Source organism: Methylobacterium pseudosasicola, assembly GCF_900114535.1.
Taxonomy (GTDB): Bacteria; Pseudomonadota; Alphaproteobacteria; order Rhizobiales; family Beijerinckiaceae; genus Methylobacterium; species Methylobacterium pseudosasicola.
Window position 1 is genome coordinate 111,113 of record NZ_FOTK01000002.1, and the last position, 224,655, is coordinate 335,767.

General features: G+C 70.1%; 207 protein-coding genes and 4 pseudogenes (2 of these 211 only partly in view). 105 read left to right on the top strand and 106 right to left on the bottom strand.

Annotated features, from left to right (window positions below; genetic code table 11):
• From cysT to BM228_RS02690, 3 genes are all read right to left on the bottom strand, one after another.
• Positions 1-654: the 5' portion of a sulfate ABC transporter permease subunit CysT gene (gene cysT, locus BM228_RS02680; RefSeq protein ID WP_092036953.1), read on the bottom strand. 201 nt of this gene lie to the left of the window's left edge; only the first 654 of its 855 coding nucleotides appear in the window; it begins with the start codon at positions 652-654; its stop codon lies beyond the left edge, outside the window.
• An 11-nt stretch (positions 655-665) separates the two neighbouring features.
• Positions 666-1,694 (bottom strand): sulfate ABC transporter substrate-binding protein, encoded by a 1,029-nt coding sequence (locus BM228_RS02685; RefSeq protein ID WP_092036955.1) that lies wholly within the window; start codon positions 1,692-1,694, stop codon positions 666-668.
• Between the two features lie 334 nt (positions 1,695-2,028).
• Positions 2,029-2,214 carry a hypothetical protein gene (locus BM228_RS02690; protein ID WP_092036957.1) on the bottom strand — a complete coding sequence of 62 codons (186 nt, stop codon included), beginning with the start codon at positions 2,212-2,214 and terminating at the stop codon, positions 2,029-2,031.
• Positions 2,215-2,360: 146 nt separating this feature from the next.
• Here BM228_RS02690 and BM228_RS02695 point away from each other — a divergent pair, with 146 nt between their 5' ends.
• From BM228_RS02695 to fdhE, 5 genes are all read left to right on the top strand, one after another.
• Positions 2,361-2,699, top strand: coding sequence for a hypothetical protein (locus tag BM228_RS02695; RefSeq protein ID WP_092036959.1), 339 nt, complete (start codon positions 2,361-2,363; stop codon positions 2,697-2,699).
• 178 nt (positions 2,700-2,877) lie between these two features.
• Positions 2,878-5,958 (top strand): formate dehydrogenase-N subunit alpha, encoded by a 3,081-nt coding sequence (gene fdnG / locus BM228_RS02705; RefSeq protein WP_139234035.1) that lies wholly within the window; start codon positions 2,878-2,880, stop codon positions 5,956-5,958.
• A 14-nt stretch (positions 5,959-5,972) separates the two neighbouring features.
• Positions 5,973-6,908: a formate dehydrogenase subunit beta gene (fdxH, locus tag BM228_RS02710; RefSeq protein WP_092036965.1), complete on the top strand. Its 936-nt coding sequence runs from the start codon at positions 5,973-5,975 to the stop codon at positions 6,906-6,908.
• A 302-nt stretch (positions 6,909-7,210) separates the two neighbouring features.
• A complete protein-coding gene (locus BM228_RS02715; RefSeq protein ID WP_092036967.1) occupies positions 7,211-7,933 on the top strand; it encodes a formate dehydrogenase subunit gamma in 723 nt (240 codons plus the stop codon).
• A 3-nt stretch (positions 7,934-7,936) separates the two neighbouring features.
• Positions 7,937-8,926 carry a formate dehydrogenase accessory protein FdhE gene (fdhE, locus tag BM228_RS02720; protein WP_092036969.1) on the top strand — a complete coding sequence of 330 codons (990 nt, stop codon included), beginning with the start codon at positions 7,937-7,939 and terminating at the stop codon, positions 8,924-8,926.
• A gap of 59 nt (positions 8,927-8,985) precedes the next feature.
• On the opposite strand, the gene BM228_RS02725 is transcribed toward fdhE, so the two are convergent.
• From BM228_RS02725 to BM228_RS02735, 3 genes are all read right to left on the bottom strand, one after another.
• Positions 8,986-9,330 (bottom strand): hypothetical protein, encoded by a 345-nt coding sequence (locus BM228_RS02725; protein ID WP_092036971.1) that lies wholly within the window; start codon positions 9,328-9,330, stop codon positions 8,986-8,988.
• Between the two features lie 301 nt (positions 9,331-9,631).
• Entirely contained in the window at positions 9,632-10,117 is a 486-nt protein-coding gene (locus BM228_RS02730) for an SRPBCC family protein (RefSeq protein ID WP_092036973.1), read from the bottom strand.
• Between the two features lie 269 nt (positions 10,118-10,386).
• A complete protein-coding gene (locus BM228_RS02735; protein WP_092036975.1) occupies positions 10,387-11,025 on the bottom strand; it encodes a L,D-transpeptidase in 639 nt (212 codons plus the stop codon).
• A gap of 217 nt (positions 11,026-11,242) precedes the next feature.
• On the opposite strand from BM228_RS02735, the gene BM228_RS02740 reads away from it, so the two are divergent.
• On the top strand, positions 11,243-12,532 hold the full coding sequence (locus tag BM228_RS02740) for an ArgE/DapE family deacylase (RefSeq protein WP_092036976.1): 1,290 nt from the start codon (positions 11,243-11,245) through the stop codon (positions 12,530-12,532).
• A gap of 306 nt (positions 12,533-12,838) precedes the next feature.
• Here BM228_RS02740 and BM228_RS02745 read toward each other — a convergent pair whose 3' ends face one another.
• Complete coding sequence (locus tag BM228_RS02745) at positions 12,839-13,900, bottom strand: SDR family oxidoreductase (RefSeq protein WP_092036978.1); 1,062 nt, start codon at positions 13,898-13,900, stop codon at positions 12,839-12,841.
• A gap of 495 nt (positions 13,901-14,395) precedes the next feature.
• Complete coding sequence (gene aptA, locus BM228_RS02750; protein ID WP_092036980.1) at positions 14,396-15,730, bottom strand: omega-aminotransferase AptA; 1,335 nt, start codon at positions 15,728-15,730, stop codon at positions 14,396-14,398.
• Positions 15,731-15,881: 151 nt separating this feature from the next.
• Here aptA and BM228_RS02755 point away from each other — a divergent pair, with 151 nt between their 5' ends.
• The 3 genes from BM228_RS02755 to BM228_RS02765 all read left to right on the top strand — a co-directional run bounded on the left by BM228_RS02755 (position 15,882) and on the right by BM228_RS02765 (position 17,432).
• Positions 15,882-16,442 carry a cupin domain-containing protein gene (locus BM228_RS02755; protein ID WP_092036982.1) on the top strand — a complete coding sequence of 187 codons (561 nt, stop codon included), beginning with the start codon at positions 15,882-15,884 and terminating at the stop codon, positions 16,440-16,442.
• A gap of 7 nt (positions 16,443-16,449) precedes the next feature.
• Positions 16,450-17,091 carry an alpha/beta hydrolase gene (locus tag BM228_RS02760; RefSeq protein ID WP_092036984.1) on the top strand — a complete coding sequence of 214 codons (642 nt, stop codon included), beginning with the start codon at positions 16,450-16,452 and terminating at the stop codon, positions 17,089-17,091.
• A 146-nt stretch (positions 17,092-17,237) separates the two neighbouring features.
• A complete protein-coding gene (locus BM228_RS02765) occupies positions 17,238-17,432 on the top strand; it encodes a hypothetical protein (protein WP_092036986.1) in 195 nt (64 codons plus the stop codon).
• A 6-nt stretch (positions 17,433-17,438) separates the two neighbouring features.
• Here BM228_RS02765 and BM228_RS02770 read toward each other — a convergent pair whose 3' ends face one another.
• The 3 genes from BM228_RS02770 to BM228_RS02780 form a co-directional block, all read right to left on the bottom strand.
• The gene (locus tag BM228_RS02770; protein ID WP_092036988.1) at positions 17,439-18,308 is read right to left on the bottom strand and encodes an amidohydrolase family protein; all 870 of its coding nucleotides are present in this window, start codon (positions 18,306-18,308) and stop codon (positions 17,439-17,441) included.
• A gap of 2 nt (positions 18,309-18,310) precedes the next feature.
• Positions 18,311-19,615 (bottom strand): MFS transporter, encoded by a 1,305-nt coding sequence (locus tag BM228_RS02775; protein WP_092036990.1) that lies wholly within the window; start codon positions 19,613-19,615, stop codon positions 18,311-18,313.
• Between the two features lie 128 nt (positions 19,616-19,743).
• Positions 19,744-20,247 (bottom strand): hypothetical protein, encoded by a 504-nt coding sequence (locus BM228_RS02780; RefSeq protein ID WP_092037343.1) that lies wholly within the window; start codon positions 20,245-20,247, stop codon positions 19,744-19,746.
• Between the two features lie 224 nt (positions 20,248-20,471).
• Here BM228_RS02780 and BM228_RS02785 point away from each other — a divergent pair, with 224 nt between their 5' ends.
• Positions 20,472-21,227: a phosphodiester glycosidase family protein gene (locus BM228_RS02785; RefSeq protein ID WP_092036993.1), complete on the top strand. Its 756-nt coding sequence runs from the start codon at positions 20,472-20,474 to the stop codon at positions 21,225-21,227.
• A gap of 145 nt (positions 21,228-21,372) precedes the next feature.
• Here the strand turns inward: BM228_RS02785 and BM228_RS02790 are convergent, their stop codons facing one another.
• The 3 genes from BM228_RS02790 to BM228_RS02800 form a co-directional block, all read right to left on the bottom strand.
• Positions 21,373-21,651 (bottom strand): virulence factor, encoded by a 279-nt coding sequence (locus tag BM228_RS02790; RefSeq protein ID WP_092036995.1) that lies wholly within the window; start codon positions 21,649-21,651, stop codon positions 21,373-21,375.
• Positions 21,651-21,851, bottom strand: a complete 201-nt coding sequence (locus tag BM228_RS02795; RefSeq protein ID WP_092036996.1) for a DUF5397 domain-containing protein — start codon at positions 21,849-21,851, stop codon at positions 21,651-21,653. Before BM228_RS02795 ends, BM228_RS02790 begins: the two co-directional genes overlap by 1 nt.
• Before the next feature lie 160 nt (positions 21,852-22,011).
• The gene (locus BM228_RS02800; RefSeq protein ID WP_092036998.1) at positions 22,012-23,130 is read right to left on the bottom strand and encodes an NADH:flavin oxidoreductase/NADH oxidase; all 1,119 of its coding nucleotides are present in this window, start codon (positions 23,128-23,130) and stop codon (positions 22,012-22,014) included.
• Positions 23,131-23,317: 187 nt separating this feature from the next.
• Between BM228_RS02800 and BM228_RS02805 the strand changes: the two genes are divergently transcribed.
• Complete coding sequence (locus BM228_RS02805; RefSeq protein WP_092037000.1) at positions 23,318-23,803, top strand: phospholipase A2 family protein; 486 nt, start codon at positions 23,318-23,320, stop codon at positions 23,801-23,803.
• A 527-nt stretch (positions 23,804-24,330) separates the two neighbouring features.
• Here BM228_RS02805 and BM228_RS02815 read toward each other — a convergent pair.
• The 3 genes from BM228_RS02815 to BM228_RS02825 all read right to left on the bottom strand — a co-directional run bounded on the left by BM228_RS02815 (position 24,331) and on the right by BM228_RS02825 (position 28,251).
• Complete coding sequence (locus BM228_RS02815; RefSeq protein ID WP_244536994.1) at positions 24,331-25,638, bottom strand: extracellular catalytic domain type 1 short-chain-length polyhydroxyalkanoate depolymerase; 1,308 nt, start codon at positions 25,636-25,638, stop codon at positions 24,331-24,333.
• A 78-nt stretch (positions 25,639-25,716) separates the two neighbouring features.
• The gene (locus BM228_RS02820) at positions 25,717-26,136 is read right to left on the bottom strand and encodes a CopG family transcriptional regulator (RefSeq protein ID WP_092037003.1); all 420 of its coding nucleotides are present in this window, start codon (positions 26,134-26,136) and stop codon (positions 25,717-25,719) included.
• A 189-nt stretch (positions 26,137-26,325) separates the two neighbouring features.
• Positions 26,326-28,251 carry a propionyl-CoA synthetase gene (locus BM228_RS02825; RefSeq protein WP_092037005.1) on the bottom strand — a complete coding sequence of 642 codons (1,926 nt, stop codon included), beginning with the start codon at positions 28,249-28,251 and terminating at the stop codon, positions 26,326-26,328.
• A 99-nt stretch (positions 28,252-28,350) separates the two neighbouring features.
• Between BM228_RS02825 and pip the strand changes: the two genes are divergently transcribed.
• Complete coding sequence (gene pip, locus BM228_RS02830; protein WP_092037007.1) at positions 28,351-29,313, top strand: prolyl aminopeptidase; 963 nt, start codon at positions 28,351-28,353, stop codon at positions 29,311-29,313.
• Positions 29,314-29,850: 537 nt separating this feature from the next.
• Here pip and BM228_RS02840 read toward each other — a convergent pair.
• Complete coding sequence (locus BM228_RS02840; protein ID WP_007563171.1) at positions 29,851-30,033, bottom strand: YdcH family protein; 183 nt, start codon at positions 30,031-30,033, stop codon at positions 29,851-29,853.
• A 173-nt stretch (positions 30,034-30,206) separates the two neighbouring features.
• Between BM228_RS02840 and BM228_RS02845 the strand changes: the two genes are divergently transcribed.
• The 4 genes from BM228_RS02845 to BM228_RS02860 all read left to right on the top strand — a co-directional run bounded on the left by BM228_RS02845 (position 30,207) and on the right by BM228_RS02860 (position 33,261).
• The gene (locus BM228_RS02845) at positions 30,207-30,425 is read left to right on the top strand and encodes a YdcH family protein (protein ID WP_092037011.1); all 219 of its coding nucleotides are present in this window, start codon (positions 30,207-30,209) and stop codon (positions 30,423-30,425) included.
• A gap of 78 nt (positions 30,426-30,503) precedes the next feature.
• Entirely contained in the window at positions 30,504-31,001 is a 498-nt protein-coding gene (gene purE / locus BM228_RS02850) for a 5-(carboxyamino)imidazole ribonucleotide mutase (protein ID WP_092037013.1), read from the top strand.
• On the top strand, positions 30,998-32,107 hold the full coding sequence (locus BM228_RS02855) for a 5-(carboxyamino)imidazole ribonucleotide synthase (RefSeq protein WP_092037015.1): 1,110 nt from the start codon (positions 30,998-31,000) through the stop codon (positions 32,105-32,107). The genes purE and BM228_RS02855 overlap by 4 nt, the downstream gene beginning before the upstream one ends.
• A 281-nt stretch (positions 32,108-32,388) precedes the next feature.
• On the top strand, positions 32,389-33,261 hold the full coding sequence (locus BM228_RS02860; RefSeq protein WP_092037017.1) for a tetratricopeptide repeat protein: 873 nt from the start codon (positions 32,389-32,391) through the stop codon (positions 33,259-33,261).
• A gap of 185 nt (positions 33,262-33,446) precedes the next feature.
• Here the strand turns inward: BM228_RS02860 and BM228_RS02865 are convergent, their stop codons facing one another.
• From BM228_RS02865 to BM228_RS02880, 4 genes are all read right to left on the bottom strand, one after another.
• Positions 33,447-34,601: an acyl-CoA dehydrogenase family protein gene (locus tag BM228_RS02865; RefSeq protein ID WP_092037019.1), complete on the bottom strand. Its 1,155-nt coding sequence runs from the start codon at positions 34,599-34,601 to the stop codon at positions 33,447-33,449.
• A gap of 291 nt (positions 34,602-34,892) precedes the next feature.
• Complete coding sequence (locus tag BM228_RS02870) at positions 34,893-36,089, bottom strand: acyl-CoA dehydrogenase family protein (RefSeq protein WP_092037021.1); 1,197 nt, start codon at positions 36,087-36,089, stop codon at positions 34,893-34,895.
• Positions 36,090-36,091: 2 nt separating this feature from the next.
• Complete coding sequence (locus BM228_RS02875; protein WP_092037023.1) at positions 36,092-37,276, bottom strand: acetyl-CoA C-acyltransferase; 1,185 nt, start codon at positions 37,274-37,276, stop codon at positions 36,092-36,094.
• A gap of 166 nt (positions 37,277-37,442) precedes the next feature.
• Positions 37,443-39,515 carry a 3-hydroxyacyl-CoA dehydrogenase NAD-binding domain-containing protein gene (locus BM228_RS02880; RefSeq protein WP_092037025.1) on the bottom strand — a complete coding sequence of 691 codons (2,073 nt, stop codon included), beginning with the start codon at positions 39,513-39,515 and terminating at the stop codon, positions 37,443-37,445.
• A 302-nt stretch (positions 39,516-39,817) separates the two neighbouring features.
• Here BM228_RS02880 and BM228_RS02885 point away from each other — a divergent pair, with 302 nt between their 5' ends.
• The 4 genes from BM228_RS02885 to BM228_RS02900 all read left to right on the top strand — a co-directional run bounded on the left by BM228_RS02885 (position 39,818) and on the right by BM228_RS02900 (position 43,924).
• Positions 39,818-40,834 carry an NAD(P)H-dependent flavin oxidoreductase gene (locus tag BM228_RS02885; RefSeq protein WP_092037027.1) on the top strand — a complete coding sequence of 339 codons (1,017 nt, stop codon included), beginning with the start codon at positions 39,818-39,820 and terminating at the stop codon, positions 40,832-40,834.
• Between the two features lie 186 nt (positions 40,835-41,020).
• Positions 41,021-41,776 (top strand): enoyl-CoA hydratase-related protein, encoded by a 756-nt coding sequence (locus tag BM228_RS02890; RefSeq protein ID WP_092037029.1) that lies wholly within the window; start codon positions 41,021-41,023, stop codon positions 41,774-41,776.
• Entirely contained in the window at positions 41,773-42,609 is an 837-nt protein-coding gene (locus BM228_RS02895; RefSeq protein WP_092037030.1) for an IclR family transcriptional regulator, read from the top strand. Before BM228_RS02890 ends, BM228_RS02895 begins: the two co-directional genes overlap by 4 nt.
• A gap of 112 nt (positions 42,610-42,721) precedes the next feature.
• Positions 42,722-43,924 (top strand): CaiB/BaiF CoA transferase family protein, encoded by a 1,203-nt coding sequence (locus tag BM228_RS02900; RefSeq protein WP_092037032.1) that lies wholly within the window; start codon positions 42,722-42,724, stop codon positions 43,922-43,924.
• A 9-nt stretch (positions 43,925-43,933) separates the two neighbouring features.
• Here the strand turns inward: BM228_RS02900 and BM228_RS02905 are convergent, their stop codons facing one another.
• Together BM228_RS02905 and BM228_RS02910 are read right to left on the bottom strand one after the other, a co-directional pair.
• Positions 43,934-44,893, bottom strand: a complete 960-nt coding sequence (locus BM228_RS02905) for an NAD-dependent epimerase/dehydratase family protein (RefSeq protein WP_092037347.1) — start codon at positions 44,891-44,893, stop codon at positions 43,934-43,936.
• Positions 44,894-45,328: 435 nt separating this feature from the next.
• A complete protein-coding gene (locus tag BM228_RS02910) occupies positions 45,329-46,516 on the bottom strand; it encodes a complex I NDUFA9 subunit family protein (protein WP_092037349.1) in 1,188 nt (395 codons plus the stop codon).
• Positions 46,517-46,760: 244 nt separating this feature from the next.
• On the opposite strand from BM228_RS02910, the gene BM228_RS02915 reads away from it, so the two are divergent.
• Positions 46,761-46,955, top strand: a complete 195-nt coding sequence (locus tag BM228_RS02915; RefSeq protein WP_092037033.1) for a hypothetical protein — start codon at positions 46,761-46,763, stop codon at positions 46,953-46,955.
• Positions 46,956-46,964: 9 nt separating this feature from the next.
• Here BM228_RS02915 and BM228_RS02920 read toward each other — a convergent pair whose 3' ends face one another.
• The 3 genes from BM228_RS02920 to BM228_RS02930 all read right to left on the bottom strand — a co-directional run bounded on the left by BM228_RS02920 (position 46,965) and on the right by BM228_RS02930 (position 52,002).
• Positions 46,965-47,906: an MBL fold metallo-hydrolase gene (locus BM228_RS02920; RefSeq protein ID WP_092037351.1), complete on the bottom strand. Its 942-nt coding sequence runs from the start codon at positions 47,904-47,906 to the stop codon at positions 46,965-46,967.
• A 205-nt stretch (positions 47,907-48,111) separates the two neighbouring features.
• The gene (locus tag BM228_RS02925) at positions 48,112-49,311 is read right to left on the bottom strand and encodes a L,D-transpeptidase family protein (protein WP_092037035.1); all 1,200 of its coding nucleotides are present in this window, start codon (positions 49,309-49,311) and stop codon (positions 48,112-48,114) included.
• Between the two features lie 102 nt (positions 49,312-49,413).
• Complete coding sequence (locus tag BM228_RS02930; RefSeq protein WP_092037037.1) at positions 49,414-52,002, bottom strand: ABC transporter ATP-binding protein; 2,589 nt, start codon at positions 52,000-52,002, stop codon at positions 49,414-49,416.
• Between the two features lie 370 nt (positions 52,003-52,372).
• Between BM228_RS02930 and BM228_RS02935 the strand changes: the two genes are divergently transcribed.
• The 14 genes from BM228_RS02935 to BM228_RS03000 all read left to right on the top strand — a co-directional run bounded on the left by BM228_RS02935 (position 52,373) and on the right by BM228_RS03000 (position 66,470).
• Positions 52,373-53,032, top strand: a complete 660-nt coding sequence (locus tag BM228_RS02935) for a cytochrome c3 family protein (RefSeq protein WP_092037039.1) — start codon at positions 52,373-52,375, stop codon at positions 53,030-53,032.
• Entirely contained in the window at positions 53,029-55,995 is a 2,967-nt protein-coding gene (locus tag BM228_RS02940) for a TAT-variant-translocated molybdopterin oxidoreductase (protein ID WP_092037045.1), read from the top strand. The genes BM228_RS02935 and BM228_RS02940 overlap by 4 nt, the downstream gene beginning before the upstream one ends.
• Before the next feature lie 2 nt (positions 55,996-55,997).
• Entirely contained in the window at positions 55,998-58,025 is a 2,028-nt protein-coding gene (locus tag BM228_RS02945) for a quinol:electron acceptor oxidoreductase subunit ActD (RefSeq protein ID WP_092037047.1), read from the top strand.
• Positions 58,022-58,558, top strand: coding sequence for a c-type cytochrome (locus BM228_RS02950; protein WP_092037049.1), 537 nt, complete (start codon positions 58,022-58,024; stop codon positions 58,556-58,558). The genes BM228_RS02945 and BM228_RS02950 overlap by 4 nt, the downstream gene beginning before the upstream one ends.
• Entirely contained in the window at positions 58,555-59,607 is a 1,053-nt protein-coding gene (locus tag BM228_RS02955) for a hypothetical protein (RefSeq protein ID WP_092037050.1), read from the top strand. Before BM228_RS02950 ends, BM228_RS02955 begins: the two co-directional genes overlap by 4 nt.
• Entirely contained in the window at positions 59,604-60,092 is a 489-nt protein-coding gene (locus BM228_RS02960; protein WP_092037051.1) for a hypothetical protein, read from the top strand. Before BM228_RS02955 ends, BM228_RS02960 begins: the two co-directional genes overlap by 4 nt.
• Positions 60,093-60,096: 4 nt before the next feature.
• Positions 60,097-61,071 (top strand): cytochrome c oxidase subunit II, encoded by a 975-nt coding sequence (gene coxB, locus BM228_RS02965; protein WP_092037053.1) that lies wholly within the window; start codon positions 60,097-60,099, stop codon positions 61,069-61,071.
• Between the two features lie 24 nt (positions 61,072-61,095).
• On the top strand, positions 61,096-62,772 hold the full coding sequence (locus BM228_RS02970; RefSeq protein ID WP_092037054.1) for a cytochrome c oxidase subunit I: 1,677 nt from the start codon (positions 61,096-61,098) through the stop codon (positions 62,770-62,772).
• Positions 62,769-63,428: a cytochrome c oxidase subunit 3 gene (locus tag BM228_RS02975; RefSeq protein ID WP_092037056.1), complete on the top strand. Its 660-nt coding sequence runs from the start codon at positions 62,769-62,771 to the stop codon at positions 63,426-63,428. Before BM228_RS02970 ends, BM228_RS02975 begins: the two co-directional genes overlap by 4 nt.
• Before the next feature lies 1 nt (position 63,429).
• Positions 63,430-63,741, top strand: a complete 312-nt coding sequence (locus tag BM228_RS02980; protein WP_092037058.1) for an oxidase — start codon at positions 63,430-63,432, stop codon at positions 63,739-63,741.
• A gap of 79 nt (positions 63,742-63,820) precedes the next feature.
• Complete coding sequence (locus BM228_RS02985; RefSeq protein WP_092037059.1) at positions 63,821-64,606, top strand: class II glutamine amidotransferase; 786 nt, start codon at positions 63,821-63,823, stop codon at positions 64,604-64,606.
• Between the two features lie 161 nt (positions 64,607-64,767).
• Entirely contained in the window at positions 64,768-65,508 is a 741-nt protein-coding gene (locus tag BM228_RS02990) for a NepR family anti-sigma factor (protein ID WP_092037060.1), read from the top strand.
• Positions 65,509-65,642: 134 nt separating this feature from the next.
• Positions 65,643-66,056 carry a DUF1236 domain-containing protein gene (locus BM228_RS02995; protein WP_092037061.1) on the top strand — a complete coding sequence of 138 codons (414 nt, stop codon included), beginning with the start codon at positions 65,643-65,645 and terminating at the stop codon, positions 66,054-66,056.
• Between the two features lie 138 nt (positions 66,057-66,194).
• A complete protein-coding gene (locus BM228_RS03000; protein ID WP_092037353.1) occupies positions 66,195-66,470 on the top strand; it encodes a hypothetical protein in 276 nt (91 codons plus the stop codon).
• A 16-nt stretch (positions 66,471-66,486) separates the two neighbouring features.
• Here the strand turns inward: BM228_RS03000 and mscL are convergent, their stop codons facing one another.
• From mscL to BM228_RS03015, 3 genes are all read right to left on the bottom strand, one after another.
• Positions 66,487-66,915, bottom strand: coding sequence for a large conductance mechanosensitive channel protein MscL (gene mscL / locus BM228_RS03005; protein WP_092037063.1), 429 nt, complete (start codon positions 66,913-66,915; stop codon positions 66,487-66,489).
• 70 nt (positions 66,916-66,985) lie between these two features.
• Positions 66,986-67,822 carry a CDP-alcohol phosphatidyltransferase family protein gene (locus BM228_RS03010; RefSeq protein WP_092037065.1) on the bottom strand — a complete coding sequence of 279 codons (837 nt, stop codon included), beginning with the start codon at positions 67,820-67,822 and terminating at the stop codon, positions 66,986-66,988.
• A gap of 19 nt (positions 67,823-67,841) precedes the next feature.
• Complete coding sequence (locus BM228_RS03015) at positions 67,842-68,552, bottom strand: phosphatidylserine decarboxylase (RefSeq protein ID WP_092037066.1); 711 nt, start codon at positions 68,550-68,552, stop codon at positions 67,842-67,844.
• A 526-nt stretch (positions 68,553-69,078) separates the two neighbouring features.
• Between BM228_RS03015 and BM228_RS03020 the strand changes: the two genes are divergently transcribed.
• Positions 69,079-69,981 carry an NAD(P)-dependent oxidoreductase gene (locus BM228_RS03020; protein ID WP_092037068.1) on the top strand — a complete coding sequence of 301 codons (903 nt, stop codon included), beginning with the start codon at positions 69,079-69,081 and terminating at the stop codon, positions 69,979-69,981.
• 28 nt (positions 69,982-70,009) lie between these two features.
• On the opposite strand, the gene BM228_RS03025 is transcribed toward BM228_RS03020, so the two are convergent.
• From BM228_RS03025 to BM228_RS35765, 5 genes are all read right to left on the bottom strand, one after another.
• Positions 70,010-70,804, bottom strand: a complete 795-nt coding sequence (locus tag BM228_RS03025) for an ABC transporter ATP-binding protein (RefSeq protein ID WP_092037070.1) — start codon at positions 70,802-70,804, stop codon at positions 70,010-70,012.
• A gap of 8 nt (positions 70,805-70,812) precedes the next feature.
• Positions 70,813-71,622, bottom strand: a complete 810-nt coding sequence (locus BM228_RS03030; RefSeq protein WP_092037072.1) for an ABC transporter permease — start codon at positions 71,620-71,622, stop codon at positions 70,813-70,815.
• Positions 71,623-71,626: 4 nt separating this feature from the next.
• Positions 71,627-72,601, bottom strand: a complete 975-nt coding sequence (locus BM228_RS03035) for an ABC transporter substrate-binding protein (protein WP_092037074.1) — start codon at positions 72,599-72,601, stop codon at positions 71,627-71,629.
• A 113-nt stretch (positions 72,602-72,714) separates the two neighbouring features.
• Positions 72,715-74,637: an ABCB family ABC transporter ATP-binding protein/permease gene (locus tag BM228_RS03040; RefSeq protein WP_092037076.1), complete on the bottom strand. Its 1,923-nt coding sequence runs from the start codon at positions 74,635-74,637 to the stop codon at positions 72,715-72,717.
• 86 nt (positions 74,638-74,723) lie between these two features.
• Positions 74,724-74,927, bottom strand: coding sequence for a DUF1127 domain-containing protein (locus BM228_RS35765; RefSeq protein ID WP_092037078.1), 204 nt, complete (start codon positions 74,925-74,927; stop codon positions 74,724-74,726).
• A 102-nt stretch (positions 74,928-75,029) separates the two neighbouring features.
• On the opposite strand from BM228_RS35765, the gene BM228_RS03050 reads away from it, so the two are divergent.
• From BM228_RS03050 to BM228_RS03060, 3 genes and pseudogenes are all read left to right on the top strand, one after another.
• Positions 75,030-76,364 carry an aminotransferase-like domain-containing protein gene (locus BM228_RS03050; protein ID WP_092037355.1) on the top strand — a complete coding sequence of 445 codons (1,335 nt, stop codon included), beginning with the start codon at positions 75,030-75,032 and terminating at the stop codon, positions 76,362-76,364.
• Positions 76,365-76,817: 453 nt separating this feature from the next.
• Positions 76,818-76,949 (top strand): annotated as a pseudogene (locus BM228_RS03055) (recombinase family protein); the annotation flags it as partial.
• Positions 76,946-77,698, top strand: coding sequence for a carbon-nitrogen hydrolase family protein (locus BM228_RS03060; protein WP_092037080.1), 753 nt, complete (start codon positions 76,946-76,948; stop codon positions 77,696-77,698). The pseudogene BM228_RS03055 and the gene BM228_RS03060, both read left to right, overlap by 4 nt.
• A gap of 113 nt (positions 77,699-77,811) precedes the next feature.
• Here BM228_RS03060 and BM228_RS03065 read toward each other — a convergent pair whose 3' ends face one another.
• Positions 77,812-79,215, bottom strand: coding sequence for a LysM peptidoglycan-binding domain-containing protein (locus BM228_RS03065; RefSeq protein ID WP_092037082.1), 1,404 nt, complete (start codon positions 79,213-79,215; stop codon positions 77,812-77,814).
• Positions 79,216-79,442: 227 nt separating this feature from the next.
• Between BM228_RS03065 and BM228_RS03070 the strand changes: the two genes are divergently transcribed.
• On the top strand, positions 79,443-80,039 hold the full coding sequence (locus tag BM228_RS03070) for an LOG family protein (protein WP_092037084.1): 597 nt from the start codon (positions 79,443-79,445) through the stop codon (positions 80,037-80,039).
• Positions 80,040-80,134: 95 nt separating this feature from the next.
• The gene (locus BM228_RS03075; protein ID WP_092037086.1) at positions 80,135-81,901 is read left to right on the top strand and encodes a methanol/ethanol family PQQ-dependent dehydrogenase; all 1,767 of its coding nucleotides are present in this window, start codon (positions 80,135-80,137) and stop codon (positions 81,899-81,901) included.
• Positions 81,902-82,364: 463 nt separating this feature from the next.
• Here BM228_RS03075 and BM228_RS35235 read toward each other — a convergent pair whose 3' ends face one another.
• A complete protein-coding gene (locus BM228_RS35235) occupies positions 82,365-82,592 on the bottom strand; it encodes a hypothetical protein (RefSeq protein ID WP_244536995.1) in 228 nt (75 codons plus the stop codon).
• Positions 82,593-83,034: 442 nt separating this feature from the next.
• On the opposite strand from BM228_RS35235, the pseudogene BM228_RS35240 reads away from it, so the two are divergent.
• A pseudogene (locus BM228_RS35240) lies at positions 83,035-84,441 on the top strand (phosphatase PAP2 family protein); the annotation flags it as partial.
• Between the two features lie 240 nt (positions 84,442-84,681).
• On the opposite strand, the gene BM228_RS03085 reads toward BM228_RS35240, so the two are convergent.
• Together BM228_RS03085 and ispG are read right to left on the bottom strand one after the other, a co-directional pair.
• Entirely contained in the window at positions 84,682-86,700 is a 2,019-nt protein-coding gene (locus BM228_RS03085) for a potassium transporter Kup (RefSeq protein WP_092037088.1), read from the bottom strand.
• 420 nt (positions 86,701-87,120) lie between these two features.
• Entirely contained in the window at positions 87,121-88,455 is a 1,335-nt protein-coding gene (gene ispG / locus BM228_RS03090) for a flavodoxin-dependent (E)-4-hydroxy-3-methylbut-2-enyl-diphosphate synthase (RefSeq protein ID WP_092037089.1), read from the bottom strand.
• Between the two features lie 354 nt (positions 88,456-88,809).
• On the opposite strand from ispG, the gene BM228_RS03095 reads away from it, so the two are divergent.
• The 9 genes from BM228_RS03095 to deoA all read left to right on the top strand — a co-directional run bounded on the left by BM228_RS03095 (position 88,810) and on the right by deoA (position 97,438).
• Entirely contained in the window at positions 88,810-89,937 is a 1,128-nt protein-coding gene (locus BM228_RS03095; protein WP_092037357.1) for a patatin-like phospholipase family protein, read from the top strand.
• Positions 89,938-90,177: 240 nt separating this feature from the next.
• Positions 90,178-91,869 (top strand): methyl-accepting chemotaxis protein, encoded by a 1,692-nt coding sequence (locus BM228_RS03100; RefSeq protein ID WP_092037091.1) that lies wholly within the window; start codon positions 90,178-90,180, stop codon positions 91,867-91,869.
• Between the two features lie 135 nt (positions 91,870-92,004).
• Complete coding sequence (locus BM228_RS03105) at positions 92,005-92,562, top strand: glutathione peroxidase (RefSeq protein WP_092037093.1); 558 nt, start codon at positions 92,005-92,007, stop codon at positions 92,560-92,562.
• A 63-nt stretch (positions 92,563-92,625) separates the two neighbouring features.
• The gene (locus BM228_RS03110; RefSeq protein ID WP_092037095.1) at positions 92,626-93,243 is read left to right on the top strand and encodes a sigma-70 family RNA polymerase sigma factor; all 618 of its coding nucleotides are present in this window, start codon (positions 92,626-92,628) and stop codon (positions 93,241-93,243) included.
• A gap of 107 nt (positions 93,244-93,350) precedes the next feature.
• Positions 93,351-94,115 (top strand): anti-sigma factor family protein, encoded by a 765-nt coding sequence (locus BM228_RS03115; RefSeq protein WP_092037097.1) that lies wholly within the window; start codon positions 93,351-93,353, stop codon positions 94,113-94,115.
• A 52-nt stretch (positions 94,116-94,167) separates the two neighbouring features.
• Complete coding sequence (locus BM228_RS03120; protein ID WP_092037099.1) at positions 94,168-94,596, top strand: cytidine deaminase; 429 nt, start codon at positions 94,168-94,170, stop codon at positions 94,594-94,596.
• Positions 94,589-95,413 (top strand): purine-nucleoside phosphorylase, encoded by an 825-nt coding sequence (locus BM228_RS03125; RefSeq protein ID WP_092037101.1) that lies wholly within the window; start codon positions 94,589-94,591, stop codon positions 95,411-95,413. The genes BM228_RS03120 and BM228_RS03125 overlap by 8 nt, the downstream gene beginning before the upstream one ends.
• Positions 95,406-96,137, top strand: coding sequence for a deoxyribose-phosphate aldolase (deoC, locus tag BM228_RS03130; RefSeq protein ID WP_092037103.1), 732 nt, complete (start codon positions 95,406-95,408; stop codon positions 96,135-96,137). The genes BM228_RS03125 and deoC overlap by 8 nt, the downstream gene beginning before the upstream one ends.
• Positions 96,138-96,139: 2 nt before the next feature.
• Positions 96,140-97,438, top strand: coding sequence for a thymidine phosphorylase (gene deoA, locus BM228_RS03135; RefSeq protein WP_092037105.1), 1,299 nt, complete (start codon positions 96,140-96,142; stop codon positions 97,436-97,438).
• 9 nt (positions 97,439-97,447) lie between these two features.
• Here the strand turns inward: deoA and BM228_RS03140 are convergent, their stop codons facing one another.
• From BM228_RS03140 to dnaK, 5 genes are all read right to left on the bottom strand, one after another.
• The gene (locus tag BM228_RS03140) at positions 97,448-97,783 is read right to left on the bottom strand and encodes a hypothetical protein (RefSeq protein WP_092037107.1); all 336 of its coding nucleotides are present in this window, start codon (positions 97,781-97,783) and stop codon (positions 97,448-97,450) included.
• Positions 97,784-97,994: 211 nt separating this feature from the next.
• Positions 97,995-98,381 carry a RidA family protein gene (locus BM228_RS03145; RefSeq protein ID WP_208611971.1) on the bottom strand — a complete coding sequence of 129 codons (387 nt, stop codon included), beginning with the start codon at positions 98,379-98,381 and terminating at the stop codon, positions 97,995-97,997.
• Between the two features lie 71 nt (positions 98,382-98,452).
• A complete protein-coding gene (locus BM228_RS03150) occupies positions 98,453-99,091 on the bottom strand; it encodes a class I SAM-dependent methyltransferase (protein WP_092037111.1) in 639 nt (212 codons plus the stop codon).
• A gap of 142 nt (positions 99,092-99,233) precedes the next feature.
• A complete protein-coding gene (dnaJ, locus tag BM228_RS03155) occupies positions 99,234-100,376 on the bottom strand; it encodes a molecular chaperone DnaJ (protein WP_092037113.1) in 1,143 nt (380 codons plus the stop codon).
• A gap of 266 nt (positions 100,377-100,642) precedes the next feature.
• Positions 100,643-102,559, bottom strand: a complete 1,917-nt coding sequence (gene dnaK / locus BM228_RS03160) for a molecular chaperone DnaK (RefSeq protein ID WP_092037115.1) — start codon at positions 102,557-102,559, stop codon at positions 100,643-100,645.
• Between the two features lie 390 nt (positions 102,560-102,949).
• Between dnaK and BM228_RS03165 the strand changes: the two genes are divergently transcribed.
• Positions 102,950-103,942 (top strand): hypothetical protein, encoded by a 993-nt coding sequence (locus BM228_RS03165; RefSeq protein ID WP_092037117.1) that lies wholly within the window; start codon positions 102,950-102,952, stop codon positions 103,940-103,942.
• Positions 103,943-103,952: 10 nt separating this feature from the next.
• On the opposite strand, the gene BM228_RS03170 is transcribed toward BM228_RS03165, so the two are convergent.
• A complete protein-coding gene (locus tag BM228_RS03170; RefSeq protein WP_092037119.1) occupies positions 103,953-104,573 on the bottom strand; it encodes a YqgE/AlgH family protein in 621 nt (206 codons plus the stop codon).
• Positions 104,574-104,745: 172 nt separating this feature from the next.
• Here BM228_RS03170 and BM228_RS03175 point away from each other — a divergent pair, with 172 nt between their 5' ends.
• Together BM228_RS03175 and BM228_RS03180 are read left to right on the top strand one after the other, a co-directional pair.
• On the top strand, positions 104,746-104,982 hold the full coding sequence (locus BM228_RS03175) for a hypothetical protein (protein ID WP_092037121.1): 237 nt from the start codon (positions 104,746-104,748) through the stop codon (positions 104,980-104,982).
• A gap of 102 nt (positions 104,983-105,084) precedes the next feature.
• Positions 105,085-105,564, top strand: coding sequence for a peroxiredoxin (locus tag BM228_RS03180; protein ID WP_092037123.1), 480 nt, complete (start codon positions 105,085-105,087; stop codon positions 105,562-105,564).
• A 172-nt stretch (positions 105,565-105,736) separates the two neighbouring features.
• On the opposite strand, the gene BM228_RS03185 is transcribed toward BM228_RS03180, so the two are convergent.
• Both BM228_RS03185 and BM228_RS03190 read right to left on the bottom strand, forming a co-directional pair.
• Positions 105,737-106,495 carry a restriction endonuclease gene (locus tag BM228_RS03185; protein ID WP_092037125.1) on the bottom strand — a complete coding sequence of 253 codons (759 nt, stop codon included), beginning with the start codon at positions 106,493-106,495 and terminating at the stop codon, positions 105,737-105,739.
• A gap of 97 nt (positions 106,496-106,592) precedes the next feature.
• Positions 106,593-107,015 (bottom strand): Ros/MucR family transcriptional regulator, encoded by a 423-nt coding sequence (locus BM228_RS03190; RefSeq protein ID WP_092037127.1) that lies wholly within the window; start codon positions 107,013-107,015, stop codon positions 106,593-106,595.
• A 399-nt stretch (positions 107,016-107,414) separates the two neighbouring features.
• Between BM228_RS03190 and BM228_RS03195 the strand changes: the two genes are divergently transcribed.
• Positions 107,415-110,090, top strand: coding sequence for a bifunctional acetate--CoA ligase family protein/GNAT family N-acetyltransferase (locus BM228_RS03195; RefSeq protein WP_092037129.1), 2,676 nt, complete (start codon positions 107,415-107,417; stop codon positions 110,088-110,090).
• 382 nt (positions 110,091-110,472) lie between these two features.
• Here BM228_RS03195 and BM228_RS03200 read toward each other — a convergent pair whose 3' ends face one another.
• On the bottom strand, positions 110,473-112,092 hold the full coding sequence (locus BM228_RS03200) for a L,D-transpeptidase family protein (RefSeq protein WP_092037132.1): 1,620 nt from the start codon (positions 112,090-112,092) through the stop codon (positions 110,473-110,475).
• Positions 112,093-112,304: 212 nt separating this feature from the next.
• Here BM228_RS03200 and BM228_RS03205 point away from each other — a divergent pair, with 212 nt between their 5' ends.
• Positions 112,305-113,447: an acyltransferase family protein gene (locus BM228_RS03205; RefSeq protein ID WP_208611972.1), complete on the top strand. Its 1,143-nt coding sequence runs from the start codon at positions 112,305-112,307 to the stop codon at positions 113,445-113,447.
• Here BM228_RS03205 and BM228_RS03210 read toward each other — a convergent pair.
• Entirely contained in the window at positions 113,434-114,618 is a 1,185-nt protein-coding gene (locus BM228_RS03210) for an endo-1,4-beta-xylanase (protein WP_092037134.1), read from the bottom strand. The genes BM228_RS03205 and BM228_RS03210 overlap by 14 nt on opposite strands.
• Positions 114,619-115,039: 421 nt before the next feature.
• On the opposite strand from BM228_RS03210, the gene BM228_RS03215 reads away from it, so the two are divergent.
• The 4 genes from BM228_RS03215 (at position 115,040) to BM228_RS03230 (ending at position 118,635) form a co-directional block, all read left to right on the top strand.
• Positions 115,040-115,882 carry an SDR family NAD(P)-dependent oxidoreductase gene (locus tag BM228_RS03215; RefSeq protein ID WP_092037136.1) on the top strand — a complete coding sequence of 281 codons (843 nt, stop codon included), beginning with the start codon at positions 115,040-115,042 and terminating at the stop codon, positions 115,880-115,882.
• A 444-nt stretch (positions 115,883-116,326) separates the two neighbouring features.
• Entirely contained in the window at positions 116,327-116,614 is a 288-nt protein-coding gene (locus BM228_RS03220) for a GIY-YIG nuclease family protein (RefSeq protein WP_092037138.1), read from the top strand.
• A gap of 223 nt (positions 116,615-116,837) precedes the next feature.
• Positions 116,838-118,310 (top strand): glucose-6-phosphate dehydrogenase, encoded by a 1,473-nt coding sequence (gene zwf / locus BM228_RS03225; RefSeq protein ID WP_092037140.1) that lies wholly within the window; start codon positions 116,838-116,840, stop codon positions 118,308-118,310.
• 124 nt (positions 118,311-118,434) lie between these two features.
• Positions 118,435-118,635, top strand: coding sequence for a hypothetical protein (locus tag BM228_RS03230; protein WP_092037361.1), 201 nt, complete (start codon positions 118,435-118,437; stop codon positions 118,633-118,635).
• Between the two features lie 7 nt (positions 118,636-118,642).
• Here the strand turns inward: BM228_RS03230 and BM228_RS03235 are convergent, their stop codons facing one another.
• Positions 118,643-120,139 carry an OpgD/OpgG family glucan biosynthesis protein gene (locus BM228_RS03235; protein ID WP_092037363.1) on the bottom strand — a complete coding sequence of 499 codons (1,497 nt, stop codon included), beginning with the start codon at positions 120,137-120,139 and terminating at the stop codon, positions 118,643-118,645.
• A 310-nt stretch (positions 120,140-120,449) separates the two neighbouring features.
• Here BM228_RS03235 and mdoH point away from each other — a divergent pair, with 310 nt between their 5' ends.
• Both mdoH and BM228_RS03245 read left to right on the top strand, forming a co-directional pair.
• Positions 120,450-122,387 carry a glucans biosynthesis glucosyltransferase MdoH gene (gene mdoH, locus BM228_RS03240; protein WP_092037142.1) on the top strand — a complete coding sequence of 646 codons (1,938 nt, stop codon included), beginning with the start codon at positions 120,450-120,452 and terminating at the stop codon, positions 122,385-122,387.
• A 240-nt stretch (positions 122,388-122,627) separates the two neighbouring features.
• The gene (locus BM228_RS03245) at positions 122,628-123,287 is read left to right on the top strand and encodes a L,D-transpeptidase (protein ID WP_092037144.1); all 660 of its coding nucleotides are present in this window, start codon (positions 122,628-122,630) and stop codon (positions 123,285-123,287) included.
• A 52-nt stretch (positions 123,288-123,339) separates the two neighbouring features.
• On the opposite strand, the gene BM228_RS03250 is transcribed toward BM228_RS03245, so the two are convergent.
• The 4 genes from BM228_RS03250 to BM228_RS03265 all read right to left on the bottom strand — a co-directional run bounded on the left by BM228_RS03250 (position 123,340) and on the right by BM228_RS03265 (position 124,799).
• A complete protein-coding gene (locus BM228_RS03250) occupies positions 123,340-123,666 on the bottom strand; it encodes a cupin domain-containing protein (protein WP_092037146.1) in 327 nt (108 codons plus the stop codon).
• A 114-nt stretch (positions 123,667-123,780) separates the two neighbouring features.
• Positions 123,781-124,074 (bottom strand): type II toxin-antitoxin system RelE/ParE family toxin, encoded by a 294-nt coding sequence (locus tag BM228_RS03255; protein ID WP_092037148.1) that lies wholly within the window; start codon positions 124,072-124,074, stop codon positions 123,781-123,783.
• Complete coding sequence (locus BM228_RS03260; protein ID WP_092037365.1) at positions 124,071-124,298, bottom strand: hypothetical protein; 228 nt, start codon at positions 124,296-124,298, stop codon at positions 124,071-124,073. The genes BM228_RS03255 and BM228_RS03260 overlap by 4 nt, the downstream gene beginning before the upstream one ends.
• A 78-nt stretch (positions 124,299-124,376) precedes the next feature.
• Entirely contained in the window at positions 124,377-124,799 is a 423-nt protein-coding gene (locus BM228_RS03265; RefSeq protein WP_092037150.1) for a gamma-butyrobetaine hydroxylase family protein, read from the bottom strand.
• Positions 124,800-124,916: 117 nt separating this feature from the next.
• Between BM228_RS03265 and moaA the strand changes: the two genes are divergently transcribed.
• Positions 124,917-125,939 (top strand): GTP 3',8-cyclase MoaA, encoded by a 1,023-nt coding sequence (gene moaA / locus BM228_RS03270; protein WP_092037367.1) that lies wholly within the window; start codon positions 124,917-124,919, stop codon positions 125,937-125,939.
• 7 nt (positions 125,940-125,946) lie between these two features.
• On the opposite strand, the gene radA is transcribed toward moaA, so the two are convergent.
• The 5 genes from radA to BM228_RS03295 form a co-directional block, all read right to left on the bottom strand.
• Positions 125,947-127,383 carry a DNA repair protein RadA gene (gene radA, locus BM228_RS03275; RefSeq protein ID WP_091863997.1) on the bottom strand — a complete coding sequence of 479 codons (1,437 nt, stop codon included), beginning with the start codon at positions 127,381-127,383 and terminating at the stop codon, positions 125,947-125,949.
• 45 nt (positions 127,384-127,428) lie between these two features.
• On the bottom strand, positions 127,429-128,511 hold the full coding sequence (alr, locus tag BM228_RS03280; RefSeq protein ID WP_092037151.1) for an alanine racemase: 1,083 nt from the start codon (positions 128,509-128,511) through the stop codon (positions 127,429-127,431).
• Between the two features lie 99 nt (positions 128,512-128,610).
• Positions 128,611-128,970 (bottom strand): type II toxin-antitoxin system PemK/MazF family toxin, encoded by a 360-nt coding sequence (locus tag BM228_RS03285; protein ID WP_092037153.1) that lies wholly within the window; start codon positions 128,968-128,970, stop codon positions 128,611-128,613.
• Positions 128,970-129,299, bottom strand: a complete 330-nt coding sequence (locus tag BM228_RS03290; protein WP_244536996.1) for an AbrB/MazE/SpoVT family DNA-binding domain-containing protein — start codon at positions 129,297-129,299, stop codon at positions 128,970-128,972. Before BM228_RS03290 ends, BM228_RS03285 begins: the two co-directional genes overlap by 1 nt.
• Positions 129,300-129,359: 60 nt before the next feature.
• Positions 129,360-130,049 (bottom strand): queuosine precursor transporter, encoded by a 690-nt coding sequence (locus tag BM228_RS03295; RefSeq protein ID WP_092037155.1) that lies wholly within the window; start codon positions 130,047-130,049, stop codon positions 129,360-129,362.
• Between the two features lie 153 nt (positions 130,050-130,202).
• Between BM228_RS03295 and BM228_RS03300 the strand changes: the two genes are divergently transcribed.
• The 7 genes from BM228_RS03300 (at position 130,203) to BM228_RS03330 (ending at position 136,089) form a co-directional block, all read left to right on the top strand.
• Positions 130,203-130,811, top strand: coding sequence for a CvpA family protein (locus BM228_RS03300; protein WP_092037156.1), 609 nt, complete (start codon positions 130,203-130,205; stop codon positions 130,809-130,811).
• 132 nt (positions 130,812-130,943) lie between these two features.
• On the top strand, positions 130,944-132,413 hold the full coding sequence (gene purF / locus BM228_RS03305) for an amidophosphoribosyltransferase (RefSeq protein ID WP_092037158.1): 1,470 nt from the start codon (positions 130,944-130,946) through the stop codon (positions 132,411-132,413).
• A 153-nt stretch (positions 132,414-132,566) separates the two neighbouring features.
• Complete coding sequence (locus BM228_RS03310; protein ID WP_092037160.1) at positions 132,567-133,316, top strand: SDR family NAD(P)-dependent oxidoreductase; 750 nt, start codon at positions 132,567-132,569, stop codon at positions 133,314-133,316.
• Between the two features lie 63 nt (positions 133,317-133,379).
• Positions 133,380-133,790: a dihydrofolate reductase gene (locus tag BM228_RS03315; protein ID WP_092037162.1), complete on the top strand. Its 411-nt coding sequence runs from the start codon at positions 133,380-133,382 to the stop codon at positions 133,788-133,790.
• A 41-nt stretch (positions 133,791-133,831) separates the two neighbouring features.
• Positions 133,832-134,080 (top strand): type II toxin-antitoxin system Phd/YefM family antitoxin, encoded by a 249-nt coding sequence (locus tag BM228_RS03320; RefSeq protein ID WP_092037164.1) that lies wholly within the window; start codon positions 133,832-133,834, stop codon positions 134,078-134,080.
• Positions 134,081-134,332: 252 nt separating this feature from the next.
• On the top strand, positions 134,333-134,710 hold the full coding sequence (locus BM228_RS03325) for a GNAT family N-acetyltransferase (protein WP_244537001.1): 378 nt from the start codon (positions 134,333-134,335) through the stop codon (positions 134,708-134,710).
• Between the two features lie 260 nt (positions 134,711-134,970).
• The gene (locus tag BM228_RS03330) at positions 134,971-136,089 is read left to right on the top strand and encodes a carboxylate-amine ligase (RefSeq protein ID WP_092037168.1); all 1,119 of its coding nucleotides are present in this window, start codon (positions 134,971-134,973) and stop codon (positions 136,087-136,089) included.
• 139 nt (positions 136,090-136,228) lie between these two features.
• Here BM228_RS03330 and der read toward each other — a convergent pair whose 3' ends face one another.
• The 3 genes from der to BM228_RS03345 form a co-directional block, all read right to left on the bottom strand.
• A complete protein-coding gene (der, locus tag BM228_RS03335; protein WP_092037170.1) occupies positions 136,229-137,581 on the bottom strand; it encodes a ribosome biogenesis GTPase Der in 1,353 nt (450 codons plus the stop codon).
• Between the two features lie 28 nt (positions 137,582-137,609).
• Positions 137,610-138,320 carry a tetratricopeptide repeat protein gene (locus BM228_RS03340; RefSeq protein ID WP_092037371.1) on the bottom strand — a complete coding sequence of 237 codons (711 nt, stop codon included), beginning with the start codon at positions 138,318-138,320 and terminating at the stop codon, positions 137,610-137,612.
• A 106-nt stretch (positions 138,321-138,426) separates the two neighbouring features.
• Complete coding sequence (locus BM228_RS03345; RefSeq protein ID WP_092037172.1) at positions 138,427-139,035, bottom strand: NnrU family protein; 609 nt, start codon at positions 139,033-139,035, stop codon at positions 138,427-138,429.
• Positions 139,036-139,159: 124 nt separating this feature from the next.
• Between BM228_RS03345 and BM228_RS03355 the strand changes: the two genes are divergently transcribed.
• The 4 genes from BM228_RS03355 (at position 139,160) to BM228_RS03370 (ending at position 142,011) form a co-directional block, all read left to right on the top strand.
• Positions 139,160-140,536: a hypothetical protein gene (locus tag BM228_RS03355; RefSeq protein WP_244536997.1), complete on the top strand. Its 1,377-nt coding sequence runs from the start codon at positions 139,160-139,162 to the stop codon at positions 140,534-140,536.
• 102 nt (positions 140,537-140,638) lie between these two features.
• Complete coding sequence (locus BM228_RS03360) at positions 140,639-141,271, top strand: pyridoxamine 5'-phosphate oxidase family protein (RefSeq protein ID WP_092037173.1); 633 nt, start codon at positions 140,639-140,641, stop codon at positions 141,269-141,271.
• A 99-nt stretch (positions 141,272-141,370) separates the two neighbouring features.
• Positions 141,371-141,658 carry a hypothetical protein gene (locus tag BM228_RS03365; RefSeq protein WP_208611973.1) on the top strand — a complete coding sequence of 96 codons (288 nt, stop codon included), beginning with the start codon at positions 141,371-141,373 and terminating at the stop codon, positions 141,656-141,658.
• Between the two features lie 92 nt (positions 141,659-141,750).
• Positions 141,751-142,011 (top strand): hypothetical protein, encoded by a 261-nt coding sequence (locus BM228_RS03370; RefSeq protein ID WP_092037175.1) that lies wholly within the window; start codon positions 141,751-141,753, stop codon positions 142,009-142,011.
• 16 nt (positions 142,012-142,027) lie between these two features.
• On the opposite strand, the gene BM228_RS03375 is transcribed toward BM228_RS03370, so the two are convergent.
• The 4 genes from BM228_RS03375 to BM228_RS03390 form a co-directional block, all read right to left on the bottom strand.
• On the bottom strand, positions 142,028-142,702 hold the full coding sequence (locus BM228_RS03375) for an SOS response-associated peptidase (protein WP_092037176.1): 675 nt from the start codon (positions 142,700-142,702) through the stop codon (positions 142,028-142,030).
• A gap of 86 nt (positions 142,703-142,788) precedes the next feature.
• Positions 142,789-144,267, bottom strand: a complete 1,479-nt coding sequence (locus BM228_RS03380; protein ID WP_092037178.1) for a methyl-accepting chemotaxis protein — start codon at positions 144,265-144,267, stop codon at positions 142,789-142,791.
• A 361-nt stretch (positions 144,268-144,628) separates the two neighbouring features.
• Entirely contained in the window at positions 144,629-145,807 is a 1,179-nt protein-coding gene (locus BM228_RS03385) for an L-dopachrome tautomerase-related protein (RefSeq protein WP_092037180.1), read from the bottom strand.
• A 92-nt stretch (positions 145,808-145,899) separates the two neighbouring features.
• Complete coding sequence (locus BM228_RS03390) at positions 145,900-147,075, bottom strand: zinc-dependent alcohol dehydrogenase (RefSeq protein WP_092037182.1); 1,176 nt, start codon at positions 147,073-147,075, stop codon at positions 145,900-145,902.
• Between the two features lie 355 nt (positions 147,076-147,430).
• Between BM228_RS03390 and BM228_RS03395 the strand changes: the two genes are divergently transcribed.
• Entirely contained in the window at positions 147,431-148,543 is a 1,113-nt protein-coding gene (locus BM228_RS03395; RefSeq protein ID WP_092037183.1) for an alkene reductase, read from the top strand.
• A 206-nt stretch (positions 148,544-148,749) separates the two neighbouring features.
• Here BM228_RS03395 and BM228_RS03400 read toward each other — a convergent pair whose 3' ends face one another.
• Positions 148,750-150,078 (bottom strand): nucleotide disphospho-sugar-binding domain-containing protein, encoded by a 1,329-nt coding sequence (locus tag BM228_RS03400; RefSeq protein ID WP_092037185.1) that lies wholly within the window; start codon positions 150,076-150,078, stop codon positions 148,750-148,752.
• Between the two features lie 433 nt (positions 150,079-150,511).
• Between BM228_RS03400 and BM228_RS03405 the strand changes: the two genes are divergently transcribed.
• From BM228_RS03405 to BM228_RS03415, 3 genes are read left to right on the top strand one after another with little or no spacing between them, the layout of a single operon-like run.
• On the top strand, positions 150,512-151,078 hold the full coding sequence (locus tag BM228_RS03405) for a hypothetical protein (RefSeq protein WP_092037186.1): 567 nt from the start codon (positions 150,512-150,514) through the stop codon (positions 151,076-151,078).
• A gap of 8 nt (positions 151,079-151,086) precedes the next feature.
• Positions 151,087-151,977 (top strand): hypothetical protein, encoded by an 891-nt coding sequence (locus BM228_RS03410; RefSeq protein WP_244536998.1) that lies wholly within the window; start codon positions 151,087-151,089, stop codon positions 151,975-151,977.
• Positions 151,953-152,462 (top strand): hypothetical protein, encoded by a 510-nt coding sequence (locus BM228_RS03415; RefSeq protein ID WP_092037189.1) that lies wholly within the window; start codon positions 151,953-151,955, stop codon positions 152,460-152,462. The genes BM228_RS03410 and BM228_RS03415 overlap by 25 nt, the downstream gene beginning before the upstream one ends.
• A 21-nt stretch (positions 152,463-152,483) precedes the next feature.
• On the opposite strand, the gene BM228_RS03420 is transcribed toward BM228_RS03415, so the two are convergent.
• The 3 genes from BM228_RS03420 to BM228_RS03430 are packed head-to-tail and all read right to left on the bottom strand — an operon-like array spanning position 152,484 to position 154,581.
• Positions 152,484-153,116 (bottom strand): TPM domain-containing protein, encoded by a 633-nt coding sequence (locus tag BM228_RS03420; RefSeq protein WP_092037191.1) that lies wholly within the window; start codon positions 153,114-153,116, stop codon positions 152,484-152,486.
• Entirely contained in the window at positions 153,106-153,915 is an 810-nt protein-coding gene (locus BM228_RS03425) for a TPM domain-containing protein (protein ID WP_092037192.1), read from the bottom strand. Before BM228_RS03425 ends, BM228_RS03420 begins: the two co-directional genes overlap by 11 nt.
• 30 nt (positions 153,916-153,945) lie before the next feature.
• Positions 153,946-154,581, bottom strand: coding sequence for a LemA family protein (locus BM228_RS03430; RefSeq protein ID WP_092037194.1), 636 nt, complete (start codon positions 154,579-154,581; stop codon positions 153,946-153,948).
• Positions 154,582-154,781: 200 nt separating this feature from the next.
• Here BM228_RS03430 and BM228_RS03435 point away from each other — a divergent pair, with 200 nt between their 5' ends.
• From BM228_RS03435 to BM228_RS03455, 5 genes are all read left to right on the top strand, one after another.
• Positions 154,782-155,192: a hypothetical protein gene (locus BM228_RS03435; protein ID WP_092037195.1), complete on the top strand. Its 411-nt coding sequence runs from the start codon at positions 154,782-154,784 to the stop codon at positions 155,190-155,192.
• Positions 155,153-156,115 carry a LysR family transcriptional regulator gene (locus tag BM228_RS03440; protein WP_425284895.1) on the top strand — a complete coding sequence of 321 codons (963 nt, stop codon included), beginning with the start codon at positions 155,153-155,155 and terminating at the stop codon, positions 156,113-156,115. Before BM228_RS03435 ends, BM228_RS03440 begins: the two co-directional genes overlap by 40 nt.
• A 105-nt stretch (positions 156,116-156,220) precedes the next feature.
• Entirely contained in the window at positions 156,221-157,414 is a 1,194-nt protein-coding gene (locus BM228_RS03445; RefSeq protein ID WP_092037197.1) for a CaiB/BaiF CoA transferase family protein, read from the top strand.
• Positions 157,411-158,334 carry a hydroxymethylglutaryl-CoA lyase gene (locus BM228_RS03450; protein ID WP_092037198.1) on the top strand — a complete coding sequence of 308 codons (924 nt, stop codon included), beginning with the start codon at positions 157,411-157,413 and terminating at the stop codon, positions 158,332-158,334. The genes BM228_RS03445 and BM228_RS03450 overlap by 4 nt, the downstream gene beginning before the upstream one ends.
• Positions 158,335-158,611: 277 nt before the next feature.
• Positions 158,612-159,937 (top strand): MFS transporter, encoded by a 1,326-nt coding sequence (locus tag BM228_RS03455; RefSeq protein WP_092037200.1) that lies wholly within the window; start codon positions 158,612-158,614, stop codon positions 159,935-159,937.
• Positions 159,938-159,950: 13 nt separating this feature from the next.
• On the opposite strand, the gene BM228_RS03460 is transcribed toward BM228_RS03455, so the two are convergent.
• From BM228_RS03460 to BM228_RS03475, 4 genes and pseudogenes are all read right to left on the bottom strand, one after another.
• Positions 159,951-160,910, bottom strand: coding sequence for a helix-turn-helix domain-containing protein (locus BM228_RS03460; protein ID WP_092037202.1), 960 nt, complete (start codon positions 160,908-160,910; stop codon positions 159,951-159,953).
• 271 nt (positions 160,911-161,181) lie between these two features.
• A pseudogene (locus BM228_RS03465) lies at positions 161,182-162,141 on the bottom strand (helix-turn-helix domain-containing protein).
• Positions 162,142-162,329: 188 nt separating this feature from the next.
• Positions 162,330-163,289 carry a helix-turn-helix domain-containing protein gene (locus tag BM228_RS03470; protein ID WP_092037204.1) on the bottom strand — a complete coding sequence of 320 codons (960 nt, stop codon included), beginning with the start codon at positions 163,287-163,289 and terminating at the stop codon, positions 162,330-162,332.
• Between the two features lie 27 nt (positions 163,290-163,316).
• Positions 163,317-164,276 (bottom strand): helix-turn-helix domain-containing protein, encoded by a 960-nt coding sequence (locus BM228_RS03475; RefSeq protein WP_092037206.1) that lies wholly within the window; start codon positions 164,274-164,276, stop codon positions 163,317-163,319.
• A 249-nt stretch (positions 164,277-164,525) separates the two neighbouring features.
• On the opposite strand from BM228_RS03475, the gene BM228_RS03480 reads away from it, so the two are divergent.
• Together BM228_RS03480 and BM228_RS03485 are read left to right on the top strand one after the other, a co-directional pair.
• Positions 164,526-164,939 (top strand): Ros/MucR family transcriptional regulator, encoded by a 414-nt coding sequence (locus BM228_RS03480; RefSeq protein ID WP_092037209.1) that lies wholly within the window; start codon positions 164,526-164,528, stop codon positions 164,937-164,939.
• A gap of 3 nt (positions 164,940-164,942) precedes the next feature.
• A complete protein-coding gene (locus tag BM228_RS03485; RefSeq protein WP_092037210.1) occupies positions 164,943-165,194 on the top strand; it encodes a hypothetical protein in 252 nt (83 codons plus the stop codon).
• Between the two features lie 106 nt (positions 165,195-165,300).
• Here the strand turns inward: BM228_RS03485 and BM228_RS03490 are convergent, their stop codons facing one another.
• A complete protein-coding gene (locus BM228_RS03490) occupies positions 165,301-166,929 on the bottom strand; it encodes an inorganic phosphate transporter (protein ID WP_092037211.1) in 1,629 nt (542 codons plus the stop codon).
• 496 nt (positions 166,930-167,425) lie between these two features.
• Here BM228_RS03490 and BM228_RS03495 point away from each other — a divergent pair, with 496 nt between their 5' ends.
• A complete protein-coding gene (locus BM228_RS03495; RefSeq protein WP_092037213.1) occupies positions 167,426-170,611 on the top strand; it encodes an autotransporter family protein in 3,186 nt (1,061 codons plus the stop codon).
• Between the two features lie 44 nt (positions 170,612-170,655).
• Here BM228_RS03495 and BM228_RS03500 read toward each other — a convergent pair whose 3' ends face one another.
• Positions 170,656-171,558 carry a LysR family transcriptional regulator gene (locus BM228_RS03500; protein ID WP_092037215.1) on the bottom strand — a complete coding sequence of 301 codons (903 nt, stop codon included), beginning with the start codon at positions 171,556-171,558 and terminating at the stop codon, positions 170,656-170,658.
• Positions 171,559-171,650: 92 nt separating this feature from the next.
• Here BM228_RS03500 and BM228_RS03505 point away from each other — a divergent pair, with 92 nt between their 5' ends.
• Complete coding sequence (locus BM228_RS03505) at positions 171,651-172,520, top strand: aldo/keto reductase family oxidoreductase (RefSeq protein ID WP_092037217.1); 870 nt, start codon at positions 171,651-171,653, stop codon at positions 172,518-172,520.
• A 4-nt stretch (positions 172,521-172,524) separates the two neighbouring features.
• Here BM228_RS03505 and BM228_RS03510 read toward each other — a convergent pair whose 3' ends face one another.
• The 5 genes from BM228_RS03510 to BM228_RS03530 all read right to left on the bottom strand — a co-directional run bounded on the left by BM228_RS03510 (position 172,525) and on the right by BM228_RS03530 (position 177,707).
• Positions 172,525-173,754, bottom strand: a complete 1,230-nt coding sequence (locus BM228_RS03510) for an ABC transporter substrate-binding protein (RefSeq protein WP_092037219.1) — start codon at positions 173,752-173,754, stop codon at positions 172,525-172,527.
• A 132-nt stretch (positions 173,755-173,886) separates the two neighbouring features.
• Positions 173,887-174,771: a beta-keto acid cleavage family enzyme gene (locus tag BM228_RS03515; RefSeq protein ID WP_092037221.1), complete on the bottom strand. Its 885-nt coding sequence runs from the start codon at positions 174,769-174,771 to the stop codon at positions 173,887-173,889.
• 194 nt (positions 174,772-174,965) lie between these two features.
• Positions 174,966-175,724 carry an SDR family NAD(P)-dependent oxidoreductase gene (locus BM228_RS03520; protein WP_092037223.1) on the bottom strand — a complete coding sequence of 253 codons (759 nt, stop codon included), beginning with the start codon at positions 175,722-175,724 and terminating at the stop codon, positions 174,966-174,968.
• A complete protein-coding gene (locus tag BM228_RS03525; protein WP_092037225.1) occupies positions 175,721-176,671 on the bottom strand; it encodes a 3-hydroxyacyl-CoA dehydrogenase family protein in 951 nt (316 codons plus the stop codon). The genes BM228_RS03520 and BM228_RS03525 overlap by 4 nt, the downstream gene beginning before the upstream one ends.
• Positions 176,672-176,681: 10 nt before the next feature.
• Positions 176,682-177,707, bottom strand: coding sequence for a cyclase family protein (locus BM228_RS03530; RefSeq protein WP_092037227.1), 1,026 nt, complete (start codon positions 177,705-177,707; stop codon positions 176,682-176,684).
• A 312-nt stretch (positions 177,708-178,019) separates the two neighbouring features.
• Here BM228_RS03530 and BM228_RS03535 point away from each other — a divergent pair.
• The 6 genes and pseudogenes from BM228_RS03535 to BM228_RS03560 form a co-directional block, all read left to right on the top strand.
• A pseudogene (locus BM228_RS03535) lies at positions 178,020-178,208 on the top strand (ABC transporter substrate-binding protein); the annotation flags it as partial.
• A gap of 171 nt (positions 178,209-178,379) precedes the next feature.
• Positions 178,380-179,615, top strand: coding sequence for an acyl-CoA dehydrogenase family protein (locus BM228_RS03540; protein WP_092037231.1), 1,236 nt, complete (start codon positions 178,380-178,382; stop codon positions 179,613-179,615).
• On the top strand, positions 179,612-180,670 hold the full coding sequence (locus tag BM228_RS03545; protein ID WP_092037233.1) for a phosphotransferase family protein: 1,059 nt from the start codon (positions 179,612-179,614) through the stop codon (positions 180,668-180,670). The genes BM228_RS03540 and BM228_RS03545 overlap by 4 nt, the downstream gene beginning before the upstream one ends.
• Before the next feature lies 1 nt (position 180,671).
• Positions 180,672-181,454, top strand: coding sequence for an SDR family NAD(P)-dependent oxidoreductase (locus tag BM228_RS03550; protein ID WP_092037235.1), 783 nt, complete (start codon positions 180,672-180,674; stop codon positions 181,452-181,454).
• A 241-nt stretch (positions 181,455-181,695) separates the two neighbouring features.
• Positions 181,696-182,466, top strand: a complete 771-nt coding sequence (locus BM228_RS03555) for an SDR family NAD(P)-dependent oxidoreductase (protein WP_092037237.1) — start codon at positions 181,696-181,698, stop codon at positions 182,464-182,466.
• Positions 182,463-184,235: a class I adenylate-forming enzyme family protein gene (locus BM228_RS03560; protein ID WP_092037239.1), complete on the top strand. Its 1,773-nt coding sequence runs from the start codon at positions 182,463-182,465 to the stop codon at positions 184,233-184,235. The genes BM228_RS03555 and BM228_RS03560 overlap by 4 nt, the downstream gene beginning before the upstream one ends.
• Here the strand turns inward: BM228_RS03560 and BM228_RS03565 are convergent.
• On the bottom strand, positions 184,202-184,762 hold the full coding sequence (locus tag BM228_RS03565; protein ID WP_092037241.1) for a hypothetical protein: 561 nt from the start codon (positions 184,760-184,762) through the stop codon (positions 184,202-184,204). The genes BM228_RS03560 and BM228_RS03565 overlap by 34 nt on opposite strands.
• Positions 184,763-185,047: 285 nt before the next feature.
• On the opposite strand from BM228_RS03565, the gene BM228_RS03570 reads away from it, so the two are divergent.
• From BM228_RS03570 to BM228_RS03580, 3 genes are read left to right on the top strand one after another with little or no spacing between them, the layout of a single operon-like run.
• The gene (locus tag BM228_RS03570; RefSeq protein ID WP_092037243.1) at positions 185,048-185,293 is read left to right on the top strand and encodes a ferredoxin; all 246 of its coding nucleotides are present in this window, start codon (positions 185,048-185,050) and stop codon (positions 185,291-185,293) included.
• A gap of 1 nt (position 185,294) precedes the next feature.
• Positions 185,295-186,569: an NAD(P)/FAD-dependent oxidoreductase gene (locus BM228_RS03575; RefSeq protein WP_092037244.1), complete on the top strand. Its 1,275-nt coding sequence runs from the start codon at positions 185,295-185,297 to the stop codon at positions 186,567-186,569.
• A gap of 9 nt (positions 186,570-186,578) precedes the next feature.
• A complete protein-coding gene (locus BM228_RS03580; protein ID WP_092037246.1) occupies positions 186,579-187,832 on the top strand; it encodes a cytochrome P450 in 1,254 nt (417 codons plus the stop codon).
• A 336-nt stretch (positions 187,833-188,168) separates the two neighbouring features.
• On the opposite strand, the gene BM228_RS03590 is transcribed toward BM228_RS03580, so the two are convergent.
• The 5 genes from BM228_RS03590 to bchO form a co-directional block, all read right to left on the bottom strand.
• A complete protein-coding gene (locus BM228_RS03590; RefSeq protein ID WP_092037379.1) occupies positions 188,169-189,908 on the bottom strand; it encodes a methyl-accepting chemotaxis protein in 1,740 nt (579 codons plus the stop codon).
• A 303-nt stretch (positions 189,909-190,211) separates the two neighbouring features.
• Positions 190,212-190,808: a DUF1989 domain-containing protein gene (locus tag BM228_RS03595; protein ID WP_092037247.1), complete on the bottom strand. Its 597-nt coding sequence runs from the start codon at positions 190,806-190,808 to the stop codon at positions 190,212-190,214.
• Positions 190,809-190,874: 66 nt separating this feature from the next.
• Entirely contained in the window at positions 190,875-191,633 is a 759-nt protein-coding gene (gene gntA, locus BM228_RS03600; protein WP_092037249.1) for a guanitoxin biosynthesis heme-dependent pre-guanitoxin N-hydroxylase GntA, read from the bottom strand.
• Positions 191,634-191,926: 293 nt separating this feature from the next.
• Positions 191,927-192,709 (bottom strand): gamma-glutamyl-gamma-aminobutyrate hydrolase family protein, encoded by a 783-nt coding sequence (locus BM228_RS03605; RefSeq protein WP_092037251.1) that lies wholly within the window; start codon positions 192,707-192,709, stop codon positions 191,927-191,929.
• Between the two features lie 103 nt (positions 192,710-192,812).
• Complete coding sequence (bchO, locus tag BM228_RS03610; protein WP_092037252.1) at positions 192,813-193,718, bottom strand: alpha/beta fold hydrolase BchO; 906 nt, start codon at positions 193,716-193,718, stop codon at positions 192,813-192,815.
• Between the two features lie 207 nt (positions 193,719-193,925).
• Between bchO and BM228_RS34470 the strand changes: the two genes are divergently transcribed.
• Entirely contained in the window at positions 193,926-194,072 is a 147-nt protein-coding gene (locus tag BM228_RS34470; RefSeq protein ID WP_167367640.1) for a hypothetical protein, read from the top strand.
• Between the two features lie 34 nt (positions 194,073-194,106).
• Here the strand turns inward: BM228_RS34470 and BM228_RS03615 are convergent, their stop codons facing one another.
• The 16 genes from BM228_RS03615 to bchF form a co-directional block, all read right to left on the bottom strand.
• Complete coding sequence (locus BM228_RS03615) at positions 194,107-195,819, bottom strand: magnesium chelatase subunit D (protein ID WP_425284898.1); 1,713 nt, start codon at positions 195,817-195,819, stop codon at positions 194,107-194,109.
• Between the two features lie 140 nt (positions 195,820-195,959).
• Entirely contained in the window at positions 195,960-196,976 is a 1,017-nt protein-coding gene (gene bchI, locus BM228_RS03620) for a magnesium chelatase ATPase subunit I (protein ID WP_092037254.1), read from the bottom strand.
• Positions 196,977-197,113: 137 nt separating this feature from the next.
• Positions 197,114-198,331: a 5-aminolevulinate synthase gene (gene hemA, locus BM228_RS03625; RefSeq protein ID WP_092037256.1), complete on the bottom strand. Its 1,218-nt coding sequence runs from the start codon at positions 198,329-198,331 to the stop codon at positions 197,114-197,116.
• A gap of 111 nt (positions 198,332-198,442) precedes the next feature.
• On the bottom strand, positions 198,443-199,237 hold the full coding sequence (gene puhE / locus BM228_RS03630; protein WP_092037258.1) for a putative photosynthetic complex assembly protein PuhE: 795 nt from the start codon (positions 199,235-199,237) through the stop codon (positions 198,443-198,445).
• A 1-nt stretch (position 199,238) separates the two neighbouring features.
• Complete coding sequence (acsF, locus tag BM228_RS03635) at positions 199,239-200,327, bottom strand: magnesium-protoporphyrin IX monomethyl ester (oxidative) cyclase (RefSeq protein WP_092037260.1); 1,089 nt, start codon at positions 200,325-200,327, stop codon at positions 199,239-199,241.
• Complete coding sequence (locus tag BM228_RS03640; RefSeq protein ID WP_092037262.1) at positions 200,324-200,620, bottom strand: hypothetical protein; 297 nt, start codon at positions 200,618-200,620, stop codon at positions 200,324-200,326. Before BM228_RS03640 ends, acsF begins: the two co-directional genes overlap by 4 nt.
• Positions 200,620-201,096, bottom strand: coding sequence for a photosynthetic complex assembly protein PuhC (gene puhC, locus BM228_RS03645; protein WP_092037264.1), 477 nt, complete (start codon positions 201,094-201,096; stop codon positions 200,620-200,622). Before puhC ends, BM228_RS03640 begins: the two co-directional genes overlap by 1 nt.
• A gap of 11 nt (positions 201,097-201,107) precedes the next feature.
• Positions 201,108-201,764 carry a photosynthetic complex putative assembly protein PuhB gene (gene puhB, locus BM228_RS03650; RefSeq protein WP_092037266.1) on the bottom strand — a complete coding sequence of 219 codons (657 nt, stop codon included), beginning with the start codon at positions 201,762-201,764 and terminating at the stop codon, positions 201,108-201,110.
• Entirely contained in the window at positions 201,761-202,540 is a 780-nt protein-coding gene (puhA, locus tag BM228_RS03655) for a photosynthetic reaction center subunit H (protein WP_092037268.1), read from the bottom strand. Before puhA ends, puhB begins: the two co-directional genes overlap by 4 nt.
• Positions 202,541-202,558: 18 nt before the next feature.
• Positions 202,559-203,986, bottom strand: coding sequence for a BCD family MFS transporter (locus BM228_RS03660; RefSeq protein ID WP_092037270.1), 1,428 nt, complete (start codon positions 203,984-203,986; stop codon positions 202,559-202,561).
• Positions 203,983-204,846 (bottom strand): magnesium protoporphyrin IX methyltransferase, encoded by an 864-nt coding sequence (bchM, locus tag BM228_RS03665; RefSeq protein ID WP_092037272.1) that lies wholly within the window; start codon positions 204,844-204,846, stop codon positions 203,983-203,985. Before bchM ends, BM228_RS03660 begins: the two co-directional genes overlap by 4 nt.
• Positions 204,846-205,739, bottom strand: coding sequence for a ferredoxin:protochlorophyllide reductase (ATP-dependent) iron-sulfur ATP-binding protein (gene bchL / locus BM228_RS03670; RefSeq protein WP_092037274.1), 894 nt, complete (start codon positions 205,737-205,739; stop codon positions 204,846-204,848). The genes bchM and bchL overlap by 1 nt, the downstream gene beginning before the upstream one ends.
• Positions 205,736-209,464 (bottom strand): magnesium chelatase subunit H, encoded by a 3,729-nt coding sequence (locus tag BM228_RS03675; protein WP_092037276.1) that lies wholly within the window; start codon positions 209,462-209,464, stop codon positions 205,736-205,738. The genes bchL and BM228_RS03675 overlap by 4 nt, the downstream gene beginning before the upstream one ends.
• Positions 209,454-211,028 carry a ferredoxin:protochlorophyllide reductase (ATP-dependent) subunit B gene (gene bchB / locus BM228_RS03680; protein ID WP_092037278.1) on the bottom strand — a complete coding sequence of 525 codons (1,575 nt, stop codon included), beginning with the start codon at positions 211,026-211,028 and terminating at the stop codon, positions 209,454-209,456. The genes BM228_RS03675 and bchB overlap by 11 nt, the downstream gene beginning before the upstream one ends.
• 4 nt (positions 211,029-211,032) lie before the next feature.
• Positions 211,033-212,307 (bottom strand): ferredoxin:protochlorophyllide reductase (ATP-dependent) subunit N, encoded by a 1,275-nt coding sequence (locus BM228_RS03685; protein WP_092037280.1) that lies wholly within the window; start codon positions 212,305-212,307, stop codon positions 211,033-211,035.
• Positions 212,304-212,810 (bottom strand): 2-vinyl bacteriochlorophyllide hydratase, encoded by a 507-nt coding sequence (gene bchF, locus BM228_RS03690; protein WP_092037282.1) that lies wholly within the window; start codon positions 212,808-212,810, stop codon positions 212,304-212,306. Before bchF ends, BM228_RS03685 begins: the two co-directional genes overlap by 4 nt.
• Before the next feature lie 326 nt (positions 212,811-213,136).
• Here bchF and BM228_RS03695 point away from each other — a divergent pair, with 326 nt between their 5' ends.
• The 8 genes from BM228_RS03695 to BM228_RS03735 all read left to right on the top strand — a co-directional run bounded on the left by BM228_RS03695 (position 213,137) and on the right by BM228_RS03735 (position 223,355).
• A complete protein-coding gene (locus BM228_RS03695) occupies positions 213,137-214,045 on the top strand; it encodes a cobalamin B12-binding domain-containing protein (RefSeq protein ID WP_092037284.1) in 909 nt (302 codons plus the stop codon).
• A gap of 30 nt (positions 214,046-214,075) precedes the next feature.
• Positions 214,076-215,521 (top strand): transcriptional regulator PpsR, encoded by a 1,446-nt coding sequence (ppsR, locus tag BM228_RS03700; RefSeq protein WP_092037286.1) that lies wholly within the window; start codon positions 214,076-214,078, stop codon positions 215,519-215,521.
• Positions 215,522-217,038: 1,517 nt separating this feature from the next.
• On the top strand, positions 217,039-217,923 hold the full coding sequence (gene chlG, locus BM228_RS03705) for a chlorophyll synthase ChlG (protein ID WP_092037288.1): 885 nt from the start codon (positions 217,039-217,041) through the stop codon (positions 217,921-217,923).
• 467 nt (positions 217,924-218,390) lie between these two features.
• Positions 218,391-219,623, top strand: coding sequence for a BCD family MFS transporter (locus BM228_RS03715; RefSeq protein WP_244537002.1), 1,233 nt, complete (start codon positions 218,391-218,393; stop codon positions 219,621-219,623).
• A 4-nt stretch (positions 219,624-219,627) separates the two neighbouring features.
• Positions 219,628-220,842 carry a geranylgeranyl diphosphate reductase gene (locus BM228_RS03720; protein WP_092037290.1) on the top strand — a complete coding sequence of 405 codons (1,215 nt, stop codon included), beginning with the start codon at positions 219,628-219,630 and terminating at the stop codon, positions 220,840-220,842.
• The gene (locus BM228_RS03725; RefSeq protein WP_092037292.1) at positions 220,839-221,339 is read left to right on the top strand and encodes a TspO/MBR family protein; all 501 of its coding nucleotides are present in this window, start codon (positions 220,839-220,841) and stop codon (positions 221,337-221,339) included. The genes BM228_RS03720 and BM228_RS03725 overlap by 4 nt, the downstream gene beginning before the upstream one ends.
• Positions 221,339-221,689, top strand: coding sequence for a hypothetical protein (locus tag BM228_RS03730; protein WP_092037294.1), 351 nt, complete (start codon positions 221,339-221,341; stop codon positions 221,687-221,689). Before BM228_RS03725 ends, BM228_RS03730 begins: the two co-directional genes overlap by 1 nt.
• A gap of 121 nt (positions 221,690-221,810) precedes the next feature.
• On the top strand, positions 221,811-223,355 hold the full coding sequence (locus tag BM228_RS03735; protein ID WP_092037296.1) for a cytochrome c: 1,545 nt from the start codon (positions 221,811-221,813) through the stop codon (positions 223,353-223,355).
• Between the two features lie 280 nt (positions 223,356-223,635).
• Here the strand turns inward: BM228_RS03735 and BM228_RS03740 are convergent, their stop codons facing one another.
• The 3 genes from BM228_RS03740 to BM228_RS03750 form a co-directional block, all read right to left on the bottom strand.
• A complete protein-coding gene (locus BM228_RS03740) occupies positions 223,636-223,920 on the bottom strand; it encodes a HigA family addiction module antitoxin (RefSeq protein WP_092037298.1) in 285 nt (94 codons plus the stop codon).
• A 4-nt stretch (positions 223,921-223,924) separates the two neighbouring features.
• Positions 223,925-224,212 (bottom strand): type II toxin-antitoxin system RelE/ParE family toxin, encoded by a 288-nt coding sequence (locus BM228_RS03745; protein ID WP_092037300.1) that lies wholly within the window; start codon positions 224,210-224,212, stop codon positions 223,925-223,927.
• Positions 224,213-224,625: 413 nt separating this feature from the next.
• A protein-coding gene (locus tag BM228_RS03750) for a GIY-YIG nuclease family protein (RefSeq protein ID WP_092037301.1) crosses the window boundary here: on the bottom strand, positions 224,626-224,655 show its 3' end. Its footprint extends 270 nt past the window's final position; 30 of the gene's 300 nt are visible here — the last part of the coding sequence; its start codon lies off the right edge, out of view; its stop codon occupies positions 224,626-224,628.

A 224,655-nucleotide genomic window follows, 5' to 3' on the forward strand; every position in this document is an offset into this window, starting at 1 on the left:
CTCGCCGACCCCCCGGGCGAAGGCCATGGCGAAGCCGGTGAGCACCGCCGGGATCAGCGGCGGCAGCACCACCTTGGTCAGGGTGGCGAACCGGCTGGCCCCGAGGGTGGCCGACGCCTCCTCAATCTCCTTGTCGATCTCGGCGATCAGCGGCTGCACGGTCCGCACCGCGAAGGGCAGACCGATGAACACCATGGCGATGAAGATCCCCACCGGCGTGTAGGCCGCCTGGATGCCGAGCCGGGCGAGCGGCGCGCCCAAGAACCCGTCCGGCGCGTAGAGCGAGGCCAACGCGATGCCGGCCACGGCGGTGGGCAGGGCGAAGGGCAGGTCGACCGCGGCATCGACCAGCTTGCGGCCCGGAAAGTCGTAGCGGGTCAGCACCCAGGCCACCAGGAAGCCGAAGGACGACGCCACGAGCGCCGCGACGGCCGAGACGCCGAAGCTGATCCGCAGGGCGCTGGACACCCGCGGATCGGTGGCGACCTCCCAGATCCCGGAAATCCCGAGGCCGGACGCCTTGGCGACGAGCCCGGCGAGCGGCAGCAGCACGATCAGCCCGAGGCAGGTCAGGGTGTAGCCGAAGCTCAGCCCGAAGCCCGGAATCACGCTCGGGCGGCGGAAGGTCCAAGTTCGACGCGGCGTCTTGGCCATGATTCCACGCCTCAGCGGCCGGCCCGGCTCAACCGGTCGAACAGGCCGCCGGCGTCGAAGTTCCGCTTCTGGATCTCATCCCAGGAGCCCTGATACTCTTCGATCTTGAACAGCTTGATCTCGGGGAGCTGGGCGAGGTCGGCCGGCGCCGCCGCCTCACGGCGGATCGGGCGGTAATGGTGCTTGGCGAAGATCGCCTGCGCGCGGTCGCTGTAGAGGAAGTCGAGATAGGCCTGGGCGGCCTTGGTGGTCCCCTTGCGCTCGGTGTTGGCGGCCACGAGAGCCACCGGCGGCTCGGCGTAGATCGAGGTCGGCGGCGACACGATGTCGAATTTTTCCGCGCCGAATTCCTGCAGGACCAAGTAGGCCTCGTTCTCCCAGGTCGGGAGCACGTCACCCAATCCGCGCTGCGCGAAGGTCACGGTCGAGCCGCGGGCGCCGGTGTCGAGAACCGGCACGTTCTTGTAGATCTGGCCCACGAAGGCGTCGGCCTTGGCGGCGTCCTTGTCCTGGCCGTAGGCGTAGCCCCAGGCCGCCAGGAAGTTCCAGCGGCCGCCGGCCGAGGTCTTGGGGTTGGGGGTGATCACCTTGACGTCGGGCTTGGTCAGGTCGGCCCAGTCCTTGACGCCCTTCGGGTTGCCCTTGCGCACGAGGAACACCACCGTCGAGGTGTAGGGTGTCGCCTCGTTGGGAAGTTTGGTGCGCCAGTCGTCCGGGATCTTGTGGGTCAGCTTGGCGATGGCGTCGATGTCCGACGGGATGCCCAGCGTGACCACGTCGGCGTCGACGCCGTCGATCACCGTGCGGGCCTGCGCGCCCGAGCCCCCATGCGAGGCGCGCACCGTGATCGCCTCGCCGGTCTTGGCCTTCCACTCCTCGGCGAAGACCGTGTTGATGTCGCGGTAGAGTTCCCGGGTCGGGTCGTAGGAGACATTGAGCAGCGCGGTCTCGGCCCGGGCCGGCACAAGGCAGGTCAACAGGCTCGCGCCGACCAGCATCGACAGTCCGAACGCCCGCTTCCTGACCGCACCGTTCTTCATCACGCCCGCTCTCCCAGCCGCCGAGGGTTGCGCCGCAGAGGAGCGCACCCTGAAGAGCCTGGATCGTTCGTTTTATCGAACGAAGTCAAGTCTCAGGAGCGAGTTCGCGCCAGCCTTCGCGGAACGCAGGATCAGCGAAACCTGCGGCAACGCAAAGGTGCTCGAAGGCAAGTTTCGGAAGAAGGCATGGATCTTCTCTCGCGCCGAGCGTCAGGAGAAGAATGTCAACGCGTTCTCGGGTTTCTTAGAAAGAACGAACTGGTGTGCGGTGGCGCACATATCGTTCTCCGCGGCCCCGCGGCGGGGCACGGCTGCGAGTCGGATCGCGTTGGGCCTATGGTTTCGGCTTGGCGAGCTGCTTCACCAGCGCTTCGAGCCGCTGGTTGATCGGGGCCGCCAGGGTGTCGGCATAGGCCGCGCGCAGGTTCTGGCCGAGATGGCGCCGCACGCTCGGGCTGAGCGAGGCTGCGGGCGAGGCGGCCTCGGCCTCGGACGGACGCTCCGGATGCGTCTTGGTCATGATCCCGACTCCTCCGCACGTCCCCGCCTTCAGAGTGGCAAGTCTTGGTTAAGAAGCCGTCACGCCGGAGGGGCCGGGCGCCCGGAACTGGCCGACCCGGGGGCACGTTGCCGGGCATGACCTCTCACGCAGATCGGACCCGCCCCTTGTCCCGCTCGATTCCCATGACCCTGATGGCGTTCCTCGCGGTGACGGCGGCCAGCCCCTGCCTGGCCCAGACGAAGCCCGGCGAGATCAAGGGGATCGACGCCATGGGCGACAAGTCCCGCAGCGCCCAGGATGGGTGGAGCCAGGCGCCGGTGCCCCGGGAGCAGTCGGCCGCCAAGGACGCGCCGAACCCCGGCGGCAAGTCGATCGGCGAGAATGCCGACCGGCCGGTCCCCAAGGCCGATACGGGCGGATCCTCGGCCACGGAGCCGCAGGCCCCCCTGGAGCACCGCACGGCGAGCCCCTCCGGCAGCAACCCGGCCGCGCCCACCAAGTAGTTCGCCTCGCGATAGGCCCGCTGAATAAAAAGATCTGGTTTCGCAGGATGATAGCCGGCATGTGAACGTGCCGGCCAATTCAGGACAGACCTGCGCTCTGTGTCACCCAATCGCACTTGCCTCGTGCACGCTTTTTTGGGACACCCTGGAATTATACCAGATCGCTTTAGGAGCGGAGATGAACGTCCAGGTCTCTAGGCGTGGCCTGCTCAAAGGGGCCGGCGCCGGCCTCGCGGGCGGCTCGCTCGGCGCACTCGGCTTCGGCGGACTTCAGCCGGCCATGGCCGCCGCGGTGCGGCCCTTCAAGCTCGCGCAGATGCGCGAGACGCGCAACACGTGCCCCTACTGCTCGGTGGCGTGCGGCGTCATCCTGTACAGCCTGGGCGACCGTTCGAAGAACGCGCGCTCCTCGGTGATGCATATCGAGGGCGATCCCGATCACCCGGTCAACCGCGGCACGCTCTGCCCGAAGGGCTCGGCGCTGCTCGACTTCGTGCATGCCGAGACCCGCACGAAGTACCCGCTCTACCGCGCCCCCGGCACCTCCGAGTTCAAGCGCGTCTCCTGGGACTTCGCGCTGGACCGGATCGCGACCCTCCTCAAGGAGGATCGGGACAAGAACTTCAAGGCCAAGAACGAAGAGCTCACGGTCAACCGCTGGACCACGACGGGCTTTCTCGGCGCTTCGGCCACCACCAACGAGACGGCCTGGCTGACCTACAAGACAGTCCGAAGCATGGGGGCCCTGGTCTTCGATAATCAGGCCAGAGTTTGACACGGTCCGTCGGTCGCCAGTTTGGCGCCCTCCTTCGGACGCGGTGCGATGACCAACCTCTGGATGGACATCAAGCACGCGGACGTGATTACCGTGATGGGCGGCAATGCCGCCGAAGCGCATCCGTGCGGATTCAAGTGGGTCGTCGAGGCGAAGGCCCATAACAACGCGAAGCTCATCGTCGTCGACCCGCGCTTCACCCGCACGGCGTCGGTGGCCGATCTGTACTGCCCGATCCGGCAGGGGACCGACATCGCGTTCCTGTCGGGTGTCGCGAAGTACCTGATCGACAACGACAAGCTGCAGCACCGCTACGTCGCGGCCTATTCCAACGCGGGCTACGTGGTTCGTGAGGGCTACGATTTCAGCGAGGGCCTGTTCGCCGGCTACGACGCGGAGAAGCGCGACTACGACAAGACCACCTGGGACTACGAGATCGGTCCCGATGGCTACGCCGTCGTCGACGAGACGATGCAGCATCCGCGCTGCGTCATGCAGCTCCTGAAGAAGCACATCGCCATCTACACGCCGGAGATGGTGGAGCGGATCTGCGGCTCGCCGAAGGAGACCTTCCTGAAGGTCTGCGAGTTGATGGCGACCACGTCCTCCCCTGAGCGGACGATGGCCTCCCTCTACGCCCTCGGCTGGACGCACCACTCCAAGGGCTCGCAGAACATCCGCTCGATGTGCATCGTCCAGACGCTCCTGGGCAATATCGGCATGCTCGGCGGCGGCATGCAGGCCCTGCGCGGTCACTCCAACATCCAGGGGCTGACCGATCTCGGGCTGATGTCCAACCTGATCCCGGGCTATCTCAACCTGCCCGTGGAGAAGGAGCCGGACTACGCGAGCTACATCGCCAAGCGGCAGTTCAAGCCCCTGCGTCCGGGCCAGACCAGTTACTGGCAGAACTACAACAAGTTCTTCGTCTCGTTCCAGAAGATGATGTGGGGCGACAAGGCGACGAAGGAGAACGACTGGGCCTACGATTACCTGCCTAAGCTCGACGTGCCGACCTACGACGTTCTCCGTGGGTTCGAGCTCGCGAAGCAGGGCAAGATGTCGGGCTACATCATCCAGGGCTTCAACCCCCTGCTGTCGTTTCCGAACCGCGGCAAGATGACGGAAGCCTTCTCCAAGATGAAGTTCATCGTGGTGATGGATCCGCTCAAGACGGAGACCGCCCGGTTCTGGGAGAACCACGGCGAGTACAACGACGTCGATCCGACCAAGATCCAGACCGAGGTGTTCGAGCTGCCGACCACCCTGTTCGTGGAGGAGGAAGGCTCGCTGTCGAACTCCAGCCGCTGGCTGCAGTGGCATTGGCAGGCGCAGGAAGCGCCGGGCGAGTGCCGCTCGGACATCGAGATCATGTCGGAGATCTTCCTCCGCGTGAAGGCGGCCTACAAGAAGGATGGCGGCGCGTTCCCGGACCCGATCGTCAACCTGAAATGGGACTACGCCATCGCCGAGTCGCCGACGCCCACCGAGCTCGCCCGCGAGCTCAACGGCTATACGGTGGCGCCGACGCCGGACCTCAACGGGACGATCATCCCGGCTGGCAAGCAGGTCGACGGCTTCGCCCAGCTCAAGGACGATGGCACCACGGCGTGCGCGTGCTGGATCTACTCGGGCTGCTACACCGAGAAGGGCAACACCATGGCCCGTCGGGACAACACTGATCCCGGCGACCGCGGCATCGCCCCGAACTGGGCCTTCGCGTGGCCGGCCAACCGGCGCGTGCTCTACAACCGGGCGTCCTGCGACCCGGAGGGCAAGCCCTGGTCGGAGAAGAAGAAGCTCATCGAGTGGAACGGCAAGCAGTGGATCGGCTTCGACGTGCCGGATTACGGCGTCACCGTCGCCCCCGATAAGGGCGTCGGCCCGTTCATCCTGAACCAGGAGGGTGTCGCCCGCCTGTGGACCCGGGGGCTCATGCGCGACGGGCCGTTCCCGACGCACTACGAGCCGTTCGAGTCGCCGATGGCCAACATCCCGTTCCCGAAGATCAAGGGCGCCCCGGCGGCCCGCATCTTCAAGGACGACCTGGCCGATCTCGGCGATGCGAAGGATTTTCCCTACGCGGCCACCAGCTACCGGCTCACCGAGCACTTCCACGGCTGGACCAAGCACGCTCGGATCAACGCGATTCTCCAGCCGGAGGCCTTCGTCGAGATCTCGGAGGAGCTGGCCAAGGAGAAGGGCATCACCAAGGGCGGCTGGGTCCGCGTCTGGTCGAAGCGCGGCTCCCTGAAGGCCAAGGCGGTGGTGACCAAGCGGATCAAGCCGCTGATCTGCGACGGCAAGCCCGTCCACGTCGTCGGCATCCCGCAGCACTGGGGCTTCATGGGCCTGACGAAGAAAGGATGGCACCCGAACTCGCTGACGCCCGTGGTGGGTGACGCGAATACCGAGACGCCGGAGTTCAAGGCCTGGCTCGTGAATATCGAGCCGACCACGCCGCCGTCCGACGCGGTCGCCTGAGGGGAGCTAGGATCATGGCCGATTACAGCTCCCTCGATATCCGCCAGCGCTCCGCCTCCACGGAGACGCCGCCGGAGATCCGCCGCCAGGTGGAGGTCGCCAAGCTCATCGACGTGTCGAAGTGCATCGGCTGCAAAGCCTGCCAGTCGGCCTGCGAAGAGTGGAACGACCTGCGCGATGACATCGGCATCAATCGCGGTGTCTACGACAACCCCCACGACCTCACCCCGAAGTCGTGGACCCTCATGCGGTTCACCGAGTACGAGAACCCGGAGACCCAGAACCTCGAATGGCTGATCCGCAAGGACGGCTGCATGCACTGCACCGAGCCGGGCTGCCTCAAGGCGTGCCCGTCCCCCGGCGCGATCGTGCAGTACTCCAACGGCATCGTCGACTTCATTGAGGAGAACTGCATCGGCTGCGGCTACTGCGTGAAGGGATGCCCGTTCAACATCCCGCGCATCAGCCAGACCGACCACAAGGCGTACAAGTGCACCCTGTGCTCGGACCGGGTCGCGGTGGGTCAGGCTCCGGCCTGCGCCAAGGCGTGCCCGACCGGCTCGATCATGTTCGGCACCAAACAGGCGATGATCGAGCAGGCCGAGACCCGCGTCGAGGATCTAAAGTCGCGCGGCTTCCAGCATGCCGGCCTCTACGACCCGGCCGGCGTCGGCGGCACGCACGTCATGTACGTGCTGCACCACGCCGACCAGCCGAGCCTCTATGCCGGCCTGCCGAACGACCCGAAGATCTCGCCGCTGGTCGCCTTCTGGAAGGGCGGCGCCAAGGTGTTCGGGCTCGCCGCGATGGGCTTCGCCGCGGTGGCGGGCTTCTTCCACTACGTGACGGCCGGCCCGAACGAGGTCGTGCCCGAGGAAGAGGAAGAGGCGGTCGAGTTCGACGAGGCCAAGCGCCGCGAGACCGGCGGCGACGAGGCCCGGCCGCACTAGACGCGACGGTCTCCCTCCCCCCTCTGCGGGGGAGGGTGGCCCCCGAAAGGGGGGCGGGAGAGGGGAGCGACGGTGCAGGATCGGGCTTTGCCCGTCATGCCGGTCGCGCTCCTTTTCTGAACCCGGGTTCCCCTCTCCCGACCCGGCCTGACGGCCGGCCCACCCTCCCCCGCAGAGGGGGGAGGGAGAGCCGCGTGGATCCCGAACCGACAGGGTGGAGCCGTTGAGGCCATGCCGCCCTACATTGAATTCCAGGGCCGACCCGCGCCGCGGACCCGGCCACGTCAGGCGCGAGAAGGCCGATGACGATCCAGAGCGATATCCGGGACGGTGATTCCCGCCCCCTGCATCACGCCAAGGGCGAAACGCCGGAGGTGCTGTACGTCCCGCGCTACACCGGGGTTCAGCGCGTGAACCACTGGATCACCGCGATCCTGTTCACCCTGCTGACCCTCTCGGGGCTGGCGATGTTCACGCCCTACCTGTTCTCGCTGACCGGTCTGTTCGGCGGCGGGCAGGCGACGCGGGCGATCCATCCGTGGTTCGGCGTCGCCCTGGCGGTGAGCTTCTTCTTCCTGTTCCTGCGCTTCTGGAAGCTCAACATCCCCAACAAGGACGATGTCGCGTGGTCCATGAAGATCGGCGACGTGGTCACCAACCGGGAGGACCGCCTGCCGGAACTCGGCAAGTACAATGCCGGCCAGAAGGGCGTGTTCTGGGGTCAGACTGCGCTGATCGGGGTGATGTTCGTCACCGGCTTGGTGATCTGGAACACCTATTTCGGCGGGCTGACCACCATCGAGACCCAGCGCTGGGCGCTGCTGGCCCACTCGCTCGCCGCCGTGATCGCCATCGCGATCATCGTGGTCCACATCTATGCCGGCATCTGGGTGCGCGGCACCAGCCGGGCTATGGTCCGCGGCACGGTGACGGGCGGCTGGGCCTACCGGCATCACCGCAAGTGGTTCCGGCAGATCGCCGGCGCCAAGGCGCGCCGGGGCTCGGTCGACAAGCGCGGATCCTGAGGCGTGGCCAATTTTTTCAGGCGGAAGCCCGCGGCTCCGGCCGAGACGAAGCCTGCCGCGGCTGAGCCGAAACCCCGGCGGCGGGATTTCAGCGAGCTGAAGCCCGATCCCGACAAGATCGGGATCTCGGGCTCGGTCCCGTTCGTGCGGCTGCCGAATCCTGAGACGCTGTTCGCCGACCGGGCCGCGCGCCTGACCGCCGCGGCGCCGGGGCATCCGATGGAAGCCTATCTCCGGTTCGTGGCCGAGATCGCCTGGGCGCAAGCCTCCGTGCAGGCGGCCTTCCCGCCCGCCGCGGCGCCGGAGGCGGCCGACACGGCGCTGCGCGCCGAGCACGGCATGCCGCCCCTGTCGCGGCACCGGCTGGAGGCGGATGCCGGCTTCGACGGCTGCCTCACCGCGCTTCTGGAGCAGCTCGACCTGTCGGTGTCCCCGGAGGCGTCCCAGGCGGCGCGGGCGAGCCTGCTGGCCGCCTCGCCGGCGGACCGCCTTGACCTCGCCCTGGAGGTGGTCGAGGGCGCGCTTCCGATGGAGCGGATCGCCGAATGCGTGTTCGTGGCGGCGGCCCTGCAGGTCCGGTTCGCCCAGGATGCGGCCCGTCTCGACGCGTCGGCCCTGAAGCCGGTGGCCGACGGCGTCTGCCCGTGCTGCGGCGGCGCGCCGGTGGCGAGCGTGGTGGTGAGCTGGACCCCGGCCGACAAGGCCCGGTACCTGAGCTGCTCGGTCTGCAGCACCCTGTGGAACCACGTCCGGATCCGCTGCACCGCCTGCGGCTCGGGCGAGGGCATCAGCTATTACGGGCTCGACGAGGTGTCCAAGGACGTCCAGGTCGAGACCTGCACGACCTGCAACAGCTACATCAAGCACCTGCACCAGCACCGGGCGCCGGAGCTCGACCCGGTGGTGGACGATATCGCCTCCTACGGCCTCGACCTGAAGATCGCCGAGGACGGATTTCGCCGCGCGGGCCTGAACTTGCTGTTCATCGTCTAAGTCCCTGATCCACAAGGTCCGGGACCTTGTGCGGGTGCAGGGCGAAGCCCTGCTAACTCTTAACGATACCCGTACCGGCTCTTGGCGGCGGCCAGGAGGTGGAGCGCCTCGCCGAACTTGCCGGCGGCGCATTTCGCGGCGGCTTGGCTGAGGTCGGCGTTGAAGCGGTCGCCCACCGGCTTGTTGAGATTGCCGGTGGCCACGTCGCTATCGACGATGGCCTTGGTGCGGGCGATCTCCGGACCGCAGCCGCTGCCCGTGGGCAGGACCAGGGGCGCCGGAACGAGGGGCGAGGGCTCGGAGACCTTGGGCCCGGAACGCTGCTGGCAGGCGCCCAGCGTCGCGGCGGCGAGAACGACGAGACTGAGGCGCATCGGGAGACGGGACGCGGGCACGGCGATCATCCTGTTGCGGCGCACGGGCTGCGCCGCCGGGGTTTTGAGCCGAGCTTGGCAGTGGGTCAATCGCCCCGGCGGCACGCGCCCGCGCCGCGATGATCACACATTGCTTTGTCTCAGGAGCAACGCACTCTCCTCCCCCTTGCGGGGAGGAGCTGGAGGTGGGGGTCGTGCAGACGGCACCGCAGCGCCGCATCCTGCACCACCCCCACCCCTGACCCCTCCCCGCAAGGGGGAGGGGGAGGTCCCTGCTTTTCGTGATGTTGGCGCCCGGCGAAGCGGTGCTGATCCGTCGCCTGCGTGCGCCCTACTTTGCCTTGTCCGCCAGCGCCTTCAGGCCGGATTCGTAGATGCCCTGGATGGCGTCGACCGCCACGGTGTCGGGGGCGCCCTTGGCGTTGAAGGTGCCGCTCCAGGTCACCTTGGAGCCCGAGCCCTCGGGGGCCACGGCCAGCGTCGACTTGTAGTCGGACACCGGCAGCGGGCCTTCCAGGATCGTGTAGGTGTAGCTCATCACCTTGTCGTCTCGGGAGACCTGCTCCTCCTTGAGGGTGCCGCCGCCCTTCAGGCTGAGGGTGCGGACCTTCATGCCGTCCTTGTCGGACAGGACACATTTCTCGATGGCCGGGTGCCAGTCGCCGATGCCGCAGAACTCGCCGATCGTCTGCCAGACCTTGGCGGGCGGCGCGGCGATGTCGGCCGAGCGCGTCACCTCCAGGGCATAGCCCGCCCCGGTGGAGGCGGCCAGCGCCAGGGCAGCGAGGGGCAGGGGCCGGCTGAAAGCGAAGGGCATCGGGGGTCTCCATCCATATCGATCGCGGCGGACGCCGCGCAGGCTCTGGGGCCGCGCAGGAGCTAGGCCGGGATGCCCGCCGGGGCAATGGGCGGCGCGGATGGGGGTGGGTGGCCGCGCTCAGACGACGCGGTGGGTGGGGGCCGGATCGACGGCTCGCTCGTCTCCCCTCATCGCCAGCACCGCGAAGCGTCCAGCGAGACGCTACGATCTGAGATCGCGCGCCGCCCTGGGCTGCTTCGCTACGCTCGCAATGACGAGGCAGGCGGCTACCAGCCCTCCCCCACATCCACCGCGACCGGGTACCCATAGCCCGGCACCGGCGCGTAGGCCGGGCGCACGGCGGTGCGGGCGTAGGCCGGGAGCGGGCGGCGGCCCATCTGGTCGAGATCGGCGTAGCCGTCGTCCGGCGCGTAAAGATCGCGGCTCCGGGCGACCCGGCGGCTGCGCGTGCTGCGCTCGGCCACCAGGGCATCGGCGCCCTCGATCTGGACGCGGGTCCGGTTCATCCCCTGCGCCTTCACCAAGTTGAACAGGGTCGCGGCGTTGCGCACCGAGAGGCGTACGCAGCCATGCGAGGCCGCGCGGCCGAGGCTGCGGACGTGGTTCGTGCCGTGGATCGCGTGGCCCTGATTGGTGAAGAACATCGCGAACGGCATGGGCGCGTCGTCCCATTCCTTCGAGAAGTGCGTGCGCTCCATCCGGAACGGCCGATAGGAGCCGGACGGGGTGTCGTGGGCCTCGACGCCCGTGGAGACCAGCCAGGCATAGCGCGGCTGCCCATCGACCGTGACCTCCATCCGCTGGGCGGACTTGTCGACGCTGATGAGCACATCCGCCCGCACCGCCGACGGCGCGGCGCCCCACAGGAGCAATCCGGACAGGACCGAGACCAGACCGATACGCATGCACGACCTCGATGGATGGGCGAAGACGGATTTCAGATAGGCTAAGCTATTGGCAACGCCAAGGTTCCTGGGTGAAGGCCCGTGGATCTGGGGTTCGACTGCGCAGGCGGATCGGCGCTCGCAGGGGCGGCGCGGGTCGGCTTCGGCACGGAAGATGCGGCCGTTGACAGGCGCCCCAGGCCGGGCGCCTCCTGCCGATCCACGTTCCGGAGTTTCCATGGCTCTCGACCCCGCCCTCGCCGCCGAGATCGAAGCCTCTGTGGCGGAGGGTTTTGCCGACCAGGTCGCGCACACGCAGGCCCTGGTCCGGTTCGCCTCCCTACGCGGCGCCGAGCACGCCTGCCAGGATTACGTGTTCGGGGCGTTCCGGGCCCGGGGCTACGCCACCGAGCCCTTCGCTATGGACCGCGCCGCGATCGCGGCCCATCCGGGCGGCTCGAAGATCGACGAACGCCACTCGGACGCCCCGATCGTCGTCTGCCACCATCGCCCGCAGACCGAGACCGGGCGCTCGCTGATCCTGCAGGCCCATGTCGACGTGGTGCCGGTGGGGCCCCTCGACCTGTGGACCCATCCGCCCTTCGACCCGGTGATCGAGGGCGACTGGCTGTATGGCCGCGGCGGCGGCGACATGAAGGCCGGCCACGCCGCCAACCTGTTCGCCCTCGACGCGCTCGCCCGCCTCGGTCTCCAGCCCGCCGCCGCGGTGACGATCCAGTCCGTGGTCGAGGAGGAATCCACCGGCAACGGCGCACTCGCCACCCATCTGCGCGGCTACCGGGCCGACGCCGTGCTGATCCCGGAGCCCGAGGACGAGAAGCTCGTGCGCGCCAATACCGGCGTGCTGTGGTTCACCGTCGAGGTGCGGGGCGTGCCGGTCCATGTCCGCGAGATGGGAGCCGGCGCCAACGCCATCGACGCCACCTACCGGGTGATCGGCGCCCTGCGCGAGTTGGAGGCGCGCTGGAACGCCGAGAAGTCCGAGCACCGCCACTTCGAGGCGGAGGACCACCCGATCAACCTCAATATCGGCCGGATCGAGGGCGGCGACTGGGCGTCCTCGGTGCCGGCCTGGTGCCGGATCGACTGCCGGGTCGCGCTCTATCCGGGCGTCCCTGCGGCCCGGGCCGCCGCCGAGATCGAGGCCGCGGTGGCGAACTTCGCCCGCACCGATCCGTTCCTCGGCAACAGCCCGCCGCGGGTGGCCTTCAACGGCTTCTTCGCCGAGGGTTACGTGCTGGAGGCGGGCTCCGAGGCGGAGGCCGTGCTCGGCCGCGCCCACGAGCGGGCGATGGGCACGAAGCTGCAGAGCTTCATGTCGCCGAGCTACCTCGATACCCGGGTCCACGCTCTCTACGACCGGGTGCCGGCCCTGTGCTACGGGCCGAGCGCCCAGAACATCCACGGCTTCGACGAGCGCGTCAGCCTCGCCTCGGTGCAGCGCTGCACCACCGCGATGGCGCTGTTCGTGGCCGAATGGTGCGGGACGGAGCGGCGGGTGGGCTGAGGGTTCGGGGGTCCGTATGAGACGCGCGCTCCCTCCCCCCTTTGCGGGGGAGGGTGGCCCCCGAAGGGGGTCGGGAGAGGGGAGCAACGGTGCAGGATAGGGCTTAGCCCGTCATGCTAGTCGCGCCCTTGTCTGAACCCGGGTCCCCTCTCCTGACCCGGCCTAACGGCCGGCCCACCCTCCCCCGCATAGGGGGGAGGGAGACGCGCCTGGGTCCAGTCTTTGCTCCCATCCGGCAACGATGTGAGGACATCGTAGCTCGTGCGGGAGAGGACCCGCGTCGCATCCGGCGCTGGGTGCTTCCCCTCAAGGGATCAGCCGGTCCGCCCGGAGCCGGGTGAACAGGTCGTAGAACGCGTCGTCCGTAGGTTGGTAGGCCGTGAAGCCTAGGCGCCGGCTCTTGCTCATGTCGGTGACGACCTCGATTGGCCGGCCGAGATCGGCGTCGGTGTGCCAGGGCGAGGCGAGTTTCTGGAGGTCCGGCTCGGCCAGGCCGTGGCGCTTGGCGATCTCGGCCCAGGCCGGCCCGTCCTGCGCCATCCGCTCCTCCAGCGGCCGGATTGTCCCGTCGAACGGCACCGCCTCGATCCCGAACCATTCGGCGATCCGGCCCCACATCCAGCTCCAGCGGAAGACGTCGCCGTTGACGACGTTGAACGCCTCGTTGGCGGCCTTGGGCTCGGTGGAGGCCCAGAGCAGCTGGCGGGCCAGCAGCCGGGCGTCGGTCATGTCGGTGAGCCCGTTCCACTGGGCGGCCGAGCCCGGGAAGGTGAAGGGGCGCCCCAACTCACGGCACAGGGTGGCGTAGCAGGCCAGCGTCGTGCCCATGTTCATGGCGTTGCCCACCGCCTTGCCGATGATGGTGTGCGGGCGGTGCACGCTCCAGGTGAAGCCGTCCCGGGCGCTGGCCGCGAACACCGCGTCCTCCTGGGCGTAATAGAAATTCTCGATGTCGAGGCGGCCCTGGTCCTCGCGGAACGGCGTCTGCGGCAGGGTGCCCTTCCCGTAGGCCTCGAACGGGCCGAGATAGTGCTTCAGCCCGGTCACCAGGGCGACGTGGCGGACGCTCTTCTGCGGCCGCAGGGCGTCGAGCAGGTTCTCGATCATGGCCCGATTGACCCGGATCATCTCGGCCTCGGTTGGGCGCCGCTGCCAGGTCGCCAGGAAGACGTGGCTCGGGGCGAGGCCGGCCAGCGCCGTCTCCAGGGAGGCCGGATCCTGCAGGTCGGCCACCACCGGCTCGACCCCGGCCAGATCCACCGGCTTGCGGGCGAGCCCCGCGACCCGCCAGCCCTCCTCGGTGAGCAGCGCCCCGGTGGCGCTCCCGACGATCCCGCTGGCGCCGACGATCAGGGCGGTGTTCGACATGCAAATCCTCTCGACCCGGTCAAACCCAGGTTGAGCGGCACATGCGGCCGGCACCCACAGGCTTCAAGGCCGCACGGCGCCGCCCTCCCCCGCGCCGAGGGTATTGGCGGGGTGTCGATGGGTGGAGGTCAGCGACTCGGCACACCCGGTGTCATCCCTCTGCGAGAGACGGTGCTCACGACTTTCCGGGCGCTGCGCGGGTTCCCCCTCTCCCCGCGCGCGGGGCTACGATGTTCACACATCGGCGGATGAAAGGCGCAACGCGCTCTCCTCCCCCTTGCGGGGAGGAGTTGGAGGTGGGGGTGGTGCAGAAGGCACCGTGCCGTTCGATCCTGCACCACCCCCACCCCTGACCCCTCCCCGCAAGGGGAAGGGGAAAAGCGCGGTGCTTCAAACGCTTGCTACCGGAACGATGTGTGAATCCCCTCGCCCCGCAAGCGGGGCGAGGGGCTCCCGCCGAAAGCCTCGAACCCGATCTGTCGACTGCCCCGCCCCTCACGCCACCCGGTCGATCGCCGCGCCCAGCACATCGACGATCTCGCCGATCTGGTCGCGCTCCAGGATCAGCGGCGGCGACAGCGCGATGATGTCGCCGGTGACCCGGGTGAGCAGCCCGCGCGCAAAACAATCCACGAACAGGTCGTAGGCGCGCTTGCCGGGTGCGTCGGGCCGGGGCGCCAGCTCGATGCCGGCGACCAGCCCGATGGTGCGGATGTCGATGACGTTCTTGCGCCCGCGCAGGTCGTGCATCGCCGCCGCCCAATCGTCGGCGAGGTCGGCGGCGCGGGTGAGCAGCCCCTCCTCCCGGTAGATGTCCAGCGTGGCGAGGCCGGCCGCGCAGGCCACCGGGTGTCCGGAATAGGTGTAGCCGTGGAACAGCTCGATCCCGTCCGGGCCGTTCATCAGGGCGTCGTGCACCGGGCGGCTCGCGAACACCGCGCCCATCGGCACCGTGCCGTTGGTCAGGCCCTTGGCGCTGGTCACGAGGTCCGGCACCACGCCGAAATAATCGGTGGCGAAGGGCGCGCCGAGGCGGCCGAAGCCGGAGATGACCTCGTCGAAGATCAGCAGGATGCCGTGCTTGGTGCAGAGCGCGCGCAGGCGCTCCAGATAGCCCTTCGGCGGGATCAACACGCCGGTGGAGCCGGCCACCGGCTCGACGATGCAGGCCGCGATGGTCTCGGCCCCGTGGAGCGCCACCAGCCGCTCCAGGTCGTCGGCCAGTTCCGCCCCGTGCTCGGGCTGGCCCTTCACGAAGGCGTTGCGGGCCGGGTCGTGGGTGTGGCGCAGGTGGTCGGTGCCGTTGAGCTGCGGGAAGACCCGGCGGTTCGAGACGATGCCGCCCACCGACAGGCCGCCGAAACCGACCCCGTGATAGCCGCGCTCGCGGCCGATCAGCCGGGTCCGGGTCCCCTGCCCGATCGCCCGCTGGTAGGCGAGCGCGATCTTGAGGGCGGTGTCGACCGATTCGGAGCCGGAATTGGTGAAGAATACCCGGTCGAGGCGCTGGTCCGGACCGCCCGGGGCGATCTCGGCCAAACGCTCGGCGAATTCGAACGCGATCGGGTGGCCCATCTGGAAGGTCGGGGCGAAGTCGAGCGTGGCGAGCTGGCGCTCCACCGCCGCCGCGATTCCCCGGCGCCCGTGCCCGGCATTGACGCACCAGAGCCCGGCCGTGCCGTCCAGCACTGTGCGGCCGTCATCGGCCGTGTAGTGCATGCCCTCGGCGGCCACGAGCATGCGCGGCGCCGCCTTGAACTGGCGGTTGGCCGTGAACGGCATCCAGAAGGCGTCGAGGGACGGCGTGTTGCGTAAGGGATGATCGGTCATGGAGGGCGCTCCGGGGCGGCAATCGGTCCAGGGGACACCCTGGCGGATCGGGCAACAAGTCCTTTTCTGATCGCCGCCAAGCCCTTGCAGAATCGGGGCCGCGGGCGTCACCGTTGCGAGATCCTCAACACCTGAAACGGGGCCTGGGCGGATGAGCATCGATGTCGGCGCGCGCCTGCGCTTCGTGCGGGCCCGGCACGGCCTGTCGCAGCGGGCGCTGGCCAAGCGCGCCGGGGTGACGAACTCGGCGATCTCGCTGATCGAGGCCAACCGGGTGAACCCCTCGGTGGGCGCCCTGAAACGCATCCTCGACGGGGTGCCGATCGGCATGGCCGAATTCTTCGCCCTCGAACCGGAGCCCGAGCGCAAGGCGTTCTTCGCCGCGAACGAGCTCACCGAGATCGGCCGCAAGGCGACCAAGGGGGCGATCTCCTACGCCCAGGTCGGCGACAGCCTGTTCGGGCGCGCGCTCCAGCTGCTGAAGGAGCGCTACGAGCCCGGGGCCGATACTGGTCGGGTCCCGCTCTCCCACGAGGGTGAGGAGGGCGGCATCGTGCTGTCCGGGCGCCTGGAGGTCACGGTCGGCGAGGAGCGGCGCATCCTCGGCCCCGGCGACGCCTACAGCTTCGACAGCCGCCGCCCGCACCGGTTCCGCTGCGTCGGCCCCAACCCGTGCGAGGTGGTGAGCGCCTGCACGCCGCCAAGTTTCTGAGCCCCCGATGCCGGGTGACAGCGTCATCCTCCTGCACGGCCTCGGCCGGACGGCCGCCTCGCTCGCACGGATGCGGGCGGCGTTGACGGCGTCGGGCTACCGGGCGGTGGCGCTCGACTATCCCTCGACCCGCCACGCCCTGCCGGACCTCGCGGCTTCGCTCGGCCCCCGCGTCGCCGCGATCGCGCACGAGACTCCGGGCGCTGTGCATCTCGTCGGGCACTCGATGGGCGGCCTCCTCGCCCGGGCGCTGATCGCGCAGGCGCGGCCGGAGCGGCTCGGCCGGCTGGTCATGCTCGGGCCGCCCAATCGCGGCAGCGAGATCGTGGACCGGCTGGGCCATCTCCGGCTCTACCGCCGGATCCTCGGGCCGGCGGGGCTCATGCTCGGAACCGGCACCGTCCCGACTTGGCCCGAGCCGGATTACGCGATCGGCGTCATCGCCGGCACCCGCACCGTCGATCCGGTCGGCTGGCTGATGCTGCCCCGGCCCAATGACGGGCGGGTCAGCGTGGCCGCGACCCGGATCGCCGGCCTGCAAGGGCATCTGGTCCTGCCGGTGAGCCACGCGCTGATGATGAATCATCCGACCGTGATCGCGCAGACCTTGCGGTTCCTGGCGACCGGAGCTTTTGCGTGCGGCGGGTGATGTCAGAACGCGCCTATCCCGTCCTCGGCCTCAGGATAGGGGGATTGGTCGAAAATCCGCGATCATGGCCGACCCGGCCGGTTTCTCTTCAAAGGCGACGGATCCGGCTAACGCCGGGTTCAGGGGAGGCCGGCTAGGGAGGGTGCATGAGCTCTCTTGCCGCCACCGCCACACATCTGCTGGCCACATCCCAGAACCAGACGATCGGCATTGCGGCGGCGCGCCAGCAGATCGCCTCCGAGAAGGCCGTCGCCGGGCTCGTGGCGGAGAGCGCGACCAAGGCCGCCTCAAATCCCCCCGCGCCTCCCGGCCAGGGCCGGCACGTCGACCTGCGCGTTTAAAAAAATCTAGTCGAAGCCGTAGAGCCGGCGCGGGTTGTCGACGAAGAGTTGGCGGCGCCGGTCTGCGTCCGGCACCCACTCGGCCATCAGGTCAAGGAGGTCGGCGAGGCGCGGCGGTCCGTCCCAGGCGGCCACGTGCGGCCAGTCCGAGCCCCAGACGCAGCGCTCCGGGGCGGCGTCGTTGAGGGCGCGGGCGAACGGGATCGTGTCGGCATAGGGCGGCCCGGCGACCGAATCCCGGAAGGCGCCGGAGAGCTTGACCCAGTTGCCGTCGCGCACGAGGCCGAGCAGGGCCTGGAAGCCCGGATGCTCTACCCCCGCCGAGGCCGGCATGTGGCCCATATGGTCGAAGACCAGGGGTACGGCCAACCGCGACAGGCGGGTGGCGATGGGCGGCAGGTCGCGGGCGTCGAGCAGGAACTGGAGGTGCCAACCCATCTCCCGGGCGAGCGCCCCGTAGGCCTCCACCGCGTCGAGGCCGATCCCGCCGCCGAACAGCACGTTGAGGCGTAGGCCTACAACTCCGGCCTCCTTCAAGGCGGCGAGTTGCGCATCGGGCAGGCCCAGCGGGATCACCGCGATGCCGCGCAGGCGCTGCCGGTTGGCCCGGAGCGTCTCCACCATCAGCCGGTTGTCGGTGCCGTGGACGCTGACCTGGACCAGCACGCCGTTGGCCATGCCGGTGGCGTCAAGCATCGCGAGATAGCGGTCCGCCGGGGCGGCCGGGGGCGTGTAGCTGCGGTCGGCCACCAGCGGATAGGCCGGCGGCAGGCCGATCACGTGGGCGTGGGTATCGACCGCGCCCTCCGGCACCCGGTAGCGGGTCGGGCCGCCCGGATGCGGATCCGGGGCGGGGCAGTCTCGGATCTCGGCCATGCTCAAGTATCCGCGTGCAGGACCCGGCCGCGGGTCTCGGGCAGCGCGAAAGCCGCCAGGAAGAAGATCCCGTAGGCGATCGCCGCGAAGATCGCGATGGCCGAGGCGAGGCCGGCGCGCTCGGCGAGGAAGCCGACCAGCGCCGGGAACAGGGCGCCGACGCCCCGGCCGAAATTGTAGCAGAACCCCTGCCCCGAGCCGCGCAGGCGGGTCGGGTAGAGCTCGGTCAGAAAGGCGCCCATGCCGGAGAAGTAGCCCGAGGCGAAGAACCCGAGGGGGAAGCCCAGCACCCAGAGCACGCCGTTCGAGAGCGGGATCTGCGTGTAGGCGATCACGACGGCGATCGCGCCCAGGGAAAAGATCAGGAACAGCGGGCGCCGGCCGAGCCGGTCCGCGACCCAGGCGCCGACCAGGTAGCCGGTGAACGAGCCGATGATCAGCGCTGCGAGGTAACCCGTGGAGGACACCACCGAGAGGTGGCGCTCGGTGGTGAGGAAGCGCGGCACCCAGGTGGTGATCGCGTAATAGCCGCCCTGGCAGCCCGCGGCTGCGAGCGAGGCGAGCAGCGTGGTCTTGAGGATCGGCCCGGAAAAGATCTCCCAGATCTTCGGCCGGTCACCGGTGGCGATGGCCCGGGCGCGGGTCTCGGCGGCGACCTGCGGCTCCTGGACGTAGCGGCGCAGGTAGAAGATCAACAGGGCCGGCAGGGCGCCGATCGCGAACATCCAGCGCCACGCGATCTCGGGGGGCAGCAGCGAGAAGGTCACCGCCTGGGCGAGCACGGCCATGCCCCAGCCGATCGCCCAACCGGATTGGACCGAGCCGACGGCGCGGCCGCGATACTCGGCCCGGATGGTCTCGCCGATCAGCACGGCACCCGCCGCCCACTCGCCGCCGAAGCCGAGCCCCAGGATCGCCCGGGCGACGAGCAGCTGCTCGAAGTTCTGCACGAAGGCGCAGAGCAGCGAGAACACCGAGAACCACAGGATGGTGATCTGCAGGGTGAGCACCCGGCCGATCCGGTCGGCGACGAAGCCGGCGAGCCAGCCGCCGAGCGCCGAGGCCAGCAGCGTCACCGTGGCGGCGAGCCCGGCCGTGCCGGCATCGACGTGCCACAGGGCCATGATCGTCCCGATCACCAGCGGGTAGATCATGAAGTCCATGCCGTCGAGGCACCAGCCGGCGGCGCAGGCCCAGAAGGTGTGTCGCTCTGGCGGCGTCATCGAGCGGTAGAAGGCCGTCAGGCTGGCGTCGCGGATTTCCACCGCCTCCACGCCCGTATCCACCGCCCCGGTTTCCGTACGCATGACGCTCTCCTGCCCGTGATGACCAGTATCGGCTATGGCCGAGCTGTCCAACCGTGCGGAGGCCCCACGCAAAGAAAAGGCCGCCCGAAGGCGGCCTCTCCCGTTCGTTTCAGCCTGGGCCGGGCTGCTCAGTAGCAGCGCTCGACCAGGACCCGGCGGTAGCCGTAGGGCGTCCAGCGGGTCCGCGGGACCGTGTAGCAGCCGCCGCCGTAGCCGTAATCGCCGCCATAGCCGTAGCCGACCGGGGCGTAGCCCCCGCCGTAGCCGTAACCGTAACCCGGATAGCCGTAGCCACCGTAGCCGCCATAGAGGCCGCCCGCCGCCAGGCCCAGACCGACGCCGAGACCCAGGCCGCCGAGGCCGTAGCCGTAGCCGCCGCGATAGCCGTAGCCGCGGCCGTAGAAGCCCCGGCCGTAGCCGCCATGGAAGCCGGCGCCGCGGAATCCGCCGCCGAAGCCGCCACCGCGGAAGCCGCCAAACCCACCGCCCCGGAATCCACCGCCGAAGCCACCACCGTGGAACCCGCCGCCATGGAAACCGCCACCGCCGAAGCCGCGCGCATCGGCGCTGGCCGGCATCAGAACCAGGGCACCCGCGGCCAGCATGGCCGAGCCGAGCATTGCACCCTTCATCATGTTTCTCCGTCGATCCAATACCGCCCTCGTGAGCCAGAAACGTCCGAGTATAGAAAACAGTTCAGCCTCCGGCCGCGGCGCGCCGCCGCTGGCCCGCGGCGCAAGCCTGGCACCATCTCCGGGCCCGAAAGTGCGGTTCCGGACACCAAAATCGCCGTTTTCCCAGGCGAGAGGCGCTGCGTCCGCCCGCGTCTCCGCCTGTGGGCCTCACGGAACCACCGATGACGACGCGCCCGGTTCACGCCCTGTTGATCGCGCTGCTGGCGCTGGCAGCCCTCGCCCGCGGCGCCATGGCGGCGCCGGCCGCGCCGGAGCTGTGTCGCGCCGTCCAGGCGCAGGGCGAGACGTTTACGGTCTGCACCATCGACCTGCGGCGGCAGCGGCTGCGGCTGTTCTGGCTTCAGGAGGATGGCCGGCCCTACGGCGCCCTCGGCACCCTCGCCGAGAAGCAGGGCGGGCGCCTCGGCTTCGCGATGAATGCCGGCATGTACGACAAGGACCAGGTGCCGGTGGGTCTCTATGTCGAGGACGGGCGCGAGATGAAGCGCGTCTCCACCGCGGACGGACCGGGCAATTTCCACCTCAAGCCCAACGGCGTGTTCTGGGTGAAGGGCGACCGGGCCGGGGTGCTCGACACCGGCCATTACCTCCGGGCGAAGCTCCGGCCGGACTTCGCCACGCAATCCGGCCCGATGCTGGTGATCGACGGCCAGATCCACCCCAAGATTTCCGCGGACGGGCCGAGCCAGAAGATCCGCAACGGCGTCGGGGTGCAGGAGGACGGGCGCGTGGCGGTGTTCGCTATCTCCGAGCGTCCGGTGACCTTCGGGGCCTTCGCCCGCCTGTTCCGGGACGACCTCGGCTGCCGCGACGCCCTGTTCCTCGACGGCACGGTGTCGAGCCTCTACGCGCCGAATCTCAACCGCTCGGATATCAGTCGGCCGCTGGGGCCGCTGGTCGGAGCGATCGCGCGGTAAGGTTGAAGGCCTGCTGTTGTTGGCGCCGCAACGGCAGAACATGGTTGCTGCGAGCGGTGACGAATTGCATGTCGCGGCCGACGAACGGGCCGGGCTGTAGATTTGCCAGTTTGATCGCCTGCCTCTCCGTCATCGTACGTTTCACTTAGCTTTTTACAACAGCCGTGAAGTCCGACCATTGCTCGATACGGAAGGCGCGAATGTCGCGTACCGACTTCGGGAACCACACCTTTGCACGCAAGGCCTGGATGACGAGGAACAGATTGGCCATGTCCTCCTTCTCCGTGACGTACAGGCTTCCCTGCACGCGGTGAAAGCCGTACGCGCCGAGCACCGCACCGATCTCGGTGTACGCCTGCGTCACGCCCTTCGGATGGTGCTTCTCCGTTTCAGCGACGATCAGATCAAAAGCCACTGCGTACATCAGTACGCCTCGGGGTCGTCGGTCAGGTGAGTCCAGCGGTACTCCGCCTTCTCCCCCGTCTCGATCATCGTGACCTCGATCATCCAGTCGCCGTCATCCAACTGGCGAAGGGCTCGACCGACCTCGTACTTCGGACCGAACGGTCCGAAGCTCTTGATCTTGCCGACCGGAACGGCCGGCGGTGCGATGACTGCCTGCATGACGATTCTCTCCGCACCCAAACTCGGTCTCAATCTTATCTCGACACTGCAAGCAGACAAAAACCAAATCGGGTTTTGCTCCACGATGAGCGAGGCCGGATCGGACAACGGAAACACACTCGAGTCCGTATAGCCAATCGTCTCGGAACTGGATCGCGCTTCACCGCTGCCCGAACGCCGTGTCCTTGAACAGGTCCTTGTATTCCCGCGGCTGCGAGCGCCAGTACTGCTTGGGTGCGCGCACCTGGGCGCCGAGCTCGGCCGCGGCGTGCCAGGGCCAGCGGGGATCGTACAGCATGGCCCGGGCGAGCGAGATCGCGTCGGCTTTGCCCTCCGCTAGGATTTCTTCCGCCTGCTGCGCCTCGGTGATCAGGCCGACCGCGATGGTGGTCAGCCCGGTCTCGGCCTTGATCCGCTCGGCATAGGGCACCTGATAGCCCGGCCCGAGCTTGATCGCCTGCTTGGGCGAGACGCCGCCCGTCGAGACGTGGAGCGCCGGCGAGCCGGCCCGCTTGAGTGCCTGGCCCAGGGCCACGGTCTCGTCGAGATCCCAGCCGTCCTCGACCCAGTCGGTGGCCGAGACCCGCAGCCAGACCGGGCTGCCCGCGGGCACGACGTCGCGCACGGCGTCGTAGACTTCCAGCGGGAAGCGCATCCGGTTCTCGAGGCTGCCGCCATACTGGTCGGTGCGCTTGTTGGCGATCGGCGACAGGAACTGGTGCAACAGGTAGCCGTGGGCGCCGTGCAGCTCCACGGCCTCGATCCCCAGCCGCACCGCGCGCTTGGCGGTCGCGACGAACTGGTCGCGGACGCGCTTCAGGTCGGCGGCGTCGAGGGCGTGGGGCGGCACCTCGGCCTCGCCGTGCGGGACCGCCGAGGGCGCCTCCGTGCGCCAGCCATAGGGATGCTCCGGCGGGATCTGCTGGCCGCCCTCCCAGGGTGCCTGGCTCGACGCCTTGCGGCCGGCATGGGCGATCTGGATGCAGATCGGGATCGACGCGTATTCGCGCAAAGCCTCCAGCACCCGGCCGAGCGCCCGCTCACAGCCGTCCGAGTACAGGCCGAGATCCCAGGCGGTGATTCGCGCCTCCGGGGAGACCGCGGTGGCCTCCAGGGTCAGCAGGCCGGCGCCCGACTGGGCGAGCTGGCCGAGATGGATCATGTGCCAGTCGGTGGCCTCGCCGTCCCGGGCCGAATACTGGCACATCGGCGCGATGAGGATGCGGTTCTCGAGGGTCAGGGCGTCGAGGGTGAGCGGTTCGAACAGGCGGGCGGTCATGGGCGGCTCCGGCAGGTGCGAACTCTATGTGGTGCGAGGTCGCAGCGAAGCCAGCGCGCTCCAGCTTGGGAGGCATGCGCGGATCGCAGCCGGGAACCGAGCGCCCGTCCCGGAATTTTTGGAAGACGACGGCCTGACGCCGGCGACGCGAACCGCCTGAGGGGGCGAGATCGCTCAAGGTCCTCCGATGATGCTCCCGAACCGTTCCGCTCGACTCGCCGCCGCGGCCGCGGCCCCGCTCGCCCTTGCTGCGTTCCTCGCCCTTCCGGCCTGGGCTCAGCCGGCCGCGTTCGGCGGCCCGAAAATCCTGATCCACGGCAATTACTGCGGCCCGGGCAACAACGCCCCGCTGCCGCCGATCGACGCCCTCGACGCGGCCTGCGCCCGCCACGATGCTTGCACCCCGAACGGCGGCCTGCCGTCGCAAGGATGCAACCTGCGCCTCCAGCGGGACGCGGCCCTGATCTCCCGCGACCCGCGCCAGCCCGACGACCTGCGGGCCCTGGCCGGCCTGGTGGCCGCGAGCGCGACCCTGATCCCGGCCGAGCCGGGCCCGCAGCGCCTGCCGGCCTCGGTCTCGACGGACACGGTGCCGGGCGCCTACGCCCCGCCCCTGTCCCGGCCGGCCCCCTCGGCCGATCTGCCGGACGAGGAGCCGGACGACGCGGAGTGAGGCTGAGCCGGGGGCAACCCCGGCGATTCTGGCACCCCGCGTCCCGTGCGGCGCGGTGCGCTCCCTCTCCCGTGCGGGCTAGCGGATTCACACATCGCGTTCGGCCCTTTTCCACCGCGGCCTGCGCTCGCCTCAGGCGCTGGTGCGGGGATCCCCTCGCCCCGCTTGCGGGGAGAGGGCTCCGGCGACCTTGTTGTCGCCGGAGCGAGGCGGCAGCCGAGGGTGAGGGGGCGGTTCAGGACGCGCGTCCCGTTCTGAGCCGCCCCCTCACCACCGCTTCGGCTGCGCCTGCGCTTCCCGCACGGACGACGAGGTCCGTGCGGGCCTCTCCCCGCAAGCGGGGCGAGGGGAGCCCGCGCTTCGTCCGGAGATCTGTGAACATCGTAGCCCGTGCGGGAGAGGGCTGGGGTGAGGGATCCGGTTTTTCCGGAGAGGTTGCACCCCTCACCCTGTCCCTCTCCCGCACGGGAGAGGGGACCCACGCCACATCCGGCGATAGGGGATCCGCGAGCCCCTTGGGCGTCCCGTCACGCTCTGCCGGCACCTGCCGCCCGCGTATGACCCAGGAAGAACCGGACCATCGCGCGGCTCGCATCCGGGCCGCTTGGGTCCGTGAAGGACCCGTCCGGGCTGCCGCCGGACCAGGCGTGGCCGGCGCCGTGCAGGACCCAGTATTCGAGGCGCGCCTGACCGGTGCCGTCGCTGCGGACGGTTCGGGTATAGGCGACGCCCCCCGGGCTCTTGCCCTGCTCGACCGTCTCGGCGAGGCCCGAGACCGCCATGGCCTGGGCGACCACTTGGTCGCCGTTGGCCGGGTGGACGGTGCGGTCGCCGTCGCCGTGGAACACGATGGTCGGGACCGCCTGCCGGTTGCGCCCCGGGGCGCCCCCCTGCCCCTTCATGGCCGCGAAGGCCGAGGCGACGTCCCGGGCCGAGCCGCAGGCCAGGCCGGAATGGACGCCCACCGCCGCGAACAGGTCCGGATAGGTCGCCGCCAGGATCGCCGCCGCGGCACCCCCGGCCGACAGGCCGGCCGCGTAGACCCGATCCGGATCGGCTGAGAACTCTTTCACCACCGCCTGGGCGATGCCGGCGAGCAGGGCCGGCTCGCCGCCGTCGCGGGCCTGGTCGCCGGCGGCGTACCAGTTCCAGCAGCGCTGCATGTTCGCCGACTGGGGCTGCTCCGGATAGGCGACCAGGAAGGTCTGCTCCTCGGCGAGGCGGTTCATCTGCGTGCCGGCGGCGAAATCGTCCGGGTTCTGCGTGCAGCCGTGCAGCATCAGGATGACCGGCAGCGCCTGGCCGGTGTATCCGCTCGGCACGTACACCTTGTAGCGGCGGCTGCCCGCGGCGGCGGTGAACACGCGATCCTCGAACCGGGCGCCCGCCGGCACGGCGGCGGCGGGCTTGCCCGGCTGGACGAAGCCGCCGGCAAAACCCTCCGCGAAGCCGCCGGTGGGAATGCCGCCTTTGGCGAGGCTGTCGCGCACGGTGCGCATCACCGCCGACGCGATGTCGGCGCCATCAGGGGCGGCGTGGTTCGGTGCGGCGGCCGGGTCCGGCGCCGTCCAGGCGCCGTTGGGGGATTTGGGGGCCTCCATGTCGATGGTGGCGGTCCCGGCGGGCTCGGCCGGACGGTCGCGGCCCTCGGCCCAGCGGGCGAAGGCGTCGGCCTGCCGGCGCTGGAACCGGCCCAGGGCGGCGCTCATCCGGGCGGCCCGGGCGGCGCGCTGGCCCTCGGCCTCGGCCGTGCCGAGACCGGAGGTCCCGAACGCGCCGAGCTTCATCTTCGCGAGATCGAGGTTCAGAAAGTCCATCTTGGGGACGTATTTCATCGGGCCGATCCTTGCAGGTCTGGTTCGGACACGGCCGGCGGCTGCGCCTGACTGTGCGGTGGTTTGGTCCGGGCCGCTTCAGGCGGTCCGGTCGGCCAGGGCGGCCTTGACGGCGGGGCTCGCCTGAAACGCGCCCAGCACCTCGACGGAGGCGATGGCGGCGCGGGCGAGTTCGGGGGTGACGTCGATCGCCACGGTGGCGAGGCCCAGAACCTGGATGTGGAGGGGCACGCCGGCGTCCCGGGCGGCTTCGAGGGTGGCCCGCGAGTAATGCGAGACGCCCAGGCGCAGCTGACGCCGGGCCACGGATTGGCGCAAAGCCTCCTCCTGCCGGTCGAGCTGGTTGCGCACGGCGGTGCGGATGAAGTCGGCGCGGTTGGCGTAGAACCCCTCGCGGACCATCAGGTCGACCCGGCCGAGATCGACGAAGCCGAGATTGATCGTGATCTTCTCGCTGTCCGGGACCTTGGGCCGAAGTTCCTGCCCGCTGTCGCTCATCGCCTCGCCCTCCCCAGGCCATCCGGTTGGATGGTCTAGAGATGGTTAGCGGATGGCAGGACGCAAGGGGCGGCTGCGGCGAGTCTCGAAACCGCCCTGGTGTCGGGCTTCGCCCGAGATCGGGGCTGCGCGCCCCGAACCCCGCCGAAGGGCCTCAGGCCCTTCGGGAACCCGGATCGCGACGCGTGATCAGCCGGCGCCGATCCCCCGCCCCTTCAGGCTGGCGTCGATCTCGTCGAGGGCGGTGGCGTCGTCGATGGTCGCCGGCATGGTCCAGGGATCGTGGTCGGCGATGCGCTTCATGGTGGCGCGCAGGATCTTGCCGGAGCGGGTTTTCGGCAGGCGCGGCACGGTGAGCGCCAGCTTGAACGCCGCCACCGGGCCGATCTCGTCCCGCACCTTGGCGACGAGTTCGCGCTCGATGTCCTCGGGGGCCCGGTCGACCCGGGCCTTCAGCACCACGAAGCCGCAGGGCACCTCGCCCTTGAGCGCGTCGCGGATCCCGATCACCGCGCATTCGGCGACATCCGGATGGCCGGCCAGCACCGCCTCCATGCCGCCCGTGGACAAGCGATGGCCCGCGACGTTGATGATGTCGTCGGTCCGCCCCAGCACGGTGATGTAGCCGTCCGCGTCGATCACGCCGGCATCCGAGGTGTCGTAATAGCCCGGGAAGGTGGCGAGGTAGCTCGACCGCATCCGTTCGTCCGAGCCCCAGAGGGTCGGCAGGCAGCCGGGCGGCAGGGGCAGGCGGATCGCGATGGTGCCCATCGTGCCGGGCGGGACCGGCTTGCCGCCCTCGTCCAGCACCTCGACCCGGTAGCCCGGCATCGGCACGCAGGTGCTGCCGTGCTTCACCGGCAGGAGACCGAGGCCCAGCGGATTGCCGGCGATCGGCCAGCCGGTCTCGGTCTGCCACCAATGGTCGATCACCGGCCGCCCCAGCACCCGCTCGGCCCAGGCGACCGAATCCGGGTCCGCCCGCTCCCCGGCCAGGAACAGGCTGCGGAACGCCGAGAGGTCGTAATCGCCGATCAGCGACCCGGCCGGATCCTCCTTCTTGATCGCACGCAGCGCCGTCGGCGCCGTGAACAGGCAGACGACGCCGTGCTCGGCGACCACCCGCCAGAACGCCCCGGCATCCGGCGTGCCCACCGGCTTGCCCTCGTACAGCACCGTGGTGCAGCCGTGCAGCAGTGGCGCGTAGACGATGTAGGAATGGCCGACCACCCAGCCGATATCGGAGGCGCAGAAATAGGTCTCGCCGGGCTGCACGCCGTAGAGGTTCGGCATCGACCAGGCGAGCGCCACGAGGTAGCCGCCGGTATCCCGGACCACGCCCTTCGGCTTGCCGGTCGTGCCGGAGGTGTAGAGGACGTAGAGCGGGTCCGTGGCGGCCATCGGCACGCAGGCGGCCTGCTTGCCCGCGGCCCGGGCAGCCGCGACGGTCTCGGCCCAATCGTGGTCGCGCCCCGCGACCAGGCTCGCGGCGCATTGGGGCCGCTGCAGGATCAGGCAGGCCTCCGGCTTGTGCCGGGAGGTGGCGATCGCGAGGTCCAGCAGCGGTTTGTAGGCGACCACCCGGTTCGGCTCGAGGCCGCAGGAGGCGGCCAGCACCACCTTCGGGGCGGCATCCTCGATCCGCACCGCCAATTCGTTGGCCGCGAAGCCGCCGAACACCACCGAGTGCACGGCCCCGAGCCGGGCGCAGGCCAGCATGCCGAACAGGGCCTCGGGTACCATCGGCATGTACAGCACGACCCGGTCGCCCTTGTCGACGCCGAGCTCGGCCAGCACCGCGGCGAGGGCCGCCACCGCGTCGCGCAGCTCCCGGTAGCTGATGCTGCGCTTGGTGCCGGTGACGGGGGAATCGTACAGGATCGCCGCCTGCTCGGCCCGCGCCCCGTCGGCGTGGCGGTCCACCGCATTGTGGCAGGCGTTCAGCGTCCCGTCCGGGAACCAGCGGCCGTAGGGGCCGGAGTCCGGCGCGAAGGCCCGCTTCGGCGTCTGCGCCCAGTCGAGCGCCCGGGCCGCCTCCAGCCAGAACGCGTCCGGGTCGCGGCGCGCCGCATCGTAGATTTCGGGATAGCGGCCCGGCAGGCTGGCGGTGGTCATCGGCGCTGCGTGTCCTCGGGGGCCGCTCTCCGGCGGCATCACCCGCAGAGTAGCTGATTCTTATTTTTTGCGCGCGCGGGTGGTCGATAGGATGCCGCGATGCACGCGTCACCGAATCGAGCCGTGTTCGAGCCCTTCGCATCGGGGCTTCTCGATGTGTCCGGCGGCAACGCCATCCACTGGGAGATCACCGGCCATCCCGATGGCAAGCCGGCTCTGTTCCTGCACGGCGGTCCGGGCGCGCCGTCGCGCGCAAACGGCTATCGGCGCCTGTTCGACCTGACCCGTTACAAGGTCGTCAGCATCGACCAGCGCGGTTGCGGACGCAGCAGGCCCCTCGCCATCGAGGCGCTGGACCGGCTCCACGAGAACACCACCGAGGCCCTGATCGCGGATATCGAGGCCGTCCGCCGACATCTGGGCCTGGCGCGGTGGCTCGTTTCGGGCGTTTCCTGGGGGACGACCCTGGCCCTCGCCTACGCCCAAGCCTGTCCTGACGCGGTGACCGCCCTGGTGCTCGGCGCCGTCACCACCACGAGCCGCGAGGAGGTGGACTGGATCACCGAAGGGGTCGGGGCGATCTTTCCGGAGGTGTGGGACCGGTTCGCCGCCGAGGCGGGCCGCCGGGACGGCGAGCGCGTCGTGGACGCCTATGCGCGCCGCCTCGCATCCGGAAACCCGGACGACCGCACGCAGGCGGCGCGTGCCTGGTGCGCCTGGGAAGACACGCATGTGTCCCTGAGCCCGGATTTCGCGCCGCTCAGCTTCCCCGATCCCGAGGCCGCGCGGGTGTTCGCGACGCTCGTCACGCATTACTGGGCGAACGACGGCTTTCTGCGCGGCAGCGATGCGATCCTGGCGCGCATGAACCGGATCCGCGACATACCGGGCGCCCTGGTCCACGGCCGGCGCGATATCAGCAGCCCGGCCCGGACGGCCTGGCTCCTGTCTCGGTCCTGGCCGGCGAGCAGCCTTCACATCGTCGAGACCGAGGGGCATGGCGGCCCGGACCTGACGGCCTGCATGCAACGCGCGATCGCGGCTTTCGCATCGCTGTCGTGATCGTTTGTGGGCGCCGCTGCCAGGGTTCCAACCTGCTGGTATTGATGAGAGCGCCGGTTTCGTCCGAGCAGGTGCCCGATACATCGGCTTCTCCCACTCAACCCCCTCATCCTGAAAGGCTGTAAGTCTTTCGATCGACAGACGGGCTTGCGTGCCACGACGAGGCGCGGGTCCCCTCTCCCGTGCGGGAGAGGGACAGGGTGAGGGGTGCGACCTCTCCGGAAAAACCTGGTCCCTCACCCCAGCCCTCTCCCGCACGGGAGAGGGGCCTGTCGCGCTCCGTCCTCGAAGGATCGGGGAACTCACAGCCTATGAGGTGGCGGCACACGGCGTCGCCCTCGAAAGAGGGCTCCAGGGATTGCAGCGGCATCTGGAGGACTCCTTCGAGGCCCGCTGACGCCGACACCTCTGGATGAGGGACAGGGTTGGGCCACCACGGTCTGTCGTCACCCCCAAAAAGAAAAAACCGCCGCACCGGGCGGACCGGTGCGGCGGTTCTCCTTGTGCGTGTATGTCCGGGGTGGACTCAGGCGCGGCTCAATGCAGCGTGTCGGTGCCGGCCTGCAGCCTGTTGATTTCGTCCTTGAGGAGAAGTTTCCGTCGCTTCAGTTCTGCAATGTGGAGGTCGTTCGCCGAAGGCCTGTGGATCGCCTCGTGAATCTCACGCTCGAGGGCTTCGTGCTTCCGGGCGAGTTGGCTCAGATGCGTCTGCAGCGACATGAGTCGAATCTCCTGTCATTGTTCCGACACACCGAGACTGGCACAGGATGCCGCACCTGTGGAAGCCTTTTCTCCGGCTAAGCCTGACGAATGCTTGCCAGGCCGGCTTGTCCCGCGGCGGGGCGTAACGCATGCTCTTCGACACAGAACGGTCTTCGGTCCCGCAGGTGACGATGGCGGACGCGTCGGGTGAAAGCGTGCAATCGGATCTCGAAGCCGAGCTGAGTCGGCTGCGCGAGGAGCATCGGGATCTCGACAGCGCCATCGAGGCGCTGGAGCGCAGCGTCGCCGGGGACCAGCTTCAGATCCAGCGTCTGAAGAAGCGCAAGCTGACCCTGCGCGACCGGATCTACCACATCGAGGACGCCCTCACCCCGGACATCATCGCGTGATGGCCGTGGACGGGCCGGCGCGGCGCCTTGCCGCCGGCCCGCCCCGCCTGTAAGCGCCCTCTTTTGCCGGGATCAACGATGGCGTCGCCTCCGGTCGCGATCATCATGGGCAGTCAGTCCGACTGGGCGACCATGCGGCACGCCGCCGAGACGCTCGATGCGCTCGGGGTGCCGTACGACGCGCGCATCGTCTCGGCTCACCGCACCCCCGACCGGCTCGTGACCTTCGCCAAGGGCGCCGTCGCGGCCGGATTCAAGGTGGTGATCGCGGGGGCCGGTGGGGCCGCGCACCTGCCCGGCATGGCCGCCGCGATGACCCGCCTGCCGGTCTTCGGCGTGCCGGTGGAATCCAAGGCCCTGTCCGGACAGGACAGCCTGCTCTCGATCGTGCAGATGCCGGCCGGCATCCCGGTGGGGACCCTGGCGATCGGCCGGGCCGGGTCGGTCAACGCGGCCCTGCTCGCCGCCGCGGTGCTGGCGCTCTCGGATCCCGGCCTGGCGGAACGCCTCGATGCCTGGCGCGCGGCCCAGACCGCATCGGTGGCCGAACGGCCGGAGACGGAAGCCCTTTCGTGACGGACACAGCTTTGAAGCCCGGCTCCACCCTCGGCATCGTCGGCGGCGGACAGCTCGGGCGCATGATCGCGCTCGCGGCGGCCAATTACGGGCTGAAGGTGCATGTCTACGCGCCTGACCGGGACAGCCCCGCCTTCGACGTCGCCGCCCGCACCACCTGCGCGGCCTACGACGACGCCGAGGCCCTGGCCGGCTTCGCGCAGAGCGTCGACGCGGTGACCTACGAGTTCGAGAATATCCCGCGCGCCACCGCCGATATCCTGGCCCGGCACGCGCCCCTGCACCCGAACGCGGAGGCCTTGTCCACGACGCAGGACCGCCTGACGGAAAAAGAATTCATCAACCGGCTCGGCATCCCCACGGCGCCGTTCCAGGCCGTCGATACGCCCGACGATCTCGACCGGGCGATCGGGGCGCTCGGCCTGCCGTCGGTGCTCAAGACCCGCCGGTTCGGCTACGACGGCAAGGGCCAGCGCATCCTGCGCGAGCGCGCCGAGGGCGACCGCAACGCGCTGTTCGCCGAGTTCGGCGGCGCGCCCCTGATCCTGGAGGGGTTCGTGCCGTTCGAGCGCGAGGTCTCGGTGGTGGCCGCGCGCGGCCGCGACGGCAGCTTCGCGGCCTTCGACCTGTGCGAGAACGAGCACCGCGACCACATCCTAGCGCTGACCCGGGTGCCGGCCCCCGGCCTCACCCCCGAGACCGCCCGCGCCGCCCTCGACATCGCCAAGCGCATCGCCGACGCCCTGGACTATGTCGGGGTGCTCGCCGTCGAGATGTTTTTGGTGCGCGAGAATGGCGTGGAGCGGCTGGTGGTCAACGAGATCGCGCCGCGGGTCCACAATTCCGGGCATTGGACCATCGAGGGGGCGCTGACCTCGCAATTCGCCCAGCATGTCCGGGCGGTATCCGGCTGGCCGCTGGGCGATTCGGCCCGGGTCGGCGGGCTGCCGGTGGAGATGCGCAACCTGATCGGCGCCCAGGCGGACGACTGGTCGGCGCTGCTCGCCGAGCCCGGCGCCCACCTGCACCTCTACGGCAAGGGCGAGGCCCGGCCCGGCCGCAAGATGGGCCACGTCACCCGGCTCGGGCGCGTCCCGGAGGCCTGACCGGGCCCGGTTCTGCGGCTTCGAGGGCACACCGGACCGGCCGCGCGCGCGCCGGAGGCCGCGACTCGGCCCGCGCGCCGTCGCGAGCCATACCTTCGCCACATCCCGAAGCTTCCACCACGGCTTGACCGGTCACGGGACCGCGCATCCTTAAGCCGGCATTCACCGCGATGCGCGACGGTGCCCCGGAGACGAGGGGGCGCGGCGCGGGCCGGGCGACGGACAAATCGGGGGCGGGGTGGGACGCGGGATGCGGGCCGCGCCCCGGGGAGAGTGGGGCGATGATCGTACGCAACGGGCTGGCACACAAGATCGCGCTGATCGGCGCGGCCACGCTCTCGGCCGCGGCGCTTGCGGGCTGCGAGACCGTCGGGAGCGCCGCCGGCCCGCGGCAATACGCGGTGCTGGAGACGGACACCACCGGCGCCACCAATGTCAACATCGCCTCGCTCACCGAGGTGATCCAGCGCAACCCGAACGACGCCGCCGCCTACACCACCCGCGGCGCCGCCTATGCCCGGGCCGGCCAGTTCAACGACGCCATCGCGGATTTCACCAAGGCGATCCAGATCGACCCGAATTCGGGCTCGGCCTACAACAACCGCGCGCTGGCCGAGCGCCAGGTCGGCCGCGACGCCGCCGCGCTCCAGGATTTCACCAAGGCGATCGGCATCGATCCGAATTACGGCCCGGCCTATATCGGCCGCGCCAATGTCGAGCGCGCCCAGGGCAACCTCGACCAGGCGCTCTCCGACCTCAACGTCGCGATCCGGCTGATGCCCGAATCGGCCGAGGCCTACCACGCCCGCGGCCTGGTGCGGCAGAAGCAGGGGCAGGAGACCCAGGCGATCGCCGATTTCGACGCCGCCATCGACCGCAACCCGTTCGTGTCCGCGCCCTACGCGGCCCGCGGCCAGAGCCTCATCGCCACCAACCAGTACCCGAAGGCGATCGAGGACTACAACGCGGCGCTCAACGTGAACAACAAGGACGCCACCTCCTGGGCCTATCGGGGCCTGGCTTACGAGAAGTCGGGCCAGCGCAAGGAGGCGCTCGAGAACTACCAGCGCGCCGCCGTGATCGAACCCAACAACGCCGTCGCCCGCGCTGGCCTCAGCCGCGTGCAGGGCGGCGTGGGCTCGCTGTTCAACTGATTTTTTTTGACTCCCTCATCCCACCCATCCCCCTCATCCTGAGGCGACGGAGCGAAGCGGAGGCCTCGAAGGAGGCCTCCAGGGATCTCTGCGCTGTCTGGAGGGCTCCTTCGCGGCCGGGCGATCTGCGATCGCCCGTCACCTCAGGATGAGGGGGGTTGGATGGGGTGGGCTAAAAAAACCCCTCACGCCGCCAGCAGGCCGTTCTCGCTCTGCGTGATCCGGCGCAGGTGGTGGGCCGTGTCGCCGAGCTGGTACTCGATCATGGCGAGCCGCTTGAAGTGGTGGGCGCCGAGATATTCGAGCGTCATGCCGATGCCGCCGTGCAGCTGCACCGCCTCCTGGCCGACGAACCGGCAGGCCTTGTTGATCTGCACCTTCACGGCCGCCAGCGCCGCCGCCCGCGCCGCGGGATCCTCCGCCTCGACCATCATGGCGGCGTAGAGCGCCATCGAGCGCGCCTGCTCCAGCTGGATCAGCATGTCCACCGCCCGGTGCTGCAGCGCCTGGAACGAGCCGACGCTGACCCCGAACTGGTTGCGGGTCTTGAGATATTCCACCGTCAGCTTGTGGAGCGCGTCCATGGAGCCCACCGCCTCGGCGGCGAGCGCCGCGATGCCGTGCTCGACCACCCGCTCCAGCAGGGGCAGGCCCCCCTCGGGATCGCCTAAAGCCGAGTCGGCCGGCAGTGTGACGTCTGAGAACGACACCTCGGCGGCACGCCCGCCATCCTGGGTCGGGTAGGCCTCGATCGCCACCCCCGCGGCATCGGTCGGCACTAGGAACAGCCCGATCCCGCGCGGGTCGCGCCGCTCCCCGGAGACCCGGGCGGAGACCACCATCAGCCCGGCCGCGTCGGCATTGGGCACGACGCTCTTGGCCCCACTCAGCACGAAGTTTTGGCCGGAGCGCCGGGCCGTGGTCGCCACGTCGTGGAGGTCGTAGCGCGACTGGCGCTCGGTATGGGCCAGGGTGAGCCGCAGGCTGCCGTCGATCACGCCGGGCAGGATTTTCTCTTTCTGTGCTGCGCTGCCGCCGAGCCGCAGCGCCGTCGCGCCGAGCACCAGGCTCGCGAATAGCGGCTCGACCACGAGGTTGCGCCCCACCGCCTCCATGATCAGCATGGTCTCCACCGGGCCGCCACTGAGCCCGCCCTCATCCTCGGAAAAGGGCAGGCCGGTGACGCCGAGCTCAGCGAAGGCCGCCCAACCTTCCTCCGGGAAGCCCAGCGGCGCCTTCAGCCGCGCCTGCCGGCTCTCCAGCGACGGGTACAGATCCGCCGCCAGCCGCTCGACGCTGTCGCGCAGGAGCGACTGGTCCTCGTTCAGGTCGAAATCCATGTCAGGTTCCTCGATCGTCCCCCTCCCCCCTCTGCGGGCCGCAATGTTCACACATCGATTCATGTGAGGCGCGACGCGCTCTCCTCCCCCTTGTGGGGAGGAGTTGGAGGTGGGGGTGGTGCAGGACCGGGCGTGACGGTGCCTTCTGCACCACCCCCACCCCTGACCCCTCCCCACAAGGGGGAGGGGAAACGCGTTGTGTTTAGAGACTTGCGACCGAGAAGCCTCGATCTGGGAATTCGATAGCCGCAGAGGGAGGGGGTGGGATTGGCGGGGGCGGGCCGCCTGCCCTCACAACCCCAAAATTCCCTTGGCGATGACGTTGTGCTGGATCTCGTTGGAGCCGCCGTAGATCGAGACCTTGCGGTTGTTGAAATAGCTCGGCGCCGCCGCATCGACCCAGTCGAAGCCGCCGGGCAGGTTGTTGGCTCCGGCCCCGCGGGCCGGGGCCGCCAGGGCGAACGGGCCGGCGAGCTCGACCAGCAATTCCGTCGCCGCCTGCTGGAGCTGCGAGCCGCGGATCTTCAGGAGCGAGGAGGCGGGATCGGGCTCCACCGAATCCGCCCGGCCCTGCTTGGCCGCCACCCGCATCTGGGTGATTTCCAGCGCCTTCAATTCGACCTCGACCTCTGCCACCCGGCCGCGGAAATCGCGGTCGTCCCACATGGTGCCGGAGCCCGCCGGCATCTCCTTGGCGAGGCGCTTGATCCGCTGAATCCGCTCCTTGGTGAGGCCGATCCGGGCGATGCCGGTGCGCTCGTTGGCGAGCAGGAATTTTGCGTAGTCCCAGCCCCGATTCTCCTCACCGACGAGATTCTCGACCGGCACCCGCACCGAGTCGAAAAAAACCTCGTTGACCTCGTGCCGGCCTTCAAGCGTGAGGATCGGCCGCACGGTGATGCCGGGGGTCTTCATGTCGATGAGCAGGAAGGAAATGCCGCGCTGCTTCTTCGCCTCGAAGTCGGTGCGGACGAGACAAAAAATCCAGTCGGCGTGCTGGCCCAGCGTCGTCCAGGTCTTCTGGCCGTCCACGACGTAGTGGTCGCCATCACGCACGGCCTTGGTCTTGAGCGAGGCCAGGTCGGAGCCGGCGCCGGGCTCGGAGAAGCCCTGGCACCACCAATCGTCGAGGTTGGCCGCGCGGGGCAGGAAGCGTTCCTTCTGGTCCTGCCGGCCGAAGGTCGCGAGCACGGGGCCGAACATGTAGCAGTTGAACTGCTGCGGCAGTGGCACCGCCGCCTGGAACAGCTCCTCGGTGTAGATGTAGCGCTGGATCGGGGTCCAATCCCGGCCGCCCCATTCCTGCGGCCAGTGCGGCACCGCCCAGCCCTTGGCGTTGAGGATCCGCTGGCTGGCGACGATGTCCTCCTTGGCGAGGCTGCGCCCCTCCGACACCTTCTTTCGTATTTCAGCCGGGATTTTTTCGCGACAAAAGCTTCTCACTTCGTCGCGGAACGCGATCTCTTCGGGGGTGAAGCGGAGATCCATCGTCAGCCTCCGATCTCGAACAGGCCGGCGCAGCCCTGGCCGCCGGCCACGCACATCGTCACCACGGCGTAGCGCGCTCCGCGGCGACGACCTTCCAGCAGGGCGTGGCCCACGAGCCGCGCCCCCGACATGCCGAACGGATGGCCGACCGCGATGGCGCCGCCGTTGACGTTGACCGTGTCCGGATCGATCCCGAGCCTGTCCCGGCAATAGACCGATTGGGACGCGAAGGCCTCATTCAGCTCCCACAGGTCGATATCGGCGACCGTCAGCCCCTGGCGCTCCAGCAGGCGCGGCACCGCGAAGACCGGGCCGATGCCCATCTCATCCGGCCCGCAGCCGGCCGAGGCGAAGCCCCGGAAGGTGCCGAGCGGCGTCAGGCCCCGCCGGGCGGCCTCTTCGGCCGACATCAGCACGCTGGCGGCCGCGCCGTCCGAGAGCTGGCTGGCATTGCCCGCCGTGATGAAGGCGCCCTCCCCGCGCACGGGCTTGAGCTTCGCCAAGCCCTCGAGCGTCGTGTCGGGCCGGTTGCCCTCGTCCTTGGCGAGCCGCGTCTCGAGCTCCCGGGTCTCGCCGGTGGCCTTGTCAGTCACCGCCATCACGGCGCTCATCGGGACGATCTCGTCGTCGAACAGACCCTGCGCCTGCGCGGCGGCGGTGCGGCGCTGGCTCTCCAGCGCGAAGGCGTCCTGCGCTTCCCGGGAGACGCCGTAGCGCTCGGCGACGATGTCGGCGGTCTCGATCATCGGCATGTAGATCGCCGGCAGGTGCGCCTCGAGCCAGGCGTTGCGGGTCAACTCCCGCTGCACCTTCGGCTGGACCAGGCTGATCGACTCGACCCCGCCGGCCACCGCCACCGGCACGCCGTCGAGGATGATCCGCCGGGCCGCGCTGGCGATCGCCTCCAGACCCGAGGCGCAGAAGCGCGAGACTGTGACGCCCGCCGACTCCACCGGGATCCCTGCCACCAGGGCGGCGTGGCGGGCGACGTTGCCGCCGGTGGCGTTCTCCGGATAGCCGCAGCCGAGCACCACCTCTTCCACAGCCTCCGGCTCCAGCCGGGCTCGGTCCAGGGCGCCCCGGATCGCGTGGGCGGCGAGGTCGGCGCCGCGGGTGAGGTTCAGCGCGCCGCGATGGGCCTTGCCGATCGGCGTGCGGGCGGTCGAAACGATCACCGCGTCGGTCATGCCGGGTTCCTCTGGGGTTCCCAAAGGGCGTCACGACCTTTGGTGGGGTGTCGGGGCGACGCCCCGACGGACTGGGCGAAGCCCGGTAGCAGGGCTCTGCCCTGCACCCGCGAAAGGTCTCGGACCTTTCGAAACCGGGACTGGGCCCGCTCAGGCCGATAGGGCATCAGCGCGCCTTCCAGTCGGCGAAGCGTCCGCCCGACTCCGCCAGCTTGCGCAGAAGCGGCGCCGGCTCCTGGCTGTCGTCGCCGGTTTCCCGGGCGAAGCGCGTCAGCGCCTCGGCGACACTCTTGAGCCCGACCGTGTCGGCCCAGTGCATCGGGCCGCCGCGCCAGGCCGGCCAGTTGTAGCCGTTGATCCAGATCGTATCGATGTCGCCGGGCCGCGCCGCGATTCCCTCTTCGAGGATCCGGGCGCCCTCGTTGACCATCGGGTACATCAGCCGAGCGATGATCTCGTCCGGCGTGAAGCTCCGGCGCGCGATGCCGTGCTCGGCCGCCGTCTTCTCGATCAGCGCTTCCACCTCGGGATCGCGCGTGCCCGTCCGGGCGCCGTCCGAATACACAAAAAACCCGCGACCGGTCTTCTGGCCGAACCGGCCCATCTCGGCTAGCGCGTCGGCGACCGGCGCTCGGCCGCCGAAATCCTTGCGGGAGCGCCAGCCGATATCGAGGCCGGCGAGGTCGCTCATGGCGAAGGGGCCCATCCGGAAGCCGAAGCCCGTCACGGCGGCATCGACTTCGTGCGGCAGGGCGCCTTCGAGCAGCAGGCGCTCGGCGGCGCGGCTGCGGCGCTCCAGGATGCGGTTGCCGACGAAGCCGAAGCAGACGCCCACCGTCACCGGCAGCTTGTTGAGGCGCTTGCCCAGATCCAGCGCGGTGGCGAGCACGTCGGGCGCGGTCTTGCCGGCGCGGACCACCTCGACGAGGCGCATGACGTTGGCCGGGCTGAAGAAGTGCAGGCCGAGCACGTCCTGCGGCCGGCCGGTCACCGCTGCGATGGCATCGACGTCGAGATAGGAGGTGTTGGTCGCCAGGATCGCGCCCGGCTTGGCGATGCCGTCGAGTTTCGAAAAAATCTCGCGCTTGACCGCCATGTCCTCGAAGGCCGCCTCGATGACGATGTCGGCTTGAGCGGCGTTCTCCAGGCCGATCGCCCCGGTGATCCGGCCGATCCGTTCGTCGCGCTGGGCCTCGGTGATCGAGCCGCGCTTGGCCGAGCCGGCATAGAGGCCCCTCACCCGGTCGAGGCCGCGCTCCAGAGCGCCGGCCTCGGTCTCGATCACGGTGACCGGGATGCCGGCATTGGCGAAGCACATGGCGATGCCGCCGCCCATGGTGCCGGCGCCGATCACCGCGGCGGTCTCGATGGGGCGGCGGGGCGTGTCCTTCGACAGGCCCGGCACCCGGGCGGCCTCGCGCTCGGCGAAGAAGGCGTAGCGCAGGGCCTTGGAGCGCGGATCCTCCACCAGCGTGCGGAACTCGGCCCGCTCGACGGCGACCGCCGCGTCGAACGCGTCCGGGTCCAGGCCGGCGCGCACGGCCCGGACCAGGGCGTGGACGTTGGTCGCCTCAGGATCGCGCTTCACCGCCTCCGCGGCCTTCGCCTCGAAGGCCTGGCGGGCCTCCGGGGTCAGCCTGTCCGCCCGGTCGCGCACCCGCGGCAGGGCGCCGGAATCGGCCAGTTCCAGGGCCTGGGTGCGGGCGGCCGGCACGAGGTCGCCGAGCACCACGGCGTCGACGATGCCGAGCCCGGCGGCCGTTTCCGCCGAGACCGGCTCGCCGGTCAGCATCATCGTGAAGGCGGCGTCCGGCCTGATCAGGCGCGGCAGGCGCTGCGTGCCCCCCGCCCCCGGGATGATCCCGAGCTTGATCTCCGGTAGGCCGAGCTTGGCCGCCGGCGCGGCGATCCGGCCATGACAGGCCATCGCCAGTTCCAGCCCGCCCCCGAGGGCCGCCCCGCCGATCGCCGCGACCACCGGCTTCCGCCCGGCATCGAGCCGTTCCAGCACGTCCGGCAAGTTTGGCGCATGAAGCGGCTTGCCGAATTCCGAGATGTCGGCGCCGCCGACGAACACTTTACCCTCAGCCGCCAGCACGATCGCCCGGACCGATTCGTCCGCTTCCGCCCGCGCCAGGGCCTCGTCGAGGGCAGCCCGCAGCGCGGCGCCCAGCGCGTTGACCGGCGGGTTGGCGAGCGTGAGCACGGCCACGCCGCCATCGACCTCGTAACGAACCAAGCGGCGCTCTCCCCCTGTTCTGCTGTGCAGAATTGTCGTTCGCAATTGCGCAGGATGGTGGTCCGTGAAGGCCGGGACGTCAAGGATGCGCCGGTTTCAAAGACCGGTCCCGCCCTTCCGTTCCGCATCGCGGACGCCGCCGCGCGGAACGGTTTGACCGGTGCCGGGCGCCATGCCATTCAAACCCGCCTCGGGCGCGATGCCGGCTCGAACCCGCCCCGGCGGGTTCCAAGGGCCGGGCCGCCCGACCGATCAGGGAGGATCGCTGTGCGCGGTATCGGCCAACAGTTCGGCAGCCTCCGATGAGCGACGGCCCCGAACAGGGTCCGGCCAGCCGCCTGCCGGACGTCCTGCGCGGCCGGCTCGCCCTGCCGGTGATCTGCGCGCCGATGTTCATCGTCTCGGGACCGGAGCTGGTGATCGCGCAATGCTTGGCCGGCGTGGTCGGCGCGTTCCCGGCGCTCAACGCGCGGCCGGCCGAGCTTCTCGACGAATGGCTTTCGACGATCACGCGGACGCTCGCTGACGCGCGCGCGAAGGATCCGGCCCGAAAGATCGCGCCCTTCGCGGTAAATCAGATCGTCCACGCCTCGAACGACCGTCTGGCGCAGGATGTCGAGGCCTGCGTCCGGCACCGGGTGCCGATCATCATCACCTCGCTGCGGGCCCCGGATGCGGTGATCCGCCCGGTCCACGCCTATGGCGGCGTGGTGTTCCACGACGTCACCAATGTCCGCCACGCCGAGAAGGCCCTGGAGGCCGGGGTCGACGGGCTGATCCTGGTCTGCGCCGGCGCCGGGGGGCATGCCGGCACGCTGAGCCCCTTCGCCCTCATCGGCGAGATCCGCCGCTTCTACGACGGCCCGCTGATCCTGTCGGGGGCGATCACCACCGGCTCGGCGATCCTGGCCGCCCAGGCCATGGGCGCCGACCTCGCCTATATGGGCACCCGGTTCATCGCCACCCGGGAGGCCAACGCGGCGTCCGGCTACAAGGACATGATCGCCGGCAGCGCCGCCGCCGACATCCTGTACACCCCCTACTTCACCGGCGTGCCGGGCAATTACCTGACGCCCAGCATCCGTGCCGCCGGGCTCGACCCCGAGGCGTTGCCGGCGCGCGACAAGACCGCGATGAACTTCGGCAGCGCCAGCGTGAAGGCGTGGCGGGACGTCTGGGGCGCCGGCCAGGGGGTCGGCACCATCGCGGATGCCCCGGCCACCGCCGACCTCGTGGCCCGGCTCGCCCGGGAATACGCTGCCGCCCGAAGCGGGCTCGCGGGACAGTCTGCCGTGTATGGCAATGAGGTTCTCGCGTGAGGATCAGACTCCAAAGGCTCATCGGAGACCACGCCGCGCTCTCCTCCCCCTTGCGGGGAGGAGTTGGAGGTGGGGGTGGTTCAGGAGGCACCGTTACGCTTGATCCGGCACCACCCCCACCCCTGACCCCTCCCCGCAAGGGGGAGGGGAAAAGCGTACTCCGTCAGACGCTTGTGGCTGAAACTGATGGATGAGTCCGCCGGCACACGTGTCCGCTTTACCGATCCGGAGCCCGGGATCCGGTTGGTCACCATCGACCGGCCGGAGCGGCGCAACGCCCTCGACCGGGCGACCTATGCGGGCCTCGCCGCCGCCTTCGACGCCGCCGGGACCGACGCCACCCTGCGCGCCGTGGTGCTCACCGGGGCGGGCGGCTGCTTCACCGCGGGCAACGATCTCAAGGATTTTCAGGAGGTCGAGGCCGGCGGCGACAGCCCGGGCCTGACCTTCCTGAAGGCCCTGCGCGGCTGCCCGAAGCCCGTCGTCGCGGCGGTGGAGGGGCACGCGGTCGGCATCGGCACGACGCTGCTGCTGCATTGCGACCTCGCCTATGCCGGGGACGGCGCCCGCTTCCGCCTGCCGTTCACGGCGCTCGGCCTCAGTCCCGAGGGGGCGTCGAGCTACCTTCTGCCGCTCGTCGCCGGCACCAAGCGGGCGGCGGAGCTGCTGATGCTGGGCGAGCCCTTCGGCGCCGCGGAGGCGGTGGCGGCCGGCCTCGTCAACGCCGCGGTCCCGGCGGGAACGTCCCTGGAGGTTGCGCTCGCCCGGGCCCGCGCCCTGGCGGCCCTGCCCCCGGCCTCGATCGCGGCGACCAAGCAGGCCCTGCGCCGGGGCCAGGACGAGACCGTCGCCCGCACGCTGGCCGAGGAGGCGGAGGTGTTCCACGCGCTCCGTCGGGGCCCGGAGGCGCAGGCGGCCTTCGCGGCGTTCCTGCGCCGATGACGACCGCGGATCAGGACCTGCTGGCCGATCCCGACGCGGCGCCGGGTGACGGTGCCAGGGAGGACGGCGCCAAGGAGGATCGCCACTTCGTTACGGCGCTGGCCCGGGGCCTCGCGGTGCTGGCCTGTTTCGGGCCGGGCCGGACCAGCCTCGCCAACCACGACCTCGCGGCGGCCTGCGGCCTGCCGCGCTCCACCGTGTCGCGGCTGACCTACACGCTGACCAAGCTCGGCTACCTGCACCACGCCGCCGAGACCGGCCGCTACCGGCTTGGCACGGCGACCATCGCCCTCAGCGCCGCGGCGCTCGGCGGGCTCGACGTGCGCGGCATCGCCCGGCCGGCCCTGCGGGCGGTAGCCGAGGCGGCCAACGCCTCCGTGGGCCTCGGCGTGCGCGACCGGCTGAGCATGCGCTACGTCGATTGCCAGCGCGGGCCGGCCGCGATCTCGCTGAACCTCGATACCGGCTCGCGGATCTCGCTCGCCCGCAGCGCCATGGGCCGCGCCTACGTAGCGGTTTGCCCGGAGCGCGAGCGCGAGAGCATCTACGAGGACCTGAAGGCCCTCGATCCGGTGGCCTGGCCCGCCCTGCGCGCCGGCCTCGACCGGGCGGTGGCCGAGCATCGCGAGATCGGCTGCTGCACCTCGTTCGGCGACTGGCAGGAGACGGTCTGCGCCATCGCGGTGGGGTTCCACCCCGGCGGCGGCTTGCCGCCCATGTCGGTCAATTGCGGCGGCCCGACCGTGATCACCGACGCCCGGTTCCTGATGGACGTGGTCCGCCCGAAACTCGTCGCGGCCGTGCGCAGCCTCGACGGCGTGATGGGCGCTTGAAGGCCCACAGGATCGGGTTTCCAAAGGGCGTGCCCTTTGGCGGGTTGTCAGGGCAGAGCCCTGATGAACCGGGACTTTTCACGAGGCGATGCGCGCGCTGAGGATCTTTGCGATGGACTCTGACCCGTCATCGGACCTGCCCCTCATCGGGATCCGCGTCCTCGACCTGTCCCGGGTCCTGGCCGGGCCGTGGTGCGCGCAGGTGCTGGGCGATCTCGGTGCCGACGTGATCAAGGTCGAGCATCCGGAGCGCGGCGACGACACCCGCGACTGGGGTGTGACGACCACCCCGGGCAACACCTCGTATTTCGACAGCGTGAACCGCAACAAGCGCTCGATCGGGGTCGATCTCGCCACGCCGGAGGGGTTGGCGATCGTCAAGGCGCTGGCCCGCGAGAGCGACGTGCTGGTCCAGAACTTCAAGACCGGCGGCGCCGACAAGCTCGGACTCGGCTACGCGGCGCTCTCGGCCGAGAACCCGGGGCTGATCTACTGCTCGATTGCCGGCTACAGCTCCGACGGCTCGGAGGCCGGCCGGCCCGGCTACGACCTCGTGGTGCAGGGCGAATCCGGCGTGATGGCGCTCAACGGCGAGGCCGGCGGGCCGCCCCTGAAGTTCGGCGTCGCCGCGGTGGACCTGTTCACCGGGCAATACGCCGCCCAGGCCGTGCTGGCGGCCCTGTTCCAGCGCACGCGCACCGGGCGCGGCCGGACCATCGACCTCGCCCTGTTCGATTGCGGCGTGGCGCTGACCTCCTATTACGGGCTTGAGGCGCTGGCCCGGGGCATCGATCCGCCGCGCTACGGCAACGCCCATCCGTCGATCGTGCCCTACGGGGTGTTCGAGGCCGGCGACGGACCGGTGGTGATCACGGTGGGCAACAATGCCCAGTACCGCCGCTTCTGCGAGCAGGTGCTGGAGCGCCCGGACCTGTGCGCCGACCCGCGCTTCGCCACCAATCTCGATCGCTCGAAGAACCGCGCCGTCTTCATCCCGATCTTGGAGGCCGAGCTCGCCCAATGGGAGCGGGCGCCCCTGATCGCGCGCCTGCGCGGGGCGGGCATTCCCTGCGGCGAGGTGATGGGCCTGCGCGAGGCGCTGACCTGCCCGCGGGCGCAGGAGGCCGGGCTCGTGGTCGAGGCTGCTGGCAACGCCCACGTCATCGCCCCACCCTATCGCCTCGATGGGCGCCGGCTCCCGGTCCGCCGCATGCCGCCGGGCCTCGGGGAGTCGGGCCAGGAAATCCTGGCCGAACGGCTGGATGTCTCGGCGGAGGCGCGGGACGCGCTGGTGGCGAAGGGCGTGGTCCGGTAGCGCCTGCTTTCAGCCCTCGGTCGGTGCCAGCCGGGCGCGGGCATCGTCCAGCACCCGGGCCAGGGCGTCGTCCCAGGCGACCCGGGGCTGCCAGCCGGTGGCTTCGCGCAGGCGGGTCGCGTCGCCCGCGGCCAGCGGGATCTCGCTCGGGCGCACCCGCTCGGGGGCGACGCGGATCTCGAACTGCACCCGGGCGCGGGCGCGCAGGCCGTCGAGGACGCTGGCGATCGTGCGGGGCACGCCGGAACTGATGTTGAACACGCTCCCGTCCGCCAGGGATTCCACCCGGCCGATCAGGTCGCCATAGGCACCCGCCACGTCGGCCACGTCGAGGAAGTCGCGGTACGAGGAGAGGTTGCCCACTTCGAGGAGGGGCGGCGCGCGGCCGACCTCGATCCGGGCGATCTGCCCGGCGAAGGAGGCCACGACGAAGCGCTCGTCCTGGCCCGGGCCGATATGGTTGAACGGCCGCAGCACCACGAGCTTCACGCCGATCCGGGGCAGCAGGTCGCGCAGCAGCTGTTCGCCGACCCATTTCGAGCGGGCGTAGGTGTTGCGCGGCAGGGGCTCGGCCTCCTCGGAGAGGGCGTGGCCCGCCAGGAACGCGCCGCCGTAGACCTCGCCCGAGCTGACGAAGAACAGCGTGCAGCCCGGCACCGCCTCGACCGCCGCCACGAGGTTCATCAGGCCGTTGACGTTCACCCGCCAGGTCTGCCCGGGACCCGTGGCCGACTCGCCGACCGAAGCAAGGCCGGCGAGGTGGAGGATCTCGGTCGGCCGGAAGCGGGCCATGAAGCCGCTCAAGGCAGCCTCGTCGAGGAGGTCGATGCGCTCGTAATCGACGCCCGCGGGCAGGTCCCGGGGTGCCCCGCGGCCGATGCCGACCACGCGGGCACCCGACGCGGCCAGGAGCGGCAGGACGTGGCCGCCGACGAAGCCCGCCGCGCCGGTGACGAGGATGCGCTTCACGCCAAGCCTGCCGATCCGTTCCACGGGGTCGTCATCATCGTGCAGTCCCGGACGAGGTCAGGCGCCGTCTCCCCATCCCACATTATTCAAAAGAATACAGGGATATAAAGCCGCGCACCGGCAAGGAAATGGGTTTCCAAAGGGCCTGAGGCCGAGCCCTTTCAAGGTATTTGAATTAGATGCAGGGATCACGGTTCGTGGTTGTAACGTATTGAAAGAGCAGCATATTTCCCCTCCCCCTTGTGGGGAGGGGTCAGGGGTGGGGGTGGTGCAGAAGGGACCGCTGAGCCTCTTCCGGCACCACCCCCACCTCCAACTCCTCCCCACAAGGGGGAGGAGAGCGCGTCTGGTTGGTGTTCCGGCACTTCCGAAAACACCTTGAAAGGCTTGGGCCCGAGGCCCTTTGGCGGGGTATCGGGGCGGAGCCCCGATCCTTCAGCTCATCGTCCGGGTGCCCCAGCGGGTGCCCATGCGGCTCTGGGCGCTGCCCGGGGAGCTGCCGGCATCGGCGCCGATCGCCGGTCCGGACGCGGTCTGCGGCCTGTGCTGGGAGCCGGGCCCCATGGGCGTCGGTGCGATCGAGTCCGGCACCTCGGCCAGGTATTCCTCGTCCCGGTCGGTGGCGAACTGGCCGGCCTTGCGGAACGGCCAGAGATAGCCCGGCACCACCGCCTCGGCGGCGGTCGGGATGATCCCGAGCGCCTCGATGGTCCGGCCCTCGGCCTTGGCGGCCTCGGACACGACATTGTCGTTCTGGAGCAGGATCACCTGGTCGCGGGTGAGCTTCAGGCTGTCGGGCAGCAGGCCGAAGGTCAGGGTGTCGGCGACCTCCAGGAGCCGGGCCTGGAGCTTGGCCACCGGCAGCGGCAGGTCGACCACGGCGCGCTTGCGCTGGATCGTCTTGAGCATGTAGCGCACGAGGTGCTCGAGGGTCGCCACCTCGGGGCCGCCGAGTTCGTAGACCTTGCCGCCCGGCACCGCGCCGTCGACCGCCCGGGCGATCGCCTCGGCGACGTCCCCGACGAAGACCGGCTGGAAGCGCGACTGGCCGCCCGCGAGCGGCAGCACCGGCAGGGCCCGGGCGAGGCCGGCGAAGCGGTTGAAGAAGCTGTCGCCCGGCCCGAAGACCAGCGACGGCCGGAACACCACCGTGTCCGGGCAGGCGGCGAAGACCCGGGCCTCACCCTCGGCCTTGGTGCGGGCATAGAGCGACGGCGAAGCGGGATCCGCCCCGATCGCCGAGACGTGGATCATCCGGGCGCCCTGCCGGGCGGCGGCGCGGGCGATCTCGGCGGCGCCATCGACCTGCAGCCGCGCGAAGCTCTGCGAGCCGGTCTCCTGCAGGATGCCGACGAGGTTGATCACCACGTCCGAGCGCTCGGCCGCGCGGGCCACCGATTCGGGGTAGCGCAGGTTGGCCTGGACGGCCACGATCTGGTTGACCTTGCCCAGCGGCTGCAGGAACAGCGCCAGGTCCGGCCGGCGCACCGCGACGCGGATCCGGTAGCCGCGCTTGGCGAGCGCCCGCACCACGTGGCGGCCCAGGAAGCCGGAGCCGCCGAAGATCGTCACGAGCTGGGATTGCGGGCGCAGCGGGCCCGTGGCGGCGGTGGATGCGGGCATGCTGTCCTGAGGCGTGTTCTGTGGGCCGGTCATCGCCGTGGTCTCGGGCTCCTCGCGCGCGCCGGGGCGCCGTCGTGCGCGTCTACTTAGCCTAAGTTCGGCGCCTTGGGAGCCGCCCATGCACGCCAGGGCGCGATTAGCGCCTCCCGGTGCCGGATGCGACCGGGAACGGGGGGCGGCCCCGCGCATTTCCACGGACGAATTCGCCGGGCGGCTGCGCCGGCCGGGGCCGCCGGGGACCACGATGATTCTAGGGATGCTCGTCTCGGCGGTGATCGCCGTTTTCGGACTGCTCGTGGCGCTGGGCCTAATCGGCCACCCGATCGATGCGCAGCTCATCAGCAACTACGGCTGGAGCATCCTGACCATCGGCGTCGCGCTGTTCGTGCTGTTCGCCTATCGCCGGTTCAGCCGGCCCCGGAGCGGGCGCCCCTTCTGACCGAGACGATCAGGCAACCTTGATCCGGCGCCGGACCTCGCGCGCCACGGTGGGGCGGCTGCCGGCCCGGCGGCTCACCGAGCGCGGGGCGCCGACCGTGATGCTCTGGCTCTCCCGGGCGATGAAAGCCGTGGGCATCTCCGCCTGGAGGTCGGCCTCCATGTCGCGGAGCGCCGTGTCGGAATGGGCCGGGTGCAGGTGGATGATCGCCAGGGCCTTGACCCCGGCGGTCTGGGCCAGCTCGACGCCCTTCTGCCAGGTCGAGTGCCCCCAGCCGCGGCAGGTCGGGTACTCGCCGTCGGTGAACATGCCGTCATAGACCATCAGGTCGGCCCCCGCGACGAACCGGGCCAGCTCGGGGTCGGGCCAGGGGTCGCTGTGCTCGATATCGCTGATCAGGCACAGGCGCCGGCCGCCATGCTCGAATCGGTAGCCCACCGAGCCCTGCGGGTGGTTCAGCAGGATCGTGTCGACCCGCGAGCCGTCCGGGAAGGTCAGGGTCTGGCCGGCCTCGAACCCGTGGTGGTTGAAGGTGCAGCACAACTTGTCGAGGGTAACCGGGAAGAGCGGCGGCGCGAATAGGCGATCGAGGGTCGGGCCGGCCGATTCGCCGCCGAGATTGCCGCAATAGGTGTTGATCACCCGGTCGGCGTCGAGGACAGCCGGCTTGAAGAAGGGGAGCCCCGCGGTGTGGTCGAGGTGCAGGTGCGTGAACAGCAGGTCCACGTCCCGCGGGAGATCGGTGCGGTGACCCTGGCCAAGGTTGTAGATGCCCGAGCCGGCATCGACCACGAACATCCGCTCGCCGCAGCGCACCTCGATGCAGGGCGTGCTGCCGCCGAATTCGGCATATTGCGGGCCGCTGACCGGGGTCGAGCCGCGTACGCCCCAGAATCGGAGAACGAGGCCCTGATCGGCCGCGCAGATGGTCGGCTCGGGATACTTGGACATGGCGATCACGAATCTGCGGACAGTCGGTCCCGATCCGTTACGATCGAAACCCCGTCGCCGTTCCGGGAAGGTAGCGCTGAATACGGCAGGCCGACGGGACAGGAGTACCGCTCATCCCCTGCCTTACAATGAATTGGGGGCCCGCACGCCATCGTGATGTGCGGCCGCGCACACGGACGGGCCGCTTTCGGGGTCCGGTGCATGCCTAGAGCCGCTCGGCGGAGGCGATCAGGCCCGCGCCCGAGCCTGCGAGAGTCGGGCGCCCGCCGGCCGAGTCGGCATCTCTCAGGGCCGCCGCCAGCAGGGAGGGCAGGCCGTCGCCGTAGCGCGCCCGGAGGCGGCCCGCCAGCGCCCCGAACGGATCGGGCGCCCGCTCGTAGACCGGCACGAAGCCGGCCATCTGCCGCAGCGCGAGCCCGGACTCGGCCCCACCCCAGGCGGCCCAGACAGATTCCGGAACCGGGCGCGGCACCCGGTGGCCCGGCACGACCACGACCTCCTGGCCGGCATAGGCCAGGGCCTCCGGCCGGCTGATGTCGCCGACCGCGCCGCCCCGGGCCGTGTAGGCCGCCCAGAACGCGTGCTGGCCGCCATCGGAATAGGTGGTGCGCACGGCGGGCTCGCCGGATTCGGCGAGCGCCGCCATCCGGGCCTCCTCGATGGCGCGGTATGTCGCGACGGCAGCCTCCCGGGCGGGATCCCGGGACGGCGCGAAGGCGTAGCGGCCGACGACCACCGAGACCTGAAGCTCCTCCCGGCTCGCCTCGAACCGATCGGACCCGGCCTTGAGCTCGCGCCAGAACGCGATGTTCGGGTCGGTCCGGTGGCGGGCCATGTTCTCGGCGCTCATCCGGAACGGATAGGACTGGAACTGGAAGGCCGCCTGGCCGCCGTTCAGGGCCTCCCGGGCGATGGCGTAGATCTCGCCGACCGTGCCATCGGTCATGGCGAAGCAGCCCATCGACGAGCAGATGCCGTGGACCATCACGGCCGAGCCGGTGCCGCCATGGGCGCGGTCGTAGGCGTTGGGATAGCCGACGTCGAAGGACAGGTAATAGTGCGAGTTCGGGTTCATCTGGCGCTTGGGCACCGCATAGAACCCCTCGGGGGTCTGCCGGTCGCCGCTCTTGCGCTTGGGGCCGAGCTGGCCGGACCAGCGGCAGATCGGGAAGGTCTTGATGTGCACGTACCCGGCCGGGCCCTTCTTCCAGACCTCGATCTCGGATTCCTTCTTGTAGGCCCGGAACAGCACCGGGGCGGCGGCCGTGGTGCCCTTCTGCGCCATCAGGGCCAGCGTCGCGGCCGGGATCGGGGCGTCGGCCTTTCCGGCCTGCGCCGCGCTCGGACCGCAGGCGGTCAGGAGCACGAGGCCGGCGGCGAGGGATCTCGGTATCGGGAGAGGCATGAACCGTCCGTGCTGGATCGGCCGGGCAAGGGGGAACCGGGGCCGGGCAGGCACGGCGTCCCGACCTGCCCGGCCATTGCGGCCGTCGTGAGGCCGTCGCCCTCAGGCCAGGGCCGGCTCCGGCTCGGCGGCCTCGGCGGCAGCCTGGGGCGCGACCACCGCGCTGTTCTCCACGGCGATCACCGCATCGAACGGCTCGATCCCGTCGGGCACGCCCGATTCGGGCAGGCAGACGATGACGCCGCGTCCAGCCCGGGCCTGGCGGAGCCGGGCGAGGCGGTCGCGCACGCCCTCGACCGTGCGGTCTTCGAGCGCAACCGCGACCACCAGGATGTCGGGCTCCCGGGCGAGGCACCGGGCCAGCTCGATTGCGATGCGCTCCCGGGCGTTGATGGCGCCGTCCGCCAGGGCGCCGGTGCTGGGCTGGATCTCGACCTTGCTGTCGAGGCCGAGGCTGTAGACCGAGGCTTCGAGCCCTTCGTCGGCCAGGATCCGCTGCACCAGCGCCCGCACCCGCGGTTCGGCATTGGCCTCGCCGAGGCTGATCCGGCCGAACAGCAGGTTCTCCTCTAGGCTGGCCGCCGGATTGACCCGGCCGGGATCGTGGAACTCCACCGCCCCGGCGAGGTGGGGCGGCAACATCCGGGCGAAGGAGCGGCGGGCTTGGACCAGCCGCTGCTCGAAGGCGTCGTCGATCAGCCCGAAGCGGTGCCGGGACTCGCTGTAGCGGAGGGCGAGGCCGATCAGCCGCGTGCGGTCGCGCTGGCCGGCCGGGCCGCGGCGCAAATTCGCAGCATTGGGCAGGCGGACCACGAGATCTTCGAAATATCCCCGCTCCGAGGCCTGAAACAACGAATAGGCGTCGAAGAGCGGATGATCGTTGGGCAGATCGGCGAAGATTTCCACCGTGCTGCGGGCGACGGCCAGGCCGATCTCGGTGAGCGGTCGCACCAGCTCTTCGGCCTCCAGCACCGCGCGCAGGTAGGGGTGGCGGGCGAACCGCAGGGGCGCGAAGGCGCCACCCACCGGCTCGCCGAACAGGATGTTTTCGCCGATGCTCGCCTGATGGTTGTAGCGCTCCGGGTCGAACGGCTCGACCAGGCGCTCGGCGCCCTTGGCGGCGAGCGCCGCCCGCATGGTCCGGCGGGCCGCGACGATCGCCGCCGCCAGCCGGGGCTGGGTCGCGGGGTCGAGGCGGCCGGTCAGGCCGCGGGCGTAGACGAAGCCGTCGAGGCCGGCGAGGCGACAGATCCCGATCAGCGCGATGTCGTCGGGGGCGTTGGCCGGCTCGGTGCCGTAGAGCAGGTTCTGGCGGAGCGAGCCTTCCATCAGGATCGCCTCCCCGGCCGCGAAGGCGATGCGGCGGGCGCGCTCCGCGGCGTCGAAGCCGCGCAGGTCCGCGCCCGCATAGGTGACGGCCCCGGCGGTCGGCTCGATCTGGCCGGCGAGCACCGCCGCGAGCACCCGGGCGCCGCTGCCCCGGCTGCCGGTGATCGCGACATGGCTCGGCATCGTGACGGTGACGTCGACGCCGGTCAGCCGCTCGCCGCTCGCCGGGTCGAAGGCGCCGACCCCCTGCGTCGCCAGGATCCCGGACCGCGGGAGCGGCGGGGCGAGCCCCGACCGGGCCGCCTTCGCCTGCCGTCCCTGGAGCATCGCGATGAGCCGCGCCAGGTCGCGGAAGCGCGGGCGGACGGATTTGCGCACGGTCCAGAGCCGGGCACAGATCGCGGCGAGCCAGCCGGCGAGGCCGAAGGCCCCGGTGGCGGCGAGCAGGGCTGCCGGGTCGACCGGTGCCACCGGCGGGGCGCCCGGCGCCGTGGAGCGCCACAGGGCCGTGCCGATGGCGATGGCCGGGAGGATCACCGCCAGGGCGAGCGCCGGCGCGCGCGCATAGGCCAGCCGCGCCTCGGCCCGGGACACCTTGGCGCGCATCGCCGCGACCCGCGCCGCGATGCGCTTGCGCTCCAGGGCGGCGGCGCCGTGGACGCGCACGGCGGGCAGGCGCCGCACCAGGTCGTTCAGGTTGGTTTCGGCCCGGGTGCTCGAGCGCAGGCGCAGGTCCTGCCGGTCCCGGGCGCGTTCCAGGACCAGCCCGTAGGCGAGCCCGATCGCCGCCAGCCCGATCGCCGCGGTCGGGATCAGGCGGGGGGCGGCCAGCCCCGCGAAGCCGAGGGCGAAGAGCAGCGCCGCCAGGGTCATGGCCGGCACGACGATGCCGGCGGCGAGCAGCCGGTCGCCCCGGCCCAGAACCTCGCCGACCAGGCGGGCGAGGCTGCGCGCCTCGTCCCGGGCCCCGGCCGGCGCGTCGAGGATCGCCCGCAGGACGGCCTCCCGGACGGCGTCCGCGGCCCGGTTCTGGGCCTTGAAGCACAGGCGCGCCACGACCCAGCCGATCCCCGCCAGGGCCAGCGCGCAGCCGGCGATGCACAGGAAGGCGGCGAGCTCCAGCTCGGCGGGGCGCATCGGGACTCCGTGCGCCAGCACGATCTCGCGGCCGGGCAGCGACAGGGCGACCCGCAGGAACGGCAGCGTCGGCGCCTCGTCGCGGGGCAGCACGGCGACCAGATCGCGTAGGCACAGCAGGGCCAGCGCGCAGAGCGGGGCGCCGAGCCCGACCACGAGGGCGACGGCGGTGGCGTGCAGGCGCCGGGCGGCGCGCCAGGTCAGGACGATGGGATCGGAATCCATAGGGGTCCGGGGCGAGTCCGGGTTGGGGCGTCGGCGGGATCGGGCCGCCATGCCCCGGTCAGGCAGCGCATAGGCCCTCGCGCCGCCGGCGGGAAGTGTCGCGCCGCCGGCGGGACGTGTCGAGCGATCGATGCCGGAAGCGGCCGGTTTGATGATCCATGTTCTAGTTCTCGTCTGGAAAAGCTCTAGGTTCCAAACTGGGACGGCTACGGCGGGCCGCCCCGGCGCCTGGCCGCTTTGGTCGCATTGCGCCGGTGCTCCGCGGCACTGCACTGTCCAACCCGGGACCAACGGTGGGGCGACGCTTGCGGCGCGAGGCTGAGCAGATCGAACCCGACGACCGGATCGCGCCGCCTCGCGGGCGGGCCTGATGGCGCAGCTGTTCACCCCCGGCGCGGACGCGGTCTACCGGCTCGCCCTGATGACCGGCGTGGCCTGCCTAGTCGGCCTGCCGGTTCTGGCGGCCGGGATCGTGCGCTCGAACTACGTCACCGGGGTCGGCATCGCCCCGGCCCAGCCGGTGCCGTTCAGCCACAAGCACCATTCCGGCGAGCTCGGTATCGATTGCCGCTACTGCCACACCACCGTCGACAAGGTCGCCTCGGCCGGGATCCCGCCGACCCATACCTGCATGACCTGCCACTCGCAGATCTGGACCGGCTCGGACATGCTCAAGCCGGTGCGCGACAGCTACGCGCAGGACAAGCCGCTGGAATGGGTGCGGCTGAACAAGTTGCCGCAATACGTCTACTACAACCACTCGGTGCATGTGACCAAGGGCATCGGCTGCTCGACCTGCCACGGCGAGGTCACGGCGATGCAGATGACCTATCGGGCCAACGCCTTCGAGATGCAGTTCTGCCTCGATTGCCACCGGGCGCCGGAGAAATACGTCCGCACGCCCGACGAGGTCTGGAACATGACCTGGAAGCCGCCGGCCGACCAGGCGACCCTCGGGCCGAAGCTCGTGGCCGAGTACCATATCCGCGGCGGGTCGCGGCTGACCGAGTGCGGGATCTGCCACCGATGACCAGCGGATCCGACATCGCGGCCCTGCGCGAAAAGCTCGCCGGCGGCGACGGCCCGCGCTTCTGGCGCAGCCTCGACGCCGTGGCCGACAGCCCGGAATTCCGCGATTACCTCGCGGCCGAGTTCCCCTCGGCAGCCCGGCTCGCCGCGTCCCCGGAGCGGCGCGGCTTCCTTAAGCTGATGGCGGCCTCCTTCGCGCTCGGCGGCCTCACCGCCTGCAGCCGGGACGGGAACCGGGATTATGAGGTGCCCTACGTCAACCAGCCCGAGCGGATCGTGCCGGGCACGGACCTGTCCTACGCCTCCTCGGCGGTGTTCGACGGGTTCGGCAACGGCATCCTGGTCACCACCCGCAACGGCCGGCCCCTGAAGATCGAGGGCAATCCCGAGCATCCCTGGAGCCGCGGCGGCACCGACGTGCTGGCCCAGGCCTCTGTGCTTGGTCTCTACGACCCGTTCCGCTCCCAGGCCGTGCAGCATCTCGGCAAGCCGAGTTCCTGGGCGGCGTTCCGGGCGGCCCTCCAGGCGCAGATGCCGGCCTGGCACGCGGCCGGGGGCGAGGGCGTCGCGCTGCTGACCGGGCCGGTCACCTCGCCCACCGTGGCGGCGCAGATCGCCCGGATGCGGACCGCCTATCCGGCGGCGCGCTGGTTTACCGGCGCTGGCGTCGGCCGCGAGGCGATCTACGAGGGCACCCGCCGCGCCTACGGGAAACCGCTGGAGACGCTCCCGGATTTCAGCCGGGCCCGCACCATCGTGTCCTTGGACGGCGACTTTCTCGATCTCGGCCCCGGCCAGGTCGGCCTGTCGGGGCGCTGGAGTGCGGCCCGCCGGGCGGCCTATGCCGAGGGCCGCCTGCTCACCCTGCACGCCGCGGCCCCGACCCCGACGCTGACCAGCGCCAAGGCGGATCACGGCGTCGCCGTGCCGGTCGGCCGCCTCGAAGCCCTGGCCCGCGATCTCCTGGCCCTGGCCGGGGGCGGCGCCGCGCCTGCCGGCGACGATCCGGCGTCCCGCTGGGCCCGGGGCGCCGGCAAGGCGCTCACCGAGGCGCGGGGCGCCGGCCTCGTCACCACCGGCCTGACCGCGAGCCCGGACCTGCACGCCCTGGTCCACCGCCTCAACGGCGCGCTCGGCAATACCGGGGCGACCGTGCGGCACACGGTGCCGGCGGTCGAGCCGGGGGCCGGAACCCTGGCGGAGCTGGCGGAGGCGATGGAGCGCGGCGCCGTAAAGGTGCTGATCGTGCTCGGCGCCAACCCGGTCTACGACGCGCCCGCCGCCCTCGACTTCGCCGCCCGGATGGAGCGCGTGCCGCTCAAGATCCATGCCGGGCTCTATTACGACGAGACCGGCGCCCATGCCGACTGGCACCTGCCCGCCGCCCATCCGCTGGAATCCTGGGGCGATGTCCGCTCGCTCGACGGCACGGTCGGGCTGATCCAGCCGACGGTGGCGCCGCTCTATAACGGCCGCACCCTCCAGGACATGCTGGCCTTCCTGATCGACGGGCGCGGGAGCGAGGGCGGTGAGGACGCGCTCGGCCTGCTCAAGGCGCGCTGGCGGAACGAAGGCGAGGATGCGGCCGCGTTCGAGGTCCGCTTCGGCGACGCCCTGCGCCGGGGATTCTGGCCCGACAGCGCGGGCGCGACGGAGGAGGTCGCCCTCACCCAGGAAGCGCCGCCCGCCCCTCCGGCGCCGGCCGCGGCCGGGATCGAGGTGGTGTTCCGCCCCGACCCGACCGTCTGGGACGGCACCCATTCCGACCTCGCCTGGCTGCAGGAACTGCCCAAACCTCTGACCAAGATCGTCTGGGAGAACGTCGTCGCCCTCAGCCCGCATCTCGCCGAGCGCGAGTCGATCGCCGTGGGCGACATCGTGCGGGTCGAGGCGGAGGGGCGCGCCGTCGAGGGCGCCGCCTGGATCCTGCCCGGCCAGGCCGCCGAGACCGTGACCCTGAGCCTCGGCTACGGCCGCAACGTGCCGGACCACCTGTCGAGCGGCCTCGGCTACGACGCCGCCACCCTGCGGCCCGTCGCGACGCCCTGGCGGCTCACCGGGGCGCGGCTGACCAAGACAGGCCGCCGCCGGATGCCGGTGACCACCCAGAACCTCGGCACGATGGAGGGCGAGGATATCGTCCGGGTCCAGGCCCTGGGCGCCGCCCCGGTGGGCGACCCGAAGGACGCGCCGGCCCCGGCCTCGTTCTATCCGCCGCCGGAGACTCAGTTGACCGGCGAGACGGCGCAATGGGGTATGGCCATCGACCTCGACGCCTGCATCGGCTGCAACGCCTGCGTCACCGCCTGCCAGGCGGAGAACAACATCCCGGTGGTCGGGCGCGAGGAGGTCGCGCTCGGGCGCTGGATGGGCTGGCTGCGGGTCGACCGCTACTACGCGGGCGACCTCGACGCGCCGACCACGCATTTCCAGCCGGTGCCGTGCATGCATTGCGAGCAGGCGCCCTGCGAGGTCGGCTGCCCCGTGGAGGCGACCCTGCACGACAGCGAGGGCCTGAACCTGCAGGTCTACAATCGCTGTGTCGGCACCCGGACCTGCCAGAGCTACTGCCCCTACAAGGTCCGCCGCTTCAACTACCTGGACTACACGGGCGGCATGACCCCGGTGCAGCAGCAGCAGCGCAATCCCGAGGTCACGGTCCGCGCCCGCGGCGTGATGGAGAAGTGCACCTACTGCATCCAGCGCATCGCGGCGGCCCGGATCACCTCCGCCAAGGACGCGCATTCTCCGATCCAGGACGGCGCCGTCGAGACCGCCTGCCAGGGCGCCTGCCCGACCCGGGCGATCACCTTCGGCAACGTCGCCGACCCGACGAGCCGGGTCTCGGCCGCCCGCAAGGATCCGCGGGAATACGCGCTGCTCGGCCACCTGAACACGCGCCCGCGCACCACCTATCTCGCCGGGCTCGCGCCCGCCGCCGATCCCACCGGACGGGAGGGCTGAGCATGTCCGGCGCCCTGCTCGGCGGCCAGCCGGCCGGCCCCCTGATCGGCCCGGAGGAAACCCTCCAGGGCATCGGCGGCGCGGTGGCGGCGATCCCGCTGACCCATCCGCGCAACCGCCGCTGGTGGATCGCCTTCGCGGGGGCGGTGGCCTTGCTCGGCGTGTTCGGCTTCACCCTCGGCTACCTGCTCTATGCCGGGCCGGGGGTCTGGGCGAACAACAACGCCGTCGTCTGGGCGCTCGACATCGCGAGCTACGATTGGTGGATCGGGGTGGCGTCCGGCAGCCTGCTGGTCTCGGCGGTGCTGCTGCTGCTCGGGGCGGAGTGGCGCGGTGCGGTGAACCGCATCGCCGAGACCCTGGCGCTGCTCGCCACCGCGTCGGCCGGGCTCTACCCGATCATCCATCTCGGGCGGCCGTGGTTCTTCTTCTGGAACCTGCCCTACCCCAACACCTACGACCTCTGGCCGCAATTCCGCTCGCCGCTCCTCTGGGACGCGATCGACATCGTCGCCTTCCTGGTGATCTGCGTGAGCCTCTGGTTCATCGGGATGCTGCCGGACCTCGCCACCTTACGCGACCGCGCCTTCGTGGAGGCGATGCGCCAGAGCGACGCCAAGGCCCGCAACCGCAAGCTCGCGCTCCTGCGCGCGCAGGTCTACGGCATCGTCGCCTCGGGCTGGCGCGGCTCGGCGGCCCATTGGCAGATCTGGGTCCAGGCCTACCGGACGGTGGCCCTGCTCGGCGTGCTGCTGGTGGTCTCGGTCCAGACCGGCGCCTCGGTGATGCTGGCGGGCTCCTTGATGCCGGGCTGGCACAGCACCCTACTGCCGGTGACGTTTCTGGTGAACGCGGTCTATTCCGGCGTCGGCGTCACCGCGGCGATCGTGGTGCTGATCCGCGTGGTCTACGGCCTCGACAGCTTGGTCACCGCGCGCCACCTCGACGTGCTCGGCCGCCTGCTGCTCTGCCTCGGCTGCGCCAGCGCCTATTGCTACGCCGCCGAGTATTTCGACACGTTCCTCAACGGCGACGCGGAAGGCCGGGGCGTGCTGGTGCGGCGCCTGACCGGCGACCACGCCCTGGTCTCGTGGATGGCGATCTTTGGCCTGATCCTGCCGGCGCAGGTGCTGTGGTCGGCCCGCGCCCGGACGGCGCCGCTGGCGATCGCCGCGGTCGGGCTCCTGGTCGCGGCCGGCGCCTATGCCGACCACGTCACGGTGCTGGTCGTCACCCTGACCCAGGATTTTCTGCCGTCCTCGCGGCTGCCCTACGGGCCGGATCCCTGGGGCATCGCCACCTTCGCGGGCTCGCTCGGGCTGTTCCTGACCCTGCTGCTGCTGTTCCTGCGCTACCTGCCGGCGGTCTCGATCATCGAGAGCCGCCGCCTGGCCCTCGCCCGGGCCCCGGCCACCGCGGCCGCCGCCCGGGAGGCCGCGTCCCGGGCCACCCTCCGCCCGGAAGAGAATCCCGGGCCGGCGCCGCTCTGGGGCGTCTCCGCCACCTTCGCCAGCCAGTCCGACCTCGCCGCCGCCCTGCAGGCGGTGTCGGGGATCAGCCCGCCGGACCATGTCCATCTCGACGGGCACGGGCCGGTGCCGATGCCCCGGACCCTGCGGGCGCTGGGCCTGGAGGGCCGCTCGATCCTGCCCTACGCGCTGGCCGGCGCGCTGCTCGGCGGCGCGGGCTTCTACGCCATGTGCGTCTACGCCACGGCCTACGATTACGTGTTCCTGATCGGCGGGCGCCCGCGCCTGTCCTGGCCGTCCTTCGTGGTGCCGAGCATCTCCTTCGCGATGATGACCGGCTGCATCGCGATCCACCTCGCGCTGCTGGTGCTCAACCGCCTGCCGCGGCTGAACCACCCGGCCTTCAACATCCCGGGCTTCCTACGCGCCTCGGACGACCGGTTCTTCCTCTCCGCAGAGGCCCGCAGCGACCGCTTCGACGCGGCCCGGTTCGAGCGCCGGCTCACCAGCCTGCCGGTCGAGGCCGGGCGTCCCCTCGAGATCCGCAGGATCCCGCGATGAGGCGCGCCGCCGGTCTCATCCTCTTCGCGGCCCTGCCGGCTCTCTCGGCCTGCGGCGAGGCCAATATGGACGACCAGGCCCGGGCCAAGACCTGGGACAAGAACCCGTTCTTCCCCCGCCAGATCACCATGCGCCAGCCGGTCTCCGGGACCGTGCCGCGGGCCGACCCGGCCCGGGAGGCGCCGCAGCCGCAGACGATCAGCCAGGATCTGGTGGAGCGCGGCCGGCAGCGTTACGCGGTGTTCTGCACGCCGTGCCACGGCCAGGACGGGCGCGGCCAGGGCATCGTCGTGCAGCGCGGCTTCCCGCATGCCGGCGATCTCACCGCCGAGTCCCTGCGCAAGGCCCCGGCCGCCGAGATCTACGACGCCATCGGCAACGGCAAGCGCACCATGTTCGGCATGGCGCAGATGATCCCGTCCGCCGACCGCTGGGCGATCGTCGCCTATGTCCGGGCGCTCCAGCTCAGCCAGGACGCGCCCGTGGCGAGCCTGTCGCCGGACGACCGGGCCCGCCTGGAGGCGACCCAGTGAGCCGCCCTCTCCTCCTCGGCCTCCTCGGGCTCGGCCTCTTGGCGGGATGCTGGCTGCTGGGCGGCTGGCGCGGCGCCGCCGCCTCTTACCTCTCTGCCTGGCTCGTCCTCCTGGCGCTGCCGGTGGGCGCCCTGCCGATCACGATCGTGGCCGAGCGCTTCGGCAAGCGGGTGCGCGAGCGCGGCGGCGTCGAGATGCTGGCGGCCCTGCGCCGTCTGATGGCTTTGATGCCCGTGGCCGCGCTGCTGGGGCTGCCGCTCCTCGCCGCTGTGCCGGTGCTCTACCCTTGGGTCGGGGCGGCGCCGCGTACGCCGCTCGCCGCCCTCTGGTTCACCACGCCGTTCTTCGCGGCCCGGGTGATCGCGTATCTCGCGGCCTGGACCTGGCTGGCCTTCCGCTTCGCGCGGCCCTTCGACGAGCCGGGCGAAGGTCGCACCGTGCCGGCGGTGGGGCTCCACGCGGTGGTCGGCACCCTGTTCACCACAGACGTGATCGCCTCCCTCGATCCGCGGCTCGATTCCGCCCTGCTCGGCCTGCTGGTGATGACCGCCTGGAGCGGGCTGGCCTTCGCGGCCGCGATCCTGCTCGCCTGGGAGGAGCCGGAGCCGGTGGGCCGCGGACGCACCCCGCCCGGGCGGGGCCGGCTGGTGCCCCTGGTGGTGCTGCTCGGCCTCTGGGCGTTCCTGCACTTCGTGCAGTTCCTGATCGTCTGGTCGGCCAACCTGCCGCCGGAGGTGTCCTGGTATTTCGCCCGCGGCGGTGGCCTCGGGCGCGGCCTGTCGATCGCGGCCGGGATCGTCGTCGTGCTGGCCGGGCTCGCGACTCTGCGGCCGGGCCGCCCGACCACCCGGATCCTGGCCGGCGCGGCTTTGGCCGTGCACGCCCTCGAGATGTTCTGGCTGGTGACGCCGGCTCTGCGCGACCGGTTCGTGATCCGCCCGGCGGACGGGCTCGCCGCGCTGGCCGTGGCCTGTCTCGCCGCCGCGCTCCATCTCCTGCTGCGCGGGCGCCCGGCTCCGACAGCCCGGCGCGCCGGGAGGGTCGCATGAGCGCCGGCGGCACCCCTGGTCCCGGCCTGATCCCGGCGATCCTGGCCGGGCTGACCCTGCGCGGCAGCGGCCTGCTGAACGGCCGCCCGCCCCGCGGCGCGCCGGCCAATGCCCCGCGCGATCCGAACGATCCCGGCTACGAGACGCGCGACGTCAGCGTCCGCAACACCGCGCTGGTGATGGCGGGCCTCGCGCTCGCGGTGTTGACGGTCATCGGTACCATGGTCTGGCTGATGGGGGCCTTCAGTGCCAGCCAGCGCCGGACCCTGCCGACCCTGACCCGCCAGCAGACCGCGCCGCTGACGCCGCCGCCCCCGAACCTCCAGGCGGACCCCAATGTCGACCTCGACCGCCAGCGCGCCGAGGCTGCGGCCCGGCTTGCGGGCTACGGCTACAGCGACCCGGCTCGCAGCCGGGCCCGCATCCCGATCGACCGGGCCATGGACCTGATCGTCGGCCGCCCCCTCGACGCGCCGGACCGGTAGCAGGATGACGCCGAACCACGCAGCCCTCGAACTCTGGCCCGCCGCCGTCTCGGCCACCGCGTCCGAGACCGACCTGCTGATCCTGGCCTTCACGGTCCTGACCCTGCTGCTGACCGTCCCGGTTTTCGTGGCGATCACCTACTTCGCCCTGCGCTACCGGGAGGGTTCGGAGGCGGACCGGCAGCCATCGGGCATCCGCTCCAACCTGATCGAGATCAGCTGGATGCTGATCCCGTTCCTGCTGACGCTGATCTTCTTCGTCTGGGGGGCGCGGCTATACGTGGCCTCGCGCAACCCGCCGCCCGACGCGATGGTGATCGAGGCGATCGGCCGGCAGTGGATGTGGAAGTTCCAGCATCCCACCGGCCAGGCCGAGATCAACAATTTGCACCTGCCGATCGGGCAGCCGATCCGCCTGCGGATCATCAGCCAGGACGTGATCCACGCCCTCTACCTGCCGGCGGTGCGCCTGCAGGTCGCCGCCCTGCCCGACCGCTACACCGACCTGTGGTTCAAGGCCGACAAGATCGGCACCTATCACCTCTACTGCTCGGAATATTGCGGCACCGACCATTCCGTGATGGGCGGCGAGGTCACCTTCATGAACCCCGGCGACTACCAGGACTGGCTGACCCATGCCGGCGCCCAGCAGAGCAAGGTCGCGGCCGGTCGCACCCTCTACGAGGCCTATGGCTGCGCCGGCTGCCACGATCCCGGCTCGGCCGTGAAGGCCCCGAGCCTTGCCGGCCTCTACGGCAACCCGGTGAAGCTCGCCGACGGCCGCACCGTCACAGCCGACGAGACCTGGCTGCGCGAAAAGATCCTGAACCCCAACGGCGACCGGCTCGCCGAGGGCTACAAGCAGGTCATGCCGAGCTTCGCCGGGCGGATCCCGGAGGACGAGCTCGGCCGCCTCATCGATTTCCTGAAATCCTACACGGCGCCGGCCTCCGGCAAGGCCGCGCAGGCGACTCCATGAGAGCCAATCCATGAAGGCGACATCATGAGCGCAACGGGCAGCGTCGGCGGCACGGCCCGCCGCGAGCCGCACGCGCCGGAGGCCACCCTCGGGCGCAAGGCGGACTATCTCCACGCGGATTCGACCCTGCGCTCGTGGTTCCTCACCACCGACCACAAGCGCATCGCGATCCTGTACCTGACCTCGATCACTGGCTTCTTCGTGATCGGGGCGGTGGCGGCCGGCGTGGTCCGGCTGGCGCTGATCGTGCCGAACGGCGCGATCATGACCAACGACACCTACAACAAGGCCTTCACCATCCACGGCGTGGTGATGGTGTGGTTCTTCCTGATCCCGTCGATCCCGGCCACCTTCGGCAACTTCCTGATCCCCCTGATGATCGGGGCGAAGGACCTCGCCTTTCCCAAGCTCAACCTGACGAGCTGGTACGTGTTCATGGCCGGGGCGTTCTTCACCCTGGTCTCGCTGGTGCTGGGCGGGGTCGATACCGGCTGGACCTTTTACGCGCCGCTCTCGACCGCCTTCTCGAACACCTGGGTCCTGCCGGCTCTGATCGGCGTGACCATCGTGGGCTTCTCGTCGATCCTCACCGGCCTGAACTTCGTGGTCACGATCCACACCATGCGGGCCCCCGGCATGACGTGGTTCAAGCTGCCGATCTTCGTCTGGGCGCACTACGCCACCAGCCTGATCTTCCTGCTCGCCACGCCGGTGATCACCACGGCGCTGATCCTGCTGATCATGGAGCGCGGCTTCCATATCGGCGTGTTCGACCCGGCCTATGGCGGCGATCCGGTGTTGTTCCAGCACCTGTTCTGGTTCTACTCGCACCCGGCCGTGTACATCATGGTTCTGCCCGGCATGGGGGTGATCTCGGAGATCGTCCCGGCCTTCGCGCAGAAGAAGCTGTTCGGCTACCGGTTCGTCGCCTACGCGTCGATCGGGCTGGCCTCGGTGACCTTCTTCGTCTGGGGCCACCACATGTTCGTCAACGGCCAGAGCGACCTGGCCTCCCTGGTGTTCTCGGCCCTGTCCTTCGCGGTGGCGGTGCCCTCTGCGGTCAAGGTCTACAACTGGACCGCCACGATCCATAAGGGCTCTCTGCGGCTCGACACGCCGATGCTCTATGCCATGGGCTATATCGGGCTGTTCGTGCTCGGCGGGCTGACCGGCCTCTACCTGGCGACGCTGGCGATCAACCAGCACATCCACGCGACCTACTTCGTGGTCGCGCATTTCCATTACATCATGGTCGGCGGCACGGTGCTGGCGTTCCTCGGCGGCCTGCATTTCTGGTGGCCGAAATTCACCGGCCGGATGTACAGCGAGCCCTGGGGCCGGGTCTCGGCGGTGCTGATCTTCCTCGGCTTCAACGTCACCTTCTTCCCGCAGTTCATTCTCGGGTATCTCGGGATGCCCCGGCGCTACGCGACCTACCCCGCCGAGTTCCAGTTGCTGAACGTGCTGTCCTCGGCCGGGGCCACGATCCTGGCCGCGGGCTACATCTTCCCGATGCTCTACCTGGTCTATTCCCTGTGGTTCGGCCGCAAGGCGCCCGCCAACCCGTGGAACGCCAAGGGGCTCGAATGGGAGACCGGCTCGCCTCCGCCCAAGCACAATTTCCTCTCGCCCCCCGAGGTGCCGCGCATCCCCTACGACTACCCGATCCAGGCCCAGGAATCCCAGGACCAGCACGGATGAGCGAGGGGCTGGCAGACGGCGTCGGGGTCGCCCGGGCCGGACATTTCGAGACGGTGGGCCAGCAGCGCGCCGCCGCGACGCTCGGCATCTGGGCCTGGCTGATCACCGAGCTCCTGCTATTCTCTGCGCTGTTCCTTGTGGCTTTGATCACCCGGATCCTGCACCCCGAGGCGACGGTCGCGGCGGCCAAGCACCTCAAATTCTGGATCGGCGCCACCAACACCGTGGTGCTGATCTGCTCCAGCTTGACCATGTCGATGGCGATCGAGTTCTCGCGGATCGGCTGGCAGCGCGCCATGGTCCGGGCGATGCTCGCCACCGCGGCGCTGGGCAGCCTGTTCCTGGTGCTCAAGGGCTACGAGTACTACGCCGACTGGGACGAGCACATGATGCCGTTCTTGAGCAATCGGCCCTTCGCCCTGGCGGAGACGCCGCCGGCACGGCTGTTCGTGAACCTCTACTACGTCGCCACGATCCTGCACGCGGCCCACCTGTTCACCGGCATCGCCCTGCTGCTCGGCATGACCTGGATGGCCGCCAAGGCCGGCTTCCTGTCCCGCCACCAGAACTGGATCGAGGTCTACGGCCTGTACTGGCACTTCATCGACCTCGTGTGGATCCTGGCCTTCCCGATCCTCTACGTGGTGAACCGATAGGATGCGCAATCCCCTCGCGACCCTCAGCGCCGACGAGCGCGCCCTGCTCCGGCGCCGGCTGCGCACGCCGGTGCTGACCTTCCTGGCGCTGCTCGCCCTGCTCGCCGTCAACGTCACCCTGGGTGCCACCCTGCCCTTCGCCCAGGTCTGGATCGTCGAGCTCCTTGTCGTCGCCGTGATGGTGGCGCTGATCCTCCTGGTCTCCATGGAGGTGATCCACGAGCCGCCGCTGGTGCGGCTGTTCTCCGGGCTCGGCTTCTTCTGGGTCGCCATCATGTTCGGGATGACGCTGACCGATTATCTGGCGCGGTGATCGGCGCGAAAGCCGTTGTTCGGGCGGCCGAACACACCTAAACGTTGCCCCTCCCCCGCATGGCCCCGGCATTATCCTGATGTGCGAACTGCTCGGCATGAGCGCCAACGTGCCGACCGACATCCGCTTCTCGTTCGCCGGGCTCGCCCGGCGCGGCGGCGACACCGGGCCCCATGCCGATGGCTGGGGCATCAGCTTCTATGACGGGCGGACCTGCCGCAGCTTCCACGAGCCGGAGCCGAGCTCGCGCTCGCAATTGGCCCGGCTGCTGCGCGACATGTCGATCAAGAGCCGCATCGTCGTCGCCCATGTGCGCAAGGCCAATCGCGGCCGGGTCAGCCTGGAGAACACCCACCCGTTCGCCCGGGAATTGTGGGGCCGCCGGTGGACCTTCGCGCATAACGGCCAGCTCAAGGGCGTGAAGCGGTTGCCGCTGGGCAGCTTCATGCCGATCGGCTCCACGGACAGCGAGCACGCCTTCTGCTGGATGCTCGGCCGCCTCCAGGCGCGGTTCCAGGCCCTGCCCCGGCCCGCCACCCTCGACCGGGCCGTGGCCGACCTCGCGGGCGAATTGCACGGGCTCGGCGTGTTCAACATGCTGCTGACCGACAGCCGCACCCTCTACGCCCATTGCGGCAAGCGCCTCTGCTACCTCACCCGCCGGGCGCCGTTCGGCACAGCCACCCTGATCGACGAGGATTGGCAGGTCGATTTCGCCCAGGAGACCTCCGAGAGCGACGTGGTGACGGTGATCGCCACCCAGGCGCTGACCCGGGACGAGCGCTGGACCGACCTCGCCCGCGGCGATGTCCTGACCCTGCGGGATGGGGCGATCCGCCTGTTGAGACCGGCCGGGGCTTCTTAAGTCGAGCTTGGGCGAGGGTGCATGCGCGCCTCCGATGCGCTAGAACGCCTGTAATAGGAGCGCATCGACCGGACTTGAGGGGGAGTTCGGCCGGCAAGCGATCCGCCTCGACCGGTCTGGACCGCAGGTCGAGCCACGATGAGCTGACGAGCACGATACGCATGAGCCGCGACGAGACCGACACCGTCCTGTCCCAAGAGGATGGGCTTCGGGATGGCCGCCCGAACCTCGCTCCGAACATCCGCACGCATCTCGGCGAGCACCTGCGCACCGTCTATGAGCGGATCGGCGAGGAGGTGCTGCCGTCCCGCTTCGCCGACCTGCTCGAGAAGCTGGAAGCGGCGCTCCGCGCCCGCGGCGAGGCGATTGAGCCGGAATTCCGCAACGGCCTGCTCGCCGCCGTGCCGTCGCTGCGCGCCTTCGCCCTGTCGCTGACCTCGAACCCCGCCCGGTCGGACGATCTCGTCCAGGACACCCTGCTCAAGGGCTGGCAGCACCGGGCGCGGTTCCAGCCGGGCACGAACCTCAACGCGTGGCTGTTCACGATCCTGCGCAACATCTTTTACTCGGATCACCGCAAGCGGGTCCGCGAGGTCGAGGACCAGGACGGCTCCTATGCGGCCCGGCTGGCCACCGCCCCGCACCAGGGCGACCGGCTCGACGTCGAGGATCTGCAATCGGCCCTGGCCAAGCTGCCGCCGGACCAGCGCGAGGCCCTGGTGCTGGTGGGCGCCGAGGGCGTCTCCTACGAGGAGGCCGCCACGATCATGGGCTGCAAGGTCGGCACCGTGAAGAGCCGCGTCAGCCGCGCCCGCGGCCGGCTGGCCGAGCTCCTGGGCTATGACGAGGAAGATCTCGGCTCCGACCGCTTCATCCAGTCGGCGATGCCGAAGGACGCGTAGTAAATTCTGGGCTGCGTGGTTTTCGGCGAGCCGCGCCGAAAAAAGCATGCATCCGATTCCGGGGATCAGGCGTTACCGGCCCGAGCTTCGCTGCCTTTGCTGCGGCGGAACGCCACGGAACGGAGATGTCTCGCATGACCTTCAAGACCCTCATCGCTGCCTCGGCCCTCGCCCTGTCGCTGCCGCTGGCCGCCCAGGCCCAGGGCACCATCCCGGGTGCCGAGCGCGGCGCGGCCGCCGGTAACGACGCGGCCGGCCCGATCGGCGGCATCGTCGGCGGCGCGGTCGGTGCGGCCACCGGCACGGTGGGCGGCATCCTCGGCGTCGACATGGCGCCGCGCTTCCGCAGCTACGTCCGCGAGCGCAATGTCCGCTCGTACGATTACGACGGTCGCGTCGCCGTCGGCTCCACCCTGCCGGCCTCCGGCGTCACCTACTACGACGTCCCGACCGAGTACCGCGTGCAGCCGGGCTACCGCTACACCGTGGTGAACGACCGGCCGGTGCTGGTCGATCGCGGCCACCGGATCGTCGAGGTGATCGACTAAGTCTGCGGGCCGGTCCCGCACCGGCCCATTGGGCCCCGGAGCGACCCGCTCCGGGGCCCGTTCTCTTTGGACGATCCGCGGCGGCGCAACGGTTCTCCGGCGAAGCCGTTGATGATCCAGATGAACGACGAGGCAACCATGAGCCAGGATCCGAGCGAGCCCGGCGCGACGCTGCCGGAACCGGTGCGCGATCACCTCGGCCAGCAACTGCGCGGCGTGCTGCCCGTCGGCCCCGACAAGCCCCGCTTCCTCGGGGACGATCCGGTGCCGGACGCGTTCGAGCCGCAGATCCGCCGGCTCGAGACCCGGCTGAAGACCCACGAGGAAGGCACCGGCGCGGTAGGCCAGGCCCTCGACCAAATCCTCGATGCCCTCGGGGTCAAGCCGGACGGCGACGACAAGCCTAAGGCCTGAGGCGCGACCGGCCGCTTCAGACCCGCGGCTTCTCCGCCAGGATATCCCGGATCTCCGACAGGAGCTTCACGTCGGCCGGCACCTCGGCCACCGCCTCGGGTTTCTTGTCCTCGGCGTGCTGCAGCTTGTTCATGGCCCGGATCACCAGGAACAGCACGAAGGCCACAATCAGGAAGTTGAGGGTCAGCGTCAGGAACTGGCCGTAACCCAAGACGGCGCCTTGCTTCTTGGCGTCCGCGTAGGGCAGCCCGGCCTGCACCTTGGACGAGAGCGGGATGTAGTAGTTCGAGAAATCGAGCCCGCCGGTGATCGCGCCGATCGCCGGCATGAACAGGTCCTGCACCGCCGAATTGACGATCGCCCCGAAGGCCGCGCCGATGATCACGCCGACCGCGAGATCGACGACATTGCCGCGCAACGCGAATTTTTTGAACTCTTCGAGCATGCACCGTCCCCCGCCGAACTCTTGGCGAAACTAGGCGATGCTCAAGCGAAGGCCAGCGCGCGGCGCTGGCCTATCCCCCGGTGATCGCCGGCCCCGCCGGCTCCTCGGCGGCCGCAACCTCCGCCTTGGCGCGGCGGTGATACTGGGCCGCGACCACCGGGAGGGTCAGCAGGTAGCCGCCGCTCACCGCCACCAGGGCCTCGAACGGGTAGCTGATCAGGATGCCGAAGGCCGCGACCCCGAACAGGAAGATCGGCAGGACGAGGCTGCGCGGCACCCGCTTGCCCATGGTCTTGCCCGAGAAGGTCGGCACCGTGGAGACGACCAGCAGGGCGATGGCCAGCACGTAGATCAGGATCGCCGGGGCGGCCCAGCTCTCGCCGCCGAAGCCGAGGAAGTGCAGGTAGAGCGGCAGCATCGCGGTCAGCGCACCCGCCGGGGCCGGCATGCCGACGAAAAAGTCCTTCTTCCAGTCCGGCCGGTTCGGGTCGTCCAGCATGGCGTTGAAGCGGGCGAGCCGCAGGGCCATGGCGATGGCGAAGATCAGCGCCACGATCCAGCCGGCGGATTTCAGGTGGAACAGCGCGAAGCCGTAGAGGATCAGCGCCGGGGCACAGCCGAAATTCACGAAGTCGGCGAGCGAATCCAGCTCGGCGCCGAAGCGTGAGGTGCCCTTGAGCAGCCGCGCCACCCGGCCGTCGATGCCGTCCAGCACGCCGGCCGCCACCACGGCGATGACGGCGGGCTCGAACTTGCCCTCGAAGGCGAGCCGAATCGCCGTCAGCCCGAGGCAGAGCGCCATCAGGGTGATCATGTTGGGCGCGATCATCCGGAACGGCACCGGCTTGAACCGGCGCGGGCGCGGCTCGTTCGGATCGGGCGCGAAGGGCGGGAACAGATCGTCCATGACTGTCTAGATCCGCTTCCTAGATCCGCTTGAACTGCCGCCCCGGGCCGCCGCCGAGATCGGCCAGCACCGTCTCGCCGGCCACGGCCTTCTGGCCGAGCCCGACCAGCACGGTGGCGCCGGCCGGCAGGTAGACGTCGACCCGCGAGCCGAACCGGATCAGCCCGAACCGCTCGCCCACCCCCAGCGTGTCCCCGGCCGAGACAAAGCCGACGATCCGGCGCGCCACCAGCCCGGCGATCTGCACCACGCCGACGCGCTTCGCCTGCCCGGCATGGCTGGTCTCGATGACTAGGCCGTTGCGCTCGTTGTCGTCGCTGGCCTTGTCGAGCTCGGCGTTGAGGAACAGGCCGGGCGTGTAGTGAATCTGGCCGATGCGGCCGGAGACCGGCACCCGGTTCACGTGGCAATCGAACACGTTCATGAACACCGAGACCCGTAAGGTGGGCACCTGCGGCAGGTCGAGTTCCGGCGGCGGCAGCACGGTGGCGATCAGGTTGACGCGCCCGTCCGCGGGCGAGACCACGAGGCCATCGGCCACCGGGGTGATCCGCTCCGGATCGCGGAAGAAGTAGCAGACCCAGAGGGTGAGGATCAGGAAGATCCAGCCGAAGAACTGCGAGAAATAGCCGGCCAGCACCGTGAGCACGATGCCGATCAGGATGAAGGGATAGCCCTCCTTGTGGATCGGCACGAGCGTCCGGCGGATCGTCTCGATCAGGTCTGTCATTGTGTTCAGGACTCAAACGGTGCCGCGGGCGGACATGTCGGACGGGCGGATGGCAGCCCGCCGGGCGAACGTCAATGTTTCGGATCTGCGGCGGTCTCTATCAGAGATGCGTCATCGTCCCCACCTGCCTCACGGCGCCGGGGGGCATGGCCCAAGAAACCAACCACGCGGGACGCGGGACGCTGCGGCGACCCAGGTGTCGGCCATGTCCGCGCGGGATCCGATCCCCCCGGCCGCTGCCGTCTTTCCGGCGGCGATGTCTTGATAGGAACATTGTCAAGGGACGGGACACGGCGTCCACGATTGCGGCGCCTCTCGATACGTCCGATACAGGTCCTCTCGAAGGGCTGGCTGCCGCGTTCACTGTCATTGCGAGCGCAGCGAAGCAACCCAGGGCATCGCACGATTTCAAGACGTGGCGCATCACTGGGTTGCTTCGCTGCGCTCGCAATGACGGCGTGAGGCGAGCGGATCTATTGGAACATAGGCTGATGGCCCGGTCCGCGGCCGCAGGAGGAGCCGTCCGGTGCAGAAACTCGCCATCCTCGGCCTCGGCGCGATGGGGCTTCCCATCGCCCGCAACCTCGGGGCCAAGCGCACCTGCGATTCCGAGACCCTCGTGGCGGTGGATGCCGACCCAGCGCGCTGCGCCGGGCTCGAGGGGCCGGGCCTCGTGGCGACGGCGGATCCCGCGGCGCTCGACGGGGCCGAGGTGCTGTTCCTGTGCCTGCCGAACGGCGACGTGGTCGAGGCGGCCCTGTTCGGCGGGGATGGCCTGGCCGAGCGGCTGGCGCCGGGGGCGATCGTTGTGGATCTCAGCACCATCGCGCATGCCCAGGCGCTCGCTATCGGGCGCGCCGTGGCGGCGACCGGGCGGCGTTTCGTCGATGCCCCGGTCTCCGGGGCGCCGGCCGGCGCCGAGGCCGGGACGCTCACGGTGATGTGCGGCGGCGACGCGGAGAGTATCGCCGCGGTTCGGCCGCTGCTGGAGCGGATCGGCACCAGCGTCCTGCATATGGGGCCGGCGGGCTCCGGCCAGCTCACCAAGACGATCAACAACGTGCTCTACGACATCAACATCGCGGCGCTCGCCGAGGTGCTGCCGATGGCGGTGGCGATGGGGCTCGACCCGGACCAAGTCGCGCAGGTCGTGACCACGGGGACGAGCCGGAGCTACGCGTCGCAGTATTTCGTGCCGCGCATCCTCCAGGGCCGCTTCGACGAGGGCTATCCGATGGGCGCGGCCTACAAGGATCTCGTCGCCGCGGCGGCGATCTCGGCCGAGCACGGCTTCCCGATGCCGGTCACGGCGGCGGCCACCGCGACCTACCAGACCGCCCTGCGCCAGGGCCACGGCGACCGGGACAAGGGCGCGATGGTGCTGCCGTTCGAGGGCCTGCTCGGGGTGAAGGTCCGCTCCGGCAGGTGAGCGAAGCGGCCGCGCTCCGAAGGACCCGTCAATCCACCGCCGGGGCGTGCAGCTCCGCGTCGGTGAAGCGGGCCTGCTCCTCCATCACGAGTTGGCCCAGCTCGCGCTTGATCGCGTTGAAATCGGCGCTGGCCGGGTCGCGCGGCCGGGGGATCGGCACGGTGACGTCGCGCTTGATGCGCCCGGGCCGGTAGGTCATCACCAGGATCCGGTCGGCGAGGTAGATCGCCTCCTCGATCGAGTGGGTCACGAACACGATCGTCTTGCGATAATCGGCCCAGATCCGGAGCAGCTCGTCCTGCAAGGTGCGGCGCGTCAAGGCGTCGAGCGCCCCGAACGGCTCGTCCATCAGCATCACCGGCGGGTCGAGGGCGAGGATGCGGGCGATGGCTACGCGCTGGCGCATCCCGCCCGACAGGTCCTTCGGGTACCGCTTGCGGAAATCCGACAGGCCGAGCGTCGCGGTGATGCGGTCGACCGTCTCGTTGGCTTTCGCGCGCGGCACGCCCTTGATGTCGAGGCCGAAGCGGACGTTGTCCTCGACGCTCATCCACGGGAACAGGGCGTATTCCTGGAACACCATCCCCCGGTCCGGCCCGGGATCGACCACCGGCTTGCCGCCCACCGTGATCGTGCCCGAGGTCAGCGGGCTGAAGCCCGCCATCGCGTTGAGCAGGGTGGACTTGCCGCAGCCCGAGGGGCCGAGCAGGCACAGGAACTGGCCCTCCGGCACCGTCGCCGAGATGTCCTGAAGGGCGGCGACGCCCGAGGCGCCGCTGCCGAACACCTTGACGGCGTTCGCGACCACGATCTCTGCCGACATCGTCCGGGTTACCGCTCCAGGCCGCGATGCCAGCGCAGCAGGTGATCGTTGAGGCGGCTCATCGCCCCGTCGATGATCAGGCCGAGGATTCCGATCGTCAGCATGCCGCCGATGATCTTGTCCGACCACATGTATTCCCGGGCTTCGAGGATCCGGTAGCCGAGCCCGTCCGAGACCGCGATCATCTCGGCGACGATCACCACGATGAAGGCGGTGCCGATGCCGATGCGCATGCCGGCGAGCACGAACGGGCTCGCGGCCGGCAGGATCACCCGGCGGAACATCGTCCAGGAGCCGGCGCCGAGGTTGCGGGCGGCGCGGATGTAGATCGAATCGACCTGCCGCACCCCCGCGATGGTGTTGACCAGGACCGGGAAGAAGGTGCCGAGCGCGATCAGGAACAGGGCCGGCGGGTTGCCGAGCCCGAACCACACAATGGCGAGCGGGATGTAGGCGATCGGCGGGATCGGCCGCAGCACCTGCAGCAGCGGGTTGAACAGGCCGTAGAGCACGTCGTTGGTGCCGAGCACGAGGCCGATCGGCACGGCGAGCCCGGCGCCGATGAGGAAGCCGGAGACCACCCGGGACAGGCTCGAGACCGCGTCGTGCGGCATCTCGCCGGAGAACAGCCAGGACAGGTAGCTCTCCTGACCCGGATCGTACGGCAGGGCCGGGAGCAGCCCGGACCACCACTTCACCGCCACCGCGCTCGGGGGCGGCAGCACCACCGCCGAGACGAGGCCGGTGCGGCTCGCCAGCTCCCACAGGATCAGCAGCGCGACCGGGATCAGGACGCCGCGAAGGTCGCGCAGGGCCATCGGATTACTCGACCTTCAGGTCGGCCTTGGCCTTGTCGAGCAGGTCGAGCTTGACCCACTCGGCATCGCTCTTGGGCGGGTTCTGCATCTTACCCAGCCCGTACTTGACCATGTAGTCGGTGGTGACCTGCATGTGTCCCGCCGGCATGGCGTAGGTGTAGCTCGCGTTGGCCATGCCATCGCGGAAATCCTGGCTCGTGAGCTGGCCCTTGAACACCTGCTCGCGGACGTATTTCTCGGCGAGCGCCGGGTCGTCGATGAAGGCCTTGGTGGCGGCCACGAACAGGCGCAGCACCTTGGCGGCGACTTCCGGCCGCTCATTGTACATCTTCTCGGTCATCACCAGGGGCCGGACCGGCTTGCCGATCGGGGTGTCGTAGGGCTTGACCAGCTCGACGCCCCAGCCGGCGCTGATCGCCTGGGTCGATTGCGGCTCCGACTGGCAGATCACGTCGACGTACTTTTGGCCCAGCGCCTGGTTCAGGTCGGCGTAGTTGTTGAAGTAGGTCAGCTGCACGTCCTTGCCGGGACGCTCGGACCAGGTGAGACCGTGCTTGTCGAGCTCGGCCAGCAGCATCAGGTCCTGCGTGCCGCCGCGGACGGTGGCGACCTTGAGGCCCTTCAGGTCGGCCGCGCTCTTGGCCGGCAGGTCCGGCCGCTTGAGGATGCGCACGCCGCCATCGGCGAAGCCCGCAACCACCAGCAGCTTCACGCCGTTGCCGCGCGCGGCCACGGCGCCGTCGCCCCCCGAGGCCGCGATGTCGATCTGGTCCACGGCCATGGCCGGGTAGATGTCGGCGCCCTTGGCGAACTGGCGCTCGTCGATCTTCAGGCCGAATTTCGGGGCGATCTCCTTCATGTAGGAGATGGCGCCGTAATGCGCGAATTTCAGGTTTCCGAGCCGGACGACGTCCTCGGCCCGGACGGTACCGCCGAGGGCGACCAGCATGGCGCTGGCCGCGATCAGGCCCTTCAACATCGATGTCTCCCCCGACCGGACGGCCTAAGCCGCTTCGCAGCGCGGCCTTCGTGATGGGCCGTTCAGCGCAGTATAACGAATACAGCCGGAGAAGTAATCCGCCGCCCTGTGCACTACTCCGCCGGTTCCGTCGCCGGCACCGTCCCGCGCCCGACCCGGATCGGCAGGACCGGCGCGTCGGCGCGCTGGAGCACTTCGAGCGCCGCGTCAGCCTCGCGCTGGCGGTCCCAGAGCGCCGCGTAGATGCCGCCCGCTTCCAGGAGCTCGGCATGGGTGCCGCGCTCGGCGATGCGGCCGTGGTCGAGCACCAGGATCGCGTCGGCATTGACCACCGTGGACAGCCGGTGGGCGATCACCAGGGTGGTGCGGCCGCGGCTGACCCGATCGAGGGCCGACTGGATCTCGGCCTCGGTGAAGGAATCCAGCGCCGAGGTCGCCTCGTCGAGCACCAGGATCGGCGGCGCCTTGAGGATGGTCCGCGCGATCGCGACCCGCTGCTTCTCGCCGCCCGACAGCTTCAGGCCGCGCTCACCCACCGGCGTATCGTAGCCTTCTGGCAAGCCGGAGACGAAACGGTCGATCTGGGCGAGCTGGGCCGCCTCACGCAGCTCCGCGTCGGTGGCGTCGGCCCGGCCGTAGCGGATGTTGTAGCCGATCGTGTCGTTGAACAGCACCGTGTCCTGCGGGACCATGCCGATGGCGGCGCGCAGCGATTCCTGGGTCACCGCGGCGATGTCCTGGCCGTCGATGCTGATCCGGCCGCCCTGCGGCTCGTAGAACCGGAACAGCAACCGCGACAGGGTCGACTTGCCGGCGCCCGAGGGGCCGACCACCGCCACGGTCTGACCGGCCTGGATCTCGAACGAGACGCCGCGCAGGATCGGCCGCTCCGGCGTGTAGGCGAAGCGCACATCCTCGAACCGCACCGTGCCGCCCGCCACTGTCAGGGGCGCCGCGTTCGGCCGGTCGGCGATCTCCGGGTTCTGACCGAGGATCCGGAACATGTCGTCGATGTCGATCAGTGCCTGTTTGATCTCCCGGTAGATCATGCCCATGAAGTTCAGGGGCATCGACAGCTGCACCAGCAGGGTGTTGGCGAGCACGAAGCCGCCAATCGTCGTGCGTCCGGCCAGGATGTCCCGGGCGGCGAGCCACATCACGATCGTCATGCCGATGGTGAAGATCACCGCCTGGCCGGCATTGAGCACCGCCAGCGATACGTAGGTCTGGGTCGAGGCTTTTTCGTATTTGGCCATCGACACGTCGTAGCGGGCCGCCTCGCGGGCTTCCGCGCCGAAATACTTCACCGTCTCGTAGTTGAGCAGCGAGTCGACCGCCTTGGTGTTGGCGTCGGTGTCAGAGGCGTTCATCCGGCGGCGGATGGCGATCCGCCACTCGGTCGCCTTGTAGGTGAAGCCGAGATAGGCCCCGACCGTGAGGAACGCGACCAGCGCGTAGCGCCAGTCGAACTCGTAGGCCAGCACGCCGAGCACGAGCGCGAATTCGACGATGGTCGGCACCAGGGTCAGCACCATCAGGCGCGACAATTCCTCGATGCCGGCGCGGCCGCGCTCCAGCACCCGGGTGAGGCCGCCGGTCTTGCGCTCCAGGTGGAAGCGCAGGGACAGGCGGTGCATGTGCTCGAAGGTCTTGAGCGCCAGGCGGCGAACCGCGTGCATCGCGACCTTGGCGAACAGCCCGTCGCGGACCTGGGTCAGCCCCGACATGGCGATCCGCGACACGCCGTAGAGGGCGATGAGCAGCATCGGGGCGGCGAACAGGCCGCTCGGCAACGGGGCATCCTTGCCGCCGATGGCCGCGACCAGGGCGTCGGTGATCCATTTGAAGGTGAACGGCGTCACCATGGTCACAAGCTTGGCCGCGAGCAGCAGCCCGAAGGCCAGGAACACCCGGCTCTGCAGGTCGGGCCGGTCGTACGGCCAGAGATGCGGCCAGAGGCGCCGATAGGTGGCGAGCAGCCCGGGGCGCTCAGCCGGAGTTGTGGACCCGGCCGGGGGCGCGGTGTCGTCGGTCATGCGGGATTCTGTGCGGGAGGAACAATCTTCCCCCCGCATATAGGTCCGTCGGATCAACGGGGCACCCGCGGCGGCCGCAGGGCCGGTCATCCTCTCCAGAACGGCTTCCGGGTCTCGTGGCGCAGACGCCAGGGTTCGATGCCGGCATCTCGCAGCTGGTGAGGATCCAAGGCGGCCAGTGCCCTCCGGGTTCGGATGCGCTGCAGCCAGAGACCCAACAGGGAGGGCCGGGCAGGCCGGGTCTCGGGCCGGGCGGACGCGGCGGCGGAGGGGAAGGTGATGATCGACATGGCGAAGGATCCGGTGACGGGAGCAGTCCGGCCGGGATTGCGGTGCCAGAATTGAACCGATAAAGATATCGGATCAATCGAAACATTGCACTCGGAGCAATGATGCGGGCCACGGATTATCGGGACGTCGCCGACGCGGTCGCCGCCGAGATCGCCGCGGGCACGCTGCGCCCCGGCGACCGGCTGCCGCCGCAGCGGGATTTCGCCTATGCTCGGGGCATCGCGGTCTCGACGGCGAGCCGGGTCTACGCGGAGCTGGGGCGGCGCGGGCTCGTGACCGGCGAGGTCGGCCGCGGCACCTTCGTCCGCTCCGATCCGGGCCGGGCGGTGAATCTCCAGCCGGAGCCGCCCCCGGCGGCCCTCGATCTGCAGCGGACCCATTCCCGCCTGCCGGAGCAGGAAGCCGTGCTGGCTGAGACCCTGGCGGCCCTGGCGCGCAGCGGCGCCGAGGTCGGCTTCAGTCAATACGGCCCGGACGGTACACCCCGGGCGCGGGCGGTCGCTGCCCGGTTCCTCACCCGGGACGGCTACGCGCCCAAGCCCGCCGACATCCTGTTCACCGGCAACGGCCGGCAGGCGCTCGCCGCGGCCCTCGCGGCCCTGGCGGCGCCGGGGGAGCGGATCGGCTGCGAGCCGCTGACCTATCCTGCGGTCCGGGGCATCGCGTCCCGGCTCGGCATCACCCTGGTGCCGCTGGCCATGGACGCCGAGGGCGTGTGCCCCGATGCGATCCTCCAGGCCCACCGGGCGACGCCGCTGAGCGGCGTCTACCTTCAGCCGACCCTGCAGAACCCGCTCGGCGCGACCATGGGGCCGGCGCGCCGCGCCGAGATCGCTCGCGTGCTCGAGCGGACGGGGCTCACGGCGATCGAGGACGCCGTCTACGGCTTCCTGGCGGACGCGCAGCCGCTGGCGAGCCTGGCGCCGGACCGGACGATCCTGATCGACAGCCTGTCGAAGCGGGTGATGCCGGCCCTCACGATCGGGATGATCGCCGGCCCGCCGCATCTGACCGACCGGCTCGCGGCCTCCGTGCGCCAGGGCGCCTGGACCGCGCTGGGCCTGTCGCTCGCGGCCGGCCTCCACTGGATGTCCGGCGGCTCGGCGGCGACGCTCGCAGACGCCAAGCGCCAGGACGCGGCGTCGCGCCAAGCCCTCGCCCGGGAGATCCTGGCGGGACTCACCGTGGTCGGCGATCCCCGCGCCTACCACCTCTGGCTCGAACTGCCCGAGACCTGGCGGGCGGAAGCGTTCGCCGCCGCGTCCTTACGCCGAGGCATCGCCCTGCTCCCGGCCCCGGCCTTCGCGGTCAATCCCGGCTACGCCCCGAACGCGGTCCGCCTCGCTCTGGCGACACCGTCGCCGGAGGATCTCGCCGAAGCGCTCCGAAGCCTGCGCCGGCTGGCGGTCTCGGAGGACGATCAGGTCGTGGAGTGATGGCGTGCCGCCGTTTTCTTTGAGACGGCGACTCGCGCAAGGCCGCAAGAGTTTAGCGATAAAATCTACGTGCTTCGGCAAGAAGAGAGCGCGAGTTCTTCCCTGGATCACGCGATTTGCCTAAGCTTAGATGCGTGGCACCCTTGTTCGCCATGGCAGAGTCGCGCCGCGATGTCGTCGGTCTGCACCTTGGGATGGAACGGATTGCCGGTGGCGCAGCCCTTGCGCACAGCATTCCCAAGCGGAATACATCGGCGGCGGATGCCCGGCGGCGGGCTGGTGTATCTTCTTTGCGGCGCCGCCTCGGTTCTGGGTTCGACCTAATTGCGGGGGGCCGGTCTTCAGCGCGCGGCCGGACACGGTTAGAGGAAAGCCTCGGCCGCATGAGCCTACGCGGCCACCGAGGTTGCTGAAAAAATCATGGTTTCGAAAGGTCGAGACCTTTTGCGGGACCAGCGCGACACCTCCGTTTCCGACCTCTACAAAGCACTCGGGATCGAGCGTGTTACCCTCTACCGCTATGTCGGCCCCAATGACGAACTTCGGGAATACTGCAAGCGCGTCCTCGGATTGGTGGCGGGATGATACGTATTGCTACGGTTCAATGCCTTTCTATTCCCGACAATGCATCCGAAGCGTGTGATGCTATAGTACAACGGTTACGTTGGGCCGATGAGGAGGCGATAGACCTCGTTGTTTTTCCCGAGGCATTTTTGCTTGGCCATTCTTACAGCGCCGCGACAATACGGTCACGTGCCCGCGAAATATCAGGCTATGCTTTGGTTGAACTGTGCGAATGTGTCGTAGGTTTTCGAGCGGCTCTGGTCGTCGGAGCTTTCGAGCTCGTAGACGGGCATTTTTTCAACAGCGCGTTCGTCATCGAAGAAGGTCGAATTGCTGGGCGGTATTCGAAGGCCCATCCCAACGAGCCAGGAGTGACTGCCGGAAGCGCCTTTCCGACCTTCGTCAGGTCAGGAATCCGCTTCGGCTTGAACATTTGCAACGATGCGAACCATCCCGAGGCTCCTGAGCGCATTGCGCGCCAGAAAGCCGAGGTGATCCTTTATCCTCTCAACAACATGCTGAAGCCGGAAGCGGCCGAACGTTGGCGTGCAAAGAGCCTCGCGAACTTGGTAGGCCGCGCTCGCCAGACAGGATGCTGGATTGCGTCGTCCGACGTGACGGGGCGGTCAGGAGACTTTCTGAGTTTCGGATGCACCGCAATCGTTGCTCCAGACGGTCATGTTGTTGCACGTGTCCCGGAGATGAAGGAGGGCGTTGCGGTATACGACGTGCCGGCATTGCAATTTCAAGAGCCGATGTTTGAACGCTGACGGTTTCAAAACCGCCGGCTCCAAGGTCTCTAGTGCCGTCACGCCTAGCGTAGGATTTCGCCCCCTCCCGCAAACGCCTCCGGCCCTGAGTGCACGCGGATTTCATCCCGCTCTCACCCCCGCTTGTCGGTGGGCAGGATGAAGATCTGGCCCGGGTAGATCCGGTCCGGGTCGCGGATCTGGTTCTGGTTGGCGTCGTAGATCACCGTGTAGCGCTCGCCGCGGCCGTAGGTGCGCTGGCTGATCCGCCAGAGGTTGTCGCCCCGGGTAATCTTCGCCGTGGTGATCTCGGGCACGAACACCGCCCCGGCCCGGGCCGGGCCGCTCGCCCCCGTGGAATCTGGGCTGAGGGCGGAGGGCATCTCCGCCGGGTTGGAACTCGTCGCCTGCGGGCGGGATGCCCCCTGCCCGCTTCCCGGCGATGCATGGCCGGACGGCTCGCGGCCGGCGCCCTCGCCGGTGGCGACGCGGGTCGGCTCGGGCACCGCGAACGGCACCTCGGCCCGGGCGGTGACCTTGCCGGTGCGCGGATCGATCTGGTCGATCCGCACCTGGTACTGGCCCGCCTTCACCCCACGCCCGATGGTGAAGCTCGCCCGGCCGTCCGGCCCGACACTGCCCGGGGCGATCAGCGTGTCGTTGAGGTAGAGCCGGAGCTTCGCGCCCGGAATCCCGGTCGCGGTCACGAACAGCCGACCGTTCTCCTGGACGTCCACGCTGACGATCTGGGCGGCCGGGGCCTTGCCGTCGGCTGCAGGCTTCCCGGCCTGGGCGACCGTCCCTTTCGCCGGCTCGGGGGCGTTCGGTTGCGACAACACCACGGTCGCGGCATCCGGGGCGGTCAGTGCCACCAGGGGCTGGCGGTCGCGGTTCGGGGCCACGTCGACCGCCACGCTCTGGCGCGAGTCGGCGGCGCGGCCGTCCTTGGTGGTCATGCGCAGCCGGAGGGCGCTGGAGCCTGTCGGCAGCGTCGGCGGCACCAGGGCGAACTGGCCGTTCGCGTCGGCGGTCGCCCGGGCCACGGTTTTGCCGTCGACCAGCATCTCGATCACGGCCTCCGGCGCGCCGCGCCCGGCCACCACCGCGTCGCCGTTGGGCTCGACCCGGACGATGTCGAAGCGCGGCACCTCGGCGGCGTCCGGCTCGGCCGGCTTGTCCGCGGGGGCTCGTTCGGCCGACCGCGTCTCGCCCGGTGCCGGGGCTTCCGGGGCCCGCGCGGCGGATCGAGTCTCGTCGGGCTTGGTGGCGTCCGTCTTGGGAGCGCCTGTCTTGGGGCCGCCCGTCGTGTCGTCGCGAAAATCGATCGGCGGCGCGCCGGATTCGGCGGTCGCCCCGGGATCCGTCAGGCTGCGCAGGCCGCCATGCGGCGCCGGGGCCGTAGCGGCGGGAGGCTCCGGCTCGTGCCGGTCGATCATCTTCCGCAGGGACTCGCCGCCGAACAGGGCCAGCACGAGGCCGAGGCCGCCGAGGAGGCCGGCGAGCGCCAGGGCGAGACTGCGCCGCACCTGTCTCGACATCGCCACGGAGGCCTCCCTGCTCTGCCGTCTGCCCGGCGAATGGGCCACCTGCCCGCTCAAAAACCGTCGACTGCGGCGCCCATAATACCGTACATGGTCGCGACACCAAGCCGTCCCGCCGCTCCGGCGGGTGAATCCCACGCGAATTCAGCAGTTTGGCGCGTGGAGCGCCGGGCGCGGGGCTCTTTTTCGACGGCTCGCAACGGTTGCGTGATGGAGGGCGCCGGATGGCCCCGGTGAGGACAGTCTGTGTCTATTGTGGCTCCGGCTTCGGCGGAGACCCGGCGTTTCGCGAGGCCGCCGAGACCCTCGGCACGGCGATCGCGCAGGCCGGGATGGGCCTCGTCTATGGCGGCGGCGATGTCGGCTTGATGGGCACGGTGGCCCGCGCCGCGCTGGCGGCCGGCGGCCACGTCACCGGCATCATTCCGGATTTCCTCCAGGCGCGCGAGCACATGCTCGACGCCGTGCAGGAGACCGTGGTTGTGCCCGACATGCACACCCGCAAGCGCCTGATGTTCGAGCGCTCGGACGCCTTCGTGACCCTGCCGGGAGGCATCGGCACCCTGGAGGAACTGGTCGAGCAGCTCACCTGGGCCCAGCTCGGGCGGCACCGGAAGCCGGTGGTGCTGGTCTCGGTGGCGGATTTCTGGGCGCCGCTGCTCGCCCTGTTCGAGCACATGCGCGGCCACGGCTTCATCCGCGCGGGGCTGGACCTCAGCTACATGGTCGCCCGGGACGCGGCGACGGTGGTGCCGCTGCTGCGCGAGGCCGGCCACGAGCCGGACCCGCAGGCCGAGGAGATCGTCAAAGAGCGGATGTGAGGCCGGGCCCGGACGCTTGGCCGCGGTGGCGATCCGGACGGTCGTAGTATGAGGCCGGCGCCGCCGCGCCGGGCGGCCGCAGATGGAATCCGAGCATGCGCGTCTTGATCCTGGCGGCCGTGACGCTCGCCAGCCTCCTCGGCGTGGCCTCCGCGCAAGAGCCGCCCGTCCTCCAGACCCTGGATTACGCCAACACCCGCTATTCCGAGCTGGCCCAGATCGATGCCGGCAACGTCTCGCGCCTCAAGGTCGCCTGGACTTTCTCCACCGGCGTGCTGCGCGGCCACGAGGGGGCGCCGATCGTCGTCGGCAGTCGGATGTTCGTTCACACCCCGTTCCCGAACCTAGTCTACGCCCTCGACCTCGACCACGACGGCAAGATCCTGTGGCGCTACGCCCCGCGCCAGGATGCGAGCGTGATCGCGGTGATGTGCTGCGACACGGTCTCCCGCGGCCTCGCCTACGCGGAGGGGCGGCTGTTCCTGCAGCTCGCCGACACCACGGTGGTCGCCCTGGATCCCGAGACCGGCCGGGTCCTGTGGTCCGTGAAGAACGGCGATCCGGCCCGGGGCGAGACCAACACCGCCACGGTCCTGCCGGTGCACGGAAAGCTGATCGTCGGTATCGCCGGGGGCGAGTACGGCGCCCGCTGCCACGTCACCGCCTACGATCAGGCGAGCGGCAAGCGCCTCTGGCGCGCCTACGCCACGGGGCCGGATGCCGACATGCTGGTCGACCCGGAGAAAACCACCGAGCTCGGGCACCCGATCGGCCGGGATTCCTCGCTCAAGAGCTGGGATGGCGACCAGTGGCGGATCGGCGGCGGTTGCAGCTGGGGCTGGTTCTCCTACGATCCGGCGCTGAACCTCGTCTATTACGGCACCGGCAACCCCGCGACCTGGAACCCGGCCCAGCGCCCGGGCGACAACCGCTGGACGATGGCGATCATCGCCCGCGATCCCGACACCGGGCTAGCGCGCTGGGTCTACCAGATGACCCCCCACGACCAGTGGGATTATGACGGGGTCAACGAGATGATCCTGACCGAGCAGGTGATCGACGGGCGCCCGCGCCGGGTGCTGACCCATTTCGACCGCAACGGCTTCGGCTACACAATCGACCGCGCCACGGGCGATCTGTTGGTGGCAGAAAAATTCGATCCCAGCGTCAACTGGGCGCGCCGGATCGACCTGGACCGCGCCTCCCCGACCTATGGCCGCCCCGTCGTCGACCCGCGCTTCGCCCCGGGCGAGGCCGACGAGGAGGAGGTCACCAAGAACATCTGCCCCGGGGCGCTCGGCGCCAAGAACCAGCAGCCCGCCGCCTATTCGCCGGTGACGCGTCTGTTCTACGTGCCGACCAACCACATGTGCATGGACTACGAGGCGTTCCGGGTGAGCTACACGCCGGGCCAGCCCTATGTCGGCGCGACGTTGACCCTGCATCCGCCCGAGGGCTCCGACCGGACCGGCGCGTTCATCGCCTGGGACGGAGCGAAGGGAAACATCGCCTGGACGATCCCGGAGGCGTTCTCGGTCTGGTCCGGGGCGCTGGCGACCGCCGGCAACGTCGTCTTCTACGGCACGCTCGAAGGGTATCTGAAGGCGGTCGATGCCCGGGACGGGCACGAGCTCTACCGGTTCAAGACCCCGTCCGGCATCGTCGGCAACGTCACCACCTACCAGCATGGCGGCCGGCAATACGTGGCGGTGCTCTCCGGGATCGGCGGCTGGGCCGGCATCGGGCTCGCGGCCGGCCTGACCGATCCCGCCGACGGCTCGGGCGCGGTCGGCGGCTACGCGGCCCTGTCGCAGTACACGGCGCCGGGCGGGCAGCTCACGGTGTTCGCGCTGCCGGAGTGAGGCGTGTCCGGCTCCGGATCGGAGTGCCCCGGCGATTCGTCCGTGTCGCCGGAGCGCGGCCTCTGCCGGTTGCGCGATGCGCCCCGAGACGCTTTTCGGCATGTCCGGCCGTTCCGATGCTGGCTGCCGGAGGCGCCGTGCGTCCGGCCGGGATTTGCAGTTCAGAGGAAGCCGGATATCCGCGAGCCCTGTTGTCGGGGAAGGGCATGCGGATCGCAATCTGTTCCCGATGAGATAAATTGAAGCTTAGGTGCAAAAATAAGCTGGCATATCAATGTGTTGCTGGCGAGATACATTGTGCGGCAAGCCGAATGGATGACTGGATTATGATGATGCGCCGGTCCTGAGCTTCGCTAGATCTTCCGCCGCCGGCCGGATGGGTCGGATTGCAGGGGCGGGTCATGAAACTGGGGCATGGGGTCTCGATCGCGGCGTTGATGGTCGCGGCGTTCGGTTCGGGGGCTCAGGCGCAGACCGCCAACACGACGCCCGCCAACGCCAACGTGTTGAACCTGCTGGCGCCGTTCCTCTCCCTGAACGGCACCGCCATCGGCCAGCAGACGCTGCAGCTCAACCTGGCGCAGACGATCGCGCTGAACCAGAACGCCTCACCCGCCCGGCAGCAGCTTGCGGTCAGCGACAGGACGGAGCCGGCCTCGGCCGGCATCACGGCGGTTCTGGCGGACGGCACGATCATCCGGATCGGCCTCGCCGGCAGCTTCGCGGGCGGCCTGCCGCTCCAGGCGATCCCGGACGGGAGCCGGGTGCAGCCGTATCAGCCGGTGGGCGGCCTCGGTCCGGTCCTCGGGCCGATTTACCAGACCGGTATCCGGGCGAGCACGGCTTCGACCGGGCCACTCGCAGCGACCTTCAGCCTGCTCAGCAACGCCCTCGCCCTCAATATCGGCGGCTCGAGCGCGGGGAAGCATTATTTCGCGAACGGTGCCGTCATCAACCCGACCGTGACCCCGGCCAACTACGTGCCGGTGCTGGCGGTGGGGCCGGCGGGCTACGCGCTGCCCACCGCCAACGGCCTGCCCAATACCACCAACAGCGTCTACGATCTGGCCTACGGGGTGAACAACAGGCAGCCCGGCCAGGACGTCTACGGCTCCTCCCGGCCGATCCAGGTGGTGCCGAACCGGCTGACCGCCTATGACGGGACGCAGCCGAAAGACCTTGCGACCAGCCCGTCCTTCCCGAGCGGCCACACCACGGTCGCCTATACCAGCAGCTACCTGCTGGCGATGCTGGTGCCGCAGCAATACCAGAGCATGCTGCTGCGCGCCTCCGAGTACGGCGAGAGCCGCATCGTGCTCGGCGTCCACTACCCGCTCGACGTGATCGCGTCGCGGGCGTTCACCGCCTACAACCTCGCCCAGGCCTTCACCAACCCGGCCTACATCAACAACGCCGCCGTGACCGGTACGGCGATCAACCTGCCGGGCGAATTCGTCCGGGCTCAGACCGAGCTTCAGGCCTACCTCGCCGCCCAGTGCGGCAACACCGTCGCGGCCTGCGCCGGCAGCGCCGCCAACACCACCGGTAACCCCTACGTCCCGTCCGCCGCCAACCAGGCCGCCTACCAGGCACGACTGACCTACGGCCTGCCGACCCTGTCCTTCGCCCAGGCGCCCCGCGAGGCCGCCCCCGCCGGCGGGCCCGACGCCTCGATCCTGCTCGCGCCGCTCTACGGCGGATCAACTACGGCCGCCCGCACACTCGCACCGAACGGCGGCCTCTACGGCCAGCTCTCGACCGACACGATCAACCAGATCGTGGTCAACACCGAGACCAACGCCCTCGCCGCCTTCTACGGCAGCCCGCTGAGCTACTGGAGCCGGATCGACCTGTATTCCGCCGCCGGATATTTCGGCAACGTCACCGGCACCCTGCGGATGGATACCAGCGACCGCCTCGGCATCGATGTCGGCATCGGCGACGGCGGCGCGCTCTACGCCAACGGCACCATCGTCGGCACCGTCTCGGTCAAGGCCGGCGGCCTGCTCGGCGGCTCGGGTTCCGTCGGCGGGATCGCGGCGCTCTCGGGCGGCACGGTCTCGCCGGGCAACTCCATCGGCACGCTGAACGTCGCCGGCGCGGTCGCCTTCGCGCCGGGCTCGGTCTACCGGGTCGAGGCCAACGCCGCCGGGCAGGCCGACCGGATCGCCGCCGGCGCCGGCACGACGCTCGCCGGCGGCACCGTGCAGGTGCTGGCGGCCTCGGGCGCCTACAGCCCGCGCACCACCTACACGATCCTGAATGCGGCCGGCGGCGTCTCCGGCCGGTTCGACGGGGTGACCGCCAACCTCGCCTTCCTGTCGCCGGGGCTGCGGTATCTGCCCAACGAAGTCGACCTGACGCTCACTCGCAACGACGTGCCGCTCGCCGCCAGCGCCACTGGGCGCAACGGCATCGCCGGCGCCAACGCCCTCCAGGCCGCCGGTGCCGGCCGTGCCTACGACGCCGCCCTGGCCTTCACCACGCGCGAGGCCGCCGACGGCTTCCGGGCGCTCGCCGGCGACATCCATGCCGGCACGGTCTCGGCGGCCTACGAGACCGCGTTCTTCGTGCGCGAGGCGGTGCTCGACCGGCTGCGCTGGGGCGGCACGGCCGCGGGCCTCGACGGCACCCGCGTGCCGGCGGCCTACGCGGCCGACCTGCCCGGCCGGGCGCCGGTGGTGGCGAGCGTGCCGGTCCAGACCCTGGACCCGCAGGTGTTCGGGCTCGCGGAGAGCCCTTTGGAAACCCGACACCTCCCGCGCGCAATCAGGATTGCTCTAGACCGTCACCTGCGTCCCCACCTCGACCACGCGCCCCGTGGGGATCTGGAAGAAGTCCGTCGCGTCGTTGGCGTTCTTGGCCAGCGTGATGAAGATGCGGTCCTGCCAGAGCGGCATGCCCGAATGGGTCGCCGGGCGGATCGAGCGGCGGGACAGGAAGAACGACGTCGCCATGATGTCGAACTTGAAGCCCTGGCGGCGCAGCAGCACCAGGGTCTTGGGGATGTTCGGCGTCTCCATGTAGCCGAACTTCATCACCACCCGGAAGAAGTGCGGCCCCACCGGGTCGATCCGGACCTTGTCGGCCTCGTTCGAGCGCGGGGTGTCCACCGTCTCGACGGTGAGGATCACGTTCTTCTCGTGCAGCACCTTGTTGTGCTTGAGATTGTGCAGGAGCGCGGCCGGGGCGATCTCGGGGTCGCTGGTCAGGAACACCGCGGTGCCGCGCACGTGGTGGGGCGGGCTCTTCTCCAGCATGCCGACCAGCTCGACCAGGGGCACGTCGGTCTTGCGGGTCTTGTTGAACAGGATCGTGACCCCGCGCACCCAGGTCCACATCAGGATGACGAGGCCGCCGGCCAGGATCAGGGGCACGTAGCCGCCCTCGACCACCTTGATCAGGTTGGAGAGCAGGAACAGGAACTCCAGCACGATGAAGGGCAGCATCACCACGGCGGCGGCCACCGGCGACCAGCCCCACATCCGCCAGATCACCAGGAAGGTCATCGAGGCGGTGAGCAGCATCGTGCCGGTCACCGCGATGCCGTAGGCCGAGGCCAGCGACGACGAGGTCTTGAACAGCACCGCCAGCAGGACGACGCCGATCATCAGCAGCCCGTTGATCTGCGGCAGGTAGATCTGGCCGGCATGCGATTCGGAGGTGTGGCGGATCTCGAGGCGCGGCAGCAGGCCGAGCTGGATCGCCTGCCGGGACAACGAGAAGGCGCCGGTGATCACCGCCTGGCTCGCCACCACGGTAGCCAGGGTCGCCAGCACCACCATCGGCAGCAGGCCCCAGGCCGGGACCAGCTGGAAGAACGGGTCGGCGGTGTCGGGCTTCTCCAGCACCAGGGCGGCCTGGCCGAGATAGTTCAGGGCGAGCGCCGGGAAGACCAGGCAGACCCAGGCGACCTGGATCGGCTTGCGCCCGAAATGCCCGAGATCGGCGAACAGGGCCTCGGCGCCGGTCACCGCCAGGAACACGGCTCCGAGCGCCACCAGCGCGCCGGTGCCGTGGCCGAGCAGATAATGCACCGCGTACCAGGGGTTGGCGGCGCGAAACACCTCCGGGTGCAGGCCGATATGCGGCAGGGCGGCGAGCGCCATCGCCAGGAACCACACGATGGTCATCGGGCCGAAGAAGGCCGCGACCTTGGCGGTGCCGCGGTTCTGCACCAGGAACAGGACGACGATGATCGTCACCGTGATCGGCAGCACGTAATCGTCCAGCGCCGGGGTGACGAGCTTCAGCCCCTCCACGGCCGAGAGCACCGAGATCGCCGGGGTGATCACCGCGTCGCCGTAGAACAGCGAGGCGCCGAGCAGCCCGAGCATGAAGACGATGCGTGAGCCGCCGAGCGCCTTCCGGGCCAGCGCCATCAGCGAGAGGATGCCGCCCTCGCCGTTGTTGTCCATGCGCAGCAGGATCGCGACGTACTTGACCGTCACGATCAGGAACAGCGCCCAGAGGATCAGCGAGACGGTGCCGATCACCTCCTCGGGCAGCAGGATGCCGTCGGTGCGGGCCGGGACCAGCGCCTCGCGGAAGGCGTAGAGCGGGCTGGTGCCGATATCGCCGTAGACGACGCCGACCGAGCCGACCAGCAGGGTCCAGAAGCCAGCATGGCCGTGCCGGGTCTCGGCCTTCTCGGGGGTATCGAGGGCGCCGGCGGGCGCCGCCCCGTTCTCGGGCCCCGGGGCGCCGGTCTCGCCGCCCGCCGGGGCGGGAGAGGGCGCGCCGTCGGTGGCCGCGGGCACGGGTTGGGCTGCTACGCCGGGTGCGAAGGTCTGGCTCATGCGGAGTGTCGGAGGCTCGGGCGTGGCCGGCGTTTCGCGGATCGGCTCAGGGCCTGGTGAGGCCGGGCAGGAGGACGCGAAAACTCCGCCGAACCACGCGGGCCGGCCACCAGGCCGACCACTCACGGGATCGTGCGGCCTTGCTATCACGGCCTCGGGCGGCCGGGAACCGGGTGCACCGCGAAGATCGGGGTTTGGGTGGGAGGGGGCGACCGGCTCAGTCGCAGTTTCGGATTTGGCAGGCGTTCGGCAGAAGCGGAAGGAAGTATCCTTCTTCCTTGGTCTAAGGAGACTCCCACCCTTCGATCACCCACCTTGTCATCCCGGGCCCGCCTGCGGCGCCCTGGGATGACGGGGTGATTTATTCTGCGGCCGTTCTTTGGTGTGATCGCCCAGCCGCCCGGCGCGACCTGTGTCCGGCTATTCCGCCGCAGTGCGCGTGCCGCCGCCCTGCTGGCCGAATCGGCGCTCGATGTAGTCGATCACGACGTTCTCGAAATCCTTGGCGAGCGTCGCGCCGCGCAGGGTCATGGCCTTCTTGCCGTCGATGAAGACGGGCGCGGTCGGGGTCTCGCCGGTGCCGGGCAGCGAGATGCCGATATCGGCATGCTTCGATTCGCCCGGGCCGTTGACGATGCAGCCCATCACGGCGACGTTCAGGCCCTCGACGCCCGGATAGGTCTTCTTCCATTCCGGCATCGAGGTGACGATCCAGTTCTGGATGTCCCGGGCCAGCTCCTGGAAGGTGGTCGAGGTGGTGCGCCCGCAGCCGGGGCAGGCCGCGACCATCGGCACGAAGGTGCGGAAGCCCATGGTCTGCAGCAGTTCCTGGCTCGCCTTGACCTCGACGCTCCGGTCGCCGCCGGGCTCGGGGGTGAGCGAGTAGCGGATCGTGTCGCCGATCCCCTCCTGAAGGAGCACGCCGATCGCCGCCGAGGCCGCCACCAGGCCCTTGGAGCCCATGCCCGCCTCGGTGAGGCCGAGATGGATCGCGTAGTCCGAGCGGCGGGCCACCTCGCGGTAGACCGCGATCAGGTCCTGCACCGCCGAGACCTTGGCCGAGAGGATGATCTTGTTCTGCGGCAGGCCCAGCGCCACGGCGCGGTCGGCCGAGCCGATCGCCGAGCGGACCATCGCCTCGCGCATCACCGCGCGGGCATCGATCGGCCGCGGCAGCTTGGCGTTCTCATCCATCAGGTGGGTGAGCAGCTCGCCGTCGAGCGAGCCCCAGTTGGCGCCGATCCGCACGGTCTTGTTGTACTTGATCGCCTGCTCGATGATCGAGGAGAACTGGGTGTCCTTCTTCTCCTTGAACCCGACATTGCCCGGGTTGATCCGGTACTTCGCCAGGGCCTCGGCGCAGGCCGGATGGTCGGCCAGAAGCTTGTGGCCGATGTAATGGAAGTCGCCGACCAGCGGCACGTGGACGCCGATCCGGTCGAGGCGCTCACGGATCTTCGGAACCGCGGCGGCAGCCTCGTCCCGGTCGACGGTGATGCGGACCAGCTCCGAGCCGACCCGGGCGAGCTGGGCGACCTGGGCCACCGTAGCGTCGATATCGGCGGTGTCGGTGTTGGTCATCGACTGCACGACGATCGGGGCGCCGCCGCCGACCGTGACCGCGCCTTCGCCCTCGCCGACCGTGACGCCCACGGTGCGGTGGCGCGGTGCGGGGCCGGCGATCTCCGGACCACCGCTGGTCAGCAGGGACTCGGGGGCGGGATTCTCGGAGCGGATGGCTTCCATGACTTCCATCGTGGACCTTCGCGTGCGCGCGCTTCGCTTGAGCGCCGGAGCCCAGTTTTGGGCCGGCCGGTCGTTTCGCGGCGCGCGCCTCGCCGGAGCTTCGGGGCTGCGGCCCGCCCGCGTGGTTAGCTGCGGACGACGCCGCGCAGCGTCAAGCCGACGCCACGCATGACAGCATCGCGGCTGTCATGTCGTATCCGGATGCAGATGTCGAGTTTGCCGGGCCCGCGACACCGGTTTTCGTCCGCCTCTGTTGCCGAATCGCGTCCCTCGCGCGGTGTTTCGAAGCAGCCGCCAGCCCGACGCATGGTTGATGTTGCAGTGCACCATCCCATTTAGGGGATCCTGATTTTGGAGACCGACATGAGCGAGCACCCCCACGGCGGTGAACCGCACAATCCGGTGACCGCGGTTCCCGAGGTCCCGGTTTCGGACGGGATCGAGCCCTCTCCCGTGCATCCGCCCCACCAGATCCTTGCGGGTCCTCGGGCCGAGAAGCCGGTGGCGCTCGCGCTGCAGGGCGGCGGCGCGCATGGCGCCTTCACCTGGGGCGTGCTCGACGCGCTGATCGAGGACGGGCGCCTCGCCTTCGAGGCGGTGACGGGGGCGAGCGCCGGGGCGATGAACGGCGTCGTGATGGTGGACGGCTGGCTCAAGGGCGGCCCGGACGGCGCCCGGGAGGGGCTGGAGCGGTTCTGGCGCGAGGTCAGCCTCGACGGCGATCTCGGGCCGGCGCAGCGCAACTTCGTCAGCGGGCTGTTCAGCTTGTGGAAGGGCAACCCGGTGGCCGAGTTCTGGTCCAAGCTGCTCTCGCCGAGCCCCTACGTGTCGAACCCGCTCAACATCAACCCGCTGCGCAGGGCGCTGGCCGAGCAGATCGATTTCGACCGCCTGCGCGAGGCCGAGACCGCGGGCCTGTTCGTCTCGGCCACCAATGTCTGGACCGGCAAGCTCGCGGTGTTCGAGCGCGAGCGCCTGACCGTCGACCACCTGATGGCCTCGGCCTGCCTGCCGACGGTGTTCCAGGCGGTGGAGATCGACGGCGTGCCCTATTGGGACGGCGGCTATCTCGGCAATCCGCCGCTCTATCCGCTGCACCGGGCCGCCCAGACCCGCGACATCGTGCTGGTCCAGATCAACCCGGTCGAGCGCCGCGAGACCCCGCGCACGGAAAGCGAGATCCGCGACCGGCTCAACGAGATCACCTTCAACGCCAACCTGATGCGGGAATTGCGGGCGATCGACTTCATCGACGGCCTGATCGAGGACGGCACCCTCGGCCAGGGCGGCTACCAGCGCGTCCTCGTGCACCGGATCGACGGCACCGACGCGCTGGAGGATTACAACGCCGCCTCCAAGCTCGACGCGCGCTGGACGGTATTCAAGCGCCTGCGCGACAAGGGCCGCGCCGCCGCGCAAGCCTGGCTCGCCGAGACCTACGGGACGATCGGCCAGGCCTGTACACTCAACCTGCGGGATGCGTATCAGTAAAACGTCGCATGTCTGGCGCGAAGATCGCAGTCCGGCAAGTCGCGATGCGATTGATATTGCGCCAAGTTTCAGATTATATTAGTTTTAGTTATAAGTTTAGAACGTTTATTTGTGGCTCAGGAGCGTGTCTAAAGTAGAAAACCCCAGGCGTAAAATATCTTTCACGCGGCTCCGGTAGCTCGGCCCTTTCACCGAAAACCCGATCGGGCGCGGTGATTCTGATTCCTGGGAGGGCTGGCCATGAGATTTCGTCTGATCGACCTCAAGACCGGCGTGAAGATCGCGCTCATCATGGCGCTGATGCTGGCGATCACCGCCGGCGTCACGGCGATCTCGCTCCGCAATGTCGGGCTGATCGAGGACGCCGAAGAGTGGACGGTCCATACCCACGAGGTGCTGGCCGAAGTCAGCCGGATGACCAGCGCCATGGTCGACCGGGAGACCGCCCTCCGCGGCTACCTGATCTCCGCCGATCCGCGCTTCCTCGAACCCGAAGAGGCCGGGCGGAAGACCTTCGCGGCGTCCTGGGACGCGGCGCGGACCCTCACGGCCGGCAATCCCACGACGCAGGCCATGCTCGTGGACCTGAAGGCCCTCGCCGAGCGCTGGAGCACGGAGGTCGCGGATCGCGAGCGCGCCTTGATGAAGGAGCCCGCCACCCAGGAGGAGGCGCGCCGGCTCGAAAGCTCGGGCGCCGGCAAGGCGACGATGGACGGCCTGCGCGCCAAGGCGGCCGAGATCACGCGATTCGAACAGGGCCTCCTGAAGGAGCGGAGTGCCGCCTCGGCCGCCGCCATCGCGTCGTCGCGCATGGCGAACCTGATCGGCCTCGGCCTGATCGTGCTCACCGCTTTGGTCGGGTCGCTGGCCCTGCACAAGGGCATCGGCAAGCCGATCCACCGGATGACCGAGGCCATGACCCGGCTCGCCGCTAACGACCTCGCCGTCGAGATTCCCGGAATCGGGCGCCGGGACGAGATCGGCGCCATGGCGGGCGCCGTGCAGGTGTTCCGGGACGGGCTCGCCCGGGCAAAGGCCCTCGAGGAGGAGGCGGCCCGGACCCAGGCCGGGCTGGAGGCGCAGCGCAAGACCGCGATGCGCGAGATGGCCGCCTCCTTCGAGGGCGCCGTCGGCGGCATCATCCGCGCCGTCACCACGGCGGCGGTGAACCTGAAATCCACCGCCGAGAGCATGAGCGCCGCGGCGGCCGAGACCGCCGCCCAGTCGACAACCGTGGCGTCGGCGGCCGAGCAGGCGGCCTCGAACGTCAACACCGTGGCCGCAGCCGCCGAGGAGCTCGGCGTCTCGGTCAACGAGATCGGCCGCCAGGTCCAGGCCTCGGCCGACCTCGCCGACGCCGCCGTGACCGAGGCCGGCAAGTCCGCGGAGCTGGTGCGCAACCTGCGCGACGGTGCCGTGAAGATCGGCGCCGTGGTCGACCTGATCAGCGGCATCGCCGGCCAGACCAACCTGCTGGCCTTGAACGCCACCATCAAGGCCGCCCGGGCCGGCGAGGCGGGGCGGGGCTTCGCGGTGGTCGCCACGGAGGTGAAGGAGCTGGCCGGCCAGACCGCCAAGGCCACCGACGAGATCGCCCGGCAGATCAGCGAGATCCAGTCCTGGACCGGGGAGACCGTGGACGCGATCGGCGTCATCGTCGGTCGCATCACCGAGATGAGCGGGCTCTCCACCGGGATCGCCGCGGCGATCGAACAGCAGGGCTCGGCCACCCAGGAGATCGTCCGGAACGTCGGGCAGGCGGCGACTGGGGCCGGCGAGGTGACGGCCAACATCGCCGGGGTCGCCAGCGCCGCCGAGGGCGCCGGGGCCGCCGCCGCGCAGGTGCTCGGCTCGGCCTCCGAACTCTCGGCCCAGGCCGAGCGGCTCGATGTCGAGGTCCATCGCTTCCTCGATACGGTGCGGGCCGCGTAAGCGAAGCGCGGGGCTGCGCGCCCCGGCCCCCGCCAAAGGGCCGCAGGCCCTTTGGGATCCCGGTGTTGAGATCTCCGCGTCGGGCGCCCTAAATTCTTTCCGGGCGTGAGCGCCCGTCACCGCGAGGCTGCCGCCATGACGATGTTGCGCCGCGAGGCCCTGATCCTGCTCGGTGCCGGGCTCGGTGCCGGAATTGCTGGCGCGGCCCGGGCCGCCTCCGGGCGGGCCACCGATTTCGCCTTCGAGCATCCGGAGGGCGGCGCGATGCCGCTCTCGGCCTATGCCGGGCGGCCGATCCTGGTGGTCAACACCGCCACCGCCTGCGGCTATGCCGGCCAGCTCACCGGGCTCCAGGCCCTGTGGACCCGCTTCGGCGACCGGGGGCTCGTGGTGATCGGTGTGCCGTCGCCGGATTTCGGCAACCAGGAGCCCCTCGACGGCCCCGCCATCGCCGAGGCCGCCCGGAAGAATCACGGCGTGACCTTCCCGCTGACCGCCAAGACCCGGGTGAAGATGCCGGGCGCCCACCCGTTCTACCAATGGGCGGCGGCGGAGCGGCCGGGCGAGACCCCGCGCTGGAACTTCCACAAATACCTGATCGCCCGGGACGGCTCGCTCGCCGCCGCCTTCGCCACGCAGGTGGAGCCCACCGATCCCCGGATGGTCTCGGGCATCGCCGCCACCCTCGACTAGGCCTGACCGCTTCGGGAATCCGGGCGCCGGGATTAAACGCCCGGCCTGCCGCGTTCACATCCCATGGCATCAGACAAGCACAAGCATCCGGATATCGTCGACCTGCTGGTGCCCCTGAGGCGCTACGCCCGCTCGCTCACCCGCGACGCCCTGCGGGCGGACGATCTGGTGCACGACACCCTGGTGCGCGCCCTCGAGATGCAGGGCTCCCTGCGCCCCAACACCAACCTGCGCACCTGGATGATGACGGTGCTGCACAACGCCTTCATCGACGAGCAGCGCCGCCGCCAGGTCGAGGCGCGTCACGCCGACGCGCTGGTGCGGATGAGCGAGGACATGGCGCCCCCCGCCCAGGAGGGCCGGGTGCGCCTCGCCCAGATCCGGCAGGCCTTCCTGACCCTGCCGGAGGAGCAGCGCGCCGCCCTCCACCTCGTGACCCTTGAGGGCATGGCCTATGCCGACGCCGCCGCGGTGCTCGGCATCCCGATCGGCACGCTGATGTCCCGCCTCGGCCGCGGCCGGGCGGCGCTCCGGGCCTTCGAGGAAGGCAATCGCGGCCAGGCCGAGCCCGAGGCGAGCCGGCCGGACCCGCGGCGCGGCACCTTCACCGGCCTGCGCCTCGTCGCCTCCGACGAGGGCCGGGACCGACCGCCGATGAAACGCGCCGCGGGCGATGCCTGAAGCATCCACCCCGCACGAGACCGGCACCCCATGGCGACCGGCGCAAAGATAACGATGACGACCGGCGGATCCGCCCCGGCGGCACGCTGGAATCGAGGACTTCACCGATGATGGATCCGATCACAGACGACGATCTCATCGCCTTCGTCGACGGGCAGATCGACCCGATGCGCCGCCTCGACGTCGAGGCGCACCTGGCCGCCCATCCCGGGGCCGCCGCTCAGGTGATGGCCGACCTGCACGATCGCGACGCCCTCCGGGCCGCCTTCGGGCGCCTCCCCGGCCCGGGACCGGACCGCACCATCGTCCTGGCGCGCCGCTTCGACCGCAATCAGCGCTGGCGCCGGGTCGCCTCGCGGCTCAAGCGCGCCGCCGCCATCGCGGTGCTGGTCGGCGCGGGCTGGCTCGCCCATGACGAGATCGGCCGGTTCGGCGTACCCGACACGCTCGCCGCGACCCCCGATCCGGCCCTGATCGCCGATGCCCGCCAGGCCCGGGCCGTGGCGCAGTTGCGCAAGAGCATCGCCAACCAGGGCGACCACCCGGCCTACGACCGGGCCCGCCTCCAGTCGGTCACCGGCATCGACCTGCCGCCGCTCCCGGCCGGCTGGCAGGTGCGCGACATCCAGATCTTCCCCGGCCGCCACGGCACCGGCATCGAGATCGCCTTCGAAGCCGGCCCCCTCGGCGAGGCCTCCCTGTTCGCCACGCGCGGCCTGCGCGGCGGCCCGGCGGCGCTCACCGGCTCGGACGACGGCACCCTCCTGTCCTGGAATGCCGGCGACACCGCCTACGCGCTGAGCGGCCCGCAGGACGACGCGGTCCTGCGCCAGGCTGCCGGGATGCTCGGGGCGGGTGCGGCGACGCGCTGAGGCGCCGACCTGCCCCTCGACAGGGCGCCCCGGCGGGTGCCAAAGATCGGCCATGCAGGCCGCCGATTCCGCGCAGACGTATGACGGGCTGACGGCCCTGTTCGAGGCCGCGCGGGCGGTGCGCGAACGGGCGCATGCGCCCTATTCCCGGTTCCGGGTCGGGGCGGCGTTGCGCGACGAGCACGGCGCGATCCATGCCGGCTGCAACGTCGAGAACGCGGCCTATCCGGTCGGCACCTGCGCCGAGGCTGGGGCGATCGCCGCGATGATCGCGGGCGGCGGCCGGCGCATCACCGAGATCCTGGTCTGCGGCGACGGCGCGGGGCTGGTGACACCCTGCGGGGCCTGCCGCCAGCGCATCCGCGAATTCGCGGGGCCGGACACGCCGATCCACGCCGCCGGGCCGGACCGCGTCGCAAAAACCTTCACCCTGGCGGAGCTGCTGCCGGAATCGTTCGGGCCGGAGACGCTGGGTGACTGAGGCCGCCGCCCTCGACACGCTCCGGGCCGCGGGCTTCGGCGGCGGCTATGCCTGCGCCATCGTCACCGGCACCGGGCTCGGCGGGATCGCGGCCGAGCTCGAAGGTGCAACCGCGCTGGACTACTCAAAGATTCCGGGTTTCCCCGGCGCCGGCGTCAGCGGCCATGGCGGCCGGCTGCATCGCGGGCGCCTCGACGGGCGGCCGGTGCTAGTGTTCGAGGGCCGGGCGCATGCCTATGAGCGGGGCGACGCGGCGGCGATGCGGGTGCCGCTCGCCTGCGCGGCTGGCCTCGGCGCCCGGCGCCTGCTGCTCACCAACGCCTCCGGGTCCCTGCGGCCGGAGGTGGGTCCGGGCAGCCTCGTCCTGCTCGAAGACCACATCAACCTGTCGGGGATGAACCCGCTGATCGGCGAGGCGAGCGACGCCCGCTTCGTGCCGATGACCGAGGCCTACGATCCGGATCTGTGCGGGCGACTCCGGGCAGCCGCGGAGGCCTGCGGAGTGACGCTCGGCCAGGGCGTCTACGCCTGGTTTTCCGGCCCGAGCTTCGAGACCCCCGCCGAAGTGCGGATGGCCGGGATCCTCGGGGCCGACCTCGTCGGCATGTCCACCGTGCCCGAGGTGATTCTGGCCCGCTTCCTCGGCCTGCCGGTGGCGGCCGTGTCTGTGGTGACCAACCTCGCCGCCGGGATCGCCGGGGGCGCCCCCCATCACGCCGAGACCAAGGCGGTTGCGGCCCGGGCCGCGGCGGATCTCGGCCGCCTGGTCCGGGCCTTCGTGGCCGGCCTGCCCGTCGAGGAGAGCCCCCATGGATGAACCCGATGCCGGTGCGGTCGCCCGCCGGGCGCTGCCGCTCCTCGACCTCACCGACCTCAGCGAGACCTGCACCGAGCCGAAAATCGACGCGCTCTGCCGGGACGCCCGCAGCGGCGGCGTCGCGGCGATCTGCGTCTGGCCGCGTTTCGTGACGCAGGGTGCACGGGTGCTCAAGGGCAGCGGCATCCGGGTCGCTACGGTGATCAACTTCCCGGCCGGGGGCGAGGATTGCGCCCGGGCGCTCGACGACACGACGGAGGCCCTGCGCGACGGCGCCGACGAGATCGACCTCGTCCTGCCCTACCGCGCCTTCCTGCGCGGCGATTCCGACACCGCGCGCGACATGGTCGAGGCGGTGCGCGACACGAGCGGGTCGGCGGTGCTCAAGGTCATCCTGGAAACCGGCGAACTCGCCGGGCCCGACGCGATTCGGCGCGCGAGCCGGCTGGCGCTGGAGGCGGGGGCCGACTTCCTCAAGACCTCCACGGGCAAGAGCCCGGTCTCGGCGACCCCGGAGGCCGCCGAGGTGATGCTGGCCGAGATCCGGGCGAGCGGGCGCTCCGCCGGCCTCAAGGTCTCGGGTGGCCTGCGCAGCGTCGCCGACGTTGGCGCCTATTTGGCGCTCGCCGACCGGATCATGGGGCCGGACTGGGTTGGCCCGAAGACCTTCCGGCTCGGGGCGAGCAGCCTGTTCGGCGCCCTGATGCAGGCGCGGGAGTCGTGAGGATGCGCCTGCCGCAGGAAACTATCCGGGCCAAGCGGGACGGCCAGGCCCTCGATCCGGAAGAAATCGCCGCCTTCGTCCGCGGCCTCACCGACGGCGCGGTCGGCGAGGGGCAGGCGGCGGCCTTCGCCATGGCGGTGTTCTTCCGCGGCCTGGCGCTGCCCGAGCGGGTGGCGCTGACCCGGGCCATGGCGGAATCCGGAACGGTGCTCGCTTGGGACCTGCCGGGGCCGGTGCTCGACAAGCACTCCACCGGCGGCATCGGCGACACGGTGAGCCTGCCCCTCGCCCCAATGGTGGCGGCCTGCGGCGGCTACGTGCCGATGATCTCCGGCCGCGGCCTCGGCCATACCGGCGGCACGCTCGACAAGCTCGCCAGCATCCCGGGCTATGACGCCACGCCGGGGCTCGACACCTTCCGCCGGGTGGTCGGGCAGGTCGGCTGCGCGATCATCGGCCAGACCGCCGAGCTGGCCCCGGCCGACCGGCGGCTCTACGCGATCCGCGACGTCACCGGCACGGTCGAATCCCTCGACCTGATCACCGCCTCGATCCTGTCGAAGAAGCTGGCCGCCGGGCTCCAGGGGCTGGTGATGGACGTCAAGCAGGGCTCCGGCGCCTTCATGGCCGGGCTCGACGCGGCGCGGGCGCTGGCCGAGAGCATCGTCACGGTGGCCGAGGGCGCCGGCCTGCGCACCATCGCGCTGATCACCGACATGGACGCACCGCTCGCCAGTGCCGCCGGCAACGCTGTCGAAGTGGCCTACGCGATCGATTACCTGACCGGCGCGCGCCGGGAGCCGCGCTTCCACGCGGTGACCCTGGCCCTCGGCGCCGAGATGCTGGTCGCCGGCGGCCTCGCGCTGGACCGGGACGCGGCGGCCGAGCGCCTGGAAGCGGCCCTCGCCTCCGGCCGGGCGGCCGAGGTTTTTTGTGACATGGTCGCGGCGCTTGGCGGACCTGGCGATCTTTTGGAACAGCCGTCCCGACACTTGCCCGCGGCGCCGGTGCGGCGGCCGGTCCGGCAGGACGGCACGGTGGCGGGCATCGACACGCGGGCCATCGGGCTGGCGGTGATCGGGCTCGGCGGCGGCCGGACCCGGCCGGAGGACGCGATCGACCCGCGGGTCGGCTTCACCGACCTCGCGGGTCCCGGGGATGCGTCCGGCCAGCTCGGGATCGTCCACGCGGCCGACGAGGCCGCCGCCGACCGGGCGGAGGCGGCCCTGCGCGCGGCCTACCGGATGGGCGAAGCGCCCCCCGGCCGGCCGGCGATCATTGAGCGGGTGGGCGCTCGATAGGATCCGGCCTTACCAGCGGCCGTAGCCGTGACGGTGGCCCCAGCCGCCGTGATGGTGGTGGCCGAAACCGCGATGATGACCCCAGCCGCCATGGTGGCCGCGTCCCCAGCCATGGTGATGGTGGTGATGGCCCCGGAAGCCCGGGCCGAAGCCGTGGCGGGGCCCGAACCCGTGATGACGGTGGCCGTATCCGTAGCCGTACTGGACATCGACGATGTCGGCCGCGCCCTGGTGCAGACCGGTATCGAGGCCGAGCGGCGCGGCCATCGCGGGCGCCCCGAGGGTGATCCCCCCGAGCGCCAGGGCGGCGGCGGCCAGGCGTAGGCGTGCGGTCTTGGTGAACATGGGCGTCCTCCTGTGCCTCGCCGATCGCGCTGCCGCGACCGGCTGTGCCCCAGGTGTGACGCCTCTAAGTTGACGCGGACGTGAGTTCGGCACTCAGGCGTTGTTCAGAGTGCGGCGCTTTCCGAGGGCGAACGCACATCGACAGTCTGATGCATCTCAGCTGCTTACGCCGCCAAGCTGTTGTCTCGGGGCAGCCGTGACCTGCTTGTCCTCAAGGGTTTGGGAGTGCCGCCACCATCTCGATCTCGACCCGCGCTCCCAATGGTAACGCCGCAACGCCGATCGTCGTGCGCGCCGGATAGGGCTCGGCGAAGTGCTCGGCGTAGATCCGGTTCATGGCGGCGAAGTCGTCCATGTCGGTCAGGAACACGTTGCACTTCACAACGTCCCCGAAACCGAGCCCAGCCGCCGCAAGCACGGCACCGAGGTTGCGGAAGCATTGGTGTACCTGCGTCTCGATCCCGCCTTCGACCAAGCGACCCGTCGCGCCGTCGATCGGCGTCTGGCCGGACAGGTAGACCGTCCCGTTAGTCCGAATCGCGTGCGAGTAGGGGCCGACAGCTGCCGCGCCTGGTGCCATCACGGGATTTCTGCTCACCCTTATGCCCTCTCGACGAGACCGTGAGTCGGTCACGGGCAGTATGCCGTCAGGCTGGGCGAGGCAGAAGCCTACGGCCGCCGGTACACCCACACCCGCGCGGGCGGCAGGTTCAGCCAGACGCGGTTCGAGCGGTCGGCGGTGTAGCTGCGGGACTCGCAGCGGGCGGGGATCGGCGGCACCACCGCGTAGGTGAACTGCACGAAGGGCGCGCCCGGCTGCATCAGGTCGTGGGCGGCGTTGAGCAGGTCGAGGCGCTGCTCCAGCGGCTTGGTGAACAGTGGCAGGCTCGAGATCGTCGCGGCGGCGGGCTGGGTCAGCGCCGTCTTGAGGGTCGCGCGCATGTCGTAGGCATCGCCCCGGATCACCGTGACCCCGGGGAAGCGGCGAGTCAGCAGGCGGCAGAAGTCGGGATTGAACTCCACCAGGATCAGGCGCGACGGCGCGATGCCCCGTCGGATCAGAGCCTCCGTCACCGGGCCGGTGCCGGGGCCGAGCTCGACCACCGGGCCCTCGCGGCGCGGATCGACGTAGGACGCCATGGTCCGGGCCAGCATCTTGCCCGACGGCGTCACAGCGCCGGTGACGAGCGGGCGCTCGAACCAGGATCGGAGGAACCGGGCCTCGTCCTCCAGGGGGTCGCGCCGCGGCCCAAAACTCTCACCCCTGGCGGCAGGGGCCTTCGCGCTGGGACGGCGGAGCGGCGGCAAGTCCTGGATTCCTCGAAGCCGATGGGAATGGAAGGCTAAGGCGACGCGCCGTCTTACAGTCAAGCCGGTCCGGCGCCTAGGGTAAGCATGCCACGCTCGCCGGATGCATAACGGGCGTGCACGAGTTCGGATCCGGCCGGCCTCACGGCCGGACGGCGCTCCCGAAAAAGTCCCGCACCTTGGCGAAGAACCCCGCTGATTCCGGGTGGTTCTCCGGCGAGGCCGACTGGTCGAATTCCTGGAGCAACTCGCGCTGGCGCTTGGTCAGGTTCTGGGGCGTCTCGACGAAGACCTGGATGTAGAGGTCGCCGACCTCCCGGGAGCGGAGCACCGGCATGCCCTTGCCCTTGATCCGGAACTGCTTGGCGGTCTGCGTCCCGGCCGGGATCCGGACCTGGGTCTGCGAGCCGTCGATCACCGGCACGGTGATCTCGCCCGAGAGCGCAGCGGTGACCATCGAGATCGGCACCCGGCAGAACAGGTCGGCGCCGTCGCGCTGGAAGAACTCGTGCTGCTTGATCGACAGGAAGACGTAGAGGTCGCCGGGCGGGCCGCCGCGCAGCCCGCTCTCGCCCTCGCCGGCGAGCCGGATGCGCAGGCCGTCGTCGACGCCCGCCGGCACGTTGATCGAGAGCGTACGCTCGCGGTTGACCCGGCCGGCCCCCTGGCAGGTGGTGCAGGGATCGTCGACGATCTCGCCGCGGCCGTGGCAGTTCGGGCAGGTGCGCTCGATGGCGAAGAAGCCCTGCGCGGCCCGCACCCGGCCGTAGCCCGCGCAGGTCGGGCAGGTGCGCGGCTTCGAGCCGGGCTTGGCGCCGGAGCCGTCGCAGGCCTCGCAGGTCACCGAGGTCGGGATCCGGATGGTCTCGGCCTTGCCGATAAAGGCTTCTTCGAGGGTGATTTCGAGGTTGTAGCGCAGGTCGGAGCCACGCTCGCGTCCCGGGGCGCCACCGCCGCGTCCGCGCTGGGCGCCGCCGCGGCCGTCGCCGAAGAAATTGTCGAAGATGTCCGACATGAAGTCGCCGAACTCGTTGCCGAATCCGGGGCCGCCGCCGCCCTGGCTGAAGGCGGCATGGCCGAACTTGTCGTAGGCCGCCCGCTTCTGGCCGTCCGAGAGGCACTGATAGGCCTCGTTCAGCTCCTTGAACTTGATCTCGGCTTCCTTGTCGCCGGGATTGCGGTCGGGATGATAGGTCATCGCGAGCTTGCGGAATGCGACCTTCAGCTCGCCTTCCGTGGCGGTCTTGGCGACCCCCAGGATCTCGTAATAGTCCCGCTTCGACATCCCACCCAGTCTCCGGACAATCAGAAGGCGCTGTGATCCCTGGAGCTGCCTGCCGGGGCCGCCGGGGCGGTCCATTCAGGGCAGATCTCGATCAGGGTGAGCGGGCCGATGCCTCGTCGCGATCGTGACGATCTAGCATGAGCCGGCCCGTCCGAGGCCGAACTCGGACGATATCCGGTCTCTGCGGCACCTGCGCAACAGCGCATCTCAAGCAGAGGCGGGGCCGGATCGCTCCGGCCCCGCGCGTTTGCTGTCGAACCCGCGCCTCAGGCGCGCTTCTTCTGGTCTTTCTCGTCGACCTCCTGGAAGTCGGCGTCGATGACGTCGTCCTTCTTCTCGGAGGCGCCCGCCTCGGCCCCGGCCTCGGGGCCGGCACCCTGGTTGGCGCTGTACATCGCCTCGCCGAGCTTCATGGAAGCCTGCATCAGGTCCGTGGTGCGGGCCTTGATGGTCTCGGCATCCTCGCCCTCGAGCGCGGTCTTGAGCGCGGTCATCGCGGTCTCGATCGCGGCCTTGTCGGCCGCCGGGACCTTGTCGCCGTACTCGTTCACCGACCTCTCGGTGGCGTGGATCAGGCTCTCGCCCTGGTTCTTCACCTCGACCAGCTCGCGGCGCTTCTTGTCCGCCTCGGCATTGGCCTCGGCGTCCTTCACCATCCGGTCGATATCGGCGTCCGAGAGGCCGCCCGAGGCCTGGATGCGGATCTGGTGCTCCTTGTTCGTCGCCTTATCCTTGGCCGTCACGTTGACGATGCCGTTGGCGTCGATGTCGAAGGTCACCTCGATCTGCGGCATGCCGCGGGGCGCCGGCGGGATGCCGACGAGGTCGAACTGGCCGAGCAGCTTGTTGTCGGCCGCCATCTCGCGCTCGCCCTGGAAGACCCGGATCGTGACGGCGTTCTGATTGTCTTCGGCCGTCGAGAAGGTCTGGGACTTCTTGGTCGGGATCGTGGTGTTGCGGTCGATGAGCCGGGTGAACACGCCGCCGAGCGTCTCGATGCCGAGCGACAGCGGGGTCACGTCGAGGAGCAGCACGTCCTTGACGTCGCCCTGAAGCACGCCCGCCTGCACGGCAGCGCCGATGGCGACGACCTCATCGGGGTTGACGCCCTTATGCGGCTCCTTGCCGAAGAAGGACTTCACCACCTCCTGGATCTTGGGCATGCGGATCATGCCGCCGACCAGCACCACCTCGTCGATCTCGGAGGCCGACACGCCGGCATCCTTGAGCGCCTTGCGGCAGGGCTCGATCGTGCGCTGCACCAGATCGTCCACCAGCGACTCGAATTTCGCCCGGCTGAGCTTCAGCGCGAGGTGCTTCGGGCCGGTCTGGTCGGCGGTGATGTAGGGCAGGTTGATCTCGGTCTGGGTGGCCGAGGACAGCTCGATCTTCGCCTTCTCGGCGGCCTCCTTGAGGCGCTGGAGGGCGAGCTTGTCCTTGGTCAGGTCGATGCCCTGCTCCTTCTTGAACTCGGCCGTCAGGTACTCGACGATCCGGTTGTCGAAGTCCTCGCCGCCCAGGAAGGTGTCGCCGTTGGTCGACTTCACCTCGAACACGCCGTCGCCGATCTCGAGGATCGAGACGTCGAAGGTGCCGCCGCCGAGGTCGTAGACCGCGATGGTGCCGGCCTTCTTCTTGTCGAGGCCGTAGGCGAGCGCGGCCGCAGTCGGCTCGTTGATGATGCGCAGCACCTCGAGGCCCGCGATCTTGCCGGCATCCTTGGTCGCCTGACGCTGGGCGTCGTTGAAGTAGGCCGGGACCGTGATGACCGCCTGCGTGACCGGCTGGCCGAGATGCGACTCCGCGGTCTCCTTCATCTTCTGCAGCGTGAAGGCGGAGATCTGCGAAGGCGAGTATTTCTTGCCGTCGGCCTCCACCCAGGCATCGCCGTTGTCGCCGCGGACGATCTTGTAGGGGACGAGACCCTTGTCCTTCTGGGTCATCGGGTCGTCGTAGGTGCGACCCACGAGACGCTTGATGGCGAAGAACGTGCGCTCGGGGTTCGTCACCGCCTGGCGCTTGGCCGGCTGGCCGACGAGCCGCTCGCCGTCATCCGTGAAGGCGACGATCGACGGCGTGGTGCGGGCGCCTTCCGAATTCTCGATGACCCGGGGCTGCGTGCCTTCCATGACGGCCACGCAGGAATTCGTGGTGCCCAGATCGATACCGATAACTTTACCCATGGTGGGATCCCTCTTTTCGTCGCGTTCAAGCAGACCGCCGAGCCCCGAAGCAGCTCGGCCCATGGCGGATTGAGTGTGATGTGAGTATGGGACCCGGGCCGGATCAAGGGCCGTGAACGGCTGAAATCCAGCGCATAATCCCGCGTCGAGGGCGATATAAGAACCCCCGGACGGGCTCGCAAGGCAAAGCCGGCCCGTTGGCCCCAGCCAGCGCCGTTTTTGCCAAGGCGTTGTTTTGCCTGAAAAATCCCGTTGCAAAGCCGCGTTTGGCCGGATGGCGTCGATGCATTTTGTTGCTCCGCTGCCACGTCCAGGCCATCGATGGCGTGTTAACACTTCGACAAGGGGTTGAGCGTGGCCCCGCCACCTCGTCTTCCCCGTCAGAGCCCGATGCCACGGACCCGCAGCCTCCTGCTTCCCCTTCTGGCCGCCGCCATCGCGGCTCCCGCGCTGCTCGCCGCCCCGCCGGCGCAGGCCCAGAACTTCTTCGAGCGCCTGTTCGGCATCAAGCCCGAGCGGCCGCCGGTGCCGCCGCGCGGCGTGCCCGAGGCGCCCCCCGCCGCCCCGGCCGCCCCCAGTGAGCCGGGCGCCCCCACGGCCCCCGAGGCGCCCCGGCCCGCGCCGGCTCCGGCCCGGCCGGTGGTGCTGAAGGTCCCCTCCGAGGACGGGGTGATCGGGCAGGAGCTTCTGCTCAACGGCCTCGCCGGTACCCTGAAGCTGGAGCGGTCCGGCACCGCTGTCACGGCGCGGATCAAGCTGCCGGGCACCAAGATCTCGCAGCCGGCGGAATCCTGCACGGTGCCGCTCGCGAACGGCAACCCCATCACCCTGTCCTCCGAGGGCAAGCCCGAGGGTGCGCCGCGCTTCGAGGCGGCGGGGGCCGAGTGCCCGCTGCGCTTCGACGTGGTCGAGGGCGGCGTGCTGGTCTCGTCGTTGGGCCAGGGGCCGGTCTGCACCTTCTCGAACGCCGATTGCGCCACGACCCCCTCGGGTCTCTGGGGGCCGGCCGGCGCCACGCTGATCCCCCGGGCCGGCGAGTTCGACACCGCCCGGGGCGTCGCCGACAAGGCGGTGCGCGACAATTACAAGCTCATGACCCAGCGTGCCCGGCGGGAGGATGTCCGGCCGGTGGTGAGCGAGCAGGCGGCCTTCTCGGCCGACCGGGAGCAGCTCTGCCGCGGCTACGCCCGCGAGGGCACCCACGGCTTCTGCCACCTGCGGGTCACCGAGAACCGGGCCTTGTCCCTCGCCACGCGGCTCGGCGCCAACACCGCCGTGCCGACCGCTGCGGTCGCCCCGCGCCGGTCCCGGCCCAAGCCCGCAACGGAGCCCGCCGTGGACGGGATGAGCCCGGACACGGCCGGCGAGATGCCGCCGGAATAAAGGTTGGTGTTCAGGCCCGCCCGGCACTCATCGACAGCATGGCCGGGTCGATGCCGTTGGTCCGCAGGGCCAGCTCGTACTTGGCGTCGAGGTCGGTGTCGAAGATCAGCGCCGGGTCGGCCGGGCAGTTGAGCCAGCCATTGGCCATGATCTCGCTCTCGAGCTGCCCGGCCTGCCAGCCGGCATAGCCCAGGGCCAGCACGGCGCTCGCCGGTCCCTCGCCGCTGGCGATGGCGCGCAGGATCTCGACGGTGGCGGTCAGGCAGATGCCGTCGTCGATGATCAGCGTCGATTGCTGGATGTGGAAATCGTCGGTGTGCAGCACGAAGCCGCGCCGGCCCTCCACGGGGCCGCCCATCAGAACCGGCATGTGCCCGACGCGCTCGCGCAGCCGGATCGCATCCGCCTCCGGGCAGACGTCGAGCTGGACCAGCAGGTCCGGCATGCTGATGTCGGTCGCCGCCTTGTTGACGATGATGCCCATCGCGCCGTCCGCGGAATGAGCGCAGACATAGATCACCGAGCGCGCGAAGCGCTCGTCGGCCATCCCGGGCATCGCCACGAGGAACTGGCCGTCGAGGAAGCTCGAGCCGGTGAGCGTGGTCTGCGTGGGCGACGCTGGGTTCGTCATGCGCGTATGCTACGCGGCCCCCTGGCCTTGTCCAGCGGACAAAGCGCGCGGCCCACCGCCGGCGCCAACCCCGAAAAGCGCTGTCGAATCTGCGGGCGGATCGCTATATTTCTCTGCCCTCGGGCATTGGCCTATGCGCAGGCCCGATCCGGCCGTGAGAAGGATGCGTTCCATGGCGGACGCTGAATCCCCGGCTGCCTTCGACATCGAGGCGCAGCGTGCTCAGATCCGACGCGCACAGGAAGCGACCGACAGGTTCGTCGCCGAGCAGCACGCGCTCATGGTCGAGGCGGCCAAGCTCAACCGCGACCGGACTCTGGCGCCCTGGCAGGTCGCGCTCTCGGGCATGGCCGCGGGCGCGGCCTTCTTCGGCGCCGGCGCCGCCTTCATCAAGCTGCTCGGCGCGTGACGAACACCACCGCTCCCGTCCTCGACAGGCGCGGGCCGCCACGCTAGGTCAGCCGCGATTATTCAGCGCGCGATCGGAGCGCGCAGCAACGAGGGACCCGCGATGATCCAGGTCGGCGACCACCTGCCCCAGGCGACCTTCCGGGTGACCGGCCCCGAGGGCCCGCTCGCCCGCACCACCGACGACGTGTTCAAGGGCCGGCGCGTGGTGCTGATCGGCGTGCCCGGCGCCTTCACGCCGAGCTGCCACCGCAACCACCTGCCGGGCTTCGTCACCAAGAAGGACGAGATCCTGGCCCGCGGCGTCGACGCCATCGCGGTCACCAGCGTCAACGACGTGTTCGTGCTCGACGCCTGGTCGAAGGCCAGCGGCGCCGAGGGCATCGAGTTCCTGGCCGACGGCAATGCCGATTTCGCCAAGGCCATCGGCCTGGAGATGGACGGCACCGGCTTCGGCCTCGGGATGCGCTCCAAGCGCTACTCGATGCTGGTCGAGGACGGCGTGGTGAAGATCCTCAACGTCGAGGAGACTCCCTCGAAGGCCGAGGCGTCCGGCGCCGAGGCTCTGCTCAAGGTCCTCTGAGGCCATCGGGGCTTCGCGCCTCGAGCCCCCGCCAAAGGGCTGAGCCCTTTGGGATCCCGGGACCGGTCTCGCTAGAGCATCGTCCCGAAAGGTGGCCGCCGGCTTTCGGAAAAATACGATGCCAATCAAAAAGCTAGCGCGTCGTGCCGGTTCCGATATCCGGCACGACGCGCTAGCCGCGATGCGCGCCGGCGAGGTCGATGTCGTCCAGCGCGTCGTGATGCAGGAGCAGCACGCCGGTCGCCGCCGCCAGGCGGCGGGCCGCCGGCGTGAAGCCGGCATTCGAGACCACCGCGGCCCGGTCGCCCGCCCAATAGCGTAGGGCGGCGGCCGCCTCCTGCACGGCGGCGTTGCCCACGGGTTTCGCCAGCCGCTTGCACTGGACGATCAGGCGCAGCCCGTCCCGCACCGCCACGATGTCGGCGCCCTGGTCGCCGCTCGGCGGGGTCCGATGCGCCCGCCAGCCCGCCCGGGCCAGGCGCTCGGCGCAGTAGCGCTCGTAATCGATCCCGTCGCCCGGCGCCTCGTCCTCCTCGGGCAGCGCGACGGCGGCGGCCTCCGCCTCGACGATCGCCAGCATCCGGGCGCGCTCCGACTCGGCGAGGTCGGCAAAATGCGGCCCGATCTGCGGCAGCACGGTCCGGTCGAGAAAATAGGCCCGCTCCCGCAGCCAGCCGTCCTCGATCCGGTTGCCGTAGGCATCGGAAAAGCTCTCCTGACGCCGCCGCAGCGCCAGGGTCTCGCCATGGGCCCGGGCGATCCGGCGCACCCGCGCCCGGAACCGCCGCGGCCGTCCGAGATGACGCATCAGCACCAGCGTGAGCGCGAGCCCCGTGGCCGCGAAGGCGGGCGGTCCGTACCAGAGCCCGAACGGGCAGCCGAGCGCGGCCGTCCAGAACAGGCGGGCGACGGGGTTGGGCTTGCCGGGCATCGGGTCTCGGGTCGCGGATGAGCCCGTCGACCCTGGCAAGCGCCCCTTGCCCGATGCTGAATCCCGGCGGGAAAGCTGTGGATGCAGGCCCGCGGGCCTAATCCTTCTGGCCCTTCCGGCGCTGGTGGCCGAGGCCCATGCTCTTGGCGAGGCTGGAGCGGGCGGCGGCGTAGTTCGGCGCCACCATCGGGTAGTCGGGGGCCAGCCCCCATTTCTCCCGGTAGGCCTCAGGTGTCATGTTGTAGTGCGTGCGCAGGTGCCGCTTGAGCGACTTGAACTTCTTCCCGTCCTCCAGGCACACGATGAAATCGGGCTGGACCGAGCGACGGACCGACACGGCCGGCCGGAGCTCTTCCACCGGCGGGGCCGGCGGCTGGCTCAGCCCATGCAGGGTCGCGTGAACCGCGGCGATCAGCCCGGGCAGCTCCGGCACGGGCACCGGATTGTTGCTCACGAAAGCCGACACGATGTCGACGGACAGGGTGAGATAATCCAGGTCCTCTCCGACCGTGGCGTCCATTCCGAAACCTCCCGTCGCTTTGTCTCGGTCGCCATCATTCGGATTGGGCGGCCGGAATCTGTGTCTGCCCGAACCGATACAGGGCTATAATCGCGCAGGTACTATGATGTGGTCAATTTAAGAGCAAGACCAATTTTATAACTGATCACAACAGTCCGCATAATGGCGGCATGCATTGTCGTATACTACACAAACCGCCGTGTTCCCGGTCTCTTTTGAGGTAGCCGCGACAGTGGTCGCGACTGCATCGGTGCATCCGGGCGTTGCACGCGCGGGAGATTGTGCCATCTGGTAGGGCGACGGGGGCGCTCGCGGGCGCCGCGCCCCACGCCTTACCCAAGCGCGTCACCAGGCGAGGGGCATCACCATGCGCGCGCGCAGAACCGAGCCGGCGGCGCCGTGAGCACCTACCGCTTCGACAAGCTCCTCGCGCCGCGCTCGGTCGCGCTGGTCGGGGCCGTGGCGCGGGAGGGCTCCCTCGGGCGCAGCGTGCTCGACAGCCTGCGCCGGGCGGGCTTTCCCGGCGCGATCCTGCCGGTCCAGCCCGATCATGAAACCGTGGACGGCCTGCCCTGCGTGAAGCGGGTCGCCGACCTCGCCACCGTGCCGGACCTCGTCCTGATCGCGGTGCCGCCGCCGAGCGTGCCCGAGGTGGTCGCCCAGGCCGCCGCGATCGGTGCCGGGGCTGCCGTGATCCTCACCGCCCGGCTCGGCCGCGGGCCGGACGATCCCGGGCCGGTGGCGCACCGGATCGCCCGGGCGCAGGGGCTGCGCCTGCTCGGCCCCGACAGCGCCGGCCTCGTGGTGCCCGCCGCCAAGCTCGATGCCAGCCTGTTCGCCCATAGCCCCACGGCCGGGGATCTGGCGCTGGTCTCGCAATCCGGCACGGTGGCGGCGGCCATCGTCGAATGGGCGGCCCGGCACGGCACCGGCTTCTCCGCGGTGCTATCGCTCGGCAGCGTGCTCGATATCGGTGTCGCGGACTGCCTCGATTATTTCGCCGCCGATCATCGCACCCGGGCGATCCTGCTCTGCCTCGACCGGGTGGCCGATGCCCGAAGGTTCATGTCGGCGGCCCGGGCCGCCGCCCGCGCCAAGCCCGTGGTGGTGCTTCGCGCCGGCCGCCACCGGCCGGACAGGCGGGCCGCCGTGACCCATACCGGCGCCCTGGCCCGGCCCGACGCCGTCTACGCCGCGGCCTTCCGGCGGGCCGGCCTGCTCGCCGTGCCGGACCTCGACGCCATGTTCTCCGCGGTCGAGGCCCTGGGGCGCCAGCGCCCGTTCCCCGGGGACCGGCTGGCGATCCTGACCAACGGCCGCGGCATCGGCCTGCTCGCCGCCGACAAGCTCACCGACCGCGCGGGCATCCTGGCGGAGATCCCCGCGGCCGAGGGCCAGCCGGCCGGAAACCCGATTGATCTCGGCATCGATGCCGGCGGCCCGGCTTTCTCGGCCGCCCTGGCGCCGCTGCTCGCCGACCGGACGAGCGACGCGGTGCTGGCGATTCACGTCCCCACAATCCGGTCGGAGGCCGGCGCCGTGGCCGGGGCGATCGCCGAGACGGTCACGCGCGCCCGCGCCGGCCAGACCCGCAAGAAGCCGGTCTTCGCGGTGTCGCTCGGCGATGCCGAGGCGGCGCGCGCCGCCTTCGCGGGGGCCGGGATCCCGCATTTCGCCACCGATTCCGAGGCGATCGAAGGGTTCCTGCACCTCGTGCGCTACCGCGAGGCGCAGGACGACCTGATGCGCACGCCGGATTCCCTGCCGCGGGATTTTTCCCCCGACATGGCCCGGGCGCGCTCGATCATCGCCGCCGCCCTGCGCCAGGGGGCGGCCTGGCTCGATCCGGTCGCCGTGAACGGGCTCTTGGAGGCCTACGGCATCCCCACCGTGCCGATCACCCTCGCCCCCGACCAGGACGCCGCCGCGGCCGCCGCCTGGCCGATCATCGCGGCGGGCGGCACCGTGGCGCTCAAGGTCGTCTCGCCCGACGTGGTGCACAAATCCGATATCGGCGGCGTCCATCTCGACCTGACCAGCGAGGCCGATGTCCGCGAGGCGGCGCGCAGCATCCTGGCCCGCGCCCGGCGGGAGCGGCCGGATGCCCGGGTCACCGGCTTCGCGGTGCAGCCGATGGTCCGCCGGGGCCAGCGCCGGGAGCTGATCGCCGGCCTCGCCGAGGATGCGGTGTTCGGCCCCGTGGTGGTGTTCGGCCGGGGCGGTACGGCGGTGGAGGTGATCGACGACCGCGCGCTCGGCCTGCCGCCCCTCGACCTGGCGCTGGCCCGCGACCTGATCGGCGGGACCCGGGTCGCCCGGCGCCTGGAAGGCTATCGCGACGTGCCGCCCGCCGATATAGGCGCCATCGCTCTGACCCTGGTGAAGCTCTCTCAGCTCGCCGCCGACCTGCCGCAGGTGCGCGAGCTCGACATCAACCCGCTCTTGGCCGACGAGACCGGCGTGCTGGCCCTCGATGCCCGCGTGCGGATCGGGCGCGCCGAGCGGGGACGCCACGGCCGCGGCCACCCGCGCTTCGCGATCCGCCCCTATCCGGCGGAATGGGTCCGCACCCTCAAGCTCAAGGACCGCACGATCCGGGTGCGTCCGGTGCGCCCCGAGGACGAGGGCCTGTTCCTCACCTTCTTCGAGGGCCTCGACCCGGAGGATCTGCGGCTGCGCTTCTTCGGGCCGGTGCGCGCCTTCAGCCACGCCTTCCTGGCCCGGCTGACGCAGCTCGACTACGCCCGGGCCATCGCCTTCGTGGCGACCGAGGTCGACCCGGAGGGACGCGAGCGCATGCTCGGCGCCGTCCGCCTGCATGCCGACGCCAACCACGAGAGCGGCGAATACGCCATCGCGGTCGGCCGCGACGCGCGGGGCACCGGCCTCGCCTTCGCGCTGATGCGCCTGATGATCGACTGGGCCCGCTCCGAGGGCATCGGCCGGGTCGAGGGCATGGTGCTCGCCGAGAACCGCCCGATGCTGGCCGTTTGCCGCCGGCTCGGGTTTACGCAGGGGCGGGACCCGGAGGATCCGGGGCTGGTGAACGTGAAGCTGGAGCTTGGGGTGGGGTAGGAGGCGGCACGGGCAGCGGCCCCATGCCCGAGAGGGGCCGAATGCGCGGGCAGAGTCCTTCTCAGAGAGCCTGCTGCTTCTAAGGCGCACTCGGATCTTCGATGCACCACCGGCGGCCGGGTAAACACCCCGTCATCCCGGGGCCGCGCAGCGGAGCCCGGGATCCATAACCACTGAGTGATCAATAGCTTGCACCGTCGGCGGCTCTGGATTCCGGGCTCGCCTGCGGCGCCCCGGAATGACAAGGCGGGAGAAATCGGCCGTCGATTGAACCCTTACGCTCTGGAGCGAACGCGATCTCCTGACGCGATGCGCCCGATCAAGTATATTCTCCCACGGATTGCGGTTTGCCGAGGGTACCAAGCCGCCGGCAGGACCGACTTCAGCGCGACGGCTGAGGCGTTTCCGGGTTGAGCCCCTCAGTGGCCGGCTTCACGGCCGTCACCTTGCTCGCCGCCGCCTTGGCCGCAGCGGGCTTCGCCACGGCAGCCTTAGGCGCCGCCGGCTTGACCGCTGCGGGCTTCGGCGTCGCCACGGGCTGCGCCGCGCCGGCCGGTTGGATCGCCCCCGTGGCGGCGGGCTCCGGCGCTGGGGCCGGCGTGTCGAGGTTGTAGATGTCATCGCGAAAATGCGCCCTCCCGTCCGGGGTGGCGTAGCCGGTGAGGTACACGAAGGTCACCGGCACCGGCTTAACCAGCTTGATGTCGCGCCGCTCGCCGTCGGCGATGCCGGTCTCGATCTCGATCGGGCCCCAGCTCGTGCCGGGCCCGTTCGGGCCGTCGGTGCCCTGTAGCAGCCAGCCGACCAACTCCTTGACCTGCCCGACCCGGACGCAGCCGTGGCTGTGGAAGCGCACCGCGGCGGAGAACAGGGATTTCGCCGGGGTATCGTGCATGTAGACGGCAAAGCGGTTCGGCATGTCGATCCGCACCTGGCCGAGCGAGTTGTCGAAGCCGGAATCCTGGCGCAGCGTGTAGTTCACCGCCTTGTCGCCGGCCCAGTTGATCTTGGTCGGGTCGACCTCGCCGGTGGGCCCGAGAATGCGGATGTGGTTCCGGGCGAGGTAGCCCGGGTTCTTGCGCATCTGCGGGATGATCTCGTTCTTCACCACCGAGGCCGGCACGGTCCAGGTCGGGTTGAAGTTGATGTCGGTGATCCGGGTCTCCACCGTGGGTGTCGCCTTGTCGGGGGAGCCGACCACCGCGACGTAGCGGCGGGCCACCGCGCCGTTCTCCACCGCCTCGACATTCGCCGAAGGGATGTTGACCACGACGTAGCGCTCGCCGAACGGGAATTTCGAGCCTATCAGCCGGGACGCGGAGGCCGCGAGCTGACGCTGGCGGGTGGCGGCCGGCACGTTCAGGGCGTTGATCGTGAGCCGGCCAAGGATCCCGCTATCGGGCAGGCCGTGGCGGCCCTGAAACGCGGCGATCGCGGAAACCAGCGGCGGGTCGAGGCGGTCGCTGGGCGGCGCATCCGCCGGCAGGTCGCCGGTGAGGGTCAGGTGATGGCGCAGGGACGGGATCGCCGGGCTGCGCTCCCCGGGCTTCAGGCGGATGAGGTCGTCGGGCAGCCGCTCCCAGCCCCCGGCCTCCGCGAAAGCGGCGTAGCGGTCGGCGACCTTTAGCGTGTCCAGGAAGGTGCGGGCGGTGAGCGTCGGGGTCGGGTCGGTGGAGACCTTGGCGTAAACGAGCGGCGCCGGCTCCCGCGACTTTTTGGGAGCCTCCGGCGGCTTCGCCTCGGAACTCTTCGCCTCAATCGGACGGGATTCTGAAGTCTTCGAAGAATCCAGGGGCTTGGGCTCGGAAATCTTCGAAGGTTCCGGGGCAGCCGCCGGCGGCACCGGGACCGGCACGGCGAGGGGCGGGACCGGGGCGGAGGCGGGGCCGGCCGGCCCGGCCGGGATCGCCTGCGCCAGCGCGCCGACGGGGCCGCCGAGCAGTGCCAGCACCGAGAGACCCGCGCCGAGGCGGGCGGACAGGCGGAAACGGGCCGGGACCATACGCAACACTCCCGACAGCGCCCGGGGCGGCGCGGTCGGGCGGGATGATGGGGCGGCACGGTTACCAATCTCCTCCGGTCGATCCGGCTGGCCGAGGGCGCTATTCACCATCCGGCGAGCGGCTTCGTCCCGGGAGCGACCTGCGGATATCGATTCGGATGGAAAAGGCGCACCCTGCCGGGCCGTGCCGTGAAGGACGATCAGCCGCCGCCATGCCGGATTCCGGATCCCAGCGCACCGGGGAGAGCCTGAGCGCGATGCCCTGCACGATGCCCTACTTGCCGCAGCTCGACGGGGTGCGGGCGCTCGCCATCCTGATCGTGTTCGTGGCCCATTGCGGCTACAGCCACGTGGTGCCGGGGGGCTTCGGCGTCACGGTGTTCTTCTTCCTCAGCGGCTACCTGATCACGACGCTGCTGCGGATCGAGCGCGGGCGCACCGGCACGGTCTCGCTCGCCGCTTTCTACCTGCGGCGCAGCCTCCGGATCCTGCCCCCGCTCTACCTGACGCTCGCGGCCACCGGGGCGCTCTACGCGGCGGGGCTGCTCGACTGGATGCGGGTCGAGCCGGCGGCCGTGCTCGGCCAGGTGGTGTTCCTGACCAACTATCCCGGCCTGTTCGGCACCGAGGCGGTGCTGCCGGTGCCGCTGTGGAGCCTCGCCATCGAGGAGCATTTCTACCTGGTCTTCCCCCTGGCCTACAGCCTGTGGCTGGGGCGCCTGCACCCGCGCCGGGCGGCACTCGCCTGCCTGGGGATCTGCGCAGCGGTGCTGGCGATCCGCTGCGTCAATGTCTGGCGGCTGCCCGATTACAGCCTGAACTATTCCTGGACCCACACCCGGATCGACGCGATCCTGTTCGGCTGCTGCCTCGGCCTGTGGAACAACCCGGTGATCCCGGCCGACCGGGCCTGGCGCCCGCGCCCCTGGCATATCGCCGCGAGCCTCGCGGTGATCCTCCTGACCCTGGCTGTGCGCGATCCCGCCTTCCGCGAAACCCTGCGCTACACCCTCCAAAGCGCGGCCCTGTTCGTGCCCTTCGCCTACCTGCTGCACGGCGAGGGCCGGGCGGTGCGGTGGCTCTCCACCCGGCCGATGCGCCAGCTCGGCCTCTGGTCCTACAGTTTTTATCTGGCCCACATGGCCGTGGTGGCTTTGGTGCTGCACCTGGCCCCGGGCCTGCACGGCGTCCCGCTGATGCTGGCGGCCTTCCCGGTGACCCTGCTCTGGTGCTGGGGCCTGTTCACCTGGGTCGAGCGCCCCTGCGCCCGCCTGCGCCGTCGGCTGCTGTCGGACCGCCCGCCGGAGCCGACCCTGTCGGAGGGGGGCCGCCGCACCGGCATCACCCCCGCCTGAGTTTATCGCGCACGGCCGTATGGTCCGGCGCCGCCCGGAAGCAGGCCTGCATCGCGTGCCAGAGCGGCTTGCGCCGGAACTGCGCGTCGAGCGGCAGCGCCCGCTGGGGCAGCCCGTCCGGCCGCTTCCGGTAGGGGTGGTCGTTCAACCACGTGTCGGGGTCGTAGATGTCCCAGGTGAGCACGTCGAGCAGGGCTGGCTCGGCCAGGACCACGTCGAGGTAGCGCCGGGCGAAATCGGCCACCATCCGGTCCCGGGTCGGCACGTCGGACGGGAAGGCCCGGTCGTCGATGTCGAACTCGGTGACCGCGATCCCCAGCCCCATCTGGCCGATCTCGTGCAGGAAGCGCCGCAGCTGGCCCTGGTCGATCGGCACCGTGCTGGTCAGGTGCGATTGCAGGCCGAACCGCCGGATCGGCACACCGCGCGACCGCATCGCCTCGAGCTGGCGCAGCACCTTGGTGCGCTTGGCCTCCATCCAGGGCGCGCCCTGCTCGACCGCATCCTCGTTCCAGGTGCCGGCGGCCGCCGGGTCGGTCTCGTGCAAGATCCGGAAGGCGCGGTCGACGTAGCCGGGCCCCATCGCGGCGAGCCAGGGGGAGTCGCGCAAACCCCCGCCCCGGTCGGGATCGGCCTCGTTGCCCAAAATCTCGTTGACCACGTCCCAGGCGACGATCTGCCCGCGGTAATGCCCGGCCACGGTCTCGATCCAGCGCCGCATGAAATCCTCGGCCTGGACGGGGCTCGCCCGGCCGAGCAGCGGCGCGACCCAGGGCGGCAGGGCCGCGTGCCAGACCAGCGTGTGCCCGCGCATCCGCTGGCCGTTCTGCCGGGCGAAGCGCAGGATCGCGTCGCCCCGAGCGAACTCGGTGCGGCCGGGGGCGGGCAGCACCTCCTCCATCTTCATCTCGGTGCCGCAGACGAGGATCCCGCATTCCCGCGCCACCGCCTGCCGGTAGGCCGGCGTCGCGTCGAAGCGGTGGAACGGCACCTCGCAGCCATAGAGCAGCCCCTTGGCGGTAGCAGCGGCCTGAAGGCTGTCGGCTGACCAGGACGGCTTGCCGAGGGGCCCGAAGCCGGCGGGCGCGGCCCCCACGGCCGTAGCGAGGCCGGCACAGGCCGCCCCGGCGAGGAGAGCCCGGCGGCTCGGCGGGCCGGGGGGTGGAGTCATGCCGGGTCCTTTGTGCGGGGCTTGGAGGGACGGATATCCTCAACGGATGAAGCAAGCTGCCGAACATGCGTCTCTCCGCCAGAGGATTCGGTTTTTCAAACATCTTCAGGGAAGGCGCGGGTTCCCTCTCCCCGCACGCGGGGAGAAGCCCGCACGGACCTTGTCGTCTGTGCGGGAAGCGGAGGCGCAGCCGGAGCGGCGGTGAGGGGGCGGCTCAGAACGAGGCGCGCGCCCTGAACCGCCCCCTCACCCCCGGCTGCCGCCTCGCCGCGCCGACGACGAGGTCGTCGCGGCCCTCTCCCCGCAAGCGGGGAGAGGGGATCCCGCCTGCCGCGCCGCGCAAAACCCACAGGCGTTCCAACTCGCCTTCGGCCCCGACTCGCCCCATCTTCGGGACGCCATCTAGTCGAGGACGAGAGTCATGAGTCAGCATCCCGCCATCAGCCCAGGCCGCAGCGCAGTCGTCACCGGGGCGGCGAGCGGCATCGGGCTCGCGGCGGCCAAAGCCTTCGCGCGGGCCGGCATGAATGTCTGGCTCGCCGACCTGCCCGGCCAAGCCCTCGAGGAGGCCCACGGTGCCGTGGCCGAGCTCGCCGCCGTCGAGGTCCGGGCGGTGCCCACCGACGTCTCGGACCGGGAGGCCGTGGAGGCCCTGGCGGCCCATGTCGCCAAGGCCGGCCCTCCGGCCGTGGTGATGCTGAACGCCGGGATCGAGGCCGGCGGAAAACTCTTTTCCGATGCCGAGACCTGGACCCGGATCCTCGCCACCAACCTCGGGGGCGTGGTCAACGGCATCCACGCCTTCGCGCCCGGGATGATCGCGGGGGGCAAGCCCGGCGCGGTGATCGTCACCGGCTCGAAGCAGGGCATCACCACGCCGCCCGGCAACGCGCCCTACAACGTCTCGAAGGTGGCCGTGAAGGCGGCCACCGAGGCGCTGGCCCACGAGCTGCGCAACCGCGAAGGCTGCCGGACCACCGCGCACCTGCTGATCCCCGGCTTCGTCTATACCGGCCTCACCAAGGCAAGGGGCGTCGCCGAGAAGCCGGCCGGCGCCTGGACGCCGGAGGAGACCGTCACCTTCCTGCTGGAGCGGCTGGAGGCGGGCGACTTCTACATCCTCTGTCCCGACAACGAGACCACCCGGGCGCAGGACGAGAAGCGCATCGCCTGGGCCGCCGGCGACATCATCGAGAACCGGCCGGCCCTGTCGCGCTGGCACCCGGATTTTTCCGAGGCGTTCAAGCGGTTCATGGCGGGGTGATCGGTCCCGTCATTGCGAGCGCAGCGAAGCAACCCAGGGCTCCGCGACGGAGGATGTTTTCCAGCGCGGACGGAAAACGGACCGTGCTGAAATCTCGCTCTGGGGCAGCGTTACTGTCGGTGGGAGCGCTCCGCCTCGCATCTCACCTGCGGCTCTCCGCATCCGTTCCGTCGAGCGGAACGATGTGCCGCGCGGAGCCCTGGGTTGCTTCGCTCCGCTCGCAATGACGGTTGACGCTCTCACTCCACCAAGAACTTCCTGAACGCCCCCGTGCCGAACCCAACCCACCAGCGTGGCGCAATCCAGCGGCGGCAAGCTCGCGCAGCAGCGCAAGCCTGAAACGAATCGCGCGACGCACGATGACGCCCATCCCGTCATTGCGAGCGGAGCGAAGCAACCCAGGGCTCCGCGCGGCCGATCGTTCTGCTCGACGGGACTGCCACCATGCGCGCGCCGGCCGTCTACATCATGGCGAGCCGCCGCAACGGGACGCTCTATACCGGTGTCACCGCGGACCTGTCCCGGCGCGTCTACGAGCACCGCGAAGCCCTCCGTCCCGGCTTCACGCGCCGCTACGGTTGCAAGCTCCTGGTCTGGTACGAGGGCTACCCGACGATAAGCGAGGCCATCGCCCGCGAGAAGCAGATCAAGGCCGGCTCCCGGAAGAAGAAGCTCGCCCTGATCGAGGCGATGAACCCGGATTGGCGCGATCTGTATCCCGGCCTCGCGTAAAGGTCTTATACGCAGCGGTTCCCTGGGTTGCTTCGCTCCGCTCGCAATGACGGGGCGTGGTTCACGGCCGGCGCATCGAGCCGCGACCGTCCTGCCTTGGAGATATGCGCCGCGGACCTTCCTGACGGCCGCCCCTCGTCTGGCGAAGGGTTTGCACCCAGGTTAGGTCAGTGCGGCGCGGTCGCCGCATTGCAACCGCGCACGACACCAGGGAGCCGCACTCTTGGCCACGATCATCCCCGTCGCCTCGTTCGACTGCGTCGTGTTCGGCGCCACCGGCGATCTCACGGCGCGCAAGCTGCTGCCAGCCCTGTTCTACCGGTTCCGGGACGGTCAGATCCCGCAGACCAGCCGCATTATCGGCGCCTCGCGCTCGGACCTGTCGACCGACGCGTTTCGGGAGCATGCCCGGGACGCGCTCAAGCGCTTCGTGCCCGCCACCGACCTGACGGAGGACGTGCTCCACAAATTCCTCGACCACGTGGATTACGTGGCGGTGGACGGCGCCGGCGAGAGCGGCTGGGCCGATCTCGTGGCCAAGCTCGACGAGCGGCCCGACCAGGTGCGGCCCTATTACCTCGCCACCTCGCCCGACCTCTACGGCTCGATCTGCCGCAACCTCGCCTCGCACGGGCTCGTCGGCGAAAAGTCCCGGGTCGTGCTGGAGAAGCCGATCGGGAAGGATCTGAAATCGGCCCGCGCCATCAACGATGCGGTCGGCGAGGTCTTTCCCGAATCGCAGATCTTCCGGATCGACCACTATCTCGGCAAGGAGACGGTGCAGAACCTGCTCTCCTTGCGGTTCGCCAACACCATCTTCGAGCGGCTCTGGACCTCGGACGTGATCGACCACGTCCAGATCACCGTGGCCGAGACGGTCGGCGTCGAGGGCCGGGCCGGCTACTACGACACGTCCGGCGCCATGCGCGACATGCTGCAGAACCACATGCTGCAGCTCCTGTGCCTCACCGCCATGGAGAGCCCGCTCAACCTCGAGGCCAACTCCGTGCGCGACGAGAAGCTGAAGGTGCTGCGCGCCCTCAAGCCGATCACCGCCCACGACATCCAGACCGTGACCGTGCGCGGCCAGTACGTGGCCGGCGCCGTCGACGGCAAGCCGGTGGAGGGCTACCTGACCGAGCTCGGCCACGAGAGCCGGACCGAGACCTTCGTGGCGATGAAGCTCGAGGTGCAGTCCGGGCGCTGGGCCGGGGTGCCGTTCTACCTGCGCACCGGCAAGCGCCTGCCGCAGAAGCTGTCCGAGATCGTCGTGCAGTTCCGGGCCTCGCCCTTCTCGATCTTCCCCGAGGAGGCGTTCGGCCGCGAGCCCAACCGCCTCGTCATCCGCCTGCAGCCGCAGGAAGGCATGAAGCTCGAGGTGATGACCAAGGATCCGGGCCCCGGCGGCCTGCGGCTGCGCCCCACCGACCTCGACATCTCCTTCGAGGAGACCTTCAAGCAGCGCTATCCGGATGCCTACGAGCGGCTGCTGATGGACGTGGTCCGGGGCAACGCCACCCTGTTCATGCGCCGCGACGAGGTCGAGGCCGCCTGGGCCTGGGCCGACGGCGTGCTCAAGGCCTGGGCCGACCGCCCGGAGGCGCCGCGGCCCTATCCGGCCGGGAGCTGGGGCCCCACCGCCGCCATCGCCCTGATCGAGCGCGACGGCCGGACCTGGCACGAGGAGCTGCGGTAACGCGGCCTCTCGAGCTTACGGCCAAGCTGCCTTGATACGGTCAAGCCGGATGCGGAAGCTGTCCCTGCTGCCGGTCACCGCCCCCCGAGAGGGCGGGCCCGGCCTCGCACGAGGGATCATTCGCATGCAGGACTCGAAGCAGGATTTCGCCGTCTCGGCCGAACGCCGCCTGGAACGCTCGGTCGATTCTGCTCTGCGCGTCATCGCGGCCGCCCATGTCGAGCGGCAGGCCCCGCCGGTCTCCGCCGCCCGCCGCCGCCTAAGCGAGGTCTACGGCGCCACCCGCCTGGCGAAACGCCTGGAGCGCGAGCGGCGCAGCGCCTGAGGCGGGGTCAGACGGCCGCGTCCCAGGTCTCGCTCAATGGAGTCGTCCCGCGCACCAGCCGCGCCCGCAGGACGATATCGCCCGCCGGCATCGGCTGGGGCGGGCGCCATTCCACGTAGATGCGCCAGCCGCCGGTCTGCGGCACGAAATTGGCCACCGGCTCGTGCAGCGTCCCGGCGCTGGCCGAGACCTCCGCGGCGATCGTGTCGTCTGCGCCCTTGGGCAGGGACGGCCCCTCGAAATCGATCACGCAGAGCCGCCGCTCCGGGTTCGGCGGGGTGGTGGGGCGCAGGCGCTCGGCCGAGCCGAACCGGGTGCCGGTGACCCGGGCGAGCGCTGCTTGCGGGATTACCGCGACCGGCTCCGCCCCCACGGTGGTGAGCGTGTAGCCGAGCCGCAGCGCCGCGCCGGGCTGCACCGGGTCCGCCGGCACGAAGGCGGCCACGATGTTGTCCATGTACTCTTCCGCCGAGGGGATCTCGTAGAGCTGCACGGCGCCCTCCGCGAAGGTGCCGGCCGGATCGGGCGCGACCCACAGGCCGGGCCGGGCCTCCTGACGCGCCTCCACGTCGAGATAGGCGGCAAAGTTTCGCTCGCGCTGGAGCAGGCCGAAGCCCGAGAGCGGCTTCGTGGCGAAGGCCGAGATCTGCGGCTGTTTGCGGCCGTTGATGAGGGGCCGCCACAGCCGGTCGGCCGCGGTGGCGACGCAGAGCCCATCGGAATCGTGCACCTGCGGGCGGAAATCGTCGAAGGGCTTCGCCCCCCGGGCGCCGGGCCCGTTCTGGCCGTACAGGAACATGCTGGTGAGCGGCGCGAGCCCCAGCCGCGGGATCGGCGTGCGGGGATGGAGCGCCGCCGTGACGGCGATCCGGGCCGGGTCCCCGGGGCTGATCACGAACCGGTAGGCGCCGGCGACGCTCGGACTGTCGAGGAGCGAGAGCACCGTGAGGCTGCGGGCCTCCGGATCCGGCTCGCACAGCCAATGGGCGGTGAAATCGGGAAATTCCTCCCCCTCCGGCGCGCCGGTGCCGATGGCGAGGCCCCGCGCCGAGAGCCCGTATTCCTGGCCCGCGGCGCGCAGCCGGAAATAGGAGGCGCCGAGGAACACCAAAAATTCCTCCTGGAAGCCCTTGGGCCGCCAGGCCGGCGTGTCCGGGAAGGCGTAGTGCAGGCGAAACCCCGCGAAGCCGAGATCGGCCGGAAAACTCTGGCCGGCGAGCCGCCCGCCGAAATCGAACAGCCGGCTCTCGTAGGGGATCGGCCGGGCCGGGCCGCCGCGCGGCTGGAGATAGAGCGCCACGCGCTTGCGCTGCAGGAAGCCGCGATGGAACAGCTGCGCGCTGAAATGGCGGCCGAGCGGAACGCTCTCGGAAGGCCGGAACACGATGTGGCGATAGCCGTCATAGTCGAGCCCGGCCAGCGCCGGGGGCAGCTCGGTCGGCGGCCCCGCATAGGGCGCGGCCGCCAGGCGCTGGGCCTCGGCCGACAGGGTCTCGAAGGTCATCGCACCGGGATTCATGGCACCGTCCTGGAGGCCACCGGAGGCCGGCCCCTGCGGCTGAAGCGCCGCCCCGGCCCATGTTCGGGCGCCATTCAGATCTATGGCGCTAGGTACAATACTGCCGGCAGCCGCTTTCAGGACGATTTTGAGAACGCGGCGTCGGGAGGGGGGATCGATCCGTTCGGCCTCCGGCTGCCTGTGCGGCCGGGTCGGCTGCGTGTCCTCACCCCGGTCATCGGTGTCCACGCTCATCGGTTCCCGCCCGCACGCGGCGAGGCAGCCGGCAGCCTTCCACGGTCGAGTTCCTCGCGCCATGTTCTCACGGGTCACCTCCTCCGAGCGGCCGCACCGGAACGCCCATCCAGGCGCTCCCGATCCCCAATATTCGACGATCCCAGCCAAGTTGCGCGAACCCGAGGTCTGGGCGACCGGCGGACGGACCCTGCTGGCCCGGCGCCTCGCCCTGGCGATCCCGAGCCTCGCCACCGCGGGCGGCCTCGCCTGGCTGGCGGAGCGCGCCTATCCGGCCGGTGCCAGCCCCCTGGCCTGGACGATCCTGGTCCTGTTCGCCCTGGTGATGGGCTGGCAGGCGTTCGTCGCCTGCCAATACGTCTACGGCCTCGTCGCCGCCATCCTGGGGGACCGGGCGAAATCGATTCTGGAGCGCCGCTCCGAGGCCGCCGAAATCCCAGCTGCCAGCGCCGGCCGCACCGCCGCCGTGGTGGCGATCCACGCCGAGGATGCGGTGGCGGTGTTCGCCCGGCTGCGGGTGATGGCGCGCTCGCTCGCCGAGGCGCAGGCCCGGGACATCGACATCTTCGTCCTCTCCGACACCCGGGATGGCGCGATCGCCGCCGTGGAGGAGCACGAATTCGCCCGGATCCAGGCCTGGGCGGAGGCCGATCCGGCCCTGCCGCGGATCCGCTACCGGCGCCGGACGGAGAATGTCGGCCGCAAGGCCGGCAATATCGGCGAGTTCTGCTGCAGCTACGGCGCCGAATACGCCTACATGATCGTGCTGGACGCCGACAGCCTCATGACCGGCGCGGCCATGACCCGGCTCGTCGGGCTGATGGACGAGAGCCCCCGCACCGGCCTGATCCAGACCGTCTCCTACGCGGCTGGCCGGGACACCCTGTTCGCCCGCATCCAGCAATTCGCCGTGCGCCTCTACGCGCCCCTGGCTTTGCGCTGCCTGGAGACTTGGCAGGGGCCGGAGGGCAGCTACTGGGGCCACAACGCCATCCTGCGGATCGAGGCTTTTGCCGAGAACGCGCAGCTCCCGGTCCTGCCGGGCCGGGCGCCGCTCGGCGGCGAGATCCTGTGCCACGACATCGTCGAGGGCGCCTTGATGGTCCGCGCCGGCTGGGAGGTGCGCCTGCTGCCCGAGATGGGCGGCACCTGGGAGGAGATGCCCACGAACCTCGTCGACCTGCTCGGCCGCGAGCGCCGCTGGTGCCAGGGCAACCTCCAGCACCTGCGGGTGCTGCCCTGGGCCGGCCTGCACGGCGCCAGCCGCTGGCACCTCGCAGTCGGCATCCTGGCCTACGGCATGCTGCCGCTCTGGATCGCCTTTCTGGGGCTGGCCTCCTGGCAGGCAGCCCGGACCGGCGATCTCGGTCTGCTCGCCTACGGTCTGACCGGGCACGGCGCCGCTGCCCACGGTCTCGCCGCCCTCAGCCTCGCGGTGCTGGCCCTGCCGAAGGTCCTGAGCCTCGGCCATGTCCTGGCTTCGCCGGAGCGCCGGGCTTCCTTCGGCGGCACGAAGACTCTGCTCGCCAGCGCCGCCCTGGAACAGGTCGTCTGGGTGTTCCTGTGGCCGGTGCTGACCCTGTTCACCGCCGGCGCCGTGGTCTCGACCTTCCTCGGCCGGGTGGTACGCTGGGAGACCCAGGACCGCGACGACCGGCAGGTCTCCTGGGCCGAGGCGTTCCGGCTCCAGGCCGATGCCGTGGTGGTCGGGGCGCTGATCGTCTTCGCCCTGGTCTGGATCGGCAATGCCTGGCTCGGCCTGTGGCTGGCGCCGCTGGCCCTCGCGTTGCTGGCGAGCCCGGCCCAGAGCGTCTGGACCAGCCGGGCCGATCTCGGCCGCGCCGCCCGGGCCCGGGGCCTGTTCCTCACCGCCGACGACACCGCGCAGGCCCCGGAGCTGGCCGAGCTGGCTCAGATCCGCGGCCTGCCGGCCGCCCCGGCTCCAATCCGCAGCGCGCCCCTGGAACCGGCCATCTGGCTCGCCGCCGACGAAGCCTAAGTTTTTGGGGACCGGGCGGGTCGGAACACGCCCGAGCCGCCCGGCTCCATCCCGCGGTTACGGCCAAGCTGCCACAGTGTTGCCATCGAGTCACGGAGGGGCGGAACCGGCTAAGCGTAGCGGTTTCCGACTTGGATTTGGGGCGCGAGCGTTTACCCCTTGGCGAGGATCGGCACGGCATCGTGCCCCGGTAATTCGCCGCGTTCCCAACCCATTTCGCGCCTGCCCCGAGAGGCTTTGATGCGTCGTTTCCTTCCCGCCCTCGTAGGGCTCATCGGCGCGGCTGCCTGCGCCGCACCGGCGCTGGCCTACGAGATCGATCCGCTCACCCGCCAGCCGCTGAACGACGCGCTCACGGTGCGGGTGCGCCCGCAGGCCGTCGAGACTGTCGCGGTACCGGTGGCCAACGCCTCCCTCAACCCCGCCGACCCGCTCGACGCGGCCGTGCCGCAGATGTCCGCGATCCCGCGCGAGACGGTCGCCTATAACGGCCCCTACGGCGCCGGCACGATCGTGGTCTCCACGGCCGAGCGGCGGCTCTACTACGTGATGGGCGGCGGCCAGGCCCTGCGCTACGGCGTCGGCGTCGGCCGTCCGGGCTTCACCTGGGGCGGCGTGCAGACCATCACGATGAAGCGCGAATGGCCGGATTGGCGCCCGCCGTCGACCATGCTGCGCCGCCGGCCCGACCTGCCGCGCTACATGAAGGGCGGCATCGAGAACCCGCTCGGCGCCCGCGCCATGTATCTCGGTGGCTCGATCTACCGGATCCACGGCTCGAACGAGCCGGAGACCATCGGCACCGCCGTGTCCTCGGGCTGCATCCGCATGACCAACGACGACGTCACCGACCTCTACACCCGCGCTAAGGTCGGCACGAAGGTCGTCGTCCAGCGCTGATTGTTTGGAATTTTTTCGGATGGGGCCGGCCGCGAGGCCGGCCCTTTTGCGTTCAGGCGTCGGGTAGCGTCACCAGCGCGTCGGGGCGCTTCACCTCGATCTCGATGAACGCGATCGGATGCGCCGAGCCGTTCATCACGTCGTGCCGGATGCCGGCCGGCCGCATGTAGGATTGCCCGGCCGCGAGCAGGGTCTCGCTGACCGCCGCCCCGTCATGGACGCGCAGCACCCCCTCCACCAGCATCACCACGAAATACGGCCAGCCATGCTCGTGCCAGCCGGTCACCGCCCCGGGCGGGAAGTCCCAGCGGGTGATGCGCACCGCGGCATCGTCCTGCTGGATCGTGGGCACCGCGGGGATCGTGCAGGTGAAGGCCATGATGGCTCCGGGTCTGGCGGGACGTCTGGATCGCGCCGAACGCCCCAAAATTAAGATGCGATCACCGGCCGAAGAGCCGGCCGGATCCGGACGCCCGATCGATCCGGCCGTGCGTCACGACGCTCCCGGCATCGAGGAGGGGGCACGGGCACCATGGCGGATTCCGATGATGACGACTTCGTCTTCGGAAGCCTCGTAGAAAATTACATACGGGTAGGGTCGCACTGGGATCCGCCGCAGATTTCTCAGGCTCGTTAATCGGCCGCTTCTCGGCTGATCCAGCAGGAAATCGAGGACGGCCTGGATCCGACCCTGAACGCGTCGTGCCCCTTGAGGCGACGCCTGCGCGATCTCCGAGAGCACACGCTCGAGTTCCGCCGCCGCATCCGCGGTAAAGCGCAGTCTCAAAGCCCGTGCTTCGCCCAGATCGCCCGGATCTGCTCATCCGACGCGAAATCACGCCGCGCCGCCTGGGCGCGCGAGTTCGCGAAAGACGCCTCCTCCTCCGGGCTGAGCCGGTCGACAGGCTCCTCCTCGCCAGCGAGGCGCAGGAGGACGCCGGCCAACTCGTCCTGGGTTTCGGAGGGCAACATGCGCACGCGCGCGATGGCTCGGTCGAGAAGCTCGGTCATGCCGTCATCGTGCGTCAGAATCATTGTCGAGAGAAGTCGTCCTAGCGCGGAAGCCTCCGACCCTCTGACTCGTCGATCTCAATGGCAGCCGCACGAGCCCGAGCCGCAGCCTCCGGTCTGCTTCACCGGGGCGGTGCGGGCGGTCTCGCGGTCGAGGCCGCGCTCGGCGAGTTCGGAGAGGTAGGTCTGCCAGCGGGAATCGTATTCGCGGCCCAGCGTGTACAGGTAGCCCCAACCGTAGATGCCGGTGTCATGCATGTCGTCGAAGCCGAGCTTGACCGCGTAATTGCCGATCGGCTCCACGGCCAGGATCGCCACCGCGCGCTTGCCGCCGATCACCTTGCGCTCCAGGGGCGAATGACCCTGCACCTCGGCCGACGGGCTCGACACCCGCAGATATTCCGCCGGCAGGGCAAAGCGCGACCCGTCCTCGAAGGCGACGTTGAGCACCTGCCGGTCGGCCGACAGGCGGATCTCGGTGGGCCACAGATCCTCGTTCACAGGTGACACTCCTCAAGCAACCGGGGTCTGCGGCCCGGGGTCGGCTTGCCCACGACCGTATCGGGCATCATATGCTCAATCATGCTCGATGACATCTCCAGCACGCCGCAGGGGTTTATGGCTGACGCGCCCCGCGCGCCGTCGCCCGCGCCGCTGATCGACCCGTTCCAGCGGGCGATCTCGTATCTGCGCATCTCGGTGACGGATCGCTGCGATCTGCGCTGCGCCTACTGCATGTCGGAAAACATGCAGTTCCTGCCAAAGCGCGACCTGCTGACCCTGGAGGAGCTGGACCGGCTCTGCGGCGTGTTCATTGCCCGCGGGGTGCGCAAGCTGCGGATCACCGGCGGCGAGCCGCTGGTGCGCCGCGACATCATGCACCTGTTCCGCCGCCTGTCGCGCCATCTCGATTCGGGTGCGCTGGAGGAGCTGACGCTCACCACCAACGGCACCCAGCTCGCTCGGTACGCCAACGAGCTGGCGAGCTTCGGCGTACGCCGGATCAACGTCTCCCTGGATACGCTGGACCCCCAAAAGTTCCGGGCGATCACCCGGCGGGGCGACCTGCCGGTGGTGCTCGACGGCATCGCGGCCGCGCGGGCGGCCGGCATGAAGGTCAAGATCAACGCGGTGGCGCTGCGCGACGTCAACGCCGACGAGATCCCCGACATGATCGCCTGGGCCCACGGCCTCGGCATGGACATGACGCTGATCGAGGTGATGCCGCTCGGCGAGATCGAGGCCGACCGCACCGACCAGTTCCTGCCCCTGTCGGTGGCCCGGCAGCGCCTGGAAAGCCGCTACACCCTGACCCCGCTGCCCGACCGCACCGGCGGCCCGGCGCGCTACGTCCGGGTCGAGGAGACCGGCGGCAAGCTCGGCTTCATCACGCCGCTGACCCACAATTTTTGCGAGAGCTGCAACCGGGTGCGCCTGACCTGCACCGGCCAGCTTTATTTGTGTCTGGGCCAGGAGGACTCGGCGGACCTGCGGGCGGTGCTGCGCGCCTCCCCGGACGATGCCGTGCTGGCCGCCGCCGTGGTCGAGGCGATCACGCGCAAGCCGAAGGGCCACGACTTCATCATCGAGCGCCAGCGCCCGGCCGCAGTGCCGCGGCACATGAGCGTGACCGGAGGGTAGGAGGCTTCTAAACCTCCTCGTCGGCGTAGCGCGATTGCGCTCGTCCGCGCTGCCCGGATCCCTTCCGCGGCGCCCCGGCGCTGATCCCAGCCACCAAGTCGGCGATGTGGCGCAGGGTCTCCACCGCGAGGGCCTTGTCGCCCTCGCCGCGGCCCTGCGGGATCAGCGCCTTGGCGAAGCCGAGTTTCTGGGCCTCCTTCAACCGGGATCCTGCCTGGGCCACCGGGCGGATAGCCCCGGACAGGCCGATCTCACCGAAATACACGGTCTCCGGCGGCAGCACCGCCCCCGACAGGGACGAGACCAGGGCGGCGGCTACCGCGAGATCCGCCGCCGGCTCGGTGATGCGCAGGCCCCCGGCCACGTTCAAATAAACGTCGTGGGTGCCGAGCCGGATGCCGCCATGGGCCTCGAGCACAGCGAGCACCATGGACAGCCGGTTCGGGTCCCAGCCGACCACGGCGCGCCGCGGCATGCCGAGCGAGGAGGGCGCCACCAGCGCCTGGATCTCCACCAGCAGCGGCCGCGTCCCCTCCATCCCGGCGAAGACCGCTGTGCCGGCGGCCTGATGGTCGCGCCCGGCCAGGAACAGGGCCGAGGGGTTGGGCACCTCGGCGAGCCCCGCATCGGTCATCTCGAACACGCCGATCTCGTCGGTGGGGCCGAACCGGTTCTTCACCGCGCGCAGAATGCGGAAATGGTGGCCCTGGTCGCCCTCGAACGAGGCGACCGCGTCGACCATGTGCTCCACCACCCGGGGCCCGGCGATCTGCCCGTCCTTGGTGACGTGGCCGACCAGGATCACTGCCGTACCGGTAGTCTTGGCGAAGCGGATCAGCGCCTGGGCGGAGGAGCGCACCTGCGTGACTGTGCCGGGTGCCGATTCCACCGTCTCGGTCCACATGGTCTGGATCGAGTCGATGATCGCCAGCGCCGGCGGGCGGCCCTGGCTCAGGGTCTCGATGATGTCCTCGACATTGGTCTCGGCGGCGAGATCCACCGGGCGGGAACTCAAGCCCAGCCGCTCGGCGCGCAGGCGCACCTGCCCCACCGCCTCCTCGCCGGAAATGTAGGCGACCCGCTCGCCGGTGCCCGCCATGGCGGCGGAGGCCTGCATCAGCAGGGTCGACTTGCCGATGCCGGGATCGCCGCCGAGCAGGATCACCGAGCCGCGCACGAAGCCGCCGCCGGTCACCCGGTCGAGCTCGCCGATTCCCGAGGGGATGCGCGGCGCCTCCTTGGTCTCGCCGGTCAGACCCTCCAGCGGAAACACCCGGCCGCGGGCGCGGGACGGCCGCGTCGCCACCGGGCCGGACTGGCCGGGCGCGGCGGCCGCCTCCTCGACGATCGTGTTCCAGCCGTTGCACGCCTCGCAGCGCCCACGCCAGCGGTTGTAGACCGCCCCGCAGGATTGGCAGACGAAGGTCTGGTGGATCTTGGCCATTCGGGTCCGCGCGCCGCCGGTCCGGCATTCGAAGAAAGGGTCGGCTCACCCTACATAAGTTCGAACATAACGCGAACCCAGCCCCGTCAGGATCTCGTAGCCGATCGTCCCGGCGGCGCGGCCGACCGTGTCGATATCCAGGCTGGCGCCGATCAGCACGGCTTCGGCGCCCCGCCGGGCGGCGGGGGCCGCGGTGACGTCGAGGATGATCAGGTCCATGGAGACCAGGCCCAGGATCGGGCAGGGCACGCCACCGACCAAGGCTTGGCCGCGCCCGCTGATCGCCCGCGGGAAGCCGTCGGCGTAGCCGAGGGACAGGGTGGCGAGTCGGCTCGGGGCGGAGGCGGTCCAGCGGCCGTTATAGCCGACGCTGGCCCCGGCCTCGACGGTCCTGACCTGGGCGATCAGGGCCTCCAGCCGCACCACCGGGCGCATCGGGTTGGCGGCCCCGGGCGTCGGATTGCCGCCGAACAGGGCGTAGCCCGGGCGCAGCAGGTCGTGCCGGGCGCCGTCGAGGAACACGCCGGAGGAATTGGCGAGTGAGGCAAGCAGGCCCGGATAGGCCGCCCGGACCCGGGCGAAATCGGCGATCTGCCGGACGTTGACCGGATCCTCCGGCTTCTCGGCGCTGACGAAGTGGCTGAGCAGCAGGTCGATTCCGGCGGCTGCGATGCCCGGATCACCGGCGAGCTCCAGCGCCTCCGACACCGGCAGCCCCAGGCGGTTCATGCCGGTATCGACATGGAGCGCTGCCGGCAGACGACTTTCCGAGAACGCCGCCCATTCCAAAATTTCCTCGCGGCTGCCGAGCACCGGGCGCAGGCTGTGGGCCGCGAAAGTCTCACAGGCGCCGGGCGGCAGGCCGTTCAGAATGTAGATCGCGGCCTCCGGCAAGGCGGCCCGGGCCGCGATGCCCTCGGACAGGTGCGCGACGAAGAAGGTCCGGCATCCGGCCGCCCACAGGGCCGGCCCGACCCGCGCGACGCCGCAGCCATAGGCATCGGCCTTCACCACGGCGGCGCAATCGGCCCCCCGGGCGGCCAGCATCCGCCAGTTCGCCGCGATCGCCCCGAGATCGATGGTCAGCCGGGCGCCGTGGGCGCCGATATCGCGTCCGGATTCCGTCACTGCCCGACTACCCGCCACCGAAGCGTCCCCGATCCTCGATTCCCCGCGGACGGATGCACGATGCGGACCCGTGAGGCGAGTCGGTTCACGGCATTGGTCTCAGGGGTCGACGAGACTGGCAACCCGCGCGGCGATCTCGCCCACGATGTCCGGATCCGCGATACCGGCGAGGCTCGCACTGCCATCGGCGAGGCGCGCCCGGAGATCGAAGCTGCGGACCTGCGTGCAGACCGCCACGCCGGTCACGCCATCCGCTGTGACGGGGACAGTGAGGCCCGCGGCGCGGGCGCCCGCCGCCACAGTGGAGATGACCACGGCGATTGCCGTGCCGTGAACGTTCACGGCCTCCGGCGTGAGGACAATCCAGTAATGCCGATCTCGCATTTCCCGGCCGACGACCGGGTTGGGGTTGATGGAGTAGATCTCGCCGCGCTTCGGGATCTTCGACCGCGGGCCCATCACCCGATCTCATTGCCCACTGGGGGACCTTCCAGAGCCTTTGCGGTGTCCGCGTATAAGGCCGGCAGATGCTCGGCGCCTTCCAGAAGCTCCGCCAGGGTGTAGCGGCGTTTCCGTTTCGTGACCGGTGTCGCGACCAGGGCGCCGTCCTGTACAGCAAGTGTGAGGTCGGTGCCCGTATCGGCTCCGATAGCGGCCAGAACGGCGGGAGGGAGCGTCATCACGCGGGCTCCCCCCTGGCGCCGAACGGTGACAACCGTCGTCGTCAACGCTTGAGTCGGCGGTTTGGCGCTCGTCTTCGTGCCAGGCGTTCGCTTGGCTGCCGGCATGGTCATGCTCCTCTGGAAGGTGCTACAAAGGTAGCACTTTTCTGGTGCCGCCAACACCTCTCACCCCCGCAAGCGGAACGGGTTGAAATCCGTGTCCGTATCGAAGGCGTCGCGCCCCTCGGCGCGTTTCAGGAAGCCGATCAGCGGCACGCTGAGGGGCAGGGCCACGATCTCCCAGGCGACCTTCAGCGCCCAGATCGACAGCGCGAGACGGACGAGATCCGCGGCGGGGTAGAGCCCGCCGAAGCCGAGCCCGATGAACAGGGCCGAATCGATGCCCTGGCCGACCAGCGTCGAGGCGACGAGCCGCGCGGCCAACCCTCGGCCGCGAAAGCGCAGCTTCAGCTTGGCGAGCAGGTAGGCGTTCAGGAATTCGCCGGTGAGATACGCCGCTAGGCCCGCGAGCGCGAGCCGCGGGGTGGCGCCCAGCACCGCCTCGAACGCCGCCTGGTGCGGCCAGAACGACGCGGGCGGCAGCGCCGCCGCGATCCCGTAGGCCAGGATCCAGAGCGCCTGCGCCAGGAAGCCGGTCCAGACCACCGCCCGGGTGCTGGCATAGCCGTAGACCTCGGTCAGCACGTCGCCGAACAGGTAGGAGGCGGGAAACACGATCACCGCCGCCGTGAAGGTCAAGCCGCCCACCGAGACGATCTTGCCCGCCAGCACCAGCGAGATCATCAGCACCGCGCCGAACAGGCCGGCGATCGGAACGAGGTAAACGGGGCCGGCGGAAACGCGCGCGGCACTCATGGTCGAACGCGGCTGATGCACGGACGGCACAGGCCTCGGCCGAGGCCCGCACCCGAGGGTGACGGCCGAGGTTCGGCTTGGTATACTTCGGCCCCGGTCCCGGGGAGCCGCATGGCCGCCGCGGCATCCCCTCTGGTTCCTAAAAGTTCACAGATGCCGTTTACCGTTCTGGATCTCGTCGTGCTCGGCATCGTCGCGGTCTCCGCGCTGCTCGCGGCCGTGCGTGGCGTCACCCGCGAGGTGCTGGCGATCATCGCCTGGGTGGCCGCCGCCGCCGTCGCGTGGTCGTTCTATCCGATGCTGCTTCCGCTGGTGAAGCAGCACGTCAACAGCGATACCGTAGCGCTGGTCGCCTCCATCGCGGCGATCTTCCTCGGCACGCTGATCGTCGTCTCGATCATCACCGTGAAGATCTCCGACGTGGTGCTCGATTCGCGCATCGGCGCGGTCGACCGCTCGCTGGGCTTCCTGTTCGGGGCGGGCCGCGGCTTCCTGATCTGCGTGATCGGCTGGGTGTTCCTGTCCTGGCTGGTGCAGGGCAAGGTGCCGGACTGGGCGGCGCAGGCGCGCACGCGCCCGATGCTGGAGAAATCCGGCGACGCCCTGGTGGCCCAGCTGCCTGAGAATCCGGAAGGCTTCCTGAAGCAGTTCAAGAAGCCGAAGGCCGTCACGCCGCCCAACGAGGCGGCCGACGCCCCCGCCGAGACCGACGTGGCGCCCCAGCGCCGCACCGAGACCGCGCCGACCCCGACGCGACGCTGATCTGCGGCGCGCACCGTTGGTCGGTCTCCGTGAAACACCTAGATAGCGGTTCCGGAGACGATCGGATGATATCCGCGACGACCGGCGCTCCGGCCCGTCGCCGCCGGGACTCGTGAAGTGATCGATCGCAGCATGTCCCAATCCGACGCTTACGCCTCCGATTTCGACCTCGACGGCGATACGCTGCGCGAGGAGTGCGGCGTCTTCGGCATCTTCGGGCACCCGGAGGCCTCGGCCATCGTGGCGCTCGGGCTGCACGCCCTGCAGCACCGGGGCCAGGAGGCGGCCGGGATCGTCTCCTTCGACGGCGCGGTGTTCCATTCCGAGCGGCGCCCCGGCTTGGTGGGCGACTCCTTCTCGGACGGCGACACCATCGCCCGGCTGAAAGGCCGCGCCGCCATCGGGCACGTGCGCTACTCGACCACCGGCGGGACGATCCTGCGCAACGTGCAGCCGCTCTTCGCCGAGCTCGCCAGCGGCGGCCTCGCGGTCGCGCATAACGGCAATCTCACCAACGCCCTGTCGATCCGGCGCGACCTCGTGCGCGACGGCGCGATCACGCAGTCGACCTCCGACACCGAGGTGATCCTCCACCTCGCGGCCCGCTCGCGGAAGCCGCGGATCGTCGAGCGCTTCATCGATGCCCTGCAGGCGATCCAGGGCGCCTACGCGATCGTGGCGCTGACCAACAAAAAGCTGATCGGCGCCCGCGACCCGCTGGGCATCCGCCCGCTGGTGCTGGGCGAACTCGACGGCCGCTACCTGCTGGCCTCCGAGACCTGCGCCCTCGACATCATCGGCGCCCGCTACGTCCGCGACGTCGAGAACGGCGAGGTCGTGGTGATCTCCGAGGAGGGCGTCGAATCCATCCGCTTCGCCGACGCGGTGCCGATGCGGCCCTGCATCTTCGAATACATCTACTTCGCCCGGCCGGATTCAGTCGTGAACGGCAAGAGCGTCTACGCGGTGCGCAAGGCGATCGGCCGGGAACTGGCCCGCGAGGCCGCCGCCCCCGCCGACATCGTCGTGCCGGTGCCGGATTCCGGCGTGCCCGCGGCGCTCGGCTTCGCGCAGGAGACCGGCCTCCCCTTCGAGATGGGGATCATCCGCAACCACTATGTCGGCCGTACCTTCATCCAGCCGACCCAGTCGGTGCGTGAGCTCGGCGTGCGGATGAAGCACTCCGCCAACCGCGCGGCGATCGAGGGCAAGAGCATCGTTCTGGTCGATGACAGTCTGGTGCGCGGCACGACCTCGGTGAAGATCGTCCGGATGATGCGCGAGGCCGGCGCCGCCGAGGTGCATTTCCGGATCGCTTCGCCGCCGATCACCTACCCGGACTTCTACGGGATCGACACGCCAGAGCGGGAGAAGCTGCTGGCCGCGACCCACGACCTCGAGGCGATGCGCAAGTATATCGGCGCCGACTCGCTCGCCTTCCTGTCGATCCCCGGCCTCTACCGAGCGATGGGCGAGGAGGAGCGCAATGCGGCCTGCCCGCAATACACCGACCATTGCTTCACGGGCGACTACCCGACCGGCCTGACCGATCTATCCATCGCCGGCCCGAAGCGCTTCGCGATGCTCGCCGAAGCGGACTGACACGGGGTTCCCAAAGGGCGAGCCCTTTGGTGGGGTAGAGGCTGCGCCCCTGGGTCTTCGCAGGGCTCCGCCCTGCACCCGCAAAAGGTCACGGACCTTTTGAAACCGGAACTTTTTGGTCCTCCTGGCGCGGAAATGCGCTAGGTCCTGGGCATGGCTGATCCTCAGAGAAAGCTCGAAGGCCGCGTGGCAGTGGTGACCGGGGCGTCCCGCGGCATCGGGCGGGCCGCCGCCCTGGCCCTGGCCGAGGCCGGCGCCCACGTGGTCGCGGTGGCCCGCACGGTCGGCGCCCTGGAGGAACTGGACGATTCCATCCGGGCGGCCGGATCCAGCGCCACCCTCGTGCCGTTCGATCTCGCCGATTACGACGCCATCGACCGGCTCGGCGCGGCGATCAACGAGCGTTGGAAGCGGCTCGACATCCTGGTCGGCAATGCCGGCATCCTCGGCGCGCTCATGCCGATCGGCCACATTACCCCGAAGGTCTGGGGCCAGGTGATGGACGTGAACGTCACCGCCAACTGGCGCCTGATCCGCTCGCTGGACCCGCTGCTGCGCATGTCGGACGCCGGCCGGGTGGTCTTCGTCTCATCCGGGGCCGCCTCGAAATGCCGGGCCTATTGGGGGCCGTACTCGGTCTCGAAGGCGGCGCTCGAAGCGCTGGTGCGGACCTACGCGGCGGAGACCGAGACCACCGCGATCCGGGCGATGCTGCTCAACCCGGGGCCGCTGCGCACCGGCATGCGCCGCTCGGCGATGCCGGGGGAAGATCCTGCGACCCTCAGGACCCCCGAGGACCTCGCCCCCCACTTCGTGCGGCTCGCCGCCCCGGACTGGACCGAGACCGGCAAGCTCTACGATTTCCCCGCCGACCGGGTGCTGCAGTTCCGCGCGCCCGAGTAGAGGGGTCCGGGGCCTGCGGCCCCGGCGGGTTGCGGGCGGAGCCCGCATGGGTTGGGATTTACGATGATCGACGTCCGCTGCATCTGTGCGATCGGCCTGCGCGGCCAACTCGGCCTGAACGGGCACCTGCCCTGGGAGGGCAACACCGATCCGCTGTTCGTGGAGGACGTGACGCGCTTCTTCGCGCTCACCATGGGCCACGTGCTGATCGCCGGGCCGAAGACCGTGGCCTCGGTCCCCGAATTCGCCTTCAAGGACCGCACCATCGACGTGATCCGCAGTCACGAGGATCCGGAGCAGGTGCTCAAGCGCTATCCGGGCCGACGGATCTTCGTGGGCGGCGGCATCGCGGTGTGGAACGTCTACGCCCGGTACATCCAGAACTGGGACATCACGCGCCTGCCCTATGACGGCGAGGCCGACCGCTGGTTCGACCCGGCTTGGCTGGTGGGCGGGGCGCTGCGCTCGGCGTAAGCCGCTGGACAGGTCGCCGGTGCGCTTCCTATCATCGGCTCATGAGCGAGCACAGCGTCCAGGACGCGGAGCGAAACCTCACCGACCTGATTGACCGCGCGCTCTCGGGGGAGGGCGTCGTGATCACGCGCGACGGGCGACCGGTGGCGACGCTGAACCCGATCCGTCGGGCCGGACGCCCGATCACCGCCGAAGACCTCGATTGGCTCGCCCTGCGTCGCGTGCCGATGCGGGTGCCCACGCAGGATGCCGGCCAGCTGGTTCGCGCCCTCCGCGACGACGAGTGGTGAGGGCTTCCTTGATGCCAATAGCCGGTCACCATGCTGACGATGTGAGATTTTTAACTCTAAACATCGCCAACCAAGCAAATCCGTATGTCGGGCGCTCGCTGGTGAAGGCCGTTTGTGGCCGGGGACAAGTGTTCCTTGCTCGCCCGTTTCGGATATGCCTAGCTGGAACGTCTGCGGCGCTGAGCAAAGACTATGTCGCGTGTTCGAATTCGCGGCGTCGAGGTATGCGACGCTTCAATGATTGCCTTACTTATGCGGGGTCTTGGGTTTGATCACGCCCCGGATGAGATCGAGCGACGATTGAGCCTCGCCGAGAACAGTAACACCGATCCTGCATTCCTAGCGGAAGGCGCTACAGGCAAACCTCTCGGTCTTCTCGCCGTTCACATTGCGCCGCTACTCTTCTATCCGCAGCCCCTAGCTCGGATCACGACGCTCGTTGTTGCCGAAGACGAACGGCGGCATGGGGTCGGGCGACAGCTTGTTGAGTTCGCTTATGAACTCGCCAAGAGCGCCGGGTGCGATACGCTTGAACTCACGACTGGTCTCGACCGAGCGAGTGCTCATGCGTTTTACGAGGCAATCGGCTTTCATCGATCGGCGCTCCGGATGCATCGCCGCATTAAGTGAATCGCGCCCCTCGACCATCAGCGAGCCGCCATGAAGCGCGGAGGCGGGCGTTCCACCATGATGGTAGTTCCTCCCCATAGTAGCTGTCCCGCATCGCGCTGAACCCAGGCTCCGCTTCGCGGATTCGATGTGACGTTCGACAAAATAGCTCCGATGCCAGCACACTCCGACTTCCGGTCGTTACCGGATAGGTCGTCGCGCTACCGTCGAAACCCTATCCGCCGCTGCTATGTGATGGCGATGGCCCGCCGGAGACGCAGATGAGCGCCCACAGCTACCGCTTCGGCATCGAAGAAGAGTATTTCCTCGCCGATGCCGAGACCCGCGGCACGCCCCGAGGCGACCTCGCCGGGTTCCATGCCCGGGTGAAGGCGGAGCTGCCCGAGACGGGGCGCGAGCTGGTCGCCGCGCAGGTCGAACTCTGCACGCCGCCGCTGGCCGATGCGCAGGCCGCCCGGGACAATCTCGGTGGGCAGCGGAGGCAACTCGCCGGCATCGCGGCCGAGAACGGGTTGAGCCTCTTGGCCTGCGGCACTCATCCGCTCGCCCGCTGGTCCCGCCAGACCGCAACGGACGGCGCGCGCTACAAGGGCATCCTCTCGGATGTCGGCATCGCGGCACGGCGGGCGCTGATCTGCGGCATGCATGTCCATGTCGAGGTGCCGGACCCGGAGGCGCGGGTCGACCTGATGAACCGGCTGCTGCCGTTCCAGCCGCTGCTGCTGGCGCTCTCGGCCTCCTCGCCGTTCTGGCAGGGGGAGGCGACCGGGCTGATGGCCTACCGGCTCAGCGTCTTCGGCGAATTGCCCCGCACCGGCCTCCCCGAGCTTTTTTTGGACGCAGCCGCCCATGCGCGGTTCGTGGACATCATGACCCGCTCCGGCGCCATCGCGGATGCCAGTTTTCTGTGGTGGTCCCTGCGGCCGTCGATCAAGTTCCCGACCCTGGAGCTGCGCATCGCCGATGCCTGTACCCGGCTCGACGATTCGCTCTGCGTCGCCGCCCTGTACCGCTGCCTGGTGCGCCTGTGCGTGCGCCGGCCCGACCTCAATGCCGGGCTCGACGGCGTCTCGCGGGCGCTTGCCTCGGAGAACCTGTGGCGGGCCCAGCACAGCGGCGTGCGCGCGACGCTGATCGACGAAGCAAAGGCCGAGGCTGTGCCGTTCGCCGATGCGCTGGAGGCGGTCCTCGCCCTGGTGGAGGAGGATGCGGATGCGCTGGGCTGCACCGCGGATGTCGCTCGCGCCCGAGCGATCGTCACCGAGGGCACCAGCGCGGACGGGCAGGTCGGGGCGTTCGAGGCGGCACTGGCCGACGGAAAGGACGAGCGCGCCGCCTTGGCCTCTGCCGTGGACTGGATCGCCGATGCGTCCCGGTGACCGCTCTGCGCGCGCCCCATTTCGTCATCGCGCGCGCAGCGAAGCGACCCAGGGATGCACCACACCCGAGGATCGCGCGCTGCCCTGGGTTGCTTCGCTGCGCTCGCAATGACGGCGCGATCTTTCGGCTGGAAACGCCTCAGCCCTTGTCGAACGGGTTCTGCGAGGTCCGCAGGCTGAGCCGGATCGGCGTGCCCGGCAGCTCGAACGCCTCGCGCAGGCCGTTGACCAGGTAGCGGGTGTAGGATTTCGGCAGGGCGTTGAGCTGGTTGCCGAACAGCGCGAAATGCGGCGGCCGGCTCTTCACCTGGGTGGCGTAGCGGATCTTGATCCGCCGGCCCGACACCGCCGGGGGCGGGTTGCGGGAGGTCGCCTCGTTCAGCCAGTCGTTGATGCGCGAGGTCGAGATCCGTTTGTCCCAGACTTCCGAGGCCTGCACCACCGCCTGCATGAGCTTGTCCAGGCCCTCGCCGGCGAGCCCCGAGAGCGGCACCACCGCGACGCCGCGCACCTGCGGCAGCAGGCGCGTACAATCCTCGCGCAGCTGCTTAAGCAGGCCGGGCTGGTCGGCCACGAGGTCCCACTTGTTGAGGCCGATCACCACGGCCCGGCCCTCGCTCTCGACCAGGTCGATGATGGTGAGGTCCTGCTTCTCGAAGGGGATCGTGGCGTCGAGCAGCACCACCACCACCTCGGCGAAGCGCACGGCGCGCAACCCGTCCGAAACCGCAAGCTTCTCCAGCTTGTCGTCGATCCGGGCGCGGCGGCGCATCCCGGCGGTGTCGTGGAGCTTGATCTTCCGGCCGCGCCACTCCCAATCCAGCGAGATCGAATCGCGGGTGATGCCGGCCTCGGGGCCGACCAGCAGCCGATCCTCGCCGAGCATCCGGTTGATCAGCGTCGACTTGCCGGCGTTGGGGCGGCCGACGATGGCGACCTTGAGGGAGCGGCCGCCAGGGGCGTCCTCGTCCGCGTCGTCATCCTCCGGGTCAGGCTTGGGCAGGACGCCCTTCAGCGCCTCGTGCAGCTCGCCCAGGCCCTCACCATGCTCGGCCGAGAACGGGATCGGGTCGCCGAGCCCGAGGGTGAAGGCCTCGTAGGCGCCCGCGAGCCCGGTGCCGCCCTCAGCCTTGTTGGCGATGAGGATCACCGGGCAGCCGGCCCGGCGCACCAGCTCCGCGAAGGGCTGGTCGGCCGGCAGCACGCCGGCGCGGGCATCGATCACGAACAGCACCACGTCGGCGGCGAGGATCGCCGCCTCCGTCTGCATCCGCATCCGGCCCATGAGGGTCGCGGCGTCCGATTCCTCGAGCCCGGCGGTGTCGATCACCCGGAAGTGGAGGCCGCCGAACGCGACATCGCCCTCGCGCCGGTCGCGAGTCACCCCCGGCCGATCGTCCACGAGCGCGAGCTTCTTGCCCACGAGGCGGTTGAACAGGGTCGACTTGCCGACGTTCGGCCTCCCGACGATCGCGACGGTCGGCATGTCCATGGTATGTCTCGAAATGGTCGAAGAAAAATCAGCGCGTGATCGGCGGGGGCGGGGCGGCAACCTCGGGCTTGGCCTCGGTCACGGTGACCGGGCCGCCCGCCACGAGGGCCGCGTAGACCTCGATCCGCTCACGCAGGTTCCGGGGCGTCTCGGGATCGGCGACCAGCTGGTCGAACCAGCGGCCGGCCTCCTCGAAATCGCCCTTCTTCAGGGCGGCGAGGCCCAGCATCTCGCGGGCGGTGTGGCGGAACGGCGTGCCGGCGGCGAGCCCCTGAAGGTTGGCGAGCGCCGGGTCCGGGTTCGGGCTGTCGAGGCGCAGCAGCGCGGCGCGCAGGCGCGCGAGGTCGCGCAGGCCGTCGCCGAGGCCGGTGTCGCCGGCGAGCGTGTCGAATTCCTTCGCGCCCGCTTCCGCATCGCGCTTGCTGGTCTCGGCTGCCGAGCGGAACCGGGCGAGCAGGCGGTAGCCGGCCGGGCCCTGGACCTCCAGCGCGTCGAACACCTTGTCGGCCTCCGCGACCTTGCCGTCGCGGGCCAGCCGGTTTGCCTCGTCGAACTGCACCGAGGCGGCCTCGGCGGCGGCGCGCTGCTGGGTCTGCCAGTAGCGGTAGCCGGCGACGCCCACCACCAGCAGCACGGCGAGCGCGATGATCACGCCGCTGTAGCGCTTCCAGATCTGGAGGATCCGGTCGCGGCGATAGTCCTCGTCGACTTCGCGAATGAACTCGTTGTTCTCGGCCATCATATCCCGGCCCGCGCCAATCGGCGGGCCACCTTGCACAGCTATCGAGCCCCGCGCCTAACACACGGGCGCCGGGTTGGCGACAGCGGGCGTGGGCTGCGTGGCCTCAGGCGGTGCCGGGCCAGACCGACACGCCGATCAGCGGGTAGTGCAGGTAGCGGCTGAACACGAACCAGAATGCCGTCCCGATCACCACGGCCAGGATGTCGTTGCGCCAGCCATGCGGGGCCGCGACGGCGCCGCCGTGCTGGGCGACCACCGCCCCCGGGGCGAGCGCCCGGCGCTTGGCGCTGATCCGGGCCGCCACCGCCCAGGCGAGGAAGCCCCCGAACAGCAGGATCGAGCCGAGATCGCCGTTCGCGAGCAGGTGGGCGGTGGCCCAGATCTTCACGGCGAGCAGCATCGGGTGCTTGGCCTTGGCCCGGATATGGCCCGGCAGGTAGGCGGCGGCGAGGCAGATGAAGGCGAGCCAGACCAGCGTCAGGGCGAGGTGGCGCGTCCAGACCGGCGGATCCCAGACCGGGATGTAGCCGCTGAGCCGGTAATCGTGGAAGCCGATCCCGATCAGCACCAGCCCGAGCAGGGACAGGGCGGTGTAGCCGAGCTTGTATCGGCCCTCGCCGATCCGGCCGACGATCTCGGCACGCTTCCCGCGCACCATCGAGAAGGCATGCGTGCCGAGAAACAGCACGAGCCCGAGGATCAGGAGAAGCATGAAGGTCTTTCGGGCGGCGGCCGGACGGCAAGTACTCTGTAACGGTTCTCAAGCGAATCTGGCGCGCTTTGTCCAGGCGTAGCCGGGACGCACCCGGATTTCGGCCATGGGCTTGGCGTACAGGATGGCTGGAACGGGGCTTGTACCCACGGCGCGTTTCCCTCCCCCCTCTGCGGGGGAGGGTGGCCCCCGGAGGGGGGCGGGAGAGGGGCAGCGCGACGCCGGAGGATTTGGCACGCGAAGCGACCTCTCCTGCACCGTCGCTCCCCTCTCCCGACCCCTGCTGACGCCGGGGCCACCCTCCCCCGCAGAGGGGGGAGGGAAGGGCGCGGTTCTCGGATTCACCTTCGCCCTCCTGGCGCTCCTCATCCCCCTGCCAGCCCAAGCCGCCGCCGAGCCGCCCCTGTCGGCCCTGACCCTGGTCGGGCCGCCCGCGATCGTCTTCAAGGCCGGGCGCGATGCCTGCGACGGCGCCGATGTGCCGGATGCGCCGGCCCGGGCGTTCCGGGATGCGGCCGGGGCGGTGGCCCTGTTCGGGATGCATTACCGCAACCGCGCCCTGCGCGGGCCGGATCTCGACCACCTCAAGCTCGACTGCGCGGTGGTGCTCGATTCCGGCGAAAAGTCCGATCCGGCGGCCTATGACGACCGGTCCTGGATCACCGCCACCTGGACCGAAGACGGCAAGCGCGTCGCCGCGCTCCTGCACCACGAATACCAGGCCAACGAGCATCCCGGCCGCTGCCCGGCCGGGTCATACATGGCGTGCTGGTACAACACGATCACGGCGGCGGCTTCCGCGGATGGCGGGCGCAGCTTTTTGCGCCAGAGCCCGCCCGTGGTCGTGGCCGGGGCGCCGTTCCGGCAGGAAATCGATCAGGGCCGGCACCGCGGCTTCTTCAACCCGTCGAACATCGTCGCGGACGGCCGCTGGCGCTACTTTCTGGCCTCGACCACGGGCTGGGACCGCCCCGGTAGCGACCAGGAGGCGGGCCTCTGCCTGTTCCGCAGCGATGATCCCGCCGACCCGACCCGGTGGCGCGCCTGGACCGGCACCGGCTTCACCGCCGCCTTCCCGGACCCCTACCGGAAATCCGTCCAGCCTCCGGCCACTTGCCGGCCGGTGGGGCCGTTCCCCGGTCCGGTCGGGGCCGTGGTCCGCCACCGGGGCACGGGCGCCTGGATCGCGGTGTTCATGGCCAAGGCCGGGGAGGGCTTCGCCCGATCCGGCTTCTACTGGACGAGTTCGCGCGACCTGATCGCCTGGGACGTGCCCCGCCTGCTCCTCGAAGGCGCGACCCTGTACGACGATCCGTGCACGGCGACCGCGCCGCTGATCGCCTATCCGTCGCTCCTCGATCCGGGGGCCAAGGGCCGCAATTTCGACGATGTCGGCGACGGGGCGCTCCTGACCTACGCGAGCCTGCGCGTCGCGGGCTGCACCATCACCTCCGACCGGGACCTGCTGCGCCGCCCGGTGTCGATCCGCGTCTGGCCCTGATGCTGGCGTCCCGAAAGCCCCGGGCCATCCTCCGGGACGATGCTGCCGCTTGAAGGCTTAGCTTGAGCCACGCTGGCTCCGACCGGCTATCACGAGGGTCTCATGGACACCGAAACCCAGGAGCCGTCGACGATCCGCGATGCGGCGGAGCTGCGCGCGCAGTTCGGCGCCGTCGGTCCGCTCGCCGCCCGCAAGGTGCTCGACCACATCGACGATTACGCGCGCCGGTTCATCGCCCTGGCGCCGTTCCTGGTGCTGGCGAGCGCCGATGCGGGCGGCCAAGCCGATGCGAGCCCTCGCGGCGACGCGCCGGGCTTCGTGGCCGTTCCCGACGCCCGCACCCTGGTGATCCCCGACCGGCGCGGCAACAACCGCATCGACAGCTTTCGCAATATCATCGAGAGCCCCGGAATCGGGGTGATCTTCTTCGTGCCCGGTATCAACGAGACCCTGCGGGTGAACGGTACGGCCGCGGTGACACAGGATCGCGCGCTGCTCGAACCGATGGGCGCCCAGGGTACGGTGCCGACCATCGGGCTGATCGTGCGGGTTCGCGAGGCGTTCTTCCATTGCGGCAAGGCGCTGATGCGCGCGCAACTCTGGGATCCGGCACGCCACGTCGCGCGCGACACGTTTCCCAGCCTGGGGCGCATCCTGGCCGACCAGACCGCCGCGTCCGCCGTCCCGGAAGCCGAGGCCCGGATCGCCGAATCCTACCGGACGCGGCTCTACTGACGGCGCCGCTCCGTCTTGAGAGCCCGGTCTTGCCGCGTTCCGAAGGGAGGGCGATACCCGAGGGGGTCGCCGCAAGAGGATCTTGCGAGAGGATCTCGAATGCCCGAGGACATGATGCGCCGCCCGGTCCAGGCCGGAGCCGCCCCGTCCCGCGACGCCGCCGCGCTCGGAGCGGGAGCCGTCGGGGCCGGCGCGATGGGGGCGTCCGCGCTGGGAGCCCTGGCGATCGGGGTCGCGGCCTTCGGTGCGGTGGCGCTCGGCGCCTTCGCGATCGGCCGCCTCTCGGTCGGACGCGCCCGGGTCGGGACGCTGGAGGTGGAGTCCCTGAAGGTGGGAACCCTGGAGATCGATACGCTGACGGTCCGGTTGCGGCGCATGCCGGACTGAGGGCAGCGGCCGGCGCCCGAGGCTGGCCGAGGCGCGCCCGATATCGTAGCCTTCCGCTCGTCAGCCGGACATGCCCGCGAGGACAGCCCGCGATGAACGATAAGACCAAGCCCTTTCGCCCCGGCGACGCGGTCGATGCCCTCGGCGAGACGGAGGGCGATTTCGTCCTGCCGCTCTGCCTGCCGAAGCCCAGCCTGCTGATCGGCGAGGACCTCGCCATGATCGTCCTCGATACGATCCACGGCCAGCGGGTCGGCCTGCCCCTCAGCCCGCAGGGGGCGGCGGATCTGCACGCGGTTCTGGAAGAAGCCCTGCGGCTGCTTCAGGCGCGGGACGGCGGCTCGATCCAGTAACCCGCGCGGACCGGCTTTACCTTTCAGGCTCCGCATCCGTCTCGGGGCCGTCCGCGCGTTCGCCGCGGGCGACCTCCCGCATCGCCGAATCCGGCAGCGGGCGCTGCAGCTTGAGCGCCTCCGGGGTCGGCGCTTCGAGCCAGGCGGCCCATTCCTCCGGCTCGGTCAGCAGGACCGGCATCGCCTTCGGATGGACCGGGCCGACGATGCCGTTCGCGTCCGTGGTCAGGAACGAGAACAGGCGGTGCTCCTCCGCCACCCGGTCCGGGTTCTCCCGCTTGGTCCCGCGCACGCCGGTCCAGGGCCGCCAGATGCCCGCGAAGGCGAAGAGCGGCCGATCCTCGTCGAGGGCGAACCAGACGGGCGTCTTGCGCGGCTTGGTGTCGGCATACTCGCTGAACGCGGTGGCCGGCACGAGGCAGCGATGGGCCGGGCCCAGCCAGGGACGCCAATGCGGGCTCGCTGCGTTGCGGACATTGGTGACCGGGTGCTCGCCGAAGGCCTTCGGGCCGGGAATGCCCCAGCGCATCATGGCGAGTTCCCGGCCCTCCGCCCCGTTCCAGACCACCGGCGCCATCTGGTCAGGAAAGATCGCCGGCAGCATCGGCAGGTTGCCGGTGCGGTCTCGGGCGACTCCGAAGGCGCGGCGCAGTCCGGCGGGGCCGGTACGCAGGCTGTACAGATTGCACATGGGGCTCTCGGACCGTTCGGGGCGTCGGGCATCGCGCTGCGAACCTGTCGACCCCGCACGCCATCACGCGGTCGGGCCGCCCATGCTCAGGCGGCGTTCTGCGCCGCGGCGCGCAATTGCTGCGTGGCGCCGTTCGCCTGCTCTGCGGACAGGGCGATGACCCCGAGGCTGGCGGTGATCGCGCCAACCCCCTGGGCGGCCGTCTGCATGCTGGCCGACATCTCGCGGGTGACGGCGGATTGCTGCTCGACGGCGCTTGAGATCGCAGTCGCGACCTCGTTGAGCTTCACGATCGTGCCCTGGATCGAGTCGATCGCCTCCACGGCCCCCCGGGTGGCCTCCTGGCTCCCGGCGATCTGCGCGCCGATCTGCTCGGTGGCCCGGGCGGTCTGGTTGGCCAGTTCCTTCACCTCGGCGGCGACCACCGCGAAGCCCCGCCCAGCCTCGCCGGCCCGGGCGGCCTCGATCGTGGCGTTGAGCGCCAGCAGGTTGGTCTGCGCCGCGATGCTCTGGATCAGCGCAACGACCTCGCCGATCTGGGCGGCCGCCTCGCTGAGACCGGCGATGATCCGGTGCGTCTCGCGAGCTTGGCCCACGGCCTGCCCGGAAATCTCCGAGGCCTGCACGACCTGCGCGCCGATCTCCGCCACCGAGGCGGCGAGTTCCTCGGCGCCCGAGGCCACGGTCTGGATGTCGCCGGAGACGTGGGTCGACGATTGGGCCGCCTGTCCGGCCTGCTGCGAGACCCCGGAGGCGGCCTCCGCGATGGCGGTGAGTTCGCGCGCGATCACGCTCTGCAATGTGGCCCGCTGGCGGCGTTCCAGCACCGCGGCCGTCACGTCGGTGGCGAATTTGACGATCTTGAGCGGGCGCCCGTCGCGGTCGAAGATCGGGTTGTAGCTGCCCAGGATGAAGACCTCGCGTCCGCCCTTGGCGATGCGCCGGTACTCGGCCATCTGGTACTCGCCGCGACCCAGGCTTTCCCAGAAGCGCCGGTATTCGGCAGTGTCGCGCTCGGTCGAGTCGATGAACAGGCTGTGGTGGCGGCTCTGAATCTCCTCCAGCCGATACCCCAGCGTGGTCAGGAAATTGTCGTTCGCGGTCAGGATCGTGCCGTCGAGCGCGAACTCGATCACCGCCTGCGACCGGTTGATCGCGGCGATCTCGCCCTCGTACCCGATGGTGCGCATCACCTGATCCGTCACGTCGCTGGCGAACTTGACGATCTTGATCGGCTTGCCGCCGCGGCCGAGGATCGGGTTGTAGGTCGCCTGGAGCCAGATCTCGCGCCCGCCCTTGCCGATGCGCTTGAACTCGCCGGCCTGGAATTCGCCCCGCCGGAGCGCGGCCCAGAAATCGCCATAGGCCTGATTCTCACGGTAGGCCGGCGCGACCAGCATCCCGTGGGACTGGCCGCGAAGCTCGTCGAGGCTGTAGCCGACCGCATCGAGGAAATTCTTGTTGGCCGTCAGGATCGTGCCGTCGAGGCCGAATTCGATGACTGCCTGGGAACGGTCGAGCGCTTCGACACGGGCGTGAATATCTCTATTGAACAGTATGCTCATCGGTCGTCCAATTCTCTTAAGATATCTTAACGGTTATGAATCTGATCCCGGGCGAACCGAACGTCTGAGAAAAGAAGATGAATTTTTTGCCCTTAATAAAGATTTAAAATCAAGATGCAAATTTGGCACGTCTGTTTCTTTTTGTTTCCACGATCCTGGAATAATCAAGCCATATTGTATTCGTTGAAGCGATCGATAGTCAAAATCTGAAGACATGAAGTGCGTGTAAGTGACGGTTACAGGCCTTCGGTCTGCCCATGTTTAGGCAATGAGCATCACAGAGACTGATATTCGCCCCGTCGGGTCGTACACGTTCGAGTTCCGGGCCACACCGACAAGCGGCCCGGATTCTCTATCCGCCTCAGCGCGACGCGGCTGGCGGCTTGAAGCTCCACAACTCGGTCGGCAGGGCATTCGGAGCCCCATCCTTGTAGAAGGCCGAGTCCTGGATGTGCGAGGTCGTGACGTAGACCGTCCCGTCCGGACCCTGGCTGAACGTGTCCGGCCAGCGCAGCCGCGGATCCTGCACCAGCGTGGTCAAGCCGGACTCCTTGGCCGCGAGGTCGCGGACCTTGATCGAGTCATCCTGCGGGGAGGTCACGTACATGCGGCTGCCGTCGCGGTCGATGAGCAGCCCGTCGGCCGGCCCGTTCTCGCCGACGGAAACGACCTTGCCGGCGAGGCTCTTATCGGCCAGCGTTTCCGGCACGAGGCTCGCGGTGACCCAGCCGGTGAGCGCGTCGGTGGGCAGGCTGTAGAGGGTCTTGCCCTTGATCGCCTGCCAGTAGAGCGTCTTGCCGTCCGGCGAGAGGGCGATGCCGTCGGCCGAGAACTCGACGCCGCGCCCGTCCGGCCGCCGCAGGGGCTTGCCGTCATAGGTCACGGTGACGGTGGTGTCGGGCATGGTCGCGGGCACGCCCGCGAGCAGCCGCTTGGCCTTGCCGGACTCGATATCGACCACCACCAGCGCGCCCTCGGCGCCGGAATCGGTGAGGTAGGCGGTCTTGCCATCCGGCGAGATCCGCACGTCGTTCAGGTATGAGCCCTGCGGGGCAACCAGCGGATCGAACGCGATCGTCTTCGCCACAGAGTTGGTCTTCAGGTCGATCGCCACGAGCTTCGGCCCGTCCTTGACCACGGCCGCCATGGCGGGGGCGGCGGCATCGACCACCCAGAGCCGGCCCTGCCGGTCGGCGACAACGCTCTGCACGCAGACGAAATGGGTCTTGGGGTCGACCTCGTCCTTGCGGGCGTTGCGCCAGGAATTCCATTCCGCGTCGGGGTAGGGGACGGGCTTGCCGTCCTTCAGCTCCGCCACCGAGACCGGGGAATCCTCGGTCCAGCGCGGGAAGTTCACGAAGATCCGGCCATCCTGCGCCACGGTCACGCCGGTGACCTGATGCTGGAAGCGCGCGACCTGGGTCAGCGCCGCCGAACCGGCCGGCGGCGACGTTGCGGCGACGGGCTCCTGCGCCAGGGCCGGACCGGCGAGGGCGGAGAGGAGGACGGGCAACAGGGTGCGGGTAACCGGCATCGTCATACGGGATCTATCCTGGGAACGGTCGTCAGTATCGGCCCCGGTCCGTGGAGACCGGGGCACTCCGAGCGGCGGTGAACGCGCCGCGTTCGGGCTCAGTTCGGGTGGAAGACGACCTTCACGCAGCCATCGGCCTTGTCGCGGAACGTCTTGTAGAGGTCCGGACCGTCCGCGAGGTTGGTCGAACGGTGGGTGATCATCGAGGTCATGTCGAACTTGCCCTCCTGGATCAGCTTGGTCAGCGTCTCCAGGTAACGCTTCACGTGGGTCTGGCCGCTCTTGAGGGTCAGGCCCTTCTGGACGATCGAGCCCATGTTGACCGGGACCGGGCCGCCATAGACGCCGGGCACCGAGACGATGCCGCAGGGCCGCACCGCCTTGATCGCCTCAGCCAGCGCGTAGGGGCGCTCGGTGGAGGTCAGCTTCTCCTGGAGCGTCGAGAGCACGCCGGTGAGGCCGCCATGGCCGGCGCTCGCCTCCATGCCGACGCAGTCGATCACGCCGTCGGCGCCTTGACCCTTGCTGATCTCCTTGATCCGCTCGAACACATCCTCGTTCATGAAGTCGATGATGTCGGTGGCGCCGGATTTCTTCGCCAAGGCAAGGCGCTCGGGCACCGTGTCGATGGCGATGATGCGCCCGGCGCCCATAATCTTGGCCGACTGGATCGCGAACAGGCCGACCGGCCCAGCCCCCCAGATCGCGATGATCTCGCCGCCCTGGATCTCGCAATGCTCGGCGCCCTGCCAGCCGGTGGGCAGGATGTCGGTGAGGAACAGGACCGACTCGTCGTCCATCCCGTCCGGCACCTTCATGGGTGCTACGTCGGCCATGGGGACGCGCACGTACTCGGCCTGGCCGCCGGCATAGCCGCCGGTGAGGTGCGAGTAGCCGAACAGGCCCGCGGTCGGGTAGCCGAACTGTGCGGCCGCCATTTCGCCGTTGCGGTTCGAGCGCTCGCAGACCGACCAGTTGCCGAGCTTGCACTGGCGGCAGGCGCCGCAATTGATGTTGAACGGTACGACGATCCGGTCGCCCTTCCGGAACTTGGTGAAGCCCTGGCCGACCTCGACGACCTCGCCCATGAACTCGTGGCCGAGCACGTCACCGGATTTCATGGTCGGCATCTGGCCGTCCATCAAATGGAGATCCGAGCCGCAGATCGCGCAGCTCGTCACCTTGATGATCACGTCGCGGGCATCCTCGATTACCGGATCCGGGACCGTGTCGCAGCGGATGTCGTTCTTGCCGTGCCAGCACAGAGCCTTCATCGCGTTGGTTCTCCAGATCGGGGGAAGCACAGCCGCAGGACGCGGCCTCGCCGGGGCAAGTCCCCAGCCGTCCAGTCAAGTTCCGCTGAGGCGAAGCGCGGGTCCGAGCCGCTCGCGACCTCGCCTGTGAGGCAAGACCTGCCCTGGGATCCGGTTCCTGCGGCATTCCGCACCGCTGGCCTGCGCGGCCTCGGGGGAGGGCGATCGAAACACGGTGGGGGAACCGAGGCCCGACCTCAGCCGGTTATCGACCATCCATCCCGAGCGTACCGGCGTCGTGATGCCGACTTTCCGAGGGTCGGCGACGGTCGCCGACGCCGCTCGGCCTCCTACATTGAGCCGCCTCCGAGGTTTCATGCCGACCAGCCCAATCCTTCAGCCCGTCACCATCGGTGACCTGACCCTCAAGAACCGGGTGGTGATGGCGCCGCTCACCCGCAGCCGCTCCAACAACGAGGGCGTGCCGCCGGATTTCGCCGCCGATTATTACGGGCAGCGCTCCAATGCCGGCCTGATCATTTCGGAGGCGACCAACATCTCCCCCCAGGGCGTCGGCTACGCCTACACGCCGGGGATCTGGTCCGAGGCGCAGGTCGAGAGCTGGTCCCGGATCGTGAAGACCATCCACGCCAATGACGGACTGATCTTCCTGCAGCTCTGGCATACCGGCCGGATCTCGCATCCGGAGCTTCAGCCCGGCGGCGAGCTCCCAGTCTCGGCCTCGGCGATCAAGCCCGAGGGCACCGCCTTCACGCAGGACGGCATGAAGCCCCACGTGACGCCCCGGGCGCTCGAGACAGACGAGATCCCGGGGATCGTCGAGGACTACCGGCGCGCGGCCGAGAACGCCAAGCGGGCGGGCTTCGACGGCGTCGAGATCCATTCGGCCAACAATTACCTGCTGGAGCAGTTCGTCCGCGATTCCACCAACAGGCGCACCGACCGCTACGGCGGCTCCATCGAGAACCGCCTGCGCTTTCCGCTGGAGGTGGTTCGCGCGGTCACCGAAGTCTGGGGCGGCGGCGCCCGGGTCGGCATTCGCCTGTCGCCTGCAACCACGCAGCCCGGCGAGACGCCGCTCGATTCCGACCCGCACGCCACCTACGGCGCCTATGTCGACGCGCTGAACGGCTTCGGCCTGCTCTACGTCCACACGATCGAGGGCGTGACCCAGCAGACCCGCGACGTGCCAGACGGCGTCGATTTCCTCGACCTGCGCCGCCGGTTCACTGGCGCCTATATCGGCAACAACCAACTCACCCTGGATCTCGCCGAGAAAGAATTAGCCGAGGGCCGGGCCGACCTGTTCAGCTTCGGCCGCCCCTATATCGCCAATCCCGATCTCGTCGGCCGCTTGGCGAGCGGCGCCCCCTTGGCCGAGGCGCCCAAGCCCTATTGGTACGGTGGCGGCACCAACGGCTATTCCGATTGGCCCGGCATGAACGGCCCTGTGGCCGTTCGGCGCTGACCGACCGGAACATGCGATCCGGCGGGGCGCTGCGCTCCGCCGGGACGGCCCGTTAAACCTGTGAATGTTTCACGGGAAACATTTTCCCGTTTCACGTTTCGAAACGCTTCGCAGCATCCGAAGGCGATCGACGGTGTTCTAGGACACGGGAATGCGAACGAGAACCGATGGTCGAGTCGCTGGTCCCAGCCAATCGCTAGCCGGTCTCACGCCGACTTCGCCAACGGCAAAGCTGCGCCCGTACCATCGCGGCGAACCGGCCCGGAGCGGCTGAGATCATCGATCGCGCCCAGAATCCCGGCCATCGCATCCCGTGCCGCGAAAGCCTCCTGCAACACACCAGCCCTCTGCCGGAAGCTCGGCTCGTCGAGCACCCGCGTCACCGCCGTCCGTAGAGCGTCGGGGCTCGGCGTGTTGGTGGCGAGGTTGAGGCCGACGCCCGACCAGCCGATGCGGGCGTTCACCTCCGCCTTGTCCTCGGTCAGTCCGGCCGAGACGATCGGCACGCCGTTGGCGAGCGCCTGCGAGACGCTGCCGTAGCCGCCATTAGTGACCAGCACACTGACGCGAGGCAGCAATTCGCGGAACGGCAGGAACCGCGCGACCCGGGTGTTGGCTGGAACCGGCCTCCGCAGCGCCTCGACCGGCCGCCCGCCCGTGGTGGCCAGGACCAGCAGATCGTCCCGGTCGGCCAGGGCGGCGAGCGTCGGCTCGACCAGATCTCCGAAATCCGCGTTGGCGAGGGTGCCCTGCGTGACCAGGACGACGGGCTTGCCCTGTTCATTGGCCCGTTCCAGCTCCGGCCACCAATCCGGCAGGGGCGCGGGCGGGGCCGGGGGCTGGAGCAGCCCGATGAAGCGGACACCCGGGGGCAGCGCGCCGTAATCGTACTCGAAGCCCGGCACGGTGGGCTGGAGGAACAGGTCGGGCAGCACCACGATCGAGTGCGGCAGAGAAGCCGGCAACGGCGGCACGCCCAGCCGGGCGAGCTGAGCGTCGGCATAGGCCCGGACCGGGTTGGTGAAGCCCGCATCCATGCCGGCCTTCAGGGCGGCGTAACGCGCCAGCTCGGTCTGGTCGCGGGCCGGCGGCAGGCCGAGGCCGACCGGGGCGTGATCCGGCCGGTCGAGGAACAGGAAGCTGATATTGGCGGTCACGATCGGCGGCCGCGGCGTGGAATCCAGGAGCAGCGGCAGTACCCCGAGGAACATGCTGCCGGCGACGATCACGTCCGGCGCCTCCTCGGCGATCAGGGCCCGCAGGGCGGCGGTCTGGACTGGGATCGGATCGATGAAGCGCCGCTGGAACTCGCGCCGGAACCGCTCCGGACCGGCCGGCAGCGTCGTCTCGAGAAATCCGGCGGAGTCGTTGTCCGCGTAGGGCGCGAAGCGCAGGCCTGCCGCCTCGACCTTCGCCTGGAAGGCGGGATCGGTGAGCACGATCACGTCGTCGCCCCGAGCGGCGGCGGCACGGCCGATGGCGAGCATCGGGTTCACATGGCCGGTGAGCGGCGTCGCGGCGATCAGGATCTTCATGGCGGTCTCCTCGGATGATGCCGGTCGCGCTCCGTCGTCCGAAGCCGGCATCCCGCGGGCGGACGTGGTCCGGCCCAAGCGGTCTATGAAGAAGAATCGCCTTTGGGCCCGCCAAGTTACCGCAAGGCGCCGGGCTTCGTGCGGCAGCGCACAAATCCGGCCCCTCCTGCGTCCCAGCGGAGGACATTGCGCGTCTGGACCGTCTCGCCCGTCGCGACCCAGACCTTGGCTGTTAGCGTCAACAAGTCCTTTAATGATTAACAGCGTTGAATACGCAATAATTCAGTAGAAACCCGAAGTTGACCTGCGCGTCAACGCGCCAACATATCAGCCTATATTGAAGGCCCCAATAACTTGGTTAACGCCATTCAATAACGATCCGCATGTTCAGAACCCGTGGGCCGTGACGTCAGAAATCGGGGTGGAGGGGGCAATGAAGGAACGCCTGTCGCGTGCTGCCGTTGTCGCCGCCCTGTGCCTGTTCGGTCAGATCAGTTCTGCCCAGGCAGAGCCCGTCGATCTGATCCGTGACTTCGTCTGCCAGCCTCTCGAGTCCCGCGATGGGGGCGCAGCGCCGCCCACCTCCGCCTCCGGTCTGACCCGTTCCAGACGCTTCGCGAGCCTGGATGCTTTGCTCGGAGGGGATGCGTTCGCCCGCACGGTGACCTGTTTCGGGGGCGGGTCGACCTTCCCGGGGCTGCTGTCGCCGCCATCCATCGACTCGGCCACGGCCGGCGCGTCCTATGTGGTCAAGAGCGCCGCGTCCGGCGGGGCGGGCGGCGGCTCGGGGGGAGGCGGGCACACGGTGACCGGCCCCGTTGCAGCAGCCTCGTACGGGGCTGACGGCGCCTTTGCCGGCCTCTTCTCCCTCGATGCCGGTTCCGGCGGCCATTCCGGCGGTGCGCCAGCTCCTGAGATCAACGCGGTGCTGGGTCTCGCCCTGGCGGGAGGCACCGTCGCCTTCCTCCGGCGCAGGCGCCGCGCGCCGGCCGCCGCTTGAGCGCCCGGATGGCCGGAATCCTGACACGGGGTGGCATGGGCGGGCCGATCGAGGCGGCCCGCGCGCTCGCGACGACCCTGCCCGTTCACGCCGCGAGCTGGAGCCTGCTGGTCTTCGGCTGCGGCACGGCCCTCTCCGCCGCGCTGCAACGCCTGTTGCTCGAACCCGATCCGGGTCTTCAGCGCCTGGTCGAGCTCAAGTTCGGCGAGGTGTTCGCAACCCTGGCCACCGCGGCGATCCTCTTCGCGGCACGGCATCATCGGCCGGCGCTGACCCGGACCGACCTCGCCATCCTGATCGCCTGCGCGCTGAGCTGGTCCCTGCCCGAGCCCCACGCCGTCTATGCCGGCATGACGCTGGCCGCGGCTTGGCTCCTCGCCCGGCGCGCCCGGGACCGCCTGCTCGCCGATATCGGCCAGATCTGGCTCGCGCTGTCGCTCTGCGAATTGTGGAGCAAGCTCGTCTTCAAGCTGTTCTACCACGCCATCGAGCCGTTCGAGGTCGCGGTGATGGCCTGGGTCGGGCGCGTCGTCTTCCCTGGGCTGCAGGCGAGCGGCGCCTATCTCAGCGCCCACCCGGACTGGTCGATCGTCATGCTGGAGGGTTGTTCGGCGTTCCACAACCTGTCGCTGGCGGCCCTGATCTGGCTGTGCGTGCTCAAGATTGCCGGCCGGTCGATTAGCGGAGGGGCACTCGGCGCCCTGGCGGTGAGCGCCGTCCTGGTGGTGGCGATCAACATCGCCCGGATCCTGGCGATGCTCCCCTCCGCGGAGGCCTATCGCGACTGGCACGACGGGGCCGGCTCGGTCACCGTGGCGCTCGTCTCCGTCGCGGCGTCGCTCCTGCCGATCGTGCTCCATGTCGAGAGGACGCCGTGCCCGCCCGCGCGACCCGCCTGATCAACGCGGACCGGGCGGGGCTCGCCGCCCTATGCCTGCTGCTCGCCTTCTCGGTGTCGGTGCGGGTCCAGACCTACGGAAACCCGGCGCCCCCGGAGCCGGCCGACGCGGCCATGGTCGATCTCGGGGAGGGCGTGGTCCTGCCCCGCGCCGAGGCCGTGCGCCGGATGGTCTGGACCGCTGCCTGCCCGCTGCCGGTGACGGCGGATTTCGTGGAGCCTTCGCCGCATGGCGCCGACACGTCGCTGGCGGCGCCGCGCGATCCGAGTGATCGGGTCGCCTACGTCTATCGGGGCTGGACCCTCGAAGGCCCCCGGGCCGCGATGCAGCTGAGCGTCCTGTATGTCCAGCGTCGGGCGGGGGCGGTTCTGGGACTGAACGGGGTCGCGACGCGGCACGAGCTGGCCGTGAAACTGGTCGTGCCGGCGGGCTGCGGCGCCTCGCCCGAGGAGGCCATGGCCGCGCTGCGGCGAATCCGCGGCTAGGCTCAGTCTCCGGACGCGGCGCTAATCCGCGACGATCACCCGGTTCGGCAATTCGTCCCGATCGTGCGGGCCGGCCGGCAGATGCTCGGCCAGGCAGGCGCCGATGCGCTCGACCGCCGCGGTCAATCCGCCCTCGATCTCGCCCCGCGCCAGGGCCCGGGTGAGGTCGGCCAGGATCCCGTCCCAGGCTTGCGCCGGGATGCGCTGGAGCACGCCGAGATCCGTGACGATCTCGGCATGGCGCTCGGCCAGCGACAGGTAGAGCAGCACGCCGGTGCGGGATCGGGTGCGGCTCAGGCCCCGGGACCAGAAGGCCCGCTGGCCGGCCTCGCGGGCCCGGGCGCTGCGCAGCCGGCGCGGCACCAGGGCGAGGCGCAGCCGCTCGTTCTGGCTCAGCCCTAGGATCGCGGCCACCAAGGCCGCCTGGGCCAGCAGGATGGCGGTCGCGCTCCAGCCGGTCAGCGCGATCAGCGGCCAGGGCAGGATCAGCGCGGCGATCAGGGCCGCGAGTAGCACCACGGAGCGGTAGGCGCCCGCCCGCCGGCTGACCATCACGACGATCTCGCCGGACGTGCCGGCTTCCGCCCGGGACACCGCCGCGGCGAGGCGCTCGCAGGCCGCCGGAGGAAGAAGGTCGGCGATCCTACCAGTCACCCGAGGCTCCCCCGCCGCCCGACGAGCCGCCCCCGCCGGAAAACCCGCCGCCGAAGCCGCCCGACGAGCCGCCATCCGAGAAGCCGCCGCTCCATCCGCCCGAGCCGGGGCCGGGCAGGAACACGATGCCGCCGCCGCGTCCGGCCCGGCCGGTGCCGCTGCGGCTCATGCGCCAAGCCACGAACAGCACGACCAGGAACAGGATGACGAAGACCGCGACCTGCGTGGGATCGACCTCGTCGGCGCGGACCTGCGGCTTGCGCTGCCACTCCTGCGCGTCCCCCGACAGGATCCCCAAAATCCCGTCGATGCCGGCGTCGATCCCCCCGTAATAATCGCCGGTCTTGAACCGCGGCGTGATCGCGCTGGCGATGATCACCCGGGAGAGCGCGTCGGTGAGCGCCCCTTCGAGGCCGTAGCCGACCTCGATCCGCACCTTGCGTTCGCTCGGCGCCACCAGCAGCAGGGCGCCGTTGTTGGTCTTGGCCTGCCCGAGCTTCCACGCGCGGAACAGCCGGTTGGCGTAGTCCTCGACGGTCGTGCCCTGGAGATTGGGCACGGTCGCGACCACGACCTGGTCCGAGGTCTTATCCTCTTGCGCCTTCAGCTTGGCTTCCAGGGCCGTGCGCTGGTCCTCCGTGAGGATGCCGGCGCCATCGACCACGCGCCCGGTGAGCGGCGGGAAGGTCAGGTCGACGGCCAGCGCCCCGACCGCGTAGACCGCCAGGCACGCGAACAAGACGACCAGGGCGAGGAAGAGCCGCACCAGCGTCCCGGCGCTCAAGCCCATGAGGCGCATTTACAAAAGCCGCATCGAAACGCGCCGCCTCTAGAACTTCACATTCGGCGGCCGGTCGGCATTCGGGGTCGCCGAGAACGTCTCCATCGGCTTGGCCTCGGGATAGAGGATCGCGGCGATCCAGCGGCCCGGGATGGTGCGCAGCTCGGTGTTGTAGGCCTGGACCGCGCCGATATAGTCGCGCCGCGCCACGGCGATGCGGTTCTCGGTGCCTTCGAGCTGCGATTGCAGGGCGAGGAAGTTCTGGTTCGACTTCAGGTCGGGGTACTTTTCCACCGTGACCAGCAGGCGCCCGAGCGCCCCGGAGAGCTGGTTCTGGGCGTCCTGGAATTCCTTGAACTTCTGCGGGTCGCTCACCGTCGAGGCATCGACCTTCACGCTCGACGCCTTGGCCCGGGCCTCGGTGACGCCGATCAGCACGTCCTTCTCCTGCTGAGCATAGCCCTTCACGGTCTCGACCAGGTTCGGGATCAGGTCGGCCCGGCGCTGGTACTGGTTCTGAACCTCGCTCCAGGAGGACTTGGCCTGCTCCTCAAGGGTCGGCACGCGGTTGATCGCGCCGCAGCCGGACAGGCCGGTGGCGACCAGCAGGATCGTGAGCACGCCGAGAAGGCGCGCCGCCGCGGATGTCGGGCGCAGGGCGCCGGCGTTCAGCATCGAGACCATTCAGGCTAACTCCTGTCCGGGCCAGGCCCGGTACACCGATCACAGTTCCGAGAGATAAGGGCGCGCCTTGTCAAGGTAAGTGCCACGGCAACGGGCGGGACAGGTGCGCGTTCGAGACAGCATCGTCCCGAACGGTGGTTGCCGGCTTTCGGAAAACGACGATGCCTGATCCAAGCGTTGAGACTGCACGGAGACCCGGGATGGATGCAGAACTCGCCGACCACGTCAGGGCCGCCGCCGCGGCGGCACGGCGCCACGCGCTCGCCTTCCGGGCGCCTGTGAACAAGGACGCGCTGCCCTGGTCGGTGATCGAAGCGTTCGACGCGAAGGTCCGCGGCCATGTCGAGCGCGACCGGCGGATCGAGGAGGAACGCGACCGGGTGCTGATCGCCGCGGTGAACCTCGCCGAAACTCCCGTGGAGGAGGGCGAGGACGTGATCGCCGCCGCCCGCGCCCATCTCGTCGAGGCCATCGACTTTCTCGAGCAGGCGGTCCTGCGCTTCGGCCTGGTCAACCGGCAGGGGGCGAAGCTCGGCCACGGCAGGCACGGCCAGCCAGTTGGCGCCCGGGATTGGCGTGGGCCTCAGGAGGCCGCGAAGAAAGGATCCTGAGCATTCGCGAGACGCTTCCCACCGCGGCGACCGTCAGCCGCCTCGACCTCAAGACGCTGCGCCTGTTCGCGGCGATCTGCGAGGCAGGGACGCTCAACGGCGCCGCGCGTCGGGCGGCGATCGCCCCCTCGGCGGTGAGCAAGCGGCTGGCCGAGCTGGAGCATGCCCTGGGCTGCACCCTGCTCACCCGCGAGCCGCGGGGGATGCGCCTGACGCCGGCCGGCGAGACCCTGCTGCACCACACCCGCCGGATGCTGGCGAGCGCCGAGCAGATGGCGCTCGAACTCGCCGAGCACGCGCACGGGGTGCGCGGCTTCGTGCGGATGCTCGCCAACCTCTCGGCCATCGTGCAGTTCTTGCCCGAGGACCTTCAGGTCTTCCTGGCCGCGCAGGAGCGGATCCGGGTGGACCTGGCGGAGCGGCCGAGCGGCGGCGTGGTGCTCGGCGTCGAGGAGGGCGTGGCCGATCTGGGGATCTGCGCCGGCGGTACCGATACCCGCTCGCTCACCGCCTATCCGTATCGCGGCGACCGGTTGGTCTTGGTCATGCCCGCCGATCATCCGCTGAGCGGGCGCGCCGCAATCGCGCTCGCCGACACCCTCGATTACGATCATGTCGGCCTGCACGTGGAGAGCTCGATCTACGCGGCCCTGCGGGACGAGGCCCGCCGCCTCGGGCGCCCGCTGCGCCTGCGGATCCACGTGCCGAGCTTCGACGGCATCTGCCGGATGGCCCAGGCCGGGATGGGCCTCGGAACGATCCCCGAGGGGGTCTACGCTCTGCTCGGGCCGCAGATGCGGCTCGCCGCGGTGCCGCTGACCGATCCGTGGGCCACGCGGACGTTGACCCTGGTGGTCCGGTCCGGCGCTCTGCCACCCGCCGCCGCCCTGCTCCTCGACCATCTGCGCACGGCTGGAGATTAGAGGGCACTTGCGTTCGCGTCAGGAGAACGCAGGTTAACGCATCGCGTTTGGACATCGCCCAACCGCTGGTCGTATCCTTCAGGCAAAGACAGGGAGAGAACGACGGTGTCAGGTCCGCTCAACGGGATCCGTGTGCTGGAACTCGGCCAGCTCATCGCCGCACCCTTCGCCACCAAGCTCCTGGCCGAGTTCGGTGCCGAGGTGATAAAGGTCGAGTCGCCCGAGGGTGGCGACCCCCTGCGCACCTGGCGCAAGATGCACGGCGATACCTCGCTGTGGTGGTATCTCCAGTCGCGCAACAAGAAGTCGATCGCCGTCAACCTGAAGACGCCGGACGGCCTCGACATCGTCAAGCGCCTCGCCGCGAGCGCCGACGTCGTGGTCGAGAATTTTCGGCCCGGCGGCCTGGAGAAGCTCGGGCTCGGCTGGGACGTGCTCTCTTCCCTCAACCCGAATCTAACGATGGTCCGCATTTCCGGCTACGGCCAGACCGGGCCGTATCGCGACCGGCCGGGCTTCGGCGCTATCGGCGAGGCGATGGGCGGCATCCGCTACACCACCGGCTCTCCCGACAGCCCCCCGGCCCGGGTCGGCGTCAGCATCGGCGACACCCTGGCCTCGCTCCACGGCGTGATCGGCGCGCTGATGTCGATCCTGAACGTCAAGGTGAATGGCGGCGCCGGGCAAGTGGTGGACGTCTCGCTGGTCGAGAGCGTGTTCAACGTCATGGAGAGCCTGGTCCCCGAATACGACCTGCTGGGCGAGATCCGCACCCGCACCGGCGGCGCGCTGCCCGGCATCACTCCGTCCAACACCTACCCGACCCAGGATGGCGGCTTCGTCGTGATCGCGGGCAACAGCGATCCGATCTTCCGCCGGCTGATGAAGGCCATCGGCCGTCCCGACCTCGCCGAGGACCCGCGGATGCGCTCGAATGACGGCCGCTCGCAGCACGCCGCCATGCTCGACGGCGTGATCGGCGACTGGTCGAAGGCCCGCAGCGTCGAGGATGCGCTCGCGGCGCTCGATGCCGCGGACGTGCCGGCCGGCCGGATCTATTCGGTGGCCGACATCGTCGCCGACCCGCATTACCAGGCCCGCGATATGATCCTCGAAGCGGAGCTGCCCGGCGGCACGCCGGTGAAGATGCCCGGCATCGTGCCGAAGCTCTCGGGCACCCCCGGGACGGTGCGCTGGCAGGGGCCGGCGCTCGGCGCCCATACCGACGCGGTTCTGGCCGATCTCGGCCTCGACGCGACCGCGATCCAGACGCTGCGCGACGCGGGAGCAGTCAAATGAGCGACACCATGATGCTGGTCCAGGAGGTGGCGCCCCGCGACGGCCTCCAGATCGAGGCGGCCTGGGTCGAGACCGCGGAAAAAATCGCCCTGGTGAACGCGCTCTCGGAGGCGGGTTTCTCTCGCATCGAGGTCTCGTCCTTCGTCTCGCCCAAGGCGGTGCCGGCCCTGCGGGACGCCGCCGAAGTCTTTTCCGGGATCCGCCGCCGGCCCGGCACGGTCTATGTGGCGCTGATACCCAACCCGAAGGGCGCCGAGCGGGCGCTGGCGGCCGGGGTCGACGAGATCAACCTCGTCGCCTCGGTGAGCGAGACCCACAACCGCGCCAATATGGGCATGAGCCCGGACGACTCGATCGCGGGGTTTTCCAGGATCATGGAGACCGTGAAGGGCGCCTCGGTCCTGACCAACGCCACGGTGGCGACCGCCTTCGGCTGCCCGTTCGAGGGCGACCAGCCGGTCGACAAGGTGGTGGCACAGGTCGAGCGCTATCGCGCCCTCGGCATCACCGGCATCACGCTCGCCGACACCACCGGCATGGCCAACCCGCGCCAGGTCGAGCGGCTCGTCGCCCGGGTCCTGGAAATCGTCCCGGCCGAGCACCTGACGCTGCATTTCCACAACACCCGCGGCGTCGGCCTCGCCAACGTGCTGGCCGCCTGGCAGGTGGGCGCGCGCCGCTTCGATGCGGCGCTCGGCGGTCTCGGCGGCTGCCCGTTCGCGCCTGGCGCCACCGGCAACATCTGCACCGAGGATCTGGTCAGCATGGCCCACGAGATGGGTATCCGCACCGGCCTCGACCTGCCGGCCCTGATCGCCCTGTCCCGGGACCTGCCGCGGCTCGTCGGCCACGAGGTGCCCGGTCAGGTCGCCAAGGCCGGCCGGCCCTGCGATCTCCACCCGGTTCCCCGGGCCGCCTGAGCGAACGGCGGGCTTAAAGCATCATCCCGAAAGGTGGTTTCCGGCTTTCGGAAAAGATGATGCAAAATCAAAAGCCTAGAGCATCGTCTCGGTTCCGGTTCCCGGGACGATGCTCTAGCCCGATGCATCGGGGGCTCCGCCCCCTGACCCCGCCAAAGGGCTCGCCCTTTGGAAACCCCTGACTCGCGACACAGCGTGAGGAAACCGCCCATCCGAAGGCGGTCCCGCGCCTCTGAACCCGTCTTCGACGGGCGGACCTAATCGAGGGAGGAACACGATGGCCATCGCGGTGACCGGCGCGCCCGCGCGCCCAGAGGACGTGACCGAGGCCGGCATCGTCCGGAAGGTTGCGTGGCGGCTGATGCCGCTGATCATGGTCTGCTACCTGTTCGCGTTCTTCGACCGGATCAACATCAGCTTCGCCAAGTTCCAGTTGCAGAGCGACCTCGGCTTCAGCAACGTCGCCTACGGCCTCGGCGCCAGCATGTTCGTGGTCGGCTACGTCATCTTCGAGGTGCCGTCGAACCTGTTCCTCTACCGGGTCGGCGCGCGGCGCTGGATCGCCCGGATCATGATCTCCTGGGGGATCGCCACGGCGCTGATGATCTTCATCCGCACCGAGTGGCACTTCTACACCCTGCGCTTCATCATCGGCGCCATGGAGGCGGGCTTCGCGCCCGGCATCCTGTACTACCTGACCCTGTGGTTCCCGGCTTCGCATCGCGGGCGGATCACCTCGTTCCTGTTCGTGGCCTCGGCCTTCTCAGGCATCGTCGGCGCGCCGGTGGCCGGGCTGATCCTCGGCGGCCTCAACGGTGTCGCCGGGCTCGCCGGCTGGCAATGGCTGTTCCTGGCCGGCGGCCTGCCCTGCCTCCTGCTCGGCGCCCTGGTGCTGATGCGCCTCGACGACCGGATCGCCGATGCGCACTGGCTCTCGGAGCCGGAGAAGGAGCTGCTCTCGGCCCGGATCGCCCACCACAATCGCGAGATCGGCGACCATTCGCTCCTGGGCGCGATCCGCCAGCCGGGCTTCCTGATGATCGGGCTCGTCTACTTCCTGCTCCAGATCGGCTCCTACGGGCTGAACTTCTGGGGGCCGGACCTGATCAAGACCGCGAGCGGCAGCAGCGCCGCCTATATCGGCTTCCTCACCGCGGTTCCCTACATCTGCGGGGCGATCAGCATGGTGGTGGTCGGGCGCCTGTCCGACGCCTCCGGCGAGCGGCCGAAATTTGTCGCCGGCCTGGCGATCGCCGCCGCCATCGGGTTCTTCTCCGCCGGCCTGTTCGACCGGCAGATCGTGCCGCTGATGATCGCGCTGGCGCTGCTCGGATCCGGCATCGTCGCCTCGATCCCGACCTTCTGGACCCTGCCGGCCAAGCTCGTCACTGGCGTCGGCGCGGCCGGCGGCATCGCGCTGATCAACACGCTGGGCCAGTTCGGCGGCATCGTCAGCCCGGTGATGGTCGGCTGGGTGAAGGACCTGACCGGATCCACGACGCCGGCCCTCTACGTCATCGGCTCGCTCTGCCTCGTGGCGGCCGCCCTCCTGCTGTTCGCCATGCCGGCGAGCCTGCGCCGGAGCGACCGCGGCCCCGAATAGGTGCGGCGGACCGCTATCGTGTGCCCAGCCCGACGGCGTGCCGGAACTCGCTCGGCGCGAGACCGAACCGGGCCTTGAAGCGGCGGGAGAAGTGGGTGCGGTTGCCGAAGCCGCAGCCGCCGGCCACGGTGCCGAGGGTCAGGTGCGCGCAGGCCGGGTCGGCCAGGCGATCGGCCGCCACCTCAAGACGGCGCTGCCAGATCCAGTCGGAGACCTGCTGGCCGCGCTCGTGGAACAGGTCTTCCAGCCGATGCAGCGATACGCCGACGGCCGCCGCGAGGTGCCGCGGGTCCAGATCCGGGTCGCCGAGATGGGCCTCGACATAGGCCTTGGCCCGCTGGACCAGGACGGAGCCGCTGAGCGGCAGGGGCACGTCCCTGGCCATCCGCTCGGCGATGCTGGCCACGATCAGGTCCACGCCGATCGACCCCATACGGTCGACGGTGACGGGGTCGAGCCGGTGATGCATGCGGCTCAACTCCTCGAAGAAGCTCATCGCCAGGGTCGTGGTGGCCATGTCCGCGCCCAGGTTCAGGGCCGCGTAGCGCCGGGCCGGTCCGAGAGCGCTCTCCAGGCGTTCGCGTGGCATTTTCAGGTACAGGGATTGATTGCCTGGGCTCGTCGTCATCACCGTCGGCTGATGTTCGATCACCACCAGGTCGCCCTGCCGCTGAGTCGATACCCGATCCCGCTGCTGGACCGTCGTCACGCCGGCGAGCGTGAAGCCGACGCTGATGCAGTCCTCATCCCCTAGACGGCGGATGGAGCCGGGCGTCGCCTCGCTGCGCAGGGGACCTTCCGACACCCGCGTCATCGTGAGGGGGCCCAGCGTGGCGACCTCAAGCTTGGCTTCGAAGGGCGCTGTATCGAGTTGCTTCTGCTCAAGCGGCAGGCGTTGCTCCTCGAGCGTCTCCCGCCAGCGTTTGAAGCGTGTATGAATAGGAATTTTTTCGCTTGAAAACAGTAATTTCATCAATAGGATTCCGGATTCGCCAATCGGTCTTGCGAAATGAATGCGGTGCCGACTTACGCTATATGAACTTCAACCTTCGATTGTTTGGTGAAGGATATCCGAGCAAAAACAAATATTAGAGGCGTGGCAGACGCACTTTGTAAGGTGTCTCCGCGGGCATATACCAAGAATTTGCGAGTCCATGCAATCGGGCACCGTACGGCGCCGGCGGCTCTTCGTCCTCGATTCAGCGCGCGCGCCGCCGAGCTGCCATCCGCTTCGGCGGCGCGCGCTAAGCGCTACTCACGAGCGCCGCGTGCCGGTATTCGCTGGGGGGCATACCGTAGCGCTCCCTGAAACGGCGGGAGAAGTGGGCCTGGCTAGCGAAGCCGCAACCGAAGGCCAGGGTGCCGAGCGGCAAGTGGGCGCAGCCCGGGTCGGTCAGGCGCTTGGCCGCAGCCTCCAGCCGACGCTTTCAGATCCAGTCGGAAATGTGCTGGCCACGCTCGTGGAATAGCTCCTGAAGCCGGCGCAGCGACACGCCGACCGCAGCCGCGAGCTGCGGCGGGTCGAGCGTCGGATCACTGAGATTGGCCTCGACGAACGCCTTGGCACGCTGGACGACGACGGTGCCGTGCAGCGGCCGCGGGATCTCCCGGGCCAAGCGCTCGGCGATGCTGGCCACGATCAGGTCGACGCCGACGGACGCCATGCGGGCGGCCGAATCGGGCGTGAGCTTGTGGCCTAGGCTGATCAACTCCTTGATGAAGGTCGTCGCCAAGGCGGTGGATGCGAGATCCGCCCCGGCCGGGAGCGCCGTGTAGAGCTGGGTCGGGCCCAGCACGCTCTCGAAGCGCTCGCGGGGCAACTCCAGAAACATGGCTTGGGCACCCGCGCTCGTCGTCAGCACGGCTGGCCGGTGGTCCAGGATGTAGAGATCGCCGGCCCTCACTGAAGCGTCTCGACCGTCCTGGAAGCTGTTCGATGTGCCCGCGAGTTTGAAGGTCGCGGTGACCATTCCCTCACGCCCCTGAACCGAGGCGGCGGGTTTCCGGATCTCGGTGCGCAGGGCGCTCTGCGACAAGCGCATGATCTGGAGAGGGCCGACCGTGCCGCTCTCTACTTTGGCCGTGAAGGGCGCATCATCGAGCTGCCGCAGGTCAACGGTCGAGCCCTGCGCATCCAGCGCGTCACGCCAGCGCTTGAAGCTGTCCCGGGGATGCAGCCCTCCGGTCGAAAACACGGTTTGCATGTGTCGCCTTCTGGCCGCTCCTTGGCCGCGATGGGATCTCGCGGGTCGAGACAAGTTCGGGGGATCGTGACGGGGTGTTTCGAATCGCTCAGATGCTGGCTGCTCCGGCGATCGGGTCCATGCCGAGACCGAACATCCTTATCTTGAGGCGCTGTCCGCCGGACGGGATCCATGTCGGCGGACAGCGCTCAGGCCGCCCCCATGAGAGCCGCGATCCGGTACTCCCGCGGGGACATGCCGTGCCGCTCCTTGAAGCGGCGGGAGAAGTGCGCCTGGCTGGCGAAGCCGCAGGCGAACGCCACGGCGCCGATCTGCATATGAACACAGGTCGGATCGGTCAGACGCTTGGCGGCCGTCTCGAGCCGACGCTGCCAGATCCAATCAGAGATGTGCTGGCCGCGCTCGTGGAACAATTCCTGGAGCCGCCGCAAAGATACGCCAACCGCGGCGGCGAGCTGCGGCGGGTCGAGGGTCGGGTCGCCCAGATTGGCCTCGACGAACGCCTTGGCGCGCTGGACCACGACGGTGCCGTGCAGCGGCTGCGGCACTTCCTTGGCCATCCGCTCGGCGATGCAGGCCACGATCAGATCGACGCCGATCGCCGCCATCCGTTCCGCCGCGTCGGGGTCGAGCCGGTGGCGCACCTGGATCAGCTCGCGGAAGAAGGTCGAGGCCAGGCTGCTTGAGGCCAGCTCCGCCCCCATCGACAGGGCCGTATAGAGCCGGGTCGGCCCGAGCATGCCCTCCAGGCGCTCGCGCGGCAGTTCCAGGAACAGGGACTGGCTGCCCGGGCCCGTCGTCACCACCGCCGGTCGATGGTCGAGCACGACGATGTCGCCGGGCCGCTGCACGGAGTCCCGGCCGTCCTGAAGGCAGGAGGACGCGCCGGCGAGCTTGAACAGAACGACGGCCATGCCGGCCCTGTCGTGCTGGCGCGCGGCCTGGGGCGTCGTCTCGCTCCGCAGGGCGCCTTGCGTGATCCGGGACATATGGAGGGAGCCGACACTGGCGACCTCCATCTTGCCGGCGAACGGCCTGTCGTCGAGGCGCTCCATCTTGATCGGCACGAGCCGCTCGAACAGCACCTCACGCCAGATCTTGAAACTGTTCTTCGGGTGGAGGCCGTCGGTCGAGAAAACGGGTTGCACGGGTGCTGCTCCCTGGCGATGCCGGCTCTAGGGGATGCTCACGAGGGCGGCCTGGCGATACTCGCGGGGCGTGCGGCCGAAACGATCCTTGAAGCGGCGGGAGAAGTGGGCCTGGCTGGCGAAGCCGCAGCCGTAGGCCAGGGGGCCGATCGGCAGGTGGGCGTGGCCCGGATCGGCCAGGCGCTTGGCGGCCGCCTCCAGTCGGCGCTGCCAGATCCAGTCCGAGATGTGCTGGCCGCGCTCCTGGAACAGTTCCTGGAGCCGGCGCAACGACACGCCCATCGCAGCCGCGAGCTGCGGCGGGTCGAGGGTCGGGTCGCCGAGATAGGCTTCAACGAACGCCTTGGCGCGCTGGACCACGACGGTGCCACTGACTGGCCGGGATACCTCAAGTGCGAGGCGCTCGGCGATGCTGGCGACGATCAGGTCGACGCCGACCGAGGCCATACGGGCGGCTGAATCGGGATCAAGCCGGTCGCGTAGGCGGACCAATTCGTGGAAGAATTTGACCGTCAGCGCGGTGGAGGCGACGTCCCCGCCCATCGTCAGAGAGGTGTAGAGTCGGGTCGACCCGAGCACGCTCTCCAGGCGCTCCCGGGGGAGTTCCAAGAACATCGACTGGCTGCCCACGCTCGATTCATGCGCGGCCGGGCGGTGGTCGATCACCACGAAGTCGCCGGGCCGCTGCGCCGAACTGCGATCGTCCTGGCTCCGGGTCGACACGCCGGCGAGCTTGAAGATCACCACGACGGTGTCGCCCTTGCCGTTGCGCTGGATCAGCCCGCGCGTCGCCTCGCTGCGGACGGCGCCATGCGAGACGCGGGTCAGCAGGAGAGGGCCGACGCTGGCGGCCTCCAGCTTGGCGGCGAACGGGCCGTCGTCGAGGCGCGCCTGCTCGAGGGGCACCCCTCGGCCGACCAGCGTCTCCCGCCACCGCCGAAAGCTGTGCTGCGGGTTAAGACCGTCGGTCGAAAACAGTGCTTCCATAAGTAAATTTTTTCATCGACCGGCATTCCGCGCAGCCGGGACAACGGATCCGCGTCTTCAGACAAGCGCCGCCGGACACATATTGTATATTGTTTCCAGCCTCAAGAGATGTACTAGAGCAACCTGAGGTTTCCGTGGCAACTCACCGCCGGTGGGATGCTCGGCAGATGCTGATCACGGGCGGATCTTCGGACCGCCGGTCGGCAAACGCGGGGCATAGTAACGCAATATTGAACAGCGGCACCTCACATGATCAACCAGACTGAACCCCGCCCGTCCTTCCTGCTCGAAAAGGTCGGTGCGATTGTCGCCGCCTACGTGTCGCGGAATCCTGTTGTTGCGGGCGATCTGCCGGTGCTGATCGACCAAGTGCATGCGGCGATCGCGGTGCTTCAGAAGAACCCCGCCGGTGCCAATCCGGGTTGGACCGGCCCATCGGCCGCGCAGATCGAAGCCTCGATCGGCCAGGACGGCCTGATCAGCTTCATCGACGGCCGGTCCTACAAGACGCTGAAGCGGCACCTCACCGCCAACGGCCTCACGCCCGAGCGCTACCGGGCCAAGTTCGGCCTGCCCGCCGATTACCCGATGGTCGCGCCCGGCTACGCCGCGCGGCGCTCGGAAATCGCCCGGGCGATCCAGCTCGGCCATCAGGTGGATTGAGCGATGACGTGCGCCACGACGCAGCCCGTGACCCCGTCGGTTCGCCGACGCCCCGAGACGGACCGCTCCGCGGCGATGCTGGAGCGCATCGCCGACACGCTCCGCCTGCCGGTCGACGCCTTCTTCCCGGACAAGCCCGAGCCGGGCGAGACCGTCGCGCAGGCGGCGGACCTCGTGACGGCCTTCATGGCGATCGAGACCGTCGCCGCGCGCCGCACCTGCTTGGCCTACGTGCGCGCCATGGCGCGTCCCTAGGTCCCGAAAAGCCGGGACCGAAACCGACAGGGCCGCTTCCGCCGATCGCGGAAACGGCCCTGCCTGCTATCCGAGCGTCCGCCCGCGCGTCGCGGGCCTGACCGCGTCAGAAGACGTGGCGCAAGAGGAAGAACAACCCCGCCGCCAGGGTGATGGCCGCCGGCAGGGTCAGGACCCAGGCCAGCGCCATGTTGCGCACCGTGGCCATCTGCAGGCCCGAGCCGTTGGCCGCCATCGTCCCGGCGACGCCCGAGGACAGGATGTGCGTAGTCGAGACCGGCAGGCCGTAGAGTTCGGCGAGCCCAATCGTGCCCGCGGCCACGATCTCGGCCGAAGCGCCCTGAGCATAGGTGAGGTGGGTCTTGCCGATCCGCTCTCCCACCGTCACGACGATGCGCTTCCAGCCGACCATGGTGCCGAGCCCGAGAGCCAGGGCGACGCAGACCTTCACCCAGCCCGGAATGTAGCGGGTGCCGCTGTTGAGCAGCCCAGTGTAGCTCTTCAGGGTTTCCTTGTCGGCCTCCGAGAACGATGCCCCCGCGGCCGGCAGCAGCCGCACCGCGTCGGCGGCGAGGTACATGTCGCTGCGCAGGTTCTCGGTCTGGGCGGCCGGCACGGTGCGGATCGCACCGTAATTCTTCACGCTGGCGGCGATGTCGGTCGCGAGGGCCGAGAGCGCGGCGTACACCGGCGCCTGGTTCAGGGCCTTGGCCTTCAGCGCATCCGTCACGATCCGGCGGGCCTGCGCGGCCTCCGGCTGGGGAGCGCCCTCGGCGCGGGCGGCGAACACCTGGCTCGCCGCCGTGGAGGCCTGGACGAAGGCCGGGGTCGTGTCGTCCGACATGGTCCGGTTCAGCGCGTAGGCGGTGGGCGCGGCGCCGATCAGGATCAGCATGATCAGGCCCATGCCCTTCTGGCCGTCATTGCCGCCGTGGAAGAACGACACCAGCGTGCAGGTCAGGATCAGCAGGCCGCGGATCCAGAGGGGCGGCGGCGCCTCGCCCTTGGGGGCCTCGTAGAGGTCCTTGCGCCGCACCGCGAATTTCAGGCCCAGCAGCAGAGCCGCCGCGAGCGCGAAGCCGCACAGGGGCGAGAACAGCAGCGCCTTGAACACGTTGAGCGCCTGGCCCCAGTCGACCCCCGCGGTGCCGTCGCCGCCGCTCATCAGCTGGTTGCCGAGGCCGACTCCCAGCACCGAGCCGATCAGCGCGTGCGACGAGGAATTCGGCAGCCCGAAGGCCCAGGTCCCGAGATTCCAGATGATGGCGGCGAGCAGCAGCGCGAAAATCATCGCGTAGCCGGCCCCGGAGCCGACATGCAGGATCAGCTCCACCGGCAGCAGGGTGACGATGGCGTAGGCCACCGCGCCGGAGGACAACATGACGCCGAGGAAGTTGAAGAAGCCCGACCAGACCACCGCCACCAGCGGCGGCAGCGAGTGTGTGTAGATCACGGTCGCCACCGCGTTGGCGGTGTCGTGGAACCCGTTCACGAACTCGAAGCCGAGGGCGATCAGCAGCGCGAGTCCCAGCAATGCGAAGGCGCCGTAGGCCAGGGGCGCCTCGCCGACGGCGTTCATGTCGGTGACGAGGCTCACCACCGCGTAGCCGAGCCCGGCCACCAGGACCGCCAGGAAGGCGACGACCCCGCCCAGATGAATCCCGTCATCCAGGCGCGGCCCGCCCGCGGGCCTGCCTCCCGCCACCGGCGGCGACATTACGGCGGAATCGGACATGGGCCCTCGCGGTGACTCGTCTCTGGACGCGAGGCGGGATTAAGAGTGCGGGATGACGGTTCAGTGACGTTTTACCGGCCGAACCCGAGGAAGCATTATATTCGTTCGTCTATGGCCAACGATCTGAAGATATCAATCGGGACGAAGTCGAGTTGGTCTCTCGCTAACCCTGGGCCCGGGTGTTTACTGATACGGCACCGCCCCGTCTGGGGGCCGAAATCTGACATCCGTCCGCGGATAGGCCGAGCCGAGGACTAGGCTTCGCGTCGCGCCCGGCGCGCCGTGGAAAGTTTTTGCGGCCGGATTGCAGCGATATCGACAGCAAAGCGCAAGAAAAGAAAAAGACGAATTTGCGCCGGCTAAGATGTAGGCCTGTTGCATGCGAGATACACGCGATGATTCAGCGTTTTGTGAATGGATTATGACGCATTCGCGCGTGGAGATTTCGCTAAAAGCCCCGGCGCAGGCCGAATGGCCGCAGGCTTGGGGGCCGAGAATGACGTTTCGCTACGGGGTCTCGATCGCGGCGTTGATGGTTGCCGCATACAGTTCGGCTGCGCAGGCGCAAACTCCGAACGTCAATGCGTCGACGGTCAATGCCCTCAACTTGCTGGCACCGTTTCTGACGTTGAATGGCACGGCGATTGGTCAGCAGACCCTCGATCTGAATCTTTCGCAGTCGTCGGCGATCAACACCGGCGCCGACCTCGCGCGGCAACAGCGCGCGATCAGCGACAAGAGCTACCTTTATCTGGAGCGCAACGATCTCTCATCGATCGGCCTGGGCATCGTTCCGATCGCCGCCAATCTAGCGGGCGGTCTGCCGGCTCAGACGCCGGTCAACGGCATCGTCCCGCAGCAACTCGTCGGCGGCCTCGGCGCCCAGCTCGGCCCGATCTACCAGCGTGGCGCTGCGCAGGGGGCAAACGGGCCGCTCGGTAGCGTGATCGGCCTGCTGATCAGCGGCGACGCCGTGACCGGCGACGACAATGCCATCGCCAAGAACTACTTCGCCAATGGCGCGGCCAGGAATCCGAGCGTGACCCCGGCCAACTACGTGGCGGTCCCGGCCGTGGCGCCGGCGGGCTATAGCCTGCCTAGAGCCAACGGTCTGCCCAACACCACCAACAGCGTCTACGACCTCGCCTACGGCGTCTCCAACAGGCAGTCCGGCCAGGACGTCTACGGATCCTCGCGCCCCGTTCAGGCAGCACCGGGCCGGTTCAACATCTTCGATCGGTCGGCCCTCAGCGGGCTCGAAACCAACCCGTCTTTCCCGAGCGGGCACACAACCTTGGCCTATACGCATAGCCTGCTGCTGGCGATGCTGGTGCCGCAGCAATACCAGAGCATGCTGCTGCGTGCCTCGGATTACGCCGAGAGCCGCATCGTGCTCGGCGTCCACTATCCCCTCGACATCATCGGAGGTCGGGCCCTGGCCTTCTATGACCTCGCCCAGGCCTTCACCAACCCGGCCTACATCAACAACGCCGCCGTGACCGGTACGGCGATCAACCTGCCGAGCCAATTCGTCCAGGCGCAAACCCAGCTTCAGGCCTACCTCGCCGCCCAGTGCGGCAACACCGTCGCGGCCTGCGCCGGCAGCGCCGCCAACAGTGCCGGCAACCCCTACGTCCCGTCCGCCGCCAACCAGACCGCCTACCAGGCACGGCTGACCTACGGCCTGCCGACCCTGTCCTTCGCCCAGGCGCCCCGCGAGGCCGCCCCGGCGGGTGGGCCCGACGCCTCGATCCTGCTCGCGCCGCTCTACGGCGGATCAACTACGGCCGCCCGCACACTCGCACCCAACGGCGGCCTCTACGGACAGCTCTCGACCGACACGATCAACCAGATCGTGGTCAACACCGAGACCAACGCCCTCGCTGCCTTCTACGGCAGCCCGCTGAGCTACTGGAGCCGGATCGACCTGTATTCCGCCGCCGGATACTTCGGCAACGTCACCGGCACCCTGCGGATGGACGCGAGCGACCGCCTCGGCATCGATGTCGGCATCGGCCAGGGCGGCGCGCTCTACGCCAACGGCACCATCGCCGGCACCGTCTCGGTCAAGGCCGGCGGCCTGCTCGGCGGCTCGGGCTCTGTGGGCGGGATCGCGGCGCTCTCGGGCGGCACCGTCTCGCCGGGCAACTCCATCGGCACGCTGAACGTCACCGGCGCCGTCGCCTTCGCGCCGGGCGCGGTCTACCGGGTCGAGGCCAACGCCGCCGGACAGGCCGACCGGATCGCCGCCGGCGCCGGCACGACCCTCGCCGGCGGCACCGTGCAGGTGCTGGCGGCCTCGGGCGCCTACAGCCCGCGCACCACCTACGCGATCCTGAATGCGGCCGGCGGCGTCTCCGGCCGGTTCGACGGCGTCACCGCCAACCTCGCCTTCCTGTCGCCGGGCCTGCGCTACCTGCCCAACGAAGTCGACCTGACGCTCACCCGCAACGACGTGCCGCTCGCCGCCAGCGCCACTGGCCGCAACGGCATCGCCGCCGCCAACGCCCTCCAGGCCGCCGGCGCCGGCCGGGCCTACGACGCCGCCCTGGCCTTCACCACGCGCGAGGCCGCCGACGGCTTCCGGGCGCTCGCCGGCGACATCCATGCCGGCACGGTCTCGGCGGCCTACGAGACCGCGTTCTTCGTGCGCGAGGCGGTGCTCGACCGCCTGCGCTGGGGCGGCACGGCCGCGGGCCTCGACGGCACCCGCGTGCCGGCGGCCTACGCTGCCGACCTGCCCGGCCGGGCGCCGGTGGTGGCGAGCGTGCCGGTCCAGACCCTGGACCCGCAGGTGTTCGGGCTCTGGGGCCAGGGCTTCGGCGCCTTCGGCACGGCGGGCGGGGGCGGCAACGCCTTCGACCTCGACCGGCAGATCGCCGGCTTCGCGCTCGGCGCCGACCTCCGGCTGCCAGGCGGGGTCAAGCTCGGCGTGGTCGGCGGCTACACCGAAACCTTCCTCGACAGCGCCGGCCGGCAGGGCGGCGGGGCGCGTGCGGAGAGCGCGACGCTCAAGAGCGGCTTCGGCGGCGTCTACGGCGGCTACGAATTCGGCCCGGTCTCGGTGCGGCTCGGCGCGCTCTACGCCGACACCGATACCCGCACCCGGCGCAGCGTGCTCTACGGCCTGTCCGACAGCCCGACCGGCCATGGCGGCGGCCACACCGTCCAGGGGTTCGGCGAGATCGGCTACCGGTTCACCCTGAGCGCGCCCGCCGCCCTCGTGTCGAAGGACGGCCCGGCGCTGCAGGTGGCGTCCTCGTACATCGAGCCGTTCGTGGGGGCGGCCTATATCGGCATCCGGCGGGACGGGTTCGCCGAGACCGGCGGCGCGGCGGCGCTGGTGAGCTACGCGCGCGACTACGACCTCGGCGCGGTGACCGCGGGCGTTCGGGCGCAGACCAGCCTGGATCTGGGCCTCGGGCTCCCGGTAAAGGCCTACGGCCTGCTCGGCTACCGGCGGGCGTTCGGGGACGTCGTGCCGACGGCGCTGCTGAGCTTCGGCACCGGGCCAGCTTTCCTGAGCGCGGGCGTGCCGATCGACCGGGACGCGCTGGTGGCGGGCGCCGGGCTCGACCTGCGGGTGGCGCCGAACGCGACGCTGGGCGTGGCCTATACCGGCCAGGTCGGCGCACGCGCCCAGGACCAGGCCGTGAAGGGCAACTTCACCCTCCGGTTCTGAGGGAAGCGTGCGGGCTGGCCTCCCGGCTTGGCCCGTCCAACGTCTCACGGTGTCCGCGCGGCGATGAAATCCACGAAGGCCCGCAGCGGCGCCGGGAGGTGCCGGCGGCCGGGGAAGTAGAGGAATGGGCCGGAGAAGACCTGCCACCAGGGCTCCAGCACGGGCTCCAGGACGCCGCTGTCGAGGTGCGGGCGCAGCCAGTCCTCGAACAGGTGGATGATCCCGGTCCCGGCGACGGCCGCCGCGATGATCAGGTCGCTGGCGCCGACGCGCACGATCAGCGGGCCGGACGGGTCCACGCGGACGATCTCGCCGGCGCGCTCGAACTCCCAGGGCGCCGTCAGGCTGCCGCTCGGGAAGCGACCCAGCAGGCAATCATGGGCCAGGAGGTCGCGCGGATGCGCCGGGCGGCCGCGCCGGTCGAGATAGGACGGGGCCGCCGCGGTGGCGAAACGCTGCCGCCGCGGGCCGATCGGCACCGCGATCATGTCCTGCTCCAGCCGCTCGTCGTAGCGGATGCCGGCGTCGCAACCCGCCGCCAGCACGTCGACAAAACCGTCCTCCACCACGATTTCGAGCCGGATCTCGGGATAGGCGGCCAGGAACGGCGGCACGATCGCCGGCAGGACGAGGCGCGCGGCGCTCAGCGGCACGTTGAGCCGGAGCGTCCCGGCCGGCCGGTCGCGGAACCCGTTCACCACGTCGAGGGCGGCCTCGACCTCGCCCAGCGCCGGTCCCAGCCGTTCGAGCAGGCGGGCGCCGGCCTCGGTCGGCGCGACGCTGCGGGTGGTGCGGTTCAGGAGGCGCACGCCGAGGCGCGCCTCCAGACGGCGCACCGCCTCGCTGAGGCTCGACGCGCTGGTGCCGCCGCCGCGGGCGCCCTCGCGAAAGCCGCCGGCCCGCGCCACGGTCACGAAGGCGGTAAGGTCCCCGAGATCCACCGCCATCGTTCGCAATCCCGAACAGCCCGTGCCGATTATCCCTGCTTATTCGATCAGTCGCGCGGGTCTACATCCGGGGCGGACAACGGAGACGAACCATGACCGACATCGCCAAGGCCGGCACCTTCTCGCTCGGCGACCGCACCGTAAAGCGGCTCGGGTACGGTGCCATGCAGCTCGCCGGGCCCGGCGTGTTCGGGCCGCCCAAGGACAGGGATGCGGCCGTTGCCGTGCTGCGCGAGGCGGTGGCGCAGGGCGTCGATCACATCGACACCAGCGACTTCTACGGGCCGCACGTCACCAACCAGATCATCCGCGAGGCGCTCCACCCTTATCCGGACGGCCTCACGATCGTCACCAAGGTCGGCGCCAAGCGCGGGGCCGACGCCTCGTGGAACCCGGCCTTCTCGGCCGAGGAGTTGACGCAAGCGGTGCACGACAACCTGCGCAACCTCGGCGTGGACGCCCTCGATGTGGTCAACCTGCGCTTGATGTTCGACGTCCATGGCCCCGCAGAAGGGTCGATCGAGGCGCCGCTGACCGTGCTGGCTGACTTGCAGCGCCGGGGCCTGATCCGGCGGATCGGCCTGAGCAACGCGACCCGGCAGCAGGTCGCCGAGGGGCGGCGCATCACCGAGATCGTCTGCGTGCAGAACCAGTACAATCTCGCCCACCGGGCCGACGACGCCTTAATCGACGAGCTGGCTGCCGCCGGCACCGCCTACGTGCCGTTCTTCCCGCTCGGCGGCTTCAGCCCGCTGCAATCCACCGCCCTGTCGGAGGTCGCCGCCCGGCTCGGGGCGACGCCCATGCAGGTGGCGCTGGCCTGGCTGCTGCGCCGGGCGCCCAACATCCTGCTGATCCCGGGCACGTCCTCGCTCGGCCACCTGGGCGAGAACCTCGCGGCGGCCGAGCTGACGCTGCCCGCCGACGCCATGGCGGCCCTCGACGGGATCGGGGCGGCCTGACCGCCTACTTCGTCGAAAGGCCGGCCACCATCGGGCAGCCGCCCTCGCTCATCGGCCGGAAGGCCTGCTCGCCGGGGATGGTCTCCAGCAGCTTGTAGAGGTCCCAGCCGCCCTTCGACTCGCCGGGCGCCTTGGCCTCGAACAGGTACATCGGGTGGATCTTGCGCCCGTCGGGGCGGATATAGCCCTTGCCGAACAGCGGGTCGTCGGTGGGCAGCTCCTTCATCTTGGCGACCACCGCGGCGCCGTCCTTGGCGGATTTCAGGGCCTCCACCGCCTTGAGGTAGTGGAGCAGGCCGGCATACACGCCGGCCTGGTAGGCGGTCGGCTTCTTGCCCGGCATGCGCTGCTCGAACCGGGCCGCGAAGGCGCGCGTGCCGTCATTCATGTCCCAGTAGAACGGCGCGGTGAATTCCAGCCCCTGCGCCACCTCCAGGCCGAGCGCGTGGATGTCGGTGTCGGCGATGAGCAGGGCCGCGATCTTCTGCCCGCCCTGGCGGATGCCGAACTCGTGGGCCTGCTTGATCGCCGTGGCGGCGTCGAGCCCGGCATCGGCCAGGCCGATCACCTGCGCGCCCGAGGCCTGCGCCTGGAGCAGGAACGAGGAGAAGTCCGGGTTCGGGAACGGCGTGCGCACCCCGCCCACGATCGTGCCGCCATTCTTCTCGACCACCGCCTTGGTGTCGCGCTCCAGGGCGAGGCCGAAGGCGTAGTCGGCGGTGATGAAGTACCAGGTCTTGCCGCCGCGCTTGAGCAGGGCCTTGCCGGTGCCGTTGGCGAGGGCGGCGGTGTCGTAGGTCCAGTGCACGGTGTTGGGGGTGCAGGCTGGGCCGGTCAGGTCGGCGGTGCCGCCGCCGGAATTCACGAAGGCCTTGTTCTTCTCCTTCGTGATCTGCGCGATGGCGAGCGCCACCGAGGAGGTCGGCACGTCGAACACCGCGTCGACGCCATCGCGGTCGTACCATTGCCGGGCGACCGAGGCGCCGACATCGGGCTTGTTCTGGTGGTCGGCGGCCACGACCTCGACCTTCAGCCCGTGCGTCTCCGGCTTGAAATCCTCCACCGCCATGCGGGCGGCCACCACCGCGCCCTCCCCGGTGGAATCGAAGTAGACGCCGGAGCGGTCATTCAGCACGCCGATCTTCACCGGCACGAGATCGGCCGCCAAGGCCGCCCCGGCCCCGAGCGCGCAGAGAAGCCCCGTCAGTGCCGCGACGCGGTGGCGGACCGTCATGTCTCACTCCCTGTTTTTTTGGACCCGGCGGCGTTGTTCGCCGCTCGGGATATCCGAATTCAGTCTAGGTGGACCGGATCGGGGCCGATACGGGCGGATGAGAGGATGCCGGCAATCCGTCAGGGCCTCCCATCACCCCCGCGGCGCCAGCCCGAAGATCGCCCGCGCCTCGTCGGGCGTGGCCGGCTCGCGATCGAGATGGGCGAGCAGGCTCACGGCCTTCGCCACCAGGGCGGCGTTGCTCGGGGCGAGCACGCCCCGGGACAGGTACAGGTTGTCCTCCAGCCCGACCCGGACATTGCCGCCCATGCCGGCGGCCACCGCCAGCATCGGGAATTCCTCCCGGCCGATGCCGAAGGCTGACCAGATCGCGTCCTCGGGCAGCCGGGCGCGCATCGCCACCAGGGCCTCCGGGGTCGCGGGCGCCCCCCAGGGGATGCCGAGGCAGATCTGGAACAGGGGCGGCCGCGCCAGATGCCCCTCGCTGATCAGGTGCCGGGCCAACTCGATCTGGCCGAGATCGAACACCTCGATCTCCGGCCTCACCCCGGCCTCGCGGATCTGCGCCGCCATGGCTCGCAGGTGGGCGGGCGTGTTGAGGAACAGGTGCTCGCTGAAATTCATCGTGGCGATGTCGAGGGTGCAGATCTCCGGGCGCAGCGCCGAGACGTGCCGGGTGCGGGTCTCGGGCGCCACGAAGGTGGTGCCGGGGCCGGCCACAGCCGGATCGGGGTCGCCGGGCACGAACCGGCCCCCGGCCCCGGTCGTGAGATTGAGGATCACGGACTCGTTCTGCTCGCGGATCCGCTCGACCACCTCGCGGTAATGGGCGAGCTCCATGCTGGGCGCGGCGGTCTCGGGATCGCGGACATGGATGTGGACCACCGCGGCCCCGGCAGAGGCCGCCTCCAGGGCCGATTGCGCGATGGCCTTCGGGCTCACCGGCACCGCCGGGTTTTTTCGGGGCGTGTCGAACGAGCCCGTGAGGGCGCAGGTGATGACGGTCGTCCGGGACATGTTTTTCTCCCTGGCCCTGTTCCTGATGCTGCAGGGTTTTCCCCTTCCCCTTGCGGGGAGGGGTTAGGGGTGGGGGTCGTGCAGACGGCACCTAGCCGCTCGATCCTGAGCCACCCCCACCTCCGGCTCCTCCCCGCAAGGAGGGAGGAGAGCGTGCCTTGACCCACGATGGGCGAGCTCGGGGGCTGAGCCAGCTATAGCGCCCCGCCGTCCACCGTGATGGTCTCGCCTGTGATGTAGGCAGCCCCCGCGGCCAGGAAAAAAATCGTCTCGGCGATGTCCTCGGGCCGGGCCATGCGGCGCAGCATCGTGTGCTGCACGGTGGCGGCCTTGCGCGCCTCCGGCCAGGGCTCGGTCCACGGGGTGGCGACGAGGCCCGGAGCGACGGCGTTGACCCTCACCTCCGGGGCGAGCGCCCGGGCGAGGCTGCGGGTCAGGTTGATCAGCCCGGCCTTGCTGGCCGAATAGGCGATCGAGGAGCCCCGCCGCCCGAGCCCGGCCACCGAGGCGGTGTTGACGATCGCCCCGCCGCTTTCTTTCAGACTGGCCGCCGCGGCCCGCGAGCAGCGGTACGGGCCGATCAGGTTGGTCGCCAGAATCGTCTGCCAAAACTCTTCCGTCATCGCGTCGAGATCCTCGAAGGCGATCGGCTCGGTGGTGCCGGAGGTCCCGGCATTGTTGACCAGCACGTCGAGGCCGCCGAGCGCCGCGATCCCGGCCGCCACCATCGCCTCGGCGGCGCCGGGCTGGGACACGTCCCCGGGGAGTGCCATCACGGCCAGGCCCTCTCCGGCGAGACGTTCGGCCTCCGCGGGGCCGCGGGGATCGTCGGGCAGGTGATTCAGGGCCACGCTGGCGCCGTTGCGGGCGAACAGCGTCACCGTCGCCAGCCCGATGCCCGAGGAGGCGCCGGTGACGAGGATGCGCCGTCCGGACAGGTCCGCGCCGATCATGTGCCCTCCATCCGGCCGATCCCGGCCATCGCCGTCTTGAGTGCCAAGAGCTTGCGGTCGCGCTCGCGGAACAGCTCCGCCGGCTCGCGCCCGCCCCAGTCGAAATAGCCCCGGCCGGCCATCACCCCGGTCCGGCCCTCGGCGCAGAGCGCGTCCAGGGTGTCCGACCGGGTCCGGGGTAGCGGCGGCGCGTAGCTGGCATTCGCCAGGGCGCGCTGGGTCAGTTCGAGCCCGGTGAAATCGGCCTTGGCGAGGTGGCCGAGGATCGGGATGCGTAAGCTGAGCCCGTGGATGATCGCGTCATCGATGTCGCGCGGCGCGGCGATGCCCTCGTCCAGCAGCCGGAACACCTCGGCGCTGATCGCCGACTGGATCCGGTTGGCGACGTAGCCGGGGATGAAGCGCTTGAGCACGATCGGCACTTGGCCGAGGCCGAGCACGAGGTCGCGCATCGCCGCGATCACCGCCGGATCCGTGCCGGGACCCGGGACCACGTCCACGAGGTCGACGATGTAGGGCGGCGTGTACCAGTGCATGACCAGCGCCCGGGCCTGCCGGGCCTCGGGGATCAGCGGGAAGACATCGAGATAGCTGGTGTTGCTGGCCAGGATCGTATCTGCGGCGCAGAGCCGGTCGAGCGCGGCGAACAGGGCCCGCTTGGCCTCCGGGTTCTCGGTGATCGCCTCGATGACCAGGCTGGCCCCCGCCACCGCCGGTTCGAGGTCCGCCTCGATCCGGACGGCCTGGGCGAGCCGCGCGGAATCCCAACCCTCCGGGGCGGCGCCCGCCTCCTGCAGGGTCGCCAGCGCCGAGTCCATGAGCGCCGGCACCCGGGCGCGGGTCTGCGCATCCGTGTCGGTGATCCGCACGGCATGCCCGTGGAGCGCCAGCACCAAGGCGATGCCGTGGCCCATCAGGCCGCCGCCGACGATCGCGATCTCCGCCATGGTGTCTCCCTCAGACCGTCGCGATCGGCGTCGTCGGCGAGCCGACCGCGCCCGGCAGGCGGAGCGGCGGCGCGGTGAGCAGGAAGCGGTTGCGCCCCTGGGTGCGCAGCCAGTCGGCGAGCGGCGTCAGGTGCCACAACTCGCCGAGATTGACCCCGAGCTTGAACAGGCAGTGCTCGTGGAGCGGCAGGGTCGCGCAGCAGGCCGGCCCCGCCCCGGCCGGATAGGCCTCGACGGCGTAGTTGTCGGCGATCAGCGCGCAAAGCCCCGAGCGGGTGATCCAGTCGAGGAGCCGCGGGTCCCGGCCGTCGAGCCCGGCGCAGAGGTTGTGGACCTGCTTCGGATCGGGCTCCCCGCCCATGGCGATCAGCCGCTCGGCGAAGCCGGTGTGCAGGCAGACCATGTCGCCGGGCTCGATCACGACGCCGTCGGCCTCGATGATGCTGGCGAGCTGATCGTAGCCGACCTTGGCCTTGGCGTCGCCGAGATGGGCGCGCAGGTCGATCATCACGGCGCGGCCCTGCATGCCCACCTCGGCCAGGCGCTCGATCCCGAGTTTTTTCGCCCGGGATGGCTGGTCGGCGGCCTCCGGTGTGCTCGGCCCGACGATGTCCCGGCCGCCGCGAAAACCGTTGTAGAAGGTCGGGCCTGAGCCCGTGCCGTCCGCATCGAACAGCGAGCCGACATGGGCGAGCGAATCCCACTGCGTCGAGTATTGCAGGTGGATCAGCGCGCGGTCGTCGCAGATCACGTCGGTGGCGCCGTCGACCTCCTCGCAGACCGGGAAGTTCATGTTCGGCCGGCCATTGGCCCGCCGGGTCGGGGTGATCTGCGGCGGGTGGCGACGCGGGTTGAGGACGTTGCCGCCGGGCAGGTCCAGGGGCAGGCTGAGGCAGAAGGTCAGGCCCTCGCGCACCTCGGCGACGCCCTGGCGGACCTTCTCGGGGGTGAGGAGGTTCAGGCGCCCAAGCTCGTCGTCGGGTCCGAAATCCCCCCAGGTCGAGCCCTCGGGGCGCCGGGTCCAGCGCAGGCTCATGCGCGCCTTCCCCGCGACCGCAGGCGCGTCGCCGGAATCCGGGGCCGCGGCCCGGGGCGAACCCCGGCCGCGGCCGAGTGTGCGTTCCTCACCTGTCCGTCGCCCTTCTTCGAGGCCGTCGGGCTCGCATGTCGCGAAGCCGACTCGAGCCTAGGACGGCGCGGCGCGAGTCGATACCCCATGCGGAAAACGACTCGGCCGAAACGTCACCGGCCGATCCCGACGCCGGCCTTGTGATCGGGCTTGGTGCGGATACAGTCCGTCCCGAGCCCGCGGCTAAAAAATGCGGGCCTTGGGATTGAGGAATCGTCGATGCCCGAGACCGCGCGCGCCGCCGGGCCGATCCGGATCGGGGTGATCGCCGAGGCGCAGTCGGTGGCCGGTGCCGCGATCCCGAAGGCGGTCCAGCTTGGTGCCGGCGGGCGCCAGATCCAGGTCGCGACCTACGACGACACGAGCGCCGCCTTCGACGCGGTCCGGGCGTTCCCGCGTGCGGTTTCCGGTCCCGGAGATTGTCCACGGCTGTAGCCGCAGGGGAGGCGGGCGCCGGCCCGCGCGCAGCCCTCATCGCACCATTTAGAAGGGCCGCGCTCCAAAAACGAAGGGGTGGGTTGAACGGACCGGATCATCGCGGCGGCGCAGCCGGCGCTGGGCCAGAGCGGAGCGGATGCCGTGGATTTCGACCTCTCCCCGTCTCAGACGCAGTGGCTGACCCGGGTCCGCACCTTCATCGCCGACGTGATCCGGCCCGCCGCCGCTGCGGTGGCGGCCGAGCGGGCGGCGAGCCGCGAACCCTCGCCCACCCTGGAGCGGCTGAAGGACAAGGCCCGCGGGGAAGGTCTGTGGAACCTGTTCCTGCCGCCCTCCCCCGAGCACGATACGGATGCGTATCGCGGCGCCGGCCTGACCAACCTCGATTACGCGCTCTGCGCCGAGGAGATGGGCAAGGTCGGGATCGCCTCGGAATGCTTCAACTGCGCGGCGCCGGACACCGGCAACATGGAGGTGCTGCACCGCTACGGCAGCCCGGAGCAGAAGGCACGCTGGCTGCGACCGCTGATGGACGGGCAGATCCGCTCGGCCTTCCTGATGACCGAGCCCGACGTCGCCTCCTCGGACGCCACCAACATCGAGACCGCGCTCCGCCGGGATGGCGACCAGTACGTCATCGACGGGCGCAAATGGTGGTCGACGGGCGTCGGCGATCCGCGCTGCAAGATCGCGATCCTGATGGGCAAGACCGATCCGGACGCCCCCCGGCACCGGCAGCAATCGCAGATCCTGGTGCCGATGGATGCGCCCGGCCTGCGCGTCGAGCGGCTGCTGCCGGTCTTCGGCTACGTGGACGCGCCCAAGGGCCACGGCGAGGTGGTTCTGGAGACCGTGCGCGTCCCGGTCGAGAACCTGATCCTCGGCGAGGGGCGCGGCTTCGAGATCGCGCAGGGGCGGCTCGGGCCGGGACGCATCCACCATTGCATGCGCACCATCGGGGTGGCCGAGACGGCGCTCGAGGCCATGGCCCGGCGCCTGGTCTCGCGGGTCGCCTTCGGCAAGCGCATCAGTGAGCAATCGGTCTGGGAGCAGCGGGTCGCGGAGGCGCGGATCGACATCGAGATGACCCGGCTGCTCTGTCTCAAGGCCGCCGACATGATGGATAAGGTCGGCGCCAAGGGCGCCAAGCTCGAGATCGCCATGATCAAGGTCGCCGCGCCGCGGATCGCCCTCAAGGTGATCGACGACGCGATCCAGGCCCATGGCGGCGCCGGCGTGTCCGAGGATTTCGGACTGGCCAAGATGTACGCCCATATCCGCACCCTGCGGCTGGCCGACGGGCCGGACGAGGTGCACAACCGCTCCATCGCCCGACTCGAATTCGGGCGCTACACCAATGCCCGGGAGGGTACATGAGCGGCCCCGACGCCTTCTCCGGCGTGAAGCCGGTCGAGCCGCGCCATCGGATCGACGAGGCGCGGCTGGCCGCCTGGCTCGCCGAGCATGTCCGCGACTACGCCGGTCCCCTCACCGTGCAGCAGTTCCGCGGCGGCCAGTCGAACCCGACCTACCGGCTGGAGACGCCCGGCCAGGCCTACGTGCTGCGGCGCAAGCCGTTCGGGCCGCTCCTGCCCTCGGCGCACGCGGTGGAGCGTGAGTTCCGGGTGATCGGCGCGCTCTACGGCGAGGGCTTTCCGGTTCCGCGGCCCTTCGCACTCTGCGAAGACGAAACCATCATCGGCGCGGCGTTCTACGTGATGGAGGCCGTGGGCGGCACCGTGCACTGGGACGGCACCCTGCCGGGCCTCGACCCGCATGGCCGGCACCGGCACTACGCCACCATGATCGCGACGCTCGCCCGCCTCCACGCGATCGACCCGGAGGCGGCGGGGCTCGCCGATTACGGGAAGCCCGGCAACTACTTCGCCCGGCAGGTCGATCGCTGGACCCGCCAGTACCGCGCCGCCGAGGACGGCCGGCTGGAGGATGTCGAGCGCCTGATCGCGTGGCTGCCCAAGACCGTGCCCGAGCAGCAGGGCGCCGCCATCGTCCACGGCGATTACCGCCTCGACAACCTGATCTTTTCTACTGACGGCGGCGTCAGCGCGGTGCTCGATTGGGAGCTGTCGACGCTGGGCGATCCGCTCGCCGATTTCAGCTACCTGCTGATGCATTGGGAGCTACCCGCGGACGGCCGCAGTTCGCTCGGCGGCCTCGACCTGCCGGCGCTCGGCATCCCGACCCGGGACGAGGCGGTGGCGCTCTACTGCCGGGCCGCCGGCCGGGCGGACCTGCCCGACCTCGACTGGTACTTCGCCTACAACCTGTTCCGGCTCGTCGGCATCCTCCAGGGCGTGGCCGCCCGCGCCAAGGCCGGCAACGCCGCGAGCGAGCACGCCGCCGCCATGGCGGCGCGAGTGCCCAAACTCGCCGCCTCGGCCTGGGCCTTCGCCGAGCGCGCGGGGGCCTGAGATGGATCTCGCCGGCCGCGTCGTCGCCGTCACCGGAGCCGCAAGGGGCATCGGCCGGGCGCTCGCCGAGGCCGCGCAGGCCCGGGGCGCCCGCGTCGTCGCCCTTGACCGGGACGGCGCCGGGGCGGCGGTCGTCGCCGCCCGGCTCGGCGGCCACGCCTTCGCCCTCGACGTGGCGGATGCCGCGGCCGTCGCTGAAATCCTGGCCCGGATCGAGGCCGAGATCGGGCCGATCGCCCTGTACTGCTCCAATGCCGGCATCCTGGAGCGCGACCCCGATCCCGGGCTCGCGACCTCGGCCGATCCGGCGAGCTGGGACCGCGCCTGGTCGGTGAACGTGATGGGCCATGTCCACGCGGCGCGGGTGCTGGTCCCGCTCTGGCTCGCCCGGGGCGGAGGCGCTTTCCTCGGCACGGTCTCGGCGGCCGGATTGCTCAGCCAGATCGGCAGCGCCACCTATTCGGCCACCAAGCACGCCGCCCTTGCCTTCCTGGAACACCTCGCCATCGCGCATGCCGAGGACGGCATCCGGGTCGCCGCCCTGTGCCCGCAGGGCGTCGACACCGCCATGCTGGGGGCCGCCAGCGCCGCCGCCCGCGACGGCGTGCTGTCGCCCGCATCCGTGGCCGAGGCGGCCTTCGACGGGCTGGCGGTGGGCCGGTTCCTGATCCTGCCGCATCCGCAGGTCGCGGACTACGCCCGCCGCCGGGCCGACGACCCCGAACGCTGGCTCGCCGGCATGGCGCGCCTGCGCCGGTCGATGCTGGCGGAGCCGGAGCTGTGACGATGGCTGGCGTCGAACAATCGGACCGCCGGCCGAGCGTGACGCAAATCCCCTCTCCCGTGCGGGAGAGGGACAGGGTGAGGGGTGCGACCTCTCCGGACAAACCTGATCCCTCGCCCCAGCCCTCTCCCGCACGGGAGAGGGGCCGTGTCGCGGACTTCAATGGTTCGGGCGTGACCATCGGAGCCCGCGGAATGAGGAGGGCGGGCGCCTGCCGCCCCATTCAGAGCCGAGCCGCCCCATGTCCCTGTTCGATCTGACCGACAAGGTCGCGCTGATCACCGGCTCCTCCCGGGGCATCGGCCGGGCGATCGCCCTGCGGATGGCCGAGCACGGGGCGCGGGTGGTGATCTCCTCGCGCAAGCGCGAGGCCTGCGACGCGGTGGTGGCCGAGATCGAGGCCTCCCATGGCCCGGGCCGCGCAGTGGCGATCCCGGCCAGCATCTCCGTGAAGGCGGAGCTGGAGGATCTGGTCGCTGAGACCGAGGCCCGGCTCGGCCCGGTGGACGTGCTGGTCTGCAACGCCGCCAGCAACCCGTATTACGGGCCGCTCGCCGGCATCTCGGACGCGCAGTTCCGAAAGATCCTGGAGAACAACGTGCTGTCGAACCACTGGCTGATCCAGATGGTCGCCCCCGGCATGGTCGCGCGGCGGGACGGGGCGATCGTGATCGTCTCGTCCATCGGCGCGCTGAAGGGTTCGCCGGTGATCGGCGCCTACAACGTCTCCAAGGCCGCCGACCTCCAGCTCGCGCGCAACTACGCGGTGGAATACGGCCCGGCCAACGTCCGGGTGAACTGCCTCTGCCCGGGGCTGATCCGCACCGATTTCGCCCGGGCCCTGTGGGAGGATCCCGAGATGCTGGCCTCCACCACCGACGCCGCGCCGCTCCGCCGGATCGGCGAGCCCGACGAGATCGCGGGGGCGGCCGTGTTCCTGGCCTCGCCGGCGGGCCGGTTCGTCACCGGCCAGGCGCTGGTGATCGACGGCGGCGTGACGATCGCCCGATGAGCCTCGATCCCCGCCTCCCCGCCGGCTGGCCCGCCCTCTCCTTCCGCGAGGCGGAGGCCCGGCTCACGGCGCCCGGCGCGCCGTTCGCGATCGCCACCGTGCCGATCCGCGGCGTGCCGACCCGGATCTGGACGACCGCGCCGCCGACCCTGCGCGACCTATTCCGCATCGCCCAGGGGCATCGGGACAAGACCTTCGTCGTCTACCGGGACGAGCGCGTCACCTTTGCGGGCTTCGCCCGCGCCGCGACCGCCCTGGCCCACGCCCTGGCGGCGGCCGGGATCGGCAAAGGCGACCGGGTCGCCATCGCGTTGCGCAACCTGCCGGAATGGCCGGTCTGCTATTACGGGGCCCTGCTGGCCGGGGCGATCGCGACGCCGCTGAACGCCTGGTGGACCGGGCCGGAACTCGCCTACGCGCTCCAGCATTCCGGCGCGCGGGTGCTGATCGCCGACGGCGCGCGGTTCGAGCGCATCGCGCCCCACTTGGCCGAATGCCCGGCCCTAGAGCGGATTTTCGTCACCCGGATGGAGCCTGACGACCGGGCGACGCCGCTCTCCGCGGTGATCGGCCCGGTGGCGGATTGGGCCGCCCTGCCCGACCGGTCACCGCCCGACATCGCCCTCGATCCGGAGGACGACGCCACCCTGTTCTACACTTCCGGCACCACCGGCCGGCCCAAGGGTGCGGTCGGCACCCACCGGGCGGCGGCGACCACGGTGATGGCCTATCCCTACTCCGCGTCGCGCAGCGCCCTGCGCCGGGGCGAGACGCCGCCGAGGCCCGATCCGTCCGCGCCGCAGCGGGCCGCGCTGCTGGTGATCCCGCTGTTCCACGTCACCGGCTGCCACGCGAGCCTCGGGGCGGCGCTCTACGGCGGCCATCGATTGGTGATGATGCATCGCTGGGACGCCGTTGAGGCCCTCGACCTGATCGACCGGGAGGGCTGCACCGGCGCCGGTGGCGTGCCGACCATCGCGTGGCAGCTCGCCACCGCCGCCCGGGAGGCGGGACGGCCGCTGCCGAGCCTGGAATCGGTCACCTATGGCGGCGCCCCCGCGGCCGGTGACCTCGTGCGCGCCCTGGGTGAGGCCTTCCCGAAGGCGATCCCCGCCACCGGCTGGGGCATGACCGAGACCTCGGCGACCTTCACCCACCACCAGGGCGAGGATTACCTCGCCCATCCCGAATCCTGCGGCCCGCCCCTGCCGGTCTGCGAGGTGCGGATCCTCGACCCGCTCGGGCAGGATCTCCCGCCCGGCAGCGTCGGAGAACTCTGCGTGAAGGGCCCGAACCTCGTCCGCGGCTACTGGGACGACCCGGCGGCCACCGCCGAAGTGTTCTCGGAGGGCTGGCTGCGAACAGGCGACCTCGCCCGCGCCGACGACGAGAGCTTCTTGACCATCGTCGACCGGATCAAGGACATGCTGATCCGCGGCGGCGAGAACATCTATTGCTGCGAGGTCGAGAACGCCCTCTACGCGCATCCCGACGTGATCGACGCGGTGGTTCTGCCGGTGCCCCATCCGACTTTGGGCGAGGAGCCCGGCGCGATCGTGGCGCTCGCCGAGGGCGCCCGGACCGGACCGGAGGAGATCCGGGCCTTCGCGGCGGAGCGGCTCGCGGCCTTCAAGGTGCCGGTGCGCGTGGTCGTCTGGGACGGGCTCCTGCCCCGCAACCCCGCGGGAAAGATTCTGCGGGCATCGCTGCGGACGGTGTTCGCCGAAACCTCAGCTCAGAACGGCTCGCCCTCGTCGTCCGGGCGGTAGACCCGCAGCGACCGGCCGTCCGGGAACTCCACGGTCCGGCGTCGCACGACCAGATAGCCGGCGGCCTCCGCGGCGCGCAGGCGCTCCAGCCGCTCGTCCGCATAGCCCGGGCCGTAATTGTAGGCCCGGTAGCGCGGATAATCGTCGCGTGGAGGCGGTGGCGGCGGCGCGACCGCGACCATCCTGGGCGCGCGAATGGTCCGGGCGGGGGCTGCGGCCGCGATGCGCGGCCGGTGCGGGGTCGCGGCGACCCGCTTGGCTGCCGGTGCGGCATGGCGCGTCGCGAGGCGCTTCCGGACGGGCTGCGCGGCGACGGCCTTGCGGGCGGTCGCCGGTGCCGCGGCGGCGGGCGTCGATGCGGGCGGCGGTGCGGCTTTCTGGGGCTCGGCCGGACTTGCCGATGGGGCAGCAGGCTTGCGGGCCGGCGGATCAGTCCAGCCGGAGGCCGATTGGGCCCCTGCGCCGGTCACGCCCAGGGTGAGAGACAGGATGAGAGCGGCGAGACTCGGTCGTGCACCGTACGGCATGGTGCCCTCCTGAGATCGCGGGACTTCGGATCGGTCCGCGGGGCGGCGTGACAATAGAGCGAACCGTCCCGGAGGGGAATTCCGCGTCTCGATTTCGGCGGTGATCCCCCAGGACATTTTTGGACCAGTGAATCGTTTGCGGCCTGAGCCGACAACCCCCACTGCGGGACCGCTGTACCCACTTTAGAGCTGCGATAACCCTCGACGCTGTCATTTTTCGCACCCTGCGACCGCGGCTGCCGCGGTCCCGGCGGAACCCGCCGCCTCCGCCACGGTTGCATCGCCATGTCCGTCCCCGCCGATGCGTCCTCCGGCTCACCGCCCGGCTTGCGGGTGAGCGTCGATCTCAACCTTTGCCAAGCCTATGCCCAGTGCTGCTATGCGGCGCCGCGGCATTTCCGGATTGAGGGACACGAAGCCCTGATCTACGATCCCGCCCCGGCCGCGCAGGACCGCGCCGAGATCGAGCGGGCGCGCGTCGCCTGCCCGGTGCAGGCGATCCGGGTCGAGGATCCGGGGCGGGGCACCTGAGATGGCACCCAGTTCAGACCGTGCGGTGGTGGTCGGCGCCGGGCTCGCCGCCCTGCGCGGCGCGGAGGCGATGCGCGAGGCCGGGTTTTCCGGCCCGCTGACCATCGTCGGTGCCGAGCCGTACCGGCCCTATGATCGGCCGCCGCTCTCGAAACACGTCCTGGCCGGCGAGATCCCGGCCGGTGCCACCACCCTGCCGAGCAACCTCGGTGCTGATGTGGAGTGGCAGCTCGGCAGCCCGATCGCGCGCCTCGACCGTACATCCCGCACCCTGCATCGCGCGGATGGGAGCACCCTGCCCTACGACCGCCTGCTGATCGCCACCGGCACCCGCGCCCGGCCCTGGCCGAACCCGCATGAGGGACGGCTCTCCGGCGTGTTCACCCTGCGCGGGCGGGACGACGCCGCCGCCCTGCGGGCTGCCCTCGCCGCCGGCCCCCGGCGGGTTCTGGTGATCGGGGCCGGCTTCATCGGCTGCGAGGTCGCCAGCCTGTGCCGGCAGCTCGGCCTGCCCGCGACCCTGGTCGAGCCCGGCCCGACGCCCCTGGGAAGAGTCCTCGGCAGCGCGGTCGGCGCGTTCATCGGGGCGATGCTCACGGGCCGGGGCGTCGATCTGCGCAGCGGCAGTGAGGTCGAATGGCTGGAGGGCGAGGGCGGCCGGTTCGTGCGCGCCCACCTCACCGACGGCACCCGCATCGACGCGGATGTCGCGGTGATCGCCCTTGGCGCCGTCCGCAACACCGAATGGCTCGACGGGTCCGGCCTGTCGGCGGATCCGGGCGGCGTCGATTGCGACGCGACGGGCTTCGTCCTCGATACTGAGGGGCAGCCCGATCCGTGCATCGCCGCGGCCGGCGATGTGGCGCGCTTCCCCCACCCGCTCTACGGCGGCCGACGGGTGGCGCTGGAGCATTGGAGCCACGCCGCGATGCAGGGCATTCATGCCGGACAGCTTCTGGCCGGGGCGAAGCCTGAAAGTCCCTACGCGGCGCTGCCGACCTTCTGGTCGACGCAGGGTGATGTCGTGGTCAAGTCCGCCGGGCTGACCGAAGGGGCGGATGCCGTGGCGTTCACGCAGGGCGAGCCCGGCTCCGGGCGCTTCATCGCCGTCTACGGCCGCGCCGGCCGCTGCATCGCCGCCGTATCGGTGGATTCCGCCCGCTGGCTACCGGCCCATGCCGAGATGGTCGCCGCCGGCGCACCGTTCCCGCCGCAGGGGACGGCGGCCGACCGCCCATCGAAGGGGATCATGGTCCTCGCCCCGGGCTTTCCCTGAGGAGACCGCATGCCCGACGCCACCCTCCTCGACCAAGTCAAGGATTTCGCCAACCGGGCGAACCCCTATCCCGTCTACGCCAAGCTGCGCGTGGATCCGGTCTCGCGCCAGGAGGACGGGACCGAATCCGGCACCTGGGTCGCCGCGACGCACGGCACCATCGCGAGCCTGCTACAGGATCCGCGGGTCAGCTCCAACACCCTGCCCCCGGCCGATCGCCCCCGCACCGGCAATCCCCTCACCGACCTGATCGTCAAACCGCTCAAAGACTGGATGATGGACCGGCATCGGGTCTTCATCTTCCGGGATCCGCCGGACCACGACGTCTTGCGCGCCTCGGTGATGCACCAGTTCTCCCGCGAGCGGATCCAAGCGATGCGGGTGCGCTCCGAGCGGCTGGTGGCCGACCTGCTCGACGAGAAGCGCGACGCCCGGGAGATCGACGCGGTCGACGACCTCGCCTATCCGCTCCCCGTGACGGTGATCTGCGAACTGTTCGGCGTGCCCCGGGAGGACGAGCCGAAATTCCACGGCTGGGCGACGCAGCTCGCCACCGCGCTCGAGCCCGACAGCCTGTCCGATCGCGAGATCCGCGACGCGAACAGCCGGACCTTCGACGCGATCGGCGGCTACATGGCCGACCTGATCAAGGAGAAGCGCAAGCACCCGCAGGACGACATGCTCTCGGGCCTCGCCAACGAGGCGACGCCGGAGGGCGCGAAGATGGGCGATTACGACCTGATCGCCACGTCGATCCTGATGCTGGTGGCCGGCCACGAGACCACCGTGAACCTGATCACCAACGGACTGCTGACGCTGCTGCGCCACCCCGACGAGTTGGAGCGCCTGCGCCAGGACCCAGGCCGCGCGCCCCGGCTGATCGAGGAACTCCTGCGCTACGAGCCGCCGGTGCAGTTCCGGACCCGCAAGACGCTCTCCGCCATCGACATCGCCGGCGTCACGATCCCCGAGAGTGCCGATCTCGTCCTGCTGCTCGCCTCCGGCAACCGCGATGCCGCGGTGTTCCCGGATCCCGACCGGTTCGACCCGGACCGCACCGGCACGCGCCATCTCGGCTTCGGCGGCAGCCTGCACTACTGCGTCGGCGCCCCGCTCGCCCGCTTCGAGGCCGAGGCGGCGCTCACGGCCCTGGCCAAGCGGCTCAAGGCCCCCCGGTTGATCGAAGACCCGCCGCCCTACCGGTCCGGCGCCGCCCTGCGCGGACCGGAACACCTGCGGGTGGCCATCGACGGGATTGTTTGAATTCTTTTGGGAGGGGGCGATCGAAGCTGGACTTCGTGCGCGCTCCTTTGCCGGTACGCCAACGGTTTTCACGCATCTTGGGACGAGGCGCTGGTTCCCCTCGCCCCGCTTGCGGGGAGAGGCCCGCAAGGACCTCGTCGTCCGTGCGGGAAGCGCAGGCGAAGCCGTAGCGGCGGTGAGGGGGCGTGAACGGATAAGGCTCATTCGGAGCCGCCCCCTCACCCTCGGCTGCCGCCTCGCTCCGGCGACGACGAGGTCGCCGGAGCCCTCTCCCCGCAAGCGGGGCGAGGGGATTTCTGCCTACACGCCGAAGCTAATGCTTGCATCGCCGCCCTCTCAGGCGGCCTTCACCGCCGCGAGGAACGTAGTCACCTCCTGGCCGAGCCCCGCGGCGTAGCGCGCCAGGTCCTGCGCGGCGCTCAGCACTTGGCCTGCGGCCGAGCCGGTCTCGCCGGCGGCCTGGCGCACTTCGGCGATGTCGGCGCTGACGGCTTGCGTGCCCTGCGCCGCTTGGGTGACGTTCCGGACGATCTCGCTCGTGGCCGCGTCTTGCTCCTCCATGGCCGCGGCGACACTCAAGGCGACCGTGCGCATCGCGTCGATCGTGCTGCCGATCGTCTGGATCGACTCGACGGCGTTCCGGGTCTCGCTCTGGATGGCGGCGATCTGGCCGGCGATCGTGTCGGTGGCCTTGGCGGTCTGGGCCGCCAGGGCCTTCACCTCGCCGGCGACCACGGCGAAGCCCCGGCCCGCCTCGCCGGCCCGGGCGGCCTCGATGGTGGCGTTGAGGGCCAGAAGGTTGGTCTGCCCGGCGATGCCGGCGATCAGGTTCATCACCTCGCTGATCTTGTCCGTGCCCCGGGACAGGACCTGCATCAGCGTGTTGGTGCGGGTCGCGTCGACGCTGGCCTGATCGGCCATACTGGAGGATTGGGCGACCCGGGATGCGATCTCCTGGATCGAGGCGGACATCTCTTCGCTCGCGGCGGCCACGGTCTGGACGTTGGCGGAGGTCTGCTCGGAGGTCGCGGCGACCCGCCCGGACTGGTCGGTGGTGCGCGCGGCGGTCCGCGTCATCTCCCGGGCGGTGGCTTCCATCTCCACGGCGGCCGAGGACAGGCTCTGCGTCAGCGCGCCGACATGCGCGTCGAACCGATTGGTCAGTTCGTCCAGCGCCTGGGCCCGGCGCATCTTGGCGGCGTTGTCGGCGGCAATGGCCGCTTCGGCCTCCTGCTTGGCGATGAGCGCGTCTTTGAACACCTGCACCGCCCGCGCCATCGCGCCGACCTCGTCGCCGCGCGCCTGATCCGCCACCGGGACCGTGAGGTTGCCGCCGGCCAGCGCTCGCATCGCCTCGGTCAGGCGGCCGATCGGCCGCGACAGGCCGTTGCCGATGAGCAGGAGCAGGCCGAGCACCGGGATCACGAGGCCCGCGGACCAGAGCGCATTGGTGAGGGTCCGGCTACGCACGGCCGCGTGGACGTCGTCCCGGTAGAGGCCGGCGGCGAGGATCCAGCCCCACGGCTTGAATAGCTGCACGCTCACGACCTTCTCGACCGGCTCGGTCCCGCCGGCGCGCGGCTTCATGTAGTCGACAAAGCCGGAGCCGTCGCGCTTGGCGACCTCGACGATCTCGGCGAAATAGCGCTTCCCGCCCGGCACGTCGGTCTGGTCCAGAACCACCTTGCCGACATTCTTCGCGTTGAACGCGTTGGCGATCAGCCGGCCGTCCATGTCGAGGACGAAGAAATAGTCGGCGTTGCCGAAGCGCAGCGCGCTGACTGCTTCGAGGGCGGCCTTCTGGGCCTCATCGGCCGGCATCCGGCCCGAGGAGGCCAGCGCCGCGTAATGGGCCAGCAGGCTCTGCGCGACGTCGGCGATATTCCTGGTCATGAGCGCGCGGTCTTCGAGCGCCGAGGACCTTGTGTCGACGTAGTTGAGGCCGCTCAGGGCGCCGACCGCCAGCAGAACCAGGGCCATCACCGCCGCCAGCTTGTGGCGCAGCCTGACGTTCGAGAGGCTGCGCCAGGGCGCGAAATGGCCTCCGGGCGAGCGGTCGGTCTGCGAGCGTATCATCGGGGCACCGGGAAGGAGACGGCGCAGGCCGTCGGGAGCTTTCAGCGTCGGGCCTGCGGCCACACGCGGCGACTCATACGCCCCGGCGCTGTTCCACGGCGAAGGTTAGACACAAGATTGGTAAACGCAAACTACACGCCGATCGTTAGCAACAGATTTTCGGCATGGTTCGGCCTACGCGCATCTCGGGGTTCGTATTCGAAAGTCATCCTTCGCGAAAATTTGGTTGTTTCCGAATGCGTTCAAGCAAAAAATACATAATTCAGCGCAATCTTACCTGCTGGGCCGACTCTGATTCATGCGCTAAGCTTCGATCCGATAGTGAATCGGCTTGAAGCTGCCATTATTCGATTGCAGGGCCGAGCAGGCGGTCAGCCCGATGATCAGATCGGTCTCGGCGGTGAACACGATTCGGTCGCCGGCCCGGCTCAGGGGCGGCTCGACCGTTAGCGCCCCGGTGGTGCCGTCGATCGGCACGTTCATGAAGCAATTGAACGCCACCGGGATCGCGTCCGGCGCGATGCCGTAGGGGGCGAGTGCGGCGGCGAGGTTGCCGAAGCAGCCGCGATGCGGATCTGTGTCGCCGTAGATGATCCGGAACGTGTCGGCCGAGCATGGGGTCAGCAGGAAGTCGTGGCGCCCGACCGTGTCCTCGACGATGCGCAGCAGCACGTTCGAGCGGTTGGAGTAGAGCGGATCGCCGGTGGTCAGGTAGATCCGGCTGGCATAATCGAGCGTCCGTCCGGACGAGATCACCTCGCCCGTGTCATGGCGGTTATAGGCCACGAGATCGGCCACCTGCTCGCCGCGCGGATCGATCACCGTCAGGCGCTGCCCCCGATCAAGGGTGAAGGCGACGCCTGAGCGCGGCTCGATCTGCTGCACGTCCGCCCGGTCCATGATGTCTCCGCCTCCACTTCGGTCCGGCCGGAAACGCGGCAGGGGCTGCCGCGATCCAGCGGCACTTCAGGCGCCGTTCGTCGGGAAGATGGGATCGAGCGGCGAGGCCAGCGGATGCCAGTCGTCGGAAGCCGGTGCGGCGGGGGCCGCAGGCCGGCTCTGCATCGGGCAACGCCACTCCTCGCCCACCACCCGGCCGCTGTATTGGCGGGCCTCGGAGGTCTCGCCGTGGCGCGCCAGCATCGGGTTGAGGCTGCCGGCCAGGGCCTCGTCGCGCTCCAGGATGGAAGCGCGCAATTTCTCGTAGCGGCCCTCGGCGCGCAGGCGCTCGAACTGGGCGTGCAGATTGAACACCAGCACCGGCGAGGAGAATTGCCGGGCCGGCCGGCTCGCGTTCGGGTGCAGCCCGACCACGAAGAACGCCTCGCCGCCGAAGCTCAGGGAGAAATGCGGGTTGTCGGGATCGTCCGCCACGCGGGAATCGTGGGGCTGGCCGAGCCAGGCATCCTTGTCGGTCAGCGATTGCGCCCGCGCCCAAAGGTTGTGCTCGAACGCCTCCTCCGAGAGGTCGCCGGGTCCCTCGAACACGACGGCGAAGCTCTGGAACAGGTCGGGGGTCTCCCGGTAGCGCGCCACGAAGGCGAGCAGGGCCGGGTAGATGCGCATGTCGTCCCAGCCCGAGGTGATGTCCCGGGCCACGACGATCTTCATGCGCCCGCGCGACAGGGCCGACTTGGCGCCGACGCAGGGGAACGGGGGATTCCGGATGAAGTCGCGAAAGGCCTGGGCGCGGGGATGCTCTTCATCGTCACGGGGAAACTGCATGCGGTCTATTGCTCAAGATCTGCGCAGGCATGCCTTGAGGGAAGGCACCCGCTGTTCGGGACTCCGGCAACCCTCTTCCGAGGATGCCGTTCCCGCCTGCGACAGGTCGTCCGGGGAGAAGATGAATCTTTTGCCGGTTCCGGAAGAATCTGGGGGCGCCGTAAAAGGTTTGATCCAATGTTCGGCAGGCAGACAAACATAGGTTAAGGTCGGGAAGACTCGGCCTGCGCGTCCATGAAGCCTGCCATATCGACGTTGTGACTTCGGTGGACCATTCGCCGATGCGAGCCTGCTCACTGGCTTCTGTGAGATTCGGCCCGCTGTCGCTCCGCCGCAGCCCCGAACGCCTCGAACAAGGCCCGGTTGATCGGGTTCGTCGTGGCGTCGTGCTCCGGGTGCCACTGCACGCCCAGGGCAAAACCCGGCGCATCGGCAATGCGGATCGCCTCGATCGTGTCGTCCTCGGCGATGCCCTCGATGACGATGCGGGCGCCCGGTTCCAGGATGCCCTGGCCGTGCAGGGAGTTCACCCGGATCGTCTCGCGCCCGAGCAGCCGCGCGAAGGCGCCCCCCGGCGTCAGGCGGACATCGTGGCGGTCGGCGAAGACCACCTCCAGGTCCGGATGGATCTCGCCGTTCTCGAGCCGCGGCATCCGGTGGTTGAGGCGCCCGGGCAGATCGCGGATCTCCGGGTGCAGGCTGCCGCCGAAGGAGACGTTCATCTCCTGGAAGCCGCGGCATATGCCGAACAGCGGCACGCCGCGCGCCACGCAGGCCTCGATCAGCGGCAGCGCCACCGCGTCGCGGGCCTCGTCGTAGGGTTCGTGCGCCGGGTGCGGCTCGGTCTTGAAATAGGTCGGGTGGACGTTGGCCCGCCCACCCGTGAGCAACACGCCGTCCACGGTATCGAGCAGGTCGCCGAGATCGGTCACCGCCGGGCAGCCGGCGAACATCAGCGGCAGGGCGCCGGCCACCTCGGCCAACGCGCGAAAATTGTTCTCGCCGACGATCTGGGCCGTGAACCGGTTGTCGAGCAGGCGCGCGTTTCCGATGACGCCGATTACGGGTCTCGCCATCGTCCCGACCACTCCTTGTTCCGGCTTTGCTGCAGATCGGACAGCCTGCTCTTGGCTCTACGACCCAGGCAAAGCCGACGCCAGCCCTGCGGGGCCGGCCGCTTCAGGCACCCAGAATGCCGAGAGTCCGCGCCTCCTCGAATAGCACCTCGGCGACGCGCTCGGGCGCTTCTTCGTGAGCGAGATGGCCGAGCCCCCGGATCAGGGCGACCCGGGCGTCGGGCAGGCGGTCGCGAACGGTGAAGGCGGTGTCCGGCAGGATCGCCCGGTCGTCGCCACCGACGATCAGCAGGGTGCGGGTCGTCAGCTCCGGCAGCGCCCGGTGCAGCCCAGCGAGGTCCCAGTTCGCCATCATGCCGAGCGCCCCGCGGACATGGCCGGCCCGGGCGAAGAGGCGCCGGTAGAGATCGACGCCCTGCGGATCGAGGCGGGAGCCGGTCCCCTCGATCAGCCGCTTGGCCGCCGACCGGTCCGCCGTCCAGGCGAAGATCTTTGGGGTGAACGGGTTGAGGAACAGCAGCCGGGCCATGCCGGGGAACAGCAGGCTCGCCGCCCCCGGCAGCGGCGCCAGGGCGCCGTTGAAGGCCGCCAAGAGCCGCGGGGCGATTGAACCGTCCAGACACATCCGCGCCAGCACCGCCGCCCCGGCCGAGTGACCGGCGGCCACGACGGGAGGGCGTCCGAGCGCCGCAACGAGCCCCGCCACGGCCTGGGCCATGCCGGGCAGCGACAGGTCGGCATCCGGTAGGGGATCGGTGAAGCCATGGCCCGGCAGATCCGGCGCCACGACGAAGAAGCTTTGAGCCAGAAGTGGGGCCAGCCCGCGCCAGGAATGGGTGGCGGCCCCGGTCCCGTGCAGGAGCAGCAGCACCGGCGCCTCGGGACGGCCGAATTCCTGGACATGCCAGTGCAGGCCCGCCGCCTCGACGAAGCGGCTCGCCTCCCGGTGCGGCCAGTCCCGGCCCTCCACCGCCCAGTCGGGCCGGTCCGTCTCGGTCAAGCTCAGCACCGGCTTGTATCCCGCGGTGCACCAACGTCGGTCGAGGGTGGGGCGTATGCGCTATCGTACCACCGTGGAAGTATTTCGTAAGATATTGGAAAAGCATGCGAAAACCGCATGCCACCGCTGACGCAGACCGGATTGCTGCGACGCAGCAAAGCCGGCATCACAAGGGCGCTCCCAGGCACCGCGCTTTTCCCACCGACGGAACCGGCCATGATCGTCTTCACCTCCTCGACCCACCATTTCGCCGCCTCGAACGCCGGCCGCTGGAGCTTCCGCGGCCTGTTCCGCGAGATGCTGAACGCCTGGATGTCCCACAACCAGCGCGTCGCCGATCTCGGCGCCGGTCATCCCCTCTAATCTTCGTCCCGGTTCGATCGGCCCGTAACCCGGCTTAGAGCGCGGCCCGCACCGCCGCGCTGAGCAGTCCGGCATCGGCGCGCGGCAGCATCAGGTAGCGGGCGGCCATCGCGTCTGCGACCGCGCGTGCGCCTTCGCCGCGGGCGCCGGTATCGATCACCAGGGCCGGCAATCCGGCCGCGCGGAGCGCACGCGCCGCTTGCAGGGCTTCCGCCCCCGCCCGGGCCCGGCTGCCCTCCCCCGAACGCGCGACGTTGGCGCGTCCATCGGTCAGCAGCACGATCACCGGCCGGCTGCCGCTCCGGCGCACGCCGAGGGCGACCTTCAGCGCCGCATCGATGCCCGCGGCCAGCGGCGTCCCGCCCCCGCCCGGCAAGCCCGAGAGGCCGCGCTTCGCCCGGGTGAGCGAGCGGGTCGGCGGCAGGATCAGCTCCGCACCGGCACCGCGGAACGCCACCAAGGCCACCCGGTCGCGCCGGACATAGGCCTCCGCCAGCAGCAGCTCGACAGCGCCCTTGGCCTCGGCCAGCCGCTCCAAGGCGGCCGAGCCCGAGGCATCGACGCAGAACACCGTCGTGGTCTCGGTCCGCTGCCGCAGGACCCGGATCCGCAGATCGTCCCGCCGGACCACGATCGGGCGGGTCTCGCCCGCCACACGCCGCAGGGGCTGCCACGGCGCCGCCGCCCGCAGGGTCGCCAGCAAGTCGAGGCGCCCCCGCCGCGGATCGCCCCGCCGGCTGCCGATCGGCCGCCCGGTACGCGCCGCGGCCGGCTGGCCGACCCGCCCGGCCTTGGCGGCCGAGAGGCGCACGCCTCCGGCGAGAAGCTGATCGAGAAGATTGGCCGGGATCGCTGCCCGCACCGCCTCCAGCACACGATCCTCGGCCGCATCGGCCGGTGCCGGATCCGTCGCATCCTCCGTGGGACCATCCTCGGCGGGCGGCGGGGGCGGCGCCTCGGTTTCTTCCGAGGTCACCTCCTCCGGTGTCGGCAGGCGCGTGGCGCGTGGGGCCAGGACCAGGCGGGCGGCCGCCGTGATCGCGTCCGTACCGATCGGCCCCTCCGCCGCCAGCGCCCGCGCCACCCGAGCCGCCAGGATCGGCCCGCGCAAGGACGCGACGCCGAGGGCATCCGCCAGACGGCACAGGCTGCCGAGCGGGTCGGTTTCCGGGGGCCCGGGATTGGTGTCCGCGGCGACGGCAGGCGCCTCACAATCCGCAATCCCGACGCCGCTCATGTCGAGCCGGAAGGCGAGGCGGTCGGCCAGGGCGTCGGCCACAATCTCGTCGCCCTCGCCTTCGTCGAGCAAGACCAGACCGAAGCGCGCCGGATGCTCTGCGGCGGTGCCGGTGTCGAGGGCGGCGGACAGGCGGGCCGCGATGCCGGGAGGTAGCCGCTCGGCCATGGGCACGACGATCAGCCCGCCATCCGCCTCGGCGAGCAATCCCGCCCGCGCCACCGGCCGGCCCGCCGCCAGGGTCGCGGCGAGGTCGAGGCCACCGAGCAGGCTGTCGTCGCCGATCCCCGGCGGCAGCCGCCGCCAGGGCGTCCCCGGGGGAAGCATCGCCCGCAGGTCATCGAGCCAGCGCTCCCGCACCGGCCCCCGCCCGGCCCGCACAACCGCGCCGCCGAAGCCATGCGGATCCGCGGCGAGGAGGCGGGCGGCGCGCAGGGCGTCGGGCCAGATGTTTTGCGGCGCTTCCGCCTTCCCTCCCCCCTCTGCGGGGGAGGGTGGCTCTCGCGTCAGCGAGGGTCGGGAGAGGGGAGCCACGCTTCCGGAGAGGTCCCGACGGGCGGCATATCCAGAACCGTCGCGCTGCCCCTCTCCCCCCCTGCTCCGCAGGGTACCCTCCCCCGCAGAGGGGGGAGGGAGAGGCCCCGGCCCCGTCACGAAAACACCTCCGCCAACGCCCGCTCGACCCGGGCGGTCGAGCCGGATTCGTCGAGCGGGTTGCGGCGCAGGCGGTGGCGTAGGGCGGCCGGGGCGACCCGGCGGATGTGGTCGTCGGTGACCGACTCGGCGCCGTCGAGGGCTGCCAGCGCCCGGGCGGTGCGCATCAGGGTCAGCTCGCCGCGCAGGCCGTCGGTGCCGAGCGTCAGGCAGAGTTGCGCCGCGCGCTCCAGGGCCGAATCCGGCACCGCCAGATGCGGCAGCCGCTCCCGGGCCAGCAGGATCTTTTTGCGGATTGCCGTCTCGTCGCCCGCCCGGGCGGCGCAGAATCCTTCGGGGTCGCGCTCGTAGGCATCGCGGGCGCGCACCACCGCGATCCGGGTGGCGATGTCCTGCGGGGTCGCGACCTCGCAGGCCAGCCCGAACCGGTCCAGCAGCTGCGGGCGCAACTCCCCCTCCTCCGGGTTGCCGGAGCCGACCAGGACGAATTTGGCGGGGTGGCGCAGGGACAGCCCCTCACGCTCGACGGTGTTGACCCCGGAGGCGGCGACATCGAGCAGGAGATCGACCAGGTGGTCCTCCAGCAGGTTCACCTCGTCGATGTACAGAAAGCCGCGATTGGCCCGGGCGAGCAGCCCCGGCTCGAACGCCTTCACGCCGGCGCCGAGCGCCCGCTCCAAGTCGAGGGTGCCGACCACCCGGTCCTCGGTGGCCCCGAGCGGCAGATCCACCACCGGCACCGGCTTCTTTTCGGACTTTCTCCGTGCGCCCGGCAGGCTCGCGCAGTGCGGGCAGCTTTCCGCCGGGCTGTCGGGGTCGCAATTGTACGGGCAGCCGACCACAGCCCGCATCGGCGGCAGCAGGGCGGCCAGCGCCCGGATCGCCGTGGATTTCCCCGTGCCACGGTCACCGAACACCAGCACGCCGCCGATGGACGGATCCACCGCGGCGATCAGCAGCGCCTGGCGCATCTCGTCCTGCGCGACGATGGCCGAGAAGGGGAAGGTTGGCACGCGGCTCTGGCTCTCGCACCTCTCCTCCCCCTTGTGGGGAGGAGCCGGAGGTGGGGGTCGTGCAGGATGGATCAGAGCGGTGCCGTTTGCACCACCCCCACCCCTACCCCTCCCCGCAAGGGGGAGGGAAGAGTGCTTTACTCCGCCGCCTTCTGCCGGAGCCCGATCCGCGCCCAGATCGTGGAGAGCGCCCCGACCAGATGGGCGATGTCGGCATCCGTGTGCAGCGGCGAGGGGGTGATCCGCAGGCGCTCGGTGCCGCGGGCGACCGTGGGGTAGTTGATCGGCTGCACGTAGATGCCGAACTCGTCGAGCAGGGTGTCGGAGATCGCCTTGCACAGGACCGGGTCGCAGACCATCACCGGCACGATGTGGCTGTCGTTGGGCATCACCGGGATGTCGGCGGCCTCCAGGGCCTGGCGGACCTTGGCGACGCGCTCCTGGTGGCGGGTCCGCTCGGTGCCGCTGGCCTTCAGGTGGCGGATCGAGGCCGCCGCGCCCGCCGCCACCGCGGGGGGCAGCGAGGTGGTGAAGATGAAGCCCGAGGCGAAGCTGCGCACGAAGTCGCAGAGCTTCTCCGAGGCCGTGATGTAGCCGCCATGGACCGCGAAGGCCTTGCCGAGGGTACCCTCGATCACGTCGAGCCGGTGGGCGACCCCGTCGCGCTCCGAGATGCCGCCGCCGCGGGCGCCGTAGAGGCCGACCGCGTGGACCTCGTCGAGATAGGTGAGCGCCCCGTGGGCCTCGGCCACGTCGCAGATTTCTTCGATGGGGGCGATGTCGCCGTCCATCGAGTACACGGATTCGAACGCGACGAGCTTCGGCCGGGCCGGATCGACCAAAGCGAGCTTCCGGTTCAGGTCCTCCGGGTCGTTATGGCGAAAAATGTGGCGCTCGGCCCGGGAGAACCGAATGCCCTCGATCATCGAGGCGTGGTTCTCGGAATCGGAGAAGACCGCGCAGTTTGGCAAGCGCGAGGCCAGGGTCCCGAGCGCTGCCCAGTTCGAGACGTAGCCGGAGGTGAAGAGCAGGGCCGCCTCCTTGCCGTGGAGGTCGGCGAGCTCCTGCTCCAGCAGCACGTGATAGTGATTGGTGCCGGAAATGTTGCGGGTGCCCCCGGCCCCGGCGCCGCAGCGGTCGATCGCCTCGTGCATCGCGCCCGTCACCGCAGGGTGCTGGCCCATGCCGAGATAATCGTTGGAGCACCAGACCGTGACCGGCCGCGTGCCCGACGGGTGGTGATGCGTGGCGTGCGGGAAGTTGCCGGCGTGGCGCTCGAGGTCGGTGAAGACCCGGTAGCGTCCCTCACGGTGGAGACCGGCGATCTCGGCTCCGAAGAAGGTCTCGTAGTCCATGTCGCCTCTCCCCGATTGGTTCGCGGGTTGCCCCCGCCTGTGAGATTCGTCCTTCGCACGAGACCAGTTCCAAATTGGTGCGCGTGCAAACGCCTGCTGTGATGGCCGGGTCTACCCGTTATCCCCCGGCCGCGCCGCGCCGTCCGGATTGCGCGCCGGCAGGCTCCACCGCCACAGCTCGGCCGAGGGCAGCGGCAGCATCAGGAACCAGTGTTCCAGCGTCGCCAGAGCCATCAGGGTCGCCAGCACCGTGAAGCCGATCAGCTCGTGGGCCAGCAGGTCCGGGCCCAGCGCCGCCCGCCCGAGGAGCGCCGCCGCGAGGGTGCCGAGGCTGACCGAGACCGGGAACAGCAGGTTCATCGGCTTTCGCGAGAGGTAGCAGGCCAGGTAGCCGAGATGGTCGGGCAGGAATTCGGCGTGCAGGTTGCGCACCCCGAGGAACAGGTTGAGCCGGGCCGACAGGTTCATCACCACCAGCGCGCCGTAGGTCCAGAGGGCGATGGTGTTGGCCCCGCCCCAGACCAGGGCCAGGATCGCCAGGCCGCCGATCACGATGGCGAATTCGTGCCACAGGCTGGTGGCGAGCGCCGCGAAGAACCGGTCGAGCCCGCGCAGGCCCGGCGCGCAGGCCGCCGGCTTCGGGCCCGAGAGGAAGCCCATATAGTAGCTCATCTCCTGCCAGCCCCAGACCACCAGGGCCGCCGTGAACGCCGTGTAGGCCCCCGCCGCGCTGGTATCCTGGGCGCTGGTGCGGATCGCCACCAGGGCGCCGGCGAGCAGCAGGGTCGCGCCGGCCATGCTCCACGGATGGGTGCGCCGCGGGGCGTGGTCGAGCAGCAGGATCAGCCCGGTGGAGAACCACCAGAGCACCAGCGCGTAGACGACCGGGGCGGCGTACGTCGCCATCCTACCAGACCGGCTGGAGGCGAATGTCGGCCGGCAGGGCATTCGCCTTCACCGGCAGCAGGTAGAGCCGGACGAAGGTGGCGGCTGCGCGCAGCACTTGGATGCCGTGTTTGATCTTGCCTAGGACGCCGCCCTGGGCCCGAGCCTCGGCGATCGCCCGGGAGCAGGCGAGCAGCGTCTCCAGCCCGGCCTGGAACTTCGGATTGTCGAGATCGAGCTCCAGCGGGAAGGTCTGCCGCGAGATTTCGGAGGTGATCCGGAACACCTTGTAATCGTAGTCGGTGGGGTCGACCCCGAGGGCGGCGTGGAAGGCCGGGCGGTGATGGTCGCGCACATACATCGTGGCGAACACCGCCAGCAGGAAGAACCGGATCCAGTAGCGGTTGACGCCGCTGGTCAGCTTCGGGTTGGCGCGCATCAGCAGCGCGAAGGCCTCGCCGTGGCGGAACTCGTCGTTGCACCACAGTTCGAACCACTTGAAGATCGGGTGGATGCGCCGCTCCGGGTGCTTCTCCAGCTCACGGAAGATGGTGATGTAGCGGGCGTAGCCGATTTTTTCGGACAGGTACGTCGCGTAGAAGATGAATTTCGGTCGGAAGAACGTGTATTTCTTGGATTTGGTCAGGAAGCCCAGATCCACGCCGATCCCGAAATCCTTGAGCGTGTCGTTGATGAAGCCGGCGTGGCGCGCCTCGTCCCGGCTCATGAAGCCGAACAATTCTTTGATGTCTTTATTCTTGGCGCGTTTTCTCATCTCGGCGTAGAGCACGCAGCCGGAAAATTCGGCGGTGATCGACGAGACCAGAAAATCCAAAAACTCCTTCCGCAGCTCGGGCTCCATCTGCGACAGGTCGCAGTCGAAATCGGCGTTGCGGGTGAAGTGGCGCTTGTTCGGGTCGGCCCGCAGCTCGGCAATGAGCAGGTCCCAGTCCCGGCGCACCGGCTCGACGTTTGTGCGGTCGAGCTCGTCGAAATCGGTGGTGTAGAAGCGGGGCGACAGGAAGGTCGTCTCCTGGGCGGCCTTGGTCGATTCGTTGACCAGCGTTTTCGGGACCGGCTGGCCGGAGAGCGGCGGGACGGGAGCGTTCACAGCTTCCTCCTCTCGGAAAAACTGACTTCGTAGAGCTCTGTCAGTTCGAGATGGGCGACGAGCTTGGTCCAGGCCCGCTCCAGCGGGCCGGCCCGGGTGACGGTGGCGGTGCGGCGCACGAGGAGGCGCTCGCCGTAGGGCACGGAGGTCGGCGCGTCGTGGACCTGGACCTCGTCGCCGGGCTCGATCTCGAAGCCGGAATCCAGGGTGACGTGCGCGTGCAGGCTCTCGGGCGTCTGCTCGATCTCGATCGTGCAGGGCACGGTGACGGTGCGGCTCCCGAACAGGCCCATCAGCGCGTCTCCGTGGCGGGGGCGCCGAGCAGCCGGGCGAAGGCCCCGGCATTGGTCGGTCCGAACGCTTCGAGGGGCACCCGGCGGCCGGTGGCGTCGTCGGCGAGCGAGAGGCGGCCGTCATCGTAGCGGGTCAGGCTGAACGGCTGCTCCGGGCCGAGGCCGTCGCGCTGGCGGGCCTGGGCCAGACCGCGCAACGTCCCGCGCAGAAAACCGTCCTCGCCGGGGCGGATCCAGGCGACGATCTGCCGGTCGGCGGCGTTGCGCAGGGCGATGGAGCCGTCGACCTGATCCTCGGCGCGGAAGTCGAGCCGCGTGACCGGCTTGGCCGGCGGCAGGGCGATCATGCCGATGCCCTCGCTGCGTCCGATCAGGACGGCCAGCATGGTGAAGCCCATCAGCGCGCCGGCGCCGATCATCAGCAGGGCCGGTGCCGGTCCTGCGGATCGGCCGACGCTCTCCGCCCGCTCGCCCATCGCGCCTCTCCCTACTCGGCCGCGACGAGGCGGCCGGGGTTTTCTTGGACCGCCCGCGGACGCGGGACGATCATGGGCCGCGCCGTCTGCGACGCCTCGGCATGGGCCTCGACCGCCCGCGCCAGCAGCGCCGCCACCGCGTCCGCATCCGGCACGGAACGCAGCATGGGCTCGGTCCGGGCGAGACGCCAGGGCCGGGCATGCGGCCACAGCTGAAGGTAGGCGATGCGCAGGCCCGGCCGCAACCGGAGCGGCAAGTCTCCGCTCCCATCCGTGAAGGCACGCAACGCCGCACCCTCGACCTGCGCGAAGGGCACGTTGTGGGTCACCGGCAGGGCGATGCCGGCATGCAGCACGATCCGGCGGTTGGTGATCGTGTAGACCGTGGTGCGGTGGGTGAGCCACGCGAACAGCCACAGCAGGGCGAGGCCGACGGCGCCGACCAGCAGCGTCGGCCCCACGGTCGCGAGCGCCGCGACGGGCGAGCCGGCGCTGAGGCCGAGGGCCAGGGCGCAGGCGGCGAACCAGGCGGCGACCAGGCGGGCATGATACGCGCGGACCCAGAGGCCCCCGGTGCTCGGTGCGCCCTGCCAGAGGATGCGCTCGCCCGCCGGCAGCGGGCCGGGCAGCCCGCGCGGGGTGCCCTCGGGGAGGAAGTCGCCGCTCATAGCAGGGGCTCCGCCCGGGCCGACGTGGCGTAGAGGGTGCCGGCGCCGAAATAGGCCATGATCCGCTCCTCTTCGAGGAAGGTGACGCTGTCGGGATCCCGGGTCGACGGGATATCGGCGAACTGGGCGGCGAGCAGGGCCTCGGACTTCACCGTCTTGGTGAAGCCGCCGGCCCGGCAGAAGGTGGACGGCATCAGCCGGCGGCCGCCCGTAGGCAATTCGACCTCGTAGTAGCGGATCAGCGACTCGCCGCGGTCGATCCAGACATCGCTGACGACGCCAGCCACCGCGTTGTCGGTGCCGAACACGGTCATGCCGATCGGGTTCGGGCCGTCCTCGTGGATGACGAAGGCCTTGGCCACCCGCAGGGGCACGATCCGGTACTCGTCGTCCCAGGTCTTGTCGTGCACGTCGTGCCGGACCACCCAGGAGCCGGGGCCGACGCCGGCCTGGAGCGATGTCTCGGTCCGCTCGTAGGGCGCGCCGGGCCAGGGCTCGACCTTGCGGGCCGGGATCCCGGTCTCGATGTCGTCGCGGCCCTGCACCGCCTGAGGCGCGTAGGTGGTCTCGCCGCCCGGCAGGTGGAACGCCTTGGACCGGGGGATCAGGACCGGGTCCGGCGCCTTGCGGCGGCCGACGATCTCGTTCTCCAGCGGGTAGCCCTCGCGCCGGTCCTCCCGGCGCAGCCAGAACACAAGCCCGAAGAAGAAGATGAAGAAGGCGTAGAGCACGACCTGGGCGACGTCGACGTAACCCGTAATGGCGCCGGTTGGCATGGCTGTCCTCCCCGAGTCTCAGGCCGCCCGTTCGGCGAGGCTGCCGCCGAGCCGATCCCGCGAAGCTGCACGCGCGTCCTCCCGCACCAGCGGACCCAGGGCGATCAGGGCCGCGAACAGGAGGGCGATCTCGATGTGGTAGACGATCAGGTAGCCGATCGCGGGCTCGTTCATGCCCTCGCCGAGCACGCCCGACTGGGCGATGGCGCCGCCAATGTCGCGCACGAGGCCGCTGGCGGCGATGGAGAGACCCGCGGCGCTGGCCTGGACGGCTCCCCAGGCGCCGAGCGCCAGCCCGGTATCCTCGGGCCCGGCCCGGTTCATCGAGGCGGTGAGCGTGCCGTGGGCGAACAGGCCGCCGCCGAGGCCGATCAGGCTGACGCCCGCCGCGAACAGGTCGGCGGAGGCGAGCGGGGCGGCGAAGACCACCGCCGAGAAGGCCAGGATGCCGATGCCGACGCCGACGGCCGAGACCCGGAACGGGTCGCCGCCGCGCCCGAGCCAGCGGGCGGCGATCAGCAGGCCGAGCCCGCCGCCGGCGGCGAGCAGCGCCGTCAGCGCCGTGGTCGCCCCGACCGAGAGGTGCAGGATCTGGCCGCCATAGGGCTCCAGCAGGATGTCCTGCATCGAGAACCCCGCGGTGCCGAGGCCGATCGCCACGAGGCGGCGCCGCGCGGCGCCCTGCCCGGCATAGTCGCGCCAGGACGAGCGGAAGTCCCGCGTCGGCGCGGCCTGCGTCCGGCTCGGGTCGCGGGGCTCCTGCTTCCACAGGGCGATCCCGTTGAGCACGATGGTGACGAGCGCCGCGCCCTGGATCACCTGGATCAGCCGCACGGGGGAGAACCGCGCCAGGAACAGGCCGAACAGCAGTGCGCTCGCCATCATGCCGAACAGCAGGGCGACGCAGAGCAGGGCGACCACCTTCGGCCGGGCATGCGCGGGAGCGAGGTCGGTGGCCAGCGCGAGGCCGACGGTCTGGGTTGTGTGCAGCCCGGCGCCGACCAGCAGGAACGCCAGCGCCGCCGCCACGTCCCCGACCCAGAGCGGGCCGGTGGTGTCGCCCGACAGGATGAGCAAAGCGAACGGCATGATCGCCAGGCCGCCGAACTGGAGCAGCGTGCCGAACCAGATATACGGCACCCGCCGCCAGCCCAGCACCGAGCGGTGCGTGTCCGACCGGAACCCGACCAGGGCCCGCAAGGGCGCGAAGATCAGCGGCAGGGCCAGCATCACGGCGACGATCCAGGCCGGGACGCCGAGCTCGACGATCATCACGCGATTGAGCGTCCCGATCAGCAGCACCGCCGCCATGCCGACCGTGACCTGGAACAGGGCGAGCCGCAGCAGCCGGCCGAGCGGCAGCTCGACGGTCGCGGCATCCGCGAAGGGCAGGATCGCCGGGCCGAGGCGCATGAGGGCTTTGGTCAGGGCGCGGCCGGATCTCATGCGGCGGTCCCCCCCGTCCCATCCATCCCCCTCATCCTGAGGTGCTGCGCAGCAGCCTCGAAGGAGGGCTCTAAGGATCGCGCGGCCGGCTGGAGGGCTCCTTCGAGGCCTCCGTTACGCTCCGGCACCTCAGGATCAGGGCGTGGGTGGGAGGCGCGGGCGGCGCGCGTCAGCGCGATCGCGTTCGACAGGTAGAAGCCGCTGTTGACCCGATGGCTCTGCGCCCAGGTGAATCCGTTGAGCGCCGGCTCGGCGGAGATCCGGCGCCGGAGGCCCCCCTCGGTCACCGGCACGATGGCCGGGGAGCGGTCGCCGCGGGGGAAAAACTTTCCGGCGGCATGCATCACGGTGAGCAGGGCCGTGCGCGGTGCCACGGTGAACAGCACCGAGCCTTCGGTGCGGGTGCCCAGGACCGCGAGGGCCCGGACGATGTCGGCGGCGCGATAGTGGATCAGCGAATCCATCGCGACCACGTGGTCGAACCGGCCCAGGCTCGGATCGAGCATGTCGCCGACGCGAAACTCAATGCGGCCAGCGCCCGGGATCGCCGGCAGCCGCTCCCGGGCGAGGCCGACCAGCGTCGGTGAGACGTCGATGGCGACTACCTCGGCGCCGCGCCGCGCGGCCTCGACGCTGAGCGCCCCGGTGCCGCAACCGGCATCGAGCAAGCGCAGGCCGGTCATGTCGGCGGGCAGCCACGCGAGCAGCGTCCCGCGCATCGCGTCCCGGCCGGCCCGCACGGTGGCGCGGATCCGGCTCACCGGCGCGTCGGAGGTGAGGCGCGACCAGGCCTCGACTGCCGTGCGGTCGAAATAGGTGGTCAGTTCACCCCTGCGGGTGTCGTAGCTCGCGCCCGCCATCAATCGAATCCCAGAAATTCGAATAGGTCGCGGTCCTTCATCGGCACGGCCTCGCAGGGCTCCTCGCCGGCCCAGAGCGTCTCGGCGAGCCGCATGTACTCGGCCGTCACCGCGTCGAGTTCCGGGGACGAATCCATCTCGAACAGGGTCGACTTCTTGAGCCGCGAGCGGCGGACCACGTCGAGGTCGGGAAAGTGGGCGAGCCGCTTCAGGCCGACGGCGTCGTTGAACCGGTCGATCTCGTCGGTCTTGGCCGAGCGGTTGGCGATGACGCCGCCGAGCCGCACCGGGTAGTTCTTGGCCTTGGCGTGGATCGCCGCCACGATCCGGTTCATCGCGAAGATCGAATCGAAGTCGTTGGCGGTGACGATCAGCGCCCGGTCGGCATGCTGGAGCGGCGAGGCGAAGCCGCCGCAGACCACGTCGCCCAGCACGTCGAACACGACGACGTCGGTATCCTCCAGCAGGTGGTGCTCCTTGAGGAGCTTCACCGTCTGGCCGACCACGTAGCCGCCGCAGCCGGTGCCGGCCGGGGGGCCGCCGGCCTCGACGCACATCACGCCGTTGTAGCCCTCGACCACGAAGTCCTCGACGCGCAGCTCTTCCGAATGGAAGTTCACCGCCTCAAGCGCGTCGATGACCGTCGGGGCGAGGCGCTTGGTCAGCGTGAAGGTCGAGTCGTGCTTCGGGTCGCAGCCGATCTGCAGCACCCGCTTGCCGAGCTTCGAGAACGCCACCGACAGGTTCGACGAGGTGGTGGACTTGCCGATACCGCCCTTGCCATAAACGGCAAAAACCTTCGCGGTCTCGATCTTCAGGTCCGGGTCCAGATCGACCTGCACGCTGCCTTCTTCCTTCCGGGCAACGACCGGATTGCGAATGGCGATGTTCATGCGGCGACTCCTGCGGTGACGCCTTCCAGACGGTCTTCCAGTTCCTCCTCGGCCCGGTCGAGGGCGTCCCGCATCGCTGCGTCGGGGGTCCAGAAGCCGCGCTTGTGGGCCTCGATCAGCCGTTGAGCGACCTTGGCGGAGGCGGTGGGGTTGAGGGCGGCCATGCGTTCGCGCATGGCGGGGTCGAGCACGTAGGTCTCGGTGATCCGCTCGTAGATCCAGGGCTGGACCGCGTTGGCGGTGGCCGACCAGCCGACCGTGTTGGTCAGGTGGGATTCGATCTGCCGCACGCCCTCGTAGCCGTGGCCGAGCAGGCCCTCGTACCATTTCGGGTTGAGCATGCGGGTGCGCGTCTCCAGCGCCACCTGCTCCTCCAGGGAGCGCACGCGCCCCTCCCCGCGGGTCTGGTCGCTGATGTAGATCGGCACCGCCGCGCCGCGGGCCTTCGCCACCGCCCGGCCCATGCCGCCGAGCCCGTCGAAGTAATGGTCCACCGAGGTGACGCCGACCTCGACCGAGTCGAGGTTCTGGTAGGCCATGTCGACGGAGGCCAGCACCGCCTGCATCAGCGCCCGCTGCGGCGCCGGCTTGCCCGAGCGGCCATAGGCAAAACTCTTGCGGCGCGAGAAGGTCTCGCACAGCTCGGCATCGTCGTCCCAGCTGCCCGAATCGACCAAGTGGTTGACGTTGGCCCCGTAAGCGCCCTCGGCGTTGGAGAAGACCCGCAGGGCCGCGGTTTCGAGGTCACAGCCCTGCTCGGCCTGGATCGCCAGGGCGTGCTTCCGGACGAAGTTCTGTTCGAGGGGCTCGTCGGCGGTGGCGGCGAGGAAGGATGCTTCCGCCAGCAGCTTGGTCTGGAGGGGCAGCAGATCCCGAAAGATGCCCGACAGGGTGACGACCGCGTCGATCCGCGGGCGGCCCAGGGTTTCGAGCGGGATCAACTCGGCGCCGCTCAGCCGGCCGTAGCCGTCGAAGCGCGGGGCGGCGCCGATCAGCGCGAGCGCCTGGGCGATCGGGCCACCCTCGCTCTTGAGGTTGTCGGTGCCCCACAGGACCAGGGCGACGCTCTCCGGGCAGGGTTTCCCGTCCGCGGCGAAGCGTTCGAGGATGCGGGCCACCTGCCGGGCGCCGTCGGCCACCGCGAAGGCGGAGGGCAGGCGGTAAGGATCGAAGCCGTGCAGGTTGCGCCCGGTCGGCAGGATCGCCGGGTTGCGCAGCAGGTCACCGCCGGCCACCGGCGGCACGAACCTTCCGTCGAGCGCCCGCAGCAGCGCAGGCAACTCGTGATCCTGGGCCAGCAGGGCGTCGGTTTCGGCGAGCGCCGCGAAGGCGGCGCGCGTCTCTGCGTCCGCGGGCAGCCCGGAGGCCGACAGCGCCGCCTCGGCGCCCTGCCCCGCAACGAGGGCGGCGATGCCGGCGCGGTCCGGCTTCAACCCATGCGAGGCCTCGGCGAGGGCGAGCAGCAGATCGACCCGCTCCTCCTCCGGCACGCCTTCGCCGACCACGTGCAGCCCGTGCGGGATCAGGGTCTGCTCCAATTCCTGCACGGCGGACCAGAGATCCGCGACCCGGGCGCCGAGATCGCCGGTCCAGGCTGGCTCGGCGGGAACGAGATCGACGGCGGCGCCCTGCTCCTGGATCAGCCGGGCCAGGGTCTCGCGCTCGGCGGCGGCTTCGAGATCGAGCCCGCGCCAGCGCTCCATCGAGCTCTTCAGGTCGAGCAGCCCGCGATAGAGCCCGGCGGTGGCGAGACTCGGGGTCAGGTAGCTGACCAGCGTCGCGGCGGAGCGGCGTTTGGCCAGCGTCCCCTCGGACGGGTTGTTGGCGGCGTAGAGATAGATGTTCGGCAGCGCCCCGATCATCCGCTCCGGCCAGCAGGCCTCGGACAGGCCGGTCTGCTTGCCGGGCATGAATTCGAGCGCCCCGTGGGTGCCGAAATGCAGCACGGCGTCGGCGGCGAAATCCTCGCGCAGGTAGCGGTAGAAGGCCGAGAAGGCGTGGGTCGGCGCGAAGCCGCGCTCGAACAGCAGCCGCATCGGGTCGCCCTCGTAGCCGAATGCTGGCTGCACCCCGACGAAGACATTGCCGAATTGCGCGCCGAGCACGAACAGGTCGGCGCCGTTGGTCTGGTGGCGGCCGGGGGCCGGGCCCCACTGGGCCTCGATCTCGGCGAGGTAGGTCTCCCGGCGCAGGTGGTTCTCGGCCGGGATGCGGGCATGGACGTTGGCCTGCGTCCCGTAGCGCTTGGCGTTGCCGTCCAGGATTTTCTCGCGCAGGGCGTCGACGCTCTCCGGGATCTCCACGGCGTAGCCATCCGCCGCCAATCCCTTCAACGTGTTGAGCAGCGAGGCGTAGACCGACAGGAACGCGGCGGTGCCGGTGGCCCCGGCATTGGGCGGAAAGTTGAACAGCACCACGGCGAGCTTGCGCGCGGCCTTCGGCGTCCGGCGCAGGGAGACGAGGCGCTCGACCCGCTCGGCCAGCCGCGCGACCCGCTCGGGATGGGCGCGCATGTCCCGGGCGTTGTCGCTGCCGGACGCGGAGGAGCGGCCGCCGAACACCATCGGAGCGGTGGCGCCGTCGAGTTCGGGGATCGCGACCATCATGGTCGCCTCGACCGGCGATAGGCCGCGCTCGCCCGCTTCCCATTGCTCGATCGTCTGGAATTCCAGCGCCTGGGCGGCGAGATAGGGCACGTCGAGCCGGGCGAGCATCGCCTCGGCCGCCGCAGCGTCGTTGTAGGCCGGGCCGCCGACCAGCGAGAAGCCGGTGAGCGACACCAGGGCGTCGATCCGGGCGCGCCCGTCCTGCATGAAGAAGGCGTCCACGGCCGGGCGGTTGTCGAGGCCGCTGGCGAAGGCCGGCACCACGTCGAGGCCCTTGGCCTCGAGGGCGGCGATCACCCCGTCGTAATGGGCGGTGTTGCCGGCAAGCACGTAGCTGCGCATCAGCAGCAGCCCGACCCGGCCTCGCGCGCCTGCCGCGCGCGGCAGCCGGGACGGGTCCTGGCCGATCCGGCCGGCCAGGCGCGGGTGGTAGAGGCCGGTCTCGGGGTAATCGAGCGGGGCCGGCGCGGCTGGCCCCTCGCGCCAGGCTGCACGCGCGCCGGCGGCGTAGCGGTGCACCAGGAAGCGGACCAGGGCGGCGACGTTCTCGTCCGAGCCGGCCAGCCAGTATTGCAGCGTCAGAAAATAGGCGCGCACGTCCTGCGCCGAGCCCGGGATGAAGCGCAGGATCTTCGGCAGCTTGCGCACCAGCGCCATCTGCCGGCCGGCATTGCCCTGCTGGCCGGGCTTGCCGCGCAGCTTCTTCAGGAAGTCGAGGGCGCTGCGCTTGGTGCCGCTCATGTCGAAGCGGCCGAGCTTGGTCGTCTTCACCACCTCGCCCGCCGAGAGGCAGCCGACCATCGCGTCGCAGGCGTCACGCCGGGCCGCGAGCGCCGGCAGGATCGCCCGGACATGCTCGTCCATGAACAGCATGGCCGAGAGGACGATGTCGGCCTGGGCGATGTCGCTGCGGCAGGCGTCGAGGGAGGCGGGGTCGGTGTCCCACTCGGCCGCGGCGTGAAAATCCAGCACCAGCCCCGGCATCTCGGACCGGAGGCGCAGGCGCGCCCGCTCCACCGCGCTCGCCAGGTGATTGTCGAGGGTGACGATGACGACGCGGATCGGCGGCCGTCGCGTCGCGCCGGCCTCGCATCCGGGGGAGAGCGCTCTAGCGGCCATAATGCGCCTTGGCGTCGTAGAGGGTTTCGAGGGTGATGAGCGGCAGCCGCCGCTCGCGGGCGAATTTCTCCGTGTTGCTGCGCGCCTTGCCGCGCACGAAGAACGGGATCTTTTTCAGCTCTTTCTCGGCCTCGGGCGCCCAGGGGGCCGTCGTGATCGTGACGGGCTCGTCCAGGAGGATCGGGGCCGCTTCCGTGACCGCGGGGGCTACGGTCGCCGCGACCGCGCGCGCGGTGCCGCCGAGATGCGACGGCCCGACGCCGTCGTGGAATTCGGGATCCTCCCGGAACATGCCGAGCAGGTGCTCTTCGAGGCCCATCATCAGCGGGTGGACCAGGGTGTCGAACAGGACGTTGGCGCCCTCGAAACCCATCTGCGGGGCGTAGCGGGCCGGAAAATCCTGGACATGGACCGGGGCGGAGATCACCGCACAGGGGATGCCGAGCCGCTTGGCGACGTGGCGCTCCATCTGGGTGCCGAGGACCAGTTCCGGCGCGGCGGCGCGGATCGCCGACTCCACATCGAGATAGTCGTCGGTGATCAACGCCTCGATGCCGTGCTCGGCCGCCTCGGCCCGGACCTCGCGGGCGAATTCGCGGCTGTAGGTCCCGAGGCCGACCACCGTGAAGCCGAGTTCGCGGGCGGCCATCCGAGCGATGCCGATGGCGTGGGTCGCATCCCCGAACACGAAGACGCGCTTGGCCGTCAGGTAGGTCGAATCGACCGAGCGCGAGTACCAAGGCAACCGCGAGCCGGGGCCGTCGAGGATCGGTGCCGGATCGACACCGGCGAGAGCCGCGACCTCCGCGACGAAGCGGTTCGTGGCGCCGACGCCGAGGGGCACCTCCTTGGTGAACGGCTGCCCGAAACTCTTCTTGAGATACTCGGCGGCGCTGCGGGCGGTTTCCGGGTAGAGCACGACGTTGAAATCGGCATCCTTGAGCCGGCCGAGATCGGCCGGGCTGGCGCCGAGTGGCGCGACGACGTTCACGTCGATCCCGATTCTGTCGAGCAGCCGGCGGATCTCGATCAGGTCGTCCCGGTGGCGGAAGCCGAGCGCCGTCGGGCCGAGGATGTTGCAGAGCGGGCGACGATTCGGCTCCCGCGCGGGGCGCGGGGTGGGGGCTCCGGCCAGCGCCCGGACCAGCCGATAGAAGGTCTCGGAGGCGCCCCAGTTCTCTTTCTTCTGGTAAGCCGGCAACTCCAGCGGAATTACCGGAATCGGCAGGTCGAGGGCCTTGGCGAGCCCGCCCGGATCGTCCTGGATCAGCTCGGCGGTGCAGGAGGCGCCGACGATCATCGCCTGCGGCTGGAAGCGCGCGTAGGCGGCCGCCACCGAGGTCTTGAACAGCTCGGCGGTGTCGCGGCCGAGATCCTGCGCCCGGAAGGTCGTGTAGGTGACGGGCGGGCGCGCGTCCCGCCGCTCGATCATCGTGAACAGCAGGTCGGCGTAGGTGTCGCCCTGCGGCGCGTGCAGCACGTAGTGCAGCCCGGTCATCGCGGTGGCGACGCGCATTGCGCCGATATGCGGGGGGCCTTCGTAGGTCCAGAGGGTGAGCTGCATCGCCCTACACCTCCAGCAGCGCGCGGCGCCGGAGCGGGCGTGCGAACAATTCGGCGAGATCGCCGGCCTGCTCGTAGCCCTGCACGGGCGTGAACAGCAGCTCGATCGACCACTTGGTCGAGAGGCCCTCGGCCTCCAGCGGGTTGGCGAGGCCGAGGCCGCAAACCGTCAGGTCCGGCCGCGCCGCCCGGCAGCGATCCATCTGGTCGTCGAGGCTCTGGCCCTCGGTGACGCGGGTGCCCGCCGGCAGCATCTCGATCTCGGCCGCCAGATGCGCCCGGTGCAGGTACGGGGTCCCGACCTCGACGAGGTCCACGCCGAGTTCGCGGGCGAGGAAGCGGGCGAGCGGCACTTCGAGCTGCGAATCGGGGAAGAAGAACACTCGCTTGCCGGCGAGCTTTTCGCGATGGGGCGCCAGCGCGGTCTCGGACCGGGCGCGCCCGGCCGCGGTCGCCGCCGCGAAGGTCACGTCATCGATCCCGAAGGCCTCGGCAGCCGCGCGCAGCCAGCCGGTGGTGCCTTCGGTGCCGAGCGGAAACGGCGCGGCGAGCCGGCGCGCGCCGCGCTCGTGCAGTGCCCGGGCGGTATCGGCCAGGAACGGCTGGGCCAGCAGGTATCGGGTATTGCGGCCGACCGCCGGCATCGCGCCGGCGCGGCGGGCCGGGAGGAACCGGACGTCGGCGATCCCCATCGCGGAGAAGATCCGAAGGAACTGGTCCTCGACCACGTCGGCGAGCGCCCCGACGATCAGGAGAGACGGTGCGGCCTCAGCCGGCGCGCGTGGCAGTTCCGGCACCAGGGCGGCGAGGCAGGCATCCTCGCCCTGCGTGAAGGTCGTCTCGATGCCGGAGCCCGAATAGTTCAGCACCCGCACCGGCGCGAGGCGGCCCGACAGGCGCTGGGCCGCCCGGGAGAGGTCGAGCTTGATCACCTCGGACGGGCAGGAGCCGACGAGGAACAGCAGCTTGATGTCCGGCCGGCGCTCGATCAGCCGGGTGACGACCCGGTCGAGCTCCTCGTTGGCGTCGGCGATCCCGGCCAGGTCGCGCTCGTCGATGATCGCCGTGGCGAAGCGCGGCTCGGCGAAGATCATCACTCCGGCGGCTGACTGGATCAGGTGAGCGCAGGTGCGCGACCCGACCACGAGGAAGAACGCATCCTGGATCTTCCGGTGCAGCCAGACGATGCCGGTGAGCCCGCAGAACACCGCCCTCTGGCCGTGCTCCTGATGCAGGTCGATGCCGCCGCAGGCGACAGGGGGCGGAACGGGCGCGTTCACGACAGCGCCTCCGCGAAATGCGGCTGCCGCGGGCCGGCGCCTTCCAGGCGGGCCGCCCGGAGCTTGAGCAGGAACTGCCCGGCATTGACCACGTAGGTCGCGTAGGCGGCGAGCGCGAGGATCAGCAGGGCCTGCTCGCCCAGGGCGCCGGTGACCAGCGCGGCGAGATAGGCGGTGTGGAGCGCCAGCACCAGCATGCTGACCACGTCCTCCCAGAAGAAGGCCGGGGCGAACAGCCAGCGGCCGAACACCGCCTTCTCCCAGATCGAGCCGGTGACCATGATCGCGTAGAGCGCCAGGGTCTTCGCCACCACCGACGCTTGCGCGGCCAGCAGACCCTGCCCTGTGGCGAGCGCCCGCAGCACCAGGATCAGGCTCACTAGGAAGATCAGGAATTGGATCGGGGCGAGCACCCCCTGCACGAGGGTCCAGGGCGAGGCGTCACGCCGTTGCCGTTCGGCGGGCGTGTAGAGCGGTCGTGATGGCCGGTCCCCGGGACCCATGCATCCGCTCCCCTGTCGCTTGGCGGCGCCCGTCGAGCGCCGCCGTTGACAGAGGCTAGGGCCGCGGCCCCAAAAGTGTCAAGTGCGCTTGACGCTTGAACGAGATGACAGAGAGTTTGACATATTTTCTTTTTTCCAAGTCATTGCCAAGATCGACGGCTCGGGTATCGTTCCGAACGCTGGTTGGGGCTTAGGCGGCTTGGCTGGTGGGATCTGAGGATCGGTTACGACGAAGACGTGAGAAGACAGGCGGGCAACGCCGCACTCGACGCGCTTGCGGAACCGCCGGTCCATCCGGGCCGGGGCCGCTTCTGGGAGGGATGCCGATGGGAGACTGGAGGCATTTCGGTGAGCGTCTGGACCCTGGGCCGCTAGCCGGCGGTTGTAGTGCGCTGGGCGACGGCCTTTCGACCTTCGGGGATGGGCCGCGGGTGCGCCACCAGGCGGTTCCGCGCCCCAGCGACGACCGCGCGGTGCCGGACGCCCTGGCCCGCCTGGTGGAGGCGGAGATCCTGCCCCGCCTGATGCTGGCCCACCGGCCCGCCGGGCGCCGCGCCCAGGCCGACCGGGCCCCGAGCCCGGACGAGATCGCGGCCTTCAGCGCCCTCCTGCTGGCTCCCGGGCCGATCGACCTCGACGGTCAGGTCGCCGCCCTGCGCGAGGGCGGGCTGCCCCTGCCGCGCCTGCTCCTCGATCTCCTCGCCCCGGCGGCGCGCCATCTCGGCGCGCTCTGGGAGGACGATGTCTGCGACTTCCTCGCCGTGACCGAGGCTCTCGGCCGGCTCCAGGCCATGAGCCGGCGCCTCTGTGCGCAGCTCGAGGACGAGACCGTGGCGGCCAACGGGCGCAGCGTGCTGCTGCTGCCCTGCCCGGGCGAGACCCATCATTTCGGCCTGTCGATCGTCGCGAGCTTCTTCCGCGAGGCCGGCTGGGACGTGACCACGGCGGTCCCCGGCCCCGAGGTCGATCCCCTGAACCTGCTGCGGGCCGAGTGGTTCGACGTGGTCGGCCTGTCGCTGTCCTGCGACATCTTCCTGCCCGCCCTGACCGGCACGGTGTCCGAGGTGCGGCGCGTGTCCAACAACCCGGAGATCCGGGTGATCGTCGGCGGCCCGTATTTCGCTCGCTACGGTGGCGAGGCGGGCATCGTCGGCGCCGATGCGTGTGCGCCGGACGGCTTCCTGGCACCCGCTACCGCCGAAGCGTTGCTGGACAGACGGGCCCTAGCCTGCTGAAAGGGCCGACCGATCAATCATCACATTACGGTGACCGTGACGCCCCAGCCTCACCCCACCCCGCAGTCGCCGCCCGCGGCGCTGCTCCAGGTGGCCGGCCACCTCGACGGCGAGGCGGTCGGGCGTCTCGTCGCGGCGTCGGCGGACCTGTCCCTGGTGGTCGATGCCGAGGGGGTGATCCGGGACGCCACCGCCGCGGCCGATCTCGCGGCGGAGAACATCCCCGGCTGGCTCGGCCGCCGCTGGATCGACACCGTGACCATCGAGAGCCGGCCCAAGGTCGACGCGCTGCTGCGCGACGCCCGGCCCGACGGCATCACCCGCTGGCGCCAGATCAACCACCCCTCTCCCAGCGGGATCGACCTGCCGATCCGCTACGCCTCGATCCGCTCCGGCGAGGGCGGCCCGATCGTCATCCTCGGCCGCGACATGCGGGCGGTGGCCGCGCTCCAGCGCCGGCTCACCGACGCCCAGCAGGCCCTGGAGCGCGACTACGACCGCCTGCGCGCCGCCGAGACCCGCTACCGGCTGCTGTTCCAGATCTCCGGCGAGCCGGTGCTGGTGGTCGATGCCGGCACCCGCCGGGTCGCGGAGGCGAACCCCGCCGCCGCCCGCCTGCTCGGCCGTCCGGCCAAGCGCCTGGCCGGCCAGGACGTGGTCGACCTGTTCGAGGCCGGCAGCGCCCGGTCCCTGGAGGCGCAGTTCGCCGCCCTGCGGGCGACCGGCCAGGCCAATGAGGTCCACGCGACCCTGCCGCACGGGCGCGGCGAGGTCACGGTCTCGGTCTCGCTGTTCCGCGGCGAGGGCGGCCCCAGCGCGCTGATGCGGCTCGTGGCCGATCCAGCCGCCGTCGAATCCGGCTCCGACCAGGAGGCGCCGACCCGGGCGGTGATCGAGGCGATGCCCGAGGGCTTCGTGGTCACCGATTCGAGCCGCCGGGTGCTGATGGCCAACGCCGCCTTCCTAGAGCTGGCCCAGCTCGCCACCGAGAGCCAGGCCAGGGGCCGGACCCTCGACCAATGGCTCGGCCGCGAGGACACCGAGGCGCACGCCCTGTTCGCCAGCCTGGTCGACCACGGCTCCGTACGCCGCTTCGCCACCGTGATCCGGGGCACCTATGGCGGCATGGAGGATGTCGAGGTCGCCGCCGTCTCGGTGCCGGGATCCCGGCCGTGCCTCGGCTTCGCGATCCGCTCCGCCCCCCGGCGGATCCCGGAGGGGCGGCTCGCCGGCAGCCGCGACGTGCCGCGCTCGGTGGAGCAGATGGCCGAGCTGGTCGGCCGGGTCTCGATGAAGACTCTGGTCCGCGAGACCACCGACCTGATCGAAAAACTCTGCATCGAGGCCGCCCTGCGGATCACCCGCGACAACCGCGCCTCCGCCGCCGAGATGCTCGGCCTCAGCCGCCAGGGCCTCTACGCCAAGATGCGCCGCTACGGCGTCGGCGACCTCGACGCCCCCGGCGAAGACGATTGATTTGTTTGGGGGTTTTGGGGCGCGGCGTTGGCTTCGTTCCGGGGGGGTGGGGGCGATGATGCTGTGATGCGGTTGGGAGGGGTGGGGTCGATCTCCCACTCACCCATCGTCCTGAAGCGCCGAAGCGCAGCTGAGACCCCTTTCAAGACTTCCGCTCTGCGGAAATATCTCGGGATGAGGGCTCGCGGACTCATCCACCGCATCGACCGCAAGCGCTTGAGCTGCCGCGCTTTTCCCCTCCCCCTTGTAGCTACGATCTGCACAGGTTCGAGGCGCACGCGCTGTTGCAGGCTGCGACGTGCGCCCTCTCCCGTGCGGACTACGATGTTCACACATCGGCTGGTGGAAGGCGCAACGCGCTCTCCTCCTCCTTGCGGGGAGGAGTTGGAGGTGGGGGTGGTGCAGAAGGCACCGTGCCGTTCGATCCTGCACCACCCCCACCCCTGCCCCCTCCCCGCAAGGGGGAGGGGAAATGCGTTGTGTTTCAGAGATTTGCGACAGAACAATCTCGATGTGTGAATCCGCTAGCCCGTTCGGGAGAGGGCTGGGGTAAGGGACCCGGCCTCTCTGGAGAGGTCGCCCCCCTCACCCTGTCCCTCTCCCGCATGGGAGAGGGGACCCGCGCCTTCTGCGCCCACAACATAAAAACGGCTACGGGCTACACAGGTTGGAAGATCCATATCCCGCGGACTGACACCCTATATTTGCTACCTGCGCCGTCATCCCGGGGCGCCCCAGGCGAGCCCGGGATCCAGATCCGCCGACGGCGCAAGTGCTTGATCCCCCCACTGGTTCTGGATCCCGGGCTCCGCTGCGCGGCCCCGGGATGACGCGGTGGAGGCTTGGGCGTCGATGCCCATCTTGCGCTCTTGAGATGGGAAAAGTCCTGCGCGAGGTCGAGGCGCAGGCCAGGGGCGCGATGCCCGCCGGCCTGGTGATGCCTGTCCCGGAGCCGGCATCTCGCGCAGCACAGCCGCACGCTGAGATGATTCGCCCATGTGAGGCGCCGGAGCGCGGTGGGGGCCTCCTTCGAGGCCGCTGCGCGGCACCTCGGGATGAGGGGGGTGGGTGGGGCAACCCGAATGCCTGCCGCGTCGGTCCCTTCATCGCGCGTCGCGAAGCAACCCAAGGTAGCGCGCTGTCGCAAGGGGGGCGCCTCCCCGGGCCTCCGCGCTGCACGCCCGAAAGCGGTCTTGGGCGAACATCCAACCCCGAAAACCCACCCCGGCCCGGAACCCGGATCCGCCGCGCGCAACCCCGCTCGGCCGACCGGATTTGCCAATTCTTCGAAGGTTCAGCGCCCGCAGCCTTCGCGCAGCCTTCGAAGGCTGGCTTACGCAAAGCCAATTCTTCGCAGGATCGCCCGCGCGCCTGACGCGATCGTGTCCGGTCGGCCTAGGTATTGGATTATGTATTCGTCAGCTGACGGCCACGTTTGTATGCCAAGTCGGATCGACATTATCTCGCCGAGTGTAAATCCAACTTGACACGACCAGTGGCCCCGGTAGCGTGCCTGCATGGCCACCACGCCCGCCCCGAGCGCCGTCGTCGAGCTTCTCAAGCCGATCACTTGGTTCGCGCCGATGTGGGCGTTCGCCTGCGGGGTGATCTCGTCCGGGCAGCCGGCCCACGGGCAATGGCCGGTGATCGCCGCGGGCGTCGTGCTCGCCGGTCCGCTGGTCTGCGCCACCAGCCAGGCCACCAACGATTGGTTCGACCGGCATGTCGATGCGATCAACGAGCCGGGCCGGCCGATTCCCTCCGGGCGCATCCCCGGCCGCTGGGGCCTCTACCTGGCGCTCGGCTGGACGCTGCTGTCGCTGCTGGTCGCCGCGGCGCTGGGGCCGTGGATCCTCGGGGCGGCGCTGTTCGGGCTGGTGCTCGCCTGGATCTATTCCGCCCCGCCGTTGCGTCTCAAAAAGAATGGCTGGTGGGGGAATGCCGCGGTCGGGCTCTGCTACGAGGGCCTGCCCTGGTTCACCGGCGCCGCCGTGATGGCCGCCGCCCTGCCCGACCGGCGGGTGCTGCTCGTCGCCCTGCTCTATTCCATCGGCGCCCACGGGATCATGACGCTGAACGACTTCAAATCCGTGGAGGGCGACCGGCGCATGGGGCTCCTGTCCCTGCCGGTGCAGATGGGCTCCGACCGGGCCGCCCGCTTCGCCTGCCTGGTCATGGCCGTGCCGCAGGTGGTGGTGATCGGGCTGCTGCTCGCCTGGGAGCGCCAGGGCCACGCCGCCCTGGTGGCGGCCCTGCTCGCCGGCCAGCTCGCCCTGATGGTCCGGTTCCTCAAGAGCCCGCGCGAACGGGCAGCCTGGTACAACGGCACCGGCACGACCCTCTACGTGCTCGGCATGCTGGTCGCCGCCTTCGCGCTGCGGCCCCTTGTGGGGGGAGCGTGATGACGCCTTCGGATGCGATCGGGGCTTCCGCCCGGAGTCCGGATGAGTCGCGGGTCCCCTCTCCCGTGCGGGAGAGGGACAGGGTGAGGGACCAGGTTTTTCCGGAGAGGTCGCATCCCTCACCCCAACCCTCTCCCGCACGGGAGAGGGGGCACGTCGCGGTTTCGGCGCTCGATGAGGGCACCGGGCCGACCTACGTGCCTCTCCCTCCCCCCTCTGCGGGGGAGGGTGGGCCTCGCGTCAGCGAGGGTCGGGAGAGGGGAGCCCGGCTTCCGAAAGAGGCTGAGCAGATGTGCGGGCCGAAGCTTCTTTCTGCACCGTTGCTCCCCTCTCCCCCCCTGCTTCGCAGGGTACCCTCCCCCGCAGAGGGGGGAGGGAGAAGCGGCGCGGATGCCGCTGGCCTCGGCTGGCCCCAGATCGTACGCCTCGGCTTGGTCCAGACCGCTTTGGGCAGCGTCGTCGTCCTGATGACCGCCACCCTCAACCGGGTGATGGTGGTGGAGCTGACGCTCCCCGCCCTGGTACCGGGGTTCCTGGTCGCCCTGCATTATGCCGCGCAGGTGCTGCGCCCGCGCTGGGGCTACGGCTCGGACCGGAGCGGGACGCGCACGCCCTGGATCGTCGGCGGCATGGCCGCCCTCTGCGTGGGCGGCTTCGGGGCGGCCTGCGGCACGGCGCTCGCCGCCACCGACCTCGCGCTCGGCCTCGCGCTGGCCGCCCTGTCGTTCCTGTGCGTCGGGATTGGCGCCGGGGCGGCCGGGACCTCGCTGCTGGTGCTGCTCTCGGGGGGCGTCGCCCCGGCCCGGCGCGGGGCGGCCGCCACCATCGTCTGGGTGATGATGATCCTGGGCTTCGCCCTGACAGCGCCGCTCGCCGGGCACTTTTTGGATCCGTTCTCGGGCCTGCGCCTCGTCGCGGTCTCCGGCACGGTCTCGGCCATCGCCTTCACGGTCGCCGTGCTGGCCCTGGCCGGCGTCGAGCGGCGCCTGCCCGCCCGGGCGCCCGAGCCCGAAGCGGCCAAAAAACCGTTCTTCACGGTGCTGGCCCATGTGCTCGCCGATCCCGTGGCCCGGACCTTCACGATCTTCGTGTTCGTCTCGATGCTGGCCTACAGCGCTCAGGAGTTGATCCTGGAGCCCTATGCCGGGCTGGTCTTCGCCATGAGCCCGGGGGCCACCACCAAACTCGCCGGGCTCCAGCACGGCGGCGTGCTCGCCGGGATGCTGCTGGTGGCCGGCGTGACGCTCGCGGCGCGGGGCACCCCCCTCGCCTCCCTCCGGCTCTGGATCGCGCTGGGCTGCGCCGGCTCGGCCGCCGCCCTGTTCGCGCTGGCCGGCGACCTCCTGCCCCTGCGGCCGGTGGTGTTCGCCTTGGGCGTCGCTAACGGCGCATACGCCGTCGCCGCCATCGGCTCGATGATGGCGCTCGCCGGACGCGGCGACGCACGGGAGCGCGGCACCCGCATGGGCGTCTGGGGCGCGGCCCAGGGCATCGCCTTCGGGGCCGGCGGTTTTCTCGGCGCCGCCGCCGTGGATGCGGTCCGGCTGATCACGGCCGAGCCGGTCCAGGCCTACGCCGCCGTCTTCGCCGCCGAGGGGGGGCTGTTCCTCGTCGCGGCGGTGCTGGCCCTGCGGCTCGAGCCCGTCCGGGCTCGCGCACGGGGTGCTGGCTCGCTCAATCCCATCCTCGGCGCGAGGTGACGCGATGGCTCGGTTGGTTGATGGCGCTCCCTACGATGTCGTCGTGGTCGGCGGCGGTCCCGCGGGGGCCACCGCGGCCACCGAGTTGGCCCGGGCCGGGCACGCGGTGCTGCTCCTCGACAAGCCCGGGCGGATCAAGCCCTGCGGCGGCGCGATCCCGCCCCGGCTGATCCGCGACTTCGCGATTCCCGATTCTCTGCTGGTCGCCAAGATCCGCTCCGCCCGGATGGTGGCGCCGAGCGGCAAGGCCGTGGACATGCCGGTGGGCGAGGGCTTCGTCGGCATGGTCGACCGCCAGCATTTCGACCCGTGGCTGCGCGCCCGGGCTCAGCAGGCCGGCGCTGACCTGCGCGAGGCGGCCTACGACAAGATCAGCCGGCCGGATTACGGGCTGCCGCTGGTGCATTTCACCACCGGCAAGGGCGAGGCGCAGGCGCGCCACGCGGTCCGGGCGCGGCTGGTGATCGGCGCCGACGGGGCCTGCTCGCCCGTGGGCCGGGCCGAGGTGCCGGGCCACGACAGGATGAAACAGGTCTTCGCCTATCACGAGATCGTCCGGGTGCCGGCCCCCGATGCGCCGGGCGGCGACGCCGTCGAAGCGACCCGCTGCGACGTCTATTATCAGGGCCGGCACTCGCCGGATTTCTACAGCTGGATCTTCCCACACGGCGACACCGCCAGCATCGGCACCGGCAGCGCGAGAAAAGGCTTCTCCCTGCGCTCCTCGATCCGGGCGCTGCGGGTCGCCACCGGCCTCGACGGCGCCGAGACGATCCGCCGGGAGGGCGCGCCCCTGCCGCTGAAGCCGCTCAAGCGCTGGGACAACGGCCGCGACGTGCTGCTCACGGGTGACGCCGCCGGCGTCGTCGCCCCGGCCTCCGGCGAGGGCATCTACTACGCGATGCTGGGCGGCCAGCTCTCGGCCGAGGCCGCCAAGAGCTTCCTGGCCACCGGCGATGTCCGGGTGCTCGCGCTGGCCCGCCGCCGCTTCATGAAGCTGCACGGCCGCGTGTTCTGGATCCTCGGGATGATGCAGTGGGTCTGGTACCGCAGCGACGGCCTGCGCGAGCGGTTCGTCTCGATCTGCCGGGACAAGGACGTCCAGCAGCTCACCTGGGACAGCTACATGAACAAGGAGCTGGTCCGCGCGAAACCCGCCGCCCACGCGCGGATCTTCTTCAAGGACCTCGCCCACCTGTTCCGCTGGGTCTCCCCGTGACTCTTTTGGGCGCCGAGGGCTGGGGGCCGCCCGCCGTGGCGGCCGTGGCGGCGATCCTGGTGGCCGTGGCCGGCGGCATCGCGACCCGGACGGATGCCTGGTACCGGCGCCTGCGCGTCCCGGCCTGGAAGCCGCCGGACTGGGCGTTCGGGCCGGTCTGGACCGTGATCTTCCTGCTCACCGCCACCGCCGGGGTGATCGCCTGGAACGGCGATCCCGATCCCGCCGCCCGGACCCGGCTACTCGCCGCCTACGCGGTCAATGGCGGGCTCAACATCGCCTGGAGCGTGCTGTTCTTCCGGTTCCGCCGGCCGGACTGGGCGCTCGCCGAGGTTGCCGCCCTGTGGCTGTCGATCGCCGTGCTGGTGCTGGTCACCGTCCGGGTCTCGACGGCGGCCGGGCTGATGAACCTGCCGTATCTCGCCTGGGTCAGCGTCGCCGCCTGCCTGAACCTGCGGATCGTGCGCCTCAACGCGCCGTTCCGGGGGCTCGCCTGATGGAGGCCCTGTTCGCCACGGGGTTCGCGTCTGGCCGGATCGTCGACGCGATCCTGGCCCTGGTCGCGGCCGAGGCGCTTCTGCTCGCCTGGCTGGCCGGGCGATGGGGTATGGCCCGGGCGCCGCTCCTGGCCAATCTCGCCTCGGGCGCGGCCCTGATGCTGGCGCTGCGCGCCGCCCTGGTCGGGTCCGGCTGGGCGGTCGTCGCAGGCTGGATGCTCGCCGGCCTCGCCGCCCATCTGGTGGACCTGACGTTGCGCCTGCGCACCAGTTGGACGCAACGCCGCAGCCTGCCGCCGGCCGGAACAACGCCGCAAACGGACGCGTTCACGCGCGGTATGAGCTTGTAACGATTATAAATCGGACCCGGGAGATGTGGTCATGCAGCTTAGAGCATCATCCCGAAAGGTAGTTTCCGGATTTCGGAAAAAGATGATGCCGGCTCAACACTTGAGCGCATCGTCCGCCTCGATGCTGGCGGGCCTCCTCCTCCTAGCGGTCCCGGCCCACGCGCAGGACAGCACCGACCCGGTGGAGCGCGGCAAATACCTCGTGACCATGGGCGATTGCGCCGCCTGCCACACCGCCCCGGGCGGAAAGTTCTTGGCCGGCAATTACGCGCTCAACATGCCGTTCGGGGTGATCATGACCCCCAACCTCACCCCCGACAAGGAAACCGGTCTCGGCGATTACTCTTACGCCGACTTCGAGAAGTCCTTCCGGCAGGGCTATAGCAAGCATGTCGGGTATCTCTACCCGGCCTTCCCGTTCGGCTGGTACACCAAGGTCACCGACGAGGACACGCAGGCGATTTGGGCCTATCTGCAATCGCTCCCGCCGGTGAACGAGAAGCGCAAAGAGAGCCAGATCCCGTTCCCGTTCAACGTCCGCACCGCGCTGGTGACGTGGCGGACGGCGTTCTTCACCGAGGAGCGCTTCAAGCCCGATCCGAATGCGAGCGCCGAGGTGAACCGCGGCGGCTATTTGGTCGAGGGGCTCGGCCACTGCGCCATGTGCCACAACGAGAACAAGCTCGTCGGCAATTCGAGCTTCGCCGGCCGCTTCGGCGGCGGCGTCATCGACGGCTGGTACGCCCCCAACATCACGCCGGACGGCCACCAGGGCATCGGCGCCTGGACCGACGAGCAGGTGGTGACCTACCTCAAGACCGGCACCGCGCCCGGCGACCGCCCCGGTGTCGCCGCCGGCCCGATGCGCCAGACCATCATGGAATCCCTCTCCAAGGTGAAGGAGGAGGACCTGAAGGCGATGGTCGCCTACCTGCGCACGGTCCCGGCCAAGCAGACCTACAAGGCCAAGGACCTCGCGGCCTTCGACAAGCCGGATGCGCCCGGCGCCTCCACCTACCTGACCTACTGCTCCTCCTGCCACCAGCCCGACGGCAAGGGCATCGAGGGCGCAGTGCCGGCGCTCGCCGGCAACACCTCGGTGATGTCCGAAGGCCCCGAGACCATCCTGCGGGTGATCTATGGCGGCCTGGGCGCACAGAGCGGTCTCGCCCCGATGGTGGCGATCGGCCAGCAGATGACCGATGTCGAGGTGAAGAACGTCACCGACTACATCCGCAATTCCTGGGGCAACAAGGCGCCCCCGGTGACCGGCGACAAGGCCTCCGAGGCTCGCGCTGCCACCAAGACCATGCTGGCAGGCACCGCCCCCTGCGCCGAGATCGAGCAGGACAAGCTCAAGGCCGCCTTCGACAAAGTCGGGGTCGCGGCGACGCTGACCGGCCTGAAGCAGCAGGATTTCGTGCCGACGCTGAACCGGGTGGTGCCGCAGATCAAGGCGGCCGACACCGGCGCCTCCGACGACGACGTGGTCAACGCGCTGACCACCGCCTTCTGCAAGGTCGGCCGCGACGACCCGCAATACGCCAACCCGAGCTGGCCCGCAGTGATCGGCTCCTTCGCCAACGTCGCCTACAGCCAGGTGAAGAACCCGGAGAAGCAGGCCGCGAACGTCCCCAGCGCGACCACGCCGCCGGTGAAGAACTAAGGGGTTCTGGGTTTAACTCCGTCATTCCGGGGCCGCGTAGCGGAGCCCGGAATCCATAACCACCGCGTCTTACGGACGGGTCGGAACGCGACCGCTCAAGTCCGCAACAGTCGCGGCTATGGATCCCGGGTTCGCCTGCGGCGCCCCGGGATGACGGGGTGGGTGGCGCCCCGCATCGCGGATGACTTCCCCAACATGTCGGAGGGCGAACGACGCCGCCTCGGCCACCTCCAGCCGGTGCTTCCCGTACGTCCCATCGCGCCAGGCGTGAAAGAGGCGCTCAGGCCGGTTCGTAGCGCCGCACTTTCGAAAGGTCCGTCTCGGCCTCTGCCCGCGAGAGGTCGTGCGCGGTCTGAAGGTTGAGCCAGAACTGGGGCGTCGTCCCGAACCGGGTGCTCAAGCGCAGCGCGGTATCCGCGGTCACGCCGCGGCGTTCGCGGACGATCTCGCTGAGCCTGTTGGGCGGGACATCGATCTCGGCGGCGAGGCGATTGGCGCTCAGCCCGAGCGGCGCCATGAACTCCTCGCGTAGAACCTCACCGGGGTGCGTGCGCAGGCGGGGCATGGTGTTATCCCTTGTGGTAATCCACGATCTCGACGGTCTCGGGTCCGGCGTCGCCCCACGTGAAGCAGATGCGCCACTGGTCGTTGATGCGGATGCTCCACTGTCCGTCGCGGTCCCCGCTCAGCTTCTCGAGCTGATTGCCGGGCGGGGAACGCAGGTCGCCCAACGCGGCGGCGGCGTCGATCATGTCGAGCTTGCGCACAGCGACGGCCTTGAAGGCGCGCCACCGCCGGTGACAGGTATCGTGGAGGTGGAGCGCCTCCGTATCCTTGTCCGCGAAACTCTGGATCATCGCCGTGTATTACGTTGTACGTAACACATATCAGAGATGGCAGAGAGGGGCAACGGCACCGGCCTCCGTTTCGCTCGCACGACCCGCGTAAGGCACGCGCAGCCGAAAATCCTGCGGCAGGATATCCCTGGCCGCATACGCCAATCTCTCGCCAGGGCGACGGCCGAGAAGGCGGCGCGAGGCAGGAGAAAAGTTACCGCGAGAAGTCCTCAACGAATCCAGGTTGTCGCGGACGCTCCAGCCTCCACGCCGTCATCCCGGGGCGCCGCAGGCGATCCCGGGATTTAGAGCCGCCGAGTGATGTGCATCGGTCGGAACGCTGCGGCTGAGAGGCCTGCAACCGCAGCGGCTCTGGATTCCGGGCTCCGCTGCGCGGCCCCGGAATGACGGGGTGGGTTGGACGAAAGGTGGCACTACGACCCGGTCCATCCGGCGAGTGTGCC

What these genes read in the sequence shown, in the direction of transcription:
- BM228_RS02685 (WP_092036955.1), bottom strand. Translation starts at nt 1,694, where the DNA reads ATGAAGAACGGTGCGGTCAGGAAGCGGGCGTTCGGACTGTCGATGCTG.
- BM228_RS02690 (WP_092036957.1), bottom strand. Translation starts at nt 2,214, where the DNA reads ATGACCAAGACGCATCCGGAGCGTCCGTCCGAGGCCGAGGCCGCCTCG.
- fdxH (WP_092036965.1), top strand. Translation starts at nt 5,973, where the DNA reads ATGGCCGATTACAGCTCCCTCGATATCCGCCAGCGCTCCGCCTCCACG.
- BM228_RS02715 (WP_092036967.1), top strand. Translation starts at nt 7,211, where the DNA reads ATGACGATCCAGAGCGATATCCGGGACGGTGATTCCCGCCCCCTGCAT.
- BM228_RS02725 (WP_092036971.1), bottom strand. Translation starts at nt 9,330, where the DNA reads ATGATCGCCGTGCCCGCGTCCCGTCTCCCGATGCGCCTCAGTCTCGTC.
- BM228_RS02730 (WP_092036973.1), bottom strand. Translation starts at nt 10,117, where the DNA reads ATGCCCTTCGCTTTCAGCCGGCCCCTGCCCCTCGCTGCCCTGGCGCTG.
- BM228_RS02735 (WP_092036975.1), bottom strand. Translation starts at nt 11,025, where the DNA reads ATGCGTATCGGTCTGGTCTCGGTCCTGTCCGGATTGCTCCTGTGGGGC.
- BM228_RS02740 (WP_092036976.1), top strand. Translation starts at nt 11,243, where the DNA reads ATGGCTCTCGACCCCGCCCTCGCCGCCGAGATCGAAGCCTCTGTGGCG.
- BM228_RS02745 (WP_092036978.1), bottom strand. Translation starts at nt 13,900, where the DNA reads ATGTCGAACACCGCCCTGATCGTCGGCGCCAGCGGGATCGTCGGGAGC.
- aptA (WP_092036980.1), bottom strand. Translation starts at nt 15,730, where the DNA reads ATGACCGATCATCCCTTACGCAACACGCCGTCCCTCGACGCCTTCTGG.
- BM228_RS02755 (WP_092036982.1), top strand. Translation starts at nt 15,882, where the DNA reads ATGAGCATCGATGTCGGCGCGCGCCTGCGCTTCGTGCGGGCCCGGCAC.
- BM228_RS02760 (WP_092036984.1), top strand. Translation starts at nt 16,450, where the DNA reads ATGCCGGGTGACAGCGTCATCCTCCTGCACGGCCTCGGCCGGACGGCC.
- BM228_RS02765 (WP_092036986.1), top strand. Translation starts at nt 17,238, where the DNA reads ATGAGCTCTCTTGCCGCCACCGCCACACATCTGCTGGCCACATCCCAG.
- BM228_RS02770 (WP_092036988.1), bottom strand. Translation starts at nt 18,308, where the DNA reads ATGGCCGAGATCCGAGACTGCCCCGCCCCGGATCCGCATCCGGGCGGC.
- BM228_RS02775 (WP_092036990.1), bottom strand. Translation starts at nt 19,615, where the DNA reads ATGCGTACGGAAACCGGGGCGGTGGATACGGGCGTGGAGGCGGTGGAA.
- BM228_RS02780 (WP_092037343.1), bottom strand. Translation starts at nt 20,247, where the DNA reads ATGAAGGGTGCAATGCTCGGCTCGGCCATGCTGGCCGCGGGTGCCCTG.
- BM228_RS02785 (WP_092036993.1), top strand. Translation starts at nt 20,472, where the DNA reads ATGACGACGCGCCCGGTTCACGCCCTGTTGATCGCGCTGCTGGCGCTG.
- BM228_RS02790 (WP_092036995.1), bottom strand. Translation starts at nt 21,651, where the DNA reads ATGTACGCAGTGGCTTTTGATCTGATCGTCGCTGAAACGGAGAAGCAC.
- BM228_RS02795 (WP_092036996.1), bottom strand. Translation starts at nt 21,851, where the DNA reads ATGCAGGCAGTCATCGCACCGCCGGCCGTTCCGGTCGGCAAGATCAAG.
- BM228_RS02800 (WP_092036998.1), bottom strand. Translation starts at nt 23,130, where the DNA reads ATGACCGCCCGCCTGTTCGAACCGCTCACCCTCGACGCCCTGACCCTC.
- BM228_RS02805 (WP_092037000.1), top strand. Translation starts at nt 23,318, where the DNA reads ATGATGCTCCCGAACCGTTCCGCTCGACTCGCCGCCGCGGCCGCGGCC.
- BM228_RS02815 (WP_244536994.1), bottom strand. Translation starts at nt 25,638, where the DNA reads ATGAAATACGTCCCCAAGATGGACTTTCTGAACCTCGATCTCGCGAAG.
- BM228_RS02820 (WP_092037003.1), bottom strand. Translation starts at nt 26,136, where the DNA reads ATGAGCGACAGCGGGCAGGAACTTCGGCCCAAGGTCCCGGACAGCGAG.
- BM228_RS02825 (WP_092037005.1), bottom strand. Translation starts at nt 28,251, where the DNA reads ATGACCACCGCCAGCCTGCCGGGCCGCTATCCCGAAATCTACGATGCG.
- pip (WP_092037007.1), top strand. Translation starts at nt 28,351, where the DNA reads ATGCACGCGTCACCGAATCGAGCCGTGTTCGAGCCCTTCGCATCGGGG.
- BM228_RS02840 (WP_007563171.1), bottom strand. Translation starts at nt 30,033, where the DNA reads ATGTCGCTGCAGACGCATCTGAGCCAACTCGCCCGGAAGCACGAAGCC.
- BM228_RS02845 (WP_092037011.1), top strand. Translation starts at nt 30,207, where the DNA reads ATGGCGGACGCGTCGGGTGAAAGCGTGCAATCGGATCTCGAAGCCGAG.
- purE (WP_092037013.1), top strand. Translation starts at nt 30,504, where the DNA reads ATGGCGTCGCCTCCGGTCGCGATCATCATGGGCAGTCAGTCCGACTGG.
- BM228_RS02860 (WP_092037017.1), top strand. Translation starts at nt 32,389, where the DNA reads ATGATCGTACGCAACGGGCTGGCACACAAGATCGCGCTGATCGGCGCG.
- BM228_RS02865 (WP_092037019.1), bottom strand. Translation starts at nt 34,601, where the DNA reads ATGGATTTCGACCTGAACGAGGACCAGTCGCTCCTGCGCGACAGCGTC.
- BM228_RS02870 (WP_092037021.1), bottom strand. Translation starts at nt 36,089, where the DNA reads ATGGATCTCCGCTTCACCCCCGAAGAGATCGCGTTCCGCGACGAAGTG.
- BM228_RS02875 (WP_092037023.1), bottom strand. Translation starts at nt 37,276, where the DNA reads ATGACCGACGCGGTGATCGTTTCGACCGCCCGCACGCCGATCGGCAAG.
- BM228_RS02885 (WP_092037027.1), top strand. Translation starts at nt 39,818, where the DNA reads ATGAGCGACGGCCCCGAACAGGGTCCGGCCAGCCGCCTGCCGGACGTC.
- BM228_RS02890 (WP_092037029.1), top strand. Translation starts at nt 41,021, where the DNA reads ATGGATGAGTCCGCCGGCACACGTGTCCGCTTTACCGATCCGGAGCCC.
- BM228_RS02895 (WP_092037030.1), top strand. Translation starts at nt 41,773, where the DNA reads ATGACGACCGCGGATCAGGACCTGCTGGCCGATCCCGACGCGGCGCCG.
- BM228_RS02900 (WP_092037032.1), top strand. Translation starts at nt 42,722, where the DNA reads ATGGACTCTGACCCGTCATCGGACCTGCCCCTCATCGGGATCCGCGTC.
- BM228_RS02910 (WP_092037349.1), bottom strand. Translation starts at nt 46,516, where the DNA reads ATGCCCGCATCCACCGCCGCCACGGGCCCGCTGCGCCCGCAATCCCAG.
- BM228_RS02915 (WP_092037033.1), top strand. Translation starts at nt 46,761, where the DNA reads ATGATTCTAGGGATGCTCGTCTCGGCGGTGATCGCCGTTTTCGGACTG.
- BM228_RS02920 (WP_092037351.1), bottom strand. Translation starts at nt 47,906, where the DNA reads ATGTCCAAGTATCCCGAGCCGACCATCTGCGCGGCCGATCAGGGCCTC.
- BM228_RS02925 (WP_092037035.1), bottom strand. Translation starts at nt 49,311, where the DNA reads ATGCCTCTCCCGATACCGAGATCCCTCGCCGCCGGCCTCGTGCTCCTG.
- BM228_RS02930 (WP_092037037.1), bottom strand. Translation starts at nt 52,002, where the DNA reads ATGGATTCCGATCCCATCGTCCTGACCTGGCGCGCCGCCCGGCGCCTG.
- BM228_RS02935 (WP_092037039.1), top strand. Translation starts at nt 52,373, where the DNA reads ATGGCGCAGCTGTTCACCCCCGGCGCGGACGCGGTCTACCGGCTCGCC.
- BM228_RS02940 (WP_092037045.1), top strand. Translation starts at nt 53,029, where the DNA reads ATGACCAGCGGATCCGACATCGCGGCCCTGCGCGAAAAGCTCGCCGGC.
- BM228_RS02945 (WP_092037047.1), top strand. Translation starts at nt 55,998, where the DNA reads ATGTCCGGCGCCCTGCTCGGCGGCCAGCCGGCCGGCCCCCTGATCGGC.
- BM228_RS02950 (WP_092037049.1), top strand. Translation starts at nt 58,022, where the DNA reads ATGAGGCGCGCCGCCGGTCTCATCCTCTTCGCGGCCCTGCCGGCTCTC.
- BM228_RS02960 (WP_092037051.1), top strand. Translation starts at nt 59,604, where the DNA reads ATGAGCGCCGGCGGCACCCCTGGTCCCGGCCTGATCCCGGCGATCCTG.
- coxB (WP_092037053.1), top strand. Translation starts at nt 60,097, where the DNA reads ATGACGCCGAACCACGCAGCCCTCGAACTCTGGCCCGCCGCCGTCTCG.
- BM228_RS02970 (WP_092037054.1), top strand. Translation starts at nt 61,096, where the DNA reads ATGAGCGCAACGGGCAGCGTCGGCGGCACGGCCCGCCGCGAGCCGCAC.
- BM228_RS02975 (WP_092037056.1), top strand. Translation starts at nt 62,769, where the DNA reads ATGAGCGAGGGGCTGGCAGACGGCGTCGGGGTCGCCCGGGCCGGACAT.
- BM228_RS02980 (WP_092037058.1), top strand. Translation starts at nt 63,430, where the DNA reads ATGCGCAATCCCCTCGCGACCCTCAGCGCCGACGAGCGCGCCCTGCTC.
- BM228_RS02985 (WP_092037059.1), top strand. Translation starts at nt 63,821, where the DNA reads ATGTGCGAACTGCTCGGCATGAGCGCCAACGTGCCGACCGACATCCGC.
- BM228_RS02990 (WP_092037060.1), top strand. Translation starts at nt 64,768, where the DNA reads ATGAGCCGCGACGAGACCGACACCGTCCTGTCCCAAGAGGATGGGCTT.
- BM228_RS02995 (WP_092037061.1), top strand. Translation starts at nt 65,643, where the DNA reads ATGACCTTCAAGACCCTCATCGCTGCCTCGGCCCTCGCCCTGTCGCTG.
- BM228_RS03000 (WP_092037353.1), top strand. Translation starts at nt 66,195, where the DNA reads ATGAGCCAGGATCCGAGCGAGCCCGGCGCGACGCTGCCGGAACCGGTG.
- mscL (WP_092037063.1), bottom strand. Translation starts at nt 66,915, where the DNA reads ATGCTCGAAGAGTTCAAAAAATTCGCGTTGCGCGGCAATGTCGTCGAT.
- BM228_RS03010 (WP_092037065.1), bottom strand. Translation starts at nt 67,822, where the DNA reads ATGGACGATCTGTTCCCGCCCTTCGCGCCCGATCCGAACGAGCCGCGC.
- BM228_RS03015 (WP_092037066.1), bottom strand. Translation starts at nt 68,552, where the DNA reads ATGACAGACCTGATCGAGACGATCCGCCGGACGCTCGTGCCGATCCAC.
- BM228_RS03025 (WP_092037070.1), bottom strand. Translation starts at nt 70,804, where the DNA reads ATGTCGGCAGAGATCGTGGTCGCGAACGCCGTCAAGGTGTTCGGCAGC.
- BM228_RS03030 (WP_092037072.1), bottom strand. Translation starts at nt 71,622, where the DNA reads ATGGCCCTGCGCGACCTTCGCGGCGTCCTGATCCCGGTCGCGCTGCTG.
- BM228_RS03035 (WP_092037074.1), bottom strand. Translation starts at nt 72,601, where the DNA reads ATGTTGAAGGGCCTGATCGCGGCCAGCGCCATGCTGGTCGCCCTCGGC.
- BM228_RS03040 (WP_092037076.1), bottom strand. Translation starts at nt 74,637, where the DNA reads ATGACCGACGACACCGCGCCCCCGGCCGGGTCCACAACTCCGGCTGAG.
- BM228_RS35765 (WP_092037078.1), bottom strand. Translation starts at nt 74,927, where the DNA reads ATGTCGATCATCACCTTCCCCTCCGCCGCCGCGTCCGCCCGGCCCGAG.
- BM228_RS03050 (WP_092037355.1), top strand. Translation starts at nt 75,030, where the DNA reads ATGCGGGCCACGGATTATCGGGACGTCGCCGACGCGGTCGCCGCCGAG.
- BM228_RS03060 (WP_092037080.1), top strand. Translation starts at nt 76,946, where the DNA reads ATGATACGTATTGCTACGGTTCAATGCCTTTCTATTCCCGACAATGCA.
- BM228_RS03065 (WP_092037082.1), bottom strand. Translation starts at nt 79,215, where the DNA reads ATGTCGAGACAGGTGCGGCGCAGTCTCGCCCTGGCGCTCGCCGGCCTC.
- BM228_RS03070 (WP_092037084.1), top strand. Translation starts at nt 79,443, where the DNA reads ATGGCCCCGGTGAGGACAGTCTGTGTCTATTGTGGCTCCGGCTTCGGC.
- BM228_RS03075 (WP_092037086.1), top strand. Translation starts at nt 80,135, where the DNA reads ATGCGCGTCTTGATCCTGGCGGCCGTGACGCTCGCCAGCCTCCTCGGC.
- BM228_RS03085 (WP_092037088.1), bottom strand. Translation starts at nt 86,700, where the DNA reads ATGAGCCAGACCTTCGCACCCGGCGTAGCAGCCCAACCCGTGCCCGCG.
- ispG (WP_092037089.1), bottom strand. Translation starts at nt 88,455, where the DNA reads ATGGAAGTCATGGAAGCCATCCGCTCCGAGAATCCCGCCCCCGAGTCC.
- BM228_RS03095 (WP_092037357.1), top strand. Translation starts at nt 88,810, where the DNA reads ATGAGCGAGCACCCCCACGGCGGTGAACCGCACAATCCGGTGACCGCG.
- BM228_RS03100 (WP_092037091.1), top strand. Translation starts at nt 90,178, where the DNA reads ATGAGATTTCGTCTGATCGACCTCAAGACCGGCGTGAAGATCGCGCTC.
- BM228_RS03105 (WP_092037093.1), top strand. Translation starts at nt 92,005, where the DNA reads ATGACGATGTTGCGCCGCGAGGCCCTGATCCTGCTCGGTGCCGGGCTC.
- BM228_RS03110 (WP_092037095.1), top strand. Translation starts at nt 92,626, where the DNA reads ATGGCATCAGACAAGCACAAGCATCCGGATATCGTCGACCTGCTGGTG.
- BM228_RS03115 (WP_092037097.1), top strand. Translation starts at nt 93,351, where the DNA reads ATGATGGATCCGATCACAGACGACGATCTCATCGCCTTCGTCGACGGG.
- BM228_RS03120 (WP_092037099.1), top strand. Translation starts at nt 94,168, where the DNA reads ATGCAGGCCGCCGATTCCGCGCAGACGTATGACGGGCTGACGGCCCTG.
- deoC (WP_092037103.1), top strand. Translation starts at nt 95,406, where the DNA reads ATGGATGAACCCGATGCCGGTGCGGTCGCCCGCCGGGCGCTGCCGCTC.
- deoA (WP_092037105.1), top strand. Translation starts at nt 96,140, where the DNA reads ATGCGCCTGCCGCAGGAAACTATCCGGGCCAAGCGGGACGGCCAGGCC.
- BM228_RS03140 (WP_092037107.1), bottom strand. Translation starts at nt 97,783, where the DNA reads ATGTTCACCAAGACCGCACGCCTACGCCTGGCCGCCGCCGCCCTGGCG.
- dnaJ (WP_092037113.1), bottom strand. Translation starts at nt 100,376, where the DNA reads ATGTCGAAGCGGGACTATTACGAGATCCTGGGGGTCGCCAAGACCGCC.
- dnaK (WP_092037115.1), bottom strand. Translation starts at nt 102,559, where the DNA reads ATGGGTAAAGTTATCGGTATCGATCTGGGCACCACGAATTCCTGCGTG.
- BM228_RS03165 (WP_092037117.1), top strand. Translation starts at nt 102,950, where the DNA reads ATGCCACGGACCCGCAGCCTCCTGCTTCCCCTTCTGGCCGCCGCCATC.
- BM228_RS03170 (WP_092037119.1), bottom strand. Translation starts at nt 104,573, where the DNA reads ATGACGAACCCAGCGTCGCCCACGCAGACCACGCTCACCGGCTCGAGC.
- BM228_RS03175 (WP_092037121.1), top strand. Translation starts at nt 104,746, where the DNA reads ATGGCGGACGCTGAATCCCCGGCTGCCTTCGACATCGAGGCGCAGCGT.
- BM228_RS03180 (WP_092037123.1), top strand. Translation starts at nt 105,085, where the DNA reads ATGATCCAGGTCGGCGACCACCTGCCCCAGGCGACCTTCCGGGTGACC.
- BM228_RS03185 (WP_092037125.1), bottom strand. Translation starts at nt 106,495, where the DNA reads ATGCCCGGCAAGCCCAACCCCGTCGCCCGCCTGTTCTGGACGGCCGCG.
- BM228_RS03190 (WP_092037127.1), bottom strand. Translation starts at nt 107,015, where the DNA reads ATGGACGCCACGGTCGGAGAGGACCTGGATTATCTCACCCTGTCCGTC.
- BM228_RS03200 (WP_092037132.1), bottom strand. Translation starts at nt 112,092, where the DNA reads ATGGTCCCGGCCCGTTTCCGCCTGTCCGCCCGCCTCGGCGCGGGTCTC.
- BM228_RS03205 (WP_208611972.1), top strand. Translation starts at nt 112,305, where the DNA reads ATGCCGGATTCCGGATCCCAGCGCACCGGGGAGAGCCTGAGCGCGATG.
- BM228_RS03210 (WP_092037134.1), bottom strand. Translation starts at nt 114,618, where the DNA reads ATGACTCCACCCCCCGGCCCGCCGAGCCGCCGGGCTCTCCTCGCCGGG.
- BM228_RS03215 (WP_092037136.1), top strand. Translation starts at nt 115,040, where the DNA reads ATGAGTCAGCATCCCGCCATCAGCCCAGGCCGCAGCGCAGTCGTCACC.
- BM228_RS03220 (WP_092037138.1), top strand. Translation starts at nt 116,327, where the DNA reads ATGCGCGCGCCGGCCGTCTACATCATGGCGAGCCGCCGCAACGGGACG.
- BM228_RS03230 (WP_092037361.1), top strand. Translation starts at nt 118,435, where the DNA reads ATGCAGGACTCGAAGCAGGATTTCGCCGTCTCGGCCGAACGCCGCCTG.
- BM228_RS03235 (WP_092037363.1), bottom strand. Translation starts at nt 120,139, where the DNA reads ATGACCTTCGAGACCCTGTCGGCCGAGGCCCAGCGCCTGGCGGCCGCG.
- mdoH (WP_092037142.1), top strand. Translation starts at nt 120,450, where the DNA reads ATGTTCTCACGGGTCACCTCCTCCGAGCGGCCGCACCGGAACGCCCAT.
- BM228_RS03245 (WP_092037144.1), top strand. Translation starts at nt 122,628, where the DNA reads ATGCGTCGTTTCCTTCCCGCCCTCGTAGGGCTCATCGGCGCGGCTGCC.
- BM228_RS03250 (WP_092037146.1), bottom strand. Translation starts at nt 123,666, where the DNA reads ATGGCCTTCACCTGCACGATCCCCGCGGTGCCCACGATCCAGCAGGAC.
- BM228_RS03260 (WP_092037365.1), bottom strand. Translation starts at nt 124,298, where the DNA reads ATGACCGAGCTTCTCGACCGAGCCATCGCGCGCGTGCGCATGTTGCCC.
- moaA (WP_092037367.1), top strand. Translation starts at nt 124,917, where the DNA reads ATGGCTGACGCGCCCCGCGCGCCGTCGCCCGCGCCGCTGATCGACCCG.
- radA (WP_091863997.1), bottom strand. Translation starts at nt 127,383, where the DNA reads ATGGCCAAGATCCACCAGACCTTCGTCTGCCAATCCTGCGGGGCGGTC.
- BM228_RS03285 (WP_092037153.1), bottom strand. Translation starts at nt 128,970, where the DNA reads ATGGGCCCGCGGTCGAAGATCCCGAAGCGCGGCGAGATCTACTCCATC.
- BM228_RS03290 (WP_244536996.1), bottom strand. Translation starts at nt 129,299, where the DNA reads ATGCCGGCAGCCAAGCGAACGCCTGGCACGAAGACGAGCGCCAAACCG.
- BM228_RS03295 (WP_092037155.1), bottom strand. Translation starts at nt 130,049, where the DNA reads ATGAGTGCCGCGCGCGTTTCCGCCGGCCCCGTTTACCTCGTTCCGATC.
- BM228_RS03300 (WP_092037156.1), top strand. Translation starts at nt 130,203, where the DNA reads ATGCCGTTTACCGTTCTGGATCTCGTCGTGCTCGGCATCGTCGCGGTC.
- purF (WP_092037158.1), top strand. Translation starts at nt 130,944, where the DNA reads ATGTCCCAATCCGACGCTTACGCCTCCGATTTCGACCTCGACGGCGAT.
- BM228_RS03310 (WP_092037160.1), top strand. Translation starts at nt 132,567, where the DNA reads ATGGCTGATCCTCAGAGAAAGCTCGAAGGCCGCGTGGCAGTGGTGACC.
- BM228_RS03315 (WP_092037162.1), top strand. Translation starts at nt 133,380, where the DNA reads ATGATCGACGTCCGCTGCATCTGTGCGATCGGCCTGCGCGGCCAACTC.
- BM228_RS03320 (WP_092037164.1), top strand. Translation starts at nt 133,832, where the DNA reads ATGAGCGAGCACAGCGTCCAGGACGCGGAGCGAAACCTCACCGACCTG.
- BM228_RS03325 (WP_244537001.1), top strand. Translation starts at nt 134,333, where the DNA reads ATGCGGGGTCTTGGGTTTGATCACGCCCCGGATGAGATCGAGCGACGA.
- BM228_RS03330 (WP_092037168.1), top strand. Translation starts at nt 134,971, where the DNA reads ATGAGCGCCCACAGCTACCGCTTCGGCATCGAAGAAGAGTATTTCCTC.
- der (WP_092037170.1), bottom strand. Translation starts at nt 137,581, where the DNA reads ATGGACATGCCGACCGTCGCGATCGTCGGGAGGCCGAACGTCGGCAAG.
- BM228_RS03340 (WP_092037371.1), bottom strand. Translation starts at nt 138,320, where the DNA reads ATGGCCGAGAACAACGAGTTCATTCGCGAAGTCGACGAGGACTATCGC.
- BM228_RS03345 (WP_092037172.1), bottom strand. Translation starts at nt 139,035, where the DNA reads ATGCTTCTCCTGATCCTCGGGCTCGTGCTGTTTCTCGGCACGCATGCC.
- BM228_RS03355 (WP_244536997.1), top strand. Translation starts at nt 139,160, where the DNA reads ATGGCTGGAACGGGGCTTGTACCCACGGCGCGTTTCCCTCCCCCCTCT.
- BM228_RS03360 (WP_092037173.1), top strand. Translation starts at nt 140,639, where the DNA reads ATGGACACCGAAACCCAGGAGCCGTCGACGATCCGCGATGCGGCGGAG.
- BM228_RS03365 (WP_208611973.1), top strand. Translation starts at nt 141,371, where the DNA reads ATGCCCGAGGACATGATGCGCCGCCCGGTCCAGGCCGGAGCCGCCCCG.
- BM228_RS03370 (WP_092037175.1), top strand. Translation starts at nt 141,751, where the DNA reads ATGAACGATAAGACCAAGCCCTTTCGCCCCGGCGACGCGGTCGATGCC.
- BM228_RS03375 (WP_092037176.1), bottom strand. Translation starts at nt 142,702, where the DNA reads ATGTGCAATCTGTACAGCCTGCGTACCGGCCCCGCCGGACTGCGCCGC.
- BM228_RS03380 (WP_092037178.1), bottom strand. Translation starts at nt 144,267, where the DNA reads ATGAGCATACTGTTCAATAGAGATATTCACGCCCGTGTCGAAGCGCTC.
- BM228_RS03385 (WP_092037180.1), bottom strand. Translation starts at nt 145,807, where the DNA reads ATGACGATGCCGGTTACCCGCACCCTGTTGCCCGTCCTCCTCTCCGCC.
- BM228_RS03390 (WP_092037182.1), bottom strand. Translation starts at nt 147,075, where the DNA reads ATGAAGGCTCTGTGCTGGCACGGCAAGAACGACATCCGCTGCGACACG.
- BM228_RS03395 (WP_092037183.1), top strand. Translation starts at nt 147,431, where the DNA reads ATGCCGACCAGCCCAATCCTTCAGCCCGTCACCATCGGTGACCTGACC.
- BM228_RS03400 (WP_092037185.1), bottom strand. Translation starts at nt 150,078, where the DNA reads ATGAAGATCCTGATCGCCGCGACGCCGCTCACCGGCCATGTGAACCCG.
- BM228_RS03405 (WP_092037186.1), top strand. Translation starts at nt 150,512, where the DNA reads ATGAAGGAACGCCTGTCGCGTGCTGCCGTTGTCGCCGCCCTGTGCCTG.
- BM228_RS03410 (WP_244536998.1), top strand. Translation starts at nt 151,087, where the DNA reads ATGGCCGGAATCCTGACACGGGGTGGCATGGGCGGGCCGATCGAGGCG.
- BM228_RS03425 (WP_092037192.1), bottom strand. Translation starts at nt 153,915, where the DNA reads ATGCGCCTCATGGGCTTGAGCGCCGGGACGCTGGTGCGGCTCTTCCTC.
- BM228_RS03430 (WP_092037194.1), bottom strand. Translation starts at nt 154,581, where the DNA reads ATGGTCTCGATGCTGAACGCCGGCGCCCTGCGCCCGACATCCGCGGCG.
- BM228_RS03435 (WP_092037195.1), top strand. Translation starts at nt 154,782, where the DNA reads ATGGATGCAGAACTCGCCGACCACGTCAGGGCCGCCGCCGCGGCGGCA.
- BM228_RS03450 (WP_092037198.1), top strand. Translation starts at nt 157,411, where the DNA reads ATGAGCGACACCATGATGCTGGTCCAGGAGGTGGCGCCCCGCGACGGC.
- BM228_RS03455 (WP_092037200.1), top strand. Translation starts at nt 158,612, where the DNA reads ATGGCCATCGCGGTGACCGGCGCGCCCGCGCGCCCAGAGGACGTGACC.
- BM228_RS03460 (WP_092037202.1), bottom strand. Translation starts at nt 160,910, where the DNA reads ATGAAATTACTGTTTTCAAGCGAAAAAATTCCTATTCATACACGCTTC.
- BM228_RS03475 (WP_092037206.1), bottom strand. Translation starts at nt 164,276, where the DNA reads ATGGAAGCACTGTTTTCGACCGACGGTCTTAACCCGCAGCACAGCTTT.
- BM228_RS03480 (WP_092037209.1), top strand. Translation starts at nt 164,526, where the DNA reads ATGATCAACCAGACTGAACCCCGCCCGTCCTTCCTGCTCGAAAAGGTC.
- BM228_RS03485 (WP_092037210.1), top strand. Translation starts at nt 164,943, where the DNA reads ATGACGTGCGCCACGACGCAGCCCGTGACCCCGTCGGTTCGCCGACGC.
- BM228_RS03490 (WP_092037211.1), bottom strand. Translation starts at nt 166,929, where the DNA reads ATGTCCGATTCCGCCGTAATGTCGCCGCCGGTGGCGGGAGGCAGGCCC.
- BM228_RS03495 (WP_092037213.1), top strand. Translation starts at nt 167,426, where the DNA reads ATGACGTTTCGCTACGGGGTCTCGATCGCGGCGTTGATGGTTGCCGCA.
- BM228_RS03500 (WP_092037215.1), bottom strand. Translation starts at nt 171,558, where the DNA reads ATGGCGGTGGATCTCGGGGACCTTACCGCCTTCGTGACCGTGGCGCGG.
- BM228_RS03505 (WP_092037217.1), top strand. Translation starts at nt 171,651, where the DNA reads ATGACCGACATCGCCAAGGCCGGCACCTTCTCGCTCGGCGACCGCACC.
- BM228_RS03510 (WP_092037219.1), bottom strand. Translation starts at nt 173,754, where the DNA reads ATGACGGTCCGCCACCGCGTCGCGGCACTGACGGGGCTTCTCTGCGCG.
- BM228_RS03515 (WP_092037221.1), bottom strand. Translation starts at nt 174,771, where the DNA reads ATGTCCCGGACGACCGTCATCACCTGCGCCCTCACGGGCTCGTTCGAC.
- BM228_RS03520 (WP_092037223.1), bottom strand. Translation starts at nt 175,724, where the DNA reads ATGATCGGCGCGGACCTGTCCGGACGGCGCATCCTCGTCACCGGCGCC.
- BM228_RS03525 (WP_092037225.1), bottom strand. Translation starts at nt 176,671, where the DNA reads ATGGCGGAGATCGCGATCGTCGGCGGCGGCCTGATGGGCCACGGCATC.
- BM228_RS03530 (WP_092037227.1), bottom strand. Translation starts at nt 177,707, where the DNA reads ATGAGCCTGCGCTGGACCCGGCGCCCCGAGGGCTCGACCTGGGGGGAT.
- BM228_RS03545 (WP_092037233.1), top strand. Translation starts at nt 179,612, where the DNA reads ATGAGCGGCCCCGACGCCTTCTCCGGCGTGAAGCCGGTCGAGCCGCGC.
- BM228_RS03550 (WP_092037235.1), top strand. Translation starts at nt 180,672, where the DNA reads ATGGATCTCGCCGGCCGCGTCGTCGCCGTCACCGGAGCCGCAAGGGGC.
- BM228_RS03555 (WP_092037237.1), top strand. Translation starts at nt 181,696, where the DNA reads ATGTCCCTGTTCGATCTGACCGACAAGGTCGCGCTGATCACCGGCTCC.
- BM228_RS03560 (WP_092037239.1), top strand. Translation starts at nt 182,463, where the DNA reads ATGAGCCTCGATCCCCGCCTCCCCGCCGGCTGGCCCGCCCTCTCCTTC.
- BM228_RS03565 (WP_092037241.1), bottom strand. Translation starts at nt 184,762, where the DNA reads ATGCCGTACGGTGCACGACCGAGTCTCGCCGCTCTCATCCTGTCTCTC.
- BM228_RS03570 (WP_092037243.1), top strand. Translation starts at nt 185,048, where the DNA reads ATGTCCGTCCCCGCCGATGCGTCCTCCGGCTCACCGCCCGGCTTGCGG.
- BM228_RS03575 (WP_092037244.1), top strand. Translation starts at nt 185,295, where the DNA reads ATGGCACCCAGTTCAGACCGTGCGGTGGTGGTCGGCGCCGGGCTCGCC.
- BM228_RS03580 (WP_092037246.1), top strand. Translation starts at nt 186,579, where the DNA reads ATGCCCGACGCCACCCTCCTCGACCAAGTCAAGGATTTCGCCAACCGG.
- BM228_RS03590 (WP_092037379.1), bottom strand. Translation starts at nt 189,908, where the DNA reads ATGATACGCTCGCAGACCGACCGCTCGCCCGGAGGCCATTTCGCGCCC.
- BM228_RS03595 (WP_092037247.1), bottom strand. Translation starts at nt 190,808, where the DNA reads ATGGACCGGGCGGACGTGCAGCAGATCGAGCCGCGCTCAGGCGTCGCC.
- gntA (WP_092037249.1), bottom strand. Translation starts at nt 191,633, where the DNA reads ATGCAGTTTCCCCGTGACGATGAAGAGCATCCCCGCGCCCAGGCCTTT.
- BM228_RS03605 (WP_092037251.1), bottom strand. Translation starts at nt 192,709, where the DNA reads ATGGCGAGACCCGTAATCGGCGTCATCGGAAACGCGCGCCTGCTCGAC.
- BM228_RS34470 (WP_167367640.1), top strand. Translation starts at nt 193,926, where the DNA reads ATGATCGTCTTCACCTCCTCGACCCACCATTTCGCCGCCTCGAACGCC.
- hemA (WP_092037256.1), bottom strand. Translation starts at nt 198,331, where the DNA reads ATGGACTACGAGACCTTCTTCGGAGCCGAGATCGCCGGTCTCCACCGT.
- puhE (WP_092037258.1), bottom strand. Translation starts at nt 199,237, where the DNA reads ATGGCGACGTACGCCGCCCCGGTCGTCTACGCGCTGGTGCTCTGGTGG.
- BM228_RS03640 (WP_092037262.1), bottom strand. Translation starts at nt 200,620, where the DNA reads ATGGGCCTGTTCGGGAGCCGCACCGTCACCGTGCCCTGCACGATCGAG.
- puhC (WP_092037264.1), bottom strand. Translation starts at nt 201,096, where the DNA reads ATGGGCGAGCGGGCGGAGAGCGTCGGCCGATCCGCAGGACCGGCACCG.
- puhB (WP_092037266.1), bottom strand. Translation starts at nt 201,764, where the DNA reads ATGAGCGGCGACTTCCTCCCCGAGGGCACCCCGCGCGGGCTGCCCGGC.
- puhA (WP_092037268.1), bottom strand. Translation starts at nt 202,540, where the DNA reads ATGCCAACCGGCGCCATTACGGGTTACGTCGACGTCGCCCAGGTCGTG.
- BM228_RS03660 (WP_092037270.1), bottom strand. Translation starts at nt 203,986, where the DNA reads ATGAGATCCGGCCGCGCCCTGACCAAAGCCCTCATGCGCCTCGGCCCG.
- bchM (WP_092037272.1), bottom strand. Translation starts at nt 204,846, where the DNA reads ATGGCGGGCGCGAGCTACGACACCCGCAGGGGTGAACTGACCACCTAT.
- bchL (WP_092037274.1), bottom strand. Translation starts at nt 205,739, where the DNA reads ATGAACATCGCCATTCGCAATCCGGTCGTTGCCCGGAAGGAAGAAGGC.
- BM228_RS03675 (WP_092037276.1), bottom strand. Translation starts at nt 209,464, where the DNA reads ATGGCCGCTAGAGCGCTCTCCCCCGGATGCGAGGCCGGCGCGACGCGA.
- bchB (WP_092037278.1), bottom strand. Translation starts at nt 211,028, where the DNA reads ATGCAGCTCACCCTCTGGACCTACGAAGGCCCCCCGCATATCGGCGCA.
- bchF (WP_092037282.1), bottom strand. Translation starts at nt 212,810, where the DNA reads ATGGGTCCCGGGGACCGGCCATCACGACCGCTCTACACGCCCGCCGAA.
- BM228_RS03695 (WP_092037284.1), top strand. Translation starts at nt 213,137, where the DNA reads ATGGGAGACTGGAGGCATTTCGGTGAGCGTCTGGACCCTGGGCCGCTA.
- chlG (WP_092037288.1), top strand. Translation starts at nt 217,039, where the DNA reads ATGGCCACCACGCCCGCCCCGAGCGCCGTCGTCGAGCTTCTCAAGCCG.
- BM228_RS03715 (WP_244537002.1), top strand. Translation starts at nt 218,391, where the DNA reads ATGACCGCCACCCTCAACCGGGTGATGGTGGTGGAGCTGACGCTCCCC.
- BM228_RS03720 (WP_092037290.1), top strand. Translation starts at nt 219,628, where the DNA reads ATGGCTCGGTTGGTTGATGGCGCTCCCTACGATGTCGTCGTGGTCGGC.
- BM228_RS03730 (WP_092037294.1), top strand. Translation starts at nt 221,339, where the DNA reads ATGGAGGCCCTGTTCGCCACGGGGTTCGCGTCTGGCCGGATCGTCGAC.
- BM228_RS03735 (WP_092037296.1), top strand. Translation starts at nt 221,811, where the DNA reads ATGCTGGCGGGCCTCCTCCTCCTAGCGGTCCCGGCCCACGCGCAGGAC.
- BM228_RS03740 (WP_092037298.1), bottom strand. Translation starts at nt 223,920, where the DNA reads ATGCCCCGCCTGCGCACGCACCCCGGTGAGGTTCTACGCGAGGAGTTC.
- BM228_RS03745 (WP_092037300.1), bottom strand. Translation starts at nt 224,212, where the DNA reads ATGATCCAGAGTTTCGCGGACAAGGATACGGAGGCGCTCCACCTCCAC.